This is a genomic window from Flavobacterium sp. 38 (assembly GCF_057799715.1).
Window position 1 is genome coordinate 346,029 of record NZ_JBYNWZ010000002.1, and the last position, 230,686, is coordinate 576,714.

The following is a 230,686-nucleotide window of genomic DNA, read 5'->3' on the forward strand; positions in this document are numbered from 1 at the left end:
GTTCATGCAGGCACTTCGTATCAGATAGAATTTCGTTTAAAAAACGGAAGCACAGGAGAATACCGCTGGTTCTTAAGTAAAGCGCTTCCTATTAGAGACAAAGAAGGAATAATTACGAATTGGTTTGGTACGTGTACCGATATTCACGAGCAAAAATCTATTACCGAAAAATTAGAAATTTTGGTAGCAGACCGCACCAAAGAACTGCAAAGATCGAATGATGATTTACAGCAGTTTGCGCACGTTGCGTCGCACGATTTAAAAGAACCTGTCCGAAAAATAAAAACTTTTGTAAGCCGTCTAGAAGATCATTTGGAAGGAAAACTAGACGAATCGGCATCCAAATATATTGAGAGAGTTCACGTCGCCGCAGACCGTATGTTTAATATGATTGATGGCGTGCTGGCGTATTCTAAAATCAATGCCGATTCGCAAAAAGCAACAATGGTCGATTTAAATGAAGTCATTAAAAATATAGAAACCGATCTCGAAATTGCACTTCAAAAAACAGGCGGTAAAATTTATTATGAAGAACTTCCAGTTTTGGAAGGGGCTTTGGTATTATTGTATCAGCTTTTCTATAATTTGATTAACAATTCCATTAAATTTGCTAGAGAAAATACGCCTTCGCAAATTACGGTTACAGCGACTGAAAAGATGGAAGACGGCAACAGAATTGCAATAATTACTGTAGAAGATAACGGAATTGGTTTTGACCTCGATCAGACTGGACGTATTTTTGAAACTTTTACCCGCCTAAATTCTAAAGACCGTTACGAAGGAACTGGCTTAGGTTTATCGCTGTGTAAAAAAATAGCAGAACGTCATGGAGGAAATATTACCGCAACAGGAATTGCCAATAAAGGAGCTGTTTTTATTGTAACGCTGCCATTTGAACAAAAAGAAAAAGACATTTAATTATGAGTAAAAAGATAATTTTATTAGCTGATGATGACAGAGACGATACAGAAATGTTTTGTGAAGCGCTGGCTGATATCGATGAAAATATTATTTGTCATTGTGCTGAAAATGGTGATAAAGCACTAAAAATGCTTAAAAACGAAGATAAAATTCCAGGTGTTGTTTTTCTAGATTTAAATATGCCCATTCTAAATGGCTGGGAATGCTTGAAAGAATTAAAAGCTGATGAGCGCTATAAAGAAATCCCTGTAATTATGATTTCTACTTCTTCGCATAAAAATGATATGGACACAGCAGCAAATCTTGGCGCTGTCTGTTATTTTGTAAAGCCAAATAATTTTAACGATTTAAAACAAGTCCTTCAATTTATTACTTCTAATCTCGAAAAAGGATTAAAAGAAGCGCTTCCAACTCTCGAAAAAAATAAATACTTGCATGTTTTTTCTTTTTAAATGAATAAAACGTCCGAATTTCTTTTGTAAAAAAGGGATCATAACAAAAATAACTTTGTTTTAATTTGTTGTTTTTCAGTTCCTAAAGTGTGCTGAAAGAGTTTTTAAATAAATTTTACAAAAAAACACAATTTAAACTATACTAATTCGGTAGAATTAATATATATTTGTAACACAGAAAATTTATATAATGATACATATCCAGAAAGACTGAGGGAATAGGCCCATTGATGTCTTAGCAACCTGTTGCCGAATAAGGTGCTAAATCCTTCCGCTGTGTGCGGGCAGATAAGAAAGATTTCTCCGTAAATCTGTTTAAGATCATAATGTTAATCTTTAATTTTTTTTTAAATGAAAGCAGAATCCATTTTGTACGCGAGTTACGAGCTTTTGAATTTAATTTTCGAAGAAAACAGCTTTGCCTTTTTCTGAATGAGAAAATTCTAGTTCCACGAGATTCTTTCTTTAATCATATCGCTAATGGCTTTTGTCATTGGCCTGAAATTCTTTTGTCTAATCTTAAACTAAAAATAAAATGAAAAAAATACTATTAGGTTTTGCTTTGCTTCTGGGTGCTTTTCAAACTCAAGCGCAGGAAAATAATTTACAGTTAAAAGGAACTGTTGTTGATACTGTGGCGCAATATGTCTACTTGCAGAAGTTTCACAATAAAATGTTTACCACAATTGATTCGGCAAAAGTAAAAGACGGAAATTTTAGTTTTAAAACTAAAGTAAAAACCCCAGAATTATACGGATTAAGCGTCAATACCGAAAGTTCGCCTTTGTATATTTTTCTCGAAAAAGATCCCATTACAGTAAAATTAAATCCGAAGAAATATTATACCGCTTCAGTTGTTGCAGGTTCGGCTTCTCAAGATTTGTTCGAAACTTATAAAAAAACGAAGGATGTAGAAATCAGCAAATTCATAACAGAACATCCAAAATCTATTGTTTCGGCTTATGTACTCTACAGAAATTGGTCGTACCGATTGACGCCAGAACAGATTACGCAAAACATTGCTTTATTAGATAAAAGTCTTCAAAATACCACTTACGTGAAAGAACTAAAAGAACTGGTTACCGTTTTAGACGGATTAGCGGTCGGTAAAAAAGCCCCTGATTTTACAGCCAATGATCCTGAAGGAAAACCAGTTCGCCTTTATGAAAACTTAAAAGGCTACACTTTGGTCGATTTTTGGGCTTCTTGGTGTGGACCATGCAGAAAAGAGAATCCGAATATTGTGGCGGCTTACAAGGAATTTCACGATAAAGGATTCAATATTGTGGCAATCTCATTAGATAAAAAGAAAGAAAATTGGATTAAAGGAATTAAAGATGATAATCTAACATGGACACACGTTTCGGATTTGCTTTTCTGGAACAGTGCCGTTGCCAAATTATACGGAGTAAGAGCCATTCCGGGAAATTATTTAATTGATTCTAAAGGAACAATCGTTGCCAAAAACCTGCACGGAGAAGAATTGCAAACTACGTTAAAAACACTTTTAGAGAATAAAATTTAAGACCCAATCTTGTCATTCCGAGGAACGAGGAATCACACTAGAATCCATATAGAAAGTCGCCAATCTTTGTCGAGTTGCGTGTGAGATTCCTCGTTCTTCGGAATGACAAAAATTGGAGTGAACAATACAACAATACAATTTAGTTAATTTAAAAAATGTAAAGGATATGAATGCTATTGAGTCAACAGTAAAACCAACAGAACCGGAGTGTTACTTTTCTAAGTTTAGAGAAAACACAGTAGGAATTAATCACACTTTCGAATCGGTTTATGGAGAACAAAATTTAGTATACGCCGACTGGGTGGCCAGCGGAAGATTATACCATCCGATCGAAGAGATAATGCTTAATAAAATTGGTCCAATGATTGCCAATACGCATTCCCTTTCAAGTCAGACCGGAAAAACGTCGACTTACGCTTATCAATATGCGAGAGATATTATAAAAAAATTGGTCAATGCTCGCGAGTCGGATGTTTTGGTCGCTACGGGAAGCGGGATGACGGCGGCTTTATCGAAATTGCAACGCATTATGGCGCTCCGAACAAAATCGGATGAAGATCGACCTGTGGTTTTTATTACGCATATGGAACACCATTCGAATCAAGTTTCGTGGTACGAAACAAATGCAGAAGTTGTGATTTTGGAACCTGATGAAAATAATTTGGTCAATCCAGAAGCACTTTCTTTAGCAATAAAAAAATATGCCGATAGAACTTTAAAAATCGGTTCGTTTACAGCTTGTTCGAATGTTACGGGAATTATTACGCCTTATCATGAATTGGCCAAAATCATGCATCAAAATGGCGGACTTTGTTTTGTCGATTTTGCAGCTTCGGCACCGTATGTTGCAATCGATATGCATCCAGAAGATCCAGAAGAGCAATTGGATGCAATTTTCTTTTCGCCGCATAAATTTTTGGGCGGACCTGGGACTTGCGGCATTTTGGTTTTTGATGAAAAATTATACCAATCCGATTTTCCAGATAATCCAGGCGGTGGAAACGTAAAATGGACGAATCCGTTAGGGAAATATTGTTACAGCGATAGTATAGAAGTTAAAGAAGATGGTGGAACTCCTGGGTTTCTGCAAGTTATTAGAACTGCTTTGGCTTTAGAATTGAAAGAACAAATGGGAGTGGAGAATATCAAAAATCGCGAAAAAGAACTGCTTGATCTCTGTTTTTCTAGGCTTCAAAAAATATCAGGATTGTCCATTTTAGGAGATTTAACAACAGAAAGAATTGGCTGTGTTTCTTTTGTGATCGAAGACATTCATTACAATTTGATTGTACGTCTTCTAAATGACCGTTTCGGAATTCAGGTTCGCGGCGGCTGGTCTTGTGCGAGTACGTATGCGCACTATCTGTTTAATATTAATGAGAAAAAATCCGCTGAAATTACAAATGAATTGCTGCAACGAAATCAGACCAATAAACCAGGTTGGGTTCGTTTGTCGCTACACCCGATTATGAGCAATGAAGAGCTTTTTTATATCTGTGACGCGATTGAAAAAACAGCATTCAATTATAAAAAATGGAAGAAAGATTATGAATATAATCCCGTTTCAAATGAATTTGAAAATCCAGCAATAAAAGATAACATCGCGAGAGATGTACAAGATTGGTTTAAGTTAGTTGAGTAGTTAAGTGTTCCGTAGGAATATCTAGTCAGTAGTCCTGCGGAATTAAGTTTTGTTTTTTTTGTTAAACCCGACAGTTCCGAGATTTCGCAACTGTCGGGTTTTAAAATAACATAACAGAGATAATTATATATTCCGTAGGAATATCTCGTCGGTAGTAGAAAAAAATAGGATTGTTTGGTGTTTGTGTCCTGTAGGGACACCCTGATAGAAAATTATATTTTGTGTCAATCAAACGTTCCCACGGAACGTATAATCGCTACCCAAGTTTGATTGTACCAACGAAACATTCCTATGGAATGAAGTTGCTGTTTTGTGTTAAACCTGACAGTCCCGAAGCCTCGGGATAAAAACCTGTAAGGTTTCTGAGACAACCTTGCGAGCAATGCAAGTTAGATTGAGGAGTATATATTCCGGAGGAATATCTCGTCGGTAGAAAAAAAATAGGATTGTTTGGTGTTTGTGTCCTGTAGGGACACCTGATAGAGAGAATTATATTTTGTGTCAATCAAACGTTCCTACGGAACGTATAATCGCTGCCCAAATTTTGGTTGTACCAACGAAACATTCCTATGGAATGAAGTTGTTGTTTTGTGTTAAACCTGACGGGTTTTTAAAACCTGTCAGGTTTCTAATTGACTGAAGTAAATAAAATAAATAATGAGAACAATACCTAGAAGAATCGTAACGGGTTTACGAGACGGAAAATCAATTATAGAACAAGATGCAATTGTTACCAATGTGTCGGAACATTTTCCGGGACTGATTATTTCAGATATTTGGTCGACAGATTCGACTCCGGCAAAATTTGAAGAAAAAGTTATAGAGAATACCGCTTTTCCAAATACGCCAAAAAACGGAAGCTATTTTCGTTATGTCCAGATTCCGCCCGATAAAGATTTGGGAATAATAGCGCCAGAAGGACAGCCTCATCCATTAATGCACCAGACGGATACTTTGGATTATATCATTATTATTTCGGGAGAAATTTACCTGATTGTCGATGAAGAAGAAACTTTACTGCAAGCTGGAGATATTGTAATTCAGCGCGGAACCAATCATGCTTGGAGTAATCGATCGGAGTCGCCGTGTATTCAATTGGCTGTTTTATTAGATGCAGTGAAAGTAGGCTAATAAGTAAGACTAGGTTTGTCTGTTATCGAGTTAAACCCGACAGGTTTTTAAAACCTGTCGGGTTTCTATGATTCACAATTCAGAATTTACAACTGACAATTAACAATTACTACCATGTATTTTGTTTATTTTTGCAGGATTATAATTCTAGCAAATGAAACGTTCGGGCACAGCAGATCTACCTTTACATTATGGACACGTTCCATTGTGGCTTGCCGAACGAATGTCTAAATTGGGTTTGGCCATTGTCGAAACCATTGCGATGGAATTTTCGACAGCTGAGGTTATCAGCAAATTAAGCAATCCGTTTTGGTTTCAGAGTTTTGGAGCTGTTATGGGAATGGACTGGCATTCTTCCGGCATTACAACTTCGGTACTTGGAGCATTGAAGAAATCGGTTAATCCACATTCTAAAGAACTCGGAATTTATATCTGCGGAGGCAAAGGAAAGCACTCTATGGCAACGCCACAGGAACTTTTATTTGTCGGAGAAAAAACAGGTCTAGACGGAAATAATCTAGCGAGCTGCAGCCGACTTACCGCAAAAGTGGACAATACCGCCATTCAGGACGGATTTCAATTGTATCAGCATAATTTTATTGTAGACAATAAAGGGCAATGGGCTGTTATTCAGCAAGGAATGAATCCGAATTCTCGAACTGCCAGAAGATATCATTGGCATTCACAAGATCTAAAATCTTTTATAAACGAGCCGCATACTTTTATTTATGGCGAAAATCAAGGCGCTATTTTAAATCTTACGGCCAACGCTGCAACCAAATCTAGAGAAGGCATTTTAGAATTGGTAAAAGAATCTCCAGTTAAAATCATAAAAGAAATGCAGCATCTTTCTATGCCTGCTCATCATGACGTGAGAATGGAAGATGTGAACATGAAAAGATTGGGTGCTATGCTTTGGGCTACTCATGAAAACAAACCAGAAGATTTTGAAGAACTATTGCTTTTAAAAGGAATGGGGCCAAGAGCTTTACAGTCGTTAGCCTTAGTAAGCGAAATCATTTATGGAACACCCACAAGATTTGAAGATCCAGCACGTTTTTCATTTGCGCATGGCGGAAAAGACGGACATCCATTTCCTGTTCCAGTTAAAATTTATGACGAAACCATAGATACACTTCAAAGAGCTATTAATCGTGCTAAAATCGGTAATAGCGATAAACTGAGCGCCATTCAGAAACTATCTGAAATTTCGCGAAAAGCAGAAGAAAGTTTCACCCCAAATTCCAATTTTGATGCTTTGATTCAGAGAGAAAGAGAAGAATCGCATAAATACGGAGGAAGAACCGTTTTTGGAGAAGCGAAACCTCTTAAAAAGAAACCCGATACACCAAACAATCAGCTGGAATTGTTTTAAAAATTACAATTTTCTTCCAGCCTTTAGTTATTTAAAAGTTCAATAATGCCACAAAACGAAAAATCAATTTATACTCTACAGTTCATTTTACTTTGCTTGAGTTCTTTACTATTTTCATCAAGCTTTAATATGATGATTCCCGAGCTTCCCAATTATTTAAGCAGCTTGGGAGGAGCAGAATACAAAGGACTTATTATTTCTTTATTTACCTTAACAGCAGCTATTTCGCGTCCGTTTAGCGGTAAGCTGACAGACAAATGGGGTCGTGTTCCCGTTATGGCAATAGGTTCGTCGGTTTGTGTAGTTTGCGGATGCCTTTATCCTGTTTTGAGTTCTGTTTCAGGATTTTTACTGTTGCGCTTGGTTCATGGTTTTTCTACAGGATTTAAACCGACATCAACATCAGCTTATGTGGCAGATATTATTCCGCAGCACAGATGGGGAGAAGCGCTTGGAATGCACGGACTGTGTTTTAGTATTGGCGGAGCATTAGGACCAGCATTGGGCAGTATGATTGTAAATATGTACGGCATTAATGCCATGTTTTACAGCTCGTCTTTTCTAGCGTTTTTTTCAATAATTATTGTAATGAATATGAAAGAGACACTTGCCAAAAAAGAAAAACTGAACAGATCGATGTTTATTATTGGCCGTAAAGATATTGTAGATAAAAATGTATTTCCTGCAGGAATTATCACGTTTCTTTCTTATACCGCATTCGGACTTATATTGACTTTAATTCCAGATTGGAGTGAGCATTTGGGAGCCACAAACAAAGGAATATTTTTCACGGCATTTACAGTAGCTTCGGTTATGGTTCGTTTTGGAGCAGGAAAAGTTTCAGACAGATACGGACGGCCAAAGGTTATAATGGCGGGATTATTTATAACGGCTTTTGCTCTTTTTATGATAAGTGAAGGAAAAGATATTCAGATGCTATTAGTCGGAGCAGGAATTTACGGAATTGGTACGGGGATTTTATCTCCCGCAATTAGCGCTTGGACTATTGATTTAAGTAATCCAGATCATCGCGGAAAAGCGGTTGCAACCATGTATATTTCGATGGAACTCGGAATTGGATGTGGTGCACTTTTAGGAGGAAGTTATTACAGCGATCAGATTGCGCGAATTCCGCAGATCATGAAATTTGATATTATGCTTTTCGTTATAGGAATTTTGTATCTGACTTACTGGGCTAGAAATAAAAAGAAAAATCGAGAAAATTTTTTATAAAGTAAAAGAATCCGAAGGATTCAAATGTTTATAGCAGACAAATCTCTCGTTGCTATTTGACCCCGAAGGGGTCATATTCACAGTGAGATATACAATTCTATAAACATATGAATCCTTCGGATTCTTTATAATGAACTTCAAAATAAAATAAAAAGCACATCAGAAAACCTGTAAATTTATTTTCACAGTTTTTGATTAACTCGTTGGGTGTGATGATGTAAAAATGCAATTTGTGTGAATTAGTATTCCGAAATAAGGGATGAAGAAAAATCGCAAAAATTTTTTATAAAGTAAAAAGAATCCGGAGGATTCAAATATTTATAGCAGACAATTCCCTGGATGCTATGTGACCCCGAAGGGGTCATACTCACGGTGCAACATAAAATTCTACAAACATTTGAATCCTTCGGATTCTTGTACATATTAAATCGTTTTCTTGAACTAGAATACTGCTATTCAATATTATTAAGATTAATCATATTGAATTTTATGCAAAAATCTTTACGAAATCCTTTGCGCTTTTTTAAACTTAATAATCATTTGGCTTTTAACATAAAAATTGTTTAATATTGCGTTTTTGATCCTTACTTTTTATTAATTAATGTCTGTTTATAGCAAATATGCTGATCATATTTTATTAAATCTTCTTAAAGAAGACGATCAGTTGGCCTATACAGAAATTTTCGAAAGATATTCCAGACTTTTAGTAAATCATGCTTATAAAATAACGGGCAATCAAGATGAAGCTAATGATGTGGTTCAGGAAGTATTTTTATCCATTTGGAACAAACGTAACGAACTGACCGTTACAAGTTCTCTTTCTTCTTATTTATACAAAGCAACAAAAAACAGAATTCTAAATCATATCGCCCACGAAAAAGTGGTTTCGCGTTATGCCGATTCTATTTCTGATTTTATTGAAAACGACTATGTTTTTGCCGATTCTAAACTTAGAGAAAAAGAATTGGAAGCGCTTATTGAAAGTGAAATTGCTTTACTTCCAGAGAAAATGCGCGAAGTTTTCCTTTTGAGAAAAGTCGAAGAACTTTCGTATGACGAAATTGCACTTCAGTTAAATATTACCGACAAAACAGCGAAACAGCAAGTTTATAATTCGCTAAAAATTCTTCGCGGAAAACTAAAATCGGCGCTGAATGTTTTTATCTGGTAAATTTTTCTTCTTCTTTTTGTTAAATTTTAAAATAAATTATCTTCATAACCCTCTCATTAATAAAGAGAAACTAACGTTTCGCGAAATTTATTAATGATAAATTAATATTTTTTTGATTTTCATCTATGACAAAACCCCTTTCTAACTGTCTTATTATAAAACAAGACAAAATTTCGTATTGTAATTATGAATAAAACGGAACTTCTAGAATTGCTTAAAAAGTATCAAAACGGCACTTTATCTAACGAAGAAAAAGATAAATTGGATGCTTGGTATCTGCATAAAGCGTCTGATAAAAGACAGCTGAATGAGTACGAACTGGAAGACAGTTACGAATATTTAAAATCGAAACTGCCATTGGTGCAAGAGAAAAAAGTAATCAGTCTTTGGCCTCGCGTTGCTGCTGTGGCATCAATTGCTTTATTGTTGGGCACTGGAATATTCTATTTTGTAAAACCAGAAATTGAAGCTCAAGAAAAGAATATTCAAGTTGTTGAAAAACCAAAAGAAATCGCTCCAGGCGGAAACAGAGGAATTTTGACACTTTCAAACGGAAAGCAGATTATACTTTCAGATATCAATTCAAAAGATATTATTGCAAAAGAAGATCAGGATGAGGTGACCATTAAAATGGATGCCAATGGTGTGATCACTTATGTTATAAATCCGAACGCAGAAACTTCAAAAGAAGATGCGAATTCTTTCAACACACTTTCGACCCCAACTGGCGGACAATATAATATTGTTTTGGCAGATGGTACAAAAGTATTCCTGAATGCGGTTTCGTCTATCAAATATCCAACTCAGTTTAATGGTGACCAAAGAATCGTTGAATTGGAAGGAGAGGCTTATTTTGAAGTGGCTAAAAATAAAAGCAAGCCTTTTATTGTAAAATCAGACCATCAGACAATCGAAGTTTTAGGAACGCATTTTAATGTTCACGCTTACGCGAATGAATCTGCTGTAAAAACGACTTTATTAGAAGGAAGTGTTGCGGTTTCTTCTAAAAATCAAAAAGCAATTTTGAAACCTGGCCAGCAATCTAGCTTAACAGCTACTGCATCTAAAATTTCAATTAAAGAAGTGGATACAGAAGCTGCAATAGCTTGGAAAAATGGCCGATTTAAATTTGATAATGCAGATCTGAAAACGGTGATGAAGCAGCTGGAACGCTGGTACGGCATTAAAACAGAATACCGAGGTGATGTCTCTGATGTGAGATTTAACGGAGGAACATTTAGAAATAAAAATTTGTCTGAAGTATTAAAAGTGCTTGAGCTTAGCGATATAAAATTTAAGGTTGAAGGAAAAACGATTATAGTTTATCCGTAAGATCTTTTTTAACCGAATTATATTGAGTTTATAAACTAAAAAACCAGAGGCAGTTGCGATGCTTCTGGTTTGTTTAAAAGTTTATAGTCCAGTATAAGTTGTCCACCTATTGTTTAACTATAACCAATGTAAATGTATGAAATTAAATTTACAACCAAAAAAACCTTACAAAAAACTTAAAAAAAAGATTCCTAAAGCTTATTTATGGGTGCTAAGTACTGTATTTACAATGCTTTGCAGTTTTACTGGGCAAGCGCAGCAAGTTACCTTAAATTTTAAGGAAGCCCCACTAGAAAAAGTGCTGAAAGAAATTGCAAAACAATCCAATTACGAAGTTTTGTATACGCAGAAATTGCTTAAAGATTCAAAGCCAGTTACTATTAATGTAAAGAATGCTAGTTTGAACGAAACTTTAAGTCAAGTTTTTAAAAATCAGAGTATAAAATATACGCTTACCAACCAAACGATTGTGGTTACTGCTCCAAAAGAAAAAAATGAGAGCGTGGGAAACGGATTAATCGATATCAAAGGAAAGGTAGTAAATAATAAAAATGAATCGTTTCCAGGAGTAACTGTTACCATTGCAGGAACAAACAGAACAAGTATAACGGATTTTGATGGAAGTTTTTCTTTTGATAAAATTTCGCCAAATGCCGTTCTTGAATTGTCTGGTTTAACTATCGAAAGCAAATCGTTTGGTGTAGGAGGACGCGCAGATTTTACGCTTGTCGCTGAAGATAAAGTGGCTGCAATGAAAGAAGTTGTGGTAACAGGTTATCAGACTATTGCAAGAAGCAACTTTACGGGTGCGATTGCTAAAGTGGATGAGAAAACACTAAACGAAAATATCAATTCTAATTTATCGGGTGCAATTGAAGGACGTGTTGCGGGTTTAATGTTTCAGAAAAATCCAAACGGACTTGGTTCTGATACGCCTATTTTGAGAGGTATTGGTACTTTTTCTGAGAATGTGGGCTACAGTCCGCTTATTGTAATTGATGGTCTTCCAAGTGAATTGACTTTGGATGAAATTAATCCGTATGATATTGAAAGTGTTGACGTTCTTAAAGATGCTGCGGCGGCTTCTATCTATGGTTCGAGAGCTGCAAACGGTATCATCGTTTTAACGACTAAAAAAGGAAACGGTAAATTAAAAGTAACCGTAAATTCCGATTTCTTTATCTCAGAGAAACCAAATTTGAGAGATATGAACTATGCCTCAACAAGCGAACTTATTGACTTTGAGCAGGCAGTTTACAACAGAGAAAGAGCCAGATTTGCAGATACTGCAACAATGTTTAGCAATTATGGAGATATTGGAAACAGCAGTACAAAATACTACAGTCCGCTTTACCAGTTAAACAGAAATTTGGAAGAGGGAAAAATCGATAATGCCACATACAACACCACTCTTGCACAATGGAGAAAAAACGATTATAATAAAGATTATCGTGATAATGTTTGGCAAAATGAATTAAGACAGCGTTATAATGTTGCTTTTTCAGGAAGCACAAGCAAGCAGAACACTTATGTTTCGCTTAACTATGATGAATCAAAAGGTCGTATAAAATACAATGCAGGACGCTCGTTTAACCTTTATGCAAAAAGTAGTTTTCAGGTCAATAATTGGCTAAATGCTACTTTTGGAGTAAACGGAACGTATAGTAATGCTGAAGTGACCGAATATGATTTGGGCAATTATGATATCCAAAAACGATACGAGCGTATTACAGACGATAACGGAAATTTGGTGCAATCTTCATTTGCATCAATCAGAGATGGCTTTACTTCAAGCGGAGCTCTAAATCCGGCTATGGTTGAGAAAATGCAAGGTTTAAGTGGTTTTAAATCAACGAATTTCAATGTTTTAGATGCACTTAAAGAAGGTATTGAAGAACAAAATGCATTGAGCTTAAGAACTTTTGCCAACATAAAAGCAAAACTATATAAAGGATTAAGCTTTAATACACAATTCCAGTACGAAGTAAGAAAAGTTGATAATGAACAGTATCACGACGTTAATTCGTATAGAATGCGTTATGCGATCAACGCATTGACAGGATACAATCCTACTACAAATGCCTACACCTATGTGGATGGTTTTTCTACAGGCGGACGCTACAAACAAAGTAGTGCCCAGGCAAGCAATTATTCTTTCAGAAATCAATTAGATTTTAATCAAGAATTTGCAGATGGAAAGCACTCTGTCAACGCTTTGGTAGGTACCGAAATGCGCGAAACCTATGCCCCAAGAAGTATCGAGCAGTTACGATATGGTTACGATCCAGTAACGCTTACTTCTGCAGTATTAAACAACCTTGCGCTAAGTCAGACAGGAGTTTCTAGTTATCTGTTTGGAAACAACCGTACGCTTGCAGCTTTAGCAAGAACACAGATGGAGACCCTGCACCGTTATTTTTCTGTTTTTAGTACGGCAAGCTATACGTATTTGTCAAAATATAATATCACAGGAAGTTACCGTGTCGATCAAGCCGATTTGTTTGGTGTTGATCCAAAATATAAAAACCGCCCATTATGGTCTGCAGGTTTAGGATGGAACATAAGCAATGAAGAATTTATGAAACCGGTAAAATGGGTGAGTATGCTTAAGTTGAGATCAACTTATGGTATCAACGGAAACGTAGATCAGAGTACAACCCCTTATATCACGGCAACGCGAAGAAACGATAACTTGTACCAGTCTTTACAGTACACCAATATCACTTCGCAGCCCAATCCGATGTTACGATGGGAAAAAACGCAAAGTACCAATCTTGGTGTGGATTATAGTTTATTCCGAGCTAAATTAAATGGTTCTATTGACGTTTACCGCAAATACAGCACCGATTTGTTGGCTACCACAGATCTTGATCCTACTGTTGGTGCTACATCAAGAAGAATTAATGCAGGAGCATTATTAAATAAAGGTGTTGAATTTACTGTGGGTTCTGAATGGTACAATGATGGTAATTTCAAAATTAATTCAAATTTCGTTTTCGCGTTTAACAGAACAACAGTTAAAAAAGTAACTAGAGCAGAATCTACGGCTTCAGTTTATGTTGCTTCTCCAACCAGTTTTTTTGTAGAAAACGATTATTTCAATAGCATGTATGCTTACAAATATGGCGGAACGGTAAATGGTTATCCGTACGTTTTGGATGAAAACGGAAATCCGTCTATCACTTTTGACGAAAATGGAAATCCAATTTCAACAAGCATAAAAACAATTACAAATCCAGATGCTTTACAGAATATGGGATCTTTGATGCCAACGTATACAGGTTCGTTATCACAGCGTTTTTCGTATAAACAATTTGATTTGAATTTCTTATTTGTTTTCTCTGGAGGAAATGTAATGCGTAAAGAAACCATAGACATGAGTTCTGATAACGTAAATCTTTCTGGAATTGCAGATCGTTACACCGACGACAATAGAAATGGCAATACTCGTTTGTATGTAGACTTAGACGAAAGTGTTAGAAACTATGCAGGAACTATCAGCAGCCAATGGCGATATTCATCAGCAAATGTGGTAGATGGCGATTATATTAAATTGAGAAATGTTTCTTTAGGATATAACTTGCCTAAAGCATTCGCAAATAAAATTAAAATGGTTTCGGCAAAGTTCACTTTCCAAATGAATAATATCTGGTATTGGAGCGCAGCCGGAAACCGCATTGATCCAGAGGTTTACAGCTTAAATTCTGGTGTTCGCAGCTTACCATCGCCAAAAACGTATTTATTTGGCTTTAATCTTACTCTTTAAAAAATGAAAAAGATATATATAACACTACTGTCGCTTTTGATGTTAACCGCATCATCTTGCGAAGATTATACAGAAATCACACCCAAAGGAGCTTTAGTAATTGAAACTCCTGAGCAATTTCTAGAATTGGTATCATTGCCAAACAGAGGTTATCCAATCAATAACTTTCAATATTTGTCAGACGATCAATGGATGAGAGAGGCCAATGTAATCGGAAGAACTCCAAACATTGATATTATTAATTTTACTTTTGATGAAAGTATAGATAGAGTTTCGTTATTGACGGGTTCAAGTTTTTACAATCAAGCTTATAGTTATATCAATAGATGGAATACAATTATTTCATTGGTAGATGAGAGTAAAGGAGATGGAAATATCAAACAATTAGCCAAAGCTGAAGCTAAAATATTCAGAGCTTACGATCACTTTTTATTAGTGAATACGTATGCAAAAGCCTATGATCCGCAGACTGCAGCTACAGATGGAGGAATCTGTATAATGGATAAATTTGACCTAGAAGCACAGCCTTCAAAATCTACTGTTGCACAGGTTTACGATTTTATTCAGAGAGATATTGAAGATGCCTTGCCATTTATTCAAGAAAAACCTGCCGATGTTTATCACCCGTCATTAGCATTTGCGTACGCATTTAAAGCGAAAGTGCATTTGTTTAAACGTGAAATTGCAAAAGCTAAAGAAGCGGCAGAAAAATCATTAAGCTATAACAATCAGATTTTCGATTTAGTGGCGTACAGCAAACAAGGCGGACCAACAGCAGTTGCTGTTCCAGCGGCAAGTAATGTAGAAGTTTTGAGCTACATGTACATGACAGGTTATAACGAAATGAACTTTGCTCAGAGTTACATCATCAGTCCTGAATTAAGAACTTTATTCGGAACAAACGATGGGCGTTTCAATTTGTTTTTCAACTCGACAAGTGCAACAAACCTAGATCAAGGTTCAAACACAGCCTATTGGGGAACACAGTACACTAGATTTTTCTACCCAACTGTTGGAATGAAAACAACAGAAGTATATTTAATTCTAGCAGAATGTTATGCGAGAGATAACCAATTTGGTGAAGCAGTTAATGTTTTAAATACATTAAGAGCAAAACGTATTCTTTCTGGCACTGTTAATTTGGCCGTTCCAGCAACAAGAAAAGAAACAATGGATTTGGTCATTAATGAAAGAAGAAAAGAATTGCTTTTAGGATTTAACCGTTTTTTCGATTTGAAACGATTAAATACCGAAACAGAATATGCAAAAACAATTACGAGAGTATTCCCAATTGTAAACAAAACGGTTCCTCAAAAAACATATACTTTACAGCCAAATTCTCGATTGTATATTATTCCGTTCCCATTATCGGTTTTACAGAAAAATCCGAAATTGACATTAAACACAGACGAAAAAGTCCCATTTTAATTTAGATGAAAAAGTTAATTTTAATTCTAATCATGCTGTCGGCCTGGCAGCATGGTTTTTCCCAAACTCCAGAAAAAAAAGCAGATAGCACCAGTACACAGCCAAAAGGCATGCAGGCTTACAACAAAGTTATTACCGATAAAGCCAAAACTAAATCAGGTCTTTTTACTGTAAGTCAGGTCGATGCTAAATACTACTTTCAGATTCCTGATAGTTTATTTAATCGCTATATGCTAGTGGTAACGCGCTATCTTTCAACTCCAGAAGGTTTTGGAAGTTTTGGTGGAGAGAAAGCCAACGAACAGACGATTTATTTTGAAAAGGGTTCAAATAATACTATTTATCTGAGATCTCTGCAATATAGACAAGACGTTCGTTCTGCCGATTCGATGCTGGCAAAAGCATTAGAAGGAAGCAATGAAAATCCGATTGTGGCTGCTTTTCCAATAAAAACAATCAATCCTGATACAAAAGATGTGGTTATTGAAGTAACAGATGTTTTCAAAAAAGACAACGCCATGTTTGCTATTGGAAGCCAGGAAAAAACAGAGAAAAAATTAACGTCTCTGGCGGATGACAAAACGTTTGTTGAAAGTATTGATGTTTATCCAATTAATATTGAAACCAAAACGACAAAAACGTATACGAGTTCTACAGCAAGCAGCGGAAGTATCACTTTACGATTAAACACCTCAATCGTATTGTTGCCGAAAACGCCAATGCGAAAAAGATTCTTTGACGAAAGAGTAGGTTATTTTGCCAATAAATATGTTTTGTTTGATGATGATGAACAGCGCGCTCAAAAGAAATTTATTGTGCAGCGTTACCGTTTGGAACCAAAAGAAAAAGATATTAAAAAGTATTTAAGAGGCGAATTGGTCGAGCCCAAAAAACAAATCGTTTACTATATAGATCCTGCAACGCCAAAAAAATGGAGACCGTATTTAATTGCAGGTATCAACGATTGGCAGAAAGCTTTTGAAGCTGCCGGTTTTAAAAATGCCATTGTAGGTAAAGAATGGCCAGAAGATGATAAAACCATGAGTCTAGAAGATGCAAGATATTCGGTTGTACGCTATTTAGCTTCTGAAACGCCAAACGCTTATGGACCAAGAATTAGCGATCCACGAAGTGGTGAAATTATGGAAAGCCACGTAGGTTGGTACCATAATGTAATGAAATTGGTGCAGAGATGGTACATGATTCAAGCAGGACCTTTAGACCCAAGAGCAAGAAAAATGCATTTGGATGATGAATTAATGGGACAGTTAATCCGTTTTGTTTCTTCTCACGAAATTGGTCATACGATTGGTTTGCGTCATAATATGGGAGCGAGCAGTGCCACTCCAGTAGAAAAACTTCGTGATAAAAAATGGGTTGAAGAAAACGGACACACGGTTTCTATTATGGATTATGCTCGTTTTAATTATGTAGCGCAGCCAGAAGATAATATTAGTCCAAAAGGTCTTTATCCGCGAATTGGAAGCTATGATAAATGGGCTGTTGAATGGGGATACCAATATTATCCGAACGCGAAAGATGAGTTTGAAGAAGAAAAAATATTAGCCAAACTAACAACAGATAGTTTAACTGCAAATCCGAAATTATGGTTTGGAGGAGAAGGCAAAGACGAAGATCCCCGCAGCCAAGCAGAAGATCTTGGAGATGATTCAGTAAAAGCCAGCGATTACGGAATTAAAAACCTAAAACGTGTCGTGCCTCATCTTATCGAATGGACCTATCAGCCAAACGATCCGTATGATAATTTAGCAGATATGCACAAAGCTGTGGTGAGACAATACGGTTTGTATTTGTACCATGTTCTGAAAAATATTGGAAATAACTATATCACAAAACGTACCGTTGACGAAAAAGGTGCAGTATACAAGCCAGTTCCGAAAGCAAAAGTAAAAGCGGCAATAGATTATTTAGGAAGACAATTGTTTGTTGCACCGCTTTGGATGTATCCGCAAGAAATTGATGATCTTATTGCTTTAAAAAGAGAAGATCAAATCTCAGATCAGCAAAATCAAGTTTTGAATATGTTATTAAGTTCTGGGATGCTTTACAATATCAGCCTGAAATCGATGCAGTTTGAAGGCGCCTATACTGTTCCTGAATTTTTAAACGATTTACAGCAAACGGTTTGGGTGAAATTTAGCGGAGACGAAAAACAAGATTTTTACAGAAGAGGTTTTCAGCGCGGTTATATCGAAAAGTTGGGAATGCTTTTATTGCCAAAAGAATTAGAGCCAGGAAAAGCAGCCAATACAGCGCAGCGCAGCGATGTTAAATTGTATGCAAAACAGCATCTTTTAAAATTGAAAATAGATATTACAAAGCTTATGAATGCTTCAACAGGAATCAACAAAGATCATTACGAAAGCATTTTAATAGATATAGATAAAATCATCACAAAATTAGATAAACCTACATCATGAAAAATTTAATAGTTATAGCATTTCTTTTTCTTAGCGTTATGGCTCAGGCCCAAATAACTTCAAAAGAAGAAGTTGTTCCGGAATTAGTGCAAAAAAGAGAAACCGAAAAAAAGGAAATCACAAAAAATTATCTGGCTTTAAAAAACAGTTTTCTGACTTCAGACAGTCTTGCGGTTGTTAAAAATGCAGAAGCTTTCAAAAATGCATTAAAAAACTTCAAGTTTAAAAAATTGAGTTTACCAGACATGAATGCAGCTACCACTTCGAGAAAAGAAATTATCGAATTGGCAACAGCGATAGCTTCAACTAAAAACATCAACAAACAGCGCAAGATTTTTGAAACACTTTCTGTAAAATATTGGGATCAGGCAGCAAAATTTAAACCTGCCGATGAGACATTGTATTTACAAGTTTGCCCCATGACTGGCGCAGTTTGGACAAGTGACAGTAAGGAAATCAAAAATCCGTATTACCCGAAAAATATGCTGACTTGCGGTGAAGTCAAAGCAAGTTTATAGTTTTTTTTAATTTTGAATTAGTTTGATAAATGCGGTCTTCTGTGAAGGAGCCGTATTTGTCGTTTATTGAAATACACAACTTTTTGTTGAATAAAAAACCTTAGGAAACGCAATGATTTCTAAGGTTTTTTTATTGAGAATGATTTTTTTATAATTTACAAAAACATGCTAATTTGTATATATTTGCATAAAATCAATATCCTTCCAGATGAAGAAAATTCATATTCTTATTTCCGTTTGCCTATTTTCCGTTTGTAATGTTGTATGCCAAGAGTCCGTATCAAAAGCAATCACTTTAGAAAAAGCATTGGCGCAAAAGAATGTTTATACCGCAAGGAAGGATAAAAAAACAGGCGAATATAGAAAACAGCTGCAAGGGCAAAATAGTACCGCCGAGGTGTATGCGATCAATAATAAATTATATCAGGAGTATAGAAAATATAAAATAGATTCGGCACTTTACTTCATTCGTCAGAACTTATTAATTGCCAAAAAACCGTATGATTCTTATAAAGAAAAACAGGCTTTAATTGAACTTTCAAACCTGTATTCTTCAAACGGAAGTTTTTTAGAATCGAGAGCAATTCTCGAAAAAATAAACAGCCATGAACTTCCGAATGAATTAAAAGCCAAATATTACGAGTTTTACAGTCAGTTTTTTGAGCATTACGCGACCAATAATCCAAACACGCATTACCGCAGACAAATAGAAGTTTACAGAGATTCTTTGCTAGGCGTTTTAGATCCTAAAAGCAATAAATACAAAATAAACCTGGCCCAAAAGCTGATGTACAATAAAAAATATGCAGAAGCGCAGAAGCTGTTAATCGGACTTTTGAATAAAAGCACCAAAAGAGATTACGATTATGCGATGTATACCTATCTGCTTGCAGACATCAAAATGGTTTTTAAAGAAGAGCAGGAAGGAATTAAATATTACAGACTTGCAGCCGTTGCCGATCTTGAAAACGGCGTAAAAGATCACGGCGCCATTCAGAATCTGGCTATTTACAATTATTATCGCGGCGATATCGACAAGGCGTACCGTTATGCCAAATCAGCTTTAGAAGATGCTGTTTTCTGCAATGTGAAATTCAGAACCCTGATGATGTCCGAGTTTTATTCTATTATCAATACGGTTTATCAGGAGCGAGAAGAAGAAAACAAAAATAAGCTGCATTTATTGATTTTTGCTATTACGATGCTGAGTGCCGGATTGCTTGTTACAGCTGTTTATGTGTACAGGCAGATGAAAAAAATATCCAAAATTAAAGAAGCACTTTCCATTTCATCAGAACAGTTAAAAATCGTTAATTCTGATATTCAAGAAGCAAACAATAAACTCAACGAATATAATATCGAACTTCATGAAGCTAATAGAATCAAGCAGACTTATATTGCGCAGTTCTTTGATATGTGTTCTTCTTATATTGGAAAATTGGATGAGTACAGAATAAAACTCAATAAAAAAGCTTTAAGCAAACAATTTGAAGAATTGTCCTTGATGCTGCGTTCGAGTAATCTGGTTGACGAAGAACTTCAAGATCTTTACCAGCGTTTTGATGAAATTTTTATTAGCCTCTATCCCGATTTTGTATCCGATTTTAATAACCTTCTCATTCCCGAAGAACGCATCATTTTAAAAGAAGGTGAAATTTTAAATCCAGAACTCCGAATTTATGCTTTGGAGCGTCTTGGTTTTTCAGACAGTGTTAAGATTGCTTCGTTTCTTCGTTATTCGCTCAGCACAATTTATAATTACAGAACCAAGGTTAGAAACCGCACTTTATTGTCTAAAGAGGAGTTTGAATTCAAGCTTCAGAAAATTGGAATGTCAGGAAACAGTGAATCTTAGATTTTAAAGGCATTCGCAAAAGCAATTCTATCAGTCCATATATTTTTGTAGGACTGATGATGAGGTGTTTTGCATTCTGAAATGCTCTATTTTTTACTCTACAGAAACTACTTTTTTTACTATAGTTTGATTTTTAAGTATTTGTTTATTAGGTGTTTATGGTTTTTTGTCGGCTACATTTTTAAATTAGGGTGCAAAAACAATACTATATCGTTATAGTTTTGCACAAAAGGATTTAAACTTTTGTACTAACGAAATAAATAACCAAAAACCCAAAAATAAATGAATGTAAAATCTGTACAGGAATCAATTTTTCCTGATTCTAAAAAGCATTATGAAATACTGGACGGACTTCGAGGAGTTGCAGCAGTAATCGTTGTCGCGTTTCATATTCTCGAAGTATTCTCTGGAGGCGACCATACCAAACAGCTTATTAACCACGGCTATCTTGCTGTCGATTTTTTCTTTCTTCTTTCAGGATTTGTAATTGCACATGCGTATGACGACCGTTGGGGAAAGATGTCTATACAAGAATTTTTTAAAAGAAGGCTAATCAGACTTCATCCCATGATTTTAATCGGGATGTTGCTCGGTGCTGCGTGTTTTTATCCAAGCGCATCAGATATGTTTCCTGCTGTAGCTGGCACTCCGTTATGGAAAATGCTGTTGGTTCTAGTTCTTGGAATATTTTTAATTCCCGTTCCAGGTTCATTAGATATTCGAGGATGGGGAGAAATGTATCCATTAAACGGCCCGGCTTGGTCGCTTTTTTTCGAATATATCGCCAATATTGTCTACGCTATTTTTCTTAGAAAAGCATCCAACACCATTTTATGGATATTGACTTTAATTGCAGCTTTTTTTCTAATCCATCTAGCTGTTACAAACAGTTATGGAGATATTATTGGAGGCTGGTCACTTGATCCTGCACAGCTTCGAATTGGTTTTACAAGACTCGCATTTCCTTTCCTTGCTGGAATTCTGCTTAGACGATTAACAAAACCGGGAAATATGGGAAGCACATTTGTATTGAGCAGTGTTCTTATTGCGATCGTGCTGGCTTTTCCAAGAATAGGCGGGAGCGAAAATTTATGGATGAACGGAATTTACGATTCGCTTATGATTATTATAATGTTTCCTCTTATCGTACACATTGGAGCTTCTGGAACCGTAAAAGGAAAAACCATGCAAAAGGTATGCACCTTTCTAGGAGACATTTCATATCCTATTTACATTACACATTTCCCGATTTTGTATGTGTATTATTCTTATGTAGTAAAAAATAAAATCACGCTAGAAAACTCTTTTTCTGCGGCGGCATTAGTATTTGTTTTGTCAATAACGGTGGCTTATGTTTCATTAAAGTTTTATGATGCTCCGTTTAGAAACTATTTAGCAAAACGTTTTTTAAAGAGAAGTTAAGGGTTGGTTAAGTTAGTAATTATGACGGACGCGCGGGAATAACAACAGCCCTTCTCATAAACGCGTCCGTTTTTTGCAGAATGGTAAAGTATTCTGTTTAGAAATTGGCTGCTGCGGTTTTATTGTATTCGATGCCTGTAAAAATAGAAGCAGTAGATTATAGTAAGAGATTTTTCCTGCATGCCAATACAATTTTATTCAAACTTTAAATTTTAGTTGAGTTATGATCCAGTTTGAATGGTTTGATAATCCCTTAATTAAAGCAGCAGCTGTTTTTCTTTTTTGTGCTTTTTTAGCTTCAGCGCTATATATTATTTTAGGCACTTCAAAAAGCGGAAAAGAACAGCAAGATATTTTAGCCCAAAAACATTCCAATGTTTTAAATGAGCTTGAAAAGAAAGTTACTTTGAGAAAGAAAAATATTAACGGCGAAGTTTCTTTGAAAGCTCCAATTAAAATTCAGAATACTCCAGAGTTTTATGATGAGCAATATTTAGAAAGAGAAAAACAAAGTACAGACATTCTTCAAAAAGCAATTTTTAATCTTCGAAATGGCAGAGAAGTAGAAGGGGCAAAATATTTAATCGCGGCTTGCAAAATTTGGAAAAATGATGAAAAACTAGGAAAACTTCTCATGGCTCTTCCTATACTAGAAGATATATTAATTCATTTAAGTAGAGAAGATTTTGTTTTAGTCGAACTCGATTCAGAGCATAAATTTTCAGACATTGATAAAGTCATCAACTTTGTGCTTTCTTCGCAGATTTCTTCAGCCGACCGAAAAATGATTTCTGAAATCAAAAAAATAATTCATATCAAAAGATTAGATCATCTTTAAGGAAATTAAAATATAAACCGCCTCATTGGCGGTTTTTTTTTATGCTTAATAAATAAGATGCTATTATTTGCAAATTTGCATAAATTTGCATAATATTGCAATCTATAATTTTTTTTGAATATTTTATGAATACTACTGTAAACAAGGCGATACCCGCCATTAAAAGCATATTTTTTGTATGCGGTTTTGCACTTTCCAGCTGGGCGCCAATGGTTCCTTTTGCAAAAAATAGATTGAATCTGAATGATGGTGAACTCGGTCTGCTTCTTTTAATGCTTGGGGGAGGCGCGATATTGATGATGCCAATCTCTGGATATCTAGGACAAAAATTTGGAAACAGAATTGTCATTACAGTTTCTTCTATCACAATTGCTTTTATATTGCCATTTCTGGTATTCTTGGATGGAGTTACCGCTATGGCTGCAGCGCTTTTTATTTTTGGAGCCGGTATAGGAACAGTAGATGTTTCTATGAACGCGGTTGGCGTGAATCTTCAGAACTTGTACGGACGCCCTATAATGTCTTCACTTCATGGACTTTTTAGTGTGGGCGGTCTTGTGGGGTCTCTTGGATTGGGACTTCTTATAAAAACGGGATTAGAGCCTCTAAGTGCCGCACTTTTTATATCTCTATTGGTACTTTTAACAGTTGCCTTTCAGTACAGAAAACTATTTGACGCGTCAAGCGAAAGACAGACAGCATTGACCCATACTGAGGAAAAAGAAAGTACTGCAAGCGGAAAATTTGCATGGATGAACAGAGGCGTACTATTTTTAGGAATACTATGTTTTATTGTTTTTATGTCAGAAGGTGCAATGCTAGATTGGAGTGCTTTATTCCTTCATGAAAATCGCGGAATGGACGAATCTTGGGCAGGAGTGGGTTATGCCGTTTTCTCTGTTGCAATGGCAATAATGCGTCTGTTTGGTGACGGTCTGGTAGAAAAGCTAAGTCATCGCGCTGTGGTTACGGGTGGCGCGATAACTGCTTCGGCGGGTCTTTTAATGGTCATTTTATCGCCGTGGATTTCTTTGACAATTGCAGGTTTCTTTATTCTAGGTTGCGGAGCGGCGAACATTGTGCCTGTATTTTTTAATGAAGCCGGAAAGCTGAAAAATGTTCCTGTTGCCGCTGCGGTGGCGGCAATTTCGACAATGGGGTATTCAGGTCAACTGCTCGGACCAGTTTCTGTCGGATTCATAGCTGAACAGTCATCATTAGGACTGGCCTTGGGTGTTTGCAGTATGCTTTTGGCTGGTGTTGGAATCTCTTATTTTTTATTTATGAATAAAAGCAAATCTTAATCGTTTAAATCTAAAGAAATGAAAATAGAACATATCGCAATTTGGGTAGAAAATCTTGAAATCATGAAAGAATTTTACCAAAAGTATTTTAAAGCATTAGCAGGGGAGAAATACACCAATGCAATCAAAAGATTTGAATCTTACTTTTTAAATTTTGAATCGGGAAGTAGGATTGAAATCATGTGCATGCAGGGAATTGAAAATGCATCCAAAGATGTAACAAGACAAAAAACCGGATATGCACATCTGGCGATGGAAGTGAAGTCGAAAGAAGAACTTAACCAGATGACTGAAATTTTTAGAAAAGACGGATACACCATAGCAGGAGAACCCCGTATTACCGGTGACGGTTACTATGAAAGCGTTATTCTTGATCCCGAAAACAATATAATCGAATTGGTTTTCTAATCAAGAAATTAGATATTTTTCTTAAACAATTTTAGTTTCTTTTCTGCGGTAGCCGTCCAGTCTGCTGTCGTTGCTCGCAAGATCTGTTATAAGCACCGCTACATTTTCTATAGCACAGACTTTAAATGGTTCGGTTGTATTTAGCTTTTCCTCATTCGCAAGAGCGATAATATTTTTAGCGGCTTTAGACATAGCCGTTTTAATGCCGCTGTCACCAAAGAAACTGGCTGTTACGCCAAATTTGCTGTCAACACCGCATGTTCCCAAAAGATAAATATCAGCAATATACAAACCTATTTCCTCGCAGGCTTTAACGCCTTCAGTGGTTTGGGTTTGTGTATTGTAAATGCCGCCAAGTAATATCACTTCAATATTTTTATGGTTTGAAAGTACTTGAACCAAAGGAATATTATTGGTTATAATTTTTAATTTAATTCCGATAGGAAGTTTTGCCGCAATACTGCAGTTAGTCGTTCCTCCGTCCATAAAAATAGTCTGGCCGTCGTGAATAAACTGCTGAGCTTTCAGTGCTATAATTTCTTTTTTGTCTGTCTGATACGAAGCTCGGTCTACAAAACTTAAAGGATTTTTTAATATCGGAATAGCGCCTCCGCGGACTTTAGAAAGCAGTCCGTTGTTATGAAGCTGTTCAATATCTCTTCTGACGGTATCTTCAGAAACATTCAGTTCCTGTGCCAATCCGCTGTAGTTTACTTTCTCATCGCGGCTTAGCAATTTTAATATTTTGTCAAAACGTTCTTCCTTTAGCATTCAAAAAATGTTTTTATGAAATGCAAATATACATTGTTTAATGAATATTTGCCTACTATCGCCTACGTAGGAAATATAGTGCAGCAGTCTTTCGTAGTGTAATTTAACACAAAGTTAAATTAGCTTTTTAGGTATTTTTTGTTTGATGTTTTTCATTTGCTTTTTTAACTATTATGAAAAAAGATCTTTTGAAAATGACAGATGATGAACTTCAAAAACTGATTTTTGAGGGAAACGATACTGCGTTTTCAATTATTTTTAATCGGTATTGGAAAAAGCTTTATTCGTATGCTTTTAAAATCTACAAAGACGAAGCAGTTTGCGAAGATATCGTTCAGGAAATCTTTATTAGTCTTTGGAAAAATGCCTCCAACACGATAATCCTAAACCTTGAAGCTTACTTGTTTAGAGCTGTAAAATACAAAATTGCAAACCAGCTTAGAAACCTCAAATTTGATCAGCAGCATATTGAAGTATTAGAAACCATTCCAGATCCAAGCTTGTCTTTAAACGATCTAGAATATGTTGATTTCGAAAGAAATATCAATGAACAGATCAATAAACTGACTCCAAAATGTCGAGAAGTCTTTTTACTCAGCAGAATGGATCATTTTTCGAATGCCGAAATTGCGGCAAAATTAAACTTATCAATTCATACCGTAGAAAAACATATCAGCAATGCGCTTAAGCAGCTGCGTTTAAATTCTGCGTCTTATAATTATCTTCTTTTTTATTGGGCAGCTTTCTTTTATGTTAACTAAAAAACGCTCATTTTAAGAAAACGTTAAGACTACTTTTTCGACTACTTGTTCAATTCAAAAAATGTGACTTGTCTATAAAAGCATATATTTTGAAAAAAGAAAACTTTTTGCTTCTGGCAAAAAAATACGAAGAAGGTACCTGCACACCCGAAGAAAAAGCAGCTGTTGAAACATTTTTTGATAAAATGCAGGAGCAGTCATCAGATTTAGAAAATAATATATCTGATGAAAAAGGCGATGCCATTCTAAATAAAATACTTTTAGAATTACAGGTAAAGCCAAAAAAATATTCATTTAGAAAAGCATTAAAAGTAGCAGCCGTTTTAGTTACCGGACTTACTATTGCATTTACCGCGGCTAAATTTATTTTCAAACCAAAAGAAATCACTCAGATTACGGCCAAAGGAGAAAAGAAAGAAATTTATTTGGAAGACGGCAGTGTCATTGTATTAAACTCCAATAGTAGTGTTACGTATCCCGAAGAATTTGAAACGACAAGAAATATACAACTGACAGGACAGGCTTATTTTAAAGTTTTTAGAGATGTCAAAAGACCTTTTATAGTGCAAACCCACGATGTAAAAGTGAGAGTTTTAGGAACTTCATTCGACATCAATTCTTATAATCATCATGATACAAAGGTGAGCGTGATTACAGGAAAAGTTGAAGTTACTTCACCAACTGGAAAAAAAGTTCAGATTACCAAAAACCAGCAAGCCGATTTAATCAAGAATTCCGATTTACAGATTTCTACAGAAAACAGCGATGATAAAATTGCTTGGATCAGCAACACCATCATACTTAAGAACACCAAACTTTCAGAAACCGTTAAAATCATAGAAAACTGGTACAATGTCGATATCGTGATTGAAGATCAGGAATTGAACGACCTTACTATTTCTGGAAAGTTTAAAGACGAAAAATTGGAAAATGTCTTAGAAAGTATTGCCTATTTAAAACAGCTAAAAATAAATTACACAACTAAAAACCAAATTACTATAAGAAAAAAGACGCCTTAAAAAAAGACAAAAAACAAACCCGCCTCCGGTGCAACGGAAACGGGCATTTTAAAGACTAAAAATAAAATTTATAGCCTAACAGTAATGAACACGAAACTACAATTTTTTTTCAATAAGTATATAAAGATGAAAAATCTTTACTTAATGATTTTATTAATTTTTTCCTTTAACGGATTTGCCTTAGGTCAATCTGCGAAGGACGTACAAATAAGCCTGAATCTAAAAGATGCAACCATCACCGATTTTTTTAAGGCGGTAGAACAGAAGACGACTTTTACTTTTGTTTTTGATGAAAAAATATCAGCAACATCACAGCGCATTTCGATCTATGCAGAAAAAGAAAGTCTAGACGGAGTATTGACAAAAATTGCCGCTAAAACGGGATTGTCATTTAGAAAACTAAACAACACGATTACCGTTACCAAAAATCTTCGCGCTCAAATGAATGTTCGCGGAAAAGTATTGGACGAAAGCGGTATGCCAATGCCAGGCGTAACGGTTCTAGAAAAAGGAACAAAAACGAGCACAATGACCGATATGGAAGGAAATTTCAGTTTTGCTGTGAGTTCTTCTGCGATTCTTGTGGTTTCTTATATGGGATATAATTCTCAGGAAGTTTCGGCTAGCGCAAATCCGATTATTGTAACAATGAAATTGAGTACAAGCGAATTGAACGAAGTTGTCGTAACGGCTTTAGGAATTAAAAGAGAAGAAAAACGACTAGGATTTTCGCAGCAGACTATTAAATCTGAAAACTTATCGCAAGGAAGACCAAATAACTGGTCGTCTGGATTGAAAGGTAAAGTGGCTGGATTAAGCATCACTTCTACAGGTTCAGGGCCTTTAAATTCACAGCAAATTACCCTTAGAGGAAACAGATCGTTGAGTCCAAAAGGAAATTATGCTCTTATTGTAGTAGATGGAGTTCCTGTAAACGCAGAAATGACTACTTCTGGTTCAACGAGTGCATATATGGGAGAAGATTCACCAATTGATTACGGAAACGGTATTTCAGACCTTAATCTGGATGATATTGATGCGGTAACAGTGCTTAAAGGTGCAGGTGCAACTGCGCTATATGGTAGCCGTGCGGCAAACGGTGCTTTGATTATTACCACAAAATCGGGAAAGAAAAACAAAGGTTTAGGAATTTCTTTTAATACTGGAGCCACTTTCGACGTCATCCAAAGATGGCCAGATTATCAATATAAATACGGACAAGGAACTGGAAATTCGCCAGATGCTGCGGGAAATCAATATTACTCTTACGGGAATTCTGCAGATGGAACTTCAACAAGCGGAACCAGCAGTGCGTGGGGACCCGCTTTTACAGGACAGAATTTCTACCAATATGATCCTGCTGTGCAAGGACAATCTCCAGAAAGAACGCCTTGGCAATCTTACAGAGACAACCGTAAAGATTTTTGGAGAACAGGTGTGACTTTAAACAATAATATTTCGATTCAAGGCGGTGACAACAAAGGTTCGATGCGTCTTTCTCTTGGAAATCAGAAAAACGAATGGATTATGCCAAATACTGGTTTTGACAGAGTTACTGCTGCAGTAAATGCCAATTATCAGGTTTCGGACAGAATTAAATTGGGAACAACGGTAAATTATAATACGAGAAACAGTGATAATCTTCCTTCTACAGGTTATAACAATGGTTCTATCGCGTATTTCATGATTTTCCAACAGCCCAATATTGATTTAGATTGGTACCGTCCGATTTGGGAGAAAGGCAAAGAGCAGATCGCGCAATTGCATCCGTTCAGTTCTTTCATAGATAATCCGTATTTGATTGCTTACGAGGCGACTAATACTTTAGACAGTGATCAGATTGTAGGGAATTTGTTTGCCAATATTACTTTGTCTCCAAATCTGGAATTAATGTTGCGTTCTTCTATGAACACTTACAATCAGACTAGAGAACAGAAAAGACCGTACAGCATCAACAGATATGCAAAAGGATTTTACGAAAGACAAGACGTTTTCAAACAAGAAATCAACTCCGACTTTTTGCTTTCATACAAAAAAGATTTTGGAGATAAATTCTCGCTTTCGGCATCAGCAGGTGGAAACGCGATGAGTTATAAATACAGAAGAACAGAAGCAGAAGTAACTGGTTTAGTAGTTCCTGGCGTTTATAAACTTTCAAATGGTTCAAGCGCACCGATTTTAACTTTAGGCGATGCCAATAAAAAAATGAATAGTTTGTACGGTTTAGTTTCCATGTCGTACCGAGATATGCTTTTTGTAGATATCACAGGAAGAAATGACTGGACGAGTACGCTTCCAGTAGAAAATAATTCTTTCTTTTATCCGTCGATCAATACAAGTGCGGTTCTTTCAGAAATGTTCAGTCTTCCAAAAGCAATTGACTTCTTAAAATACAGACTTTCTTTTGCTCAGGTAGGAAACGATACAGAACCTTATAAAACACAGAAATATTACGGACAAAGTGCTTTTCCAAGTTCGGCTCAGACGTTAACGGTTTTATATAATGATCATTTTAAACCAGAAATTACGACAAGTTTTGAGACTGGTTTTGAAATTAGAATGCTGAAAAACAGACTTACGTTTGATGGTACAGTTTACGAAAGTGTGACTAAAAACCAGATTATCGATATTCCGATGGATTTTTCTACGGGTTATAGTGGAGCAGTTTTAAACGGAGGTAAAGTAAGAAACCGCGGAATCGAACTTACGCTTGGCGGAAAAATTATTGATGGCGAGAATTTCAAATGGAATGCAACGATGAACTGGTCAAGAAACTGGAACAAAGTAATGGAACTGCCAGAAGGAATTGACGGACAGCAGATTATTGGTACAGGAGGAACAGCCTCAATCATTGCAAAAGTTGGCGGAACTACAAGCGCTATTTATGGTTTCGGATTTGTGAGATCTCCTGACGGACAGATTGTATATGACAATGCGGGTCTGCCAGCATATCCTGAAGCAATTCAGTATATCGGTGATGCGAGTCCAAAATGGAAAGGCGGTTTGACTAATGGTTTTTCTATTGGAAATTTCACTATGAATGTAACAATTGACGGTCAGTACGGCGGTATTATTTATTCACAGACACACCACAAACTTTCTGAACAAGGGAAATTAAATTCTAACGAAATGGGTAGAGCAGACGGCTTTATCATTGGAGATGGTGTAGTTCAAAATACTGATGGATCGTACTCTCCAAATACCAAAAAAGTGGCAACAGCTGATTGGTATGTTCGTTATTACCGAAGAGCCAATATTGAATCGAATTCATTTGACGCTTCTTTTGGAAAGCTTCGCGAAATCAGTCTTCAATATAATTTGCCAAAAAGATGGCTGAAAAATACAGGATTGCAATCGCTTCAGTTTTCCATTTTCGGAAGAGATTTAGCAACCGTTTCCGATTTCCCAATTTACGATCCTGAAACAGCGGCTCTAAACGGAGATACTATTTTGCCAGGTATAGAAATGGGGCAGATGCCTTCTCCGGCAACTTATGGTTTCAATTTAAGTTTGACTTTATAATTAGACAATGAAAAAAATAAAAATCACAGCAATAATTCTACTTCTTACAGGACTGACAATTTCTTGTTCAAATGGTTTTGAAGAACTTAATGAGAATCCGAATCTGATTACCGAAATAAGTCCGGGAACTTTATTGAACCCGATTATCTACGGAATTGCTTCCCAGAATGCCACACAGAGTGTTGACGTGACCTTCAATTTAATGCAGGTTTCGCTTCCTTATCCAAGTATCACAGGCGGACTCCACCGTTATGATGTAAGCAATAATATCGGAAACTCGGCTTGGAACAATTATTACAAATGGCTTTCGAATATTAGAGAAATGCGCATGGCTTCTGTAAAAGCGGGAGACGGCAATTACGAAGCGATTGCTTTAACATTAAATGCATTGGTTTACGCCAATCTTACCGATCTTTTTGGTCCAGTGCCAATGACCGAAGCAGTACGCGGAGAAGATGCCATTTTATATCCGAAATACGATACGCAGGAGTTTATTTATGAAACCATTTTAGCGGATTTAGAAAAAGCCAATACGCTTTATGATACTAGTAAAGCGATGATTTATAGCGAAGATATTTTGTTTCAAAACAATGTTCTGAAATGGAAGAAATTTACCAACTCTCTTAAAATGAGATTGCTGTTAAGGGTTTCCAACCGAACAGAAATGGGTGCTTTTACAAAACTGGCTTATATGGCAGATCATCCAGAAATTTACCCGGTTTTTACCAATACAGCTGAAGGTGCAATTCTGAAAGTAACGGGAGTTTCTCCAAATGTTTCTCCGTGGGGAAGGCCGCAAGATTTTAACCTGAGTATCAAAATGGCTTCTTTTTTTCTGGATAATTTAAATACGCTTGAAGATCCAAGAAGAGCTATAATTGCAACAGGTGCGACAGCTTTGGTAACCAATGCTCCAATTGGATTTAAAGGAATTGACAGCGGTTATGCAGGTTCAGATTCGCAGTTTAAATACAACGCCTCCACACTTTTGAATGTTCAGGCTCAAAACCCAATGCAGATTTTTATTCTGACGTATGCTGAGGTTGAATTTATTAAAGCAGAATTGGCGCAACGCGGACTTATTGCAGACGCACAAGGACATTACGAAAAAGGGGTTAAATCGGCAATCGAACATGTAAAAGCGGTTGTTCCAGCAACTTATTTTAATAAACCAGAAGCACAGTACAATGGAACATTAGAAAGAATCATGTTGCAAAAGTATTATGCATTGTATTTTACAGATTACCAGCAATGGTTTGAATACCGCCGAACAGGATTTCCTGTACTGCCAAAAACGACAGCGATGCTAAATGATGGAATTATGCCATCTAGATTTACGTATCCAGATAATCAGCAGATAAAAAATAACGAAAACTATTTGGAAGCTGTTGAAATGGTAGGAGGCGACAATATCAATACTAAAGTTTGGTGGGACAAATAAAATTTTAAAATGAAAAAGACATTTATATATAGTGCAATGTTATTTTGTGGTGTTCTGACAGCACAAACAACTGTAAAAGGAATCGTTTTTGAAGATGTAAATCAAAACGGTAAAAAAGAAAAAAAAGAAAAAGGAATTGCCAATGTTGCTGTTACTAACGGGCGTGAAGTGGTTTTGACTGATAAAAAAGGAAACTACGAACTGCCGTTAGCCAATGATGCTATTATTGCCGTAATTAAACCTTCGGGGTATAAAATTCAGGTCAATAAAGATAATATACCTCAGTTTTTCTACAATTATAAACCAACAGGTTCTCCAAAAGGTAAATTTGAAGGCGTTGCTCCAACAGGAAAGCTTCCAGAATCTGTAGATTTTGGATTAGCTCCTCAAAAAGAAACCAACGATTTTACAGCACTTATTTTTGGTGATCCGCAGCCGTACAATCTAGAAGAAGTTGATTTTTTTGCCAGAGGAATTGTGGCTGAAGTAGAAGGCATCAAAAATATTCCATTCGGATTAAGTATGGGAGATTTGGTTGGAAACGATCTTAGTTTATTCAATCCGTATATTCAGGCCGTAAAAAAAGTTGGAATTCCGTGGTACAATCTTTTAGGAAACCACGATTTAAATTTTGATGCCAAAGCCGATAATTTAGCCGATGAAACTTATGAGGCTCATTTTGGTCCTGCGAATTATGCTTTCAATTACGGAAAAGTGCATTTTATTGTTCTAGATGATGTTTTATACCCTGACCCAAGAGATCACGAAGGATATTGGGGCGGTTTTACAGAAGAACAAATGCAGTTTATAGCAAATGATTTGAAATTAGTTCCAAAAGACAATTTGATCGTACTCGCTTTCCACATTCCGATAAGTGAGCCAGACGAAAAAGATGATGCTTTTAGAGACGAAGACCGTCAGAAATTATTTGAATTGCTGAAAGATTTCCCAAATACACTTTCGCTTTCGGCGCATACACACATGCAGAGACAGGATTTCTTAGGCAAAAAAGAAGGCTGGCTGCAAGAAACGCCGCATCACCATTACAATATTGGGACCACATCTGGAGATTGGTATTCTGGAAAACTGGACGAGAAAGGAATTCCGATTTCGGTTATGAGAGATGGAACGCCAAAAGGGTACGCTTTTATTCATTTTAACGGAAATAAATATACCGTAGATTACAAAGTAGCAGGAAAACCAGACAATTATCAGATGAAAGTTTTTGCTCCAAAAGTAGTTGCAAAAGCAAAACGTACCAAATCGGGTGTATTTGCTAATTTCTTTATGGGAAGCAAAAAAGACAAAGTGCAGTATAGAGTAGACCAAGGCGAATGGAAAGAAATGGAATATGTTGAGGTACAAGATCCATCGTATGTAGAATTGGTTTACGAATGGGAATTATCTGAAGTGCTGATGCCTGGAAAACGTTCTTCAGATCCTGAAAAAAGTACGCACGTTTGGAGAGGAAATATTCCTTCTGATCTTGCTATTGGCGAACATGCTATCGAAATTAAAGCAACCGATATGTTTGGCAAAACGCATACTGCAAATACGACTTACAGAATTGATAAAGTAAAATAATCGATTGAATGATGTTTAAAATCAAAGAGATAAGCTGTGTTTTGATAACGGTTTTAGTGGCCTATTCTTGCGGAAATCAAAAAGCTGTTCCTTCAAAAAAAGTAATTGAAGCGCAAGGGCATCGCGGCGATCGCGGCAATTTTCCAGAGAATTCTATTCCGGCTTTTATTAGTGCTGTAAAAAAAGGCGCTGATGTTATAGAATTGGATGTTGTGATTTCTAAAGATCAAAAAGTTGTCGTTTCACACGAACCTTTTATGTCTTCGCAATACATGTCGGATTCGCAAGGAAAACCAATTTCGAAAGAAAAAGAAAAGAGCTTTAACCTTTATGAAATGACGTACGACAGCATTAGAAAGTTTGACAGCGGTTCTAGAGGAAACTTGAATTTTCCGCAGCAGCAAAAGCAAAAAACATACAAGCCACTGCTGTCTGAAGTTATTGATAGTGTTGAGGAATACATTACCGAAAACAAGCTAAAACCAGTGCGATATAATATCGAAATCAAATCTGAAAAATCGGAATATGGTAAAAGTCAGCCAGAGCCTGAAGTTTTTACAGAAATTGTCATGAAAATCATTCAAGAAAAAGGAATTGAAAAAAAGATCAATATTCAGTCTTTTGATCCTGAAGTATTAAATGTCATGCATAAAAGATTTCCAAAGACAAAAATCGCTTATCTGGTTGGAAAAGGCAGTTTGTCCAAAAATCTTTTGATGCTTAATTTCAGACCAGAAATTTACAGTCCGCATTATAAATTGTTAAATAAAGCAGTAGTAGATTCTCTACGAAATATAAAAATGAAAATAATTCCTTGGACTGTCAATGATGAGGCAGATATCGACAATATGATACAGCTTCACGTTGATGGAATCATTACAGATTATCCAGAAAGAGTTTTGAGAAAAAGATAAAATTTTTTTCAAGTTTGTGTTTTTTTTAATTGGCCTTCAATTTATTGGAGGCCTTTTTACTTTAGATTAAAATAAGAAAACACACAAAAAGTTATAAATATGCCTGTTAGCTATTTTTTTTGTTTCTTTCTTACACTTTAACAAAATTTCCTTTTAGGAACCTTACCTTTGTAAAAATCACTTTTGAGTCAAAAGTTTGAAGACAAGATTCTTAATTGCGACGAATCTATAATTCCTATTTTGCTGACTTTTAATCTTCTAAATAAATTTAAGCCCCAATGAAGTAAGGAGCCAAAATACCTTACTATTTTATCCGCAAGTAACACCCCTCCCAAAATGAATACCAGAATTACCATCTGTGCCTGTATAAAAAAGGCACTAAAAAGCTATAGTTTACTACTATGCATCATTTTTACTGCTACAACAGTATTTGCACAAAAAAAATCGTCTTTTGATATTGTAATGTACTACACCGCTGTTGACTTAGCAAGCAAAGACATCAAAAAAGCATTAGAAACAGCAGACTCTCTCTATGAGCATTCAGTAGAACCGATTCATAAAGTAAAATCACTTATGCTAATAGCTGATTTGAAAAAGAATACAGGAGATCTCGAAAAATCGATTGACCATGCCGTTACAGCCGAAAATATTGCAGAAATCAATAAACTCTACGAATGGCAAGTTAGAATAGCAGGTTTTTTATCAGCTCAATATCGTACACTCGGCTTAAAAGAGCAAAGTGTTTTGTCTTTAAAAAAGGTGTTGAAAATTATTCCTAAAATTGATAACCCGAAAATTTCAAATCAGTTGCAGGCCATTACCAATCAACAGATTGCCAAATATGCAATCGAAGATGAAGATTTTAATCAAGCCATTTCTTATTTGAAAATTACCAAAATCTATCTTGATAAAACAAGAAACTCGAAAGTAAAGTTTTTTCATTATGCTACAAACGAATACATGTTTGGCCAAGCTTACTTAGGACTAAAGGATTATTCAAAATCACTTTACTATTATAATTCTTCTTTATCCTTACTTTTTAAGAATGATATAGCAAAAGAAGGTACTATTTTGAGCGGTTTTGTATATAGCGATATAGGAGAAATATATTTTGCCCTCAAAGACTTAAAAAATGCGTCACTTTATTATAATAAAGCGCTTTTAGTAGCAGAGCAGTCCGATTTTCTAGAATTAAAAGAAGAAGTGTATTATAATCTGGCCGTTTATTATGACAGCAAACAAGATGTGAAAAACTACGCCAGTTTTAGCAAACTTTATGAAAAAACGCAGCTTAGATTAATGGATTCTCATAAAGAGGGAGTAAATAGCATTGTAAACAGATTACAGGAAAAAGAAGCAAAATTATCTCAAATGCAGGGCATAATTATAGCTTCAAGTGTTGTTGTTGCAATTCTTCTCATTACAGGAATAGTGCTTATTATTAGAAGAAGAAAATCAGATATTAAGAAATTCGAAGAAATTATCAGCAAAATAGAAAACAGTTCTTTTAAACCAGAATACAAAGAAGAAAAAACTGTTACCGAAGAAGTCGAAAAAAAGGTGTTAATGACCGAAGAAACGGAACAATTAATACTGAAAAAGCTGAAGAAATTTGAGGAAAAAGATGGTTATGTCAATAGAAGCATCAGTCTTTCGAGTTTATCTGCAAAGTTTGAAATCAATAGTAAATACCTTTCTTATGTTATCAATAAACACAAAGGGAAAGATTTTAATAATTACATCAACACGCTCAGAATTTATTATATCATAAGAAAAATGGAAAGCGATCCAGTATATCTTAGTTATAAAATTAGCTATTTGGCAGAAGAATGCGGCTTCTCTTCGCACAGTAAATTTACAGCAATTTTTAAAGCCGAAATGGGAATTTCCCCATCTGTTTTTATGCAATACGCAGCCGAAAAAAATAACAAGATGAAAGCGTAAATATCTCTCCAATCTCTTCCAAAAAGTCCTGTTTTTTAGCAGGACTTTTTTTGCTTTAATGCATATTTCACCTCATTGTTACTACATCACGAGGTACTTATTACGGATATTTTTTTAGGTTTTTTGAAAAACAATTAAACTGCTTTATTGTTTCTGATAATCAGTTTTTTACAAATGGTTTTATGCTGTTCACTTTCACGATAGTGTACAGCAATTGGGTTTAGTTGGGATATTTATCAGGGTATTTTTGACAGATTTTTCGTGGAGCGAGAATGCGCTATTTTATAGCAAATCTGTCTCTTTTTCTCAATATTAATTTATACCCAAAAAACGTGAAGAAACTTTACTTATTGTTTACTGTCTTGTTCTTCCTGGTTTCAGGAAATCTACTAGCTCAGGAAATTTGTAATAACGGAATTGACGATGACGGCGATGGTTATGTAGACCAATACGACCCTGATTGTAATGCAGGACCGGCACCGACGTGTTTTGCTCCGGCACCGGCACCAAATTTCCAGATAAAACTGGCGCTCCAAGGACCAGCAAATACATTAGATACTTCTGTGTCTCCGTCAATCGGTGACCTTGATGGCGATGGAATTCCAGAAATTATTGCGCCTCTTGGGGATAGTGCTCAAGGTTATACCACATATCGTGTAGTTGGAGGAGTGCTTCAAGATGCTGGAATTAATTTTCAATTGAGAGTGCAGGCACCTGTTAACGGGACAATCGTACAGCCTGCCATTGCAGATATTGATGGTGACGGCACAGCTGAAGTTGTTTGTGTCGAATATACTGGTTTTGTGTATGTTTTTGGTAATACAGGAGGAACTGCAACAACATACAAATTTAAATCAGATGTCGCAACAAGTTTTTTAGGAGGATCTCCAAGAATTGCAGATATAGATGAAGATGGAGTTCCTGAAATTGTTATTGGAAATCAGGTTTTTGTATTTGATTTGGTTAATAACACTTTGAAAAGATTACCAATTGAAGATACGAGACTTCCGATTGGACGTGATAATGCCAATTGGGGAGCAGATCCAGTTATAGTAGATATTTTGCCAGACAATCCGGGAAAAGAAATTGTAGCGGGAAGTGTAGTATATGGTGTTAATATGACAACAGGGCCTAAAAAAATAAGAGATTTAACTAGCAGAGGAATAGCAGTTACTAGTGATGGACCAACAGCCGTCGCTGACCTAGATTTGGATGGAGAGTTAGAAATTACTTATACTTCTGAGCAGAATCGACTTGTCGTTTGGAATCCTAAAGAGAGTAAGTTATTATTAAATCTTCCCACAGGAGCAATTAATAATAGAAGAAGTATGCCAACAATTTCCTATGCGTACAATGATATTACAAACAACGGAATGAGTGTAGACTATCCTGAGATTCTTGTAGGTTATCGTAATATGATAAAAGCTTATAATTTGCAACTTCCAGGAAATGTAGCATGGACTCTTGCTACAACCGATACTTCAGGTGAAACGGGTATATCGTCATTTGATTTTAATGGTGATGGCATTCAGGAATTAGTATATAACGATGAAACCCAAATTAGAATTATTAATGGAAATACTATAACGCCAGTTGATTTAGCAGTGTTCGATTCGGGTACAGAAACTTGGATGGAGCATCCAGTAATTGCAGATGTTGATAATGACAATCAAGCGGAGATGATTGCTTTTACAGGAGCTGCTCATGCAGGTAGTAATAAAGGACAAATAAATATTTTTAAATCAGACGGAGGAACGATATGGCAGCCTGCCAGAAAGATTTGGAACCAACGCGGTTATCATGTAATCAATATCAATGATGACTTAACGGTACCAAAGCAGGAAACTAAAATGAATAATTTTATGCCTGCTGGTTCAACTTCATATAAAGTTTTAAATCAATATAACGTACAGTTTAATCCAACCAACTTTTTGTTAGAGCCAGGAACTGTGGCTGCGGCAGATGTGCAATTAAACAGTTTGCAGAATTTTGATTTAACTACAGGTCAGCTAACGCTTAATATAAGTGTTCTAGGAAATTTAAGCTTGCCTGCAGGAACTCCAATTACGGTTTATAATGGAAACCCAACGACTGGACCCGCGGCTGTAGTGGGAACTGGATATACCAGTAGTGCAATAGCATCTGGAACTACTCAAACGATGACCATTACAATTCCGACAGTTCAAAGTTATAGATTGTATGCCATTGTAAATGATAACGGATCGATTCCGACACCATTTGATTTATCTGCTGATTTTCCTTCAACTGGAATCGTAGAATGTAATTATTTGAACAACATTGCTTCTATAGTGCCTCCAGTTTATGATACGGATGGTGACGGAAAAAATGATTTAATTGACGAAGATGCCGATAATGATGGTATTTTGAATGTGGATGAATCGCAGGGATATGATATGTATGGCGATGAAGACGGAGATGGAATTCTAAATTTTCAAGATGTTAACAGAGGTCCTGGCCCAGGTGATGGTTCTTTAACAGATTACACAGACTCAAATGGCGACGGAATTGCCGATGTTTTTGATACAGATGGCGACGGAATTATTGACGCTTACGATTTAGATAGCGATAACGACGGATGTCCAGATTCTAACGAATTTTATGAAGATTCAAATGCTGATGGAGGAGATGGAGGTCAGTTTGGAATAGGACCAGATCCAGTAGCAACTTTTGCAAATGGAAGAGTATCTAATCCTGCAGCTACCTATTCGGGTATTTTACCTCCTGTTTTTGCTGCTGTAACGATGACTGTAGCGACTCCAATGGTAGACCAAACAGCAACTATAGGAGATAATATTACCTTTTCATCTGGAATTACAGCTGAAAAAGTTACCAATTTTTACACAACTCCTGCTACAAAAGCAGATGCAACGGCAGAGTTAACATATCAATGGTATGTGAGTACAGATGGCGGAACATTGTTTAACAGTCTGCCAGCAGAGACAAATGCTACATTGAATGTAAATAATGTACAGCTTACAAACGATCAATATATTTACAGAGTTGTTGCTTCTCATACAGGCAGCAGTATAGGATGTTCTGAAACAGTAGATGAGGCTCTTTTAAGAGTGCCACAAGATGCAAGTCTAGCGCTTGTTAAGACTGCTTTGGTAGGAACAGCTGTGTCAGCAGGTGACCAAATTACATATACTTTTACAGTAACCAATACTGGAAATGTACCTTTAAGCAATGTTGAAATTGATGACGCGAAGACTGGAAGCACGGCATTGGCAGTGAACCCGTCAACAATTGCGCCTGGAGCAACGGGAACTATTACGGCTACTTACACCATTACTCAAGCTGACTTAAATGCAGGAAGCGTTAGTAATACAGCAACTGCAACAGGAACAGCACCCGATACGACTACCGTAACCGATACTTCGGGTACGGCTCAAAATAATGACACACCAACAGAGATAACTCTTACACAAAGCCCAGCTATTGCTGTTGTAAAAACAGCATCAGTAGGCGGAACTGGAGCAGTTGGTGACCAGATCACGTATACATTTAATGTTACCAATACAGGAAATGTAAATTTAAGCAATGTTGTAATTGACGATGCTAAAACAGGAAGCGCAGCATTGGCGGTAAGCCCGTCAACGATTGCACCTGGAGGATCAGGAAGCATTACAGCAGTTTATACCATTACTCAGGCAGATATTGATGCGGGAAGTGTAACCAATTCAGCGACAGCTACTGGAACAGCTCCTAATGCATCGACAGTGAGTGATACTTCGGGTACAGCTCAAAATAATAACACTCCGACAGAAACCTCACTTACTCAAAGTCCGGCTATTGCGCTTGTAAAAACAGCATCTATAGGAGGAACAGGAGCGGTAGGAGATGAAATTACTTATACTTTCAGCGTAACAAACATAGGAAATGTAAGTTTGACTGATATTATTATTGAGGATCCAATGATCGGTAATACAGGACTTACACTTAATTCGTCGTCTCTTGCACCAGGTGTGTCAGAAAGTGTTACGGCAACTTATTCCATAACTCAAGCAGATCTTGATGCAGGAAGCGTAACCAACTCAGCGACTGCAACAGGAACGGCTCCAAATGCAGCAACGGTAAGCGACACTTCTGGAACTGCATTAACGAATGATGACGATACGGTAACGAATCTTACGCAAAGCCCGGCCATAGCCGTTGTAAAAACAGCTTCGGTAGGCGGAACGGGAGCGGTTGGAGACCAGATTACCTATACTTTTGATGTGACCAACACAGGAAACGTCACCTTAAGCAATGTTATAATTGACGATGCTAAAACAGCAAGCACAGCATTGGCGGTAAGCCCGTCAACTATTGCGCCTGGAGCATCAGGAACTATTACGGCAACTTACACGATAACCCAAGCTGACCTGAATGCTGGAAGCGTAACCAACTCAGCGACTGCAACAGGAACAGCTCCGAATGCAGCAACCGTAAGCGACACTTCGGGAACTGCATTGGCTAATGATGATGATACGGTAACGAATCTTACCCAAAGTCCAGCGATTGCAGTTGTAAAAACAGCATCAGTTGGAGGAACGGGAGCGGTTGGCGATCAGATCACCTATACTTTTGATGTGACCAATACAGGAAACGTCACTTTAAGCAATGTTGTAATTGACGATGCGAAGACAGGAAGCGCAGTATTGGCGGTAAGCCCGTCGACAATTGCGCCTGGAGCATCGGGAACTATTACGGCTACGTACACGATCACGCAAGCAGACTTAAACGCAGGAAGCGTTAGCAATACAGCAACAGCAACAGGAACAGCTCCTGATACTACTAAGGTAACTGATACTTCTGGAACAGCTCAAAATAATGACACGCCAACAGAGACAACTCTTACACAAAGCCCAGCTATTGCCGTTGTAAAAACAGCATTAGTAGGCGGAACGGGAGCGGTTGGAGATCAGATCACTTATACTTTTGATGTGACCAATACAGGAAATGTAACTTTGACCAACGTTGTAATTGACGATGCGAAGACAGCAAGCACAGCATTGGCGGTAAGCCCGTCAACTATTGCGCCTGGAGGAACTGGAACTATTACGGCAACTTACACGATCACGCAGGCTGACCTGAATGCAGGAAGTGTGACTAACACAGCGACTGTAACAGGAACAGCTCCGAATGCATCGACTGTGAGTGACACTTCTGGAACTGCGCTTAATAATGATGATGATACGGTAACTAATCTTACGCAAAGCCCTGCAATCGCAGTTGTAAAAACAGCAGCAGTAGGCGGAACGGGAGCGGTTGGCGATCAGATCACCTATACTTTTGATGTGACCAATACAGGAAATGTTACGTTAAGCAATGTTGTAATCGACGATGCTAAAACAGGAAGCGTGGCATTGGCGGTAAGCCCGTCAACTATTGCGCCTGGAGGAACTGGAACTATCACGGCCACATACACGATTACGCAGACTGACCTGAATGCAGGAAGCGTAACCAATTCGGCAACAGCAACAGGAACGGCTCCGAATGCAGCAACGGTAAGCGACACTTCGGGAACTGCTTTGACTAATGATGACGATACAGTAACCACGCTTACGCAAAGCCCTGCAATCGCAGTTGTGAAAACGGCTTCGATAGGCGGAACAGGATCGGTTGGTGACCAGATTACGTACACATTTGATGTGACCAATACAGGAAACGTAACCTTAAGCAATGTTGTAATTGACGATGCCAAAACAGGAAGCGCAGCATTGGCGGTAAGCCCATCAACAATTGCGCCTGGAGCATCAGGAACAATTACGGCTACTTACACGATCACGCAGGCTGACCTGAATGCAGGAAGCGTAACGAATTCGGCTACTGCAACAGGAACAGCTCCAAATGCATCGACAGTAAGCGACACTTCTGGAACTGCGTTGACTAATGATGATGACACAGTAACGAATCTTACGCAAAGCCCAGCCATTGCCGTTGTAAAAACAGCTTCTGTAGGCGGAACAGGCGCGGTTGGCGATAATATCACTTATACATTTGATGTGACCAATACAGGAAATGTCACTTTAAGCAATGTTGTAATTGATGATGCGAAAACAGGAAGCGCAGCATTGGCGGTAAGCCCGTCAACTATTGCGCCTGGAGCATCAGGAACTATTACGGCTACATACACGATCACACAGGCTGACCTGAATGCAGGAAGCGTAACCAATTCGGCAACTGCAACAGGAACAGCTCCAAACGGATCGACGGTGAGCGACACTTCTGGAACTGCATTGAATAATGATGATGATACGGTAACCAATCTTACGCAAAGTCCAGCGATTGCAGTTGTTAAAACAGCATCAGTAGGCGGAACGGGCGCGGTTGGAGATCAGATTACCTATACTTTTGATGTGACCAATACAGGAAACGTCACTTTAAGCAATGTTATAATTGACGATGCCAAAACCGGAAGCGTGGCATTGGCGGTAAGCCCCTCAACCATTGAGCCTGGAGCATCAGGAACTATTACGGCAACTTACACGATAACCCAAGCTGACCTGAATTCGGGAAGCGTAACCAACTCAGCGACTGCAACAGGAACGGCTCCAAATTCATCGACAGTAAGCGATACGTCAGGAACTGCAATAAATAATGATGATGACACGGTAACGAATCTTAACCAAAGCCCAGCGATTGCCGTTGTAAAAACAGCTTCGGTAGGCGGAACGGCAGCAGTTGGCGACCAGATCACCTATACATTTGATGTGACCAATACAGGAAACGTTACTTTAACCAATGTTGTAATTGATGATGCTAAAACAGGAAGTACATCATTGGCGGTAAGCCCGTCAACTATTGCGCCTGGAGGAACTGGAACTATTAAGGCAACTTACACGATCACGCAGGCTGACTTAAATGCAGGAAGCGTAAGTAATACGGCAACAGTTACAGGAACGGCTCCGAATAATACATCGATAACGGATATTTCAGGAACGGCATTAAATAATGATACTCCAACAGTAAGTACTCTTACTCAGAGTCCAAGTATGAGACTGCTAAAAACAGGATTGTACCAAGATGCTAATGCCAACGGAACTGTAGATGCTGGAGATCGTATTAATTATACTTTCAGAGTTGTAAATACAGGAAATGTTACGATCAAAGACATTGTAGTTACAGATCCAATGGTAGCAGTGAATGGAGGTCCTATTGCATCGTTGATTCCGTCAGCTGCAGATGAAACAACTTTCACAGCTAGTTATACTTTAACTCAAGCAGATATTGATCTTGGAGCGGTATATAATTTGGCTTTAGTTGCAGGAAAAGATCCGAACGGAAATACTATAGAGGCAGATTCTGAAGATCCATCTCCGCTAGGAACAAATGATCCATTTTATGAGCCAACTTGCCCTAGCTGTAGTGTGACTGTTTTACAGCAAAAATCTAGTATAGCTTTAATTAAAAATGCTGTTTTCAATGATGAAAACAACAATAATAATGCTGATGCTGGCGAAACCATAACGTACAGTTTTGTGGTAACCAATACCGGAAATGTAAGATTGACCAATATTACAATTGAAGATCCGCTTCCAGGAATTGTAATGACTGGAGGACCGATAGCTTTAGCTCCGGGAGAAAGTGACAGCAATACTTTTAGAGGAATCTATACGATAAAACAAAGCGATATCAATGCCGAAAGCGTTTCAAATCAAGCATTCGTTACAGGGCAAACACCTTTAGGAGTTACAGTAAAAGATGCTTCTGATAATAGCGGTAACGAAGGCGATAATCCAACGGTGTTGTCATTGAGTGGCTGTAACATAAAAGTATTCAATGTATTGTCACCAAATGGAGATTCATTAAACGATAATTTCTTCATTCAAGGAATAGAATGTTATCCAGAGAACACAGTGGAAATTTACAATCGTTGGGGAGTTTTAGTATTTGAACGCAGTCAGTACAATAATCAGGATCGTGCATTTACTGGAATTTCTGAAGGGCGTACGACGATCAAAAAATCGGAAAGCTTGCCTGTTGGAACATATTTTTATGTTCTAAAGTATAAGGATAGCGATTCAAATGTTCATCAGAAATCAGGATACCTATACCTTACGAAATAACAGTTAAAGCAAAATTTAAAATGGCTTAGCGATAAAAAGCTAAGCCATCATAAAAAGAAAAAATAAATGAGAAAATTAGTCTTCGTTTTTATATTTTTTTCCATTGCGGGTTTTGCACAGCAGGATTCGCAGTTTACCCAATACATGTACAATACCATTAACATCAATCCAGCCTACGCGGGTTCGCGCGGAGCATTGAGTATTTTTGGATTATACAGAACGCAATGGGTTGGTCTTGAAGGAGCGCCAGAAACTAGCAGTTTTTCGGTAAACACTCCATTAAGCAATAGTAATCTCGGACTGGGAGTTTCTGTTGTAAATGACAAAATTGGCCCAACCAATGAGAATACTTTCTCGGCCGATTTATCTTATACAGTTCCAATTTCAGCAACTTCTAAACTTTCGTTTGGTATTAAAGGAACTGCAAATCTGTTCAATCTAGATATTAATAAATTAGATGTAAAAGATCAAGGCGATCCGCAGTTACAGGACTTAAACAGCAAATTTACGCCTAATGTGGGAGCAGGAATTTATTGGCATTCAGACAAAGCCTACGTTGGTTTATCGATTCCTAGTTTTATAGAAAGTAATCGATACGATAATGCAGATGTTGCCATTTTCAAAGAAAAAATCAATTATTATTTGATTGCAGGTTATGTGTTTAATTTGGATAAGTACGAATATATCAAATTCAAACCTGCTCTTTTGACGAAAATGGTTGAAGGAGCGCCATTGCAAGTTGATCTTTCTGCCAACTTCCTGTTCTATGATAAATTTACGGTTGGTGCCTCTTACAGATGGAGTGCTTCTTTAAGCGCTATGGTCGGATTTCAAATCACAGACGGACTTTTCGCGGGTTATGCTTATGATCGTGAAACGACAAGATTGAACAATTTTAATTCAGGATCACATGAGATATTCCTTCGATTCGATTTGTTCAATAATTATGACCAAATAACTTCACCAAGATTCTTCTAAACCAATTGAAAGATGAAAATTAAAAATATAGCTGTCGCTGCCTTTCTTTTGCTATTGGCATTAGAAGGAAATGCGCAAGTTCAAAAACAGAACAAAGCAGATAAAGAATATGCTCATTTAGCTTATATCGATGCTATTGACACTTATGAAAAGGTTGCCAATAAAGGATATAAAAATGAGGAAATGTTTCAAAGATTAGGAAATGCCTATTACTTTAATGGCGAATTGGGCAAAGCGGTAAAATGGTATAATGAACTTTTTGAACTGAACAAAGAGCAGGAGCCAGAGTATCTTTATCGTTATGCTCAAACCTTAAAAGCGGTGGGCGAATATGCTAAAGCTGATGAAATTCTAAAAGCTTTTCACAACAAAATAAACAGCGACAAGAGAGGAATTTTATTTGAAAATAATAAAAACTACTTAGAACAGATTAATGTTAATTCTGGAAGATTTGAAATAAAAGAAGCTGGAATCAACTCTACTCAAACCGATTACGGAAGTGCTTTTTTAGATAATAAATTGGTATTTGCTTCTGCAAGAGATACGGGAGGTATTGCCAAAAAGAAATTTAAATGGACTAATAAATCTTTTACCAATTTATATCGTGCAGAATTAGCGCCAGATGGAACGGTTGGAAAACCAGAACGTTTCGAAAAGAAAATCAATTCTAAATTTAACGAATCGACGCCTGTTTTTACAAAAGACGGAAAGACAATGTATTTCACTAGAAACAATTTCTTAGGAGGAAAAAGAAAAAGAGACGATCAAAGAAATACATTGCTTAAATTATATAAAGCAGATTTCGTTAACGGAAAATGGACGAATATAACCGAATTGCCATTCAACAGTGATCAGTATAGCACGGCGCATCCAGCATTAAGCAGCGACGAAAAGAAGCTCTTTTTTGCATCAGATATGCCAGGAACTTTGGGACAGTCTGATTTATACAGCGTGACAATTAATGGTGACAATACTTTTGGTAAACCTGAAAATTTAGGTCCAGCAATCAATACAGAAGGAAGAGAAACTTTTCCGTTTATTTCAGCTGACAACGAATTGTATTTTGCCAGCGACGGAAGACCAGGATTGGGCGGACTGGATGTTTATGTTTCTAAAATGAATTCAGACGGGACTTTTACTGCAGTTCAAAACGTTGGCGCACCTGTAAATGGCAAACAAGACGATTTTGCTTTTATCATTGACAGTAAAACCAGAAACGGATTTTTCTCTTCAAACCGAGAAGGCGGAGTAGGAAATGATGATATTTATAAATTTACTGAAACCCGAAAATTAACTTGCGAACAAACGCTTTCAGGGACAATTGTAGATTCAGAAAATAATGCGCCATTAGACGATGTAAAAGTAGTGTTATTGGATGAAGAATTTAAAACGATAAACGAAGCAACTACAAATGCAGACGGAACTTATAGTTTTAAGGCTGATTGCAATAAGAAATATCACGTTCGAACGATAAAAGAGAATTACGAAACGAAAGAAATTCCTGTTACAACTAAAGAAACTGCAGGAAAAACAGAGGTTGCAGTTCCATTAGAAAAACGAATTAAGCCAATTGATGTGGGAACCGATTTAGCAAAAACGCTAAATATTCCGATTATCTATTTTGATTTGGATAAATCTACTATCACGAAACAAGCCGCTTTCGAATTAGAAAAAATCATTGCCGTAATGCAGCAATATCCAAAAATGAAAATTGATGTTCGTTCGCATACGGATAGCCGACAAACAGCAAAATACAATTTGGACTTATCAAATAGAAGAGCAAAATCGACTATGCAATGGTTAATCAAAAACGGAATTAACAAAAACAGATTAACAGGAAAAGGATATGGGGAAAGCCAATTAGTAAATAAATGTGCTGACAACGTTCCTTGTACAGAAGCAGAACACCAGTTAAACCGTCGAAGTGAATTTATTATCGTTTCGATGGAATAATCAAATAAAAGAGCCTTTTCTACATTTAGAAAAGGCTCTTTTATTGACAATAAAATTAATTTTTATCTTCTTTAAACAAATCAAGTATTGAATTTCATAGAAAAATGGGATTTGTCGAATGCGGTTTTTTTCAAAGCATTGGGGTAATTAGAGAACATGAAATTAGTATGGTATGGATGCAAAAGAAAATTTAGAAGAAAATTTATTAGTGGTTCTATTTAATTGTCAACCTAAAAATAAAAAGCCTGTAAACAAAGAGTTTACAGGCTTTTTTGTGGAGTCGCCGGGAATCGAACCCGGGTCCAAACAAGCAACTAAAGAGCTTTCTACACGTTTATTTCCTGATTAGATTTTCGATGTTGAGCTAGGCCAGAAACAACCACCCAACACTTATCTTCTTAAATTTCGAAATCCACCCGAAGCTCATGGAAATCTAGGTTTATTTTTACGGTTCCCCTGAACGGAACGCCACAAACCAAGGCTTTCCAGGAGAATCCAGCTTCTCTACCTTGTAGAGACGTGGCGCAATCGTACTATGATTCGGATTATGCAGCTAAAGCGTAATTATTTTCGCCGTGTAAAAGTGTGAGATCTTATATTTACGAGCAAGGTCTCAATGCTCGACGTGCTTACTGTTCAATTCGACTTGCTGTCAAAACCAGTCGACCCCAAAAAATAAGTCTGCAAATTTAGAGTATTTGAAATTACTTTCTGCTAAAATTTTCAGAAAAATTAATGTAGTTTTTAAAGTCCTTAGTTCTTATTCCAAAGTTGAAAACGTAAAGTTTTAAAGATCAGTGCTTAAATTGTTTTTGCTTTTTTTTACTCAGTTTATGTAATCTAAAAGAGCAAATAGTGGCAAAAGTTCTAAGACTTTCACTAAGGACTATGGACTTTAATACTAATGACTTAAGAAGACAACAAACTTACTCTTCGTCTTTAAAATTAAAAGGATAATCTCCAAAGACTGGAGCTAATTTACGAACCGCATAAGTGTTTCTGGTCATTTTATTAGACAGTGCAATAATCGTTACGCCTTCTTTCATCAAAGTAATGTAAGATGAGGTATTTCCGTGCCACCAACCGTTATGAAAATAGAAATTCTGTCCTGTTTCCCAGTTAATCATTCTAATTCCAAGACCATAATTCTTAGTTCCTTTACGTTCGTTGCTATAACCCACATAAACCTGTTTTAATAATTCAGGTTTTAAAAATTTAGGAGATTGTCTTGCTCTATCAAATTTTAAAAGATCTCTAGCAGTAGAGAAAATATTTTTGTCTCCGTAAACATTGTCTAAATAATCAAAACCAATTTCAACACCGTTTCCTTTGTATGATGGCACAATTTTTTTTCTGTCTTTATCATCATCAAAAACGTAGGTGTTTTTCATTCCCAAAGGTTTGAAAATCATTTCAGACATAGCTTCTTTATAACTTAGACCAGTAATTTTTTCGATAATAAGCGCTAACATTGCATAATTGGTATTGCAATAACTGAAACGAGTTCCTACTCGAGATTCAAGACCGACATCTTTTGTTGCCAGAATATCCAAAATGTCTTTATTAGTCAATTGGTTATGTCTGTCCCAAACCGATTTATCGCGATCAGTAAAATAAGCGTAGTTGCGCATTCCTGTACGATGATCCAATAACATTCTAATCGTACATTCTTCGTAAGGGAAAGTTTTTAAAATCGTATTGACTTTTTGATCCAATTCTATTTTACCTGCATTTACCAGTTTTAAAACTGCTGTTGCTGTCAAAACTTTACTTACCGAGGCAATTTGTACAGGAGTTTCGGGCGTTATTTTGGTTCCTTCATTTTTATTGGCAAAACCATTATAGCGTTCAAATAAAATCTGTCCATTTTTGGCCACTAAGAAGCTTCCATTCATAGTATTATTAGGCCAGTTTTTATTGTAAAAGTGATTTATTCTGCCGACAACCGAATTTTTATAAGCCTGAGAAACTTTTGGTTCTGCTCCTAACGGCTTCATTCTAGGTAATGTATCTTCGACTTCTGGAGTAGTATCTGTTTGTGTTTTTTTGTTTTGACCGCAAGAACTTAAAACTAGTATAGAAAAAAGTATTTGTGGTATCTTTGTTTTTTTAAGGAAAATCATTTGCATCGTTCTTTAAAAACAAATATATCGAATTCAATTTTGTTGTATTCTTAATTCTGAGGCTTAAAATTGTGTTTTTTAACATAATTTTAAGAATGTAAAATTTTATTGCTTTGTTTTTCAGCTTATAACGGTTTTGAAGCATTCTAAATAGAATTTTTAAAACAAAATTTTAACTAAATTTGTTATATTTGAAACAAATACTGTTTGAAAAGTTATATTTTAAAATATTAAAAAATCAGTTTACATGAAATTTGGAATCATAAAAGAAAGAAAAAACCCGCCGGATAGAAGAGTTGTATTCTCACCAAATGAATTGACAAAATTAAAACAGCTTTATCACGACGCTTCTGTAAAAGTGGAAAGTTCTGATATAAGAATCTTTTCTGATGATGATTATAAAAATATGGGAATCACCGTTGCAGATGATGTATCGGATTGTGATGTTTTGTTTGGCGTAAAAGAAGTTCCTGTAGAAAATCTGATTCCGAATAAATCTTATTTCTTTTTTTCTCATACGATTAAAAAACAGCCTCATAATAGAAAATTACTTCAGGCCGTTTTAGAAAAAAACATTGATTTGTACGATCACGAAACTATTGTAGATGAACACGACCGCCGTTTAATTGGTTTTGGAAAATATGCTGGAATGGTTGGGGTCTATAACGGAATTCGAGCTTTCGGGATTAAATTCGAATTGTTCAAACTTCCTAAAGCAGAAACACTTTCTGGAAAAGAAGAATTGATTAAGCATTTGAAACGCATAACAATGCCAGCCCTAAAATTTGTAGTTACCGGAACTGGAAAGGTTGGGAGCGGAGCAAAAGAAATTCTGGATGCTATAAAAGTGAAGGAAATTACAATAGATAATTATTTGACCAAAAAATACGCTCAGGCAGTTTACGTGCAGTTGGATGTTTTAGAATACAACAAAAGAAAAGACGGACAGGTTTTAGATTTTGTAGATTTTGTGAATCATCCCGAAGAATATGAATCTGATTTTGAAAGATTTACTAAAGTATCTGATATTTATTTCGCAGGGCATTTTCATGCGAATAATGCACCGATGATTTTAACAAAAGAAATGCTGAATGCAAGCGACTGCAAATTGAAAGTAGTAGCCGATATTTCTTGTGATGTTAATGGTCCAATTGCTTGTACAATTCGTTCTTCAACTATTGCAGAACCTTTATATGGTTATTTTCCTTTAGAAGACAAAGAAGTCGATTTTTTTCACCCAGCAGCAGTTGCGGTAATGGCTGTGGATAATCTGCCATGCGAAATTCCGAAAGATGCCAGCGAAGGTTTTGGAGAACAATTTATGGAACATGTTATTCCCGCTTTCTTCAACGGCGACAAAGACGGAATTCTAAAAAGAGCAAAAATCACAGAAAACGGAAAACTAACCCCAAGATTCAGCTATCTTCAGGATTATGTTGATGGTAAATAAGGTGCTAAGCTACTAAGATGCTAAGCTTCTAAGTTTTTTGTCTTAGAAGCTTAGTAGCTCAGCGTCTCAGAAGCTTAGACTAAACCATTTCCTCTGGTTTCACCCAAGCATCAAAATCTTCTGGCGTAACATAACCCAAACGAACGGCCTCTTCTTTAAGCGTAGTTCCGTTTTTGTGAGCAGTTTGAGCGATTTCTGCAGCTTTGTAATATCCAATTTTAGTATTTAAAGCGGTAACAAGCATTAGAGAATTGTCTACTAATTCTTTGATTCTTTTATGATTTGGTTCAATTCCTTGTGCGCAATGTTCGTCAAAAGAAACACAAGCATCGCCTAATAATTGTGCTGACTGTAAAAAGTTGGCAGCCATTACCGGTTTAAAAACATTCAATTCGTAATGTCCTTGCATTCCGCCAACAGCAATTGCCATATCGTTTCCGATTACTTGTGCGCAAACCATTGTTAAAGCTTCGCATTGCGTCGGATTTACTTTTCCGGGCATGATAGAAGAACCTGGCTCGTTTTCAGGAATATGAATTTCGCCAATTCCAGAACGTGGTCCAGAAGCTAGCATTCTAACATCATTAGCAATTTTATTTAAAGAAACAGCCAATTGTTTCAAAGCTCCGTGCGTTTCTACAATCGCATCGTGTGCAGCAAGTGCTTCAAATTTATTCTCTGCCGTTACAAAAGGATGATTCGTAAATTGAGCAATATATTCAGCCACTTTTACATCATAGCCTTTTGGCGTGTTTAATCCCGTTCCGACTGCAGTTCCTCCAAGAGCAATTTCAGATAAATGCGCTAAAGTATTTTTTAAAGCTTTTAATCCGAAGGCTAATTGAGCGGCATATCCAGAAATTTCCTGACCCAAAGTTAAAGGAGTTGCGTCCATTAAGTGTGTGCGGCCGATTTTTACCACGTCTTTGTATTCAGCTGCTTTTTTTGATAATGTAGCATGAAGTTTTTCTACGCCAGGAATTGTAGTTTCTACAACCATTTTGTAAGCCGCGATGTGCATTCCGGTTGGGAAAGTATCGTTTGACGATTGCGATTTGTTTACATCGTCATTGGCTTTGATAAATTGTTCACCTTCGCCAATTTTAAAGCCTTTAAGAACCTGAGCACGATTAGCGATTACCTCGTTAACGTTCATGTTGCTTTGCGTTCCAGAACCTGTCTGCCAGATTACCAACGGAAACTGATCGTCTAGTTTTCCTTCTAGAATTTCGTCGCAAACTGCAGCAATCGCATCTCTTTTTTCGATTGGCAAAACGCCTAAATCGTAATTGGCATACGCAGCAGCTTTTTTTAGATAGGCAAATCCTTCAACAATTTCTTTGGGCATAGACCCTGAGGGGCCGATTTTGAAGTTGTTTCTAGAACGTTCTGTTTGTGCACCCCAATATTTATCGGCTGGGACTTGTACTTCGCCCATGGTGTCTTTTTCTATTCTGTATTCCATTATGTTGTTTGTAAAATGTTATATGTAAAATGTATTATTTAATGAAACGCTGATAACACGGATTTACTTCGTAAAAACGCTGATGAAAACGGATTTTTAATTTGAGAATAAAACTTCTTTTGAATGAATATCTAGCCCCGATAGTAGTGGAAATCCTTTTACTTTTTTCTTTAAAAAGTAAAAGATTGAAACGAATAGCGGGAAATAGCTCCTTAAGATATTCATATTGTTTTGTTAGAGACAGTTGAATATTCATCGGGAAAAAAATCCTTATTTAAAATGAGTATAAATATACGGATAAATGTTATTTAACGAAAATTGATTTAGATTTTATTGCTGAGAAAAAATATAAGCCCTACATTTGTCGTAACATTCAAAAATTCCGGAAAACATGTTTGAATTTTCACAGTACTTAGGTTTTTTACTTTTCTTAACCATACTAACTATAGGGTTTTGGTTAATGTTTTTCTTAGTTGGTTTCGTATCTTACTGGGTTACGGGAGCAAGCTGGGAAATGATTAAAGAAAAAAGAGCCAGAAAAAGACAAGAAGAACAATCTATTTAATTTTAGATTGATGTCATAAAAAAAGAACCCAATGGGTTCTTTTTTTTTATCTGTAAATCTGCGATTTTGGATAAAAAAAAAGAAAAATTCCAAAATTTTAGAAATTCCAAATTCCAAATTTGGCGTATTAAACCCGACAGGTTTTTGAAACCTGTCGGGTTTCGTTATAAATACAAAAAATCCAAATTCCAATTGTTTTGAGTTTAGAACTTTGTCAAAGTTTTAAACTTTGACAAAGTTGGTCAGCGTTTAGAAAACAAGAAATAAAAAATCCCAAATTTCAATTTGATTTGAAATTTGGGATTTTTTATTTAAGTCTAGTATTGGGATTTGGAATTTCAGTATTGGAATTTTAGAAGTTTTATCCCGGAAATTCTCCACCACCTTCACCGCCACCGTCATTATTTTTAGGCATGTTTTTATCTCTTTCTCCTTTTGGTTTGTTGAAACGGTAAGTGAAAGATAAATTAAACTGACGTTTACGGAATTGGAATTCGCTATACGAACTTACATTGTCTAGATAGGTGTAAGATCTCATTTTTCTTGAATTGAAAACGTCGCTAATGTTAAAAGCAATTGTTGCTTTGTCTTTTAAAACGTCTTTACTGAAAGCAGTGTTCATTCCGAATTGGCCTAAGTTTTTACCTTGAGCTGTTTTTTGCTCTCCGTTGTACATTGCAGTTAACTGCCAGTCAATTTTGTATGGAAGTGTAACTTTAGAGTTTACTCTTGCAAACCAAGAATTAGCCTGATTGTCTAAATCTTGAACGATTTCATTTCCTTGCGTATCAGTATAACTGTGGCTTCCAGTCGTTTTTACGTTAAAGAAGTTGAAGTTACTGTTTAATTTCCACCATTTGTATGGCGTGTAATTGAATGTAAATTCGAAACCAAATTTTTGCTCTTTTCCTAAATTGATAGGAGAACTTTTAATTACAGGAATTCCGTTCACTTCGTCTCCTGTAGGAGATCGTACAAAGCTGAAAACATCTTTTGTGTCTTCAAAATAAGCTGATGTATTAAAAGTTACTTTATCCCATCTTTTGATATAACCAATGTCATATTTGTCTGTCAAAGAAGGATCTAAATCTGGATTTCCTTGAAAGATATTAATGTTACTTGCGTAGTTTACAGCAGGATTCATAAAACGTCCTCTTGGTCGAGATAAACGTTTGCTGTAGCTTGCCGAGAAATTGCTCTGGTCTGAGATTTCGTAACTAATAAAAGCACTTGGAAATAAGTTGTTGTATTTTTTAGTATTGAAATCGCTGTTATCTAATAGATTAACTTGAATGTTTGTGTCTTCCCATCTTAATCCAAATAAATAAGAGAATTTATTTTTCTTGAAGCCATATTGCGTGTAAAGCGCGTTGATGTTTTCTTTATACTCTAAAGTATTAGATAAATTAGGATTTACGGTTCCAGCGTCGTCAGTTACATTATAAACATTGTTTAAGTCTCCAAAACTTCCTTTGTATCCCGCTTCAAATTGGCTTCCTTCTCCTAAAGGTAATACATAATCTGCTTGAAAAAGAACTTGTTTTTGAATTTGATCATTTAACGTTGTGTCAAATCTTGGTGAATCTTCAATTCTGCTATTGCTGTCGTCTGTATTTCTTGAAATAGAAAAGTCAGCAGTAAGTTTGTGCCCTTTGTCGTTGAAATTTTTAATTAAGTTTGAAGTAAACTCAACATTTTCGCTGCCCGTGTCTGCATTGTTTAAACGGTAGGTTGTTCCTGTATAATTACCACTCGCATCATAATTATAATAATTGATCAAGTCTCGGTCGTCACCATTATTTTTTTGGTAATTGATGGCGTTTGTCCAGAAAGTTGTTGGAGTAAGAGTCCATTCAACACCGGCTCTTCCGTTAAATCCGTTTCTAACACGTTTGGTATCACGAGTTTCGTCTAAGAAGCTTGTTGTGTTTCCGTTAGTATCAAAATACTCAGAATTTGTTTTACCAGCTCCTTCGTTTGTTCTATAGTTGTATCCAGCTGTTGTGAAGTAATTTAATTTCTCTGTTTTATAATTTAAATTACCACTTAAGCCATACGTTTCAGGCAAACCTGTCGAAGCGATTAAAGTTCCGTTAAAACCTTGGTTTTTACCTTTTTTAAGAACAATATTGATGATTCCAGATCCTCCTTCCGCATCATAGCGTGCAGATGGATTGGTAATAACTTCTACTTTGTCAATTGCATCAGCAGGAAGTTGTCTCAACGCTTCGGCTACATTAATCGCTTGCGAAGGTCTTCCGTCAATTAAAATACGAATATTATCGCTTCCTCTTAAACTTACATTTCCTTCAGTATCTACAGAAACAGATGGCACGTTATCTAAAACATCGCTCACGCTTCCGCCTTTTACAATCATGTCCTGACCAACGTTGTAGACTTTTTTGTCCAGTTTGATCTCAACAGTCGATTTTTCGGCACGAACTACAACTTCGTTTAATTGCGCCGCATCTTCAGATAAATTTACAACACCTAAATTGGTATCGTCTTGAATGCTTTTTCCTTTTATTTCAGTTGATTTAAACGAAATAAATTCGACTTTTATATCGTAAGTTCCAGGTGTAACAGCAACTTCGAATTCTCCTTTTGGGTTTGTAATACCTCCAGCAACCACTTTTGTGTCATTTGGGGCAGTAATCGAAATAGTAGCATATTCTAAAGGTTGTTTGCTTATTTTCTCGAAAACTTTTCCAGTGACTTTTACTTTGTTTTTGCCGCCTGGGCTTCCTTGTTGAGAGTAATTGTAAAAACTTGTCAACAAGAATACAAGCAATACAGCAAATTTGATTTTTTTCATTTTCTGGTTTTTCTTTCTTTAGACGGCAAATGTAGTTTTTGGTTTAAAGAGAGAAATCACAAAAAAATGTTAATAGGATATTTTAGAATCAATCTAAAAAAGAAGCAACCAAATCTGGATCTCTTCCAATTACAGCTTTTCCGTCTTTTACAACAATCGGGCGTTCGATTAAGATCGGATTTTCAACCATTGCGTTAATGATCTCATCATCACTCAAAGTTTTGCCTTTAAAATTTTCGATCCAGATTTTTTCTTTGGTTCTGATAAGCTGAATTGGTTCAAGATTTAACTGGCCTAATAATGTTTTCAGCTGTTCAAAAGATGGTGTTTCGGTCAAGTAAGGTATAATTTCAAAATCTTGTTTCGATTCTTCAATAAAAGCAAGACAATTTCTCGATTTTCCGCATCTCGGATTATGGTAAATTTGTATCATTTTGTTATATTTAGGTGTTTCAAATTTTTGTAAGATAAAAAGGGGTATTTTCGCATACCAAAAGTAAGATTAACTTATCGAATTTGAATTCTCATTTTTTAAAATTTTAAATTTATGTTTTTAGAACAAGGAATTAAACCTGAAAATAAATTTTGGAAATATCTTTTAGGATCTGTCTTTATTATTTCAGCGTCTTTTGTCGGGCAAATTCCAATTACTGCAGCTGTATTTTATAAAACATATATGGAACATGTCGCTTTTCCAACTACGAATGAAGGCATTATGAAAATGTTTGAATCGAATACGACTCTTTTTCTAGTAATGATTTCCTTTATTTTTGCTTTTGCCGGAATTTATTTTGTTGTAAAATTTATTCATCATCAAACATTATTGTCAATTACCACTTCTAGACCTAAAGTGGATTGGAAACGAATTTGGTTTTCGTTCTTTCTATGGGCCTTTTTTTCAGTGCTTAGCTTTTTATTTGTGTATTTAAGAGCTTCAGAGCAATTTGTATTGCAGTTCAAATTGATTCCGTTTTTAATATTAGCTGTTTTAGGATGTGTTTTAATTCCGATTCAAACGAGTACAGAAGAATATATCTTTAGAGGCTATCTTATGCAGGGATTTGCCAATTTGGCTCGAAACAGATGGTTTCCGTTGCTAATGACTTCTCTTATATTTGGTTCGATGCATTGGACCAATCCTGAAGTTGCCAAAATGGGAAATATTATCATGATTTATTATATAGGAACCGGACTGTTTTTAGGTGTAATTACCTTGATGGATGAAGGAATGGAACTGGCACTTGGATTTCATGCTGCAAACAATCTTGTCGGAGCACTATTGGTTACCTCAGATTGGACTGTTTTTCAGACCAATTCTATATTTAAAGATCTTTCAGAGCCTTCGGCAGGAATAGATGTAATTCTGCCTGTTGTTGTTATTTATCCTATTCTGCTTTTTATTTTCAGTAAAAAATATGGCTGGACAAATTGGAAAGAGAAACTAGCGGGAAATATTACTAATGTCGAATTAAAAGCTTAAGAATATGCTAAACTTAACTCAAAATAAAGTGCACAATTATTTTAAATTAAATGGTTATCATTTAAATGCAAAAGATGTGTGTCAAGTTGCTTACAGTTATGTAAAAGAAGGAGATGCTTATGAAAGAGCAATCGGGGAATTCTTTTTGGATTGGTTTGATAAAAAAGATTATATCGAAATGACTACTTCTGGAACAACAGGGCTTCCAAAATTAGTCAGATTGAAAAAACAAGCCATGATACAGTCGGCACTGGCAACGGGTGACTTTTTTGGTTTAAAGCCAGGAGACAAAGCTTTATTGTGTCTTCCGACGCAGTTTATTGCTGGAAAAATGATGCTCGTAAGGAGTTTAATTTTAGGATTGGAATTGGATGTTGTTTCGCCAAGTTTAAATCCGTTGGAATTAAATAAAACGACCTATGATTTTGTGGCAATGGTGCCGCTTCAAGTTCAAAATTCAATTGAAAAACTTTCTAAAGTGCGTAAGTTGATTATTGGAGGCGCTAAATTAGATTCGGCTCTTGAAGAAAAATTATTACCGCTTAAAACAGAAATCTACGAAACGTACGGAATGACCGAAACTATTACGCATATTGCGGCGAAACGTTTGGGTGATTCGGTTTTCTCTATTCTTCCGAACGTGAAAATAAGTCAAGATGATCGTCAATGCTTGGTTATTCATGTTGCTACAATTTCAGACGAACCAATTGTGACCAATGATTTGGTCGAATTGCTAAATGAGCAGCAGTTTAAGTTTTTAGGACGAATTGATAACGTAATCAATAGTGGAGGAGTGAAGCTGATTCCAGAACAAATTGAAGCTAAACTAATCGGGAAAATTGCAAACAGATTTTTTGTAACCGGACTTCCAGATACCACTTTAGGAGAAAAATTGGTTTTGGTTATCGAAGGAGAAAAACAAGAATTCGAACCTGATTTCTTTGATGTTTTAGGGAAGTATGAAAAACCAAAAGAAATTGTTTTTGTCTCAAAATTCAAAGAAAATGAGAATGGCAAACTACTGAGAAAAGCGACTGTTGCTATTTAAAATTCCAAATTAGAAATTCCAAATTCCAATGCTCCGCGTTTAAAACTTTGACAAAGTTGAGCTGTAAGGAAATTTCAATATTAAAATTCTAAAGCTAAAGTTTTAGCAATTTTGTCATTTCGACGTAAGGAGAAATCTTCGCGAGAAGCTCGACAAAGATTGGCTTATTGGAGCGGAGCTACTTACGAAGATTTCTCCTTACGTCGAAATGACAAAACAATGCATAAAAAATCCCAAATTTCAATAACTAGGTTGAAATTTGGGATTTTAATATTAAGTAATTCCAAGAAGATTGGAATTTGGAATTTCAAATATTGGAATTTGAAGTTTTATTTCTTACGTTCCATTAGCGCCATATAAAACCCATCAAAGCCAGATTCTGAAGCGAGCATTTTACGATCTTCAATAAAAGTAAACTGCTGTCCGATTTCTGTCTTAAGGAATTTCTCTACCTGCTCTTGGTTTTCTGATGGCAAAACAGAGCAAGTTGCATACACTAATTTTCCGCCTGGTTTTACAATTTTAGAATAGCTTTCTAAAACTTCACTCTGAACTTTACGAATGTTATCGATAAATTCAGGTTGTAATTTCCATTTAGAATCTGGATTTCTTTTTAAAACACCTAATCCGCTGCAAGGCGCATCGATTAGAACACGGTCTGCTTTTTCGTGCAGTTTTTTAATCACTTTTGTGCTGTCGATAATGCGGTATTCGATATTAAAAGCGCCATTCCTTTTAGCTCTTAATTTTAATTGCTTCAATTTACTTTCGTACAAATCCATTGCAATTAACTGCCCTTTGTTTTCCATCAAAGAAGCCATGTGCAATGTTTTTCCTCCTGCACCTGCACAAGTATCTACTACGCGCATTCCTGGTTTTACATCAAGAAAACCTGCAACTAATTGTGAATTGGCATCTTGAACTTCAAACAAACCTTGTTTAAAAGCGTCAGTTAAAAATACATTGGCTCTTTCTTTTAAAACAAGAGCTTCTGGCTGGTCTTTTAAATATTCTGTTTCAATATTTAAATCCATTAATGTATTTCTAAGGCTTTCTTTGGTTCCTTTTAAAGTATTCGTTCTCAAAATAACTTTTGCAGGCTGATTTTGAGCCGCAATTTCTTTAGACCAAACTTGTTCGCCTAATTCTTTAACACCTAACTCATCCATCCAATCTGGAATAGATTCTTTTAAAGCTCTATTTTTAGATAATTCGTCAAAACGTCCTTTTATTTTTCTTTCAGGAGTTCCTTCTAATTGTCTCCAATCTGGAATTGGATAACCGCGTAAAACTGCCCAAACAGCAAACATTCTCCACAAATTATCTCTATCGTAAGGTTCTTTAACTTCTGCAATTTCAGCGTACAAGCGTTTCCAACGAACAATTTCGTATATCGTTTCAGCAACAAACTTCCTGTCTGAGCTTCCCCAGCGTTTGTCTTTTTTTAATGCTCTAGCTACCACTTTATCTGCATATTCTCCTTCGTTAAAAATAGCATTTAACGAATCTATGGTAGTATAAACTAAATTTCTGTGTAATCTCATTTTCTTTATTTGAATTGCAAAGGTACTATTAATTGATTGAAAGTTAAATTTTTAATATCGAATCTTATTCTGACTCTCATTAAAAGAAAAAAAACACTCTAATTAAGAGTGTTTTTTATGAATATATCTAGAGGTTTATTCTTTAGGAATGATTCTCGTTAATCCAATATTTTCTGGAGCATGAAGCACCATTGGGAATTTCTCTACTTTAACAGAACTGCTGTCTAGACCAAAAGCTCTTTCTTCAGACAAACTCAGTTTCTTAATAAAGAAATAAGAATTCATAATAATATTTTCATGCCATCTTAAATCATTGTCGTTTGATAAGAATTTCTCAGACAATACAAATTTGAAGTCGCCAATAATATTGTTTTTATTTAAAGATTCGTAACGGCTGGTAATATCTACCTCGCCACGTTTTACCATGTCTTTGATAACTTCTCTAAACATTAAATTGATTTTAGTCGGTTCTCTAAAACCTAAGTTAAAGTCAATTCTGTAGATGTCGTCTTTAGCAATTTCCGTTACTTTATATTGTGTTTTATAAGGTTCAGTCAAAATATTAACGTGAACAAACCAGTAAATATCAGCTCTTTTAGGGCGTTTTTGAAGGATAGAGTAGATTACTTTTTCTTCCAATTCGTCAACACGATTTGCATTAGTCATATAAACTAAGTGCGTAGCATATTTCGGAATAGATAAATCTTGGCTTAATTCTACCAATACTTGTTTGTAATCATCAATTTTAACCACTTTAGTGTAGTTCTTGTTGATTTTCTTAGCCAGATACCAGATTGTCATTACAGAAATCAATAAACTCGCAATGATTAAAGTTACATAACCACCTTCTGCAAATTTGGTGATATTAGCGAAAAGGAAACTAAACTCAATCAATAAATAAATCGTGATCAGCGGTACCATGAAGTACAGTTTTACACGTTTCATGATTAAGTAATAGTTTAGCAAAATGGTTGTCATAATCATACACAAAATAATGGCAAGACCATACGCATGCTCCATATTTCCTGATTTCTCGAAATGTAAAACGATTCCAACACAACCAAAAAACAACAACCAGTTGATCGACGGAATGTACAATTGACCTTTTACTTCTGTTGGATATTTGATTTTTACTTTTGGCCAGAAATTCAGACGCATTGCTTCGTTAATCAAAGTAAACGAACCAGAAATAAGTGCTTGAGACGCAATTACAGCCGCAAGAGTTGCAACTACGATTCCGAATGGTAAAAACCAGTGTGGCATAATTAAGTAAAACGGATTACCGTTTTCTCCGCCTAATTGCTGTAATGTGCTTCCTTCGTGGTGAATTAAATAAGCCGCCTGACCGAAGTAATTTAAAACCAATGTAGTTTTTACAAACATCCAGCTGATTCTGATATTTTTTCTTCCACAGTGTCCCATGTCCGAATATAAAGCTTCAGCTCCAGTTGTACATAAGAATACAAAACCAAGAACGAAGAAACCATCAGGATGTATAGATAATAAATGATAAGCGTAGTACGGATTAATTGCTTTAATTACTTCAGGATAATTAACCACTTGAATGGCTCCTAAAGTTCCTAACATAGCAAACCAGATTAACATCATTGGCGCAAAGAATTTACCAACCAATTTAGTTCCGAACTGCTGAATTGTGAATAATATAAATAAAATGGTAATTACGATATAGACAATAGTCTGCGTCTGCATAGTCGGATAGAATGCCCTAATTCCTTCAACTGCAGATGAAATAGAAATTGGTGGCGTAATAATTCCGTCGGCAAGCAGGGCGCTTCCCCCAATAATAGCGGGTACTATGAGCCATTGAATTTTTGTTTTCTTGACCAAAGCATATAAGGCAAAAATTCCACCTTCACCGTGGTTGTCTGCACTTAAAGTAATAAGTACATATTTAATTGTAGTTTGTAATGTCAGCGTCCAAAACACACAAGAAATACCTCCTAAAACAATATCAGCATTTATCGTGTGATCGCCTAATATAGCCTTCATTACGTACAATGGAGAAGTACCAATATCTCCATAAATAATCCCTAAAGTAATCAATAAACCCCCAATAGACAACTTACTATGTAAGTTTTTATGCGATGCGCTCATGTATAGTTTTATAAAAAGACGGTTGCAAATTTACTGTTTTAAAACAAATTAGCAGCAATTATAATTAAAAAGATAAAAAAAAGCACAATCGTAAAAATTGTGCTTTCCTTTTTGAATATTATTTATTTCTAAAATTAACCTCTTCTACCGCCACCTCTAGAACTTGAACTGTTTTCTCTCTGGCTTTGTCCGCCTCTAGATTCTTGACTTGCTCTAGATGTTTCCTGACTCATTCTCGGAGATTCTGAACGTTGGCTTTGCTGTGGTCTAGCAGAATAATCTCTGTTTGAACTGCTAGATTGGTTTCCAGAATAACTTCCTGAACTTCTTTCGGCTCTTGGAGCAGACATTTCACGATTAGAACTGCTTCTAGATGTGTTAGAAGAATTACCATTTCCGTAATCTGCTCTTGGAGTAGTTTGTACTCTAGTAGTGTTTTCTGCTCTTTGAGTGTTAGTAGTTCTAGGAGAATAATCACGATTTGTGCTTCTACCAGTATTTACACTTTCAGTGCTTCTGCCTGTAGAGTTGTAGCCTCTATTAGTATTTCCGTTTGAAGTACTGCTTCTGTCTACAGAAGTTCTGTTTGTTGCGGTTCTATTTTCAGCATACGTTCTATTTGAAGTTCTATTATCAGTTGAAGTTGTTCTTCCTGTGTAATTTCTGTTCGTGTTATACGTGTTTCTATTCGTTTCTCTGCTTGCCACACGTCTCTGATCTAATTCGTAACGGTTTGAAGTGTTAGCATGTCTTTCAGCAAAACTATAGTTCGGGCGCATTCTTTCGTAACCATAAGTACGTCTTGTTTCATAAATTGCAGGAGCTCTGTAACTTCTTCTCACATTAACATAGTTATAATGGTTGTTTACATTAATATAAACATTTACATTGTTTCTATATCTGTAAATAGGATATGGCGCCCATGCATTGTAATAGGTTGGGTAATAACCCCAATACCAAGTTGAGTAATAAGGTCTGTAATTGGTAACCCAGAACGAAGTATAGATAACAGGAACTACACTATAAACTGGCTCATAAATATAATTTGCCCCGTAAAGATAGGTGTTACCTACAACCTGAACACTTACTTTGTTGTAATTGTCTCGCTCGACATCAATCGTAGCAATGTCTTGATAAACATCACGATCTAAAACCGCTTGGATAATAATAACGTGAGTTCTGTTTTCAACACTTTCGATTACACGTAAGTAGTCTACTTCATCATCACCATTAAGGTCAAGGTTAGAAATTTGATATTTAGGATCATTTAAACGTCTTTCAAAATCTTGAAGATTAGCTGATTCTCCAAACATCGAAGCAACAGCTCTTAAATCTAAGTTATCGCTTATATCTGAGTTTTTTGCGTAAACAGTAGTTTGACCTTGCGCTGCGCAAGAACCAAAAACTAAGGCTGATATTGCTATTAAAAGTAAATTCGCTTTCATGGCTAATTTGTATTAAATTATTTTGTATTGTGAGATATCCAATTACTGTGCCATAAAATTAAATTGCTAAAAACAGATGTTTAAATGGTTGATTATTAATGTTTTGAATTTTTGTTAAAATAGATTTTGGTTTTCTGGGTATAAAGGATTGAAAATGAAACAGTAAATTATTCTTGTAGAAAAAAATCGAAAATTAATTCTCCATGTGGGAATTAATTGTATTTTAGCAATACCCTAAATTTTATTTATATGAGAAAAGTATCGCTGTTTTTTTGCATGTTTGTTTTGTTTGTATCCTTTAAAACATTCACAAATAAGAATAAAGCAAATTATGAAAATGGTTTTATAGCAATTCAAGTTGATACTTTATTTCAGGATAAAATTAGCATTCGTGCCATCGTAATAGACAAAAATAAAGTTTGGTACGGCGGAGACAATTCTCGTTTTGGATGTTTTGATTTAGACAAAAAACAGAAATTCGAAGAACATATTTACAAAGACACTTTAAAATTAGAATTTAGAAGTATTGCTCAAAATTCAAAAAACATTTTTCTATTAAGTGTTGGAAATCCCGCCTTATTGTATCAGGTTTCTAAGAAAACCAATAAAGTGAAATTAGTTTACAAAGAAGTAAATCCGAAGGTGTTTTATGATAGCATGCAGTTTTGGAATGATAAAGAAGGCATTGCTATTGGGGATCCGACAGAAGATACTTTCTCAGTTATCATAACAAGAGACGGCGGAGAAACGTGGACAAAAGTGCTATCTCATAAACTTCCAACAAATGCGCAAGGCGAAGCAGCTTTTGCGGCAAGCAATTCAAACATCGTAATTAAAGGAAATGATACTTGGCTAGTTTCTGGAGGAAAAAGATCTCGCGTTTTTTATTCTGGAGATAAAGGCAAAACATGGAAAGCTGTAGAAACTCCAATTGTACAAGGAGAGGCAATGACGGGTATTTTTACGGCAGATTTCTACGATTCTAAACACGGTTTTGCTGCAGGCGGTAATTATGAATTGCCAATGGAAAAAAAGGATAATAAAATTTTTACCAAAGACGGCGGAAAAACTTGGGAACTGATTGGGCAGAATCAAGGTTTTGGATACGCTTCTTGTGTGCAATATGTGCCAGGTGGCGGTGCAAAAGAATTGGTTTGTGTGGGATCGGGCGGACTTCAGTATTCGCAGAATGGAGGAGAAACGTGGACGATGCTGTCAAAAGACACCAAACTTTTTACTATTCGTTTTATCAATAGAAATACGGCAATTGCGGCTGGACATAATAAGCTGGTTCGTATTCACTTTAAATGAAAAAAATAAGAACCCTAAATAATAAAGTAAGTATTATTATATAGGGTTCTTATCGCTGTTGTTTCGTTAAGTTTAATCTTTATTGCCTTTGTCGCGATATTGCTGTAAAAGCTTTCGATTAAAATCGTCTTCCGATTTTTTAAGCAGTAATATTTTCTTTGCAGGAAGTACTTTTTTCAGATTGTTCATGTATTTTTCACGAAGCTGGTAAATTTCTTTATCTGTACTTTCTATTTGAGATAATAATGTTGCTGCGTCTTTATCTGAAAGATTTTTAAGATTATCATCTTTAAGCTTTCTCAGATACGTTTTCATTTTTAAATACTTTAATTCGTATTGTTTATCATCGTAAGCATTGTAAATGGGCCAGAATTTTTCAGCTTCGGTCGAAGTTAATTCTAATTCTGTTGTTAAAAATGACACTTTAAAAGCTTTAATTTTTTCTCGCTTTTCATCAATTTTTCCATTTTGTGCAAAAATTGAAAAACTTGTCAGAAATAGCAATAGCGGTAAAATGTTTTTTATTTTCATTGTTAAGCTAAGTTATTGAGTTGTTGAGTTAAGTTGATTTAATTTTGTTCTGAAATTAGGTGTTCAATATTTGGGCTTGAAGCTAAAATATCTTCCAATGTTTCTTCTTCTAGAGTTACATCGTTTCCTAATTTTTCAATATCATTGTCGTCTAAGTTTTGTATTAAATCGTATTGGCTGATATTGGAATGATATGATAAATAAGTTTCTAAAGTAGCTTCGTCCAGTTCGTTAGAATTGGCTCTGTAATTATTTACAATCGGAATTAATAATGCAAAACCAATTACTGCAGCGGCCGCCAGAGAAATGATTTTTTTGCGTTTATAAAAAGGAATTACCTTAACTTCTTTTTCATTTAATTGCTGTAAAACCTTTTCTTGAAAAGTATCAAAATAATTTTCTGGAGTTTTAAAGCCAGATTTTATTTTGGGTTCGTTTTCTAATTTAAATGTTTTCATAATACTTATAAGATAGTTTTAGTTACAAAAGGTTTAATTTGATGTAACATATAATTCAATTTTTTTTACGGCGTGATGATAAGAGGCTTTTAAAGCTCCAACAGATGTTCCTAAAATATCTGCAATTTCTTCGTATTTCAATTCTTCAAAATATTTCATTTTGAAAACCAATTGCTGTTTTTCTGGAAGCGTTACGATTGCTTTTTGAAGTTTGATCTGAATATCATCTCCGTCAAAATAAAGATCGGCTTTTAAATTGTCGATTGTTTTATTTTGAAGGTCTTCAGATGTAATGCCTTTTAATTTAGCTTTTTGCGATAAAAAAGTCAGAGCTTCATTCGTAGCAATACGGTACATCCAAGAAAAAAGTTTACTTTCTCCTTTAAAGTTTTTAAGATTTTGAAAGACTTTTACAAAAGTGTTCTGTAATACATCGTCGGCATCATCATGATTCAAAACAATGTTTCGAATATGAGAATACAAAGGTTTCTGATAATCAGACAGGAGTTTTTGAAACGCAGTATTTTGCGTCTCAAGGGTTAATAATTGTTTTATAAATTCTTTCTCGTCTATCAAACTTTTTGTTTTGTAAACTTTCTTTAATAGAAGTTAGACAGAATTTAAAGCAAAAGGTTTAATGCCGTTTTGAAATTATTTAAAATTCTGAATCTTCTTCTTGTGTAGCAGGTGTTTGCGCAGGAGCAGGCGTTGGTGCTGCAGGTTTGCGTTTTACAGGCTCTGTGCGTGGTTGTTCGGTATGTGGCTCGCTTGGAGTTTCACTAGTACTAGTGTTTACAGGAGCATAGGTAGGCTCGGCAGCAACAGGAACTACTTTTGGTTTTATCGGGAAATAAATTTCGGTTACCAATTTTGAAGAAGCTTTTACATCCAATTTGCTTAACGTCAGGATTTCAAGATGCGACCAGCTTAAATCTGGAATAATTTTCTCGTTGTTTATGTAAGCTGTTGTTTTTGCAATGGCTTCATTTCTGTGAGAGTAATCGCCGTTAAGAGTTGTTTTAACAGCGTCAAAACCATTTAACTTTCCTGCTAAAATATCACTTCCAGCACTGGTAGAAATTTCTTTATTAATAGGTAAACAGATTGAAATTTTAGCTAAACCAGTTTTCGTATCATAAGTATGGTAGATAATGAACGGTTTTCCCATTGCAGACAATCCGTTAGTTTCGCTAAACTGAATAAGCTTCGGAATTACAATTCTAGCATTTTTATTTACTTTGGCAATTTCGCTCGTAAAAGTCTGTTTGATATAAGGAGTTTCTGTTTTCTTAACCACTCCATCTACTTTTACAGCATACGTTTTAGTTTCGTAATCTAAATTCTTGTCAATATTAGCCAAACTTTTTTCATAAATGGTTCCGATAACTCTGTCAGAACCTCCATGAAGTGCAGTGTATATTTTAAATAGAAAACTCATCGTTCCTTTTCCTTTCCAAGTAACTTTTGTTTTTCCGTTAAGAGTATCTTTTAAAGTCCAATTTACATCAGCTTCAGTGCCATCAAATTGCATTTTTTGGTCAATGCTTTCTCCTTCTTTTGTTTTAAGAATAATAGCATTTCCTTTACCATCAGTACCGTCCCAATAAAAGGAAGCGCCATTTCCGCTGGTTTTATTAGCGTATGTCATTTTAATAGAAGGATCTTCTACAGACCATGATTCAAAATCTTCATAATTTCTAAAGTCATTCAAGTAGTTATAAACCGTTGTGCGCGGCGAATTGATAACTTTACTTCTTTCTACAGAAAAATCTCCTTTCTGTGTAGCAACAAAAACAGTAAGAGCGACAAAACTTAATAAGGCGAAAAGAAATAAATACTTTAGAATTTTCATGGCAGATTGTTTGGTTTCGGTAAAGTTATAAATTTTATCATGAGTCTTACTAATAACCCATAATTATTAGGTTTTATTTTGTTGCAACCAGAATAATTTATCTTTTTAGAAATATTTTAATTACAAACAAAAGGACAATAAAAAGAAGGAAAGCAAGGAGTACTTTGTAATTTCCTTTATAGAAGACTTTGTGCAATTTCAGATCTTTTCGATAAGCAAAAATCATAATGATTACAAATGCAATAAAAAAACACACTCCAAATAGTATTTGTCCTTGACTAAACATAGTTATAAAAATTTTCAGCAAATTTAAAGATTTGTAAATGATTTGCTGCTAAATTGCCTTTTCATTTCGTTTAATAAATTTTCATATTTATGCGAAAGTGACTTAAATTAGCCAAAAAAAAGAAAACTACTATATGAAAAAACAACTTGACGCCGTAACCGAATTTCACACTGCTTTTAAAATTGGCCACAGCACTACGCCAAAGGCTGATGTAGGAGCAGAGAAGAAATTACTTCGCTACAATTTAATGAAAGAAGAAAATGAAGAGTATTACGAAGCGGTTCAAAATAATGATTTAGTTGAAATTGCAGATGCGCTTGGAGATATGATGTATATTTTGTGCGGAACAATTATCGAGCACGGTCTTCAAGACAAAATTGAAGCTGTTTTTGATGAAATTCAGCGCAGTAATATGAGCAAATTGGGTGAAGACGGAAAACCAATTTATCGCGAAGATGGAAAAGTAATGAAAGGTCCGAATTACTTTAAACCTGATTTTTCGAAATTATTATAATAAATAATTTTTAAACACATAGAAACATAGTTTTGAATTATGTAAAAGGCGTTTCACTTGCATAAATACACATAGCTATGTGTTAAAAACAAGTTTCTTTTGTACTCTTTTAAGGATCAAAAATAATCTATGTTTCTATGTGTTAAATATTATCTGACGATTAGAATATCAAATAAAAAACCCGATAAAACTAAATTTATCGGGTTTCTCTTTTTATTATCGGTTTTGGATTATTGAACTTTAACTGTCCATCCGTAAGTATCTTCAGAAAGTTTGTTTTGAAGACTTGTTAATTTCTCTTTTAAGAAAGAAGCATACGAATTTTCAATTGGAGCCATTTCATAATATTCATCTTTATAAGAGAATCCTTTGATAACGCTGATAACTGCTGCAGTTCCAGCTCCGAAGATTTCTTTCAGAGATCCGTTTTTGGCTGCTTCAACCAATTCTGAAACAATTACTGGACGAACTTCTACTTTTAAACCTTCTTTTTCAGCCATTGCAATCAAACTTTTTCTAGTAACACCATCCAAAATTCTTTCGCTTGTTGGAGCTGTTAGTAAAGTATCATTAATTCTGAAGAAAACGTTCATTGTTCCCGCTTCTTCAAGTTTTGTGTGCGTTGCATCATCTGTCCAGATAACTTGTTGGAAACCATCTTTATTTGCCAAGTTAGTTGGGTAAAACTGCGCAGCATAGTTTCCGGCAGCTTTTGCCGCTCCGATTCCACCATTTGCAGCTCTACTGTAATGTTCAGCAATAATTACTTTTACTTCGCCTCCATAATATGCTTTTGCAGGAGAAAGTAAAATCATAAATTTATATTCGTCAGAAGGATTTGCGATAACTCCAGGACCTGTCGCAATCATAAAAGGACGGATGTACATACTAGCTCCGTTTCCTCTCTGAATCCATTCTTGGTCAATTTTCAATAAATCATTTAAACCATCCATAAAAATAGCTTCTGGAATTTCTGGCATTGCCATACGAACAGCAGAACTATTAAAACGTTTGTAGTTTTCATCTGGTCTAAACAACCAAATGTCATTGCTTTCGTCTTTATAAGCTTTCATTCCTTCAAAAATAGCTTGTCCGTAATGGAAGACTTTTGAAGATGGATCCATCAAAATAGGAGCATAAGGCTTAATGACAGGATTTTGCCATTGCCCGTTTTTAAAATCGCATTCGAATAAATGGTCTGTAAATACAGCACCAAAACTTAAGTTGTCAAAATCTACTTCGTTGATTTTTGTAGAAGTAGCTTTAATGATTTCAATTTTGCTCGTTTGAGTTGTACTCATAGTTATGTAAGTTTTTTGTGAGATATCTTTCACTATCAAAGATCTAAAGTGATGATATCGTGTAAAATGGAATTTATTGAATGCAAAATTACGTAAAAATATGTAAAATACTTAGCGAAAATTCATTATTTGCTTGATTTGACTGAGATTTATTTATCCTATAATAAACTCAAATATTTAATTGATTTTTATAAAGATTTTATGAAAAAAGTATCGATTTTTAAGGCTTTACGCATTTGTTTTGACTAAATTTGAATATTAAAATGGCTTGAAAATCAATAAAAAGCCGTTGTTAAATTCTTAAAAAGGTGAAAAGAGAAATAATTAAAACGCTAGACGGCTCAACAACAATTCGTTTGCCAGAATGGGACGAATGTTATCATTCTAAACATGGTGCAATTCAGGAAGCAAAGCATGTTTTTATAAAAAATGGGCTTTCCTTATTTGAGAATCCTATAAGCATATTAGAAATTGGTTTTGGAACTGGATTAAATGCTTTTATTACCTTTTTAGAATCGGTTAAAAAACAGCAAAGTATAGATTATGTGGGAGTTGAAGCGTATCCTGTTGATCCGAATGAAATTTTAGAAATGAATTATGCCGAAGAACTAGAAGCATTGGAATATCATAACATTTTTGAAAAAATGCATAAAACGGCATGGGATGAAAAAGCAGAAATTAGCAGCCGTTTCTCGTTAACCAAAAGGAAACAATTTTTTCACGAAATAAACGATTTAGAAATTTTTGATTTGATTTACTTTGACGCCTTCGGATATCGAGTGCAACCGGAGCTTTGGAGTACCGAAATTTTTCAGAAAATGTACAATAGTTTAAAGCCAAATGGAGTTCTTGTTACTTATGCAGCACGCGGAGTTGTTAAAAGAAGCATGATCGAAGTTGGATTTACAGTGGAAAAGTTAGCGGGGCCTCCTGGAAAACGAGAAATGTTTCGAGCTTTTAAAAACGTTTAAAATGAACTGTTTAGAACGATTCTAGATTGATTTATATGTTTTAAGAAAACGTATTCGTTGCTAAAGTTTTTAAAATAATAAGTTAAAAATAGAATTTATGTTAGTTATTTTTTTAAATTTGGCTCGAGTTTAAAAAATAGATAACCCCCGAAAATCTTATTTTATTATGTCAAAAATGATGTTTGATTACACGAAATCAATACTTGAAAGAGTTAGTTTCGATCCGATACTTTTCTGCAAAGAGCTAGAAAAAGCTATCAAAACACTGTTACCATACGAAATGGAACAATTGCAAGAGTGGTTACTGAATTTCGTAGTCGGAAAACCAGAATTAAAACAAAGTCTACAGCTAATTAAAGTATAAAAAAAGGAGCCAATTTGGCTCCTTTTTTATTGTGCTTTATTTTTTGTTTTGTGTAAAAGTTTAACCGCAAAGGTCGCAAAGTTTTTTTCGCAAAGGACGCGAAGTTTTTTTTGAGTTGTCGTTAAAATGAAAGTTCGCAAAGCTATGGGAATAAAGTTGTTTAGAAATTTGCTAGCAAAGTCGCGAAGGCGCAGAGTTTGTTTCACGCAGATCTGAGCAGATTTGCGCAGATCTAAAAAGGATTTTATAAAATATCTACGCAAGTCTGCTGAGATCTTTTCAAATCTGCGTGAAATTTATTTGTATTCCTGAAAAAAAAACTCTGCGCCTTCGCGACTTTGCGAGATTAAAAACTCATTGCAAAATTCTCAGCGTACGCTGCGGTCAAAAATAAACCCACAGCTTTGCGAACTTAAAATACACTCAAAGTATATAAAAAAACTTAGCGTACTTTGCGTTAAAATTTAACCGCAAAGGGCGCAAAGTTTTTACGCAAAGGGCGCGAAGTTTTTTTGAGTTATCATTAAAATGAAAGTTCGCAAAGCTTTGTCCAGACAACGCTTTGCGAACTTAATATGTAGATCCTTCTTAGACCGCTAATAAAAAAATCTTAGCGTACTTTGCGTTAAAAAAAAACGCAAAGGGTTATTTCTTCTGTAGTGGACTAATAATTTGAACGTTCTGGAAAACAATCGCACCTTTTACAACGCCAGCAATTGTAGATCTTAGAGCGTCAATGATTTGCATTTTTAATTCGCTTTTAGGGTAAATCAAACTTACTTCTCGAGCTGGTTTTGGTTCCTTAAAATTACGAAGTTTCAGTTTGTCAGATTCTTTTAGGTCTAAAGTGTGCAAGTATGGAAGTAACGTTGTTCCTAAACCTTCATCTGCTAATTTAATTAAGGTTTCAAAGCTTCCGCTTTCAATCTGAAAATTAGTCTGATCAGATTCCGAAACTGTCTTGCAAAGATTTAGAATCCCATCTCTAAAACAATGACCGTCTTGTAAAAGCAGTATTTCATTCAAATTTAAATCGGCAACTTCAATTTCTTCTTTCTGGAAACTAGAGTGGTTTTCAGGTATATACGCCACAAAAGGTTCAAAATACAAAACAATCTCTTTGATTTTCTCGTCTTCAAGCGGTGTTGCGGCGATGGCAGCATCCAGATGACCGTTCTTTAGTTTCAGAATAATTTCTTCTGTATTCAACTCTTCAATTAAGAGTTTTACTTTTGGATATTTCTTAATGAAATTATTTAAGAACATTGGCAAAAGTGTTGGCATAATAGTCGGAATAATTCCTAAACGAAATTCTCCGCCAATAAAACCTTTCTGCTGTTCTACGATATCTTTAATACGATCGGCTTCGTTTACGATATTTTTTGCCTGGCTTACAATTTTTTGACCAATATCAGTAAGCTGAATTGGTTTTTTGCTTCTGTCGAAAATTAAAATATTAAGTTCTTCTTCAATTTTTTGTATTTGCATACTTAAAGTTGGCTGTGTTACGAAGCATTTTTCAGCAGCAAGTGTGAAGTTTTTATGCTCAGCAACCGCTAATACATATTGCAATTGAGTTATAGTCATGTTGATAGTAATTTGTGATGCAAAAATAAGAAAATATAATTTTTATTTATGTTTATTTTAGTAAAGTTACTCTAAATTTGTAGTAAATTAGTGTAAAAAATAGATTATGAAGACAAATATTTTAGGATTGCCTGTAAAAGAATCAGAATTGTTAGTAAAAGAACTGAATGTATTATTATCAAACTTTCAAGTGTATTACCAAAACTTAAGAGGTATCCACTGGAACATTCGCGGAAAGCGTTTCTTTGACTTACACGTAAAATTCGAAGAATTATATACAGATGCACAATTAAAAATAGATATGATTGCCGAAAGAGTTCTAACAATTGGCGGAACTCCTCTGCATACTTTTGAAGATTATATTCAAAACAATAAATTAACGGTTGGAAAAAATATTTCTAACGATGAAAAGGCAGTTCATTTAATCGTTCATTCTTTATCAGATTTATTAAAAATTGAAAGAGAAATATTGAACAAATCAGATGAAATTAATGATGAAGGAACAAATTCTATGATGAGTGACTTCATTTCTGAGCAAGAAAAAACAATTTGGATGATGAATGCTTGGTTAGAAGAAACGTTGTAAACTATTGTTTTTTAATAAATTATAAGCAGAATGGGGTGAAAAATCCATTCTGCTTTTTTGTTTGTGTTAAATTTCTATAAAAATCTCTTTGATTTTATTTGTTTAACGCTATTTTTGCTTTGATGAAATTTGTAGCCCGCATATTATTATTCATATTTATTGCCTTCTTATCGACCCCGACAATTGTTCAGGCGATTAAGAAAGGGAATAGTACGGCTATATCTTTTAGCATTGCTGAAGAAGAAGTGCATAAAGAACTTAAAAATGTAGTTCATCCCACTATTTTAGAACATGAAGTTTTGATCCCGGTTTACATCGAGAAAAAAACGATCATTTCTGAAAACATTGTCAAATTAGATAATATCTCTCCGAGCATATTTGCTCCACCACCTAACGTAGCATAATACTTCCGATTATTTCGAACTTTAGCCGCATTTCTATCGAGATGTGGTAAATCTTTAATGAATAATTTTTTTAGTATTATATTATGACAAAAAAAATCAATCTTTTTGCCAACCTTAAATCTGATTTTGCTTCAGGTTTAGTGGTTTTCTTGGTGGCTCTTCCGTTGTGTTTAGGTATTGCAATGGCTTCTGGAGCACCATTATTTTCTGGAATTATTGCTGGTATAGTGGGTGGTATCGTTGTAGGATATTTAAGCCAGTCACATATTAGTGTATCAGGTCCAGCTGCTGGGTTAACAGCTATTATTTTAACCGCAATTACCGATTTAGGAGCTTTCGATGTATTTTTAATGTCTGTTTTTATTGCTGGATTAATTCAATTGGCATTAGGATTTTTAAAAGCTGGAAGTATATCGAATTATTTTCCGACAAACGTAATTGAGGGAATGTTAGCTGGTATCGGAATCATTATCATTTTAAAACAAATACCACACGCTTTTGGTTATGATGCTGATTTTGAAGGAGATCAAGCTTTTGTTCAAAACGATGGAAGTAATACTTTTTCATTTCTGTTTGATATTTTAAATCATATCCACTTAGGAGCTGTAGTAGTTTCTGCGGTTTCATTGGTCATTTTATTAGCTTGGGATAAGGTTCCATTTTTAAAAAGAATAAAATTGGTTCCGGGAGCACTTGTTGCTGTTATTGCTGGTGTCATTTTAAATGAGATATTTTTATCTACAGGAAGCACTTTGGCAATTGCAAAAGAACATTTGGTTTCTTTGCCAGTTCCAAAATCTTTTGATGATTTTAAATCGATTATAATTACCCCAGACTTCACTGCTGTTACAAATCCGCAAGTTTGGGTAGTGGGTGTTACGATTGCCATTGTCGCTTCTATTGAAACGCTTTTATGTATTGAAGCTACTGATAGAATGGATGTGCAAAAGCGTTACACGAATACCAATGTAGAGCTTAGAGCACAGGGTGTTGGTAATATTATAAGCTCTCTTTTAGGAGGCTTGCCAATGACATCTGTAGTTGTAAGATCTTCTGCCAACAATAATGCAGGTGCAAAATCTAAATTGTCTGCTATTATTCACGGTATTCTTTTATTAATAAGTGTATTGTCGATTCCAGTTATTCTGAACAAAATTCCATTGGCAACATTGGCGACTGTTTTGATTTTGGTCGGATATAAATTAGCAAAACCAGCAGCCTTTATGCATTTCTGGAAAAAGGGGAAATACCAGTTTGTCCCTTTTATTGCAACTTTGGTCTTTGTCGTTGCGACAGATTTGCTAAAAGGTGTTGCGCTGGGAATTGTTATCAGTATTATTTTCGTTTTGAGAGGAAACTTAAAAAGAGCTTATATCTTTAAGAAAGAAGAATATGAAGATGGCGACATCATTCATATTGATTTAGCGCAAGAAGTTTCGTTTTTAAATAAAGCGGCAATTAAACAAACTTTGGCTGAAATTCCAGAAAATTCTAAAGTGATTATTAATGCTCATGATACGGAATACATTTCGCATGACGTTTTAGATTTGATTCGCGAATTTAAAGAAACACGTGCTCTTGATGAAAATATCAAAGTGAAGCTTAAAGGCTTTAAAGAAGCTTACGAACTTGAAAATACACCCGAAAATCACAATCATGTTACTATTGAACATTATTATGATGTTGCCAAAAGAGAAGTGGTTAAAAAAGAAGTTGTTAGAGAAGAATAATTAAAATTAGGTGTTTTTAAGGCCTTAGAAATGTCAAAATTTAGGTAACTTTACATCAAGTTCTTTATTTGAGACATTCTTAAGAAGGAGAATTACCAAACAAAAAATAAAAAAAATGAGAAAATTTTATGAGCAGTTATTAGAAAACAATAAAAAGTGGGTTGAAACTTCATTAGCAAAAGATCCTAATTATTTTGCTGATTTGGCAAAAGGGCAGCAGCCGCCATTATTATGGATTGGATGTTCTGACAGCCGTGTTCCTGCAAACGAAATTGTTGGTGCAAAGCCAGGTGAAGTTTTTGTTCACCGTAATATCGCAAACATGGTGGTGCACTCTGATATGAACATGTTAAGTGTTTTGGATTATGCTGTAAACGTTTTAAAAGTAAAACATGTTATTGTATGCGGACACTACGGATGTGGTGGTGTAAAAGCAGCAATGGGGCATCAGTCTGTTGGAATTATCGACAACTGGCTTCGTCATATTAAAGATGAATATCGTTTGCATGATAAATATTTAAATTCAATCGAAGATGAAACAGAACGTTTTAATGCTTTTGTTGAAATTAATACCAAAGAACAAGTTTACAACTTAGCCAAAACATCTATCGTGCAGAATGCTTGGAAAAACGGCCAAGATTTAATGCTTCACGGATGGGTTTACGGATTAAATTCTGGTTTCGTAACAGACTTAAATGTGAATATTGCTTCTAATGATGAGCTTGATGAAGTTTACCAATTAGATCTTTAATAGTTTAGATAAAAAAATCGCCCTTTATAAAGGGCGATTTTTTTTTTTATTCGTTTTCGTCTAAATTCTCATTAAATGCAGATGGCAGCATTGTTGGAATAAATTTAATTAATATCGGCAGCAGCAAACTTCCTCCTGGAAGCAAAAATATGGTTAACGACGGAATGGTTTTACAAATGTCCAAAAGTTGTTTTTTGACTTTCTTCTTTTCTTTTGCATCCAAATCTCTCGTTGTAGAATAAGCCAGCAAAACCATTAATTCTTTACTTTGAACAATTTCTTTAATCAATCTGTTTTTGTTTCTAATAATCAGTTTTACAACGCTGTGCGTCATTTGATCATAGAAATGCTTGACAGGATTCGAATAATTAAAATACGGAATCTTTTTTTTATGTGTTGTAATAAAAGTATTGGTTGTATCCATACTCTTAGTTACAAAATCGTCAGAAACGCCCATTGTCGAGCCTAAGGAATATAAGAAATATGATTCTTCATTTTCGACAACCCCATCGCTCCATAAAGCCATTCCGGCCATATCAAGTAAATAAAATTGTTCGAGTTTATTGGTAAAGTAACCTAGATTTAGGGTTTCTAAAGTCTCGACGGTAACTTTTGAAAATTTGGAATAACGTATAGAAGCTTCAAAAAGTTTGATTAAAAGATCGTCGTGCTGAGATTTAGATGTTTTGGTTTTTAAAGCCAGACCCACAATTCCCAGAACAGTTTCTTCAATTCTCTTTAAATATTTTTCAGGAATTTCTCCATGTTCCAAATATTGTCTGAAAGCCAAAACATCAATAAACAATAAAGCATTGGTTACTAAATGCGAAAAGTTCTTACTGATGATGCTGTCATTGGTTTGAACCCTCTGGTCAATAATATTTTCCAGCGATAGAGAAGGAGTATCTTTTGGCAATAAAATCTTGAACAAATTAAATCCTTCTGGATTCATCTGTTTGTAAAACTTTAAAACTTCTGAAATAAAATTTTTGGGTTCCGAATTTCTTTTCTCTAAACAAAAAACATGATAGAGTGTGTTAAGTAAGGCTACTTTAGAAATTTCGGTTTTAAACCAGCCGTTTATCGAAATCGGAATTTGAGAATCTATAGCAATAATATGCCCGTAGATAAATCCCGTTTCTCTTACTTTATAGTAAAACGAGTCTACAGTTTCAAAAGGAATAGCTTCTGAAAACTTCTGTTCACTAAAAAACTTATCGATCCAGCCTGGTGCTGATGGGTTAATCATGGACTTAATTTTGCTGATGCAAAGCTATGCCTTTTTCTTGTTTTAGAATTCATTTTAAAATGAAATAACCACTAGATTTTGTTAAAAATAGTGGTTATCTCCGTTTTTCTTATTTAATGATTCCTGCGCAAGCAACTCTTCCACCGGCATTTCCAGTTGGCTGAGTGGTAAAATCATCTGCACCTGAATGTACAATTAAACCTTTGCCAAGAACGTCTTTGTTAGAATCTCCACAACCTACGCACCATTCGTCTGTTGTCAAAGTTATCGTTCCGTTACCTTTTGCATCAGCGGTAAAGTTTCCGATATCACCTTTATGATATTCTGCAACTCCCCATTTTCCATGTTTTTTGAAAGTTGGATTCCAGTGACCTCCAGCAGAACTTCCGTCGGCAGCAGTACAATCTGCTTTTTCGTGAATGTGGATGGCATGAACTCCAGGTTCTAATCCTGTTATTTTTGCTGTAAAAGTTACTTTACCGTTTTTCTCAACAAAAGTAGCGGTTCCGGCAACTTTACTATTGCTTTTTGGTTCTAATGCAACAGTTAATGTTTTTGCATCGTTTGATTTTGTATTGGTCTTACAGCCAATTATTAAGGCTGAGATTATAGCGAAAGAAACAATTAGTTTTTTCATGTCTACGGGCATTTTAGTTAAAGATTAAGTAAATTTAACATAAAATAACCGAATTGATTGACTCAAAAAGTTAAAAAAAAGTCAAACTACACGTTATAATTTGATACCGATTGAGTTAAAAACCGAAAATATTGTTTAAATTCGTAAAGGTTTTTAACGAATAATTTCTGAAAACCATTTATCTAATTCGCTCACATTTAATCCTTAATGTTATGATGAAAAAGATTCTTACCCTCGTTTTTTTTAGTTTGTTTTTAATTTCCTGTAAGTGTAAAAAAGTAGATTCAGTTTCGAAACTGGATGGAACTTGGGAGCTGAATTATATTTCGGGCCCGCGAATTGCTTTTGATGGATTGTATCCGAATAAAAAACCTAACATAACTTTTGATACAAAAGAAAATAGGGTTTCTGGCAACAACAGCTGTAACTCATACACAGGAAAACTGAATGTGACTGGAAACAAAATCGACTTTACACAGCCTATGGCAGTAACTAAAATGATGTGTCTTGATGGTCAGGGCGAACAGACTTATATGAGTACACTGCAGAAAATTACCTCATACGATATTACTGATGATGGAAAAACGCTCAATTTTATTTCTGGAGACATTGCAATGATGCGTTTTACTAAAAAGTGACATTATGAAAACGGCAGCATCTCTTTTGGTATTTTTAGTAAGTGTCTTTAATTTTTCAATTACGGCACAGGAAAAAACAAAAAAAGAACTCAAACAAGAAAGAGAACTAAAAAAGCAAAATGAAATTAAAGCACTTCTAAATGCTCAGAATTTTGTTTTTGAAGCTCAAAAAACAACTCCACAAGGCGGAAGGCTAATTCAGCTAGATTATAATACTTATTTTTTAAAGTTTAAAGCTGATACTGTAACGTGCGATCTGCCATTTTTCGGGCGAGGTTATAATATTGGATATAGCACCGATGGCGGAATAAAATTTGAAGGCAAACCACAAAATATTAAGGTTGAAAATAAAAAGAATAGTACAATGCTGAAAGCAACCGTAAGAGGAAAAACGGATGTTTACGATTTAATGTTTTCTATTTTTTATAACGGAAGCGCTACCCTTTCTGTAAATAGCAATAATAGAGCGCCAATTAATTACGATGGAATAATTTATGCCCCAAAAACTAAAGAATAAAATGTAGAACTGTGTATTTGTTTGATGTCTAATTATTTCCCTTCATATGCGAAAAAAGATTTCTAGGTTAAATTATAGTATGTTGCAATTTGTTTTAGTTTTCTTTTTAGGGATTTTTTTTAACTACGGCCAAGATTTAGAACCGAGAGTTTATGCAAATGTGGCAAAAGATTTGAATGTTGTCGCGGCCGGATATGTTTTTATGAATGGCAATGTGTTAACAGACCCTTCGCTTCCAATTACAGATTTTACACTTCACAGCCATAATTTTGCAGTAAATTATATTCGAACATTTGGTTTGGCCAATAAACTGGCGCGTGTGCAGGTTGTACTTCCTTATTCTTTTATGGATGGCTCGCAGACCAGAACAAATGGAGATGTTCTAACAGGATCGAGAACGGGTTTTGCAGATATGAAAATTCGTTTCGGAATAAATTTACTGGGTTCTCCAGCACTTGATAAAGCTGAATTTAGGAGTTTTGAACAAAAGACTATTTTAGGAGTCAGTCTCGTGACTTCTGTCCCAACTGGGAAATATTATGATGATAAACAAGTAAATATAGGTACAAACCGTTGGGGATTTAAACCAGAAATTGGAGTTTCTAAACGATTTACGCATGTATATGCCGAAGCTTATGCTGGAGTTTGGTTTTATACCGATAATAACGACTTCATGGGAAAAAAGTTAGAGCAGAAATCTACCTATAGTTTGCAAGGCCATGCAAGTTATTATTTTAGAAATCACATGTGGGTTGGGTTCAATACTACTTGGTTTTTTGGAGGGAAAACAATTATTGACGGTGTTGCAGATGACAGTCAGATTGATAATTGGCGTGTAGGAGGAACTTTTTCTACTCCAATTGCAAAAGGCCAGTCAGTTAGATTGCAGTATCATATTGGCGCCTATACCAACAACGGATTAAATTATTATGCCTTATCTGCCGTTTATCAATATTCATTTTTTTAAAATTTGCTAGTGGGTTAATGTGTTTAAAATCAGTATATTTGAGTATGCATATATTTTTTAAAAACAAATTTAAAATTAAAACTATGAAAAAATTAAGTCTTATTCTTATCATGGCGGCAGCCTCGTTTTCATCTTATGCGCAGTCTTCTTATAAAGAAGATTTAGAAGTGGTACAAAGTGTGTATGGAAAATCTAAAAGTGAACTGGTAAAACAGTACATGAATTTGTCTGATGCACAAGCCACAGCTTTTACTAAAGTTTATGATAATTACGAAACCTCTCGTAAAGCTTTGGGCCAGACGAAGTTTCAACTGATAAATGATTATGCAGCAAATTACGAAACGCTAACTGATGCAAAAGCGGACGAATTGGCTAAAGCTACTTTGAAAAATCATATTGATTATGAGAAGCTTTATTCTAAAACGTATAATCAGGCAAAAAAAGCGATTGGCTCTATAAATGCGGCTAAGTTTATCCAGCTTGAAGTGTATCTTCAGACGATCATTAGAAGCGAAATTTTAGAAGCCATTCCGTTTATTGGAGAAATGGATAAGAGTAAGGTACAATAATCAAGTACTATCTATAAAAGAAAAACGGGAATCATTTTGATTCCCGTTTTTTTATTATTTCTCTGTTTTTACTTTGTAAATCTCATTTACCATTCCGTCGCGGAAACTGTCTAAAGTAAGTTCCCAGAACATGATTCCGCCTAGTTTTTTAGCTTTAACATATTCTGCTTTAGCTTTAATCGATCTTAAGTCATCTGATGTTGCAAAAGTTTTTGTGCTAGCATTGTACCAATATGGAGCTTGTGCTTTTTCGTCATAGAAATATTTCCAGCCGTTTGCTTCTGTATAGGTTGTAGCATAGTTTTTAAAGTCAACGCCTTGGAAGTGTTCACCAGCTTGATACAATCCATTGTTGATGTTTTCTACATTTTTCCATTGTCTAGTATAAAATGCACCTCCAATAACTAATTTCTCAGCAGGAACACCTGCTTTTAATAAAAACTCAACAGCTCTATTTGTAGACTCTTCTTTTGGATTTGTGCTGTATAATGGAGTATGATGTCCCGTAACTTTTGAATATCCGTTTACTAAATCGTAACTCATAATATTAATACGATTTACAAAAGGAGCAACCGCTTTCCAGTCGATAGATTCGTCTAAACATTTTTGGAAACCTCCTGCTGCAAAACTCAATTCATATTTTTTACCTAAAGTAGAACGTAATATTTTAATCAATTCAGTAAAATTAGGTTTGTCAGCAGGTTGGTATAAATGCCCTGGAAGTCCTTCAATTGATGGATATTCCCAATCTAAATCCAAACCGTCAACTTTATAAGAATCGCTTAACGCTTTTACAGATTTTGCAAATTTCAATCTTCCTTCAGCGGTAGAAAAAGCTTCTGAGCAAGGTTCGCAACCGCCCCAGCCACCAAGAGAAACGATAATTTTTAATTGTGGATTTTTCGCTTTAAGCGAAACTAATTTTTTAATCGTAATAGAATCTTTAGGAGAATCTACCGTTAGTTTTCCGTCTTTTAAATGGCAAAAGCTAAATATGATCTGGTTTAACTTATTGACTTCATATTTGTCAATTAAATCAGCATCACCTGTGTAATAAGCAATAATGTCCATTTTTTTGTTTTTCTGTGCAAAAATATTGCAGCTTGCCAGACACAAAAAGAAAAGAGCAATTAGGTTAATTTTTTTCATATTATGTTGTTTTTAGTTTTTTAGAATGCTAAAAGTAAAGTATAAATTTGATATTCGCTATTACAGATAACCTTAAAATACAATTTTAACGAATTTTTTGCAAATCGATGCAAAAATATTGCGGACTGAATTTTAAACCATATAAGTGATATAAGTTTATTTTTTTTACCGCAAAGAGCGCAAAGTATTTTTACTTATAGATTTTATGTAGGCGCATAAAGTTCGCAAAGATTGTATTGTAGAGACGCACTGCAGTGCGTCTACGCAAAGTATGTCAGGTTCAGTATTCCGTGCCAAATTTCATAATAAATATTTTTCATTTGTTTGCGGTAGAACAAACGTTAGATGCACTGCGGTGCGTCTCTACAGCCCAATCTATGTGTAAAAATCTTTGCAACTTTGCGGTTGAAATAGCCAGCTATTTAATCGACACACAAACTTTAATATTAACTTACATCACTTATATGGTTTAAAAAAAAAGAAAAAAATAAGCCCGCGCAGTTTCGGACTTGCGCGGGCTTAAACAAATTAAAAGCTAAAAACTATCTTTATATTAGAAGCAGTATGAATTTTCTGCAACTAATTTTTCTGCGATTTTTTCTCTTAAAGCTACTACATTTGGCAGGTTAGTGTATTTAGTGAAACGTTTAAGTCCCATTAACATCATACGCTGTTCGTCACCTTCAGAGAAAGAAGCGATTCCTTCTTTTCCTCTTAAGTTTACGATATCAACCGCTTTGTACAAGTATAATTTTGCCATAGCAATTTGCTCTTGAACTTTGTCTTCACCTTGAGATTTAGCTAATTTCTCTGTTCTCAAGATCGTACTTTCCGCCATGTAGATTTCGATCAAGATATCAGCAGCAGCCATTAATAACTGTTGGTGAGAATCTAAATCTGGTCCGTATTTTTGAACAGCGCTTCCGGCAACCATTAAGAAAACTTTTTTCAAGTTTGCTACGATTACTTTTTCTTCTGAGAATAATTCAGAGAAATCTGGAGTATCAAAGGATGGAATTCCCATTAATTCCTCTTGAACTTTCATAGCTGGTCCAAGTAAATCAACATGTCCTTTCATTGCTTTTTTGATCAACATACCTACAGAAAGCATTCTGTTGATTTCGTTTGTTCCTTCGTAAATACGAGCGATACGAGCATCTCTCCAAGCACTTTCCATAGGAGTATCTTCAGAGAATCCCATTCCACCGAAAACCTGAATTCCTTCGTCAGAACAGTTTTGAACGTCCTCAGAAACTGCAACTTTCAAGATAGAACACTCGATAGCGTATTCTTCAACACCTTTTAATTCTGCTTCTTGGTGAGAAGTTCCTTCTGCTTCACGAGCAGCGATTCTGTCTTCGATATCTTTTGCAGCACGGTAAGAAGCACTTTCTCCAGCGTAAGCACTAGTTGCCATTTCAGCTAATTTAGAACGGATAGCTCCAAAAGATGAAATAGAAGTATTGAACTGAATTCTTTCGTTAGCATATTTTACAGCGCCAGAAGTAACTCTACGTTGTGCATCTAAACAAGCAGCAGCTAATTTAATACGACCAACGTTCAAGGCATTCATTGCGATTTTGAAACCGTTTCCTCTTTCAGATAACATGTTTTCAACCGGAACTTTTGTTTCGTTAAAGAAAACCTGACGAGTAGAAGAAGCACGGATTCCTAATTTATGCTCTTCTTCGTTCATAGAAATTCCGTTTGAAGGATCGTTTTCTACGATGAAACCTGTAATATTTTTATCATCTCCAATTCTGGCAAAAACAATGAAAACGCTGCAGAAACCTGCATTCGAAATCCACATTTTCTGCCCAGTGATTGAGTAGTATTTTCCGTCTTCAGATAAAACAGCTTTTGTTTTTCCTGAGTTTGCATCAGATCCTGCGCCTGGTTCTGTTAAGCAATAAGCTCCAAACCATTCTCCAGAAGCCAATTTCGGAACGTATTTTTTCTTTTGTTCTTCAGATCCATAAAGTGTAATTGGCATTGTACCAATTCCGGTGTGCGCTCCAAAAGCAGTTGAGAAAGATCCAGTTGCTCCGGAAATGTAGTCACAAACTAACATTGTAGATACGAATCCCATTCCTAATCCACCATATTCTTCTGGAACTGCAACTCCTAAAAGTCCAAGTTCTCCAGCTTTACGCATAGAAGATTCTGTATATGCATAATCTTTCTTTTCGAAACGATCTTTATGTGCCCATAATTCTTTGTCTACGAACTCTTTTACAGAGTCACGCATCATTAACTGCTCTTCTGAGAAATCTTCTGGTGTGAAGATGTCTTCGCATTTTGTTTCTTTTACTAAAAACTGACCACCACGAGTCACGTTTTTTTCGATTGTATCTGCCATTGCTAATGTTTTTTATATTTTTGTTTATGGTTTTTGTACACAGTCTTGTCATTGCGAGGAACGAAGCAATCTCACTTGCTTGCGTAATTTTTAGCGAGGTTGCTTCGTTCCTCGCAATGACCAAACGGAATGTATACGTTACTTATAATGCTTTTTTAAAGAACCTCGTAGATACCAGCACTTCCTTGTCCAGTACCAACACACATAGAAACAATTCCGTATTTGTTTCCACGACGTTTCATTTCATCAAATAACTGAACAGAAAGTTTAGCACCTGTACAACCTAGAGGGTGACCTAATGAAATTGCACCTCCGTTTACGTTTACGATATCTGGGTTTAAACCTAACTCACGAGTAACTGCTAACGCTTGAGAAGCAAATGCTTCGTTCAACTCAATTAATTCAATATCATTCAAAGTTAATCCAGCTTGTTTCAACGCTTTCGGAATTGCTTTTACCGGACCGATACCCATAATTCTTGGTTCAACTCCAGAAGAAGCAAAGTTTACTAATCTTGCGATTGGCTCAAGGTTTAACTCTTTTACCATGTCTTCGCTCATGATTAAAACAAAAGCAGCACCGTCACTCATTTGAGAAGAGTTACCAGCCGTTACACTTCCGTCAGCTGCAAAAACCGGTCTTAAACCTGCTAAAGCTTCAATAGAAGTTCCAGCTCTTGGCCCTTCGTCTTTATTTACAACGTATGATTTGGTTTCTTTTTTACCGTTTTCATTAATGAAAGTCTGCTCAACAGTAATTGGAACGATTTGTTTGTCAAATTTTCCTTCTGCCTGCGCTTTCAAAGCTTTCATGTGAGAGTTGTAAGCAAATTCATCCTGATCTGCTCTTGAAACATTATATTGTTTTGCTACCGCTTCGGCAGTTAAACCCATTCCCCAGTAGTAATCTTCGTGGCCTGCAGCTGCAACTTTATAATCCGGAGTTGGTTTGTAACCTCCCATCGGAATATAACTCATACTTTCTGCACCACCTGCAATGATGCAATCTGCCATTCCTGATTGGATTTTAGCAGTTGCCATTCCGATTGTTTCCAATCCAGAAGCGCAATAACGGTTTACCGTAACTCCAGGAACGTCTTCTACTTTTAATCCCATAAGAGAGATTAAACGACCCACGTTCAATCCTTGTTCTGCTTCTGGCATTGCATTTCCAACCATAACGTCGTCAATACGTTTTTTGTCAAAATCAGGCAGTTCATTCATCATAAACTGAATGGTTTCTGCAGCTAATTCATCAGGACGTTTGAATCTAAAAACTCCTTTTGGTGCTTTTCCTACCGCTGTACGGTAAGCTTTAACTATATATGCTGTTTTCATTTTTTTTGTTTTTTAAGATTTAGTAGAAGCAAGAAGCAAGATAAAAGACAAAACTCTGTTTTGAAATCTTGCTTCTTGCATCTTTCATCTATTTTCTAATTACGAAGCGGTTTTCCTTTAGTTAACATATATTGGATTCTCTCCAAAGTCTTACGTTCTGTGCATAAACTCAAGAAAGCTTCTCTTTCTATATCTAATAAATATTGTTCAGAAACCAAAGTCGCTTCAGATAAATCTCCACCAGCCATTACGTAAGCCAGTTTATTTGCGATTTTCTTGTCGTGTTCTGAGATGTATTTTCCAGCTTCCATCTGGTCCGTTCCAACTAAGAACATACCTAAAGCTTGTTTTCCAAGAACTTTAATATCTGTTCTTCTAATTGGCTGTGTATATCCAGCTTCAGCCATTAACAACGCATGTTTTTTAGCTTCAGCAATCTGACGATCTTTGTTTACTACGATAACATCTTTTCCATGTTGTAATAATCCTGTGTCAAAAGCTTCGTAACCAGAAGTCGAAACTTTAGCCATAGCGATTGTTAAGAAGTATTCTTGAAGAACATTCAGCTCAACATCATTTTTACGGAATAAGTCTGAAGCTCTTAAAGTCAATTCTTTAGAACCACCACCGCCAGGAATTACACCAACTCCAAATTCAACTAATCCCATGTAAGTTTCTGCAGCAGCTACAACTTTATCAGCATGTAAGCTCATTTCGCATCCACCACCAAAAGTCATTCCGTGAGGCGCAACAACAACTGGAATTGAAGAATAACGAACACGCATCATAGTGTCTTGGAACAATTTGATTGCCATATTCAATTCGTCATATTCCTGCTCAACAGCCATCATGAAAATCATTCCGATATTAGCTCCAACAGAGAAATTAGCCGCTTGGTTTCCTATAACTAAACCTTGGTGTTCTTTTTCAGCTAATTCAATTGCTTTATTGATCGCAGAAAGTACATCACCGCCAATCGTATTCATTTTAGATTGGAATTCTAAGTTTAAGATTCCGTCTCCTAAATCCTGAATGACTGCTCCGGAATTACTCCAGACTTTTTTGCTTTCACGAATGTTGTTCAGAATAATGAATGAATCTTGTCCAGGAACTTTAGTTTGAGATTTTGTCGGAATATTGTAGAAATACGTAGCACCTTCTTTAACCGTATAGAAACTGTCGCTTCCAGAAGCCAGCATTTCATTTACCCATGCAGCAGGCTCTAAACCTTCAGCTTTCATGATTTCAATTCCTTTGGCAACGCCGATAGCATCCCAGATTTCGAATGGACCATTTTCCCATCCAAAACCAGCTTTCATGGCATCGTCAATTTTGTATAATTCGTCTGATATTTCAGGAATTCTGTTTGAAACATAAGCAAACATTCCAGCGAAGCTTTTTCTGTAGAATTCTCCCGCTTTGTCTGTTCCTTTTACTAAAACTTTAAAACGATTAATTGGTTTATCGATAGTTTTAGTTAATTCAAGCGTTGCAAAATTTGCTTTTTTTGCAGCGCGGTATTCTAATGTATCTAAGTCTAAAGAAAGAATATCTTTATCTACTTTTTTATAAAATCCCTGACCAGTTTTAGAACCAAGCCAGTTGTTTTCCATCATTTTGTTGATGAAATCCGGAAGTTTGAATAATTCATGTTGCTCGTCGTTCGGGCAGTTTTCATAAATACCGTTGGCAACGTGTACCAAAGTATCCAATCCAACAACGTCAACCGTACGGAAAGTAGCCGATTTTGGACGACCAATTACCGGACCAGTCAATTTATCCACTTCTTCAATCGTTAATCCCATTTCTTTAACTAAATGGAATAAACTCTGAATTCCGTAAATACCAATTCTGTTTCCGATAAACGCTGGAGTATCTTTAGCAACAACCGAAGTTTTTCCTAAGAATTTAGATCCGTAATCGGTTAAGAAATCTAATACTTCTTTTGAAGTTTTTGGTCCCGGAATAATTTCAAATAATTTTAAGTAACGCGCAGGGTTAAAAAAGTGTGTTCCGCAGAAGTGTTGTTGGAAATCTTCGCTTCTTCCTTCACTCATAAAGTGAATCGGAATACCAGAAGTATTTGAAGTAACCAAAGTTCCCGGTTTACGGAATTTGTCGATTTGTTCGAAAACTAATTTCTTAACATCCAAACGTTCAACTACAACTTCAATAATCCAATCTACATTGGCAATTTTTGCCATATCGTCTGTTGTATTTCCAGTCGTAATTCTGCTAGCAAATTTCTGACTGTAAATAGGAGAGGGTTTCGATTTTAATGAGTTCGCCAAATGGTCATTTACCAAACGGTTGCGAACGGCTTTGCTTTCAAGCGTTAATCCTTTTTTAGCTTCAGCTTCTGTCAACTCGCGCGGTACGATGTCAAGCAGTAAAACTTCAACACCAATATTGGCAAAATGACAAGCTATACCTGAACCCATAATTCCGGATCCAATTACAGCAACTTTTTTAATTGTGCGTTTCATATTTGTTACTTGTTTGTTTGTGGTAGAAAGTGAACAGCTTTAAAAACTATTCCTTTTCTGCGTTTTCTGTTTGATTAAAAATATTTTTATCGTGAATCAATTCATTAATGATTTCAGAAACCTCAATAAAATGATTTAACTTTTCGTCTGATACGTGTTTTCTAACGGTCTCATTAAACTTCAAAACCGTGTTTTTAGAAAGCTCTCTTTTTTCTTTTCCAAATTCAGTCAGATAGATTAAAACGCCTCTTCCGTCGCTTGGATTTTTTTTGCGAACAATCAAACCTTTGTCTTCCATAGATTTTAATGTTCTCGTAAGGCTTGTAGCTTCCATTCCCATTCGTGGTCCCAAAGCCGTTGACGGAGTTCCTTCTTCTTTGTCAATACTTAACAGAGCAAATCCCGTTGCCATTGTCGCATCGTATTTTGCAGCCTCTTCATTATACATTCTTGAAACAGCCTGCCATGTTGCTCTCAAAATATAATCTATCGTTTTGTCTTTCATAGGTAACTATATCGATTTCAAATATAATCAAAAAATACTATGCATGCATATTATTTTTTCATAAATTTTTGGTTAGTTAAAAAATCCCTTTGATTTATAGGGGTTTGTGGTTTATTTATTTTGAAATATACTATTCTTTTTTGAAATTTTAACAATTTAAACAGCTTAAAAATATCTTTGCAGTATTTATATTGGTTTTAATTCTGGATAATTCAAAAAATCATGCATTTAATTCAGTATTGTCTTTTGGCTCGTATCTAGAAATTGCGTTTTGAAGAATCTTTCTCATACGATTTCGTAAATATTCAGGACGCAAAATTTCAATGGAATCGCCAAAACCCAGTAACAATCTTTCCATTTCATAATTAGGAGAAATAAAAAGCTGCACAATAATACTGTGATCCTCATTTTCTTTAATTAATTTCTGCGAATGATGCAGTGGCTTCGTAATTACATAAGGCGCATTTGAAGCGTCAATCCAAAGTTCGATGCGTCTCGGCTGCAAACCAGAATTGACGGTGACACCTATGATATCTTGATAATAAATATCAGCATCAAAATCTTCTTCTATATAAGGAAGGTTAAAATCGTAATCGATAGAAACGATTCTATCCAAAGCCAAATTCGTAATGGGTTGCGATTGTTTTTTCTTTCCAATTAAAAACCAACGGTTGTTGAATTCCTTTAAAATAAAAGGATGAAAATGAAATTTGGTTTCTTCTCTCGATTTAAACGATTTATAAGTAATAATCAAAACCATTTTTTTAATGATTGCCTGATAAATTTCGTCCAGATAATGAAGACCTTTCAGATTCTCATTTTTATCCAGATAAATAACGGGTTTGGTATGCGACTTCTCCGAATAGATTTTGTCCTCCAAACGCTGTAAAATATCCGACACATCGCTGAATAAAGAGAAATCTTTAAACTGCTTCAGCATCGAAACCGTTTCAGTCAAAACATTCATATCCGTTTCGGTCAGCGGAATATCAGTTATCGAAAAATCTTCATCGTCGTATTTATAATATTTTTTATCGTAAACTACGATTGGTGCATTATAACCCAGTTTCTCGCTGCGCATCATCTGAATATCCATCTGAATGGTTCGCTTGCTAATCGGAATTTTACGTCCTTCATATTCTTCTAAAGCCTGAGAACAGCATTCGATTAAATCTTCCAATGTCCATTGCCTGTATTTATTCTGCAGACATTTGTCGATGGTTTTGTAGCGGATTAGGGCGTTTTTGTTTTGTGACATAGTTTTTTTTTAAGTTGCAAAGGGACAGAGGGACAAGGGGGCAAAGGTTTTTAATGCCACAGATTAAAGGATTAAAAATGATTTTACTCATTTTTGTCAATTTCGACGAAGGAGAAATCTCCGTTAGTAGCTCGACAAAGATTGGATATACGTTGCGGAGTTACTTGCAGAGATCCTTCCTTCGTCAGGATGACAAAAAAAATGAGAAAAAACTTTGCGCCTTAGCGACTTTGCGCGATTATTTTTTGCTTTCTAAATAACTTATCTCTTTTTCAATATTTGCTCTAGCTTGATCTTCATATAAACCTCTAAATTCCTCCGTTTGAAAAATAAATTCGTATTCCAAAAAATGTTTTAAAGCTTTTGCGCGTCCAGGTTTGTATAGAAAATCAGGATAAATGCGATATTCTTTTCTGATTTGTTCAAAATAGATTTTATACTCTTCCCAGTCTTTGGCGAGAATTTTCAAATCAAAATCGATTAGCCAATTAATATCTTCGTTTGCGTTGTATGCGTGATGTTGTGTCGCACAGATCGCATCAAAAACTAATTGTTTATTGAGATTGCTTTTTTCACCCAAAACACTCAAAGCATATTCAGCACTTTTAAGTTCGTTATCTTTTTTGGAAGCCGAATACACAAAATCATGATAAAAAATAGCAAATAATATTTCGTTCGGATTTTGAAGTTGATCTCGAATCTCTTCAAAACTGGTAATCATTTCCTGTAAATGCTTCAGATTATGATAATGCCTTGATTTTTTGGAATATGCCTTTTCTAAATCCAACCAATTCTGCTGAATTTCATTTTCTGAAAAGCCAATAGAAAGAAGTAACTCGACATAGATTTTATTGAGATTCATATTGTGTTTTTTGTTTAAATCGAATGAGAAGCTCTGAAAGAGCGTAATATTTATAGCCAATTTTTCACGACAGAATCAAAAGCTCCAGCGGAGCTACACTTCAGCTTTTATGCTTATCAATAAATAGGTCACCCCGCTGGGGTTCTTGAAATAGAATTCGCAATAACTACAAATATGCCGTCCCTCTGGGACTTATTCACTTTTGATATCAATTGTTTTACTCAAATTTAAAATTCTTTTTTTACTGCGCAAAATAATTGCGTAGTAGTTTTAAAATCTTTGCTCAAGGAATAAAACAAACGGTATTTCTTAAAAATGAAAACAAAATTTTACTACGCAAAATAACTGCGCACTAGTTTAGAAATCTTTGTTCAGAAATAAAAAACAAATGTTCATAGAAATAAAAATAACAAATAAAGCAGGTCAAGTTTAAGTTACTTCTAGAAACCTTTCCACGATTTATACTTATGCGATTATCTCTTTATTTAAATTGAAGCAGTAGCTCAGCGGTAGAGCAGGTAGTTTTGAAATTATCCTTAAAAGGTCAATCCAAACTTACTTCGTACACTTCTAATGTCCGTGTCGTGGGTTCGAATCCCATCTGCTTCACTAAAACGAAGGTCAAGATTAACTTACTTCTTTCGCGGTCGCCCGCTCCATTTTAGCTTAGTTAGTCGATTATCTTCAAATTTCAGGTCAAGTGTTTCTTACTTCAAAACTCTTTTAGGTAGAACTCAGAAACGCAATTATCTAAATTTTAAAAATTAAAAAAAATGAAAACAGTAGCATTATTAAAAATCAGTTTACGTCAAAATGCCATTTTCATTCCGTCAGAAATGATTGTGAATGAAAGCAAGAATTTATCAGGAACAACTTCGGTTTTAGCAGCTAATGTTGCAAAATTAGGATTTACGTTTTCTGAAACATTATTGCAGGCGCTAAATAATATAAACCTAAAATATAAAATTGAAGTTTTAGAAGTCTTAAGAGAAGTTTTAGGAACTGATAAAAACTGGACACCATTGGTTAGAGAATGGAATGTGCCAACAAATGAATCTGTTTTAGATCATATTATCACGTATTTTTCAAATATTTTCCAAACAAAAAACGGAACAATTTTACAATGCGGACATACCATTCCAGATAACACTTTTCCATTAGAAAGATACAACGGCTGTCCGTTCTGCGGAACTCCGTTTGAATTCGGTAAACTGGAAAATATCGGTCAAGGAAGCAAATTAAAAGTGTTGGAATTGTGGAATGAGAAAGACTTAAATGATTTCTATATTTCGTTATTGCAATCCAAAACGGCTTTAGACGCAACACAAATTGATAGTTTAAAAATTGCGATGCAATATTTGGCTTTGCCGAAAACGGATGTTGCAATGAAGGAAACTTTAATGCTTGTAATCGATCTTTTGATTGAAAACGGTAACGAAGACTTGGCATCTCAATTTTTGAAAACACCGACAGATATCTTGCGTTATTTGTGGTATAAAAACACGGGCTTATTGCAGATTATCGAACCAAAAACGATCATTAAAAGAGCGTCTAAAAATAATCAACATTTTCATTTTGCATTAGATACAAGCGCGCAGGCAAAAGTTGCGTCTCAAAAAGATTTAAAACTTAAATATTCTCGAAAAGAATGTTTGATGGTAGCAAATTGGTTAAATAACATGCAAATGGATGTGGAAACAATGTGCGAAATCATGCATCCGAAACGCGGAATGTGGGTTCGTTTTATCCGTGCATTGCGTTTGGCAGAATACAGCAAAAGAAAAGGATTTGAGAAATTGAATTTTTTAATGGATGTATTCTACAACCAAGTGTACGATGTTTGGCAAAGCAAAGTGAATTCGTCAAGATTAAAATTTGATGCAGATAAAACATTTGCTTTATTGAAACAGCGTCCAGGTTTGTTTGCACGTTCGTTATTTTCGAATATGCTTTGGTTTGGAGCTGATGAAACAATCGCGCATTTCGAAGAAGTGATCGATAAAGTTCCGGCAAGATTGGTGTTTACTTTAAATATGTATGCACAAAACTACTTTGATGTAAACATGCAGCGAAGTGTGAAACCTTTGGGTGGAACAAATAAACGTATTGCATCAAACCAATTGTTGAAGTTGTACGATGATGCTCAGTTGGAAACAATGAAAAATCAAATCGAAGAATTGACTATTTTGGCTATGAAAAAACGATTTGCATCGGTTTCAAACCCAAATAAGACAATTTATATCGATCCGCAATTGTACAATATGCCAGTTTCGATTGGTGATAGAAGTGAGACTGTTCAGGATTTGCCAGTTGCTTTAATGGGAACACGTTTCCCAGTTGAAGGAAACGAAGTGCGATTGTTTATGCAATGGGGTGCAGCTTTGCCAGCGCAACATCTAGATATGGATTTGAGCTGTCATATCGCTTACGAAGACCGTTCAGATATTTGCTCTTTCAGCCGATTGACGACTACAGGTTGTCAGCATAGTGGTGATATCAGAAGTATTCCGAATAAAATTGGAACGGCTGAATACATCAATATCAACATCGACGAATTAGCGAAAGCGAAGGCAAAATTTGTAACTTTTACTTGTAATGCGTACAGCAACGGAAGTATTACGCCAAATTTGGTTGTAGGTTGGATGAACAGTAAATATCCGATGAAAATTTCGGAACGAACAGGTGTTGCGTACGATCCGTCGTGTGTTGATCATCAGGTTCGTGTGACGCAAAATGTTGCCAAAGGTTTGGTGTTTGGAGTATTGGATGTAGCCAAAAGAGAAATCGTTTGGTTAGAGATGACATTCGGAGGTCAGGTCGTAGGAGGTTTGGATTTCAAAGGAGTTCAGGCTTTATTGGCAAAATTGAGCAGCAAATTGAATATTGGTAATTTATTAGAACTAAAAGCGGAAGCTCAGGGTTTAACGATTATCGATAACAAAAATGCTGATGAGGTGTACACAACGCAATGGGCAATGAATCCAGCAGTTGTTACACAGCTTTTAATAGATTAAATTTAAACCACGAATTCATTTCGTTGATTTCGTGGTTTTTAAGTCTATTAATGAAGAAGGACATTTTTTAATTAAAATCAAATATTTATGAAACTGTTTAAAGAACAATATTTTCAAGCTATTGAAAAAGCTTTTAATAACGCAGAAGAATTAATTGAAGATGCTGAAATTCTAGCAAAACATAATAAAAAGGCTCGAGCTTATACACTTTTTCAACTTTCTATTGAAGAAATAGGAAAGGCATTTTTAACATTTCAATTTGTTTTAAATGGTAATATAGAAGATGCTGAAGAGACAAAAAAGTTTTTTAAAGATTTTAGAAATCATACAGTTAAGACTAAAACTTCTCAGGGTATTGATTTTATGTTTGCTTTGCAAATTGAGAAAAGTCGCTATTCTAAAAAAATGATTGAAGAGTTTATATTTCAAAGAGATGATGTTATTATTTCGAATGATTATAAAAATTATAGTCTCTACACTTCTTACAAGGATGGAGAATTTTGCACACCATCTGAAATTATTACTAAGGATATGTTAGATAAGATTTCTAAACATGCCAAATTTCGATTGCAAGTTGGAAAACCATTTATAAAACTTGGTATTGATAATTACGGTATTCTTTTCAAAACTCGAGATCTTTTGAATGAAGAAGAAGCATCTATTGAAACCCAAAAAAAGATAGAAGAACTTTTAAATTCAAAATTTGATTAAAAAAACATCATTGATTTTTGAATAATTTTAAACTACGCAAAATAACTGCGTATTAGTATTTGAATCTTTGAAAAAACAAATTAGTAGATATGAGAAATTCAGAATTTGAAATACATCCTTTTAATGAAGCTTTTTATATTGAATCGTTATTAAATAAAACACGTTCAATTTTGAAGGATGTTGATTCATTAAATAAATTTTGGGAAAATGGAATTCACCATTGTAAAAACGACAATGCAATTTTAGATACGCTTCAAAATATTATTGGGAATGTAGGAGCGATTTCTCGATTTTTTTGGCCTACAAAGAATAAGGGATATTATAAAATTAGAGGAGAAAAACTTCGAAAAGTTTATGATGTTAATGATTCAAGTGTTTTAAAAAATAGAGATATGCGAAATCATATTGAACACTTTGATGAAAAACTAGATGATCTTTTAGAAGAATTCACTATAGGAATAGTAATGCCAAAATATGTGGGACCAATAAATGATTTTGATGATGGAAGAGCAATTTTTAGAGCATATTTTTATGATCAGCATGTTTTTAAGATTCTGAATGTAGAATATGAAATGAAACCAATAATAGTTGAAATTAATAGAATTCATGAAATTTTATTAATGCAAGATGAAAATGGTGGTCGATTTTAAAATAACTGCGAAGCAGTAAAAGACCTTTGCACCTATGAACCTCTGGACCTTTGTCCCTTAAAAGAGAAAAAATGAAAACACAAATAAACGGTACAGATATATTAGAATTAGGATTCCCAGAAGGAAAAATAATTGGGATTGCCTTAAAAATAAACAGCAAAAGAAACGGATTCACTCGAGAAGAAATGATTGAGAATTATAAAAACGTCTTAGAAGCTCCAGAAAATTATATAGACGATAAAATCTTCAGCAAACTGGCTGTGGCTTTAATCGAAAAATCGAATGAAAAACCAGAAGATTTTATCGCTTTAAACCCAAATCCGAACGCGTATTCAGCTTACGGATTAGATCATATCGAAGACGGTGCGAGAAAACAAATGGAAGTAGCGATGAAACTTCCCGTTACCGTTGCAGGCGCTTTAATGCCAGATGCACATCAAGGTTACGGATTACCGATTGGAGGAGTTTTAGCCACTAAAAATGCCATTATTCCGTATGGTGTTGGTGTTGATATTGGGTGTAGAATGGCATTGTCGGTTTATGATATTCCAGAAGATTTTTACTTTGAAAACGAAGCTAAATTCAAAAAAGAATTAATCGCCAATTCGATCTTTGGAGCAGGTCACGGATTTCACGGTCAGTACAAATCAGATCATGCGGTTTTGGAGAACGAAACTTTTAATATGAATCCGTTTGTGAAGAATTTGAAAGATAAAGCCTGGTCGCAATTAGGTTCTTCGGGTGGTGGAAACCATTTCGTTGAATTCGGAATCATGGAATTTGCGAAAGACGATACGGTTTTAAATATCCCAAAAGGAAAATATGTCGCTTTGTTAACGCATTCTGGTTCACGCGGAATGGGTGCAACAATTGCAGGACATTATACTAAAATTGCTAAAGACGAATGTAAACTTCCAGAAGTGGCGAGAAATTTGGCTTATTTGGATATGAACTCGCAATTGGGTCAGGAATACTGGATGGCGATGAATCTGGCGGGCGATTATGCTTCGGCTTGTCACGAGATTATCCATAACAAAATGGAACGTGCGTTGGGAGCGACAATTTTAGCCAAAGTCGAAAACCACCATAATTTTGCCTGGAAAGAAATCTGGAACGGCGAAGAAGTCATCGTACATAGAAAAGGAGCCACTCCAGCTGGAAAAGGTGTTATGGGAATCATTCCGGGAAGTATGACCGCACCGGGATTTTTGGTGAGAGGAAAAGGTGAGGAGAACGCCATTAATTCCGCTTCGCATGGAGCAGGAAGACAAATGAGCAGAACTCAAGCCATCAAAAACATTACACAAACCGAAATGAAATCGATCCTGAGAGATCATGGCGTTACGTTAATCGGTGCAGGTCTTGACGAAGCTCCAATGGCGTATAAAGATATCAACATGGTCATGGAAGCACAACAGGATTTAGTTGACGTTGTCGCTAAGTTTACGCCAAAATTAGTGAGAATGGCGGATGATGGAAGCAAGGAGGACTAGTGGTCAGTAGTCAGTTTTTTAGTGTTCAGTGTAGAGGCGCACTGCAGTGCGTCTCACGCAAAGCATGTTTTCACGCACAATGAATAAAATAAAAAATCTCGCAATCCCGATAGCTATCGGGAGCAGAGACGCAAAGTTTTTTTGCCACAAATTGCACAAATTTCGCTAATTTTTTGCCACAGATTAAAGGATTAAAATGATTTTTTAAAATCTGCTTAATCTGCTCGATCTGCGGGAGAAAAACGTTGCGACTCTGCTCTCACGATAGCTATCGGGATTGCAAGATGAATTCAGCACAGAGTTTTATTTTAAGTAAGATTACATCGTATTGTATGTCATCCTGACGAAGGAAGGATCTCCACGAGTAGCTCGACAAAGATTGACATACGTTGCGGAGTTTCTTGCGGAGATCCTTCCTTCGTCAGGATGACAAAAAATGAGAAAAACTTTGCGCCTCTGCGAGATTAATTCAACACAAAGAAAAAATAAAAACTTCGTGCCTTCGTGGCAAATAAAAAAATAACCGTTCCAAGAGGAAAAGCCTTAGTAGCTTAGCCTCTCAGAACCTTAGAACCTTAAAAAAAAATGACATATATAGACATAGGAATTAATTTGACAAACAAACAATTCCAAAACGACATAGACGATGTCGTACAAGACGCGGTAGATGCCGACGTTACCCAAATGATCCTCACGGGTACAAGTGTTAGAAACAGCGAAGAATCTGCTAAAATTGCCAGACAATATCCGGGTGTACTTTATGCCACAGCCGGAATACATCCGCATGATGCGAAGAGTTTCGACAATCAAAGTATTTCGAGGCTTCGGAAATTATTAGAATTGAAACATGTGGTTTCGGTAGGCGAGTGCGGACTCGATTTTGACCGTGATTTTTCGCCTCGAAACAAACAGGAAGAATGTTACAGAGCCCAGCTCGAATTGGCGATTGAAGTTCAGAAACCATTGTTTTTGCACGAAAGAGCCGCTTTCAGTTCGTTTATGAATATCACAAAAGACTATCTGCCGAAACTGCCCAAAGCCGTTGTGCACTGTTTTACGGGAACTTTGCAAGAAGCTAAAACCTATCTCGATAACGGATTTTATCTGGGTTTTACGGGAGCGATTTCAGACAGCAAACGTTTCGCACATTTAAAAGAAGTCATTCAGTACGTACCGCTCGACAAAATGATGATCGAAACCGATGCGCCGTTTATGCTTCCAAAAAATTTACCCAACAGCCTTTTGAAGAAATACCACGAACGCCGTTGCGAACCGTCTTTTCTGCCTTATGTTGCGGGAACCATTGCACAGTTTAAAGGAATTGCTTTGGATAAGATTGCGGAGGAAACGACTAGGAATTCTAAAAGATTTTTTGGGATTTAAAATTCTAAAAGTTTGTATAGATTTACAGAAAAAACAGCAATGGAACTGGAAAATGAAGATTTCAAGATACTCACAGATTATATATTGTCAATTAAATTTATGCAACGATTTGATTTTATTGACTTTGTTGATTTTGATTCAATTGAAGATTGGACAATACAATTAATCAATTTAGGATGTGAGAATGAAGCTGTTTATACCTTAGCTACTTTTTATAAGCCTATTAATCCTGATGAAATTATGCCTTATTTAAAGCGTACTTTTTTAGAATTGGATTTAAAAGAAAAGGATGGAGATGAAGCAGAAACATGTTATGCACGATATCATTTTAATAGAGTTATAAAAGGAGAAGATGTGGAAATAAATTCATTCTATGCTGCAATATTCTGTGATGGAGATGGTCTAAAATCGCATCCTGAAACGGAACTTGATTTTGGTGTTCTTAGTGAAATTTGGCTAGATATGAAACATGATCCTAACTATTGGTATAGAGGAGTTAACATTAGCAATATTGAGCAAAAAGTTATAGAAAAGGCTAAATGGTGGTTAAAAAATAATCCTATAAATTAAAATATTTACGACTCAATTGAAATAGAAAATCGTATCAATGACAAATCTCAAAAACAGAGGAAAAGAAGCCAGCGATGACACTTTGTTTGGAACAGCAAAAATGCAGTTCAAACTAAAAGAGGCCATAACAGATATGCACTATTTTTTGAGCAGAGGTTATGGCGAAAAAGCAACTTTGGCTTTGGTAGGAAACCGTTACCGACTCAATGCACGCCAGCAACAAGCTGTTCGAGGAATGAGTGCTTCTCAACAACAGATTGAAGACCGAAAAGCAAAAGGAATTGAGAGTCAGAATCTGGAAGGGAAAGAGATTTGTATTGATGGATTTAATGTTCTCATTTTGCTCGAAAGTATATTGTCTAATGCTTATGTCTTTCAAGGTCAGGATGGTTTTATTCGTGATTTGTCGAGTGTTTACGGAACCTATAAAAAGGTAAAGCAAACTTCTTTGGCAATCGAAATGATTGCTGATTTTTTTAGAAAAGAGAAAATTAGAAACGCACTTTGGTTATTTGATAAACCAGTTTCAAACAGCGGAAGATTAAAACAAATGATAGAAGAAACTGCTTCGGTGCATCATTTAAACTGGGAAGTGCAATTGGTCAATAATCCCGATAAAGTTATGGCTGAAAGTGATAGCATTGCCATAAGTTCCGATGCTTGGATTTTAGATTATGCTTCGTCAAATTTCAATTTGATGAAATACATGCTTTCGCAAATGAGTGAAAAAGAAACTGTAATTTCTCTGGAATAAAATGAAATCTAAAATGGTGGAAAAAATTATATATAAAGCAGATCGAAATGAAAGAGTCATTTCTAAGGAAGAACTTCATACTGTAGAAAACTTTTTCAAAAATTTTTATATTGATGAAGAGCTTGTAAAAACTGAATATATTTCTCATAGTGGTAATAGTAATTTTACGATTTATTATTTGAACAATTATCAATCAATAGAAGAAATATTACTTGAAAACAATCAATTTTTAGATAGAAGCTTTTATTATAAATTATTCGAAAAATCAGGTTTCACAATTTATTTGTTTCAAAGGTATGATTTTAGAAATCTTGAAGAACAATCTATTATAATTAAAGATAAAGATGAAAAATTGGTCATAAAATCAATTATTGTTTTTACAGGTCATGAAAACTATCGTTATTCAAAAACAATAAAAACTGATGCTAAGTATTCGACCTTAAGGAGAAAAACTGAAGCAAATTCAACTTTTAGGGTTAATTATTTTGAAAATGGGGATTTTGAATCAGCCTATTTTTCTAATGAAGATTTAGAAATGAATCTTCAAGAGTTTTTGTTTACTAATGATTTTTCAGAAAAATACGATCTAAAAATTAATAAAGATTTTTTCAAATCATTTTCTCCAATAATTCCAAATTCAGATTTTACAATTCCTGAAATCTCTATTGAGTATTCTGATCATTACAAAAACAAAAAAATATCATTTAAAGAAATTTTTACGGAACGTTTTTTTTATAAAACCTTATATGTAGATAAAAAGAAACGAACAGTGGAAAGCTTTGATTGTGGAAAAATAGTATCAAAAACATACTATTTAACTGTTGAAGAAAAAATAGAAGGCTTTTTACAAGTGATGCAAAATAAAGTAAAGTATTGTTTCTATCACAAACCTGAGATTAAAAATAATTGTACTTGTTGGGAAGTAATTCAATATGATGAAAAAGGAACTGTAATTGAAAAAAGAAATGAAGTATACAATTTCCAAAATCAATTAATTAGCGTCAACTATCTCTTAAGTAATGAATCTAGAACACATTATTTAATCAAGTATTGTTATAAAAATAATTACGAATCTCAAATACTTAACATTTTTAAATATAAAGAATCTGGAGCACTATGTTATGTAGATGATTGTGATTTTGATTCTGATTCTATGTGGGATGATACAGTTTGGGAAATGCCAAATCTAAAATTTGAAACCTATATTAAGAAAACGAAAGATTCCTTTTTTAAAACTTTTTTTCCAGAAGTTCCAGAAAGCTCAAAAGAAGAGATAGAAGTTATTTATAAAAATCATCTTGGTGAAGTTATTTCAGAACTCGAAATTAAAAAAGTATTTGAATATCAGAAAGAAGTAAAAATTGATAAGATTACAAAAGAAATTAAAACTTATAAAAATAATTCCTGCTGTTTTGTGGAATACTATTGTTCTGATCAAGAAAAATTGGAAGATTTTGAATTTAATTACTCAAGAGATTATATCGTTTATCATAATAAAAAGCATGAAAATGGATATTTAGTATATGATATTTTTGAAAGTATAGGCGATAAACAAGAGATTGAAAATTATAAAGGTGTTTTAGTTCAGGATTTTTTTGGCAGAGAAATTACAAGAGTTGTTTTTAAGAATGATGAAATGGATTTGAAGTATGCAAGGAAGATTTCATACGATAATTTTAAAGATGAATTAGGTTATAATTATAATACTGTAATTGTAAATTTTGAAGATTCAAACAAAGTTTTGAATTACTACTCTAATGAAACAATATTTACAGAAGAAGAGTTTGAAAAAGAGTCTTTTAGTAGTTTGAATAAAACTAACAATTCTTTTTTTAAATCCATTTTTCCATTTGTTCCTGAAATTGAAGCTAGAATTTATGAACCTTTTACTTTTAAAACGAAATTAAAAAGACAAGAAAACTCTTTTGAACCCGAAGAAATAAAGTGTCTGTATAATACTGCTAATAAATTGAAATACGTGTTTGATGGATATAAAAAATGGAGCTTTTTAAAAGATAGATCTGAAGTTGACTTAAAATTACCAGAATTGTTATATTATGACTATAATATCTCTTTTTACAATGTAAAGCTGTCAGATGAAATTATATCTTGTGATGTTTTATATAACCTGCAATATGAAAAAGACAGTTATAAAGAGTTTAATGTAAGTTTAAAATTAAACACAACTTCTTTTGATTTTAATTACAAATCTGATAATACTATTTTTTCTTTTAGAAAGGTTTATTTTGAACATTATCAAGAAGAGTTATTTTCTTTTTATTTGAATGAAGAGAGAATTCCGAATACAGAAATTAGTAAAGAAAGATTAATTATGTTTTTGACAGAAGCATCACATTAACCTTAATAAGATATTAAAATGCAATACTTGTAAATTCAAACTTTAATTAAAATTAGAGAAGAACTATATAAATAATATCTTTTCTTTCAGTTTTTTATACTTTTATGTACTCTTTTAGAATTGTTATAATTTGTAAGTAAATACATCTTTTTGTTGTAAAAAGATATATCTTTGCAGAGCAAAAAACATTATTTCGAGGAGAAATCCTTAAAACTTATTTAAGTTAACATAAGCGAACCCACGTTACGTTGAAGGTGCTAGTGATAGCCTTAATCATATTCCTCGGAATGTTTTTTGCACAACCGATCGTGGGTTTCGTGTACATGATATTTTCGATATGCAAAAAGAAAATCAAAAAACACAACAAGAAGTAATGCCTTCCGTGGCAAGATTCCTTTCAGACGTTTGGTTTGAGGGAGAATTTCAAAATCAGCCTTTGTATCTGCAGGAAATCTTCGAGCTCCTACTCGAAACAGAAAGCGGTAATAATCTCGATTTAAGGCTCAAAATGTTAAGCTGTCTCAGAACCAGCCGAAATCTGGCAAAAACTTTGTCGCCGTTTTCCAATACAGAAATTGTAAATGCGTGCAACACGATAGCGGTTGCAAAAATAAACTAATAAAACTTAATTAAAATGAACTACAAAATGTCATTTGAGGAAAGAGCCAAGATAGGTATGGAGCAACTAGCCAAACACAAGGGAGTTACCATAGAACAGGCTAGAGCGCAGGCAAAACGATTGAGCGAAGCAAGCAAATCTAAAGAGAGGAAAAAACGCTAACGGTAAAATATTTTTAAACCCTAAATAAAAACCCAACCCCCGCAAATACCATTTGTGGGGTATTTTTTTATCTTCAAATTGTACTTTTATTTCGTACCATTTTTTAACATTTAATACACATTCGTTTAAGCGAAAATTGATGTAAAATTCTTATTTTACAACTTCAAAATAAAAGCCGTAAAGATGAATATAAGCATCTCAGTTAAACAATTAGGAAAAAAACATCCGTTGCTTCAGGAAAAAAGTATCGCTTTAGACATAGAAAATCCTGTCATTACTACACAAAAACTCATCGAATCGATAGTAGATCATCAGGTACAATTGTTCCGTTCTTCTTCGTTTGAGTTTGAAGACGAAGACAAAATCCATCTTCCCAAAGAAAATTACCTTCCCATTTTAACCGATACCGGAAAAGTAGGTTTCGGCGCGATTTACAATCACAACCAAGTCGATTTAGCGAAAGCGCAGGAAAACGCCATCGTAGCGTTTGAAGATGGTCTATATGCCGTTTTCTACGGAGACGATCAGCTGGAAACGCTTTCAGAGGAAATAGATTTATCTCAAAATAAAAACATCATGTTTATCAGGCTGACTTTTTTGGCGGGGAGTTACTGGTGATTAAATTCCAATTTTTAAATCCCAAATTCCAAAATCTTTGTGTGAAATCCTTCGACTTCGCTCAGGAGGACAACAAGGGATTAAATTCCAAATTTTGAAATTCCAAATTCCAATTGCAATATCAATATCAATATCAAATTCCAATTGCAATATCAAATCAAAAAATTGAGCGCCATCAAAATAATCTAAAATCTACAATCAACAATCTAAAATAATACCCATGACGATAGAAGATCTTTTAAAAAGTAAAGTAATCGAAAATCCGATTAAGAGATTCAAGAAAGAACTAGAAGAAATTGTAAACAGCAATCTGCTTTCTAAGTTATTTTCTGGTACAAAACTCAAAAAAGAAGTGGCCGAGTTTGGTTTGGCACTTTTGAAGTTGGAAGACAATTATTACAGCAATTATATTTCGCTGGGCTCTACGCAAGCCGAAACCTTTGCCACTTTGGTCAAAGAGAATATGTGGGACGATAAAAATTATTACGATCTGCTGGTTTATTTCTTTGGCGAAGAAAACGCGGCGTACGTAAAAGAGGCTTGGAAAAGATTGCCTCAAAAAATGTATCAGCACGGTTATGCGAGACGCTCTTTTAGAGCGCCGAATCATAAGAGTTATTTGCTTGTTAATCAGGTTAATTTTCTGCGTTCGTTGCTCAACGGACCGTATAAATACAATTATCAAGACAGTACGACTTTTTATTATGATTTAAGTATCGAAGACCAGATTCGTTACGATACCGAGATTTCCAATTCGGTTAATCAGTTTATGGTTTGGTCGTCGGCGATTGATTTGGGTAAGGAAGGTCTTTTTCAATTGTTTGAAGATATTATTTTCAATAAAGATTCGCACGGAAAAGTATCGCGAAATATCATCAAAGCACTTTTAAACAGCGAAAAACAAGAAAGCTGGGAACTGGTCGAAAAATTGCTTTTGGCAGCACAGCGTCAGGAAGGTTTGCGCCAGACGGTTTTAGAAGCGTTGGACGAAACGAGTATCGGCGCTTTGCAATACATGATTCGAGTAATTATCGATAATAAACTAACGCGTTTTTCATCTGTCGTAAGAGCGATCGATACGTGGACAGGTTTAGGCTGGGAATCGGAGAAAGAAACAACCGTTCGAAACATAATCGATTTGGCTTCGGGTTATTTTTCGAATCCAGAAACGATTTCAACTGGCGTTAAAAGCAAAAACAACAATGAAGTGTATATGGCGCTTTGGGTTCAGGGCGTTTTAGATGTCGAGAAAACGGTTCCGTATCTGCATGAATTGCTAGAAAAAGGTTCGGTTGAAAAGAAATCTCTGGCGTTGAAATTTGCAGGAGAAACCAACGATCCGTACATCGAAATGCCTTTGTATTTTAAAGCTTTAGATGACGAAAATCTGCAAGTTTTGGCTTTTGCCGTTCCGAGAATGAATATGCTGTTGGAAGCCAATGCCAGATCTAAATTTTATATAGAAAATGCCGATTATCCGAACTTCTTCAACAAAGTATTTGACCTTGCCCAGAAAATAACTGAAAAGGAAAAAACTTTTGAAGGAAAAGTATTTTCGTGGCTTAACATTAAGTTTGAACGTGATACGCTTTTTGCAGCAGCGATAAATTTAGTGGGTGATAATAACGAAAGACTAAAAGCGGTTTTAGAACATTTTGAAGGATTTTCTATCAACTTAAGAGAAAAACTGACAAGGAATTTATTGGGCAGTTTTTACCAATATTCATTTTATAGTTCTAACCAGCAGAAAAAGCAGGATAAAGTTCCAACCGATTTTCAGCGAAATTTTGCTTTGCGAATTTTAAAAGATAGGGGAGAATCTCTTGTAGCTTCGGCAATTTGCGTTTTGCAAAACGAGAGTTTAACCGAAAACGAATTGGCTGTTTTTCAGGAATTATACAAGCGTAAGAATTCCAATTTAAAGAAAAATCTAACGGCAATTTTAGTTAAACAGGAAGAGGCGAAAATCACCAATTTTGTCGATCAGACTATAGAAAAAGGCGATTTAGAACAGCGTATGTCTATGTTAGACATAATGCTTCAGCTTCAGAAAAATAACAAACTGACTGATAAAGTAAACGATTGGGTTCAGGATTATCTGAAAAGGCCAAAAATTACCGAAAAAGAAACCAAGTTTATTGAACAGTTAGAACCTTCGCAAAAGAAAAATATATTAAGCGAAGAAAACGGTTATGGCTTTTATACTCCCAATACAGTTTCTGCTTATGAACTTCCAAAACCAGAAGCCGATTCGCTGTATGCTAAATCGGTAAAAGCAGAAAAATATGGTTTTTCTAAACCGATGTCTCATATTAAAGCTGAAATCGCAAAGCTTTATCAATTGTATGAAGAAAACAGAAATTACGAATACGAAATCGAGAATTACGATAATAGTAAATCGACGGTTTTGCTTGGCAATACTTTTAGAACCTTAAAAAATCTGAAAGACGAAAAAGATTCTGAAGCGGTGGCGATAAATTATCCGTTGTATGAAGTTTGGGAAAACTGGTTTAAAAATTCAGGATTGACTGAAAGAGATTTGTTCTTGATGACTTTGGTAAGCAATTGCGACCGAAAAATTTGGAGAGATTTTCTAGAAGAATATGTTTTCTACTATAAAGAATTATTGCCGCACCAAAACAAAAGAGGTTACGATTGGGACAATGCTATTCTAAACATTCTGAATGCTTTACAATTGAAATATTCGTTTCCAGAAAAAGCTGATTTCCTTATTGATGCGTGCAGTACTTTGTATGCTAATCTTCCGCAATCTGTAATCGAATTTGAATACAAACCAGGCAAAGACGAATATTATTATAGTTCTAATAACGGAAACGGCTGGCAGAATCAAGCCTTTTTTGATATTTATCTGAATAAAATAAGCTTGCTTGATCTTACTGCAGAACAAAGCAGTAAAGTTTGGAATCTCTACAGATGGAGACAATTAAACGGTTTAGAGAAAAATATTCCGTTTACCAAACCGCCAATTCATTTGTATTGTGTGGCTTTCGAACAAAATTTAATTACCGAAGGAGAATTGTATGAAGGTATTTTGGAGCCAGAAAGAATTTCGGTTTTAACGGGCGGAAGAAGTCATTACAGACATTATGGAAGCATGGAACTGTTGGATAAATTCCCATTCTTGGTTCCGATGATGAATAAAATCCGTGAGACGTTTTTGGATATCGAAATCAAACGTGGCGATTCAAACACTTCGGTAACGCCTTTGGTACAGAGTTTTCAAATTATTTATGGCGCTAATCGATTGGTTGAAATTATTACAGCACTTGGAAAAGCAAGTTTGTACAAAGGCTATATTTATTCGTGGAGTTATACCGAACTGACGAAACAAAAGCTGTTTAGTTTCTTGCTGAAAAAATGTTATCCGCTAGAAACCGATACGCAGGAAGTTTTTAATGCTTTAGTAAAAAAAGCCAAAATCTCTGAAGCCAAATTGATTCAGACTGCGATTTATGCGCCGCAATGGCAAAAGTTGATTAGCACGTATTTGGACTGGAACGGCTTGGATGAAGGAATCTGGTGGTTTCACGCGCACACTAAAACGGCAACGTATAGCGCTGTAAACTCAGAATTGGAAAGCGAAATGGCGAAATTCTCTTCTATAGATTTACAGGATTTTAAAGACGGAGCGGTCGACAAAGATTGGTTTACATCGGCTTACAAAAAATTAGGAAAAGCAAAATGGGAACTTTTATACGAATCTGCCAAATATGTAACAGACGGAAACGGTCACAGACGTGCGAGATTATACGCTGATACCATTACAGGCGATTTAAAAATTAGAGAAGTAACGGCAAAAGTAAAAGACAAACGCGATCAGGATTATTTAAGAGTTTACGGTTTGGTTCCGTTAAGCAAAACGAGTCCAGAAAAAGATATTTTGGCGCGTTACGAATATTTGCAGCAGTTTAAAAAAGAAAGTAAAGAGTTTGGTTCGATGAAGCAGGCGAGTGAGGCTTTGGCGATACGTGTCGCTTTAGAAAACTTAGCTAGAAATGCTGGATATCCAGATCCAGTTCGTTTGACTTGGGCGATGGAAACGAAGCAGATTCAGAATATTTTATCTAAAGAAACAGAAATAAAATTAGATGATGTAACGGTAAGTTTGGTTATCAATAAAGAAGGAAAAGCCGATCTGGTTACTTTTAAAGGGGATAAAGAAATAAAAGCGATTCCAGCGAAATACAAAAAAGACAAAGGCATTCTGGAATTAACCGCTTACAGAAAAACCATGCGCGAGCAATGGACGCGTTCTAGAAAAGGACTAGAGGAAAGTATGATTCGTGGCGATGAGTTTTTATTCGGAGAAATGCAAAATCTTTTTGAACATCCGATTATTTCGAAACATTTAGAAAAATTAGTTTTTGTTTCTAATGACAATCAGATTGGTTTTTATGTGGACGGAAATCTGATTTCGGCTTTAGGAGAAATGATTCCGTTAAACGAAAGCCAGACTTTTAGAATCGCACATTGTTTCGATCTTCATAAAAATGGAGTTTGGACCGATTTTCAATCGTATTGTTTTGACAATAAAGTGCAGCAGCCGTTTAAACAGATTTTCAGAGAATTGTATGTTCCAACGCCAGATGAGTTGAAAGAGAAATCAATTTCTAGACGTTATGCAGGACATCAGGTTCAGCCAACACAAACTTTGGCTTTATTGAAAACAAGAGGTTGGAAGGTAGATTATGAAGAAGGATTGCAGAAAGTTTTCCATAAAGAAGGCTATCAGGTAAAAATGTATGCTATGGCCGATTGGTTTTCACCAGCTGATGTGGAGAGTCCGACTTTAGAAACGATTGAATTCCATTCTTTAAAAGATTATAAAAACATTGCTTTTGAAGACGTAAATCCGAGGATTTTCTCAGAAGTAATGCGTGACATCGATTTGGTTGTAAGTGTGGCTCATTTGGGCGGTGTCGATCCAGAAGCAAGTCATTCTTCTATCGAAATGAGAGCTGTTTTATTGAGAGAAACTCTGAGATTGTTTAAAATCAAAAATGTGGAGATCACAGGAAATCATGCGATCATTAAAGGAAACATGGCAGAATACAGTGTACATTTAGGAAGTGCAGTTGTGCATCAAGTTCCAGGCAGGTATTTATCGGTTCTTCCGATTCATTCGCAACATAGAGGACGTCTGTTCTTGCCGTTTGCAGATGATGATCCGAAATCGGCTGAGGTGATGTCTAAAGTTTTATTGTTTGCCAAAGATGATGAAATTCAAGACCCGACTATTTTGAGTCAGATTGATAAAACTTATGCTTAAAACCAACTTTTGAATTGTGTTATTTTTAACTTTTTTAACATAAAATGTTAAATTAAGAAACAAATTACTACATTTGTACTTCAAATAAAAGCGAAAGAAATGAGTACTAGTTTAATAAAAGCAGAATATAATGATCGTCTGGCAGGATTTGCCTCGACGCAAAATTATGGATGCAGTATGTATTTTTTCGAAGAGAAAAGCAAGTAGCAATATCAAATTCGAAATGAAGATATAGAAAAAGCGTCCTTTTATTTGGGACGCTTTTTTTGTTTAAAAGCATTTTGATATTGCCTAAATAACAAAAGTAAATTATAAGAATTAACGTATAAATTGTAAAATTTAAAAAAAAAGTGAATGAAAAAATATGTATTAATTAACCCAAATAGCGAAAACTAGTCTTGGAGAGTAATTGGATGAATGACAATTAATTAATATAAAATAGAAATCTGCACGAATAAGCGGACAGGAATTTCTTTGCTTAAATTTAGGGGTTAATTAATTGGTAATCAGAAAATTATGTTAAAAATAAATTTGGAGAATTGATTTTTTCGATATTATCTTTGCTGAACAAAATCACAACAATGATTTTAAAAAAGAATGATTTAAAAAAATATAACAAGTAATAAAATGGATTTAAGTTTTGAATATAAAAGAGAATTAGTACTGCCTGGGTCGGCCTTTGGAAGTATTACAATGCAAGTGCATCATTATAAGCAGTAGGATACGTATGTATCTTATAACTTTGATGAGCACCTTTAATTGGGTGCTTTTTTTATGCTCGTTTGCGACTAAGACACTAAGATTTTTAAAAAGTAAAAAATAAATAATGAATCAAAAAATAGCCATTAAGACAGATCATCATTTTGATCAAAAAATAGGTCGATTTAGGGAAAGTTCTTTTTCTCCTGCCGGGGAAATTGAGTCGAAACTTATGAAACTATGGAATACTGGTGAATTTTTGGGAAAAGTAATGTCACTTACGTGAAATTGCTCTGATACTGTAGAGGTGCATGCAAACCTTTGAAGTTATTGGATTCCCTGAAATACTAGTTTTCCTGAGATTCCAATAACCAAATAAAATATATAACCATGCACAACAACACATTAAAACAGTACAAAAAAGAGATTAAAAAGAAATACGAAATAGCTAAAGAAGGACAACACTTCGATTACTTGTACAAACCGTCTCGTGGAAAACTACGTGATTTCTGTTGGATGATTTTCGAAGAGAATCCGACTCCAGATGACTTGAATGTTTTTAGAAACTTCTTTTCTATGGATTTTGAACCAACAAAGAAGAATAAGTTCAAGGAGAAAAAAGATAAATTCAGACCTATTGAAACCTTCTTTAAAGGAGAAACAGATTTGACAAACATAGATGCTATAAATATGGCTGCGATTTTGGTTGATTTTCAACCGCGTCCTTTTAAGAAATTTAGAAGTGAAGAAATGAAGCAGTTCGAAAGCATCGAAGTAGTTAAAGCTAAAAAAGCGGACAAAGCGAAGAAAGAAAGTTTGGAAAAAAACAGCCCTGAAAAAAAGAAAAAATCAGGCAAAAAAGCTAAACACGAAAATCTTTTCGCAAGTTTTAGAAATATGTTTTCTAGAAGCATAATGTCTTTGTCAAGCGGCTAGCGCGAGTTGATCAAATTAAAGTAAATCTTCGTGAAATAGAAACTGCCAGTATTACGCTGGCAGTATTCTTTTCAACTATTCAAAAAGAGTTTAATTATAAAATTTTATACTACGCAAAATGATTGCGCAGTATAATTTGAATATTTGCTCAAGAAATAAATAAGTTCTTTTAGAAAATGAAAAGCATCAAAGTTTGGCTTTGATTAAAAATATCAAACAAGTCCAGTTGCGTGTTTCTGTATAGCACCATTGTAGGGAACTTTCCGCGAAAGCGAATTATGTTTTTCTATGCAACTTGATTTGGAGGTTTTGATAGTTTTCCAAAAAACTGTCTCCTATCGGTCGTGGGTTCGAATCCCACTCACAGCAATGTGATAGTTCAGTCTGGTTAGAACAATAGAAATTTGCAGGTTCGAATCCTGCATCAACTTAGGTTGATTGGACGAAGTGGTAAGTCAACAGACTCAAAATCTGTATTTCCAGAGACCATCACTCTTAAAAAGATGACCATTAGAAAAAAGCCGATTTGTCTTTGTCAGTGAAATTAAGGTTTCAAATCTGAAGTTTCACACTCATGATCAAGCCAGTGCGAAAAGCAATGTTTTTTGAAATGCCTGTTTTCTTCTCGATTTGATTGCTTAAATGATTTAGGGATCATCTTTGTAAAACACAGTCGAAAAAAATTTGGGTAAACAAATTACAAACTCTTCATCCGTTTTTTTCGGAGGAGAAAGGCAAAGAGGTTTTTTATTTATAAAAGAGAATAGAATAAAGAGAATAGAATAAAGAGACGTTTACAGATTTCAGAACTTGAAACTTTAAACTTGAAAAATAAACAAAAAGTAAAAAAAATATAACGATGATTAAAAGAATTAAAATTGAAGGTTACCAAGTAGGTTTGGTTTTCGAAAATAGAAAATTAGTTAAAGTAGCTGAAGAAGGTTTGCACTGGATTTTTGGTGACAAAAATGTATTGATTTATGATATGAATGCAATTTTTCAAGCGCCTTTTGAATTGAATATTTTATTGCAAAATGAAGTTTTAGCGTCAATGCTTGAAGTTGTTGAGGTTGCTGATAATGAAATTGCTCTTCATTTCGTTAACGGAAACTTTAAAGGTACGTTAACTCCAGGCAGACATACTTTTTGGAAAGGAATTGTAAAAAACGAATTCAAAAAAGCAGATCTTTCTAAGATTGAAATTACAGAAGATATCTCAGTAAACTTATTGGAAAATAACCAATTGAAGTACTTTGTCAGAAAGTTTATTGTGGCAAGCAATGACAAAGCTTTATTGTTTGTTAACGGAAGTTTTTCTAAAGAATTAAAATCTGGAACTCATTATTTTTGGAATAATGCGATTACAATCGAAGTTAAAACAATCGATACAAGACTGCAGCAAGTTGAGATTTCTGGACAAGAATTATTGACCAAAGATAAAGCGGGATTAAGGATTAACTTTTTTGTGAGATACCAAGTGGTTGATATTATGAAAGCTCTGATCGAAAACAAAGACTTTGAAAAACAATTGTATGTTGCGATGCAATTGGCTTTAAGAGCTTTTGTAGGCGGATTGACTTTAGATGAATTATTGGCTAAAAAAGATACTATAGCCGAAGCAATTTTGGCAGAAGTAACAACCAAAATTAAAGACTTAGGTTTAACAATTTCTGATGCCGGAATTAGAGATGTAATTCTTCCAGGCGATATGAAAGAAATCATGAATCAGGTTTTGGTGGCCGAGAAAAAGGCGCAGGCAAACAGTATTATGAGAAGAGAAGAAACCGCTGCAACGAGAAGTTTGCTTAACACAGCAAAGCTGATGGAAGAAAACGAAATGTTGTGGAAATTGAAAGAGATGGAGTACGTCGAGAAAATTGCTGATAAAATCGGGGAAATCACAATTTCTGGAGGCGGAAACGTAATTGGTCAATTGAAGGAAATCTTCGTGAAATAAAGAAAACCATCAACGGAAACGCTGGTGGTTTTAATTTAAAAACTAAAAAAATGAATACTACAGATAAAATTATTATTATCGATTTAGAAGCCACATGTTGGCAGGGTGAAGTCCCGAAAGGGCAAGAAAATGAAATTATTGAAATTGGTCTCGCAGTTTTGGATACTCAAACAGGAGAAATTTCGAAAAACAAAGGAATATTAATCAAACCGTCACGATCAACAGTAAGTCCGTTTTGTACGGAACTCACGACAATTACGCAAGATTTACTGGATGAAAACGGAGTGAGTTTTGAAGAAGCGATCAATCAACTTGTTGATGAGTATCATCCTGATTTATACACTTGGGCAAGTTACGGTCAATACGATCTGAATATGCTTAAAAAACAATGCAAATTATTCGGAGTTGCTTACCCAATGGGAGACGAACATATCAATGTCAAAACTTGGTTTGCAGAAAAGTTTGGTTTAACAAAACCAACGGGAATGAATGGAGCTTTGGCGCTATTGAATATTTCTTTAGAGGGAACGCACCACAGAGGCATTGACGATGCCAAAAACATCGCTAAGATTTTGAATTGGTGTCTTAAAAATTAGAATTTAATTTGTTTTCCAGTTATCAAAAGCATAATTGGTAACTGAAGAAAACTGTAGGCATTATATGTTTGCAGTTTTTGTGTTTTAAACCCATTCTCCTGCGGCGTTGTAATCGTCGGGAAGATAAGTGAGATATTGTACCATTCGTGGTTTTTCTCCTTTGTTAGGTGTTGCGCAGTGCGGAAGCGCATTGTGCCAGATGATAAAATCGCCTGCATTGCCAATAATTGGTTTGGACTGCAAGATTTGTAAAGCTTTGCTTCTTGGATTTTCATCAGGCTCAAGTTCGTCCAACCATTGATCAATTTGATTATGAAAACCCGGAACACAATGAAAAGCGCCATCCTCTGGCCCGCAGTCCGTTAAATAAAGCATGCCTTGAAGTGCGAAAGTCAGCGGTTTTTTTAAACTCATATCCCAATGCAACGGACTTCCGAGAAAATTGAAATCAGATGTCTCAGGCGGATTAAAACTTACTTTATCAATTGTTTTGTAAATCTTATCGGTTTCATAAAGCTGTTCATAAGCCTTTTTTACTCTTGGCGAAAAGCGGTTGCGATTTAAAGTTTCATGATCCGAAAAATTAAGCATGAGACCTTTTTGGTCTTCGTGACGTTTGTACCAGCTTTCCTTTTTATTCGGATCCATTTCTAAATAATTCCAAATCGCGTTTTGGGTGGATTCGCAATCTTCTTTAGAAATCGCATTTTTCACTACGATATAACCGTTTTCATTCCAAAATTCAAGATCTTGTTCAGACAATACATTTTCGGTTAAATCTTCGGTTTCGTAAATGGTATCTCGTTTTCTGCCATTTATCCAATTTTTGAAATTTTCAAAATTGGGTTTTTCAGCATATAAAAAGAGCAATGTATCTTCCATGCCAATGCCGAGTTTGTACAATTCTTTAACTTCGTTATCCCAATTTGAGTGATCTGAATTTGTTTCATTAGGATTTACAACACGTTTCCATAATTGTTCGAGAACTGTCCAAGGCATAAGTTTTTGGTTTAGTTGAAAGAAAACTTAAAAATACGGGATTTATGTTTTGGAGGTTAAAGTAGAAATACCTGTTTTTTGTGCTGAAAATGAATGTGTAATTAGCGCAGATTTGCAATCCGTGCCCACAAAGATTGATTCTTGTTTTTACGCTGAATATTTCTTATTGATGTAGGCACGGATTGCAAATCTGCGCTATCGGATCGCCAGCTTAAGACTCATTTCTTCAATACTCCTTCAATATCTCTTCGGCTCTTTTATCTATGAGGAAAAGTTTCGTTTTACATTTTTCCAATTCAATCTCTTTAAAATCATTTTTCAGTACGACCTTCATTTTGGTAAATGCCTCATCAACATTAATCAGCATAGTAATTTCGCCATCTGGATTTATTTTAGCCAAATCCATAAACGCTTTAATTACTTCTTGCTCATCAAAAGAATCAATTCTAAGCCAGTGTTTTATTCCATCTTGACCTTTAACAAAAATTCCTAATTCATTAGGCACAGCTTTTGGTCTGCTTTCGAGAACATTTTTATTGTACAAGGCCTGATCTGTAGTTGGGGGTAAACCAATTTTTTCGCTGTTAAAAAAGCGCACATAATAATCGTAAATTTCTAAATTCTGATTAAAGGCAAGTTTCCATTTATAGCGTATCCTGTAATCATCCCATTTTTTAGAACTTATCCTGCCCTGCAATACTTCTTCTCGAACTTCTGGTTTAAAACTTTCTATTCTTTGTTTTACAACAAGCGGTCGTGAACTTAAATCTGTAATCTGCTCCCACATCCTATCGGCTTCGGGACCTTCCGGAACTGCTTCTCCCTGAAAACGGCCAATTTCTATTTTATTTTGCCCGGTTGCCCATACCACAACCATACCTTTTGGAGCTAAACCAACTGTAATTGCACTGTAGGTTTCTTTGTGCAGTTCTTTAGTGTAGTCATCATTTTTATTTGCTTTCTCCCAATTAATTCCATAAATTAAATAGCCTTCTTTAAAAAGATTGTATAACTTTTCCTGAGGCATTTTAAAATTTCCTTTGTAGAATTTGTTTTCTGTATACGAATACCAAGCAATTTTTAAACTGTCTGGCATGGGTTTATTTGATTCTCCCACAGACCAACTCCTTAATGATCCTCCCCAGCCATCTTCCATATCGGTGTCATTTGGAATTACAGCTTCGTAATCGTTGCTTAAAATAAAAGCATGAGGATAAATAATCCACATTGGATAACCTTCTGGAGCAGTTGCATCTCCGTCCCATTCAAATTTTTCTGTTTTGTAATTATCTGTTTGTTCCATTTTTTGACATGATACAAGTTGAGAGATTAAAATTATATTTACTACTGCAATTATTTTCGTTATCATTTTTTGCTTGTTTAGGCTGGGTGTATTTTTCTTGTCAATTTGTTTTTCTTAAATCTTGGTCCCATTCCTACCGCCCTGGCATTTGCCGATATGTGCAGATATTGGTTACGGAGTTTTTTTAATTCTTCAAATGGCTCCAGTCGGACAGTTTTTTTACAGGCTCCGTCATTTTTTAAAGCATAGCTTTGCAAAGCTTCTCTAATGTTTTCGAGCTCTGGAATTACCTTATAATTTCGAAACTCAATTTTTTCGTCAAATCGTTTAAAACTTACTTCATATTTTTTGGCTAATTCCATCATAATAGAAAGTGGAATAAATTGATACGAGTTTTTTAGTTTTCTAATTCCATCAAAATTAATGGGATCATTTTTTCCTGATTGTCCTATGATCTGCTCTTCTGTATACCAGCCTTGTTCTATCCACTGAAGTTTGCTTGGCGATCCGCTTTTATTGATATAACGTTTTTCTATATGTTCTGTTTCTTCGTACCCACCTCCGATATCCGAATGTGCTCCTGGCAGCTGCAGTTCGTAACCTACTCCAGCAGTAATTGAGCTGTCAATATTAGTCAAGGAGAAGTTTTCTCGGTACTCGTCTGCTGCTGTAAGATGGACTATTTTCTGCGCCATTCCGCCTAGTTCCAGCTGTAATTCTTCTACATCATTATCAAAGTTATGAGACATTGCAGACCCCAATACCGAAAATCGACCTTCAGGCTCATAGGAAGAAACAGTATCAAACAAACCAACAAATCGATAATATATTTTTGCTTTAGGGTATGCATTTTGCAATGATTTTTTCTGAGTAGTTATAAAACTACGTGCTGCTGCGGCACCACGACTAAAACCAAATACATCTAAACTCAGCTCAGCGACATATTCATTTTTACTATTCCAGGCTAAATTTATTTCTTCTATAATTTCCCTTTTTCCTTTCTCTACCTTGGCAGGAATCCCTGTTTTACCGCTCCCAAAAGCATAACCTTGTGTATCTCCTTTTTCGTTGTCTTCGGTACCTTCACCTTCTATATACTTAGATACAATTCTATCTTTTGGGCTATTTACCTTCATTTTTTCTAAAATAGCAATGTTAGAGTAGTAGTTGTCATAACTGCTTTCTTTTTCCCTCATTTTCTTAAAGACTTCGGTGTTTTTAAGACGCTGATCTGTATTGTTTCGGTTGTTTTTTGTACCGTCAAAAAATATAGAAGCAATCACTTTTACACCAGTTTTAAAATCTTCTAGATCGTCTTTTTCCAGTTCAGGAGGTGTATAATAATGATAATTAATGCTGTCCTTACCTTCCAGCAGGCAGTATCTGCCTGCATAGGTATCAAGGTCACTATTGGTAGTTTCAATTGTAGACTGTCCTTTACTTGTTTTTGTAATGCTTCCTCTGCAAATAGTTATCTTAGTCATAGTTAATTCAATTTTGTGTTTTCGCTACTGTAATTGTTTAAAGTCTTCGCTGCTTTTACATGCACATCATCTTCTTCGCTGTGTAAAATAATTTTCTCTTTAGAGGTAATCTTTCTTTCTTTTTCAGTGTGTGATTTAAGATCTCCTTCAACAACCTCCATCAGGTTGCCCTTGACGTTCAAAATCTTATTACCAACAACCGTCGTATCCATAACTCCGCCAACAGAAGTGGACTTATTTATACCAGCACTTTCATTAATATTCACTCCTGCGGTGGCCGTAATACTTTCTGTTGCTTCTAAAACTATATTTTTGGCTTTTATGGTTATCGTTTCTGGAGAGGTTATATGAATGTTTTTATTCTCCTCATCCAGATGAATCGTATTTCCGCTTGGGTCAGAAAGCCAGATTCCAACTTTCTCTATAAATTTTAGCAGCTGTCCAAAGCGCATTTTAATCGCCTTGATCATATTATTGGGTTCAAAGAATTCAGGCATGGCAAGACCATTAAAATGGGAGCCAGATACATACGGACAATCTGCATTTCCACCTTCAAAAGCTACTATGACTTCGTCACCAATTTCTGGGCGCCAATAGATACCTCTGCCGCCTTGCCCAGAATAATTTTGCAGCACACGCATCCAGTCGCTTTCATTTCCCCAGCCATTCCAGTAGTACTGTACTTTTACTCGGCCCATTTTTTCAGGATCATTATTGTCAGACACTTTTGCGGGCTGGCTATCGGCAATGGTAAATAGTTTTGGGTCTGTGTAATGCGGTACGGCTACATCTGCAGGAATGGCTGTAAATTCGCAGCTGTAATTTCCGTTTACTTGAGAATGATGAATAACTTCTATAGCCAGAAGTTCATGTTCTACGGTTTTATTCTGGATCGTAAATACCTGTCCGACTCCGATTGGGAAATATGAAATTCCGCTGTAAAAAACGCCGTTGGCATCTTTGGCCGCCGTTTCAAGTTTAATCATGGCATCTATTTCCTCCTTATTCTGGGCATTGTTTGTGTAGGCGCCCACTGCGAGATCATTTCGTGTTATACCTATTTGGTTATAGGCGTTGGAAATCGCAAAACGGTCTCTGCTTCCTGTACTCGTTTTTTCTGCAGCATTGCGAATGCTTGAAGCATTCGTATAATCATAACCGCCAAATGAGGCTTTATGCGAAACCAGATTGGTTTGGATTGTAAACTGATGAAGCGACGATCCGCTGATGAGTTTTACGTTGCTCGTTTTGGTCTGTCCAAACTGCATGCGCATGCCATCAAAATAAAACCATTGTGCATAACGTGACGAAAGCCGTTTTAAGAAATTAAAACTCGTTTCATTATACTGCATTCTGCTTTTAAAGACGCTGGTGTTTGTAGGCACAATTGCCTCTCTGTGGTAAAATTCTCCTGAACTTGCTTCTGCAAAAAGTTCCAGAGCAATCTGCTGCAGGTTTTTGCTTAAAAAAATCCTTGACTTGATAAGGTCGTCCAGAAGAACCGAATGGCTTATTCCTTGCACATGAAGACCTGCAGGACTACCATTAAGATCTACAGACTTCAGCCCCTTAATGATTCCCTTAGACATTACTCTGATTCCGTTGACCTTAAAAGTGAAGATTACTTCGCTGCCGTTGTGTTTGCTAATTGCCTTTTCTTGATCTTCTGGATCAATGACTGCCTTTCCGGTATACTGCCACGAAAAAGAAAAATGATGGTGGTCTGCCATTTTCTGCGTGAGCTTCAAATCGTAATAAATAACATTTTTTTCGAATGAGCTGATAGTTACATGAACTTGCTCTGAAAATTTTGACATGCTTTTAGTTTTAAATTGGTTAGTTTAGATTGATTAAGTAATTTCTTACCTTAATAAAAGTAGAACAAACCCATACTGATTGGTTGGTACTAAAAGTTTTATTTATATTAGAATAGGGTAGATTTGCATAAGATGTTTTTAAAATCTTTTAAGATTAGTTGTAATTAACTAAAATTGAAATGCAAAGCAGGTTTTGTTTAAAACAAAAACGGCCGTCTTTTCAGACAGCCGTTTTCAACTTTTTGGTTATATTATTTTGATTTAATTGTTCCCGTAGATTTTACCGTAAAGATCTTTATAAATTTCTTTAATGATTTTACGTTTTAATTTTAGAGTAGGAGTAAGCTGTCCGCCATCGATAGACCAAACATCTGGAGTTAACTCAAAACGTTTGATTTGTTCCCAGTGCCCGAATTTTTTATTGATTTCTTCCACTTCGTTATCAATACGTTTAATAACATCTGCATTTTCGCTTATTTCCTTATCAGTTGAGCCTAAAGTTATTTTATGGATTTTTGCCCATTCTTTTACAAACTCAAAATTAGGCTGAATAAAAGCTCCAGGCATTTTTTCGCCTTCACCAATAACCATAATCTGCTCAATAAAACGAGATTGTTTCATCGCATTTTCGATCATTTGCGGAGCAATATATTTTCCTCCAGAAGTTTTAAACATTTCTTTCTTACGATCGGTAATTTTTAAGAAACCTTCGCTGTCAATTTCTCCAATGTCTCCCGTATGGAAATAACCGTCAATTAAAGCCTCGGCTGTTTTTTCGGGATCTTTGTAATAGCCTAACATTACGTTCGGACCTTTGCATAAGATTTCACCGTCCTCGGCAATTTTAACTTCGATATTACGAATTGGTTTTCCGACAGTTCCAATTTTAAAACCTCTGTTTCTCTGGTCGTTTACCGCAATTACAGGAGAAGTTTCAGATAATCCGTAACCTTCCATAACTGGAATTTCTGCTGCAGCAAAAACTCTCGTCAAACGTGGCTGAAGTGCAGCACTTCCAGAAACCATTAAATCTAAATTCCCTCCTAAACCTTCTTTCCATTTGCTGAAAATTAGTTTGCGGGCAATTTTTAATTGGAATTCATACCAAGCACCGTTCGCTCCGTATGGTTCGTATCTTAAACCTAAATCAATAGCCCAGAAAAATAGTTTTTTCTTAATGCCAGTTAATTCAGCTCCTTTAGCATAAATTTTATCGTATACTTTTTCTAAAAGTCTTGGCACAGCAGTAATAACAGTTGGACGAACTTCTTTTAAGTTATCGCTGATTTTGTCAATTGATTCTCCAAAATATACCGAAACACCATAATATTGATAGATATACAAAATCATTCTTTCAAAAATATGGCAGATTGGCAAGAAACTCAATGCTGTGCTTTTTCCTGGATCAAACGGAATTCTTGGCGCGCTGTCCAATACGTTCGAAACTATATTTTTATGAGAAAGCATTACACCTTTTGGTTTTCCTGTTGTTCCAGAAGTATAAATAATAGTAGCCAAATCATCCGTTTTGATGCTGTCTTTTCTAGCTTCTACTTCATTTTGATTACTTTCGTCTTCACCAGCCAAAAGAAGATCTGACCAGTGCTTGCAACCTGGAATTTCATTAAAAGAATAAACCTCTTTTAAAGTTGGCACATTCGCTTTAATAGCATTTACTTTCTGTAGAACTTCTTCATCAGAAACAAAACAGTAAATACTGCCGCTATGATTTAAAATATATTCGTAATCTTCTTCGGCAATTGTTGGATAAATAGGAACATTTTGAGCACCTGTCTGCAAAATACCAATATCCATTATATTCCACTCCGTTCTATTGTTCGAAGTAATTAAAGCAATTTTATCATCTTTCTGAACGCCCATGCGCAATAATGCTCTCGAAACAGCATTTGCTTTTGCAATATATTCTTGGCTAGATGTTTTTTCCCAGGCTCCATTTTTTTTGGTTGCAAGAGTAACTGGAAGGTTGTAAGTTTCTTGTTGATAATAGGGAAAATCAAAAAGGCGTGTGATTGAAACCATGTTTAATATATTGAATTTTATTGCAAATTAAATAAAATTTAGGTATGATTTTCAGTTTTATAAAATTTTATGGGAAAATTTATATACACTATTAAAAATCAACGAAAACGTTTTCTTTTTTGCGGTAAAATTTCTAAGAAATCAAGAAAAATTTAATTTGAAAATGCTTTTAAGAGGCTATTGTACGTTATAATCTTCATATACTTTTACTCTTTCACCCATCAAAAACATTTTTTTCTTGGCAAAATGAATAGAAAATTGAGAGTAATACCATTCTTCTCCGTCAGTTGGTCTGTACCAAAAAGTGTAAGAAGCACTATTGAATCCTTCTTTAAAAACGGGAACGCCCTCTTCTGTACATTCTATTCCCCAGTTGATTTTTTGTTTGCTTAAATCTTCGGCCTGAATAAAGCCTGTTCCGTCTGGATTTAAAACTGTAATCGGCTCTTTTTGGTTTAATGGAGAGTAAGTTCCAGGTACTGGATAACCAATTGTTGTGGTTATAAATCGATCTTTTGAATTGTGTTTAATCTGATCAACCTGAACTTGTGAATGGGATTGAAAGGCAGTGAAAAATAATGTTATCACTAATAAATGTAAAAATTTCATTCTATGTAGGATTAAGTGTTTTTGGGGGATGTTTTTCGTGGGCGAATATAGTTTAAATTTTAAAAGAAAAATTATGGTAAATCTATAAAAGAGTTTTTTTAAGTAATTTTCGTTAAAGCACAATTTTGATTTTATTTATTAATCAAAATTGTGCAATTTAAAGGTGAAAGATGTTAGGCTTTTACTTTTCCAATTCCAATAGAAAATCTATAGCCAAATTGTAATTGATAGAAAGCTTCATCATTATCTTTTGTAGAATTATTAAAAGTTTTGAATCTTAAAAAAATAGCCTGTTGCTTAGTTTGCCCTGGAAAAAAATAAACTTCTGCCTTATTCTGAAAGACTGGAAAAGATTCTGGATCGATAATGTTTGGAATATCATTAAAGCTTTTGGCATTGTAATTTGTATATTCTGCAGAATAAATAAACCCAAAATTATTAAAACGTTTAAATTCTAGTGCAATTCCTCCACCAATTCCCAATGATTTATAATTTTCTGATTGATTATTTGTATTCATAATATCAGAGATTTGATATCTAGTTGTTCCATATATATTGACCTCAAAGGGATATTCTTTGGCAAACTTAAATGATAAAAAACTAAGATTTAGCCCCATTTGCAAATATGATTTCTCAAGAATTTCTAAAGGATTTTTAATTATTGATTTATTATTTTCTCCATCTTCAAGTGTCAAATATCTTATATCTTTATCAATTCGTGAGAAGTTGACAAATGGCGAAATTTTTTTGAAAACATATAGTGTAGTATTATTTGGATTGAATGGTGCAACATAAAAATCACCTTTACCTTCTAGTTGTATTACTCCGTTAGGAGTGGTATCACTAAAGAGCCCTAAAAAATCAGTATATGTTCTAAGTTCAACAATGTTTTGCAAAGCTGTGTTAGCTATCATTTTATATTTAACGGGTTGATTTTTATTTATTTCTATATCTTTAACTACAGTAGGGAACTCTAGAACTTCATCTTCGGGAACATAATTATTTCCAGGATTTGCGATATAGTTTAATACATCAGAAAGCCTAATTTGATAATATAAGAATTTGTTTTTATTTTTAATAGCTATTGGTTTTTCCATTTCTATAGGATTGCCATATAAGAAACGATTGTAGTTTTTTACAGAATATCGCAATAAGCTTACTGGATGTTGATTTTCAAAAAGATACTCTTTGTTATTATTGTCAGTAACTGTGAGTTTAATATCATATAAACTTCCTTCATATAAATGAATTCTAATATCCTTAAATTTTAATTTGCTTTCAACATCATGAAGTGTTTTCTTTCTAAATAAACCCCATAAAAAACCCTCTTTTCTAGTGTAATATTGATACTTTATTTCTTGCTCATTTTTTGGAATTATAAAGTCTCCTAGATAAGCTTCACTTTTGGCGTTTAGAATATCCTCGAAAATTATGTTTGCAGTTTGATTTTTAAATAAGCTGTCTTTTTCTTCTATAACTTTTCCTTTTCCAAAATAAAGATAACTTTTAGTATCAGAAACTTGTAATGAAGTTGTATCGTTTTTAATTGTATAATCAAGCTTTATAATTTTATCTATGGAATCCTGCTTTACTTTTTTACTCAAAAGAATATTGCTATGACTTAAGTATAGTTTGTAAATAGAATCTAGTTTTGATTTGTATTTTTGATTTTCTGTTAGTTGCTTGTCTATTTTTTCTTTTATATTTTGCGGAGGTGGAATATTTAAAAGTTTTTTACTTAATGTATCTAGTTTTGCCTTTTCACTAATGTATTCATTATTTAATTTTGTGAAATCAGATTTTAACTGTTCAAGTTCTTTTTTTTCCTTATCTGTTATTTCTTGTCCTTTAGTCAATTGTGAGAGGCTTAGAAATAAAAGCAATAGTAAAATTTTTTTCATAAATAATTTGTTTTTGGGTTTTTATAGTTTAAGACTTGTTAATAAAATGTTTTCAAATTTAACATTTGTTTAAGATCTTAAAATACTCCAAAAGATGTATTTATGAATGAAAATTTTACACCAAACCTTGAAGAACAGTTTGTTTAATAAGCTGTGCAGTGTTTTTGCAATTTGATTTTGCTAGAATATTGTTTCGATGTTTTTTAACTGTTAATTCACTAATAAATAGTTTTTTACCTATTTCGTTATTACTTAGTCCATCGCCAATATACTTTATTATATCAATTTCTCTCTTGGTAAATTGATTTGTAAAGTCAAATTGTATTTTTTCTTTCAAGGCATTCTTTTCAGAATTCATATAGTAAGATTTGGAGTTTTAAAAATAATAAAATTACTAAAACTCTCAACAGAAAAAGAATATGTTTTCAAAAAACAGGTATTTTCCCCTACTAAAAATAGTAAATTACCTTGTCAAATTACATTAAAGTTGCCATAATTTTATCACATTAAACAATGTGAAAGCCGAAAAGCAAAAGAGTAGGCACAAAACTAAAACATTAAAATTATGGAAACAGCTTTCTTTTTAGCAATGGGATGGTGCGGAACTAAATATCCGGGATGGTAGAAACGCTTTTTTAAAAATCCGCCACTGCCGCCAGACCCAGAACCTTGGTGGATAATCGGAACAATCGGTTTGGGATTAATTGCTGGCCTTGCAGGCGGAACATTCTTTAGTGATGCGATTCGTGACAGCCAATTTTTCTCTGGACAAAATGCAGTAGCATCAGGTCTATTTGCCTTTGGTGCCGCAAGTGTGGTAACAGGAGTGGCAACAGCGTTTAAACGTTAAAAAAAATGCCTCGACTTTAGGGATAGCGTCGAGGCATTTTTTTTGTTTTTTTATTTTTAAAATAAGTTGCTATAGATAATTTTAAGACCGAAAATGATACATATTACAGAAGAAATGATAATGAGATAATACTGCAGTTTTTCAGATTTCAATATAGTTTTGGTAAAAGGTATGCTGAAAAGTCCCGCAGCAATGAACATTCCTAAAATCGATCCTAAACCAAAAATTAATATGTACAATAATCCTTCTAAAGGTGTTTTCATCTGTGAAATCACTAAAATAACCAACGATCCACTTCCGGCTAATCCGTGAATTAAACCCACTCCAAAAGCTGTTTTGTAATTTTTGTTGCCCGAATGATCGTGCGGAAAAGCAGCTATAGGATGCGAATGAGTATAAGTGTGGGCATGCATGTGAGTATGCGTAACTCCATTGCTATGAGCATGCTCATGACTGTGATAATAAGTATGCGAATGTTCTTTTTTATAAAAAACTTTAGACAAACGATAAAGTCCAAGTATAATGAGCATTAAGCCAACTACAGCTTCTAGATAACTGAAGATATTTTCGCTGATCGAAATTTTAAACCCAATCATAATAATACCTACAATAAAAATAGTTGAGGTATGGCCAACTCCCCAATACATTCCATCTTTTAAAGCATCTTTAATTTTACTTCTATTGGTAACCAAATTATTTACAGCCAATAAATGATCTGCTTCAAAAGCATGTTCCAGACCTGCATAAATGGTAATTAAGAATCCAATCATCACAAATTATAAATAGTTATAGTAGGCAGCACATGCACCTTCAGAAGAAACCATCGGCGCCCCAAGTGGGTTAGATGGCTTGCATTTTTTTCCAAACTCAGGACATTCATGAGGCCTTTTATTTCCAGTTAGAATTTGTCCAGCAATACACGATTGATTTGCTTTTTTATTGCTAGTTGGAATCAAAAACTTTTGATTCGCATCATATGTTTTGTATTCTTCTCGAATTACAAGTCCACTGTTTTGGATAGCGCCAATGCCTCGCCATTCTTGAGTTCCAATTGTAAAAACAGTATCCACAACTTCTTTTGCCCGAATGTTTCCTTCTTCTTTTACCAATCTTTTATATTGATTTTCTACTTTGTGTTCGCCTTTTTCAAGCTGCAGAACAGTATGATAAATGGCCTGAACCATATCAGCAGGCTCGAATCCAGAAACAACAATCGGAATTTTATATTTTTCAGCAATTGGATAATATTCTTCTAGGCCAACTATTGTACACACATGGCCGGCTCCTAAAAAAGCATTAATAGTGCAAAACTCATCAGACAAAATAGCTTCCATGGCAGGCGGCACCAAGACATGAGAAACTAATAAACTAAAATTGGTCAAACCCAGTTTTTGGGCATATTGTACCGCTAAAGCATTGCTGGGAGCAGTAGTCTCAAAACCTACAGCAAAAAAAACGACTTCTTTATCTGGATTTTTAGAAGCAATATTTACAGCTTCGAGTGGCGAATATAAAATACGCAATTCACCGCCTTCTGCTTTTGCCTGAAGCAAGCTCTTAACAGAACCAGGAACACGAATCATATCCCCAAAAGAACACATAATTACACCTTGATTCATTAATTCGATGGCTTTGTCAATTAATGAAATTGGTGTAACACAGACAGGACAACCCGGACCATGAATCATTCGGATATTTTTTGGCAATAAATCGAGTAAGCCATTTTTTACTAGCGAATGTGTCTGTCCGCCACAAATCTCCATTATATTCCAGGGCTTTGTCGTTATTTTATGAATTTCGCTTATATAATGTTTTACCAACTCTGGATTTCGGTATTCAGAAAGATATTTCATTTTAGATAATATTTAAAAGCTTAATGGTAAAAACCAAAGTAGAATTGGGCTGAATCATTGGCGGAGCACCAATTTCTGCGTATGCCAGATCGTGCGGAATATAAATTTTCCAACTCGATCCTTCTGGCATTAATTGCAAAGCTTCCTGCCAGCCTTTGATGGTTTGCGAAATCTGCATTTTTTGTGGGCCAGAATCTTTAGTAGAATCGAAAACATTTTTGTTTAATAAATAACCTTCATAAATAACACTTACGGTATCTGAGTGCTTCGGAATTTCGCCAGTTCCTTTTTCTAAAATCTCATATTGAAGACCGCTCGGGAGTGTGATGATATTTTCCTTTAAAGCATTTTTTGCTAGAAAAGCACTTCCGATTTCGGCATTTTTCACTTTTAATTCTTCTTGCAGGAGCGCTACGTAATTATTAAAAATTTCGATAGAACGTTTGGGTGAAATTTTTTCAGTAGATTTTTCAAAAACAGATTTCATTCCGTCTGCAAAATCCTCATACATGATTTCTTCAAAACCAATATCTTTTAAGCTTAATGCCATAACAACTCCAGCAGAATACGAAATTTTATCCTTCTCTTCGGTCTTGCCAATATGTCCTAATAATTCTAAAATATCCATATTTTAATTTTTTAAATGTAAATAATGATTAAGCTGTCCAAAGGATATGTTTTCATCATTTGGAGATAACATTTCATGAAAATGTAATTTGTATTTTGGTTTTAAATGATCAATAATTAAATCGACGAAAACACTATTTTGAAATACACCGCCACTAAAAGCAATTTCTTTTGATTTTGAAAAAAGAGCGATTTTTTCGATGCACTTCACTAAGGTGTAGTGAAAATTTAGAGAGGTAGTTTCCCAATTTGTCTCACTCTTCGAAGCTTTAATAAGTTGTGTCAGCAATTTTTTTGTTGGGATTGTATTGCTGATGTTTTCATCCCGTAGATAATCTTTTAATTTAACGTGCGGTTTGTTGTAAGCTTCTTGCGCTAATTTCTCCAGATGCATTGCAGCTTCACCTTCAAACAAGATTGGATTGTGAAAACCTAAAACAAATGCAACGGCATCAATTAATCTTCCCATTGATGAAGATTTAATCGTTTTATTTTTAATGAGATTTGAATAAATTTTTATTTCGTTTGAATTAAAATATTTCCAAAAATGGTTGTTGCAATTGCTTATAGATAGAGCTGCAATCTTTGGATTTTTAGCCATTTTATCTCCCGATATCCAAGAAAAACACCCCAAATGAGCAATTCTTTTTATTGGTTTTTGACGGAGATATTCAAAAAATTCTCCGCCAAAAATTTCTGTCTCGCTTCCGTACCCAGTTCCATCCCAGATTACGCCTAATATTTTAGATTTATTCCACAATTTTTTTTCAGCCAGAATTGCTGAAAAGTGAGCCTCGTGATGCTGAATTTTATAATTTTCTATAGTGTCATTTTTACCTTTGAGATCTCTGATTATTTTATTGTTTTCATAATTAGGATGCTTGTCGTGAAGAATGCTATCTGGAGAAAAATTGAAGAAATTTGCATAACTGCGCACTTTGTTTTCAAATCTGTTATAAGTTTCATAATGTGCTAAATCACCAATATATTCAGTAGTATAAACTTGATGGTTCTGCGCAAGAGTGAGCGTGTTTTTTAGATCGGCTCCTAAAGCGAGCACTTTTTTATCTGTGCTTTTCGATAAAGGAACATCAAGGTTAGGAGCAAAACCTCTAGATCGGCGTAAGATTATTTTTTGCTTGTGCTTATTCGAAAACTTAATTACAGAATCATCCTGAGAATGTTGAATTTCTAAATCATGATGTAAAAAATAATCAGCGACTGTATGTAATGATTTTGTAGCCTCAATAGTGGTAGAACAGATAGAGGAGCCATTAAAATTGCCACTCGTAGCAATTAGAGGTTTCTGAAACAATTTAGAAATTAAAAACAGCGTTCCAGAGTTTGGCACCATAGCACCAACAGTATTGACATTTGGCGTTATTTGTTGTAGAGCCAAATCTAATTTTTCTTTTATGGATAAAATGACAATTGGAGCTTGGACAGAAAGAAGCATATTCTTTTCTGTTTTGTCATAGTGTAAATAATTTTCAATTTGAGGCAGATCTGTAAATAAAACCGCGAAGGGTTTAGTTTGCCTTTTTTTTCGATTGCGAAGTTCTTGAACAGCATCAGGGTTTGTTGCATCGCAAAGAAGCAGATATCCACTGTTATTTTTGACAGCTATTATTTTTCCTTCATGCAACTTTTCGGAAACAGTTTTAAAAATTTCTTTATTACTGCCACAAATTACATTTCCAGCATTATCTGTCAGTGAAATTTGTACACCACAGTCAGGGCATGAATTGGTTTGAGAATGAAAACGGATATCTTTTGGACTGTGATATTCCTCTAGACATTTTTTACACATTTTAAAAGACTGTAAAGTAGTGTTTTCTCTTTCAAAAGGAAATTTAGTTGCAATAGCATATCTTGGTCCGCATTCCGTACAGCTTATAAAAGGATAATAAAATCGACGGTTTTTGGAATCTAAAATTTCTTTCTTGCAGTTTTCACAAATTGCAAAATCTGGTGTAAGCAGAGAATTCACCGCTATGTTTTCTGCTGTCGGTTTGATCGAAAAGGTATCGAATTTTTCTGCAACTAAAATCTCTGAAATTGCAATTTGTTGAACTCTCGCATTTCTAGGATATCTTCTTTTTAATTCATTATAAAAATCATTTATAACGACTTCTTTTTCCTGCGCAATAATAAGTACACCAAACTCATTATTAGACACATAACCTTTCAGATCATGTTTTGTAGCCAAATTGTATACAAAAGGTCGGAAACCAACGCCTTGTACAATGCCAGAAATTACTATTTGAAAGGAGGGAATCAAAAAAAAGTGAATTATTAGTTTTTAAAATTTGCTATTTGCTGTAAAATCTTTTCAGTAACTTTTTGGATGGCATTATCTACTTTAGGAGAGAGTGTCATAGACATCGGTTCCATTTTAAGTATCGTGATCGTATATAAATAAATTTCGGGCATGGTATCGAGCATCGATAAAATGTCAACCATATCTTTAAGCCCGAAATTGTGTCCGCTCAACGAAACTGGAAAATCTTCAGAAAAGCGCGGTTTTAAAAGTGTTATTGTTCCTTCTTCTTTACCGTCCATTGTAGCATCTACAATAATGACTTTTTTATGATTTTCTATGTAAGGAATTAAGGTAAAACCACCAGTACCGCCATCTATAAATGAAATATTTTCTGAGAATTTTGTTTTGTCAATTCGATTTATAAAATGCACTCCAACGCCTTCATCTCCCATAAGATAATTGCCGATTCCTAGTACTAGAATTTCATTTCCATCAGTATGGAAATGATCTATTTTTTTTTCAATGACATCTTCTTGCATATTTCTTTGGTATCAAAATTAAAAAGCAGTTTATCATGGTAAATCCTGCTCAATATTTTCATCTGTTTTATTGATGCCCTCCTCTGTTTTTACTCTTTCAGTTCGTACAAATTTGTAACCGCTTACCATTGCAGATGTTTCACCCAAGCCTTCCAGCCAATCGTGGAAGAATACCAAATAGATATGGACTATGGCAAAGAGGATAAATGTCCAAGTGGTAAAATGATGTATTGTTCTAACATTGAGATCACCGCCTGCTAAATCAGTAACCCAACCAAACATTTTTGGGAAAAACCATGTCGAAGTTGGCGTATACATAGCAAAACCTGTAAAAACCATTATTAATGCCATGATAAACATCACCAGATAAGATGCTGCGGCCACACTATTGTGACCTACAGCGCCACTCGGAGCTCCATTTGTTTCTTCATTTTGCAAAAAAATGTCATATTTTACAACATGCCACATTCTTTTAAAACCTTCTTTTTTAAATGGAAAAAAGACACGCCAATTCGCGTATTTGTTTCCTTTAAAAGCAAAATATACCCTCAAGATCATGACCGCAACTAATAAATAGGCACATGCAAAATGGATTTCTCGAATGTAGCCAAGCCAAAATTGATTGGTTGCTTCTTGTTTGGAGATTATACCCGGCGGATTACCTATGATAAAACCTGTTGCAACTAATCCCGTAATTGCCCAAGCATTTACCCAATGAAAAACGCGTATCGGTAACTGCCAGATATAAGCTCTTTTATAATCGTTAGTTTTTGTTGGCATGCTGTAAATTTTATATTAAATAGTGCAAATTGAAATATCGTTTACTTCTTTAATAATGTTGCCGTTTTCATCGTATAAATGAACTGCACAAGCAATACAAGGATCAAAAGAGTGAATAGTTCTAATGATTTCTAATGGCAAATCTGGATTTGCAACTGGCGTATTCAATAAACTGCTCTCATACGGAGAACGCTGTCCTTTTGGATCTCGAGGAGAAGCATTCCATGTAGATGGAACCACTTGCTGATAGTTGGCAACTTTTCCATTTTTAATGACAATCCAGTGACTTAATGCACCTCTAGGAGCTTCTACAAGTCCAACACCTTGAGATTCTTTTGGCCAAGTTGAGGTTTCCCATTTCTCCATATTAGCCATTTTGGTATCACCGTTTTTGATATTCTGAATTAAAGCATCAAAGAATTCCAGATTCCATTCGGCTACTAATTTTGATTCTAAAGCTCTGGCAGCAGTTCTTCCTAAAGTTGAAAATAAGGCTGCAGCAGGAATTTGTAAAGTCGATAATGTCGAGTCTATGATATCTTTAAATTCTTCCCTTCCTGATGCGTAACCAACCAGCATTCGCGCAAGCGGACCAGCTTCCATGGCATGTCCTTTCCATCTTGGAGTTTTGATGAAGCTGTATTTTTGATCTACATTTAAATGCGTATATGGAGGTTTTGGACCAGTGTAATTAATCTTCGTTTCTCCGCTCCAAGGCTGTCTTCCTGTATTTCCTTCACCTTCATAATCGTACCAAGAGTTGTTTACATATTCTTCAACCGTTTTTAAGTCTCTTAAGTCTAAGTCATGAACCTTTGTTAGATCTTTATTTAAAATAACACCAGAAGGGAATTTGAAAGTATTCATATTGGTATTGTTATAGCCCTGAGTTGGAAAATCTCCAAAAGACATAAAATTATGAAAGCCTCCAATAGCTCCCCAATCTTTATAAAAACCTGCAATTGCTAAAACATCTGGTACATAAACTTGTTCTACAAATCGTTTTCCGTCTTCTAATAGCTGTCTAACAAATGCCAATCTTTCTGCATTTAATCCGCTGGCGTCATCTAGATTTATCGAGCAGGCCATTCCGCCCACTAAGAAATTAGGATGTGGATTTTTACCTCCAAAAATGGCGTGTACTTTTACAATTTCTTTTTGCCATTCTAAGGCTTCTAAATAATGAGCTGTAGCCATTAAATTGGCTTCTGGCGGTAATTTCATTTGAGGATGTCCCCAATAACCATTGGCAAAAATGCCTAACTGACCGCTGGCAACAAATTTTTTAAGTCGTTTTTGTAAATCTGAGAAATAGCCTGGTGAACTTTTAGGCCAATTCGAGATGGATTGAGCTAATTGAGATGTTTTCACAGGATCTGCATTTAGTCCGCTTAAAACATCTACCCAATCAAAAGCATGCAGGTGATAAAAATGCACTACGTGATCGTGCAGGTACAAAGCACCAAGCATAATGTTTCTTACAATTTCTGCATTTGGCGGGACAACAATTCCCAATGCATCTTCTACAGATCTAACAGATGCTGTTGCATGTGTCGCAGTACAAACACCACAAGTTCTTTGCACAAATGCCCAAACATCTTTTGGATTTCTATCTTTTACAATATTTTCTAACCCTCTAACCATTGTAGAAGATAAAAAAGCTTCTTTTATCGTTCCATCTGAGATTTCTACTTCGGCTCTCAAATGTCCTTCAATACGTGTAATAGGGTCTACTACGATTCTCTCTGCCATGTTTATTTTTTATAGATTATAAATCCTCTAAATGTTTTTCGTTTTCAGTTCCCTGATTAATTCTATGAGTAAGTTCTTTTCTTTTAGATATATTAGAAATAATGGCATGTGCACCAATTCCAGCCGCAACTCCTCCAAGAGCTATTTTGCCTAAAGTGTCAGCATTTGCTTCAATATTGCCCGGATTCACTGCTGCATCTCTAGAATAGAAACTTCCTGCATCCCAGAAATCATTGGCACTACAGCCAATGCATCCATGTCCAGATTGAATAGGATAACTTACACCACCATTCCATTTCATGTTACCGCAAGCGTTGTATGTACTTGGTCCTTTACAGCCGACTTTATATAAGCAGTATCCTTTTTTGGCATTTTCATCATCAAAGCTCTCTGCAAAAAGTCCTGCGTCAAAATAAGGTCTGCGGTAACAGCTGTCATGAACTCTTTTTGAATAAAAAGCTTTCGGACGCCCAGAACTGTCTAATTCTGGAAGTTTTCCAAATGCAACCACATGCACAATGATTCCAGCCATAACTTCTCCGATAGGAGGACAGCCAGGAACATTAATAATAGGTTTATCTGTAATGATTTTGTGAATAGGAACTGCACCCGTTGGATTTGGTTTTGCAGCCTGTACACAGCCAGACGTTGCACAGCTTCCCCAAGCAATAATTGCTTTTGCTCCAGCTGCCGCTTCTTTTAAAATTTCTACAGCACTTCTTCCACCAATACAGCAATAATTTCCATCAGCCCCCATCGGAATAGAACCTTCTACACAAAGGATATATTCTCCTTTATATTTATCCATTGTTGCTTTTTTAGCTGCCTCAGCCTGATGTCCAGACGCAGCCATAAGAGTAAGAGTGTAGTCTAAAGAAATTTTGTCCAGAATAATATCAGCAACGATAGGATGGTCCGATCGAATGAATGATTCACTGCAGCAAGTGCATTCTTGAAAGTGTTCCCAAATAACGGGTAGTCGAGGAGTAGTTTCTAAAGCTTTAGTTATTTGGCCAATTGCCGAACTTTGAACACCCATGTAAGCACCTATATAGGCAACAAACTTTAAAAAATCCCTTCTACTGTAGCCTTGCCTTTCTATACTATTATAATAGGTCTCGTTGCTTTTTTCTTTTTCCTCCATACTGATACTGTTTATTAAAAATGCAGTTTTAAAAACTTTGGTTTTACATTTTTTGAGGGTTTAAAATTATTTAAACATTTATTTCGCAAAACTGATAATTGTCAGTTTTTACTTTCTTTTTTGTTTTTACCTTGCGAGGTTGAAAAAAATATTTGTAATAAAAAGAAATCATGCATGAGCTTTCTGTAGTTACCTCAATTGTAAAAATTGCCGAGCAAGAAGTACATAAAATAAAAGGGAAAAAAGTCTTAGAACTTTATTTAGAAATTGGAAAGTTATCGGGAGTAGAAATAAGTTCTTTTCATTTCGTTTGGCCGCAATGCATTAGCGGAAGCGTTTTGCATGGCTCCTTATTATATGTTGAAGAACCAATTGGAAGAGCCAACTGTGCCGAATGTGAAACGGAGTTTCCGATAGAAAAAAGTTTTGACAGCTGTCCAAAATGCAATAGTCCATTTAAAGAGATACTGTCAGGAAAGGAATTAAAAATAAAAAAGATAATTATTAAATAAATTTATATATGTGTACGACTTGCGGCTGCAGTTCTGATGAAAATGAAATACGATTTACCAAGATAGGCGATAAAAACTCCTATTCTCATTATCATTCTGGACATTACCACCATCATCATCACGAAGACCATCATCATGAACATCATTTCGATCACGACCATGATAATGATAGTCACGACCATGACCACGACCATATTCATGATCATCATCACTCGCATGAAATTAATATTGTGCAGCTTGAAAAAGATATTTTATATAAAAATCAATTGACAGCCGAGCGAAATAGAGGCTTTTTTGAAGCCTTAAACATTTTTTCAATTAATCTTGTCAGTTCTCCAGGCTCTGGGAAAACTTCTTTGCTGGAACGAACGATTTCAGATCTGAAAAGTAAAATCGCATTTTCTGTTATAGAAGGCGATCAGCAGACAACGAATGATGCCGACAGAATTCATAAACTGAATGTTCCTGTGATACAAATCAATACAGGGAAAGGCTGTCATTTAGATAGTGAGATGATTGCGAAAGCAGTTAAGGAATTAAAGCCAGTTCAAGATTCGGTATTGATGATTGAAAACGTTGGTAATCTGGTTTGCCCTGCGATGTTTGATTTGGGCGAACTGAAACGAGTTGTAATTATCTCGGTTACAGAAGGTGAGGACAAACCACTTAAATACCCAGATATGTTTTTAGGTTCACAAATCTGTATTATCAACAAAATAGATTTGTTGCCCTATTTAAAATTTGACTTAGAAAAATTAAAAGAATATGCTAAAAAAGTCAATCCGCATTTGACCTTTTTTGAGGTTTCGACAACTTCAGGAGAAGGGTTATCTGCTTGGTATGAGTTTTTAGCGCAATCTATAAAACGATAAATATGTGTTTAGCAGTTCCTGGTTTATTAGAAAAAGTTGTAGTAGAACTTGATGAAACTTTCAGAATTGGAAATGTTTCTTTTGAAGGTATTATTAAAGAAGTTAATCTGGCGCTCGTTCCAGAAGCAAAAGTGGGCGATTATCTTTTAGTGCATGTTGGCGCGGCTATTGGAATCATTGATGAAATTGAAGCTAAAAGAACGATGGAAGTCCTGAAAGAATTGGGCGAAGAAATTTAATTTTTAGCGAAATGAATAAAAATAAAGAAGTCATTCATTTACATCACGGAAGTGGCGGTGAACATATGACTAAATTACTGAATGAAGTAATTTTTAAGATTTTGAAAAATGATATTTTAGAAGTGCGTCATGACGGCGCATTTTTAAATATTCAAGGAAATTTGGCATTTTCTACCGATAGTTATGTTGTGTCTCCTATATTTTTTAAAGGTGGAAATATAGGCGAACTTGCCGTAAATGGTACTGTGAATGATCTCTCAATGTGTGGTGCGGTTCCTAAATTTTTATCTCTGGCATTAATTATAGAAGAAGGTTTTAGTCTGGATAAATTTGCGGAAATCATTAAATCTATAAAAATTGCGGCAGATAAGGCTAATGTGCAAATCGTTACAGGTGATACTAAAGTTGTAGAGAAAGGAAAAGGTGATCAAATTTATATCAATACTTCTGGAATTGGAGTAATTCATGAAAGGGCAGTTATAAAAATTCAAAACATTCGAGCGAATGATGCAATTATTATAAATGGACCGATCGCTTCGCATGGAATGGCTATTATGTCTGAACGCGAAGGTCTGGAATTTGAAAGTGATATTTTGAGTGATACTACCAATTTAAACCATGTTGTGGCAGATTTAATAGAGAAATTCGGAGATAAGATTCATTTTTTAAGAGATGCTACACGAGGCGGACTTGCTTCGGTTTTACACGAAATAACAACAGAAATTAATTTTGGCATTTCCATTTTTGAAGAAAAAATAAAGGTAGAGAATCAGGTGAGAAGTGCCTGCGAATTGCTAGGTTTAGATCCGCTGTATGTTGCCAATGAAGGTATTTTTGTTTGCATCGCTGCGCCTGAAATCAAGACAGAAGTTTTAGAAATTTTACAAAAAGAAAATGAAAATGCTTCAGAGATAGGTTTTATTACAGCTGAGCATCCTTCAAAAATAGTTATTGAAAGCAGTTTTGGAGGAAAAAGAGTTGTGAATCCTTTGGTTGGTGAGCAATTGCCGAGAATTTGTTAAAGGTTTTTGTTTGCCACGAATTTCACGAATTTCACGAATTTCATGAATTTCCACGAATTTCCACGAATTAATCTTTGCATTTTTAAAATAGCCACAGATTAAAGGATTAAAAATGATTTTACAAAACTTTGATGTTTTTAATTAGCAAACAATTAAAAAATTTGTGAAAATTAGTGAAATTCGTGGCAAAAAAAAACGCTCGAATTTTATCGAGCGTTTTAGTTATAAATATATTTTTAGTTTTTTTCAATCCATTTTCTAGCATTGATAAAAGCTTCATGCCAAGGAGTATATTCATCATTTCTATCTTTTGGATAATGTGCCCAGTTCCATTGGAAAGTAGAACGCTCAATATGAGGCATTGTAACCAAATGTCTTCCTGTTTTGTCGCACATCATAGCTACATCATAATGAGAACCGTTCGGGTTTGCTGGATATCCTTCGTAAGCATATTTAGAAACAATGTTGTAGTTTTCTTCACCCATTGGCAAATTAAATTTACCTTCTCCGTGAGAAACCCAAACTCCTAAAGTGCTTCCTGCCAATGTTGATAACATTACAGAGTTGTTTTCCTGAATTTTTACAGAAGTAAAAATACTTTCGTGTTTATTACTGTCATTATGAAGCATTTTTCCATGAACTTCATGCTCTGGATTAATTACTTCCAATTCCATAAACAATTGGCATCCATTACAGATTCCGACAGATAATGTATCTTCTCTTTTAAAGAAATTGTCTAAAGCTGTTTTTGCTTTTTCGTTGTATAAGAAAGCTCCGGCCCAACCTTTAGCAGAACCTAAAACATCTGAGTTAGAGAAACCTCCAACAGCACCAATAAACTGAATATCTTCCAACGTTTCGCGACCTGAAATTAAATCGGTCATGTGAACGTCTTTTACATCAAATCCAGCCAAGTACATAGCGTTTGCCATTTCACGCTCAGAATTACTTCCTTTTTCGCGGATAATAGCTGCTTTTGGACGAGGTTTAGAAGCATCAATTACTGGCGCTTTACCTGTAAAATGACTAGGGAAAGTGTAATTTAAAGCTTGATTTTTATAGTTTTCAAAACGTGCTTTAGCAGTTCCGTTTTTAGATTGTTTTTGATCTAATAAATAAGAAGTTTCGAACCAAATGTCTCTGTATGTAGGAATATCCAATTTATAAATTCCAAATTCCAAAACTGCTGTGTTTTGAACTTCTCCAATTTTGAAAAATTCAATATCATTTGCTTTTAATCTAGCTTCAACAGCTTCGTTTGAATTGGCTTGGAACACGATTCCGATGTTTTCTGCGAAAAGGATTTTCAATAAGTCTTTTTCCGCGAAAGCGCTGAAATCAATTTTTGCTCCCAAATTCACATCAGCAAAACACATTTCTAATAAAGTGGTGATTAAACCACCGCTTCCGATATCGTGTCCAGCTAAAATTTGATTTTCAAGGATTAATTCCTGAATCGTATTAAATGCATTTTTGAAGAAAGCCGAATCTTTAATAGTAGAAGTTTCGTTTCCAATTGCATTTCTAATTTGTGCAAAAGATGAACCTCCAAGTTTGAAATCATCTTGAGACAAATTGATATAATAAATAGAATCTCCGTCTTTTTGTAAAACAGGCTCTACTACTTTTTTAATATCTGTACAGTTTCCAGCAGCAGAAATAATTACCGTTCCCGGTGCAATTACTTCATCATTTGGATATTTTTGTTTCATCGAAAGTGAATCTTTTCCAGTTGGAATATTGATTCCTAATTCGATTGCAAATTCAGAACAAGCTTCAACAGCAGCGTATAAACGAGCATCTTCACCTTCGTTTTTACAAGCCCACATCCAGTTTGCAGAAAGAGAAACCCCTTTTATTCCGTTGATAATTGGAGCCCAAACTAAGTTTGATAACGATTCTGCAATAGCATTTCTAGAACCAGCAGCAGGATCAATCAAAGCAGCGATAGGAGCATGCCCGATAGAAGTTGCAATTCCTTCTTTTCCTAAATAGTCCAATGCCATTACACCAACGTTGTTCAAGGGCAATTGTAATGGACCCGCAGTTTGCTGTTTTGCTACTTTTCCTCCAACACAACGGTCCACTTTGTTAGTTAACCAGTCTTTAGATGCAACCGCTTCTAAACGTAAAACGTCTTTTAAATACGATTCGAAATCTGCTGCATTGTAAGCAACGTCAGCATATTTTCTATCAACAGTTTTATCTGTCATAATCGTTTTTGGAGAACTTCCAAAGAAATCTTCCAAAGCATAATCCATTGGTTTAGAACCGTTAGATTGTGATTGGAATGTAAAACGGTGATCGCCCGTAACATCTCCAACTTCATACATTGGCGAACGCTCTCTATCAGCAATTCTTTGCAATGTGTCGATATCTTTTTGACCAATAACCAATCCCATTCTTTCCTGAGATTCGTTACCGATAATTTCTTTTGCAGAAAGAGTAGGGTCTCCAACAGGTAATTTATCCAAATCGATTAAACCTCCAGTTTCTTCCACCAATTCAGAAAGACAGTTTAAGTGTCCACCCGCACCGTGATCGTGAATCGAAACAATTGGATTATTGTCGCTTTCTACTAAACCACGAATGGCGTTTGCAGCACGTTTCTGCATTTCTGGGTTAGAACGCTGAATCGCATTTAACTCAATTCCTGTACCGAAAGCTCCAGTATCTGCAGAAGAAACTGCAGCACCACCCATTCCGATTCTATAATTTTCTCCACCCAAAATAACGATTTTATCGCCTTCTTTTGGTTTGTGTTTAATTGATTGATCTACTTTTCCGTAACCAATTCCACCCGCTTGCATGATTACTTTATCGTAACCAATTTTTCTATTTTCTTCTTCATGTTCGAAAGTTAAAACAGAACCTGTAATAAGCGGCTGGCCAAATTTATTTCCAAAATCAGAAGCTCCGTTTGAAGCTTTGATTAAAATATCCATTGGAGTCTGGTACAACCATTTTCTTTCTTCAACTGCATTTTCCCATTTTCTGTCTTCGTTCAAACGAGAGTAAGAAGTCATGTAAACTGCAGTTCCAGCCAATGGCAATGAACCTTGACCACCAGCTAAACGGTCACGAATTTCTCCTCCAGATCCTGTTGCAGCTCCGTTGAAAGGCTCAACTGTTGTTGGGAAATTGTGTGTTTCTGCTTTTAATGAAATAACCGAATCAAATTCTTTTACTTCATAAAAATCTGGTTTGTCAGCAGATTTTGGTGCAAATTGCTGCACTTTTGGTCCTTTTACAAAAGCCACGTTGTCTTTGTAAGCAGACACAATATCGTTAGGGTTTTCCTGAGATGTTTTTTTGATTAATTTAAAAAGAGAAGTTTCCTTTTCTTCGCCATCAATTACAAATGTTCCGTTGAAAATTTTGTGACGGCAGTGCTCTGAATTTGCCTGAGAAAAAGCAAAAATTTCAGAGTCAGTTAATTTTCTTCCAAGTTTTGCTGAAAGATTGTTTAAGTAATCAACTTCTTCTTCGCTTAAAGCTAAACCTTCAACTTTGTTGTAAGTTGCAATATCTTCAATCTCCAGAATTGGTTCTGGCTGAATGTTGATAGTGAAGATTTCTTGATCTAATTCATTGAATTTTTGGAATAACATTGGATCAAAATCAGTAAAATCTTCTGTTGCAGGATGAAATTCTTCGATTCTGATGATGCCGTCAATACCCATGTTTTGAGTAATTTCTACAGCATTTGTACTCCAAGGTGTGATCATAGTGGCGCGTGGACCAACAAAAAAGCCTGCCAGTGCAGATTTTTCGATCTTGTTTGCATCGGCAAAAAGCCAGTTTAATTTTGAAATGTCTTGAGCTGAAATTTCGTTTTGCGTTTGTACGGCAAAAACAGTTTTGCTTTGGTTTTCAAAGAAATGGATCATTTGTGTAGTTTGTTGTATTGAGCTGCAAATTTAATGTAAATAAATAGTAAGCGCAAATTTGGAAACTGTTCTTTAAAAAAAAGTTGAAATTGCTTTTTTCTTGCAGAATTATTTTTTTCTGCCACGAAGGCGCTAAGGCGCAAAGTTTTTTTTATTCTAAACAGGTGAAGGTTTTTATTTTTAATGGATTGTCGTGATTTTACCTTTTTTTTGTGAACTGGAATTTTATTAATACTGCTAAATCATGACTCTCGCAGATTTTGCAGATTTTGCGGATTTTTTTCATTTGGAAGGGCTGGAAAAGTTTTATTTCACGCAGATTTGCTCAGATTTTAGCAGATTATGCTAGATTTTTATTTTAAAATCTGCTAAATCTACGTGGAAAAACATTAATGGTATTTTACGAAATGATTAAAAAGTTTCACGCAGATTTATAAAGATTTGAGCAGATTTTAATGGATTCAATTTTAAAAATCTGCGAAGATCTTTACTCACGAAGCTAATCTGCTTTATCTGCTAAATCTGCGTGAAAAATTATTAATGGTATTTTACGAAATGATTAAAAAAGTTTCACGCAGATTTATAAAGATTTGAGCAGATTTTAATGGATTTTATTTTAAAAATCTGCGCAGATCTTTACTCACGAAGCTAATCTGTTTTATCTGCTAAATCTGCGAGAAAAAAAATCATTAATGGTATTTTACGAAATGATTAAAAAAGTTTCACGCAGTTTTATAAAGATTTGAGCAGATTTTAATGGATTCTATTTTAAAATCTGCGCAGATCTTTACTCACGAAGCTAATCTGCTTTATCTGCTAAATCTGCGAGAAAAAAAAATTAATGGTATTTTACGAAATGATTAAAAAAGTTTCACGCAGATTTATAAAGATTTGAGCAGATTTTAATGGATTCTATTTTAAAAATCTGCGCAAATCTTTGTGCGGTTTAATAATCTACGTTTATCTGCTAAATCTGCGAGAAAAAAATATGCGCATTTCAAAAATAAAAAAAAGCGACAAAATTTGCCGCTTTTTAGTTAACCTAAATTATAATTATTCGATGATTATTTTTTTAGTCACAGTTTTTTCTGCTGTAGTAATTTGAACTACGTAGATTCCTTTTGGAAGATTTCTTACTGATATTTCTGGATCTGAAGTGTTCTGTTTTTCGAATACTTTTTGTCCTGTAAATGAAATAATCTCTATAGAATATGATGTTGAACTTCCATAACCAATATTGAAATTCCCATCAGAAGGATTTGGATAAATGGCGATTTCGTCTGTGCTAACTTTTTCTTCAATTTCTGCGGTTTCAACCATTTTGCTGGCTAGGTTGTTGCAGGTATCTTGAGAGAAAGAATCCCATTGCGCACTTAAATTGAACGTAGTGCTCGGAGACGTCACAGTCGATTTTCGTCTTAGAGTCACATCGATGGCAAAATTAGAAGTTCCGCCATTGAAAGTTCCGATGATATCAATTAAAACACCATTTTTAAATAAACCGACAGCATCATTTCCGTTAAAAGTTAATTCGGTTGCAGTGGTAGAAATATTGGCGGCGCTGGTAGAAAAACAGCTTGATGACATAGAACTGTTTACAATTACAAATTTACTTCCTGTTGTCAAAGTACCGCTCAATGCCAAACCTGTACTCCAAGAACCCGAGCCATTAGTTTGTTTTTTAATTGTATACGCCGATAAGTTTACAGAACTTCCAGTATTGTTAGCAATTTCTAATGCTTTATTGTTTCCAGAACCTTCAATATATTCAGAGAAAAGGAGATCTGTTGCCGTTCCAGTTCCACTGCTGTTTGTTGTAACCGAAATAGTGTTGCTTGATGCCGAAGCATTTCCTGCGGCATCTTTTGCTTTTACGTAAATAGAATAACTTGTCGAAGCCGTTAATCCTGTTATTGTTGCTGTAGTTCCTGAAACAGTTGTTTTTAAAGCACTATTGGCATAAACATCATAACCCGTAACGGCTACATTGTCGGTAGATGCTGTCCAGCTTAAAGAAATTGAAGTGGCTGTTTTGGTTGTTGAAGCTAAACTTGCAGGTGCAGTCGGTGCTAGAGTATCTCCAGAAGGTGTTCCGCCCCAAATTTGATTTACATATTCAGGATGATCAATAAACGGATTTCGATTGTTTTGGCGTGCATAAATAGCATTGTTTCTCGCAATTTCTCTTGCGCTTACAGGATCTTGCGCGTGCCAAGCCAATAGCAGATTTAGAAAAGCTGTTGTGAAAACCTGATTGCTAGAACCATTAAACATCGGATAAGAATAACCAGCAACGGTATTTTCATAACGCGTTGCAAAATAAAAATACATTCTGGCAATATCGCCTTTAAAAGCATTGATAGGTTCGAAAACGGTTCCTGAATATCCAGAAACGGCACTTGAGCCTAATTTGCTTCCGTTTTGAGAAGTGTAGGTTGCTGAACTTACATTTCCGTGCGGATAATTGGAACGTATTCCGTTTACTTTCCCATCAGTTGGCGTAATAAAATGTGCATCGGCAACCATTGGCGATTGCTCATTAAAAACAGATTGCGGAATAATATGCTCTCTATTGTAGCAATCTCCTTCAACCGAATAACTGCCACATCGCTGAGTCGTTCCCGTAGTATAGGTATATGGATCTGATCCCGAAGGATTTTCAGAATACATGTCTAAAATTGTTCCGTCGTTTTCGTAAAAACTATCGACATCAGAAGTTAGGTAAGTGGTGTAAAGTCCAGCGTAACCATTGTTAGTGTGGTCTTTAATAATGTTATACAATTGTGTTTTCAAAGTATAACCTGTTCCTGTTGCGGTATTGTAATATCCAGATGGAATCTGAGCAAAACCAATTGCAGTAAACAGCAATAACAATAAATAGTAGTTTTTTTTCATAATAATAGTTTTAAAGATTTGGTTGAGAGTTGAAATTTTAATCTTTTTAAATGGTTGAATTTTAGAAAGTTAAAATATCGTTCAATCAAATTTACTATTTTAATGAATTCGAAATGTTAAGCAATGTTTAATTTTAGAGATATTTTCTTACGGAGTTTTTTTAGCCACGAAGGCGCTAAGACGCAAAGTTTTTTAGAAAAAAGGAATTAAAAAATCTCGCAAAGGCGTCAAGTTTTTTTTCTGTCGCAGATTTAGCAGATTAAGGAGATTTTTTTATTTTGATTGTGTTTAAAAAATGTTTCACGCAGATTTGTTTGGATTTGAGCTGATTTTGCAGATTTTTTTTTAAATCTGCGCAAATCTATATGCATTGCGATAATCTGCTATATCTGCTAAATCTGCGAGAAGTAAAAAGTAGCATTATCAAAAGAAAAAAACTTTGCGTCTTAGCGCCTTCGTGGCAAAAAAAAACTTATTTCGGGAATTCAGCGCTTTGGTAAGCGCCCAAGTCTGGTGGAGAAGTTCTCGTAACTCCTAAAATATCAGTTGGAATGATGTATGCCTGATTCCCTTTCGCGAAAGCGGCAGAAGTTTTATCAATATTGAATTTATTTTCAGCAGCGTTATAAAACTTCGGATTTTCATTCAAAATAATATTGTTATAATGCTCTGTATCCGTTTTGAATTGATACAACGGATTTGTTGTAGAACTGCTGAATTTCAATAAACAATTATTCAATTGATAAACAAAGGCTGCAGCTATATTTTTATCTAAATTGAGTTCGTTTGTCGCAGAGCCATAAATAATGCAGTTATTAAAAGTAGCATTTGTCAGTGAATTGGTTTCTGGAGTTGCGCCTGCCAAAGCATTGCTTAAATTCACTGCAAATTGAACGCCGCCAGACCAATTGTTGTTAAATGTGCAATGCGTAAAGCTGTAATTCCCGCCGTAAACACAAGATAAACTCGCTAGTCCAGCATGATTTATAACAATGTTTTCTCCCGTAATTCGTTCATTTTGAGCTAAAATTCCGTATTCGGCACAATTGTAAATTTGAGTATTTTTAATTTGAATCGGATTCAGCGCACTTCTAAAATCTAAACCAATAACGGCATTTTTTAAAGTTAGATGATTTATAGAATGATTGGCGCTACCTTTTTCAAAAATAACCGATTTCCACTGTCCAGGAATATCAGAATACATAGATTCTAAACGATCACCTTCAAAAATAACTTCATTTTCAAGTTTGTCAGTTGCAGAAGCCTTTCCGTTAATTTGAAGTGAAGCATTTTTGCCAACATACAAACCAGAACTAGCATGAAAATGCACTCTTGAACCAGCTTCAAAAGTTATGGTTTTATTTTCTGGAACTCCTGCATATCCATAAATAACATACGGTTTTTCATTTGTAAAAAGAAGTTCATTTCCGTTTGCAGGATCATTTTCACTCAAATAAAATCCGTCAACATCTTTGCCGTCGATTTTAATTTTTTCTTTAGAACCGTCAGGATTTTGGTTTGGATATAAAAAGACAGCGTCCTGAATTAAAGTTACCAAAGCGACTTCTTGAAGATTGGCGCCGCTGTCAAATTGGATTTCATCGGTATATAAAAAATCGTCTGGATTAGCGTCTGTAATATCTGCTGTGGTTTCTATAAAAATATAAAGGCTGTCTTTGGCTAAAAGCGTGACATTATTAAAGATTTTTCCGTTATTGCCCGTCATTCCGTCAACGGTCATTCTATATTTAGAACTTAAACCTTTTTTGAATTGCACGACCGGAATCGAGATATCATTTTTACTTTGGTTGTAGACTTTTAGCTGGTAAGTGCTCGAACCAATATTTTTGAAAACAGTATCTAAATAAACGGTGTCTTTCGAAAACTTTAAATCTCCTGTGCTGGCAACAGTATCAAAATCAGTTCGGCAAGAGCTGAGAGCCAGAATTATTCCGAAAATAAAAAGTAAAAAGTATTGACGCATTTAAATAGTTTTTTTGCCACAGATTAAAAGGATTAAAATGATTTTTTGCTTGGTGCATAAAAAAATTAATCTGTGAAAATCTGTGTAATCTGTGGCAAAAAAAAGCCAAAGATTGATTCTGTTTATTTTTGTAAAAATAGCAAAAAACTGACAAGTTCGAAGTTGATTTTTAAATTTTAGTCCCGAAATTTCGAGAGGATTAGATTTATGTCTTATCTTTCTTTAATTTTACGATTTTAAAGTTTATTTTAATGAATTATACAAAAGAGCAGATTTTGGCGCGCTGCAATGAGTTTTCAAAAAACACATTGATGGAGACGCTAAAAATTGAATATATCGACGCTGGAGAAGATTTTTTAACTGCAAAAATGCCTGTAAATCCAAGCGTTCACCAGCCAATGGGATTATTGCATGGCGGTGCTTCTGTAGCTTTGGCAGAAAGTGTTGGGAGTGCGGCTTCCTTCTTTTTTATCAATCCGAAAGAGCAGGAGGTAAGAGGTATCGAAATTTCGGCAAATCACCTGAAAAGTATTCGTGAAGGCTACGTTTTTGGAACAGCCAGAATTATTCACAAAGGAAGAAGTCTTCATCTTTGGGAAATCAGAATTACGGATGAGGAAGGGAATCTAATTTCGCTTTGCAAACTGACGAATATGGTTTTGGATAGAAAGAAAAGCGAGTAAATCATGAATTCTTTTTTCTTAAAAATTAAAAATCATAAAGAACAGAATTTACCTTTTGTTCTTTATTCAAAACCCAATACAGCAAACTACATTGGGATTTTACAGCAGAATGCCATTTTAAATACCGTTTCGGATTACAGTGAAAAAGGTTTTGTTTTTGCTTCTTTTGACGAAAAACAGCTGATTTTAATTCCTGAGAACGAATCGGAAATTATTACCGCAGAAAAAGAAACGACTTCTTTTGAACCAATTGAAATTGACGATTTGAATTTTGATCCTGAAGCGAAATTTCAATATGAATATTTAGTAGCGCAAGGAATTCAAGCTATTAAAAACGAAGAATTTAAAAAAGTAGTTTTATCGCGAAGTGAAGAAGTGCCTTTAGCTGAATTTGATTTTATTGAAACTTTTCAGCACTTGGTTCAGCTCTATCCTGCCACGTTCTGTTATTGTTTTTTTCATCCTAAAATTGGACTTTGGATGGGAGCAACACCAGAAAAACTGCTAAAAGCAAACGGAAATGTTTTTGAAACTATGGCTTTGGCAGGAACGCAGAAAGACAATCAGAAAGCAGAAATCGTTTGGCAGCAAAAAGAAAAAGATGAACAGCAATTTGTGACTGATTTTATTGTAAAACGCCTTCGCGAATTTACAGCTTCGGTTGTGGTTTCTGAACCTTACAGCTTAAAAGCGGGATCGATCTGGCACATAAAAACCGATATTTCTGGGGTTTTAAAAGACAATTCAACTTTGGAAGAAGTGATTGATACTTTGCATCCAACACCAGCGGTTTGCGGACTTCCGAAAAAGAAATCAAAAGCATTTATTTTAGAAAATGAAAACTATGATAGAACTTTCTATACCGGTTTTTTAGGGGAACTAAATAGCACTTTCGCAGGAAATAATTCAAGTTCTGATTTATTTGTAAATTTACGCTGCATGCAGATTCAGGAAGAAAAAGCGATTTTGTATATGGGCTGCGGTATTACAAAAGAAAGTATTCCAGAAAAAGAGTGGGAAGAAAGTGTCAATAAATCGATGACGATGAAGAGAGTTTTGAAGTTATAAGTTATGAATTATGAATGATTGTCTCCCTGAGCGATCCCGAGGCTTCGGGAGAAGGGCACAAAGGGCTTCGACTCCGCTCAGCCTGACAATGCGCAGAACTTGAGATAAAATTAATAGCAAAGAAAGCAATGTTCGTTTGATGTAAATATAAAAAAGCAAAGTTCGTAAAGCTTTGCATTGATAAAGCTTTGCGAACTTTTTTAAACATAATAATAAATAAAAAAACCTTAGCGCACTTTGCGTTAATTTTTATCATTTCAGGGTTTAGTTTCCAATTGGCAACTTGAAACATGAAACCTGAAACAAAAACAAACAAAAAAACATGAAATTAGATATATTAGCCTTTGGCGCACATCCAGACGATGTAGAATTGGGTTGTGCAGGAACTATTTTAAAAGAAGTTTCTCTAGGGAAAAAAGTAGGTATTGTTGATTTGACGCGTGGTGAATTAGGAACACGCGGAACGGCAGAAACCAGAGATCAGGAAGCAAAAGATGCTGCGGAAATTTTGGGCGTTGTTGTACGCGAAAATTTGCGCATGCGTGACGGATTTTTCGTTAACGATGAAAAACATCAGTTGGAAGTCATAAAAATGATTCGCAAGTATAAACCAGAAATTGTATTGTGTAATGCAATTGATGACCGTCATATCGATCACGGAAAAGGAAGCAAATTGGTTTCTGATTCTTGCTTTTTATCTGGTTTAATGAAAATCGAAACTACTCTTGATGGAGAAAAACAGGAAGCTTGGCGTCCAAAAGTAGTTTACCATTATATTCAATGGAAAAATCTTACTCCAGATTTTGTGGTAGACATTACTGGATTTGAAAAAAAGAAAGTAGAAGCAATTTCTGCCTATAAAACCCAATTTTACGACCCGAATTCAAAAGAACCTGCAACGCCAATTACGAGTAAAAACTTTTTTGAAAGCCTAAATTATCGTGCGCAGGACTTAGGAAGACTGGTTGGAAAAGATTTTGCAGAAGGTTTTACAGTTGAAAGGTGTTTGGCAGTCAATAGCTTAGAAAATTTGATTTAATTTTTATAAAAATTTTTCATTTTTTTCTTTGTAGAACTGAACCTTTGTTCTATATTTGCACTCGCTAAGCAGAAAAATGGTGGTTGTAGCTCAGCTGGTTAGAGTAGCGGTTTGTGGTGCCGCGGGTCGCCGGTTCGAACCCGGTCAGCCACCCAGATTTAAAGCCTTGAAGAAATTCAAGGCTTTTTTTGTGCTTTTATGTTTTGGGAACCATATAAGTTCATTTAAGTGATTTGAGTTTTGTTTTTGAGGAAAAAGAATTGTTGTAGGAATTCCTATTGAAATTCTAATATGTCCAAAAAAGCAAATTCCAATTTTAAAAATTCCAAATTCCAAGTTTCTTATATTGTTAAAATTGGAATTTGGAATTTAAAATATTGGAAATTAAAAAAGCACAACTGACAAGTTGTGCTTTTTTTGGTGGTTATTATATTTGGTTTATGTATTATCGAATTTCTTCAAATGTAGTGCCTTGCGTGATATCTCCGCTTTTAAAACCTTTATTAAACCAATACATTCTTTGTTCTGATGTTCCGTGGGTAAAAGAATCAGGAACGACATGTCCTTGCATTTTGCTCTGAATAGCATCATCACCAACGGCATTTGCAGCGCTTAAAGCTTCTTCGATATCTCCTTTGTCTAGATTAGCTTGGTTATAGTGCGTCCAAACCCCAGCATAAAAATCAGCCTGTAATTCTAATGCTACAGATAATTTATTGGCTTCTGCCTCACTTTTTCCTTGCTGCATTTGACGCATTTTCGAAGAGGTTCCCATTAAAGTCTGAATGTGGTGTCCAATTTCATGTGCAATAACGTAAGCAATGGCAAAATCGCCCCCTTTTGCACCAAATCTACTTTTTAATTCTTCAAAAAAAGCTAAGTCCATATACACTTTGCGATCGCCAGGGCAATAAAAAGGCCCAGAAGCAGATGATGCACCGCCACAAGCTGTTTGTACAGAACCTTTAAAAAGAACTAATTTTGGTTTTTCGTAGGTCATGCCATGTTCAGCAAAAATTTTGCTCCAAATGTCTTCGTTGTCCGCTAGAACAACTCTAACAAAATTCCCCATTTCTTCATCTTCCTTGCTTAAAGGAGCTGCAGCTTCGGTTTGTTGCTGTCCGCCTTGCATTTGTTCTAAAATTGGGGCTATTTGCTGACCTGTTTCACCGCCAAAAACATTCAGCAGTAAAATAATAATCCCAATAACGCCACCGCCGACTAGTGCTTTGCCACCGCCAGAAATTGATCTTCTGTCTTCTACATTATCACTTTGTCTTCTGCCTTGCCATTTCATATTGAATTGTTTTTTAACTTGTTATTAAAACCTTGTACGAATTTAGAGATTTTTTGTGATAAATTTCACAAACAGGACATTTAGTTTTCAGCCGTTCTTGGAGTTTTGAGCTTGAAGCTATTTTTACAGCAGAAACCAAATTATCCTAGCCATTTTACTAAAGCTTCTTCAACAGTTCCTTTCATAATAGGTTTAGAAATATAATCATCCATTCCGGCAGAAATACATTTGTTTCGCTCTTCTTTTTCAGCTCCTGCGGTAACTGCAATTATCGGAATGTCTCGCCCTTTTTTGGTGTTTCTAATGGCTTTTGCAGTTTCATAGCCATTCATAATTGGCATTTGGATATCCATAAAAATAATGGTCGGATTGATTTTTTCAAATTGCTGAATGGCTTCGTATCCGTTTTCGCATTCGAAAATAAAAGCATTATTGTAGAGATTTTTTATAATGGTTTTAAGAAGGAGCATGTTCACTTTATTATCTTCAACAATTAAAAAAGTGATGTTGCTGTCGCTTGTTTCAATTTCATTAGAATCGACATTGATATTTAAACTTTTGAGTTCGGCATTGTATTTATCATTAATGCTTTGGTTGCTTGTTTTTAAGTTTAAATCAAAGAAAAAAGTACTTCCTTCGTCAATTTTGCTTTCTAGCTGTAAACGGCTTTCCATCAAAGCAAGCAACTGATTGGATATGGTCAAGCCTAAGCCTGTTCCTCCAAATTTCCTTGTTGTGGAACTGTCTTCTTGCAGAAAAGCTTTAAAAATTTTCTTCTGATTTTTTTCAAGAATACCAATTCCAGTGTCGATTACGGCAAAACGAATAAGACAATTGTTATTTTGTTTTTTTTCTAAAAGAGTGACATTTAATTTTATAGAACCCTCGGTTGTAAATTTCACCGCATTTGAAAGCAGGTTTATCAAAATCTGTTTGATTCGTACCATATCTGTCCAGATATAGTTTGGAACATCGGGATCAATATTCAGTTCAAGTTCCAGATTTTTTCTGTTAGACTCGTAAACAATTAAATCAAAAACTTGTCCTAAGATTTTTTTAATGTCGTATAAATCAATAAAAAGTTCGAGTTTTCCGGCTTCAATTTTCGAAAAATCTAAAATATCATTTATAATTTCAAGAAGAGAATGAGCCGACTGGTTAATTGTGGTCATGTATTTTTCTTGAATTTCTTCCAAATCCGTTTTCATTAATAGGTGTGTAAAACCAATAATTCCGTTTAGTGGAGTTCTGATTTCGTGAGACATATTAGCCAAAAAGTCAGATTTTGATTTGTTTGCCGCTTCTGCCAGCTGTTTGGCTTTTATGGCATCTTCGATTTCTTTTTTGCTTGTAATGTCAAAATAAATTCCGCCGACAAATTCAATCTCATCATCTCGTTTAATTACGTCTCCAAATTCTTCTATCCAAATAAACTCGCCGCTTTTGCGCTTAATGCGATACACATTATGCAAAGGCATTCCGTTTTGTAAATTATCAATTTGGTTGTTAATTACTTCTTCTTTATCATCAGGATGAATTAACGAGAGAAAAGACAAATTATTTTCGATAAACTCGGATTTTGAATATCCCGTCAGGTTTAAAACTTCGTCGTTTAAGAATATTTTGGTCGAAAAAGCATCAAATTTAGATAGATAAACTGTTCCTGGAATGTTGTTGGCAATCAGTTTGAATTTTTCTTCACTTTCAATGATTTTAGTTTCATTTCGGTTTCGTTCTAAAGCAGACGAAATATTATTTGCTAAGACTTGAAAGATATTAATTTCGTCTTCAGACCATTTTCTTTCCACTGTACAGTCATCAAAACCAATAAAACCACTGAAAATATCGTTAATATAAAGCGGTAAAATTAAAATAGACTGTATTTCGTTAGCAATCAGTAGATTTTTGAAGAAACCGTCAGAAAGATTTCTAGTTAATGTATTAACAATTTTTCTTTGCGATGCGGCCTCGTAAATTTCTTTCAGATTTTCTTCAGACATAAGACGAAGCGGAGTAATCTGATGCGTAACGCCCTCACGAGACCATTTGTATTTTTGGCTCACTACATTATAAATGGCATCTTTTTCGTAGTAATACATGTGGTCAACCTTCGCTGCTTTTCCAATAATGTTGTACGTTTCCTGAAACATTTGGTGCGTGGTTTTGCTCAGCAAGAACTTTTCGGTGCATAAAGAAAGTGCAGACAAAAGCTGACTTTTAAGTTCTAATTTTCTTTCAGCCTCTAAACGCATTTGAGAAGAAATGGCAAGCGAAATTACATCTGAAATAGTTCTGGCGTAATTAATATCTTCATTGTCCCATTCTCTTTTTTGTTCTGTACTTTCAAAACAAGCTACACCAGCCAATTGACCCGTAAGGAAAATTGGCACATCAAGCATTGACTTTATGTTGTTTTTGGTAAAGTAAAGTTTTTCAAATTCAGAGGTTTCCAGTTTATTGAATACATCTGGCGCATTAATGATCGCTTTGTTGTTTAATGTTTCAAAATAAATAGGATACGATTCTTTCTTTAGAATATTCTTATCGTTTAAGCTTTGATTGTCAAGACTGAAGAGATTTTTGCAAGTGATTAAATCATTGTCATATTTCCAGAAACTTATACGGTTGACTTGACTTATTGTAGCGGCTTCTTTTAATATTAAATCAATGACCGTGTTTAATTGGTCATACTTGCTAAAGTCGGTCGTTGATAATTTTTTGGTCGAACTATTATAGGCCTCAATTTTTTTAAGACGTCTTTTTTTCTCGTTTTCAATATTTTTTTTCTCTGTAATATCCCTTGCAATTCCAGAAAATCCAATCGTTAATCCCAAGTCATTTTTACGGACAATGATTTTTTGTGAAATCCAGATTTCTTCACCATTTTTTTTCAGAATCGGAATTTCAATAATTGGGTAATTACTTTCATTAAGGACTAGATTTTCATAAAAATCTACGGCGCTGCTGATATAATTTTCGTGGATAAAATTGGAATAATGTTTTGTAATGATTTCGTTTTCGGGATAGCCAAGTGCAGAAATTCCGAATTCATTTATAAAAGTGAAATGGCCTTCAGCATCAATTTCGAAAATAATATCCGTCGCCGTCTGAATTAAATTTTTGTACTGATCTTGAACAATTACCTGTTCTGTAACATCTTGTCCAATACTGATAATTAAATCGTCTGAGAACTTTTTATCCTTCCACTGAATGTATTTATATTCGCCGTTTTCGGTTTTTAATTTTCTAATGTAAAGCTTATTTTCTTGATTTCCGGCTACATTTATATTTCCTTTTGATTCGGGATCTTGGGTCAATTCCCAGAATTTTAAGCCCATTACTGCATCAGGATGATATCCTAAAATTGGAGTTATGGTTTCGCTACAAAATAGTATTTCTCCTTTTTGGTTCGAAGCTATGGTAAGCGAGTTTCCTTTATGGACAATTTCGCTTGCAAACCTAAAATTGTCGCGATTGTTTAATAAAACGGCATATTTTACCTGATTTATAATGAAAATCAGAATGCAGAAATTGAGCAGTAAAATAGAAGATTTTATAGGGATGAGATGCAGTGCTAACGTGACAATTAAAAAGCTAAACGTTAAACCTACAAAAAGCCAATAAATCTTTATGGGTTTGAGAATGTTGTACGAAAAGAAAAAAGAAATCAGGAATACGATGATGGGCACAACATCATTTTTTAGATTAATGATATTGTATGCAACGTAACTGATATAAATAAAAAAACAGAAAATGAAAATCTGTTGGATTTGATCTCTCAGCCACTTGATTTTGTCTGTTATCGCATAAGTAATAAGAACAAAAACGCCTATTAGAACATTTACAACCAATAGGCTTTTTGGTCTAATTTTGAAGATTTCGTTTATAATTTCAATAACAATTACTGCAATACCAAAAAACAAAATATAAAGCTGGTATTCTCTGCTAACAGTTTCGTGTTCTTTCTTTTTTTCGATGAAATTTCCAATTTTAGATTTAATTCTAAAAAACTGGTAGACCAACAGTGAGAGAAAGGCAAAAAGCGATAATCCTAAAACAAAAAGTTTATGATTATTGTAATAAATAATATCAGAATTAAACACATACCATCCGGTCATAATTGATTCTAAGGCATTTCCAGCATTGAAAATTCCTGAAATAACCGAATTGAAAAAACTATAGTTGGCGACCATAGAATTTGGGGTATGTTGGTTTAGTAAATAGTGTTTTGAAAATTCTTAAAAAGAAGTGGTTAGGTTCTCTGCAAATAAGAATTTTCTATTTTAATCTACATCGTATCTTCCGATAGAATCAATTGAATCTTCTTCTTCCGAATCTGTTCCAAAAATGGCAAAATAAGTTGCGTAAATCATAGAGCTATTAAAAACAACGGTAAAAATAATTCCGACACAGCAGCCAATAAAGCCGACCATTGAACCAAGAAAACCTATGATGAAAAAAGCAAATATGTTAATCGGATTTTTTGTAACGATAATAATGCTGGATTTTATAGCATCGAATGCTTTAAGATTTCCGAAAACAATTAACGGAATCGATAGATACATAAAGAAAGAAACGGTAAACGAAATTATATTCCCGACAAATAACACGCCCAGACTATCAATTAAATTGGCAAGGGCCGTTCCTAGCAGTGCAGGAATAAATGCTGCAACAAAAATTTGCCCAAAATAAGGAGATTTGTAATAGCTGAAAATTGTCGAAACATTAAATTCTACATCTTTATCTGCTGAATCTGCCATTTTTAGAAAACCTGCGCCAAAAGGAGCTGTAATTCCTGCGACTACAGAAACAGCGACGGTTTGTATAACAAGCTGAATGGCAGTAAATTCTTGGTTTTCAAAATTCTGAATAAAATCTTTAGTCAAGGCCTCAGCTCCAAAATAGGCAATCATGATGCCCATAAAAGCTATGGCGGCAATAATTGAAAATACTAAGATGATAAGCCCAGAGTAAAGAGCTATTTTTTTATAATTTTCGAAAGCGTGATTAAAAACTGTAGCAAAATCAAGGGAATAGCCATTTTTTTTAATGTCCTCAATTTGGTTAAGTGTAGATTTCATTTTAATGTAAAATTGTTTTATAGACTTGTACTATTTGAAAGGTATCTTGACGTAAATATAGTATTTTTAATCAATTCCGTATCAAAATCTACAAAACATTCCGAAATGTTTTTAACTGATTTATAGCCAGTCTAAAACTCGTTTTATGGAAGCCAATTTATCCTTGTAAGGCGCATAACGCATAGGCAAATCGAGCCAGTTTCCTTTTTTTACAATTGCTTTATGATGAGAAAAAGTGTCGAAGCTTAATTTACCGTGATAAGCGCCGATTCCGCTGTGTCCGACACCGCCAAAAGGCAGTCTTTTATTAGAAAAATGAACAACAGTATCGTTGATACACCCGCCTCCAAAAGAGTATTTTGAAATTAATTTCTGGGCAAATGAATTATTTTCACTAAAAATATAAAATGAAAGAGGTTTCTCATAACGGCTTACGACCTTTTCAATGTCATTTTCATTCTCGTAAACGAGTATTGGCAAAATTGGTCCAAAGATTTCTTCTTTCATAACGGCACTGTCCAAATCGGGTTCTTCAAGAAGGGTAGGAGCAATGTAAAGTGAATTGGCATCACTTTCTCCGCCAAACAAAACGTGTTCGTTTTGAATCATATTGGTCAATCGAAACCAGTTTTTGGTATTTATAATTCGAGCAAAATCGGGCGATTTGTCTATTTTTTTTCCGTAAGCCTTAATGATTTCTTCAATTAAATAAGAAATGAAATTGACCTTCATGTTTTTTTGAATCAGAATATAATCGGGAGCAATGCAAGTTTGTCCTGCATTAATAAATTTTCCCCAGACAATTCGTTTGGCTGCAAGTTTTAAGTTGGCCGTTTCATCAACAATACAGGGATTTTTTCCGCCCAATTCTAGAGTTACCGGAGTTAGATTCTCTGCTGCTGCTTTTGCGACAATTTTGCCGACAGCAACGCTTCCTGTAAAAAAGATGTAATCCCAGCGCTGAGCCAGTAATTTATTAGAAACTTCGACTCCGCCTTCAAAAACTTCGACGTGATTTACATGAAATGTTTTTTCTATAATTTTTGCAATTATAGCAGATGTATGAGGTGTTAATTCAGAGGGTTTTAAAACAACGCGGTTTCCTGCTGCGACTGCGGCAACGAGCGGACACAAGGCAAGCTGAAAAGGATAGTTCCAAGGAGCTATAATTAATACATCTCCGTAAGGTTCTTTGTAAAGATAATCGCTAGAAGGAAAATTAAGCAGTGAAGGAAAAACGCGATCGGGTTTGGCCCATTTGCTGATGTTTTTTATGACATCTTTCAGCTCTGAAATAACGTAATTAGTTTCGGTTAAAACAGCCTCGAACTCCGGTTTTTTAAAGTCATCATATAAAGCTTTTACAATTAAATCTTCACTTTTCTGAATATTATACAATAACTTTTTTAGAGTTTCCTTTCGATACTTGATGTTGCTTTTATAATCCATTTTCCGATTAGCTTGTTTTTTACTCTATGCAAGTTAATCGATAAAATTTAAAAAATTAACAATTAAATCATAAAATCATACCGCATTCCAAATTGGATCGTCTGGAGTTGGGGCAATAATTGTGATATCTTCTTTTGAAACAGGATGAACAAAAGTAAGTTTTCTAGCGTGAAGATGAATTCCGCCATCAGGATTGCTTCGGTCTGCGCCGTATTTTAAATCACCTTTAATTGGCGATCCAATAGCGCTTAACTGAGCACGAATTTGATGGTGTCTTCCCGTATGCAAATTGATCTCAAGAGCAGTATAATTCTGCAATTCTTTGATTATCGTATAATCTAAACTCGCTAATTTACTGTCCGGAACTTCTTTTAAATGCGCTTTAGAAGTATTGTTTTTTTCGTTTCTTTTTAAATAATGAACCAATTTTGCTTTTGCTTCTTTTGGTTTATTTTTGACAACCGCCCAATATGTTTTTTTAGTTTCCCGATTGCTAAACAATTCATTCATTCGCGAAAGCGCTTTACTCGTACGAGCAAAAACAACAATTCCAGTTGTCGGCCGATCCAAACGATGAATAACTCCTAAAAAAACATCTCCAGGTTTATTGTATTTTTCTTTAATATATTCTTTTACAATATCAGAAAGAGGTTTGTCGCCCGTTTTATCTCCCTGCACAATATCTCCAACACGCTTGTTAACCACAATAATATGATTGTCTTCGTGTAAAATTTGTAAATTATTTTTATTGGAAACTATTTTCAAAACCGATTTTTAGATTGTTGAATTTTAAAATTTTGAGAATTTTGGCTAAAGCCTTTCTGATAGCCTTAAAAATGAACCTCCAGCTAAAGCTGGAGGCAATTTATATTCTTAAACATTAAGTTTAAACTTTGCAACTTTGTCACTTTGCAACTTTGTCCCTAAGAAACTCAGCACCTTAGAACCTTAGTAGCTTAACAGCTTTTCTAGTACTGTTCACTAGCATTAGGAAAATCACTAGCCTTAACATCTGCAGCATATTGACCAATTGCTTTAGTCATTTCTTCGTAAAGATTTAAGTAACGACGCAAGAAACGCGGACTGAATTCATTATTCATTCCCAACATATCATGAATTACTAATACTTGACCGTCAACACCGCCACCAGCTCCAATTCCGATTACAGGAATAGAAATGCTTTCTGCTACTTTTTTAGCCAAGTCAGCTGGTATTTTTTCAAGAACAACAGCAAAACATCCTATTTTTTCAAGCATTTGAGCATCTTCAATAAGTTTTTCAGCCTCTTCTTCTTCTTTTGCACGAACGCTGTAAGTTCCGAATTTGTAAATAGACTGAGGAGTTAAACCTAAATGTCCCATTACTGGAATTCCAGCATGTAATATTTTTTTGATCGATTCTTTAATTTCTTTTCCGCCTTCTAATTTTACCGCGTGAGCACCGCTTTCTTTCATAATTCTGATTGAAGAACGTAACGCTTCTTTTGGGTCAGACTGGTAACTTCCAAAAGGCAAATCAACGACAACCAAACCTCTTTCTACTGCACGAACTACAGAAGAAGCATGGTAAATCATTTGGTCCAAAGTAATCGGCAAAGTCGTTTCGTGACCAGCCATTACGTTTGATGCCGAATCTCCAACTAAAATAACGTCAATACCAGCGGTATCAACAATTTTCGCCATTGTATAATCATACGCAGTAAGCATAGAGATTTTTTCTCCGTTGCTTTTCATTTCAATTAATGACTTTGTTGTGATTCTTTTATAATCTTTTTTTGCTACTGACATTTTCTTGTTTTTTTGATAGTGTAAAAGTATTGAATAATTGTAAGATGGGAATCAGCAATAATAGAATATTTCGACAGAAAATAGTTTTCCGTCTTTAAATTCTAAACGAAATTGGCTGTCTTCCATTACAATAGAATAATTGTGCGGTGATTTTAGAGAAGCTTCAATATAAGTTCCATATTTTTCAATGAAAGCTTTTTCAGACAGCGTATGATCTAAAACCGCATTTGAATTTATGATGAATTTATTGTTTTCGTTAATGAAAACTTTGATGATTTCTCCTTGCTTTTGTTTTTCATCAACAGAGACTTCCAAATCTGGATAATAATAAAATAAATCGCTTAGATAAATACCGCATTCATCAGAAATCTTAGCTTTTTTAGAAGGATTTCCCATTGTTTTAATCAAATCAGTCTGCGAAATAGTAACCGATTTTGTTTTAAAACCTTTGAGCGAGTAATGTGATTTTTGTATGAATGCAATAATCTGTTCCGATAATTTGTGATTGGATAATGCTTTCGCTAAAGCCATATTGAGTTCGGTTTCAGCAAGTAATTTTGGATCATTCAGCTGTTTGACAACTTCGTAATATCTTTGGTATGCAGGAATTAATTTAGAATAATCGCTGTTCCAAGCCAATTCTACAATTCTTTCGCTTACTGTTTTTCGTTCAGAAAGAGCATTTTTATCTAAGGTGTCGAAATCATTTAATAAAGTATTAAAATCAGGTCTCGTACCAAGAAATTTTCTCAGTGTATATTTTGCAGATTCTTCATTCAGGCTTCCGCTAATATTGACCCATTCGTCAGGATTTAACGGTAGATAATTTACAGCAACAGGATCTCCAGTAAACAGAATTTCTCTAATTTTTGAATTTCTATCTGGTAAGGCTCTGGCTTTTAATCCGGCAGCGAGAATAAAAAGATGATTTCCGCCGTAATAGACGTCGCCACCTTCAAGAATTGGATTTTTAGGGTCTTTAATTTTTACATCTTTTGCATTCAGGCTTTTCGCAATATATTTCTCCTGCACAAATCCTTCGTTCAAATTATCTGCTTGTATTTTGTACCAGCCATTTTCATTTTCAGACAACAAGCGAATTTGAGCTCCATATTTAAAAAAGCCTAAAAAATCGGCATTTGTATTTGGAGAAATAAAAAGTCTTGTGTCAGAATTTAGAAAATAACGTTCTTGAGAATGCAGTAAAATAGAACAGAAAAAAAGTAAAAAGTAAAGTTTTTTCATGAATTTGATTTTGTGTTTTTAGCCACGAATTTCACGAATTACACCAATTTTTCAAACTTTAAAAAAAATAAATTAGTGTAATTTGCGAAATTCGTGGCAAACTTAAATTTTAGCAATCAGCCATATTTACGGCAATTGCAAGACCTCCTTCAGAAGTTTCTTTGTATTTTGAATTCATATCTTTTGCTGTTTCCCACATCGTGTTGATCACTTTGTCTAGCGGAACTTTAGCATTTTTAGAATCAGTCTCGAGAGCCAGCTCAGCCGCATTTATCGCTTTAATCGCGCCCATTGTATTTCTTTCGATACACGGAATTTGAACTAGTCCGCCAATAGGATCGCAGGTTAAACCTAAATGATGTTCCATAGCGATTTCAGCTGCCATAAGAACCTGAGCAGGAGTTCCGCCCATTAATTCGCAAAGAGCCGCCGCCGCCATAGAAGACGAAACGCCAATCTCAGCCTGACATCCGCCCATTGCAGCAGAAATAGTAGATCCTTTTTTGAATATACTTCCAATTTCGCCCGCAACCATCAAAAATTGTTTGATTTCTTTTTCGCCTGCATTGTGATTTTCGATCACCATATAATACATTAAAACGGCTGGAATTACTCCAGAACTTCCATTGGTCGGAGCAGTAACGACGCGCCCTAAAGAAGCATTTACCTCATTCACGGCAAGTGCAAAACAGCTTACCCATTTTAGGATTTGGCGAAATTTAACTTCTGTTTTTCTAATTTCTTCCAGCCAGCTTTGCGGATCGGTATAATTTGATAAACCAATTAAGTTTTGGTGCATGTCAAAAGCTCTTCTTCGCACGTGAAGTCCGCCCGGAAGAATTCCTTCAGAGTGGCAGCCAATATACATACACTCCAGCATTGTGTTCCAGATACGCATTAATTCAGAATGCACTTCGGCTTCTGGACGCATCGAAATTTCATTTTCATACACAATTTCAGAAATCGATTTGTTTTCTTTAATCGTATAATTCAATAATTCAGCTGCGTTTTGAACTGGATATGGAAAGGCGCATTTTATTACTTCTTTTGCTTTGGCATTGGTACGTTCTTCTTTCACTACAAATCCGCCTCCGATAGAATAGAAAGTCGATTCGTATTCCGAATCATCAGATTTGTAAGCTGTGAATTTCAGTCCGTTGGCGTGAAAAGGAAGAAAATCTTTGTTGAAAACAATGTCTTGAAGAAAAAAGAATGGAATAATTTTCTGGTTGCCCAAATTGATTTCGTTTGTGGTTTCGATTTTTTTAATGATTCCTGCAATATCTTCTACAGGAATATATTCAGGATCTTGCCCGCTCAATCCGAGCATTACGGCAAGATCTGTTGCGTGGCCTTTTCCAGTTAAAGAAAGCGAGCCATATAAATCGACTTTTACTCTTGTGATATCGGCTAAAATTGCTTCGTCTTTCAGCTCTTCCAGAAAACGTTCTGCAGCGCGCCACGGACCTAAAGTATGTGAGCTTGAAGGGCCAACGCCAATTTTAAGCATATCAAAAACAGAGATACATTCTTCCATTGTTCAATTTTTGTTAAGACAAAGATAATCGAATAATGCAATGATGATTTCTTTTTTAATGTTAATCTTGCGTATTTGTTAAAATAAATATTAAAATTTAATAATTCGGCAACGAAATAAATTTAAAGCCTTAATATGCAGTTTACGTAAAAAGTTCACCATTTTTAGGTATTTTTGTAAAAGAACGAGTTATATTGCATACTTGATTCTTTAATATTAATACTTCATGGATTTTGTTTTAATTCTGAAAATGTCTTTTTACAAATATTAGTGCCAAAAGAAGATAAAGTTACCATATGATAGAATTTTTCAGACATCTATTACAAGAATTCGAATTACCTTTAAGCAACCCTGTATTGATCTTTTCGTTAATACTTTTTATAATTCTGCTTTCGCCAATTTTACTTAAAAAGATTAATATTCCAGGAATTATCGGACTTATTATTTCGGGTGTTATAATTGGACCGCACGGATTAAATATTCTAGCCAAAAACTCCGCTGTTGATTTGTTTTCGACAATCGGTCTTTTGTATATCATGTTTATTGCAGGACTTGAACTGGATATGAATGAGTTTAAAGCCAACAGGAACAAGAGTTTACTATTCGGCTTTTTTACTTTTATTCTGCCGCTTTCAATCGGTTTTCCAGTTTGTTTTTATTTGCTTCAATACGATTTTAATGCCAGTTTCTTAACGGCGAGCATGTTTGCAACACACACTTTGGTTGCTTATCCGATTGTGAGCAAATTGGGAATTGCTAAAAATCAAGCGGTTGCCATTACAGTCGGCGGAACTATTTTGACTGATACAGCGGTTTTGATTATTCTGGCTGTAATTATGGGAAGCAGTCAAGGCAATCTAAATCAGGCATTTTGGGTTAAACTGATAGTTTCCTTAGCCATTTTTTCAGCTATAATGTTTATCATTATTCCGCGTGTTGCGAAATGGTTTTTTAAAAAATTAGAAAGTGAGAAACACGCGCATTATATATTTGTGCTTTCAGTAGTTTTCTTTGCTGCCTTTTTGGCCGAAGTAGCAGGAGTGGAGCCGATTATTGGAGCTTTCGTTGCTGGTTTGGCATTAAATCCCTTGATTCCACATTCTTCTGCTTTGATGAATAGAATTGAATTTATCGGGAATTCGTTATTTATTCCATTCTTCTTGATTTCTGTGGGAATGTTGGTCGATGTTAGCGTTATTTTGAGCGGACCGACAGCTTTGATTGTTGCAGGAACTTTGAGCGTTGTAGCGATATTCGGAAAATGGATTGCGGCATTTTTTACTCAAATTGTTTTTAAATATACGAGAACCGAAAGACAGCTTATTTTCGGATTGAGCAGTGCGCATGCCGCAGCGACTTTAGCGGTAATTCTGGTAGGATACAAAGCAAAAATTCTAGATGAAAACATTCTAAACGGAACCATTATTCTAATTCTGATTACGTGTATCGTCGCTTCTTTTGCTACAGAAAAAGCGGCTAAGAAAATTGCGATTTGCGAAGAAGAAATTTCACCGCAAGATGCAGGAAAAGATCAGATTTTAGACGAACATATTTTGATTCCGCTGGCAAAAACTTCTGCTGCGGCAAGTTTATTAGATTTTGCACTTTTAATAAAAGACAAAAAATCGTCTAATCCGGTTACGTTATTGACTATTGTTCCAAACAATAATCAGGCAGAAAAAAACATTTTAAAATACAGAAAAGCAGCTGATAAATTCGTAATTCAAGGATCGGCTTCAGAAGTAAAAATCAATACCATTGCCAGAATTGACCATAATCCAGCGAGTGGAATTGCCAGAACTTCAAAGGAAATCATGTCTGACATTGTAATTGTTGGCTGGCCAAGAAAGACTGGATTTATTGATAAAATCTTTGGAGAAAATGTAGATTCAATTATCAATAATGTTGATAAGAATTTGTTTATCTGCAGGTTTCAAAGAAATTTTATTGAAGAAAAAAGACTGGTTTTTATCTGTCCGCCATTTTCAGAAAGAGGAATCGGATTTCAGTTATTATTACAGAAAATGTGCCGTTTGTCTCAGGAATTGAGTATTCCAATTGTAATTTATGCAGAATACAATACCCATCAGATGATTCAGCAAATTGCAACTAATTTAAAGCTTAATGCAAAATTAGGATTTAAAAGCATAATGGACTGGGAAGATTTTGAAGCTATTACAGATGAAATAAAGCCAACAGATTTAGTGGTTTTCAACTTATCAAGAAAAGGTTCGGTTTCGTATCAGTCTATTTTTGATAAACTGCCTTCAAAATTCGAAAAATCATTTAGTGAAAACAATGTGATTTTGGTTTATCCGCACGACGACAGAAAAGAAAGCGCCATGGATGCCTACGAAGATTTTACAGCTTCGCCTTTAACCAAAGGAATTGAAGCGATTGAGCAGATTGGTCGTGGTTTGGGAAGTATTTTGAAGAAAGGATAATTTTTTGAAACACAAATGCGAAAAGAATAAACCTAATCTTTAATATATTTTTGATGAATCACAACGCAAAATCAATTCGACCATTTATAGGTTCTAAAAATTTTGAAATCTCAAGAAGTTTTTATCGCGATTTAGGTTTTGAAGAAACCGTTTTAGATTCAAAAATGTCGGTTTTTAAAACAGGAGAAATCGCTTTTTATCTTCAGGATTACTACGATAAAAACTGGATTGAAAATACCATGATTTTTCTTGAAGTTGATGATGTGGAAAGATATTATACTGAACTTCTGGATTTAAAACTCACAGAAAAATATAGCGTAAAACTAACGCCAATTCGTTATGAAAATTGGGGAAGCGAATGTTTTCTGCATGATCCTTCTGGTGTTTTATGGCATTTTGGAAAATTTAAATAAAGAAAAAATGAATTGGTGAAATTGGTGTAATTCGTGGCAAAAAAACTATCTCAATCCAAAATCCCCTAAAACTCGTGTTGTACTTTTACGCTGATACCAGTCATTATAAACCAATTCTAAATTTTTGACTTCGAATGTTCCGAAATCATAATCACGGAATCTTTCAGCTATTTCTATTAGTTTTTTCGGATTATGAAGTTTTTCCTGAAAACGCATTACAGTAGCATGCGCTGTAGATATCGAATAACGGCTGTCTATGCTTTGCTGTAATCCTGAATTTTTGAAATTTTCGCGAAGTCTGTTTCGTAGATTATTTAAAGTTTCATCACTCGGAAATCCCTGAATCATAAGAGCAGACGGAGAAGCAGTTATTCCTTTAAACTGAATTTGAATTTTTTCAACATCAACAAGACTTCTGCAAATCACCTCAATATATTCGTTTGGCGAAATCTGATTTAAAGTAAAAGCTGAAGAACAAGAAATAATAGACATGACCGTAATATGAATATCTGAATCTGGATAAAAATATTGGTCAGGTTCTGCTTTTCTCAATTCGCTAATAAAAGTTTGAATATTGGCTTTAATTTCATCATTTGGGCGAATAAGCAATGTAATTCCAAAACGGGAATCTGACTCGTTTTTAAGTTCAGAATCAATTGAATATTTTCCTGCCGAAATGATTTCAGAAGATGATTTATAAAGGTCGTTGTAGTGTTCGGTTAAATTCATTTTAAAAATTATTCACTTTCAAAAATTGATTTTAAAAGCTGTTGTAAGTCTGCTTTGTTAATTTCGCCACTGCCTTTCCATTTCCCAATAATTATACCATTTTTATCGATTAAGACTTTATGGGGAATTCCGTATACAAAATAATCAGTAATGATTTTTTTATCGTTTTCTGTAATAAAAATATGTTTCCAATATTCAATTTTTTCTTTTGCAATAGCGTTTTTCCACAAGTCAGATTTGTCATCTTTTGCAATACTAATAATTTCAAAACCCTGGTCTTTATATTTTTTATATAATTCTTTTATATAGGGTAATTCCTCTCTGCAAGGTCCGCACCAGCTTGCCCAAAAATCAATTAAAACATATTTTTTGTTTTTGAAATCTGAAAGTGAAATTGTTTTATCATCAATATCTTTTAAAGTAAATTCGGGAGCAAGACTCCCAATTTTGCTTTGTTTGAAGTATTTAAGCTTTTCGGCCATCTCTTTTCCTTTTTCAGAATTTTTTATTTCGGGAGTAAAATTTTCAAAGACTTCTACAAAATTGTCGTAAAAATTCATACCAATAAAACGACTAACGTTTAAACGCATTAAGCGTAATGCAGTAAATGAATTCGGATGTTTTTTGGCGAAAATAAAATCAAGTTTTAATTCGTTTATGGCATTTTGATCTTTAGCATTTTCAAGTGTATCTAAACGAAGTATTAATTGTTTTTTAGCAACAGAATCTTTTTCAAATTCAATCTTTGATAAAACTTCTTTTTGCAGTTTAACGATAGAATCCTGAACGATTTTGGTAGGTTGGTGCAGTTCTAAAATTTCTTTTTCTAATGCAGTTTCAGCCTGAGCAGTAATCAAGTAACTAATAAAGAAAAGCATCACAGTAAAAGAAAATCGAATCATGAAAAGAGTTTTTTCGAATTAATAAATTTATTTCTTTTTTCCTTTTTCCAGATTTTCTTTGACCCTAAATTTAACGATTTCGGCAATTAAATCATAAGGTATTGGATCTTTTAAAGGAAACTGAACAGAACCTTTTCCAGATTTATATTTAGAAAGTTTTGCTGCAAAAGCTTCGTGTCCGCTTGGCAAAGCGTAAAGTCCGATGTGGTTTTTAAAAGCAGCAAAATAAACGACAATTCCATTCTGGTCAAAAGCCGGCATCGAATAACTGATTTTTTCTTTGGCATCTGGAGCCGCTTTTTGAATCGTCATTCTAACTTTCTCCAAAATTTCCTGAACATCATTTGGGAATCCACCAATGTACTCGTCTATATTTTCAGGTTTTTTAATGTCCATGATTTTTTGTTTCAAGTTTAATGTTTCATGTTTCAAGTTGTCTATGCATAAAAAACTTTGCGTTTAATTTTTTTACCGCAAAGTGCGCAAAGGTATTTTAATTGCTAGGCTAATTGGAATCTATATTTTAAGATCGCAAAGCGTTATCTAGAGAAAGCTTTGTGATCTTTTCATTATTAATAATACTCAAAACTTCGCGTTCTTTGCGTAAAAACCTTTGCGTTCTTTGCGGTTAAATTTTTACGCAAAGTTCGCTAAGATTATTTTAATTGTTAGACTAAGCAGAATCTACATATTAAGTTCGCAAAGCGTTATGTTGACAAATCTCTGTTTAGTTAAAACTTTTTTACACATAGCTTTGCGATCTTTTTCATTTTAATGATCCCCTCAAAAAAACTTTGCGCCCTTTGCGTAAAACCTTTGCGTTCTCTGCGGTTAAATTTTTAACATAAAGTGACACTATTTATATTGACAAAGCTTTGCGATCTTTTTCATTTTAATGACTTCTCAAAAAAAACTTCGCGTTCTCTGCGTAAAACCTTTGCGTGCTCTGCGGTAAAAAAATCACAAAGTATTAAAAACACTATTAAGCAAGTCCTTTAGGGAAACGATCCAAAACCAGATTTAATTGCAAATGATGCTCTAAATAAGCTTTAGCACCAGCCAAAACCAAAGTAAAACCTTCAGTCGAATTACGAACCTGATCGATTATTTTATCAGCATCGCCATGAAAACCAGAATTAGTAATACTCACAAAAGTTTCATTTTCGTTTAACGGACTGAAAACCCATTCTACCAAAGTAATTTCATCAGGATTTCCCCATTCAATGACAATCTTTTTATTTTCTTGAACGACAAGCGTCGTAACCGAAAGCGAGAAACCATACATCTCCCAAGTCCATTCCGTTTTCTGATTTTCTTCTAATTTTCCAGATCCTTTTGTAAACCAAAATTTACTCGTAATCTGAGGATCAATAAAAGCCTGAAAAACTTCTGAAACAGGTTTTCGAATCAGCATTTCGGCTTTTGCAAATTTGTTGTTTTCTGTTTTCATAGTTTTTATAAATAAGAGTTAGAAAGAATAGTAAAATTGGTTTTTATGTCAATTTTTTTTGGAAGCTCTAATTTATGAAAATACTATCTATTAAAGATTAAAATTTAATTAAATGTATAACCCGCTATTAAATTAAAAGAGTTTGTTTTTAAAGAACCGCCACTCATCATTTCAGTTTTTGCTGTATTGGATAAACCCAAATTATCTCTAATTTCTACATAAATTTTATGATCATTTTTCAATTTAAATTCTTTTCCAATTCCGGCAGATAAACCGTAATCTAAAGACTTTCTATATTTTGTCGTCTCTACATCTTCGTCATTCACACCTTCGGCATCAAGCTCTGCACTTTCACCAGATTTAAGCAAGTAGCCTAGAAACGGACCTCCATTTACGTAAAAACTTTTATTACTAGAAAAATTATACTTTAACATAACTGGAAGCACAATATAATTAGAGTAATTTCTAATTTTTAAATTATAAATTCCACCAACTGCTGGCATTGAGGGATTTTCTGGGAATATCTCTACAGTTGTTTTTGAAATTTGTGTTTTTCTTTCGTAGTTGATATCAGCTTTTATAGATAAATTATCTGCGATTTTATATTGCACTGAAACACCCGCCAAATAAGCAATTCCAGGGTTATCATTTGTATAAGAATCAAAACCTCTGTAGCTAGAATAATTAAGTCCCGCTTGCACTCCAAATGTGATTTTTGAATCTTGAGCTAATGTTTTAAAACTGATTAAAGAGAAGATCGTTAAAAATAAAAAGGTAATTTTTTTCATGAATGGTTATGTTGATTTTTAGGTAAATATAATGAGAAGTCTATTTAAATATTATACTTCTTTTTTATCAATCCATTTACCAACTGTTGGCGCGGTGTAGTTTTTCATTTGTTCTAATAAATCTTCAATAGTATCGCTTACCAAAAGCATTTTTTGATTGACTTCTTTCAGCAGTCCTTTTTCTGTCATAGTTTGCAGCAATTCGATAAGCGAGTCGTAAAAGCCGTTTATGTTTAAAACTGCAATTGGTTTTTTATGTAATCCTAATTGTGCCCAAGTCAGCATTTCAAAAAGTTCTTCGAGTGTTCCAAAACCGCCTGGAAGCGCAATTACGCCATCGCATAAATCGTTCATTTTGGTTTTTCTTTCGTGCATGCTTTCTACCAAAATTAATTCGGTTAAGCCTAAATGAGCTATTTCTTTCGACCTTAAAAAATTAGGCAATACGCCAATTACTTTTCCGCCCGCGTTCAAAGCTCCGTCGGCAACGGCGCCCATTAAACCCACATTTGCACCGCCATAAACCAATTCTATATTTTGTTCAGCCAAAGTCTTTCCGACTAAAGCTGCCTGTTCTTCGTAAATTTTTTCAGTACCAAAACTTGAGGCACAGAAAACGGTTATTCTTTTCATTATTTTAAGTTGTAAATTATGAATTATGAGTTATGAATTTTAGAATTGTGAATATCAGTTTGCTTTCCGACTTATAATTCATAATTAATAACTCATAATTTTTATCTGTTTTTCTTCAATTCATATTCAAAATACGGAACGTCTACGCCATTTATGTTAAACGTAAGATCATTTATTTTTTCTGCGCCGAGTTTTAAAACCGCTTTTTGCGAACGGAAATTTTCTGCTCCAACATGAAAAAGTACTGAATCTACATGCTGAAAAGCATAATCCATCATTAATTTTTTGTTGGATTTATTGTATGGTCCGCCCCAATATTTTCTCGTAATAAAAGTGTAGCCAATTCCAACATTCGATTTTTCTGGATTGTAATCGTAGAAACTTGTTGTTCCCATTACTTCATTAGTTTGTTTATCGAGAATCAGAAATGGATTTTTTGTAATTATAATATCGAAAAAAGTTTTAAAACCTTCTTTTGTATATCGATCTTTAACTGGATTTTGTTCCCAAATTAAAGGATCAGAAGCGGCTTCAAATAAAGCTTCAAAATGTTTTTCTTCTAACGGAATTAACTTTGAAATTTCGTTTTCTAAGAAATCTGGCTGTAAATTGAAGTTTGATGTTTGCATTTTTTGGTTTTTAGTTAAAGACTAATTTTTTAAATTCTCTTAATCTGTACACAAGAAACATTTTCCATTTTAATCTGTTTTCCTGTTTTTTTTAATAGTCCCGTTTTAGAATCTCTTTTAAAAACAACCACATTTCCAGTTTGAACATTGGATGCTACTAAAAATTTTCCGCTTTCATCAAGAGCAAAAACTCTCGGATGTTTTCCTAAAGTAGATTGATAACCAATATTTTTCAGCAGTCCGTTTTCGTCAATAGCGAAAATGGCAATATTATTTTCTTTGCCGCGGTTAGTTGCATATAGAAACTTTCCATCTGGAGAAATATGAATATCTGAGCTTTCAAATCCGTCTTTTATTTCATCTGAATGTGTGGCAATTCGCTGAATTTTAGTTAAAATGCCATTTTCATATTTATAAACGCTTATTTGTCCAGCCATTTCTTCAATGCAATATGCCCATTTTTGATTGGGATGAAAAGTAAAATGTCTTGGACCAGCTTCTAAATCGGTTTTGGTAAACGGATTTGCAGTTTCTGACAAAGGTTTTTTCTGATTTTCGTCAAAAGGATAACAGCGTATTTTATCGGCTCCTAAATCGGGTAAAAACAAATAATCGCCTTTTGGTGAAAACACGGCTGAATGCACGTGAGACTTGGTTTGTCTTTCTTTATTGACACTTCCGTCTGTATACTGAAAATTCTGAGCGATCGAATCGATTTTACCATTTTCTAAAATTGGAAATACAGAGACGCTTCCTTCTGTGTAGTTGGCATTGGCAAGCCATTTACCATTTTTATGAATTCTGACATAAACTGGATTTTCGCCACCGCTTCTCTGGCTGTTTAAAAAAGTCAAAGTTTTGGCTGACGGATTAAATTCAAAACTGCTTACGCTTCCCGCATTTGGAGTTTTGGTGTCTGTACAGGCATAAACATATTTTCCGTTCGGAGAAACGGTCAAATACGACGGATTTACAATATTTTTGACTGAAGTAAATTTGGTTAGTTTTCCATTCAAAGTATCCAATTGATAAACTTGAATAGCTTCTGCCGTTTTATCACGATTGTAAGATCCTAAAAACACGTAAGTATTTTGAGAAAATAGGGTTATTGTTAAGAGAAATGCAATTGCAGAATAGTATATTTTTGGTTTCATTTTTGGTTATTTAGTTTCAGGTTTGCCCTTCGACTTCGCTCAGGGAGACAATTGGTTTAAATAATTTTAAGTCAGATTTGATACACGTTGTCTGGCTGAGCGTCCCGAAACTTCGGGAGAAGCCTAGTTGATTCCTTCCCACCACTTTTTAAATTGCTGATTCTTATTTCTGAGTTCAACTTTTTCACCAATCATAGGAGTAATTAATGGAATCGGGTTTTCAGATAAACTATTCAATTCTGTTACTTTTTTCAAAGGCTCGTCCCACGCGTGAAGCGATAAAGCAAATTTTGAAGAATGTACCGGAAATAATCTTTTTGCTTTAAGGTCTTTCATGGCTTTTATTACATCTTCTGGCAAATTATGAATGTATTTCCAACTCTGATTGTATTGTCCATTGTCGATTAACGCAACATCAAAAGGCCCATATTTTTCGCCAATTTCTGCAAAATGTTTGTCGTATCCACTGTCTCCGCCCAAATACATTTTAAAATCTTTGCTTTCTAAAATAAAAGAAGTCCAAAGCGTATTACATCGTTTAAATCCTCTGCCCGAAAAATGTCTTGATGGAGCTGTATGAATGGTCAGATTTTCATCTAATTGAACAGTGCTGTACCAGTCTTTTTCGATAATTATTTCTTTTGAGAAACCCCAGAATTCAAAATGCGAACCTACGCCAAGAGCTGTGATTATTTTCCTTGTTTTAGGTTTTAATTTTAAAATCGTTTCATAATCCAAATGATCGTAATGATCGTGTGTAATCAGTAAATAATCAATTTCTGGAAGATCATCAACAGTATAAATATCAGAACCTTTGAAAGATTTTGTGGTTCCTGGAATAGGAGAGGCGTTTCCGCTGAAAACGGGATCGATCAAAAAGCGTTTTCCTTCCAACTGAATGAAATAAGATGAATGTCCAAACCAAACCAAAATATCCTGATCTAAAGCAAGTTCAAGTAAATTGGTTTTTACAGACGGAATTAAATCGGTCGGAATTTTTCTTGCTACTTTTTTAAAGAAAAAATCATAAAAAACTTTAGAATAACTCGCGCCTTCAGCAAGATCTGGCGTAAAACTTTGGTTTTCGAATTTTCCGTTTTTATATTGAGGCGAGTTTTGAATCTGTATCAATCTTTCGCCAGACGGCGCTTTTCCAAATTTAGGATGTTGAAGAAAAAGGTAAACGGCAAGTATTAGTGCAAATATCAGAATTAAGAATGTGATCATTTTATTTGGAAGGATATAAATTTTGGGTGTATTCCATTGAACGTAAAATTATCTTTTTTAAGATTTCGATATCAATGTCAGCTAATTTTTTAATGTAAATGCAGGCTTTAGAAGAGGTGTGTTTTCCGAGTTGAGACAAAAGTTCTTCTCTGTTTTCTTCTGGCAGATAAAAATAGACAGTTGTAGCTGCTTTTCTTGGCGAGAATCCCGCTAAAGGCGCGTCGCCTTCGTGTCCGCTGTCGTATTTGTAATGATAGCTTCCAAAACCAACAATACTTGGTCCCCACATGTTGGGTTCAAAACCCGTAATGTCCTGCATTATTTTCACCAATTCAAAAGCATCATTTCTTTTTGCTTCATTTTCTACAGCATTTATAAAATCGGTAACGCTGTTGGAAGTTTCGGTTGTTTTATTAGTCGCCATTTTTATTGTTTTTGATTGAATAAATCACTTTTCAAAAGCAGATTTTTGATTGTAATTCCGGCTTTATAAAACAAATCAGAATTTGCATTCATTTCATTTTCTAAAACAATCATACTCACATCGCTTTCAGGGAAATACAAATTTACAGAAGAAAACCCATTGCCTAAACCAGTATGTCCATAATATTTAGGCGATTCTTTATCTACAATTCTAAGTCCGTAGCCATATCCGACTTTTTCTTTTCCAAAAACATTGTGCTGATTTTCAATATTGTATTGAAGCATTAATTGGTAAGTTTCCGGCTTTAAGATTTTTCCTTTGTGCAGATTATTGTTCCAAATCAATAAATCATTTGCAGTTGAAACAATGCCGGCAGATGGAACTTTTTCTGGAGTAATTAGAGTATTTTTAGCTTTTTCTAAATGATTATTTTCATTCATATAACCTGACACCAAATTTTGAGTATTGCCTTCAGAATAACAAAAAGTATTGTTCATTTTAAGTTTCTTAAAAAGAGCGCTTGCCACTTCAGCATACGTTTTTTTAGAAACAGATTCAATAATCAGTCCTAGAAAAGGATAACCTTCATTGCCATATTTAAATTGGCTTCCGGGTTTAAAAGCCAAAGGTTTATTCGGATCTACAATTCCGTGTGTATGATTTAACAATTGATGAGTGGTAATAGAATCTGCCCAACTCTGTTTTAGATTCGGCAGATATTTTCTAATGGGAACTTGCAAATCTATTTTTCCCTGTTCGACTTCTTTCATAATCAAAACTGCAGTAATTTGCCTTGTATTCGACATGATTTCAAATTGACTGTCCATTTTTAAAGGCGTTTTTTTATCAAAATCTGCAAAACCCACAGCTTTACTGTAAATTGATTTTCCATTTTTAGAAATTAAAATTGTCCCATTAAATTTTGGCGAAGAAATGTTTAAAACACTGTCAATCTGTGTAGAAAGATTCGCCTTTTTTTGTGCGAACGAATTGCAATTTGAAAATAAAAAAAGGACAGCTACTAATGGAGAAAATCTAAGAATAGAATTCATTGAAAGGTTTATGGTTTGTTGTTTATAGTTTGTTGTTTTTGATATTTCTGTTTAAATCATTTTTAAAACATTCCATTTTTGTTTACGGAATCTTTGGGAACAGGCTGCCCTAAATCCCAAAGTTCGATGATTTTGTCTCCATCAAATTTGAGAATATGCACAACCGCAAATCCAATATCTGAAGGTGTTTGTTTAAGATGCGAATGCACAGCAACCAAATTGCCGTCTTCTAAAATATGATGAATTTTAAAAAGCTTATTCGGATTTGTTCTGGCAGACTCCTCCATAGCGAGCATTAAAGTTTCTGCATCGCCTTTGAAGTAGGCATTATGATGTTTGAAATTCTTCCCAACATACAATCGAAAGCCTTCGTGAGAATGTCCTTTTGCTGCCAATTTCAGGAAGTTTTTAGCGATTTCTTTCTTAGTCATGATTCAGGATTTTAAAGCAAACTAAGTTATGAAATAAAGCGCTATAAATTTTGCAGAAAAGGACGTAATATTTATAAAATTAAATGGCTTCCGATTTTATTTTACAAAGATCGACAACCAATTTTATCTAACGAATTGACGCAATTTATTCTTTTGCTGATAATTTTCTTTCAGTTTCAATTTGAGGTTTTCCCGTTGCATTTGGCTCACCTTTGCCAGTTTCGATCAGTTTTTTCAAACTATTCTCAATATAATTTGTCCAGCCGGCTTTGCAAACGTCAAAACATTCGTATTCTGGAACCAAACCAACATGGGTAAAAGTGAGTTTTGTTTTGTCATTTTCTTTCGAAATATCAAAAACGGCTGTTGTGTTCGTCCATTCGGTATCGTCTTTTGTAAAGCTGAAATAATTTTCTTCAATCAACCAAACGATTTTCCGATTCGGAATTACTTCTATTAGTTTTATTTTACAGCGGTGTACATCTTCGTAATGGTATTTAAATTCGTCACCTTCATTTGCTGTTTTTCCTTCAATTTCTTCCGACCACCAGCCACGAACATTTTGTATCGCTTTAAAAACGTCTTCTGGTGATTGATTGACAATTATAGTTGTGGTAAAATCTTGCGGACTCATAATGAATTGATTTTTAAATTGGTAAAGTAAAATTACAATCTAAAGATCAATTATTTACGGTGTTTAAAAGACAATTTTAAGGTGTGTTTCGGACAAGAGGTATTGTAGATTTCTGATTTTAGATTTTAGATTTTTTTGGAATTTGGAATTTGGAATTTCAAAAATTTGGAATTTAAAATTAAATGACTGTCTTGATTTTTTCTGGAATTCTATCAATCAAGTCAAAATGTTGTGCCATAACCTTTTCAAGCTCTAAAGTTCCGCCAAGAATAATCATTTCTTTATGGGTAAAGCGTTTTCCAAGACGGTCTTCGAGCATGATTTTTTCCATGCTTTGCGCCATTTCAATTTCATGCAAGAAAGTATTCGGATGTCCTGCCGTGCAAATTACAAGTCCGTACGGAATGGTTTTCATCTTTCTTGAAGTCTCATTTTGTCCGTAAGCATATCCAACAGAATACACACGGTCAAACCAGCCTTTTAGTTTTGCAGGACAATCGCTCCACCAAACGGGATATAAAAAGATAATGCAATCTGCTTTTTCTATTTTTTCTTGTTCGGCTAAAACATCTGCAGGAATCGGAAGTTCTGTTTTAGCAAAGCCTTCACGCTCGTATTCTTCTTCAGACATATCGCTGACAAAATTTGATGCGTATAAATCAGAAATTGCAACACTCCAATTTTCTTTGGCTAAGGCAAGTTTTATTCTTTCCAAAACCTGAAAAGTGTACGATTTTTTGCTCGGATGCGCGTAAACAATTAAAATATTCATTTCTAGATTTTTTTAGATTTTTAGTTATTTTAAAAGTGCTTCTGATTTGTACGAAAATACAAATTAAATCGAAATAAAATTATTCTTCTGAAAATTCTAAAATATCCCCTGGCTGGCAATCCAAAACTTTGCAGATGGCTTCCAGTGTACTGAAACGAATGGCTTTTGCTTTACCTGTTTTTAAGATGGAAAGATTGGATAATGTGAGGTCCACTTTTTCTGAAAGTTCGTTTAATGACATTTTTCTTTTAGCCATCATGACGTCTAAATTTACTATAATAGGCATAATTTTTCGTTTAAATGGTTAAATCAATTTCAGACTGAATTTCGATTCCTCTTTTAAAAATCTGTCCAATGACAAACATGACAATTGCCATAAAAATCCAAATGCTGTGGCCTTCAAGATTAAGTGATTCTAAAGAAGGAAGCTTTACGCCATTTAGAATCAGCCAATTGTTGAATTTGAAAGCCCAGTAAGAAAATAATCCGATCCCGAAAGCTAAATAGGAGAGATAAGAGATAAAGCGCCCAGTTTCTGCGGTAAATGGTTTTTCGATATTTAATTTTTTCTCGTGCAGCATTTTGACAATCAAATAAAACATTATCGCTTTTAAAATAGCTACAATACTGATAAAACATATTTCTTGAATATAAAAACTTGAGCTGTAATTGTACAAATCTAGCAAATTAAGAAAACGTGCGTTATACGAATTTATCGTCATCGTATAAATTCCGTTAAAAAGATACATTCCGGCTTCTACACATAAGCCGACAAAAATAATCCAAGATAAAACATTCAGGATTTTTAGAATCTGTGGTGTTCCAATTTTAATTTCCATAGCAGTTAAGATTAAAATTTATTGCTGCTAAAATAATAAAAATTTATTGATAAACAATAAATAAATAGTTTTTATCAAAAAAAACTTCAGCAGTATAATTTGCTGAAGCTTCTGTTTTATATTAAAAAAAAGATTTTAGCGGAGCACTTTTCGTTCGTTTTCCAGCATTTTTTCGATATTAAAATAAATTCCGTCTACTTTATAAACGCCTTTTTCAAAACTTAGATAATCACAATCGCCAACGAGTGATTGTCCCTTAGATTCAATTTCAAAAAGATTGAGCAAAATATATTCGTGATCGACCATTAAGACATGAAAACCAGTTTCGCAATTCTTGCCGTCGCCAGAAGAAAGAATTACATTCATAATACTGTGAAATTTAAAATAGGCTGTTTTTGCTGCCGCTTCGTCGCCTTTTAAATGATAAACGTAGGCCAGATAATTAAGCTGTCGCAGGTCAAACGGGAAGTCGGTTATAGCATTATTGGCTAGCTTGATAATCTCATCATAATCTGAGGATTCAAGCTTTTCTTTATTGTAGAAAGTGCGCAGTTTTTCATCATCTGGTGCTGTCCAAAAAGCATTGTATTTGGGCTGAAAAACATAACCAAGATACAAATGTCGATATTCTTCAGGATTTAAAAGCGTATCGTTTTTTACTAGCCTTTCCATTAATTTTGGATAATAGAATTTCGAATTTTTATCGGAGATTTCTTTTTCGATTGCTTTATAATCTGGTTTTGTAAAACCAGTATCTTGCGCATTCAATTGGATTCCGAAACAAAAAACAAAAATAAGAAGTAGTTGTTTTAGCATGATTTATAAGGTTTTAGGTTGAAGTTTTGGACTTATTAAAAATACAAATTATTCCAACACAAAATCTTCTTGTATAATCATGGAAAAAAATGCTTGCTAAAACAGAAATATTATTCTTCTGGAGTATCCACAATCCATTTTCCTTTTTCTTTGGCAATATCGATTAACTTTTGACCGTGCTCCGTCATTAAATTTTGCTGAATCATGCGCTCAGCTCTTTCAATATTGGGTTTACTCCATTTACTAGTTTTCGGATTTCGATGAGAGAAAGTAAGATAGTAGCTTTCGGCATCTCGTTTTTTGCAAAGACTGTCAATCCAGCCAAAACAAAGCGCTTCTTCTGTTGCTTCGACTAAATTGACGCTTTCTGTTTTACTTTTTTTATGATACAAGATTAACCAAACCGATTTTTCTGTCAGGCTATTTGCCTCGAGCCAATTGCGCCAATCTTGTCTGGTTGGCGCATAAACCGCTAATTTTCCGTCTTTAGTTTCCATCTCTTTAGTTTTATTTTATAAAAGTAAAAGGAGTTTGTGACAACAGTGTGTCAGCAATAAAATTAAAGCTAAAAAACTGTAAATTAAAACGTTATGAACTTGTATTAATGCCCAAGCTGTTTTCTTAAATCTAAATTAAGGCTGTATTGTTCTTCAACAGGAATCATTTTTCTTTGAACTTTGTTGATGTCGCTTCCTTCTTCAGTCCATAAAAACGGATAAAAATTGAAAACCTGATCACCCTGTAATGTAGCAAGATCTTTTTTCCAGTTTTCCCATCGGCTGCCAGAATAATATTTGTCTAAATCGTTATTAAAACAAAATTCTAAAAACTCAGAATAGGTAATGTCAAGCTTCTCGTATTCTAAATTGTCTGGCGCAAAATAATATATTTTTCCAAGATCTTCGCCAAGTGCGCCTCCGTTCAAAATATAAAATCCGCCCAAAGCATCATCAGCAATTAGAAAAAATGAAGGGGCTTCGCCATATTCTTTAAAACTTTTTCCTTTGTTCCATTCCGGAAGACTTCGCGTAAGTTTGGTACTTCCAGAACCCAAAATTCTAATCCAGCCATTATCAATTAATATTCCGCCAGTTTTATAAACAATGGCGCCCATTGGTGAACTTGTTGTAACTTGTGTATTATATAATGCATCTTTGGCTTTTTGAGGATCTACAGGTAGAATTTCTATTTTATTTTTAGCAGAATCTGTCCATTCTTTTACAAGTTTCCATCCGGAATCTTTCTGATCTATAAGTTCGTTTACTGGTCGCATTTTTGTCTGTGAATAAGTGGTAATAGTTAAAAAAATAAAGGCGGTTAAGGATAAAAATTTCATTTTTGGTTGTATGTGTTTTTGGTTTTTTGGTTAATTATTTTAGTCGGATTAAAACTCCTTTTCGTTTGACTATGTTTTTATAATCCCATTGAATTTCTCTGCCTTTTTCGAGCCAGCGTTTCAAATCTTCTTCGTTTATTTGTTCGACGTTGGTATAACGTTTTTCGGCAGCTTTAAACGAACCTTCATTTTGAAGTTTTTCTTCTTCAAAAGATTGTCCGCTCCAGAAAAGCAGTCTAACAGAATCTTTTAATTTGCTGTAACCCACAATCGGATTTCCGTCTAAAAACCAAACCGGATGCGCGTGCCAGATTTTGTTTTCGGCTTCAGAAAGATTTTTGCTTATAACCGCATAAAGTTTATCGCAAATTGCTTTATTTTCTGCTGTTTGCAAATCATTGTAATCTTGAATCGGATTCATTTTTTTAGCATTTTTTGGTTATACAATCTCTTTCATTAACTCAAATAAAATATAAGTTCCACTGCCTGAATAACCTCTTGATTTTTCTGTAAATCCTTTTTTGATATAAAATTCAATTGCTTTGGTATTGGTTTCAAGGCATTTTAAAGTAATAGGAAACGTAGCTTTCTGCATAGCAGCTTTTAATAATTCGGTACCAATATTGTTTCCTTGATATCGATTATCAACGTAAAGATGATGAATAAAATTGTTGGGCATCCAGACCGAAATGAATCCAACAAGAACATCGTCTAGAAAAGCCGTTAGAATATATTCTCCCTGTGTTTGCTTGTCAAAATCTTCTAATTTAAATTCAGATGTGTCTTGCTCTGCAAAGGTACGCTGTCTTTCATTTAAGAATAATTCTCTTAGAGGCTGTAAATCGATTTCTCTAAATTCTATTATGCGTATCATTTTAGAATTGAATTAAGCCTTATTTTTTCGGTTCAAATCGGTAATTAATAAAGGATTATTTTCTTTTAATTTATCGACCAATTCTTCTACCGTAATTTGATTTTCAAGAATAGCATTGTATTCTTCTCCAGTTATTCCGACAATCTGTAAAAAGGAAACTTCTCCGTGCGGAGTCTGCTTTTTTTCGATTTCGGGATCATTTATAAAAAGGAGTGCGATAATTTCAGTTTCTGTTCCCAATCGGATTGGTCCATTTGCAGGCATGTAATGAAACTCTTCAAACCACTTTCCAGAACTGAAAACATATTTGGCAATATTTTGAAGCAGTGCCACCGCCCAACTCGGGTTTTCGTTATCAGCTTCAAATGGTTTTAGCCTAAAAGTAAGCTCAAATCCCCATTTGCTGAATTCGCCATTGACTTTTTCTTCATCATAATACAATTCAGAAAAACCGTAAGTAACAAAATGATAATGATCTTCTTGCTTTCTGCTTTCGTAATAACTCACGCCGTCAAGCGGATTATCTCCGCCCAGCATATAACTTATAGCGGGAGCAAAATGTTTGGGCTCCTGTCCAGGATAAAGACGATCAAATTCCTTGTCGATTTCTAGCCATCCAACAGCATCTTCTTCTGAAAATTCTTTTTTATACTCTTCTAATGTCATCGTGCGAATTTTTAACAGAGACAAGATATGGATTTTACGATAAAGAGTAAATTAAGTTTTGGTTTAATTTTTCGAAAAAAAATCCGACTTCAGAAGAAATCGGATTTTTACTTTTTTAGATACTGATTTACAATTGTGTAACTTTTCCTGTATGAACATCATATCGCATAGAGATGATATTTACTTTGTGTTCTTTTACAATTGGATTATCCTGAATCATTTTAGTCGAATGTTTGATGTTGGCATCAATTGCTCCTAAATAATTGGTTGCCTTTGGAGTAGTTTTGTCTGCGTCTATCTCTTCTTTTTCGTTGGCAATGGTTTCAACAATATTATCAATGTGATTAAAGTGTTTTTTGTAAGCTCCATCTTTATCATTTATGTAGGCTTTTACAGCCCCACATTCGGTATGCCCAAGAATAACGATAAGTTTAGTGTCTAAATGTTCTACCGCATATTCAATGCTGCCCATATCAAGGTCTGATATTAGATTTCCAGCATTTCGTATTACAAAAAGATCTCCGATTCCTTGGTCAAAAACGATTTCTGGCGAAACCCTGCTGTCTGAGCAAGTTACAACAACAGCAAATGGTTTTTGGCCGTCTTGATTGGCAAGAATAGTTTTCTTGTTTTGGTGCGGATGTTTTGATTTTCCGTCTAAGAATCTGTTGTTTCCTTCGATTAATTCGTTTACAGAATCTGATTTAATTTCTTTCGCAGCAGAGGCATTTTGATCTTGGTGATTTTGACAGCTAATTGCAGAAAAAATAAAAATTACTGCCAGAAGTACAGATATAATAACTTTTTTCATTTTTCAAGTTTTTAAAAATTTTAATTTGTTTAAATAACTTGGCAAAATTATTTTCAATAGCTTTTTTGATCAGCCTCCAGAAGTTTTTTTTATATTAAATAAAAGTTTTTTAAATAAATGAAAAACTTTTTAATATTTTGATTATAAGATTGTTGGTGTAAAACGATTTACCCCACTTTTTTTATTAGCTGAACCGCTGCTTGCTGTAAACCTTTGTAATAATCTCCTTTTTTTAATTCAGGAATAGAATAAGTTGAAATAATATCTTTCATTTCCTGATCGCTCATTTTGGCACGTATTTTATCAATTCCTTGCACCTGAATTTGTCTTAGCTGTTTGCTTATAACAATTAAAATAGAAGTGTCAATTTTTAATTTTGAAAGCAGATATTTGTCTAAATCCATAGAATAATCGGTTAAATCGGTATACGGATTTATAGAAGATGTAGTAACAACAAGCAGTTTGATTTTTGTTTTTTCTTCGCTAGATTTTAAAAAGTCGTTTAACTCTTTAATTTGACTGGGAGTCAGAATTTTTTCGAAGTCATTTACATAATCATACGATTTTGCAAAAATAGACGGATCGACAGGTTTTGTTTGCGCTGAAGTACAATGTGTTAAAAAAAGAGCAATTGTTAAAAAGAATACTAATTTTTTCATGACAGATTTATTTGGGCGCTGCAAAATTAGGGCTTTATTATTTAAAATCGGTCTTCAAATTGTGAAGAAAAATTAATATTTATTCTGCATAGAAAGTATAAAAAAATCCGATTTACTTACTAAATCGGATTTTTGAAATTTTATTGAAGAAGAGGCAGTAAATGATCCCATTTTAGCTCTTTAGCAAAATCTAAAGCTTTTTTTCCGCTATTGGTTTTGGCATTTTTATCTGCACCATGTTCTAGAATAACTTCGACTGAACTCTGGTTTCCTGCAATTGCTTCGCGATGCAAAAAGGTATAACCCAAATCGTCTTGCCCGTTTACTTCTTCTGGATTATTTTTTAAGAATTCGATTAAACTTTCTTTCATGTTTTTGCTCATAGGGTGTTCGATTAGATTTTCAGGTTTTTCGTTCTGTTCAAAAACGACCTGAATATCATTAAAATCTCCAAATTCTAAGCCCCAAGCTTCATCGTGCGCTGCTCTTTCGTCGTCACTCATTTCAGAACGCATAGCGTGAATGGTAAATGCGCCATAAGTTTTTCCCTGAGAAGCAAATAGCCAATCGCTGATTTGATTAACGGGAATTGCAATTTCGTCGCCGTTATTTACATTCGTCAATACATCTGGATCATTGACTAAAATGCCGTATATATTTTCGCCGTCAAAGTTTACATCATTAATCCACATGTGTTCGACTTCGATTTCTCCGTCTATTTCTTGTGTGAAAGCCAGCTTTACACAGGCAACATCCAATCCGGGAACTATTCTTCTGTATTCCCAAGATAATTCTCTCCAGAAATATTTAAAAGTTTCCTGAGCTTTTTTGTAAGCTTCGATCATTTTTGGGTTTTCTCCGTCGGCGTAGAATATTTTTGTATCAGACATGATTTAAAATTTTATATTTCTTGTAAGATAAATAATCCGACTTACTTCTGCAAGCCGGATCAAAATTTAAAATCTGTTTTTACAATTATTTAATTTTAAAGTTCTTTTTCCAATAAAAATATACAGCAATTATGTTTATAGCAGCAAGTATCCATAATAATGGATTGCTGAAGAAATCCTGATAGGTATTGCCTTTCGGAATTTCGACTAACGGAACAAATAGCAAAGCATCCATAAAAACGGCTGTAAAGGACATAATGATGCCAAGTTGAATCCCAGATAAATTATTTTCTTTTTTATAATAAAAGGAAGCTCCGATAAAAGAATAGAAGATAATTAATATACAAATAATGATGGTTTGCATGTTTAATGATTCTTTTACAACTGGCGTATGCTCTAGGATGAAAAAAGATGTTGCGACACAAATCCAGAGTATTAATCCAGATAGAACGGCTCTGAAATATTTCATGACAGCTGATTTACTTCATTCCAAACTCCAGTTTTAGCGGTTTTCTGAACGTATTCTGAAAAAGTTGTGGCTTTTCGTCCCAGAATTTTTTCAATATCATTGGTAATGCTTGAATTTCGACCATCAAGAACTTCAGAAAAAAGATAATTTACCAACCAAATTTCATCTTCTGGAACCTGATATTCGCGAAGCATATTTACGTATTCGTCTAATTCAAGTGGCTGAAAAACAATATTTCTTTCTGTCACTCTTGCTATTTCTGCGACAGCTTGTTTGAAAGTAAGCAATTGCGGGCCAGTTAATTCGTAAGTTTTTCCGTTGTGTTTTTCGTCTAATAATGCTTCTGCAACTACTTCGGCAATATCGTCTGCATCGGTAAAAGGTTCCAGTGTTTCAGCTTTCGGCAATGCCACATATCCAGCCAAAATGGGTTCTAGGAATATGCTTTCGCTAAAGTTTTGATTGAACCAGCTTGCTCTTACAATTGTCCATTTTTGCGCAGTTGCTTTTACGATTTCTTCGCAAATTTGGGCTTCTTTTTCGCCTCTTCCAGAAAGAAGTACAATTTTTTCTACTCCGCTTTTCACTGCTTGAATACTAAATTGTTTAATGATTTCTGGTGCTGAAGGAACTGCCAAATCAGGCTGAAAAGTAAGGTAGATTGCATTTATGTCTTTTAAAATCTCAGCCCAAGTTTCTGGTTTTTCCCAATCAAATGATGGATTTCCAGATCGCGATGCGATTCTGATTTCAACGTTTTCTTTTTCGTTTAATAATTGTGCTACTCTTTTTCCAGTTTTTCCGTTTCCGCCTATCAGCAGGATTTTTGTTGTTTTCATGATAAATTGTTTTTTGATTATTGATAAAGCAAAGTTGCAATGATCATCACAAAAACATTTGTCGGAAAGGAATTAAGATTTGTTTGAAAGGAATTGTTTTTTGACTTCGTTTGGTCGTGATCCGAATTTTTTCTGAAAGGCGTTGGAGAAAGAACTTAAACTTTCATAACCTACATCCCAAGCTGCTTCTTGTACTGTTTTCTCGCTGTTGCAAAGTAATTCGTAGGCTTTGTTTAGGCGTTCTTCGTGAATGAATTTGTAAACCGGAATACCGAATAATTCTTTGAAGTTCTTTTTTAATTTACTGCTGTTTAAACCAATTAATTTGGAAAGTTCTGTTATGGTTGGCGGTTTAGAATAATTTGTGCTTACGATATCTTTTGCCTGAAAAAGTTTTTCTTTGTCTTTTTCGGTAAGTTCTGTTTTCTTTTCTTCAGATAAAAGTGCAAAATAATGCGCCAGCAATTCGTTTACCTGACTTTTTAAAAATAAAAGCCTTGTATTGCCTGCGTAAGTTGTATTAAAGACTTTTTGAACGGCCAATTGCATTTCAAGTGTCATAAATAGGGTAGGGCCCTTTACAAAATGTGCATTCGGATTGACCAAGTCTGGTAATTGCTTCTCAAAAATTTCTCTTTCGGTCTGAGGCAAATTTTGAATGGTTTTTAGCTTGGCAAAAATACTGATAGATTGTAGCGGTTTTTCTGGAGCTATTTTGTGTGCAAAACCAACTTTCTGATTTCCAAAAAATGAAATCGCTAAGCCAGTTGTATTCATTAAATATTTAGTCTGGTCGTTGTGTTTGATTTCTAATTCGACATTTCCAGAACCGTAAAAAGCAAAACCGACTGCATCGCCATCAATCTCGCATTTTTGGACAAACTCTTTATCAGAATTGGACTGCTCAATCAATACAATGAAATTGTTTACTTCTATGATATCGGTGGTCATTTTTTTGAATTAGATAATTTGGAAATGCTTAAAATTTAGTCAAATATACAAAAGTAATTTAAGGAGAAAATTGTTGTTTGAACTTAAATATATTCTCAATGTATGTCATCCTGACGAAGGAAGGATCTCCGCAAGTAGCTCGACAAAGATTGATTCTCTATGCGGAATTACTAACGGAGATCCTTCCTTCGTCAGGATGACAAACTTTGAACGAATTAGCAAAGACCACATAAAAAAATCCGATTCACTTTCGCAAATCGGATTTTATAAATTGAAAATTATATATAACTCCGTAAAGACGAATCTTTACTTTGTATATTTTTACAAGTGAATTACTTCGCCGTAAGCATCAGCTACAGCTTCCATAACAGCCTCGCTCATTGTTGGGTGAGGGTGGATAGCTTTTAAGATTTCGTGACCAGTAGTTTCTAGTTTACGAGCTACAACTGCTTCAGCAATCATATCTGTAACACCAGCACCAATCATGTGGCATCCTAACCATTCTCCGTATTTAGCATCAAAGATTACTTTTACGAATCCGTCAGCAGCTCCAGCAGCTTTTGCTTTTCCAGAAGCTGAGAATGGGAATTTACCAATTTTTAATTCGTAACCTTTTTCTTTTGCTTGTTTTTCTGTTAAACCAACAGAAGCGATTTCTGGAGTTGCATAAGTACAACCAGGAATGTTTCCGTAATCGATTGGATCAACGTGTAAACCTTTAATTTTTTCTACACAGTTAATTCCTTCAGCAGATGCAACGTGTGCTAAAGCCTGACCTGGAGTAACGTCTCCAATTGCGTAGTATCCTGGAATATTAGTTTGGTTGTAAGCGTTTACTAAGATTTTGTCTCTGTCAACAGCGATACCAACTTCTTCTAATCCGATGTTTTCGATGTTTGTTTTGATTCCAACTGCAGAAAGTACGATGTCAGCTTCTAAGATTTCTTCTCCTTTTGCTGTTTTTACAGTTGCCTTTACTCCGTTTCCAGAAGTGTCGATTTTTTCTACAGAAGAGTTAGTCATGATTTTTACACCCGCTTTCTTCATAGAACGCTCCATTTGTTTAGAAACGTCTTCGTCTTCTACAGGAACGATGTTTGGCATAAATTCTACGATGGTAACGTCTGTTCCCATTGAGTTGTAGAAGTGAGCAAACTCAACTCCAATTGCTCCAGAACCTACAATAATCATAGATTTTGGCTGAGTTGGTAATGTCATTGCTTGACGGTATCCAATTACTTTTACACCATCTTGAGGTAAGTTTGGCAACTCACGAGAACGAGCACCAGTTGCGATGATAATATGATCAGCGCTGTATTCTGTAACTTTATTGTCTTTATCAGTAACGTCAAGTTTTTTTCCTGGTTTTAGTTTTCCAAAACCTTCAATAACGTCAATTTTGTTTTTTTTCATTAAGAATTGAACTCCTTTGCTCATTCCTTCTGCAACACCACGGCTGCGCTGAATAACTGCAGGGAAATCTTTATCGAATTCAGAAACTTTCAATCCGTAGTCAGAAGCGTGTTTAAGGTAATCAAAAACCTGAGCAGATTTTAAAAGCGCTTTTGTTGGGATACAACCCCAGTTAAGGCAAACTCCACCAAGATTTTCTTTTTCTACTACAGCTACTTTAAAGCCTAATTGAGAAGCTCTAATCGCTGTTACATATCCTCCAGGACCACTTCCTAAAACAATAACGTCGTATTTCATTTTTTTTGTTTTTAGTATTAACTATCGAAAATGAAGTTTGTATTTCCGAAACTCATCTTTCGATTTATTCTTTTGTTATTTGTGATTGCGAATTTAAGGATTTATTTTATATGAACACTTGAAAATTTGATTTTGCAACAGCAGATTTTGATATTTTCACATAGAACAAGGAAATTGTGAATTGCAAATTATGAATTGTGAAGCGTAAATCGAAATTTAGATCATAAAACTGAAAAAGTTGTGAATTGTGAGTTGTGAAATGTGAAATGTTTTCTGTAAAAAAATAAGCCACGAATTGCACGAATTGGCGCGAATTTTTAATTTAATTCGTAGCTGTTTATATTTTTGTCACTCTGAGCGGAGTCGAAGAGCTTTGCGCGTTGGCTTCTCCCGAAGTTTCAAATCTTTATGAATAAAATAAGCCACAGATTATTAGGATTAAAAAGATTTTTTTAAATCTGTGTTAATAATCTGTGGCTATTATATTTTTAATGTGAATGGCTCCTTTCGAAGTGTTGTAACGTTCAATCTGATAGTTGTTTAGGTTAAACTTTTGAAAAAAATCCAACCACAAATTGCACAAATTTTCACAAATTATTAAAAAAAGTATTGATTCGTGGTGAATCAAAAAAGCCACAGATTATTAGGATTAAAAGGATTTTAAAATCTGTGTTAATCTGTGTAATCTGTGGCTATTCTATTTTCTATGTGAATGGCATCGACTTTGCTCAGCCTGACAATTTGAAACATGAAAACAAATAAACTTGAAACAAAATTTTTAAATCTTCACATGTCCCCAGTTTTCTCCACTGGCAATTCTTCTGATTTGCATTTCGCTTACGCCAAATTGTTTTGCAATCATTTTAAGACGCGTTTTTTGTTCTGGTCTTGCAAGGATTTTTTTGATTAACATCACTTTTGTAGTGGTTAATTTTCGTCCGTCTGCTTTGAGATTGTGTTCAATTAAGTTCTTTTTGGCTTGTATAACGCGCGGACTTTTACGGCTGTGCGCCATCATTTCTTGTTTGGTTGCCCAGCGTAAATTGCGTACGTCATCATTCGCTCTGTTATAATCCAAATGCAGAACATAGGTTTGCTCTTCAGATTCTTTCGGAATGAAATATTGGGCAACTAATTTGTATAAGAAGAGATATTTATTAACGATTTTATCGTCTTTTTTGACCTTAAAACGGAAAGTTGGGTATCCGTCGCTTAGTCCGCCTTTTAGGATGCGGCCGTTTTCAATTTCGTCTGTAAAACTTATTAATCGACCTCTGTTCGAAATGGCGTATCTTAATTGTAATGAGGCGTTTATTTCTATTTCTTTGAATTTTTCATCAGGATAAAATCTATTTTGTGGCATTTTCTTTTACATTTGATTTCTACATTCTCAAAGATAAATAATAAACCAAAAAATCCTGCTATCTTCCTGATTGTGAAAGATCAATTTTATGATTTCTATAACGCTAATTTAACGTTTTAAAGTGTTTTTAGCAGTTTTTAGTCGGATTTTAAATCACAATTTATGAATTCTGCAGTTTTTTAATTTAGGAAACGAACATTAATTTATAGCTAAATAATGATTAAATTATTGATTTAGCCAGTTTTTGAAATTGTTGATTTCCTTTTTACTGATGAAAATTGCGTCAGATTCTGCTGGCGGAACAGTCAAAATCAATTCGATCTTTTGGTTAGAATGTTTTACAACTTCTTTAATGCTGTTTCTGGTAACAATATACTTTCGATTTACTTTAAAGAAATTAAAAGGATCTAGGCTATTTATAATATCTGTTAAGGTATTATTGTACAAATAGCTGTTTCCTGATATTATATGAATGAAAAGGTGTTTTCCTGTTGCAGAAAAATAGGTGATTTCACTTTCGTTAATAGAAATCATTTTATAGCCATGATTTACTAAGAAATGACGCTGAATTTTACTGCTTTCGGGATTTTCTATTGCAACTAAAGATTCAAGGGTAGAATTGCTGTTAAAACTATCTTTTATTTTTTTGAATTTTTGAAGTGCTTCCAAAAGTTCGTCTTCTTCAAATGGTTTTAAAAGATAGTCAATTGTAAAATGTTTGAAAACAGAAATAGCATAAGAATCATAAGCGGTGATGAAAATTACTGGACAGGTAATAGTGGTTTTTTCGAAAATTTCGAGACTTTTTCCATCGCCTAAATGAATGTCCATAAAAGCGAGATCGACTTTGTTTTCGCTAAAAAAAACAACCGCTTCTTTTACCGATTTTAAAACGCTGATTGCTGCAATCGATAAAACGTCCTGCTGCTCTAAAATCGATTTTAGATAGCTAGAAGCAAGGTGTTCGTCTTCTACAATGGCAATTTTCATTTTACGGAAATTTTGAACCGGTTATGCTGCAAAGATAATTTCAGTAATTCTTATTCGCAATAAACTGTGCATTTTCTTGTATGGAATTTATAAAAAAAAAGGTTCAGCTGTAAAAACTGAACCTTTAAAAAAAACAATAGGTGTATTATAGATTGGGATTGTTCAATCTCGCGTCTGCTGGATAAATAATAGTATAACGCGGATCATTTTGTATCAAAGTATAATCGCTTCCATCAACAGTATGAACGATTTGTTTTTGAGTAGTTCTTCTCAAGTCAAACCAACGATGTCCTTCTGCAGCAAATTCACGGCGTCTTTCTTCACCAATAAATGTTGCCAGATCAGTTGCGTTCATTCCATTAACAGAAGTGGTAAGCTGTACAAGACCAGAAGGATTGTATCGTTTTGCAATAAAATCTAATACAGTGGTTTTGGCATCTGCTACGTTATTTAACTCCAATAACGTTTCTGCTTTTGTTAAATACAATTCAGAAGTTCTAAAAGAACATTTTTGAGCATCTTCACCACCTTTTTGGATTCTAAAACGGCTTCCGCTTGCTAAAAAGTAAAGCGAATAACGTAAATCTGTCGTTTTGTTGTAGGTAGCAATTAAGTCTGGAGAAGCATATGATGTCGCTTTCAAACTGTTGATAAAGGTGTTTTCAAGCGCTAAGATAGATTCTACGCCATCATATCTGTTAGCCAAAACTTTTGTTGCATTTAAATCAACTAAATTATTCTTGATTGCCAATGCTTTGTTTGCTGCATCGAGAGATTTTTGCCATTGTTTTTGGCACAGATAAATACGGCTTTCTAAACTATATAAAGAAGATTTTGAAAAACGGTAATTTAATCCTTTTGGCTGCGATACGACATTAAGCAATTTTTCTGCTTCATTGGTGTCAGAAATAATTTGATTGTAAATTACTTCTACAGTTTCAGGAATAAAAGCCTGTTCTAAATCGATCTCTAATGCCAATGGTACTGCTTTGTCGCTTGCTGCAGTTGTGGCATTGTAAGGTTTTGCAAAAAGATTAACCAAATCAAAATACGCCATTGCTCTTAAAGCGTAAGCTTCTCCAATTAATTGGTCTCTTTCTGCAGAAGTTTCGATTTTGTTAGAAGCTTCATTGATTAAAACATTCGTGTAAAAAATGACATTATATAAATTCTTATATTGAAAAGAAGTTGTAATCTTGTCTGGATTAGAATCTTTCCAAGTATAGATGTCTTTGTAATAGATAAAGTCATCGCTAAATTCATTCATTATAAGTCCATCTGCACGAACTTCAGTCAATGATTTGTGTTGTGGATAAACTGAATATCCTGTTGTTAAAACGGCGCGAAACTGTGGTAATGTTTCTGGAATTACTTTACCAATAGGCGTTACATCCAGATAATCATCGCAACTGCTTACGGTTAGCGCTGCGATAAAAAACAATATATATTTTGAGTATTTTTTCATCTTTTGATAGTATTAAAAAGTAACATTACATCCTAGCGTAAATGACTTAGGAACTGGCTGAGAATAAATATTTCCATAAGTTTCTGGATCAAAATACCCTTTGAAATCGGAACTGATTACAAATAAGTTTCTAGCTTCAACATTCAGTCTGATACTTGAAATATTAATTTGATCTGTAAATGCCTTTGGGAATGTATAACCTAAACGCATACTGTTTAATCTCATATAACTCATTTCATGAACCCATGTGTCCAGATAGTTCATTGTTTTAATTTGATTTCCTCCTGAATACCATTGGTAAGCCATCCACGAATCTCCTGTTCCAGAAGTCTGGCTTGTAATGCCTGGCAGGTTTGAAGAGGTGTTAGTTGGTGACCACGCATTTAAAATTCTAGTCGAATAATTAAATCCTCTGTCTACTTCTGCTCCGTAATAAGGCGGTGTTTCTACCATAGTTTGGTTTAAAGTAAACGAAGCCACAACTGCTAAATCAAAATTACCTACTTTGAAAGTATTGGTAATACCTCCTGTAAATTTAGGATCTCTATCTCCTAAATAAGTAAATAAATCTCTAAATTCTGCCGCTGATAAGTTAGATTGCGAAAACTCTCCTGGGAATATGTCTGCTAAAACATCATACAATCCGAAGAAAGTCTGGCTGTTTACAGTTTCTCCTTTTTTGTTAACGAATAATGGATTTCCGTTTTCATCAATTCCGTTTGTTTTAAATCCGAAAATTGCATTTACAGGACGACCTTCTCTGCTTGGCATATAATCAGTATCACGAACTTCTATACGATCAACATTACTTTTGTTTTGTGCAAGGTTAAAATTGGTAGTCCATTTAAAATTTGGACGATCGATATTTTTTGTGGCAATGGAAAGTTCAAAACCTTTATTGGTTACCTGCGCCCAGTTCATGTTTGTAAACTCAAAACCATTTTCTACCGGTAATGCTCTATTTCCTAATAAATCGGAACTTTTTCTTCCATAAACATCAGCAATAATACTAATACGGTTATGAAACAATCCAAGGTCTGCACCAAAGTTTGTACTTGTAGTTTTTTCCCAACGTAATTTTTCGTTCGGAGGACTAATTACTACAATCGTAGGTTCTGTCTGTCCCGGAAGAATAGTCGTAGTTTTGTTTTCTCCTACAACAAATGGAGAAGTGTTTTTGTCGATATTTCCCTGTAAACCGTAAGAACCGCGCAATCTAAGGTTTGAAACAATATTACTGTCTCTTAAGAAGTTTTCTTGAGAAACCAACCATGCACCAGAAGCTGACCAAAGTGGTAAATATTTGTATTTTGGATCTACACCAAATAAATCTGAACCATCATATCTCGCACTTCCGAAAACAGTATATTTTCTGTTGTAAGTATAAGAAGCCGTTGCAAAGAAAGAAGCAAATGCACTTTCGGTTTGTACCTTTCGGTATGTTCTGTATTCTGGGTTGTTTGCCATGTCAGCATTTGGGAAAACAATTTGCTGTGTTGTCAATGTATTTTCATCAAAACCGAATCCTTTTGTAAAAATAGAAGTTTGATAATTTCTTCTTAATTCATTACCAACCATAACTTCAACCTCATGTTTATCAGCAAAAACATTCGAGTAATTAAGTGTTGTCTTTAAATTGTATTGAAAAAAGTCGTTATTGTTATTTTCAATTACACCACCATTGGGAAGGAAGTAATTGAAACTACCATTAGAAAAATAACGTGATGTTTCTCTATATCTTCTAGTGTAGTAACTATTTTGACCAGCAAATTTCTCAGAAGAATTATGGTCCAACTGAAGACCGAGCTGGCTACTTGCTTTTAAATGATCTGTAATTTTATACTCGGCATCTAAAATCGCTTTTATGGCTCTTGTTTTTAGATCGTAAGAAGTATTGGCTCTTTCTTCTAAAATATTAAATGGAATGTAACGATCAGAATATCCAGTGATATCTTGGTCATATTTATAACTTCCGTCAGCATTATAAGGTGTCAGGTACGGATTTACGTTTCTGGTGTAATTTGCAGGATTCGTATTTGTGCTAACATCTGTCACGTAAGAGTTTTTGATAGACTCTGAACCGAAAAGTCCAACGCCAACTTTAAATCGGTCTGATACTTCGTAGTTGTTTTTTAAAGTTAAATTGTAACGTTTGAAACCAGTTCCGATAGTAGTTCCCTGCTCATCATAAAAACCTGCAGAGAAATAGTAATCTGATTTTTCACCTCCACCAGACATACTTAAACCGTGCTGCGTATTGATTGCATTTTGGTAAATTAAGTTCCCCCAGTTAAAATTATTGTTTCTTAAAGTATTGATAGCATTTTGTGTAGCCGGACTTAAAGAAGAGAATCCGCCAGTTCTGAAAGTGTTTAATTCATTAGCTCCATTCAAAATACGAGCGATCTCACCATTGGTATCTCTGTAGGTTAAATCGGAACGACTCGCCAGACCCAGTTCAAAATCAACTTTTTGAGAAGCATTCATCAAATTCAATTTGTCGAAATCTGGTTTTAGATTGATAAAAGTATTGGTGTTAACATTAATTGTCATTTTACCACTTTTTCCTTTTTTAGTCGTAATTACAATAACTCCGTTTGCAGCACGTGCTCCATAAATAGAAGTTGCAGCAGCATCTTTTAAAATGGTAATATCTTTAATATCATCAGGATTTAAGCCAGCGATAGAATAATTTGCCAATAAATCGATATTGTCTTTATCGTAGTTTTTAGGAACATCCTGGCTTTCTAATGGCAAACCGTCCAAAACCCAAAGAGGATCTTGTGAACCGTTAAGAGAAGCAGTTCCTCTAATTCTAATTTTAGCTGGCGCTCCTGGTGCTCCAGATTCCGTAGTTACAACAACTCCCGCAACCTGTCCTAATAACATTTGATCTACACTTGCAACTCCTGCTTGTTGAATAGAAGCCATGTCTACTTTTGCAATTGCAGAGGTAAGCTTTCTTTTTTCTATTTTTTGGTAACCCGTTACTACAACTTCCTGAAGTTTTCCAACTTCAGATTTTAAACTGATTGTATATTCTTTTTGAGAAGAAGATAAATCTAAAGTATAGGATTTGTATCCCATAAATGTTATTCTTAAAGCAGTAACATTTTTAGGGACTTTTAATTGAAACTTACCATCAAAATCTGAAGTAGTTCCGATGCTTGAGCTTTGAATAATTCCAGCCATAGCTGTTTTATTAGAGATAGAATTGTTTTCTACGAAAATTGATGCTCCTGGAACTGGAGATTTGTCTGTTTCGTCTAAAACAATACCCGAAATAGTTCGAGATTCCTGCGAATATCCTGCGATGGCCAGGAATAGCAGTAAGGCTTGTAAAATTTTTGTCATGTTTTTGGTTGTGTATTAAAAGGTTGTGTTATTTAGAGCTTTTTCGATTCGTTGGATCAAATCGCGATAATGGTTTTGGGTAGATTGGTTTCCTGTGTTTTTTTTAGTTTTTAATAATTGAAGCACTTTATTTAATTCTCCTTTTTTATCTGAAGTCACTTCTGTAACTCTTTTTAAAGAAGATTGATTAATATTTTTTGCCATGTGGGCATTATCTAAATAAGTGCACAAATGAGGCATATTTAAAGTCTGCTGAATGTCTAATAGTTTTTTAGCATCTGTTTTTTCGAATAATTTATTGGTCGAAACAATTAAAACATCTACGTAATTCTTTTGCGTCATACGCTCCAGAATCGATAATGATTTATTGGCAATTGTTCCTGCAAAAACGCTTTGGTGCATTTTTTTAAACAAATCATTTACGGTAAAAACGGGATCTTTGGATTTATTTCGCTGATACAATTCATTTTCAGTCATTCTCAGCAAACGATCATCGCTCAATAAATCATACAGAATACTGTATTGTAATTCTCTCGAAAGGGTATACGGAGTATATTCGTATGGTCCAAGAGGAGAATCTTTCAGCGGATTTGTTTTGTCTAAAATGTCATTGAAAAACAGCCATTGCGGAATCGTAAGTACATTTTTAGCTAAATAATCGGCAGCCCTTTTCTGCATCTCAGCAGAAACTGGAATATAGCTTTGTTTGTTATCTCCGTGAACCGTTTCATTCAAATAAACCCCACCAATATTATTCATTACGTGACGATTGTACAATTGCCATTGACCGATCGTGCCGATGTACAATTTTCCTGTTTCATAATAAGAACGATCTTTATCGTAAGTCCAGTTTAAGATATTCTCGACAACACGTTTAAGGTTTTTCAAACCGTATTCGCTTGCTTTTACGGCATCGTTTCCTAAATCTTCTGATTGCGAACGCGGATCAACGATATTTTCCTGCTGCTGGCCATAGAAATAAATGGGGTCATTTTGATGTTTTGTAATTAAGGCGTTTAGTTTTGCTGTCTCGTTTTCGTTAGGCGAATACCATCTGTAACCCCATTCAATAGCATATTTATCATATTCTCCAATTTTTGGAGTAATAACCGTTACATTGTCTTCTGGCTGAGCCACATAATTGTAGCGTGCGTAATCCATAATAGACGGAGCGGTTCCGCCCATTTTTGCTGTAAATTCTTTAGAACGCAATGATTCAACATCATAAGCAAAAGAAGAACCCATATTGTGTTTCAGACCAAAAGTATGACCAACTTCGTGAGAAGAAACAAAACGAATTGCCTCTCCCATATGTTCGTCACTAAATTTATTTCCTCTAGCTTTCGGATCGATTGGGCCAGTCTGAATACGCATCCAACTTTGAAGCGAAGTCATAACATTATGCCACCAGATAATATCAGATTCGATAATTTCACCGCTTCTTGGGTCAACCACAGAAGGTCCCATAGCGTTTGATTTTGGAGATGCTGCATACGTAATTACAGAATAGCGTACGTCATCAATATCAAAATCCAAATCTTGTTCAGTAGGTTCTTTTGCTATAATGGCATTTTTAAATCCTGCCTTTTCAAAAGCTGCCTGCCAATCGTGTACGCCATCAATAATATACTTTCTCCATTGTTTTGGAGTAGACGGGTCGATGTAATAAACGATTGGTTTTTTCGGCTCTACTAATTCACCTTTTAAATAACGCTCTTCGTCTTCTTTTTTAGGTTCTAAACGCCAGCGTGTTATTAATTCTTTTTCTAGCATTGCCTGCTGAGAATCGGCAAAATACCAGTGTTTTTCTGTAAAGAAACCAATTCTATTATCAGAAAAACGAGGTTTCATTGGAGTTTTGTCCAATAAAATAATATTGCTTGTAACCCCAAGAGTTACAGATAATGCAGGACCGCCTTCGCTAACAGAAGTAGTCAGCTGCGATTTTACCACAATGTTTTTTGGAAAAGATTTTAAACCTTCAATATAAGAAAGCTCAGATTTTACCGAACCGCCAAAACCAATGTTGCTCAAAACATCATTGAAGCTTTTTTGTTTTCCGTCAAAAATCTTATTTACTTTAATTACAACAGCTGTCGAATCATTATTTTTTGTTTCAATATCAAAAACTTCAATAATCGATTCGGCAAAATTATTTTGAACCGATTGTGTAATGGCATCCTCTTTAGGTGAAGAAACTTTCGGTACATACGATTTTACCCAAACCTTCTTTGCAATTGTATCTTTGTAAAAACTGATAATCTTGTTTTCATAATTCATTCCTTTGTTTAAACCTGCTTCGTTTACTTGAAAAGGGACTTGAGATAATTTGTTTACAACTAAAAACTCTCTTTGGAATAAACTGTCTTGAATTTCAAAATAAACATCGGTTTTAACCTGAATAATATTGAAAAGTCCTTTTTTAACAACGCCCTTTTTTAGAAGGTCACCATATTTTTTACCTTTTTTAGAATCGGTAGAATCTTTTTTAATTTCAGTTGTATCTTCTTTTTTGTCCTTCTTTTTCTTTTGAGATTGAACAGTAAGCGGTGATAATAATAATAAAAGTATGCAAATTGTTACCAAATTATGCAGGAATGACTTTTCCTTCATCAGATGTTAAGTTTAGGTTAATTTTCGATCCGAAACTATTTTATTTTAGTTAACGAAAAAAACAAAAAGGAGTGAGTGGCTTTTTTTTAGGAGTGAATGGATATTAATGGAAGAATACAAACAAAATAGCCATCTTTTTCTGATGTCTTAAAATTGTTTTTTGAATAATAGTTGTAAATACTCTTCAGGTAGTTTAACCCAAATTTAGTACTCGGTTCTGCAGCCAATTTCTTCTGAAGATTGTTGCTGATGATTACCTGGTTTTCTTGAATCAGGATTTTTGTAGTTAAGGGACTTTCCTGAGTGGCAGTATTATGCTTAATAGCATTTTCTACCGCAATCTGAAAAGATAGATAGGGGATGTGTTTGTTTAAAGCAGTTTCGTTTTCGATTTCTATAGAAAAGAATAATTCGTCTTTAAAACGAGTCTGCTGTAAAAAGATGTATTTTTCGATAAATAAAAGTTCGTCCTTCAGAGGAACAACGTTCTTCTCTGGCGGATCAATTAAATAACGATAAATGCGAGATAGGTTTAATGTAAATTTCTGCGCCACTTTAATGTCGCTTCCGATCAGCATATAAAGGGAGTTGAGCGAATTAAATAAAAAGTGAGGATTAATCTGCTCTTTTAATTGCTGTAACTGGATTAGCGCTTTTTCTTTGATGATTTTTTCGTTTTCAACCAAGAGCTTATTTTTCTCTTTTATCGCAATACCTTTTTCTCGGTAGGCACGCCTGTTGGCATAAGAGAAAAGATAAAAAATCAATAACAACATTATAGTCGTAATCGAATAGGTTAAAGTCGAATATCTTTTAATAATCGCTACATTTTCGTCTACAAAGATTTTTGGAAAATTAACGGAGATAAACCAGTTTGAATTTTTAACATCCAGCTTTTGAGTATAGCGTATTACATCGAGTTTCAAAAACTCAGACATCGTGACTCTTTTTACAAAATCTTCTTTTTCGCTAAAAATAGTGTCAGAAGGATTAAATGATGAAATCTTAAAAATGTTTTTTCCAATAAAAGCGGCTTCTGGATGATAAAGGCATGTTCCTTTTTTATCAAAAACAAAAGCGTAGTTGGAAGCTGTTTTGTCTGTTTTAGAAAAATAAGTATGCAGCAATCTTAAATTAATGTCGTAACCATATTTGACAACAGTATCATCATCTGAAATCAGTTTGAAGTAAATGCGCCAAACCAATTCTTTTCCCTCACGAACAACAATACTTACATGCTGTACCTTTTTGTTTTGCTGCAGAAAAGTTTTTATATCGTTTTTGGTTTCATTTGAGATAGTTTTGTTCCCGTACTTAATAAAATTTTCATTAATCTGAAACCAAGTATTCTCGACCAATCTGCTGTTGTCTTGTAGCTGAGACATAAGCTGCAGATTATTATCAAGATTATTGGAGTTGCTTATTTTTAGAACATGCGCTATCTTTTTTTCCTGCTCCAGAAATTTTGAAAATTCTTGAGACATGAATTCCTGTTTTTTAACTAAAGTACGTAACGATGCATCTTCATTTGCTTTTTCTGTAAGATCAGTAATAAGATTACTTAAAATATAAACAGATAAAACGGTAATCAGAATCGAAACAATAACGTATATTAAGAACGCGCGTCGAGAAGTAATATTTTTTATTCTAAATTTCAAAAAGTATCATCATGACTTAATTTGCTACGGCAAATTGCGAGTCATATAAATTTTTATAGTACCCATCAGTTTTTTGCAATAACTCCTGATGCGTTCCTTGTTCAACAATCAATCCCTTATCCATCACCACAATTTTATCTGCATTTACAATTGTTGCTAGTCTGTGCGCAATAATAATCGAAGTTCTTCCTTTTGTAATCGTTTCAGTTGCGCGCTGAATCATTTCTTCAGAATACGTGTCGATAGAAGAAGTTGCTTCGTCCAAAATTAAAATACTCGGATTACTTACATACGAACGTAAAAAAGCAATCAGCTGTCTTTGTCCAGAAGAAAGCATTACACCACGCTCTTTTACATCAAAATCATAATTATCGGGCAGATTCATAATAAAATCATGAACGCCAATTTTCTTCGCTGCATCAATTACTTGATCTCTTGTAATTTCAGGATTATGCAAAGTAATATTGTTATAAATCGTGTCGGCAAACAAAAATACATCTTGCAGAACGACAGCAATCTGTTTTCTTAAAGAAGCCAAAGTATAGTTTTCGATATTTTCGCCGTCAATGCAAATTGTACCGCTATTAATTTCGTAAAAACGATTCAGCAAATTAATAATCGTAGATTTTCCAGCACCAGTAGAACCAACAATGGCAACAGTTTGTCCAGCTGAAACTGACAAATCAATTCCCTTAATAACTTCTTCTTCTGGAATGTAACTGAAACGAACGTCTTTAAAATCAATTTTTCCGTTAAAAACTGGAGCCTCAATTGTTCCTGTATCCTGAATGTGATCTTGTGTATCGATAATGTCAAAAACACGATTGGCCGCAATCATTCCCAATTGCATCTCATTAAATTTATCCGCAATTTGACGAAGCGGATTAAACAACATTCCGATAAACATCGTGTATGAAAACAAATCTCCAAAAGTCGTAAAATGATCACCGTTTAATATTCGGAATCCGCCATAAACCACAACCAAACCTAAAGTAATAGACGAAATAATATCGGCAATCGGGAAGAAGATCGAGTTGTACAAAATCGTTTTAATCCAAGCGACTCTGTGTTTGTTGTTGATTTCTTTAAAGTTTTCGGCCTCGATTTTTTCGCGGTTAAAAAGCTGTACGATTTTCATTCCCGTAACACGTTCCTGCACAAACGAGTTCATATTAGCAATCTGTGTTCGTACTTCTTCAAAAGCAACCTGCATTTTACGCTGAAAAATTCTAGTAATGTAAACCAAAATTGGCATTGCAACGATAACAATCCAAGTCAGTTTCCAGTTCATGTAAAACATAAAAATCAAAACCACAACCATTTTCATCAAATCGCTTATAATCATAAACAAACCTTGGCTGAAAATTCGCGCAATCGACTCGATATCCGAAACGGCACGTGTTACAAGTTGTCCAACCGGAACCAAATCAAAATATTTCATTCTGAAACTCAAAATGTGTTTGAAAAGTTTCGTTCTAATATCTTTTACAATATCCTGCCCGAGCCAGTTTGCCCAATAAACAAAATAGAATTGCGAAAAAACCTCCATTAGCAAAACTACTCCCATCAAAATGATATACATCAGCAATCCCATTTTATCATGAGTTTTGATGTAACCATCGACCGTTTCTTTTAATAAATAAGGACGAAGTGCTGCAAAAATAGACAGCGAAATGGCAAATAGGATTACGCCATAATAACGCCATTTGTAAGGACGGGTATATTTTAATATTCGTTTGAATAATCCAGTATCGAATGCTTTTGCTTTCATTTATTTTTAGGAGCTGTTTCCTGCTTTCCGTTACAAGTTTTTTTCAAAAATATGTTTTTGTAATGTTTTGCTAAGAGCTTCCGTTGGTCGCTTTATCAAAACACAAAAACTATATTTTTTTCAAAAAAGCTTTTCACTTCAATCAGGGCTATTTATGTAATCGTACTCTATTTTGGTTAAATATAAACCATGTGCAGGAACCGAAAATCCTGCTTTTTCTCTGCTTTTGCTAGCAATGATATTTTCAAAATCTATTAAAGAAATTTTCTTTAAACCGATATTGATCAAAGTGCCAACAATCGCGCGAACCATATTCCTTAAAAAACGATTTGCTGAAATGGTAAAAATCAGTTTTCCATTTTCTTGTTTCCAGTATGCCTCAAAAATCGTGCAATCAAATGTATTGACATCGGTATGAACTTTCGAAAAACATTCGAAATCAGTATGTTTTAATAAGAGCTGAGCCGCTTCATTCATTAATTCAACATCCAATTTCTGCGTAACATACCAGCTCAATTCCTGTAAAAACGGATTTTTAACGGTATTGATATGATATTCATACGTTCGTTTTGTCGCATCAAATCGGCAATGTGCATCATCGTGAACGAGTATAATGTCAAAAATTGCAATGTCTTTTGGTAAATACGAATTCAGTTTGTGAATTAAAACCGGAATATCTAAGGTTTTTTCTGTATCAAAATGCCCGTACATTTCGCTTGCATGAACACCACTGTCAGTTCTTCCAGCACCCATAATGCTGATAGTTTCATTTAGTAAAACCGAAAAAGCCTTATTTAAAGTTTCCTGAACTGAAGAAGCATTTGGCTGTATTTGCCAGCCATGATAATGGGTTCCGTTATAAGCGAATTGAATAAAATATCTCATTTTAAGGGACAGAGGTTCTGAGAGGCAAAGGTACAAAGGTTTTTTTTAAGATGCTAAGATTCTGAGATGCTAAGGTTCTAAGGTTTTTCTTTTAGGTGGCAAAGTTTCAAAGTGACAAAGTAACAAAGGTTTTTTTGTGTTTTGGATTGTAGAGTCGCACCGCAGTGCGTCTCACGCTAGATTGGTTTTGCCACAAAGTCGCGAAGGCACAAAGGTTTTTTTGTGTTTTGGATTGTAGAGTCGCACCGCAGTGCGTCTCACGCTAGATTGGTTTTGCCACAAAGTCGCGAAGGCACAAAGTTTTTTATTTTTCATTGTAGAGACGCACCGCAGTGCGTCTCACGCTAGATTGGGTTTTGCCACAAAGGCACAAAGACATAAAAAAATATTAATCATTATACAATCCAATGTCAGACGCACTGTGGTTCGCCTCTGTACTAAAAAATCTTCGTGCCTTTGTGCCTTCGTGGCAAAAAAACTTCGCGCCTTTGTGCCTTCGCGGCAAAAAAAACTTAGAACCTTAGTATCTTAGCAACTTAGAACCTTTAAAAAATGACCAAAATCCTACTGCTTTCCGATACTCACAGTCATATCGACGATACCATTTTAAAATATGTTGCTCAGGCAGATGAGGTCTGGCATGCTGGAGATATTGGAGATCTGACGGTTACCGATACCATTAAAAAACTAAAACCTCTCAGAGCGGTTTACGGAAATATCGATGACGCAAAAGCAAGATTAGAATTTCCGTTAAACAATCGTTTTTCATGCGAGAATGTTTCCGTTTGGATTACGCATATCGGAGGTTTTCCGGGAAAATACAATCAAAATGTTAGGGAAGAATTGGCTCTGAATCCGCCTAAATTATTTATTTGCGGACATTCGCATATTTTGAAAGTCATGTTTGATAAAAAGAACAATCTATTGCACATGAACCCAGGCGCGGCGGGAAAAAGCGGTTTTCATAAGGTAAGAACCATGCTTCGCTTTGTAATTGATGATGATAAAATCAAAGATTTAGAAATTGTCGAAATAGGAGCGAAGTAATTAGTGTGGCAGCGGAATCTGGATTTTTATTTTAGTTCCCAGATTTTCTTTGGAAACGATAGCTAAAGTTCCTTTATATTTTTTAATTCGGGCTCTAATTCTGTTTAAGCCGAAACCTTCTGCATCGTTTAATTTTTGGGTTTTAAAACCAATTCCGTCATCATGAATGCGCAGAATTAACTGATTTTCTTTTTCGGTCAAAGAAAGTTTTGCCTTTTTTGCATTGCTATGTTTGGTAATGTTGCTGAACAATTCGCTGACAATAAAATAGATTTTCATTTCGAATTTTTCAATATATCTTCTACTGGTTGGAATAGCACTTGAAAACGCAAATTCGATTGCCGAATTGGAGTTCTTTTCGCATAAATCTTCTAACGCATAAATCAATCCAAAACGAACCAAAAGCGACGGAACAAGATCGTGAGACATGTCTCGTAAAAGCTCATGCGCTTCAGAAAGGATTGTTTTTGCTTTCTGTATTTCGTTCGATTTTATATCGTGCTGTGCTGTAAAAGTATTTAAATGTAATCCCGCAGAAGATAATAGCGAATTGATGTTGTCATGCAGAAAAGAAGCAATTTTTTTACGCTCTATTTCTTGAGAATCAATGCTAGAATTGATAATGTTGAGAAGGATTTTTTGTTTCGTATCCTTTCTTTTTATTTTTTGTTTTAGTTTATTGTTTTGGTATAAAAAGTAAAACAAAAGAAAAATAATAACGATAAGTATTATAGATAAGCTAACGACTTTTTTATTTCGAAGCTGTTCTGTTTTGCTAACGTGATTTGGTTTGCTTACACTGCTTATCTCTGTCTGTGCCGCCCTTGCGTTTATTCTATCATTTGGCTGTGCTATGCTGGTGCTTTTAACGGCAAAAAGCAATAGCAAAGAGATAAGAAAGTTGAAACGAAACATTACAGGAATTTTTAAGGATTAATCAAATTGTTTTTGAGCGCATATTTTACCAAACCTATTGTGCTTTTAATATTCAGTTTCTTCATAATGTTTTTGCGATGTGTTTCAACAGTATGCGCGCTGATAAAGAGTTTTTCGCTGATTTCCTTTCCGCTGTATTCTAAGGCAATCAAAATAATGATTTCAAGTTCTCGCGGACTCAAAAGCGGATTCTCTATAATGGCATTCGGATTAAGTTTGGGATTGTCTTTGAAGGTGTTGAAGATTTTTTGTCTAACAGCATCACTAAAATATTCTTGACCTTGATAAACAGCTTCGACAGCTTCAATAATATTTTCGCCAGCACAATTTTTGGTCAAATAGCCTTTTGCTCCTAATTTCATTACCTCTTTAATGATTTTGAGATCATCGTAGCTGGATAAAATAATGACATTGCACGGCAGCTGTTTTTCGTTAAATTCCTTAAGGGTTTCAATGCCGTCTTTTTTGGGCATGCTGATATCTAAAATCAAAACATCGGCTTTGTCGTTTACAACATCGTCATAAACAGTAGTTCCGTCTAATGAAGTTCCTGCCACCTCAAAGTTTGAAACGGTTTGCAGTAGGTTTGAAAGACCATCAATGAGTACCTGATGGTCATCTGCAAGATGAATCCTTATTTTTGGTGTCATGATTATTTGAATTTGAAAATGCAAATTTATGACGTAAACAGATTTTTATTATGCTCTTTAGGTTTGATTTATAATACAATAGGGCATAAAAAAAACCCGAATATAGATTCGGGTTTTTCTTCGCACAAAATAAACTAAGTTTATAGGTTTACCTCAAACGATCAACAGATTTTACAAGATCTTCGTCCTTTTTGATGGCCTTATTAGCTAAAACTAATAACACGATAGCAACAATCGGCATGAACATCCCAATACCTTTCTCAGAGACTTCTGCCTCTCCAGATAAATTTAGTGATCGATATACAAATAATCCTAATAAAATTAAATTTAATATTATATTCAGTCTGTTTAGCACAAACTGATTTTGTCTCTTTTTAAATGAAATTATACTGATAATACTAAGCATAGTTGTTAAACCTAATATAAAAGTATAAAGCTGATCCTGCATAAAAAAGAATGGCTTTCCTGCACTAGTTGTCCAAAGCGGAACAAAAAGCATTAAAATGCCAGTTGCAGCAAAAGCTAGAAATAAATATACAGTTTGAATTCTTTGTATCATGGCCTAAAAATGTTTTACAAAAATATATTTTCTTTTTTTAAAATACTATTGTATGATAAAATTTTATTCGTATTATTGCATCATAATACCGTAAGCACTTCATACTGCGGTCAATTCAAATTAATTATCTACCTATTCTTTTTACAGTATTCCTTAAAATAATTAAATTCATAGAACATTCATGTTTGATATTTCTGCATTAAAAGAAATGAAGCTTGCTGAGCTTCAAGAAATAGCTAAGTTAGCTAAAACAATAAAGATTACTGGTGTCAAAAAAGAGACTTTAATTAGTCAGATTTTAGCACACCAAGAAGCATCTAATGCACCAGCTGAAGCTCCTCAAACAACAGCAGTTTCTGAAGCCAAAGAAGAAAAACCGAAACGCGCTAGAATTGCGCCAGCAAAACCAAAAGCAGCAAATACCAAAAATACTCCTGTTTTAGAATTTGATAAAGTAGAGGAAACTGTTCAAAATAACGATACTGCTGAAACAGTTCAGCCAATTGCAGAAACGGCAACTGAAGCAGTACAGGAAAATAAAACAGCTGCAAAAAAAGAGCCTAAAGTTGTAAAATTTAACAAACAGGCATACGAAAAGAAAGTAGCGCTGAAAAAGGAGAAAGAAATCGTAAAAGAAGTGGTTGCCACTGAAGAAGTTGCAGAAGCAGCTCCATCAGAATCAATAGTTTCTGAGCCAACAGCCGAAACAGCTGAAAAAACTCCACAAATTGCTCCTGCAAAAAAGATCAATCCGAATCAGAATAAAAATCAGAACCAGAACCAAAATCAAAACCCGAATCAGAACCAAAATCAGAGCGGGAATGGAAATGGAAACGGAAATCATAACAATCAAAACCCTAACCACAAGAATAAAAAGAACAATAATAACTTCAGAGATTCAGATTTTGAATTTGACGGAATTATTGAAAGTGAAGGCGTTTTAGAAATGATGCCAGACGGTTACGGATTTTTACGTTCATCAGATTATAATTATTTAGCTTCTCCAGATGATATTTATTTATCAACTTCACAAATCAGATTATTTGGTTTAAAAACCGGAGATACTGTAAAAGGAGTGGTTCGTCCGCCTAAAGAAGGTGAGAAGTTTTTTCCATTGGTTCGTGTGTTAAAAATTAACGGACACGATCCGCAAGTGGTTCGTGATAGAGTTTCTTTCGAACACTTGACACCAGTTTTCCCTTCAGAAAAATTTAAACTAGCCGAAAAAGGCAGTTCTATTTCAACAAGAATTATAGATTTGTTTTCACCAATAGGTAAAGGTCAGCGTGGTATGATCGTTGCTCAGCCTAAAACGGGTAAAACAATGCTTCTTAAAGATATTGCAAACGCAATTGCTGCTAATCATCCTGAAGTTTATTTGATTGTTCTTCTTATTGACGAGCGTCCAGAGGAGGTTACAGATATGCAAAGAAGTGTTCGCGGTGAAGTTATCGCTTCAACTTTCGACAGAGAGCCGCAAGAACACGTAAAAATTGCCAACATTGTATTAGAAAAAGCAAAACGTTTGGTAGAATGCGGTCACGATGTAGTGATTTTATTAGATTCTATTACTCGTTTAGCAAGAGCTTACAACACAGTTCAGCCAGCATCTGGAAAAGTATTAAGTGGAGGTGTTGATGCGAATGCATTACAAAAACCAAAACGTTTCTTTGGAGCTGCTAGAAATGTAGAAAACGGCGGATCTTTAAGTATTATCGCAACTGCATTAACAGAAACAGGTTCTAAAATGGACGAAGTTATCTTCGAAGAATTTAAAGGAACGGGTAACATGGAATTACAATTAGACCGTAAGATAGCCAATAAACGTATTTTCCCAGCAATCGATCTTACATCGTCTAGTACACGTCGCGATGACCTATTATTAGACGAAAAGACATTACAAAGAATGTGGATTATGCGTAAATATCTATCAGACATGAACCCAGTAGAATCTATGGACTTCGTAAACGACCGTTTCAAGAAAACGAAAAATAATGAAGAGTTTTTGATTTCGATGAATGATTAATTGAAAGGGACAAAGATTCAAAGTAACAAAGGGGCAAAGTTTTTGTCTTTGAGTTTAAAATATAAAATGCAATAAAAAGGATGAGTTAAAAACTCATCCTTTTTTTATTGGCAAAGATTAGAAGCTTCTGTCACTTTGAACCTTTGTCACTTTGTCACTATTTTTTATCAACTACCGGTCTTTCCGCTCTATTAGCCAAATCCCAAGCTAGTACAAAAGCCAATTTTGTTCTTTTAGTTAAAGCATCGTATTCGATTTTTTCTGGAGTATCGTCTTTTCCGTGGTAATCTTCGTGAACCCCGTTAAAGAAGAAAACAGATGGAATACCGTGTTTTGCAAAGTTATAGTGGTCAGAACGCTCGTAGAAATGGTTTGGATCTTTTGGATCATTAAATTTAAAATCTAAGTCCATTTTGATGTATTTGTCATTTTGAGAAACAACAGCATTGTGCAAGTCAGAAGATAATCTGTCTGCACCAATTACATACACATAATTGTTTGTGTTTGAATGCTCCACATCGCGACGTCCGATCATGTCAATATTGATATCTGCAATTGTGTTTGCGATTGGGAACAATGGATTTTCAGAATAAAAACGAGATCCGTGTAAGCCGTGTTCTTCGCCAGTTACGTGAAGGAACAAGATAGAACGTTTTGGTCCGTGTCCTTGTTTTTTCGCTTTAGCGAAAGCTTTAGCCATTTCAATAACTGCAACAGTTCCAGAACCATCATCGTCGGCTCCGTTGTAAACTTCTCCATCTTTGATACCCACGTGATCGTAGTGCGCAGAAATTACCAAAACTTCATTTGGTTTTTCTGTACCTTCAATATATGCCCAGATGTTTTCTGAATCTGGAAGGTTTTGATTGCGTTTTGCATTCATAAAAGTTGCAGGAACAGGCTGGTAGTAATTTGATGCTCCTTTTGGAAAAGACACGCCACTTTTTTTGTATTGCTCAATCATGTAAAGACCCGCTTTTTTCTGTCCTTGAGAACCTGTTTCGCGGCCTTCCATTTCATCAGAAGCGATAGTATAAAGCATTTTCTTTAAGTCTTTTTCGCTGATAGCTTTAACATATTTCGTTGGATCCGAATTGTCTTTAGATGCTGTTGACTGCGCGGTTTTACAAGAATACGCAGAAACAACTAGTAATAAAAGGAGTAATTTTTTCATTCCTATAGTTAGTGTAAATTAATAAATGTGTAAAGAACGTATAAAGTGAGTAAAAATAGGATAAATAGTGAGTTTATTATAAAAAGCAATACACTTTTAACAAATGACACTATTCTCGATTCGCCATAAAAACGGTGATGTGCAGGATAAAAATAATAACACATCCAGATGGTTCCTGCAAAATTGGTAATGGCAGATATATATAACAACGGACTATCTTTTCCAAAAAGACCAATACCTCTGTCAATTATAAACATAATTAGAAATATCAAAAGCAGAAACGAAAAATAATGAAGCGTAAATATGCCATGATCAAAGTAATACCATTTTTTCTTGCTATGAAACAGCCATAAAAAGAATGCGAAAAACGGCATAATTATAAATAGAATTTTGGGTAGATTATGAAAGAACGATTCTATGAATTTTATAATTATTTCTTTTTTGGTATATTTTTCAGTCACATGAACGGTTTTTTCATAAAACCAATACGAGGTTGCATTTAGCTTTTCGCTTTCCTTTCCATATTTCTGAATTGAATCGATTTCTCTCATTGGTTTCAATTGAAAATAGGACTTGTCCACTACTTTCGATTTCAAATATGATTTTTCTTTCCAGCTCTTCTTTTCTTTTGCAGCTTCTTTTTCAAAACTGGTTGTAATTTCCTTCTCATTTTTCGTTAGCTCATCCGTTAGATTATTTGGAAATAAAGCAATTAAAAGAAAAGTAATAAAACTGATAAAGATATAAAGACGAACCGGAGCCAGATAAGACAAACGCTTTCCTGAAAGATATTCTTTAGTTAGTGTTGAAGGCTTAAAAAGTAGATTTTTGATGGTTTTCCAAAATGCATTTTCATAGTGCGTTAAATCTTCGAAAAAGTGTACAAATAAATGATGAAAAGTCTTTCTCGAATCGCTGTTTTCCTGCCCGCAATTTGGACAGAATTTTTGTTCAACAACATGCCTGCAATTCAGACAGGTTTTATCTTCTCTAATTTTACTGTGTGACATTGGTTTATTTTGGTTTGTTTTCTAGGTAGTTTTTGGTTTATTTTTTCAGGACTTCATTTAAAAAGAGCTGTAAATGATCAAACGATCTTTTGGCAGCAACAGGATTGTAGGCCGCACCTTTAGAATTATCATTTCCAGCTTCAGGATTTGTAAAAGAGTGCACAGAGTTTGCATAATAAATCATTTGCCAATCGGCTTTAGAATCGCGCATTTCTTGTTGGAATGAAGCAATCTCGTCTTTAGAAACAAACGGATCATCAGCGCCATGACAGATTAAAACTTTTGTATTGATGGTTTCTGTTTTTCTGCTGGCATCTTTTCCTAAACCGCCATGAAATGAAGCTATTCCTTTTACATTCAAATGTCCGCGGGCTGCTTCTAAAACCCCAGTTCCGCCAAAACAATAGCCAATGGCAACAATGTTATCGGCATTTGCTCCCGCTTTTACCAATTCTTTTAAGGCAGCGTCGATACGCTTTTGATAAGCTTCGTAATTTGTTTTGTAAAACCCAGCTTGTTTTCCCGCTTCTCCAGTGTTTTTAGGATAATTTCCTTCACCGTAGATATCAGCGATAAAAACGTTATAACCTAGTTTAGATAATTCTTCTGCAATTCCTTTAGAAGCATTGTCAATTCCGAGCCAAGCAGGCAAAAGCAAGATTCCAGGATTATTGGTGCTTTTTTTAGCAGATTTTATAAATAAGCCATTTAACTGCTGGCTTCCTTCGATGTATTTTACAGGTTTTAATTGCGCATTCATAAGATTGGAAAATAAGATTGCACTGAATAAAATGATTATGCTGTTTTTCATGATTTCTTCAATTTTTAACAAATATCAGAAATATTATGTTACAAAAAAACCTCACAACTAAATTCTTGTGAGGTTTGTAACGAATATTTTGAAAGAGTATTTCTCTTCTTTATAGCGATATATTTCGCTTAAAAGCACAGCCCAGTTCTACAATAGAATCGGTTTTGGCAATGCCTGGAATTCCGTCGATTTTTTCGTAAAGAATGCGGCGCATGTGTTCGTGATTTTTGGCAATGATTTTTATGTAAAGCGTAAACGAACCCGTTACATAATAGCATTCTGTGATTTCTGGAATCTCTTTTAGCGCTTCAATAATACGATCAGAATCTGAATCTTTGTTCAGTGTAATTCCTGTGAACGAAGCCCAATCGTAGCCTATTTTTTTTTCTTGAATAATGGGTTTGATGCCACCAATTACACCTTGTTCAATCATTCTGTTAATACGCTGATGCACCATCGTATTTGATATTTTTAAATTAGCAGCTATGGCAGAAAAAGCCATTCTTCCGTCTTTTTCCAATTCCTTAATAATGCTAATATCAAATTCGTCTAATAATTCCATGCAGTAAAAAATCGTTTTAAAAATTGCGTTTTGTGATTCATAAAAGTAATTATTTTTTTTAATAAACATTCATAAAAGTATATTTCTGTTAAAGGGAATTTATCTTTTTTATAGTTAAAAAATATATGTTTTGACTTGTAATTTGTTATTTATAAGTCAAAATTTAATTCTAAAGCCTTTTTTTAATTTAATTTTGATATTTTTGTAGAAATAAAAAGCATATTATGATAAGTACAGAAAAAACACTTTCGTCAAAATCTGAAGTTTTGATTGAAAAAGAAAACAAATATGGAGCTCATAATTATCATCCGCTTCCTGTCGTTTTAGAACGCGGAGAAGGCGTATATGTTTGGGATGTTGACGGAAAGAAATATTACGATTTTTTGTCTGCATATTCTGCAGTGAATCAGGGACATTGCCATCCTAAAATTGTTAGTGCAATGGTGGAACAAGCGCAAAAACTGACTTTGACTTCTCGTGCTTTTTACAATGATAAATTAGGAAACTACGAAGAATACGTAACGAAATATTTTGGTTTCGATAAAGTGCTGCCAATGAATACGGGAGCCGAAGCGGTTGAAACAGCTTTAAAGATTTCTAGAAAATGGGCTTATGAAGTAAAAGGAATTCCAGAAAATCAAGCGCAGATTATTGTGTGCGAGAATAATTTTCACGGAAGAACAACGACAATTATCTCTTTTTCAAATGATGAAACGGCTCGTAAAAACTTCGGACCTTTTACTGACGGATTTATTAAAATTGAATATGATAATTTGGAAGCGCTAGAAAACGCTTTAAATTCATCTAAAAATATTGCAGGATTTTTGGTTGAGCCAATTCAAGGTGAAGCTGGAGTTTATGTGCCTTCTGAAGGTTATTTAGCGAAAGCGAAAGCACTTTGCGAAAAACACAATGTACTTTTTATTGCAGATGAAGTTCAGACTGGAATTGCAAGAACAGGAAAATTGTTAGCTGTTCATCACGAAAATGTGCAACCAGATGTTTTAATTTTAGGAAAAGCAATTTCTGGTGGGGTTTACCCAGTTTCTGCTGTTTTGTGTAATAATGAAATCATGAACGTTATTAAGCCCGGACAGCACGGTTCTACTTTTGGAGGAAATCCTGTTGCGGCGGCTGTTGCGATTGCTGCTTTAGAAGTAGTAAAAGACGAAAAACTGGCTGAAAATGCGGAACGTTTAGGAATTATTTTAAGAAAAGGATTAAACGAAATTGCAGAAAGAAATAACTTAATCACTTTAGTTCGTGGTAAAGGTTTATTAAATGCAATTGTAATCAATAGTGGCGAAGACTCAGATTTGGCTTGGGAAATCTGCTTGAAATTCAGAGACAATGGATTATTGGCAAAACCAACGCACGGAAACAAAATTAGATTCGCGCCGCCTTTGGTAATGACCGAAGCGCAAATTCACGAATGTTTGGAGATTATCGAAAAATCTTTGAATGAATTTAAAAACTAAGAAGTTCTCTTTTGAGATTTAAAATAGAAAAAGCAGCAAATTCAATTGCTGCTTTTTTTGTAGACACCATTTTTTTAAAAGCGGTTACTTATTCGGCAACCGCTTTTTTCATAATTGCTAAAAATATCAAAAAAAGCAATTATTTTTTTGCAGCAGCTCCAGGAATTAATTCTCCTTTTTGCTTGAATTTGCTGTATTCAACAACTCCTGTTTTATCTGCCCAGTCAAAATATTTAGCCGAAAGATCGTTTACAATCCCTGCATTTTGAGCTGCAACGTTTGTTGTTTCGCCTCGGTCTGCTTCAAGATCGTAAAGTTCCCATTGGTAAGAAGGGTAGATCGAAACCAATTTCCATTTTCCTTCTCTCACAGCTCGGTTTCCAGCTCTCTCCCAAAATATCGGAGCGCCTCGATTTACTTCAGAAGCATTGTCAAATAAGACAGGCAATAAACTTTTACCTGCTAGCGGATTAGAATTTACACCATTAAGCGTTTTTGGATATTCAATTCCAGCCAATTCGTAAAAAGTAGGAGCAAGGTCAATAATATGTCCCGTTCCTTTATCGATTCTTCCTGCTTTAATTTTTGAAGGGTACCAAGCTATAAATGGAGAACTGAAACCGCCTTCATGCATATTGTTTTTATAATCCTGTAACGGAGTATTCGATAAATAAGCCCAGTTTTGTTCCTGATAATCAAAAGATCCAGAAGAACCAATTGGCCCATCGTTGCGAACTAAACCTCTTTTTAACGGATTGTAAGTATTAAATCCGCCTTGAGCGCCATTGTCGGCAATGAAAACAATCAACGTGTTTTTGTCTTTTTTCAACGCTTTTAACTTGTCTAAAACTTTACCCACGTTTTGATCCATGTTGTCGACCATTGCGGCGTAAACTTCCATTTTAGCTTTCCAGAATTGTTTTTCGTCATACGTTAATTTGTCCCATTCTGGAACTTCTGGATCGCGTGGAGCGATAGTTTGGTTAGGAAGCAGAATCCCGTTTTCTCTTAATTTTTTAATTCTTTTTTCTCTCAAAACATCCCAGCCTTCATCAAATTTGCCTCTGTATTTGGCAATATCAACTTGTTTCGCCTGCAATGGCCAGTGCGGTGCCGTAAAAGCCAAATACAAGAAGAAAGGTTTGTTTTCTTTGTTTTGTTCGTCTAAGAAAGTAACCGCATTGTTTCCGATTTCATCTGTAAAGTAATACGAATCATCTTTTGGATGCAGTTCTTCATTGTTGCGAATCATTTTTACAGGATAAGCCGTTTTTCCGAATGGAAGCGGTTTGGTATCAAAATAATTTGCCGCGCCTTTTAAGATTCCGTAAAACTTATCAAAACCTCTTTGATTCGGCCATTGCGCTTGATCTTCTGACCCAACATGCCATTTTCCAGACATTAAAGTGCTGTAACCGCCCGAACGGAAAACTTCTCCTAAAGTCAGAGATTCTTTGTTCAAATAACCTTGATAAGCCGGCAAACCTAAATTCACATCAAAATAACCCACTCCCGCTTTGTGCTGATATTGTCCCGTTAATAAAGAAGCTCTTGTAGGCGCACAAATGGAGTTGTTGTAAAATTCACGAAGACGTGTTCCTTCTTTTGCCAAACGGTCTAGATTTGGGGTTTTGATTTCAGATCCGTAGTTTCCTAAATCTGAATAACCCATATCATCAACCATGATCAAAATTACGTTTGGTTTTGAAGATGCGTTTTGGGCATCGATTTCAGCAGCACCTATTATTCCCGTCAGCAAGACTGAGAATAAAATGTTTATTTTTTTATTCATTTTATTATAATTTACCGTTAGTATATTTTAATTCGTTTTTTGAAACACATAGAGACATAGATTTTTTTTGCTTTTGAAAAGAATACAAAAGAGAAATTTATTTCTTTACACATAGTCTATGTTTATTTAAACAAGTGAAACGCCTTTACGCAGCATTATAAACTATGTTTCTATGTGTTTAAATTTGCTCTCGCAGATTTAGCTGATTTTACAGATTTTTTAATCTATCTATTCTTTGTAATCTCTGTGTATTCAAACAAGTGAAACGCCTTTAAGCAGCATTATGATCTATGTTTCTATGTGTTTAATTTGCTCTCGCAGATTTAGCAGATTTGGCAGATTTTTTAATCCATTTAATCCGTGTAATCTGTGGCAAAAAATTATTGTCTCCAAGCCGGAACCTGCTTCAAATTCGGATTCAAATCCAATTCTCTCTGCGGAATCGGGAAATGAACATGTTTGGGCTGTGCATTCGTTTTTCCTGCCGCTTTTAGTTTTGCGACAAAATAATCTGGACCTCTTCTAGCCAAATCAAACCAGCGCTGATATTCATAAACCAATTCTTTTCTTCTTTCTTCAAAAACCGCTTCTCTAAAATCATCCTGACTTAGTGCTGGCGAAGTTTCTGCTAAAAGTGGAATCCCAGCTCTAGTTCTCACGCGATCAACCGCTGCATACGCTTCTGCAGTTGGTCCGCTGTTTTGCTCGTTTAGAGCTTCTGCATAAATCAATAGTACTTCTGCAAATCGTATAATTGGCGTATTTTTAGAAGATTGTCCAGGCGAAGTTGGCGTTGCAGGATCAAAATATTTATTGAAATGCGGCGTAACTTTATACGTTTTTCCGTCCGTCGGGCTCACAAATTCTACTGCAAAAGTGATGTACTTTCTTTTATCTGTTTCAGCGAAAGCTTCAAAAAGTCCGCCTTCTTTGTGTAAAGCATCGGCTTGATCGCCAGCAATTCCGGGAACAGAAGTTGGTGCAGCCGTAGAAGCCAACATATTTCCGTTCCAATTGGTTAAACCTTTAAACTGAGCAGAGAAAATATGTTCTTTTCCGTTTTTAGTAGCAACATTAAAAACGTCAGCATAATTTTCGAATAAATCATACACTTTGCTGTCAATGATTTCTTTGCTTTTTTCGGCTGCTTTCTGCCATTTTTTTTCCGTTAAATACACTTTTGCTAAAATACTTTTTGCAGCACCAGCAGTTACACGGCCTTTATTTTGCTGCACTACAGGAAGCGCTTCAGCATCAATCAGATCGTTTTCAATTTGCGTGTAAACTTCTGCTTCTGGCGTGTTGCTTACATTGATGGCTTCTGACGATAAAACAGTCGTTTCGTGCAGAACGAGCGGCACATCTCCAAACCATCTTACCAAATTGAAATATAAAAGAGCTCTTAAAAACTTCGCTTCATTAATCAAATCTTTGTCTTTTTGCGAATTCAGATTTGGATTTTTAGCAATATTATCAATCGCAGCATTGGCTCTGTTGATTCCGTCATAACTTTGTCTCCATATCTCAATCATACGATCGTTGGAAGCATCGTGAGTCAAGTTAGATAAAGCTCTAACATGCGCATTTCTAGCTCGCGGTCCCGCTTCGTAATCGTCGGTTGCCATTTCGGTCGAAATCTGAATTAATCGATTGTATAAAGTGTGCGTGGAACTATTGATCGCGTTATGAATGGCAATAACAGCAGCATCTGCATCTTCGGTTGTTTTATAAAAATTGGTAGACGAAATAAAAGCTTTTGGATCTTCGTCTAAAGAATTGCAGGCACTTATTAAAAAGAGCGCTGCGAAACTGAATATAAGGGTCTTTTTCATGATAAATCTTTTAGAATGTTACGCTTAAACCGCCAGAAATTGTTTTAGATGCCGGATAAATTCCAGTATCAGTTCCTGGAGAAATACTGGTTCCGTTGGTAACTTCAGGATCGTAACCCGTGTATTTGGTAAAAGTGAGCAGATTCTCTCCAACGACGCGGAATTTTACTGCTGTCAATCTTAATTTTTCTGATATTTTTTTCGGAAGGTTATAGCTTAAAGTGATGTTTTTTACACGAACAAATGAACCGTCTTCCACAAATCGATTAGAGAAAACAGGAGCAGGGTCCAATTTTGCTCTTGGCGTTGTGTTACTCGGATTTGTTGGCGTCCAAGCGTCTAAAGCTGAGGTTGAAGCATTTTGCTGTCCGTTGTACAATTCCAGCGCTTGCAAGTTTCCGTTAAGAATTTTATTTCCAACAGAACCATTTACCAAAATCGCTAATTCAAAACCTCTGTAAGTGAAATTATTAGAGAAACCAAAAACAAAGTCTGGCTGCGCATCGCCAATGCTTGTTCTGTCTGCCGCAGTGGTAAAAGCGCCGTCACCATTAATATCTTTATACAAACGATCACCCGCTTTTGGAGTTGCATTTCCAGTATAAACGCCTTTTGTAGCCACTTCATCAGTTTGTAGAATTCCGTCTGTAACTGCTCCGTAAAAAGTTCCAAGAGATTGACCAACTTTTAAAATATAGTTGCCAAAAGTGTAAAATTCAGCACCATTTCCTAGCGCTATAATTTTATTTTGGTTGAATGCTATATTGAATTTTGAAGTCCAAGAAAAAGCAGTATTTCCAAGAGAAGCATTCAAACCAAATTCAATTCCCTGATTCTGAACAGAGCCAAAATTCTGCAAAGAAGAAGTAAACCCAGTAGTGTACGGAAGCTGAACGTCTAGCAATAAATCTTTAGTCGTTTTACGATACACATCAACGGTTAAATTCAGTTTATCATTAAAAAATCCAACATCAACTCCAGCATCAAACTGATTGGTTAATTCCCAACCTAAATTGTCGTTTGCAATTCGCGTAGGCGTAAAACCAGTATAAATCTGATCGCCAAAAAGATATTTCACACTTGTCAAAGTTGACAAAGACTGATATTCTCCAATTTCCTGATTTCCTGTTGCTCCCCAACTTGTTCTAATTTTCAAACTGTTAATGACATCTTTTACTGGAGTAAAGAAATCTTCTGAACTAATTTGCCACGCCGCCGCAACAGAAGGAAAGTAACCCCATTTATTGTCTTTTCCAAAACGCGAAGAACCGTCGGCTCTTAAACTTCCGGTTAAGAAATACTTCGAGTCGTAGTTGTAATTTACTCTCGTTAAATAAGAGTTTAACGCCCAAGTGCTTTCTCCAGAAGTTGGCATTAAAGCAATATTTCCACTTTGCAAACTGTAATAACCCGTAATATCATTTACATATTGCTGCGATCCAGATGTAACATATTCTCTTGTAGAACTTTGCTGCGTATAACCCGCCAAAGCGTTTAAGCGATGTTTTTCGCCAAATACAGTTGTGTACGTTAATGTATTTTCGTTTAGCCAGCTTCTAGAATCGGCAGTTCCAATTTTTCCTTCTCCATTTGTAATTGAACCTTCGTAAATGCTGGACGGCAAATAGCTTTTTTCTTTATTGAAAATCATATCAGTTCCAAAAGAAACTTTCAAAACCAGACTTTTCAAAATATCATACTCGCCATAAATTGTCCCCAAAATACGATCGGTAATAGATTGATTTTGTCGTTCATTTAAAGTCGCAATCGGATTGGCAAAAATATTCTCAAACGGATTTCTCAACGTATAGCTTCCATCTGGTTCATAAATCGTTGCCGTTGGAGGCATAACCAATAGAGAAGTTATCAAACCCGTTGGAGCAACTTCCGATTTAGTTTCGGCAATAGTCAAGTTTAAACCAAATCTAGCTTTGCTGCTTATTTTTGAATTTAAATTCACGCGTCCGCTAAAACGTTCAAAGCCTGTATTTTTTATAATTCCTTCTTGATTGTAATAGTTTCCAGAAACGGCATATTTGGTCTGATTGTTTCCGCCCGAAACACTCAGCTGGTGATTTTGTGTCAAGCCTTTTTGAAAAGCCGCATCTTGCCAATCGGTTCCTTTTCCTAGTTGCGCAATCTGTGCATCAGTCAAATATTGATTTGTTCCTCCCGCAGGATTTGAATCGTACAAAGCGGCATTTCTCAATCTAGAAAAACCTTGAGCATCTAATACATCTACTTTTTTACGAACGGATTGCTGACCAATTGTAAAATCGTAATTTACGGTAGTTGCCGTGTTTGAACCTTTTTTGGTTGTAATAATAACGACTCCGTTTGCACCTCTAGAACCATAAATGGCTGTTGAAGACGCATCTTTTAAAACCGTAATCGATTCAATATCTGACGGATTTATGGTAGAAAGCGGATTGGTTGGCGTACCGCTCAAAACGCCAGAAGTCACTTCAGAATTATATAACGGGAAACCATCTATAACGTATAAAGGTTCATTTCCACCCTGAATAGAACTTCCGCCACGAATACGAATGCTCATTCCAGCTCCCGGCTGTCCAGAAGTTTGTGTTACATTAACTCCCGCTACAGAGCCTTGCAGCGAACTTTCGAGTGTTTTTTGTGTTGCTTTTAATGACATTTGAGCAACTGTTTCGGCTGCTCCTGTGTAGTCTTTTTTAGAAGTGCTTCCGTAACCAATGATTACGATTTCATTTAATTCTTTTACATCTTCTTTTAGTGAAATCTGTACAAAATCTTTGGTTGCGATATGTTCTGCAGTGACATATCCCATGTAGCTTACAACTAAAGTATAAGGGAATATTTGTCCGGTTTGAAAATAGAATTTTCCGTCTAGATCGGTTACCGCTGCGTGTGTAGTTCCTTTAATTTGAACGGTAACTCCTGGAATGGGCTGATTGGTGACTTGATCTACGACGGTACCATTTAAGGTCGAATTGATTAAGGGTTTTGTGTTTTGGGCTTTAATTCCGATTGAAATCAAGAACGCAAAAAGCCACACAAAGGCATGTAATTGCTTGTTCATTACTTTTTTGATTTTAAATAATAAAGCGTTACGAGAAATTGAGTTTTCAATTCCCGTGGGCTTTCTTTAGTGATAAATGTTCTTTAAGTCTTGCCATTTCTGTTGCCGCAGAAATGCCTTTTTTATGAAAGAATAGGGCAGTGCATTGTTGTCATTTTAGAATTTTGATTTAGTTATTATTTTTTTTAGTTATGGAGTTTTGACATAATTATGCTTAAGATAACAGTCAATAAGAATTTTAGTTTGATTTTCATTTTATGAATTGAAAATGAAAGAAAAGGATTTTAACAGCACATGCACATATAACCAAAGATGTTATAAGTGAATTTTTTAGGAAGAATGTATTGCGATGTATAAGCTGTTGTTTTCAAAATGTAGTTTTTTAATATTTAAACTCTACTAATCCTATAGACAAAGTTAATTTTATTGTAATAAAAACCAAAATATTATTTAATTTTTTTGAATTTATAAAATGAGAATATAAGAGGAAGTACTTTTGATTATATTTAAATTGCTGGTAATTAATACTTTGTGGTTTGTTTGTCGAAATAAGAAAGCAAGTAAAACTAGTATGGTTTATACAGTTTTTACTTGCTTTTATTGCGTTTTAAACCTGACAGGTTTTTAAAGCCTGTCAGGTTTCGTTATAAATGAGTGGAGATTTATTTGAATTGCCTCCAGCTTTAGCTGGAGGTAAAAAATTTGAATATAAAAAAGGCTTTAGCCAAATATGAGTTTGGCTAAAGCCGGTACCCCTTTTCGAAATTAAAACCTCCAGCTAAAGCTGGAGGCAATTGATTGATCTTAGTTTAAAGGGTTTTGAAAATTTAAAACTTACAAATCAACATAATACTTTTGTTTTCCAAAGTTGAATTCATAATAAGTCAAATTAGGCCAAAGTGGTTTAATTAGTCCTTTTTCCCAAGTTTGTAAAGCCGTTTCTAATTCTTTTACTTTTTCTGGGTTTAGTTGTGAGAGGTCTTTCGTTTCCGATTTATCTTTATTAAGGTTATAAAGCCATTTTTCATGAGTTTTTCCGCTAATGACTAATTTCCAGTCGCCGGTTCGAACAGCTTTTGCATCGCCCGAGCGCCAGAATAAATCTTTGTGCGCTATTTTGTTTTCATTTACCGTTTTTACCAAATCAACACCATCATAGATTCTGTCTTTTGGTAAATCTGAGCCAATTGCGGTTGCAATTGTTGTAAAAATATCCAAAGTACTAACAGGCGTTTTGTAAATAGTATGAGGCTTAATCTTTCCCTTCCACGAAAGTGCAAAAGGAATATTGATTCCGCCTTCAAAATGAGAAAATTTGCCACCTTTTAAAGGAGCATTTGTTGTTGCAAAAGTATAATCGGCGCCGCCATTGTCGCTGGCAAAAATGATTAGCGTATTTTCTTCCAAACCTTCTTTTTTTACTTTTTCGCGAATTCTGCCAATAGCATCATCTAAGGCGCTGATCATCGCAAAATATACACGTTTGTTTTCGTCCTTTACATTCGGAAAACGATCGTAATATTTTTTGCGAACCTGAAATGGCGTATGTGGCGCATTAAACGGAATGTAAAGTAGAAAAGGTTTATTTTTATTTTTGTCAATAAAAGCTTCCGCTTCTTCAGCAAATTTTTCAGTTAAATATTCTTTTTCGTCAATAATCGTAGTGTCTCTTCGAATTTGTCCGATTCCGACACGGCCTTTGCCCCAAATCATTTTATCGGTAAAATCTTCATGATGATGATTGATGATATCTGGATTATCATCTTCGGGAGCAAAAAGCGAAAAAGCCTGATAAAATCCGTAATGATAATCGAAACCACGGTCTAGGGGAAAAAATCCTTTATTGTGGCCCAAATGCCATTTTCCGATTATTCCAGTGCTATAACCTTGTCTTTTGGCCAAATCAGCAAAAGTGATTTCCGATTTTGGAAGTCCCTGTGTTGCAATAGAAGCATCGTTTGGATATGTGATTTTATCATTTAATCTCCAATTATTGGTATTGATTAAATATTTAAAAGCATAATATTCCAAATTGTTTTTCGGATATCGGTCTCCAGGCTGATATTCGTGTCCGAAACGTTCCTGATATCTTCCTGTAAGTAGTCCCGCTCTTGAAGGCGAACAAATGGATGCCGAGGCATAACCATCAGTAAAGGTTGCGCCCGAAGCTGCCAGAGAATCTATCTGCGGAGTAGGAGTCGATTTTCCGCCGTAGAGTGAAATATCATATTTTCCTAAATCATCGGCAAGAAGAATGATAATGTTGGTCTTTTTTCCAGAAATAGAATCGGTGGGTTTTGAAGCCAGAAATTCTTTTTTTCCTTCTGCCAATTTTTGATCTTCTTTTATTAAAGTGCCGTCAGTGTTAATGGGCCAGAATAAAAAGGCGAAGAGAAGGAGCAGTATTATTAAAATAGGGATTATAATTTTGGTTATTTTTTTATAGTTTGGCATAATGGTTTTGGTTAATTTTTTAATAGAATTATAAGAATCTTTGTCAAAGTTCAAAACTTTGACAAAGATTCATGTTGCTCAAATGTGAAGTACAATCTTTGTAGAGCTACTTGCGTGTCCTTCGACTTCGCTCAGGATGACAATATTGCGGGAAATAGCTTTGTCAAAGTTCAAAACTTTGACAAAGCTTCATGTTGCTCAAATTCGAAATCCAATCTTTGTAGAGCTACTTGCGTGTCCTTCTCCCGAAGCCTCGGGATCGCTCAGGATGACAATAATTGTATTATTTCGAAGCTAAAGCAACATCAACATCATTTTTCAAATCATTGATTCCTTCTTTTTTAAAAATAATTTTTCCGTTTTCATATAAAATTAAAGTCGGAAAAACTTTTACCGTTTTTAAATCGGCAATAACCTGCGGACTGTCTTCTAACTCGATTTCTACGATTTTCAAATTGTTTCCGTATTCAGATCTTATGTTTTCGAGAATAGGTTTGACTTTTTTGCAAGGACCGCAGTATTTGGAACCAATATCAACCAAAACGTTTTTATTTTCGGCAATGATTTTATTGAATTCGGCCAGCGATAATTTGCTTTTTAAATTAGAATAAAACGGTTTGCCATTTCCAATCCAATTCGCAATTCCGCCTTCTAAACTATATGCTTCGTTAAATCCGATTTTTAGAAGTTCCTTTTCTAACTGTACACTTCTTCCTGCTCCGATCGAATAAATAAAAACGGGTTTAGATTTATCCAACTTGGCAATTTGCTGCGCATAGTTTTCAGATTGAAGATTGAAATTTACAGCGCCCTCAATATGGTTCAAAGCAAATTCTTCGGGAGTTCTAGCGTCAACAATCTGTGGATTCGTCTGGTTTTTTATTTTCGAATAAAAAGAATCTAACGATAAAGAACTATGAATTTCATTTTGCGAAAAAGCAGCAACCGCCCACAAAAAGGCAATTGCTGTTAAACTGGTTTTTAAAATTTGATTTTTCATATCCCAAATATTAAACCTGTTCTAAAACTGGCGCAGTAGTTTCTTCGGCAATAACTGCTTTTGGCTTTTGCGGAACTGCTAATACGCCTTCAGCCAAAGCACTTCCTTCTTTTTTAGATTTAAAAATTGGCCAAAGAAACTGTGCGTACCATTCTTCTTGTTTGTATGATTTCATTCCGTAAGATTCTGGATATTTACGTGTAATTAATCCAGTCCCGAAAATCATATCCCAGATAAAAAACATATTTCCGAAGTTTCCTTTAAAATGTCCTACACCGTCTCCGCTTGTATCGGCATGATGTGCATGATGCGTTGCAGGAGTAGAAATCAGTCTTTCTAAAACCCAAGCAATCGGATGCAAAACTTTGTATTTGTAAAATGGCTTATCCCATTTAATACTTGAATGCGCGCCTAATGTGATGAAACTTTTAATAACCAAAACAAACAAAGCTGGCAATCCTAAACCTAAATACGTTAGTGTTGCAGTCAAATAAATTTGAGAAAAGAAAACCGTGTAAATAAAGTTTTGTCTAGAAGCCATTGCCATTCCCATGTATGGAGCAGAATGATGTGTTCTATGAAAACGCCATAAAAAAGGCACTTGATGATGCAAACGATGGTACCAATACTGCGTTAAATCATCGGCAATTGCGATTAGGAAAAAACCTCCCCAAAACGGAACCCATGATAAAGAATTTGCCAAATTCGGTATTAAATAAGGCAAAGCGGTTAAACTGAAAAAAGCAATTATTGGAGGTAAAAGCAATTTTGGAGCAAGAAAAGAAACAATGTCAATTTTGCGTTCTTCTCCTGTCCATTCATCGTCATATAAACCTGCCGCAAATTCGATAACTCCCAGTACAATCATAAATACGATTAATCCCCACGATCTAATGTTTGCAAAAGCAGGCTGTAGAAATTGTAAAAATGGTGGTACTGTCAAATGAGATTCGGTTACTGAAGCGCCGCCCAGCTGAAAATAAAGGTAAATTGCCAACACTGGCAATGAATAAATAAAAAGACTAATGGTCAAGTCTCTTGTCAATTTTGAATTTTGAACTGCTGCCATGATTTCTTATTTTAAAAATTGATTAATAATGGTTAATCCGCCTGCCAAAATCGCCAGCGGAACTAAAAACAAGATTATCCCAACGACAATCTTTTTTCCTATAATTTCATAATCTACTCGTTTCATCTTGTTTTGTTTTTAGATTTCCTACAAGGTTTTGGAAACCTTGCAGGTTGTAATGTATTAATTTGTAGTTCCTCCAGGTTTAGTTGCCTGTTTGATTAAATCAGAAACTGTTTTTCCTTTGTCAGCTCCTGTGTTATGAATTCTTCTGTTGTAAACATCCTGCCAGTCAATCAGCGGGTATACATTGTTTTCTTTGGCCTGTTCGTCAAACAGTTTTTGAAGTTCGGCCAGTTTTTCAGGATATTTTTTCGCCAGATTGTTACGTTCGTTAAAATCTTCGTTTAGATTGTATAATTCCCAAACATCAGTGTCAAAATTGCTTGGCGCAGGTTTTTCGCTGCTTCCTAAAGATTTTTTCACTGCGAAAGAATCTGGTAAATGTGCTGCCGAAGCTTTCCATCCGTCTTTATAAATTGCTCTGTTTCCGAAGATGTAGTAATACTGTACTTTGTGCAATGATTCTGCTTTCGGATTGTCTAATGAAGCCTTGAAAGTGGATCCTTGAATAATATCTTGTTTTATATTTTTAATATATTCTGGAGCTTTAATTCCAGCAATATCTAAAGTCGTAGGCAAAAGATCCGTCACGTGGCTGTATTGGTTTCTAATACCGCCTTTGTCTTTAATTCCGTCTGGATAAAAAACAATCAACGGATTACGGGTTCCGCCCTCAGACTGTGCATCTTGTTTCCAGTTTTTGAAAGGAGCATTGGTTGCCTGCGCCCATCCCAACGGATAATTGGTATTTAACCCTTTTGCCGTTCCAATTTCTCCAATGTTTTTTAAATTACTTTCAAAATTTTCTTCGTCTGTTTTTCCTTGAGAAAATAAACTTTGATTGATAGTTCCCTGTAAAGTTCCTTCTTTACTCGCTCCATTATCTCCAATAGCAACAAAAATCAATGTATTATCCAGTTGTCCGCTTTGTTTTAAATAATCGACAACTCTTCCAATTTCATAATCTGTATACGTCAAGAATCCAGCGTAAACTTCCATAAATCTTGCGTACACTTTCTTTTGTTCTGGAGTTAATTTTTTCCATTCTGTAATAAGCGCATTACGATCAGGAAGCACAGTATTTTGCGGAATTACGCCCAGTTTCTTTTGGTTTGCCAATACTTTTTCGCGGTAAACATCCCAGCCTTCATCAAATTTTCCTTTATACGGTTCAACCCATTTTTCCGCAACCTGATGAGGTGCATGAACCGCTCCTGGCGCGTAGTACAAGAAAAATGGTTTTCCTGGCGCTGCTTTTTGTTGTTTCTGGATATAACTGATCGCTTTATCAGTAATCAATTCGTTCAAATGGCGTCCGTCTGGTTTAATATGAACTTGATCTTCAACCAAATCAGGATTGTATTGATCGGTTTGAGAACCTAAGAATCCGTAGAAATGATCGAAACCTTTTCCAGTCGGCCAACGATCAAACGGACCCGCATCTGAGGCTTCTTCATCGGGCGTAACGCCGTATTTTCCAACCGCAAAAGTGTTGTAGCCGTTGTCACGTAAAATTTCTGCAACAGTTCCTTTATCTGAAGGAATTCTTCCGTCCCAACCTGGGAAACCGGCAGAAAGAATAGTGTGAGAGAAACCGCTAACGTGAACTCTTCCAGAATTTCTTCCAGTCAACAAAGCCGCTCGGGTAGGGGCGCAAATTGCTGTGGTATGAAAGTTCGTGTAGCGAAGTCCGTTGTTTGCCAAATTATCAAAAGTCGGTGTATTGATCAAACCTCCAAAAACACTTGCAGCTCCAAATCCAACATCATCCAATAAAATCCAAATCACGTTCGGCGCGCCTTTTGGAGTCTTTACAGGATCTGGCCAATATTCTTTAGAATCGGCTAGAGTTTTACCGATTGTACCTTTGAATTCTTCTTTTTCCTGTGCAAATCCCAGTTGTGCCACTAGGAAAGCAGTAACCAAAAGCCCCTTCTTAGAGCTTTTGATTGAAATGCTATTTTTAAAATTTTTCATTTTTTATAGTTTTTTAGTTATATGGTTTTAAATAAAGGTTCTTATTTTTTTTAGGAGCTAATCCCGCTATCCGTTACAATCTTTTGTGGTCTCGTTAAAGAAACGAGACCACAAAAGGATTTCCACTTCTATCGGGGCTAGAAAATCATTTTCATAAAAAGATTTTTGTTCAATTTGTCAGGCTGAGCGAAGTCGAAGCCCACGCAATAATAATCGCCAATCTTTCTTGACAAACTAGTGCGATTTCTCGTTCCTCGAAATGACAAAATCGTATGTTTAAATATTTTAATACCCAGGATTTTGCGGCAACCCTTCTGGATTAATATTTCTCTCACTTTGCGGAATTGGATAAAGATTATTTCTTTCCGAAACAGAGTTTTTAGCCGTAACCTTTTTTATTTCTGTAACCAAAGTTCCCCATCTCACCAAGTCAAACCATCTTTGTCCTTCCTGAACAAATTCTTTTTTGCGCTCTTCCTGAATTGCCGCTCTAAAAGAAGTTTGGTCTAACCCAGCTAAATCTACCGTAGGATCTGGAGTCGTAATGGCTTTTCCGAAAGCTCTTCTTCGTACCTGATTGATTAATTCGTAAGCTTCAGCTGTCGGCCCACTTTGTTCATTTATCGCTTCCGCTAAAGACAAAAGGATGTCGGCATAACGAATAACCGGAAAGTTGATCGCTACGTTTCCAGGAGTTGCCAAATTGGTTAAATCCAGATACTTTTTGAAGATAGGTTTCGGAAATGTGTAAAGTGTTCCTGTTGCTGGGTTAAGCAGCTGTTTAGCGTAACTAACATCTCTTCTTTTGTCTCCGGCTGCATAAATGTCATAAAACAAAGCAACGTCTGAGATAATATCTGCCGGTTCTGTAGCAGTGAATCCGGTAAAAGCGGTTGCTTGAAAAGTGCTTCCGCTAGAACCATTTCCAGCCTGATTTGGTTCAAACTGAACAGAGAAAATATGCTCTTTTCCGTTCTTTTTAGTTTTAGTGAAAATGTCCTGAAAATCTTCAAACAAAGCATATCCGTAACCGCCGTCAATTACTTCTCTTGATTTTGCAATCGCATTTGGCCAATCTTTTCTAGTCAGATAAACTTTTGCTAAGATTGCTTTTGCAGCACCGGAAGTAGCACGTCCTGCATCTGCTGCTGTGTACGTTTTGGGTAAAGCTTCAGCATCTGTCAAATCTTTAATGATTTGATTGTAAACTTCATCCACCGTAGAACGATTAGTTTTTAGATCACCTAAATTGATAGAAGTTGCTTCGTGCAATACAATCGGAACACCGCCCCAAAGACGAACTGCTTGGAAATAAAGCAAACCTCTAATGAATTTCGCTTCATTGATTAATCTGGTTTTAACTACTTCAGAACCAGAAACTTTCTGAATATTATCTATAGAAACATTCGCTCTGTTAATTCCCGCATAAATTTGTCTCCAAGCGACTTGAACACGGTCTGAAGTAGCATCATGGGTCAAACTGCTCAACGCTCGAACCTGCGGATTGGTGGCAGAAACTCCCGCCGCCGCATAATCTGAAGCCATGTCGGTCAAGAAATAAAGGTTTCTTCCAAACAGACTCTGTTCGCCTGGATCAAGACTTAAGGACGCGTAAACCGCCGTAACGCTCGCCACAGCATCGTCTTGAGTGACAAAATAATTGTCTTCGGTTACAAATGAGGTAGGCGTTACCTCAAGATCTGCGCACGATGTCAAAATTCCTGCGCTTAGTATAATTGTTAGGATTATCTTTTTCATTGTATTTTGCTTAGAATGTTACGTTAAGGCCAGAAATAAAAGTTTTAGAATTTGGATAAGAACCAAAATCAATTCCTGGATATAAGTTGTTTTGCTCGTATGAACTTACTTCTGGATCGTAGCCCGTATATTTAGTCCATGTAATTAAGTTTTCTGCTGATACGTAGATTTTTACGCTTTTTGTTCCCAGTTTTTTCGAAACGCTTTTAGGTAAAGTATATCCCAAAGTGATTAATTTCAATCGTAAGAAAGAAGCGTCTTCAACGTAGCGTTCCGAAACGATTCCCAACGGAGAACTCGAAGCTCTCGGAATTTCGTTACTCGGATTCGTTGGTGTCCAACGGTCATTTAAAGTTGCAGCTGCATTGGTTCCTAAAGTTGAGATTTCCAACTGCTGATTTAAAGCATTAAAGATTTTTCCGCCGTAAGCTCCTTGAAAAGAGAAATTCAAATCAAAATCATTGTATGAAACCGTGTTGCTGAAACTTCCAACAAATTTGGGTTGAGAGGTGCCTAAATTTCCTTTGTCCAAAGCCGTAATTACGCCGTCGCCATTGCTGTCAACATATTTTCTGTCTCCCACTTTTGTATTAGCCAAACTGTTGATTTTTGGTTGGGTATTCACCTCTTCCTGAGTCTGGAAAATTCCGTTGGTTTTATAACCCCAGAAAGATCCCAAAGGCAAGCCGACTTTTACAATAACAGGCTGTTGCTGCAATAAAGAACCGTTTGGAACTACTGGGAAAAACTCATTTACACCATTTCCAATCTCGGTAACTTTATTTCGGTTAAGAGAAAATACGATATTCGAATTCCAAGCAAAGTTTTTAGTTTTTACGTTTTCTGTTGTTAAACCAATTTCGAGACCTTTATTTTCAACTCCACCAATATTTTGAAGAACTGTAGCGTAACCAGAACTCAACGGAACTGGAACATTGATTAATAAATCTTTTGTCTTTTTGTAATACACATCAAAAACAAAATTGATTTTTCGGTCAAGCAATGATAAATCCAATCCAACATTATATTGATTTGTTTTTTCCCACTTCAAATCTGGATTTGCCAGTCGGGTAGGAGCCAGACCTGTGTATAAAGTCCCTCCAAAAGAATAATTTACAGAACCCATAGAAGCTAGCGGAAGATAGTTTCCAATTTCTTGGTTTCCGGTTGTTCCTGCCGTAATTCTCAGTTTGGCTTCGGTTACACCTTTAATGTTGTTTGCGAATTCTTCGTCTGTAATATTCCATGAAAATCCAGCAGAAGGGAAGTAACCCCAAAGCGATTCAGAACCAAATCGAGAAGAACCGTCGGCACGTCCAGATAAAGTGAAATTATATTTTCCTTTATAAGAATAATTTACCCTTGCTAACCAAGATTTTAATACACTTTCGTAAGCGTCACTGTAAGGTTTTACAGGAACACCATCTTGAATAGCATTGTAAGTATTGGCATCGTTTACAAAAGTTTGAGCTCCAGCATTTGAAACTTCGCCTTTTGTATATTGAAGCGTATAACCTCCTAAAGCTGAAAATTTATGGTTTTCGCCAAAATGAGTATTGTAATTAAGTGTGTTTTCATTTAAAACAGAACTCACCAATCTTTCCCCAATAGAGGCTAATCCTTTTGTACCTGCACCTGTTGTGGTGTTAGACGGAGCGTAGTAATTTTGTTTGGTATTCAATACATCACCGCTTACTGCAACCTTAGCCGTTAATTCTTTATTGAATTTATACTCGCCAAATAAACTGGTTAGAATTCTATTCAATTTCGTTTCATTTGTCGTATTATCCAAATCGTTAATCGGGTTCGGAACATAACCGTTTACAGACGTTGCATACGGATTGTTGGTTACATTGTAGCTCCCGTCTGCATTTTTAATAGGAACCACTGGCGCTGTCAAAACCACACTAACCAACGGGTTCGGATTTCTTCCGGCTCCTGCGCCTCCATTGGTACCCACACCATTTGAAATAGAGTTGGTATAATTAGCGTTTACACCAAATTTGAATTTCTGAGAATAGTTTCTTTCGTAGTTTACTCTAAGCGATATACGTTTAAAATCAGATCCCAAAACAATTCCATCCTGATCAAAATATCCTGCTGAAACGGCGTATCTAGATTTTTCGTCTCCGCCAGAAAAAGATAAATTATGATTTTGAACTGGAGCAGCTGTAATAAATGCAGCAGATTGCCAATCATAATTTCCAGAAGTTTTTAAAGCTTCAATTTGTGCAGCAGAAAAAGAAGGAGCTTGTCCGATACTTGCTTGAACATCATTTCTTAAACTTGCCCATTCGCTAGCATTCATTAATCTTAGTTTTTTCGAAATATTTTGGAATCCGAAATAGCCTTGATAAGAAATATTATCCTGTCCTTTTGTTCCTTTTTTAGTCGTAATAATCACAACTCCATTAGCGCCTCGAGAACCGTAAATAGCTGTTGCAGAAGCATCTTTCAGAACTTCCATCGATTCGATATCGGCAGGATTAATAGTAGAAAGAACGTTTACAGTTGCTCCAGCAAAACTTACTCCAGCCGAACTGTTGCTGTTATCATTGTAAATTAAAATGCCATCTACAACATAAAGCGGTTCATTACCAGCAGTGATGGAATTTCCTCCGCGAATGCGAACACTTGAAGAAGCACCAGGACGGCCAGAACTTTGTGTAACTACAACTCCAGCAACAGCACCTCTTAATAGGTTGTCTGCAGAAGAAGTCACCTGCGACAAATTGGCTTTTGGAACCGAAGCGACAGAACCTGTAATGTCTTTTCTTTTCTGAGTTCCGTATCCCACAACAACCAATTCTTCCAGTTCTTGACGCTCTTCTTTAAGATTTATGATTACTGGATTTTTCTCCACAATTATTTCAAGTTTTTTGTATCCGATGTAACTTATAATCAAAGTATAAGGGAATTTTTGTCCTGTCTGAAAATAAAATTTTCCTTCGGCATCTGTCACAACACCGTGAGTAGTTCCTTTAATGGTAACTGAAGCACCGATAATAGGCTGATTTGTAATATCATCTACAACAGTTCCGTCTAGTTTTGATTGTATAAGAGGTGTGGTATTCTGGGCTTGTATTCCCGCCGTTATCAAGAGTAGAAACAGCAGTATGTGTATGTTTAACTTTTTTTTCATTTCTTTGTATTGGTTTTAAGTAATTAACAAGACGCCCTGAGCACTGTTTATACAGCACTCTAAAAAGTGTTCTTGATTTAGTGATAAATGTTCTTTAAGCCTTGCCATTTCTGTTGCCGCAGAAATGGCTTTTTTTATTTACAGCAACAAGTTTGCATTGTTTTCATTTTAATTTTTTTAGTTGTTAGTTATTTAATTTGTTGAAAAACAGGTATAGTTTCAAGAATCTGACCCACACAATTGAATGCATTGGAAAGACCTTTAGTTATAAATTCAGTAAAAATTTTAGTGGTGTTTTTAGATCTGCTTAGATTAAATTCTAAAGGCAAATTAAGGTAAGAAGTTTTTTAACAACAGAAACACATATAACAAATAGTGCTATAAGTGTTTTTTTAGGAAGAATGTAACGCGATATGCTTTCTGTTGTTTTCACAATAATAATTTTTATGGTTTGAAATATTATTTTAAACTCTACTAATCCTATAGACAAAGTTAAATTTTATATAATAAAAACCAAAAGTTTATTGATTTTTTTTTGAAAAACTTTGCTGAATAGGAGCAACTTAGAAAATTGTTTCTTTTAGAAGCCTTAATTTTAAAGGCTTTTCAATAGACAGTAAAAAATAAGAATGTTAAATTTATTCTTTAATAAACTATAGAAATGTAGTATTATTCTTTTGGTTTAATGAGTTTAAAACTCTAAATAATTAAAGATGAGATATAAAAAACATCTTTAAAAGCCTTTTTTTGGTCTTAGCTTTAGGTATTTTTTTAAGTTCTATATGATTCTTGCATATTTATATCAAATAAAGACAAAATTATCCTTTATATGATATTTGTCATTTTTTGTAAGAATGTATGAAGGTAATTTTGATTCGATAATTGAGGGAATAGTTACTCAGTTAGAATCAAAATTAAAACTATGAGTAATCTATCGCAATCTCACAAAATTTTATTTCTAAATACACTAGCCTTTACCATCTGTTTTGCTTGTTGGACACTAAACGGTGTATTAATTACTTTCCTTGCAGACAAAGGAATATTCAGTTTTTCTGTTGTAGAAATGGGCTGGCTTCTTGGAATTCCTATTCTTTCAGGTTCTATTTTTAGACTTCCAATAGGAATTTTAACAGACAAATATGGAGGCAAAATTGTATTTTCTGCTTTATTAATAGCGTGTTCAATACCGCTTTTTTTACTTCCTTTCGCAGATTCTTTTTGGAGTTTCGCAGTGCTAAGTTTTTTCTTCGGATTAGTAGGAACTAGTTTCGCTGTTGGAATTGGCTATACTTCTGTCTGGTACCCAAAAGAATGGCAGGGTCGAGCGCTGGGAATTTTCGGAATGGGAAATGCAGGTGCAGCCATTACGACTTTCGTGGCGCCTACATTATTAAATAATTTATCTGCAAATGACCCGATAAATGGCTGGAAAACACTTCCTATTATATATGCTGCGTCTTTAGTCACAATCGGAATACTTTTTATCGCTTTCGCTAAAAACAAAACCAATCAAGGCGTTTCAAAAACCATGGGCGAATTGCTATCTCCATTAAAGAAAACCAGAGTCTGGCGTTTTGGAGCTTACTACTTTTTAGTTTTCGGTTTTTTTGTCGCCTATTCGCAATGGCTTCTTCCCAACTTTATGAATGTTTATAACACAACATTAGTAATGGCTGGAATGTTTGCCACAATGTTCAGTCTGCCTTCTGGCGTCATTAGAGCTTTTGGCGGTTATCTCTCAGATAAATTTGGGGCAAGAAAAGTCATGTATTGGGTTTTAGGTTCTTCAGTTGTAATAAGCTTTTTATTGATGTTTCCAAAAATGGAAATCATTACTGCTGGTCCCGGAGTTATGTCACTTACTAATGGAAAAGTAACTGAAATTGCTGATAATAAAATAGTTGTAAACGGAAAAATACACCAGATCAGCAATAAAAGAGAGGTAAAAAGTAACAATGAATCTGCAATTTTTCCAGTAAAAAAATCATGGCAGGAAGTTGTTGTTGAACAAAATCAAGAAGTTAAAAAGAAAGAATTATTAGCGCACGGAATAACGCAGATTAATTTCAGCGCCAATCTCTGGGTTTACGTGATTTTGGTAACACTGATTGGAATTTCGTGGGGAATTGGAAAAGCGGCTGTCTATAAACATATTCCAGAATATTTCCCAAATGAAGTCGGTGTAGTCGGAGGAATGGTCGGCCTAATTGGTGGTTTGGGAGGATTTTTAGGGCCCATAATTTTCGGATACCTACTTAATTATACAGGGCTTTGGACCAGTTCATGGATATTCATCTGCTTCGTTTCTGTAGCATGCTTAATCTGGATGCACAGAACAATTATAAAGGCGATGCATAGTAAATCGCCAAATTTCACAAAACAAATAGAAGATAAACATTAAATTAAAATTGAATTAAATGAAAACTTGGTTAGACAAATGGAATCCTGAAGATGAAGCGTATTGGAATGCTGACGGAAGTAAAATTGCCTGGAGAACTTTAACAATAACAACAATAACGCTTGTATTGTCTTTTGCCTCTTGGTTTATGATGAGTGTAATTGCTGTAAAATTGCCAGGCTTAGGCTTTAATTTTTCAAAAGATCAGCTTTTTTGGCTGACCGCAATTCCAGGGTTAGCTGCTGGTTTTTTAAGAATCATTCATACTTTTTTATTACCGATTTTTGGCACACGCCACATTATATCTTTCGCTACAGCGATAAAATTAATTCCCGTAATCGGAATTGGATTTGCAATTATGAATGTAAATACACCTTTTTGGGTTTTTGCAGTTTTAGCTTTTACAACAGGTTTTGGAGGAGGAGATTTCTCTTCTTACATGCCAAGCACAAGTCTGTTTTTTCCGCAAAGATTAAAAGGAACAGCATTAGGAATTCAGGCAGGAATTGGAAACTTTGGAGTTTCACTTGCCCAATTTGTAACGCCTTTGGTTATTAGCGTTGGTATTTTTGGAGCTTCAACAGTATTTACAAGTATCGATCCTAAAGAAGCTGTAGCAGTTTTTCAAAACACATCAGTCGAAAAACAAAAGGAAGTTTTTGCGGCGCTAGATACTGAAGTGCAAACGAAAATACTTTTGAACGTAAAGAAAAATGTTATTGATTCTGTACAAACAGCAGTAAACTCAAAAGATAATGTAATTGTATTTACTTCGGTTCCAGTTAAGGCAAAAGCAAAAGCCATTGCAAATGCAAATCCGAAATTAGCTGAGAAAATTTTAAATAACATTCAAAGCGAAAACACGGCGGTAAAAAACAAACCAATTTATATGCAGTCAGCTGCATTTTGGTATGCGCCGTTTTTAATTATCATGGCACTGTTTAGCTGGTTTTATTTAAGAAGTATTCCAATGAAAGCTTCTGTAAAAGAGCAGTTGGATATTTTTTCCAATAAACATACTTGGTATTGTACTATAACTTACGTAATGACTTTTGGAACTTTTGCAGGCTTATCTGCAGCTTTTCCGTTAATGATTAAATTTCTTTACGGAGATTTTCCAAATGCACCAGATCCTTTAGTTTATGCATTCTACGGTCCATTAATTGGTTCTGCCAGCCGAATTGCTTTTGGTTTTGTGGCAGATAAAGTTGGTGGTGCGATTTTAACGACTATAACAGGTCTAGGAATTTTAGCAGGATCAATACTTTTAATAACTCAAGGGTTAGTTGCGCCAACAAGTATAGATCAATTTCCACTTTTTGTAGCGGTAATTTTAGCTATGTTCTTTTTTACTGGAATTGGAAATGCAGGGACATTTAGACAATATCCAATCATTTTTAAAGAAAATCCTCGTCAAGCAGCAGGAGTAATTGGTTGGACTGCAGCAATTGCAGCTTTTGGACCATTTATTTTTTCTAAGTTAATAGGAAATAATATTTCTGCAAATGGCTCAGTAAATCAGTTTTTTATCGGTCTTGCTTTTTTTGCAATACTAGCGACAGCTATTAATTGGTGGTTTTACAATCGTAAAAATTGTGAGAAGCCAAGTTAATTAAATAATCATAAAATTTTAATAGAGATGAAAAATAAAACATTTAATACCAAAGCGTTATTAGTAGCAACTCTAGTATCTGTGCTTATGATCGTATTCGTGTTTTTAGGATCAAGACAGCTTCAGAATTTTGATGCAGCATTGGTAACCTATCTGTTCGGAACCATCTTTGCATTCTTCGGAATTGTTTATCGATATACAGTTTGGCTGCAGCGCCCTCCGACTTGGATGTATTTCAAAAGAAGTCTTAAATTT

At 34.9% G+C, this 230,686-nt stretch carries 178 protein-coding genes, 2 tRNA genes, 1 other RNA gene and 1 riboswitch (2 of these 182 only partly in view); of the genes, 77 read left to right on the plus strand and 104 right to left on the minus strand.

The features are described from left to right. The 18 genes from AC3E9W_RS06665 to AC3E9W_RS06750 form a co-directional block, all read left to right on the plus strand. A protein-coding gene (locus tag AC3E9W_RS06665) for a PAS domain-containing sensor histidine kinase (RefSeq protein ID WP_488767657.1) crosses the window boundary here: on the plus strand, positions 1-918 show its final stretch. It extends 1,752 nt beyond the left edge of the window; only the last 918 of its 2,670 coding nucleotides appear in the window; its start codon lies beyond the left edge, outside the window; the stop codon is at positions 916-918. A 2-nt stretch (positions 919-920) separates the two neighbouring features. Further along, complete coding sequence (locus AC3E9W_RS06670; RefSeq protein ID WP_306161141.1) at positions 921-1,373, plus strand: response regulator; 453 nt, start codon at positions 921-923, stop codon at positions 1,371-1,373. 194 nt (positions 1,374-1,567) lie between these two features. Further along, positions 1,568-1,668: riboswitch (SAM riboswitch) on the plus strand. 240 nt (positions 1,669-1,908) lie between these two features. After that, entirely contained in the window at positions 1,909-2,898 is a 990-nt protein-coding gene (locus tag AC3E9W_RS06675) for a redoxin domain-containing protein (protein WP_488767659.1), read from the plus strand. Positions 2,899-3,064: 166 nt separating this feature from the next. Further along, positions 3,065-4,540 carry an aminotransferase class V-fold PLP-dependent enzyme gene (locus AC3E9W_RS06680; RefSeq protein ID WP_488767661.1) on the plus strand — a complete coding sequence of 492 codons (1,476 nt, stop codon included), beginning with the start codon at positions 3,065-3,067 and terminating at the stop codon, positions 4,538-4,540. Between the two features lie 657 nt (positions 4,541-5,197). Then, the gene (locus AC3E9W_RS06685; RefSeq protein ID WP_306161136.1) at positions 5,198-5,671 is read left to right on the plus strand and encodes a cupin domain-containing protein; all 474 of its coding nucleotides are present in this window, start codon (positions 5,198-5,200) and stop codon (positions 5,669-5,671) included. A 154-nt stretch (positions 5,672-5,825) separates the two neighbouring features. After that, positions 5,826-7,046 carry a DUF763 domain-containing protein gene (locus AC3E9W_RS06690; protein ID WP_488767663.1) on the plus strand — a complete coding sequence of 407 codons (1,221 nt, stop codon included), beginning with the start codon at positions 5,826-5,828 and terminating at the stop codon, positions 7,044-7,046. A 45-nt stretch (positions 7,047-7,091) separates the two neighbouring features. Continuing rightward, the gene (locus AC3E9W_RS06695) at positions 7,092-8,279 is read left to right on the plus strand and encodes an MFS transporter (RefSeq protein WP_488767665.1); all 1,188 of its coding nucleotides are present in this window, start codon (positions 7,092-7,094) and stop codon (positions 8,277-8,279) included. A gap of 601 nt (positions 8,280-8,880) precedes the next feature. Then, on the plus strand, positions 8,881-9,450 hold the full coding sequence (locus AC3E9W_RS06700) for an RNA polymerase sigma factor (RefSeq protein ID WP_306161130.1): 570 nt from the start codon (positions 8,881-8,883) through the stop codon (positions 9,448-9,450). A 186-nt stretch (positions 9,451-9,636) separates the two neighbouring features. Beyond that, positions 9,637-10,782: a FecR family protein gene (locus tag AC3E9W_RS06705; protein WP_488767667.1), complete on the plus strand. Its 1,146-nt coding sequence runs from the start codon at positions 9,637-9,639 to the stop codon at positions 10,780-10,782. 136 nt (positions 10,783-10,918) lie between these two features. After that, the gene (locus AC3E9W_RS06710; protein WP_488767668.1) at positions 10,919-14,548 is read left to right on the plus strand and encodes a SusC/RagA family TonB-linked outer membrane protein; all 3,630 of its coding nucleotides are present in this window, start codon (positions 10,919-10,921) and stop codon (positions 14,546-14,548) included. A gap of 3 nt (positions 14,549-14,551) precedes the next feature. After that, entirely contained in the window at positions 14,552-15,976 is a 1,425-nt protein-coding gene (locus AC3E9W_RS06715) for a RagB/SusD family nutrient uptake outer membrane protein (protein ID WP_488767669.1), read from the plus strand. A gap of 5 nt (positions 15,977-15,981) precedes the next feature. Continuing rightward, positions 15,982-18,417, plus strand: a complete 2,436-nt coding sequence (locus tag AC3E9W_RS06720) for a zinc-dependent metalloprotease (protein WP_488767670.1) — start codon at positions 15,982-15,984, stop codon at positions 18,415-18,417. Further along, positions 18,414-18,935 (plus strand): DUF3347 domain-containing protein, encoded by a 522-nt coding sequence (locus tag AC3E9W_RS06725; RefSeq protein ID WP_488767672.1) that lies wholly within the window; start codon positions 18,414-18,416, stop codon positions 18,933-18,935. The genes AC3E9W_RS06720 and AC3E9W_RS06725 overlap by 4 nt, the downstream gene beginning before the upstream one ends. 208 nt (positions 18,936-19,143) lie before the next feature. Continuing rightward, positions 19,144-20,790 (plus strand): SusR family glycan utilization regulator, encoded by a 1,647-nt coding sequence (susR, locus tag AC3E9W_RS06730; protein WP_488767673.1) that lies wholly within the window; start codon positions 19,144-19,146, stop codon positions 20,788-20,790. A 282-nt stretch (positions 20,791-21,072) separates the two neighbouring features. Then, entirely contained in the window at positions 21,073-22,212 is a 1,140-nt protein-coding gene (locus AC3E9W_RS06735) for an acyltransferase family protein (RefSeq protein WP_488767675.1), read from the plus strand. 223 nt (positions 22,213-22,435) lie between these two features. Beyond that, positions 22,436-23,050, plus strand: a complete 615-nt coding sequence (locus tag AC3E9W_RS06740; RefSeq protein WP_488767676.1) for a hypothetical protein — start codon at positions 22,436-22,438, stop codon at positions 23,048-23,050. Positions 23,051-23,175: 125 nt separating this feature from the next. Further along, a complete protein-coding gene (locus AC3E9W_RS06745; RefSeq protein WP_488767677.1) occupies positions 23,176-24,354 on the plus strand; it encodes an MFS transporter in 1,179 nt (392 codons plus the stop codon). Positions 24,355-24,372: 18 nt separating this feature from the next. Next, positions 24,373-24,762: a VOC family protein gene (locus tag AC3E9W_RS06750; RefSeq protein WP_488767679.1), complete on the plus strand. Its 390-nt coding sequence runs from the start codon at positions 24,373-24,375 to the stop codon at positions 24,760-24,762. Between the two features lie 21 nt (positions 24,763-24,783). On the opposite strand, the gene AC3E9W_RS06755 is transcribed toward AC3E9W_RS06750, so the two are convergent. Next, positions 24,784-25,533: a DeoR/GlpR family DNA-binding transcription regulator gene (locus tag AC3E9W_RS06755; RefSeq protein ID WP_488767681.1), complete on the minus strand. Its 750-nt coding sequence runs from the start codon at positions 25,531-25,533 to the stop codon at positions 24,784-24,786. Positions 25,534-25,706: 173 nt separating this feature from the next. Here AC3E9W_RS06755 and AC3E9W_RS06760 point away from each other — a divergent pair, with 173 nt between their 5' ends. The 10 genes from AC3E9W_RS06760 (at position 25,707) to AC3E9W_RS06805 (ending at position 47,721) form a co-directional block, all read left to right on the plus strand. Continuing rightward, positions 25,707-26,294 carry an RNA polymerase sigma-70 factor gene (locus tag AC3E9W_RS06760; RefSeq protein ID WP_306161106.1) on the plus strand — a complete coding sequence of 196 codons (588 nt, stop codon included), beginning with the start codon at positions 25,707-25,709 and terminating at the stop codon, positions 26,292-26,294. Positions 26,295-26,383: 89 nt separating this feature from the next. Then, positions 26,384-27,313 (plus strand): FecR family protein, encoded by a 930-nt coding sequence (locus AC3E9W_RS06765; RefSeq protein ID WP_488767683.1) that lies wholly within the window; start codon positions 26,384-26,386, stop codon positions 27,311-27,313. Between the two features lie 144 nt (positions 27,314-27,457). Further along, positions 27,458-30,835 carry a SusC/RagA family TonB-linked outer membrane protein gene (locus AC3E9W_RS06770; RefSeq protein ID WP_488767684.1) on the plus strand — a complete coding sequence of 1,126 codons (3,378 nt, stop codon included), beginning with the start codon at positions 27,458-27,460 and terminating at the stop codon, positions 30,833-30,835. A 7-nt stretch (positions 30,836-30,842) separates the two neighbouring features. Next, on the plus strand, positions 30,843-32,276 hold the full coding sequence (locus AC3E9W_RS06775) for a SusD/RagB family nutrient-binding outer membrane lipoprotein (protein ID WP_488767685.1): 1,434 nt from the start codon (positions 30,843-30,845) through the stop codon (positions 32,274-32,276). A 9-nt stretch (positions 32,277-32,285) separates the two neighbouring features. Further along, positions 32,286-33,860: a calcineurin-like phosphoesterase C-terminal domain-containing protein gene (locus tag AC3E9W_RS06780; protein ID WP_488767686.1), complete on the plus strand. Its 1,575-nt coding sequence runs from the start codon at positions 32,286-32,288 to the stop codon at positions 33,858-33,860. Positions 33,861-33,868: 8 nt separating this feature from the next. Then, positions 33,869-34,774: a glycerophosphodiester phosphodiesterase family protein gene (locus tag AC3E9W_RS06785; RefSeq protein ID WP_488767687.1), complete on the plus strand. Its 906-nt coding sequence runs from the start codon at positions 33,869-33,871 to the stop codon at positions 34,772-34,774. Positions 34,775-35,110: 336 nt separating this feature from the next. Continuing rightward, a complete protein-coding gene (locus AC3E9W_RS06790) occupies positions 35,111-36,718 on the plus strand; it encodes a helix-turn-helix domain-containing protein (RefSeq protein WP_488767689.1) in 1,608 nt (535 codons plus the stop codon). A gap of 332 nt (positions 36,719-37,050) precedes the next feature. Next, positions 37,051-44,790: a DUF7507 domain-containing protein gene (locus AC3E9W_RS06795; protein ID WP_488767690.1), complete on the plus strand. Its 7,740-nt coding sequence runs from the start codon at positions 37,051-37,053 to the stop codon at positions 44,788-44,790. A 66-nt stretch (positions 44,791-44,856) separates the two neighbouring features. Next, positions 44,857-45,768, plus strand: a complete 912-nt coding sequence (locus AC3E9W_RS06800) for a PorP/SprF family type IX secretion system membrane protein (protein ID WP_488767691.1) — start codon at positions 44,857-44,859, stop codon at positions 45,766-45,768. Positions 45,769-45,780: 12 nt separating this feature from the next. Further along, positions 45,781-47,721 carry an OmpA family protein gene (locus tag AC3E9W_RS06805; RefSeq protein WP_488767692.1) on the plus strand — a complete coding sequence of 647 codons (1,941 nt, stop codon included), beginning with the start codon at positions 45,781-45,783 and terminating at the stop codon, positions 47,719-47,721. 272 nt (positions 47,722-47,993) lie between these two features. Here the strand turns inward: AC3E9W_RS06805 and ssrA are convergent. Further along, positions 47,994-48,391, minus strand: a transfer-messenger RNA (tmRNA) gene (gene ssrA / locus AC3E9W_RS06810). A 256-nt stretch (positions 48,392-48,647) separates the two neighbouring features. After that, positions 48,648-49,850 carry a serine hydrolase domain-containing protein gene (locus tag AC3E9W_RS06815; protein WP_306160302.1) on the minus strand — a complete coding sequence of 401 codons (1,203 nt, stop codon included), beginning with the start codon at positions 49,848-49,850 and terminating at the stop codon, positions 48,648-48,650. A 241-nt stretch (positions 49,851-50,091) separates the two neighbouring features. Here AC3E9W_RS06815 and AC3E9W_RS06820 point away from each other — a divergent pair, with 241 nt between their 5' ends. Next, positions 50,092-51,294: an NAD(P)-dependent oxidoreductase gene (locus tag AC3E9W_RS06820; protein WP_488767694.1), complete on the plus strand. Its 1,203-nt coding sequence runs from the start codon at positions 50,092-50,094 to the stop codon at positions 51,292-51,294. Positions 51,295-51,373: 79 nt separating this feature from the next. Here the strand turns inward: AC3E9W_RS06820 and fumC are convergent, their stop codons facing one another. Further along, on the minus strand, positions 51,374-52,759 hold the full coding sequence (gene fumC, locus AC3E9W_RS06825; protein WP_488767696.1) for a class II fumarate hydratase: 1,386 nt from the start codon (positions 52,757-52,759) through the stop codon (positions 51,374-51,376). Between the two features lie 391 nt (positions 52,760-53,150). Here fumC and AC3E9W_RS06830 point away from each other — a divergent pair, with 391 nt between their 5' ends. Further along, on the plus strand, positions 53,151-53,324 hold the full coding sequence (locus AC3E9W_RS06830) for a hypothetical protein (protein WP_111288649.1): 174 nt from the start codon (positions 53,151-53,153) through the stop codon (positions 53,322-53,324). A gap of 361 nt (positions 53,325-53,685) precedes the next feature. Here the strand turns inward: AC3E9W_RS06830 and AC3E9W_RS06835 are convergent, their stop codons facing one another. Together AC3E9W_RS06835 and arsC are read right to left on the minus strand one after the other, a co-directional pair. Continuing rightward, positions 53,686-56,139 carry a TonB-dependent receptor gene (locus AC3E9W_RS06835; protein WP_488767697.1) on the minus strand — a complete coding sequence of 818 codons (2,454 nt, stop codon included), beginning with the start codon at positions 56,137-56,139 and terminating at the stop codon, positions 53,686-53,688. Positions 56,140-56,227: 88 nt separating this feature from the next. Further along, the gene (arsC, locus tag AC3E9W_RS06840) at positions 56,228-56,572 is read right to left on the minus strand and encodes an arsenate reductase (glutaredoxin) (protein WP_488767698.1); all 345 of its coding nucleotides are present in this window, start codon (positions 56,570-56,572) and stop codon (positions 56,228-56,230) included. Positions 56,573-56,686: 114 nt separating this feature from the next. Between arsC and AC3E9W_RS06845 the strand changes: the two genes are divergently transcribed. Both AC3E9W_RS06845 and AC3E9W_RS06850 read left to right on the plus strand, forming a co-directional pair. After that, positions 56,687-57,619 carry a CPBP family intramembrane glutamic endopeptidase gene (locus tag AC3E9W_RS06845; RefSeq protein ID WP_488767700.1) on the plus strand — a complete coding sequence of 311 codons (933 nt, stop codon included), beginning with the start codon at positions 56,687-56,689 and terminating at the stop codon, positions 57,617-57,619. Between the two features lie 4 nt (positions 57,620-57,623). Continuing rightward, the gene (locus AC3E9W_RS06850) at positions 57,624-58,667 is read left to right on the plus strand and encodes an AMP-binding protein (protein ID WP_488767701.1); all 1,044 of its coding nucleotides are present in this window, start codon (positions 57,624-57,626) and stop codon (positions 58,665-58,667) included. Between the two features lie 329 nt (positions 58,668-58,996). On the opposite strand, the gene AC3E9W_RS06855 is transcribed toward AC3E9W_RS06850, so the two are convergent. From AC3E9W_RS06855 to AC3E9W_RS06865, 3 genes are all read right to left on the minus strand, one after another. After that, positions 58,997-60,211: an RsmB/NOP family class I SAM-dependent RNA methyltransferase gene (locus AC3E9W_RS06855; RefSeq protein ID WP_306160286.1), complete on the minus strand. Its 1,215-nt coding sequence runs from the start codon at positions 60,209-60,211 to the stop codon at positions 58,997-58,999. A gap of 135 nt (positions 60,212-60,346) precedes the next feature. Next, positions 60,347-62,326 carry a KUP/HAK/KT family potassium transporter gene (locus tag AC3E9W_RS06860; RefSeq protein WP_456896177.1) on the minus strand — a complete coding sequence of 660 codons (1,980 nt, stop codon included), beginning with the start codon at positions 62,324-62,326 and terminating at the stop codon, positions 60,347-60,349. A 134-nt stretch (positions 62,327-62,460) separates the two neighbouring features. Then, a complete protein-coding gene (locus tag AC3E9W_RS06865; RefSeq protein ID WP_488767703.1) occupies positions 62,461-63,771 on the minus strand; it encodes a hypothetical protein in 1,311 nt (436 codons plus the stop codon). Positions 63,772-64,020: 249 nt separating this feature from the next. Here AC3E9W_RS06865 and AC3E9W_RS06870 point away from each other — a divergent pair, with 249 nt between their 5' ends. Next, the gene (locus tag AC3E9W_RS06870) at positions 64,021-65,082 is read left to right on the plus strand and encodes a WD40/YVTN/BNR-like repeat-containing protein (RefSeq protein WP_306160280.1); all 1,062 of its coding nucleotides are present in this window, start codon (positions 64,021-64,023) and stop codon (positions 65,080-65,082) included. Between the two features lie 72 nt (positions 65,083-65,154). On the opposite strand, the gene AC3E9W_RS06875 is transcribed toward AC3E9W_RS06870, so the two are convergent. The 4 genes from AC3E9W_RS06875 to AC3E9W_RS06890 form a co-directional block, all read right to left on the minus strand. After that, positions 65,155-65,613 (minus strand): sensor of ECF-type sigma factor, encoded by a 459-nt coding sequence (locus AC3E9W_RS06875; RefSeq protein ID WP_306160278.1) that lies wholly within the window; start codon positions 65,611-65,613, stop codon positions 65,155-65,157. A 38-nt stretch (positions 65,614-65,651) separates the two neighbouring features. Then, entirely contained in the window at positions 65,652-66,071 is a 420-nt protein-coding gene (locus AC3E9W_RS06880) for a hypothetical protein (RefSeq protein WP_306160276.1), read from the minus strand. 33 nt (positions 66,072-66,104) lie between these two features. Beyond that, positions 66,105-66,647, minus strand: coding sequence for an RNA polymerase sigma factor (locus tag AC3E9W_RS06885; RefSeq protein ID WP_488767705.1), 543 nt, complete (start codon positions 66,645-66,647; stop codon positions 66,105-66,107). Between the two features lie 79 nt (positions 66,648-66,726). Then, complete coding sequence (locus AC3E9W_RS06890) at positions 66,727-67,923, minus strand: SRPBCC family protein (RefSeq protein WP_488767707.1); 1,197 nt, start codon at positions 67,921-67,923, stop codon at positions 66,727-66,729. A gap of 419 nt (positions 67,924-68,342) precedes the next feature. Here AC3E9W_RS06890 and AC3E9W_RS06895 point away from each other — a divergent pair, with 419 nt between their 5' ends. Continuing rightward, complete coding sequence (locus AC3E9W_RS06895; protein ID WP_306160270.1) at positions 68,343-68,723, plus strand: pyrophosphohydrolase domain-containing protein; 381 nt, start codon at positions 68,343-68,345, stop codon at positions 68,721-68,723. A 230-nt stretch (positions 68,724-68,953) separates the two neighbouring features. Here AC3E9W_RS06895 and AC3E9W_RS06900 read toward each other — a convergent pair whose 3' ends face one another. Continuing rightward, the gene (locus AC3E9W_RS06900) at positions 68,954-70,024 is read right to left on the minus strand and encodes a branched-chain amino acid aminotransferase (RefSeq protein ID WP_488767709.1); all 1,071 of its coding nucleotides are present in this window, start codon (positions 70,022-70,024) and stop codon (positions 68,954-68,956) included. Between the two features lie 308 nt (positions 70,025-70,332). On the opposite strand from AC3E9W_RS06900, the gene mnmC2 reads away from it, so the two are divergent. Together mnmC2 and AC3E9W_RS06910 are read left to right on the plus strand one after the other, a co-directional pair. Further along, the gene (mnmC2, locus tag AC3E9W_RS06905; protein WP_488767710.1) at positions 70,333-70,995 is read left to right on the plus strand and encodes a tRNA (5-methylaminomethyl-2-thiouridine)(34)-methyltransferase MnmC2; all 663 of its coding nucleotides are present in this window, start codon (positions 70,333-70,335) and stop codon (positions 70,993-70,995) included. 166 nt (positions 70,996-71,161) lie between these two features. Then, positions 71,162-71,359 carry a hypothetical protein gene (locus tag AC3E9W_RS06910; protein WP_095928926.1) on the plus strand — a complete coding sequence of 66 codons (198 nt, stop codon included), beginning with the start codon at positions 71,162-71,164 and terminating at the stop codon, positions 71,357-71,359. A gap of 645 nt (positions 71,360-72,004) precedes the next feature. On the opposite strand, the gene AC3E9W_RS06915 is transcribed toward AC3E9W_RS06910, so the two are convergent. After that, the gene (locus tag AC3E9W_RS06915; protein WP_306160264.1) at positions 72,005-72,946 is read right to left on the minus strand and encodes a LysR substrate-binding domain-containing protein; all 942 of its coding nucleotides are present in this window, start codon (positions 72,944-72,946) and stop codon (positions 72,005-72,007) included. 106 nt (positions 72,947-73,052) lie between these two features. Here AC3E9W_RS06915 and AC3E9W_RS06920 point away from each other — a divergent pair, with 106 nt between their 5' ends. The 4 genes from AC3E9W_RS06920 (at position 73,053) to can (ending at position 76,417) form a co-directional block, all read left to right on the plus strand. Continuing rightward, on the plus strand, positions 73,053-73,532 hold the full coding sequence (locus tag AC3E9W_RS06920) for a Dps family protein (protein ID WP_091491835.1): 480 nt from the start codon (positions 73,053-73,055) through the stop codon (positions 73,530-73,532). A gap of 122 nt (positions 73,533-73,654) precedes the next feature. After that, complete coding sequence (locus AC3E9W_RS06925) at positions 73,655-73,936, plus strand: hypothetical protein (protein WP_456896287.1); 282 nt, start codon at positions 73,655-73,657, stop codon at positions 73,934-73,936. 83 nt (positions 73,937-74,019) lie between these two features. Then, positions 74,020-75,666: a SulP family inorganic anion transporter gene (locus AC3E9W_RS06930; protein ID WP_306160260.1), complete on the plus strand. Its 1,647-nt coding sequence runs from the start codon at positions 74,020-74,022 to the stop codon at positions 75,664-75,666. A 115-nt stretch (positions 75,667-75,781) separates the two neighbouring features. Further along, complete coding sequence (gene can / locus AC3E9W_RS06935) at positions 75,782-76,417, plus strand: carbonate dehydratase (protein WP_306160258.1); 636 nt, start codon at positions 75,782-75,784, stop codon at positions 76,415-76,417. Positions 76,418-76,463: 46 nt separating this feature from the next. On the opposite strand, the gene AC3E9W_RS06940 is transcribed toward can, so the two are convergent. Both AC3E9W_RS06940 and AC3E9W_RS06945 read right to left on the minus strand, forming a co-directional pair. Next, positions 76,464-77,666: an LETM1-related biofilm-associated protein gene (locus AC3E9W_RS06940; RefSeq protein WP_306160257.1), complete on the minus strand. Its 1,203-nt coding sequence runs from the start codon at positions 77,664-77,666 to the stop codon at positions 76,464-76,466. A 109-nt stretch (positions 77,667-77,775) separates the two neighbouring features. Beyond that, complete coding sequence (locus AC3E9W_RS06945; RefSeq protein WP_306160255.1) at positions 77,776-78,303, minus strand: superoxide dismutase family protein; 528 nt, start codon at positions 78,301-78,303, stop codon at positions 77,776-77,778. A 212-nt stretch (positions 78,304-78,515) separates the two neighbouring features. Between AC3E9W_RS06945 and AC3E9W_RS06950 the strand changes: the two genes are divergently transcribed. The 4 genes from AC3E9W_RS06950 to AC3E9W_RS06965 all read left to right on the plus strand — a co-directional run bounded on the left by AC3E9W_RS06950 (position 78,516) and on the right by AC3E9W_RS06965 (position 80,994). After that, complete coding sequence (locus tag AC3E9W_RS06950) at positions 78,516-78,941, plus strand: META domain-containing protein (protein WP_488767714.1); 426 nt, start codon at positions 78,516-78,518, stop codon at positions 78,939-78,941. 4 nt (positions 78,942-78,945) lie between these two features. Next, positions 78,946-79,458 carry a DUF4251 domain-containing protein gene (locus AC3E9W_RS06955; RefSeq protein WP_488767715.1) on the plus strand — a complete coding sequence of 171 codons (513 nt, stop codon included), beginning with the start codon at positions 78,946-78,948 and terminating at the stop codon, positions 79,456-79,458. Between the two features lie 79 nt (positions 79,459-79,537). Then, positions 79,538-80,425 carry a transporter gene (locus tag AC3E9W_RS06960; RefSeq protein WP_488767717.1) on the plus strand — a complete coding sequence of 296 codons (888 nt, stop codon included), beginning with the start codon at positions 79,538-79,540 and terminating at the stop codon, positions 80,423-80,425. A gap of 83 nt (positions 80,426-80,508) precedes the next feature. Continuing rightward, a complete protein-coding gene (locus tag AC3E9W_RS06965) occupies positions 80,509-80,994 on the plus strand; it encodes a hypothetical protein (RefSeq protein ID WP_306160247.1) in 486 nt (161 codons plus the stop codon). A 54-nt stretch (positions 80,995-81,048) separates the two neighbouring features. On the opposite strand, the gene AC3E9W_RS06970 is transcribed toward AC3E9W_RS06965, so the two are convergent. The 7 genes from AC3E9W_RS06970 to AC3E9W_RS07000 all read right to left on the minus strand — a co-directional run bounded on the left by AC3E9W_RS06970 (position 81,049) and on the right by AC3E9W_RS07000 (position 90,950). Further along, positions 81,049-82,143 (minus strand): glycoside hydrolase family 18 protein, encoded by a 1,095-nt coding sequence (locus AC3E9W_RS06970; RefSeq protein ID WP_488767719.1) that lies wholly within the window; start codon positions 82,141-82,143, stop codon positions 81,049-81,051. Positions 82,144-82,696: 553 nt separating this feature from the next. Continuing rightward, a complete protein-coding gene (locus AC3E9W_RS06975; protein ID WP_488767721.1) occupies positions 82,697-84,502 on the minus strand; it encodes an acyl-CoA dehydrogenase FadE in 1,806 nt (601 codons plus the stop codon). A 155-nt stretch (positions 84,503-84,657) separates the two neighbouring features. Beyond that, the gene (locus AC3E9W_RS06980) at positions 84,658-85,839 is read right to left on the minus strand and encodes a thiolase family protein (RefSeq protein ID WP_345145936.1); all 1,182 of its coding nucleotides are present in this window, start codon (positions 85,837-85,839) and stop codon (positions 84,658-84,660) included. Positions 85,840-85,934: 95 nt separating this feature from the next. Beyond that, a complete protein-coding gene (locus AC3E9W_RS06985; RefSeq protein WP_488767722.1) occupies positions 85,935-88,325 on the minus strand; it encodes a 3-hydroxyacyl-CoA dehydrogenase/enoyl-CoA hydratase family protein in 2,391 nt (796 codons plus the stop codon). A gap of 46 nt (positions 88,326-88,371) precedes the next feature. Continuing rightward, the gene (locus AC3E9W_RS06990) at positions 88,372-88,830 is read right to left on the minus strand and encodes a MarR family winged helix-turn-helix transcriptional regulator (RefSeq protein ID WP_306160237.1); all 459 of its coding nucleotides are present in this window, start codon (positions 88,828-88,830) and stop codon (positions 88,372-88,374) included. Positions 88,831-89,050: 220 nt separating this feature from the next. After that, entirely contained in the window at positions 89,051-90,088 is a 1,038-nt protein-coding gene (locus tag AC3E9W_RS06995; RefSeq protein ID WP_488767724.1) for a helix-turn-helix transcriptional regulator, read from the minus strand. Positions 90,089-90,326: 238 nt separating this feature from the next. Then, positions 90,327-90,950, minus strand: a complete 624-nt coding sequence (locus AC3E9W_RS07000; protein ID WP_488767726.1) for an HD domain-containing protein — start codon at positions 90,948-90,950, stop codon at positions 90,327-90,329. A gap of 492 nt (positions 90,951-91,442) precedes the next feature. Between AC3E9W_RS07000 and AC3E9W_RS07005 the strand changes: the two genes are divergently transcribed. From AC3E9W_RS07005 to AC3E9W_RS07080, 16 genes are all read left to right on the plus strand, one after another. Then, positions 91,443-91,559, plus strand: a tRNA-OTHER gene (locus tag AC3E9W_RS07005). A 164-nt stretch (positions 91,560-91,723) separates the two neighbouring features. Next, complete coding sequence (locus AC3E9W_RS07010) at positions 91,724-93,964, plus strand: hypothetical protein (RefSeq protein WP_488767728.1); 2,241 nt, start codon at positions 91,724-91,726, stop codon at positions 93,962-93,964. Between the two features lie 87 nt (positions 93,965-94,051). Continuing rightward, positions 94,052-94,675: an AbiV family abortive infection protein gene (locus tag AC3E9W_RS07015; protein WP_488767730.1), complete on the plus strand. Its 624-nt coding sequence runs from the start codon at positions 94,052-94,054 to the stop codon at positions 94,673-94,675. 89 nt (positions 94,676-94,764) lie between these two features. Then, on the plus strand, positions 94,765-95,325 hold the full coding sequence (locus tag AC3E9W_RS07020; protein ID WP_488767731.1) for a hypothetical protein: 561 nt from the start codon (positions 94,765-94,767) through the stop codon (positions 95,323-95,325). A 71-nt stretch (positions 95,326-95,396) separates the two neighbouring features. After that, on the plus strand, positions 95,397-96,818 hold the full coding sequence (locus AC3E9W_RS07025) for an RtcB family protein (protein WP_488767732.1): 1,422 nt from the start codon (positions 95,397-95,399) through the stop codon (positions 96,816-96,818). A 585-nt stretch (positions 96,819-97,403) separates the two neighbouring features. Then, a complete protein-coding gene (locus AC3E9W_RS07030; protein ID WP_488767733.1) occupies positions 97,404-98,201 on the plus strand; it encodes a TatD family hydrolase in 798 nt (265 codons plus the stop codon). A gap of 12 nt (positions 98,202-98,213) precedes the next feature. Next, positions 98,214-98,771 carry a hypothetical protein gene (locus tag AC3E9W_RS07035; protein WP_488767735.1) on the plus strand — a complete coding sequence of 186 codons (558 nt, stop codon included), beginning with the start codon at positions 98,214-98,216 and terminating at the stop codon, positions 98,769-98,771. Between the two features lie 37 nt (positions 98,772-98,808). Then, complete coding sequence (locus tag AC3E9W_RS07040; protein ID WP_488767737.1) at positions 98,809-99,525, plus strand: DUF434 domain-containing protein; 717 nt, start codon at positions 98,809-98,811, stop codon at positions 99,523-99,525. Between the two features lies 1 nt (position 99,526). Further along, complete coding sequence (locus AC3E9W_RS07045; protein ID WP_488767739.1) at positions 99,527-101,884, plus strand: hypothetical protein; 2,358 nt, start codon at positions 99,527-99,529, stop codon at positions 101,882-101,884. 337 nt (positions 101,885-102,221) lie between these two features. After that, entirely contained in the window at positions 102,222-102,503 is a 282-nt protein-coding gene (locus AC3E9W_RS07050; RefSeq protein ID WP_488767740.1) for a hypothetical protein, read from the plus strand. A 15-nt stretch (positions 102,504-102,518) separates the two neighbouring features. Continuing rightward, on the plus strand, positions 102,519-102,665 hold the full coding sequence (locus AC3E9W_RS07055; protein WP_488767742.1) for a hypothetical protein: 147 nt from the start codon (positions 102,519-102,521) through the stop codon (positions 102,663-102,665). Between the two features lie 183 nt (positions 102,666-102,848). Next, entirely contained in the window at positions 102,849-103,283 is a 435-nt protein-coding gene (locus AC3E9W_RS07060; protein ID WP_456896231.1) for a hypothetical protein, read from the plus strand. 220 nt (positions 103,284-103,503) lie between these two features. Beyond that, positions 103,504-108,573, plus strand: coding sequence for a DUF4132 domain-containing protein (locus AC3E9W_RS07065; protein ID WP_488767744.1), 5,070 nt, complete (start codon positions 103,504-103,506; stop codon positions 108,571-108,573). Positions 108,574-109,662: 1,089 nt separating this feature from the next. Continuing rightward, complete coding sequence (locus AC3E9W_RS07070) at positions 109,663-110,208, plus strand: hypothetical protein (protein WP_306160218.1); 546 nt, start codon at positions 109,663-109,665, stop codon at positions 110,206-110,208. Between the two features lie 859 nt (positions 110,209-111,067). Then, a complete protein-coding gene (locus AC3E9W_RS07075) occupies positions 111,068-112,165 on the plus strand; it encodes a slipin family protein (RefSeq protein WP_488767746.1) in 1,098 nt (365 codons plus the stop codon). 50 nt (positions 112,166-112,215) lie between these two features. Continuing rightward, on the plus strand, positions 112,216-112,761 hold the full coding sequence (locus AC3E9W_RS07080; protein WP_488767747.1) for a 3'-5' exonuclease: 546 nt from the start codon (positions 112,216-112,218) through the stop codon (positions 112,759-112,761). 84 nt (positions 112,762-112,845) lie between these two features. Here AC3E9W_RS07080 and AC3E9W_RS07085 read toward each other — a convergent pair whose 3' ends face one another. From AC3E9W_RS07085 to AC3E9W_RS07120, 8 genes are all read right to left on the minus strand, one after another. Beyond that, positions 112,846-113,760 (minus strand): phytanoyl-CoA dioxygenase family protein, encoded by a 915-nt coding sequence (locus AC3E9W_RS07085; protein WP_488767749.1) that lies wholly within the window; start codon positions 113,758-113,760, stop codon positions 112,846-112,848. Between the two features lie 226 nt (positions 113,761-113,986). Continuing rightward, positions 113,987-115,063 (minus strand): DUF2931 family protein, encoded by a 1,077-nt coding sequence (locus AC3E9W_RS07090; RefSeq protein WP_488767750.1) that lies wholly within the window; start codon positions 115,061-115,063, stop codon positions 113,987-113,989. 77 nt (positions 115,064-115,140) lie between these two features. Beyond that, positions 115,141-116,547: a T6SS phospholipase effector Tle1-like catalytic domain-containing protein gene (locus AC3E9W_RS07095; protein ID WP_488767752.1), complete on the minus strand. Its 1,407-nt coding sequence runs from the start codon at positions 116,545-116,547 to the stop codon at positions 115,141-115,143. Between the two features lie 2 nt (positions 116,548-116,549). Beyond that, positions 116,550-118,364, minus strand: coding sequence for a type VI secretion system Vgr family protein (locus AC3E9W_RS07100; RefSeq protein WP_488767754.1), 1,815 nt, complete (start codon positions 118,362-118,364; stop codon positions 116,550-116,552). A gap of 261 nt (positions 118,365-118,625) precedes the next feature. Beyond that, entirely contained in the window at positions 118,626-120,404 is a 1,779-nt protein-coding gene (locus tag AC3E9W_RS07105) for an AMP-dependent synthetase/ligase (protein ID WP_488767756.1), read from the minus strand. 177 nt (positions 120,405-120,581) lie between these two features. After that, positions 120,582-121,013 carry a hypothetical protein gene (locus AC3E9W_RS07110; RefSeq protein WP_488767757.1) on the minus strand — a complete coding sequence of 144 codons (432 nt, stop codon included), beginning with the start codon at positions 121,011-121,013 and terminating at the stop codon, positions 120,582-120,584. Between the two features lie 173 nt (positions 121,014-121,186). Continuing rightward, positions 121,187-122,914, minus strand: a complete 1,728-nt coding sequence (locus AC3E9W_RS07115; RefSeq protein WP_488767758.1) for a hypothetical protein — start codon at positions 122,912-122,914, stop codon at positions 121,187-121,189. Between the two features lie 115 nt (positions 122,915-123,029). Continuing rightward, on the minus strand, positions 123,030-123,272 hold the full coding sequence (locus AC3E9W_RS07120; protein WP_488767759.1) for a response regulator transcription factor: 243 nt from the start codon (positions 123,270-123,272) through the stop codon (positions 123,030-123,032). Between the two features lie 336 nt (positions 123,273-123,608). On the opposite strand from AC3E9W_RS07120, the gene AC3E9W_RS07125 reads away from it, so the two are divergent. Then, on the plus strand, positions 123,609-123,764 hold the full coding sequence (locus AC3E9W_RS07125; protein WP_488767761.1) for a hypothetical protein: 156 nt from the start codon (positions 123,609-123,611) through the stop codon (positions 123,762-123,764). A 56-nt stretch (positions 123,765-123,820) separates the two neighbouring features. Here AC3E9W_RS07125 and AC3E9W_RS07130 read toward each other — a convergent pair whose 3' ends face one another. From AC3E9W_RS07130 to AC3E9W_RS07165, 8 genes are read right to left on the minus strand one after another with little or no spacing between them, the layout of a single operon-like run. Next, complete coding sequence (locus tag AC3E9W_RS07130) at positions 123,821-124,534, minus strand: urease accessory protein UreH domain-containing protein (RefSeq protein ID WP_488767762.1); 714 nt, start codon at positions 124,532-124,534, stop codon at positions 123,821-123,823. 6 nt (positions 124,535-124,540) lie between these two features. Next, the gene (gene hypD, locus AC3E9W_RS07135) at positions 124,541-125,617 is read right to left on the minus strand and encodes a hydrogenase formation protein HypD (RefSeq protein WP_488767764.1); all 1,077 of its coding nucleotides are present in this window, start codon (positions 125,615-125,617) and stop codon (positions 124,541-124,543) included. Between the two features lies 1 nt (position 125,618). Next, the gene (locus AC3E9W_RS07140; protein WP_456896262.1) at positions 125,619-126,245 is read right to left on the minus strand and encodes an FKBP-type peptidyl-prolyl cis-trans isomerase; all 627 of its coding nucleotides are present in this window, start codon (positions 126,243-126,245) and stop codon (positions 125,619-125,621) included. Positions 126,246-126,248: 3 nt separating this feature from the next. Beyond that, positions 126,249-128,525: a carbamoyltransferase HypF gene (gene hypF, locus AC3E9W_RS07145; RefSeq protein WP_488767766.1), complete on the minus strand. Its 2,277-nt coding sequence runs from the start codon at positions 128,523-128,525 to the stop codon at positions 126,249-126,251. Positions 128,526-128,539: 14 nt separating this feature from the next. Next, entirely contained in the window at positions 128,540-129,046 is a 507-nt protein-coding gene (locus tag AC3E9W_RS07150) for a HyaD/HybD family hydrogenase maturation endopeptidase (RefSeq protein WP_488767767.1), read from the minus strand. Between the two features lie 33 nt (positions 129,047-129,079). Further along, positions 129,080-129,826 carry a Ni/Fe-hydrogenase, b-type cytochrome subunit gene (cybH, locus tag AC3E9W_RS07155; RefSeq protein ID WP_488767768.1) on the minus strand — a complete coding sequence of 249 codons (747 nt, stop codon included), beginning with the start codon at positions 129,824-129,826 and terminating at the stop codon, positions 129,080-129,082. Between the two features lie 15 nt (positions 129,827-129,841). Then, positions 129,842-131,578 (minus strand): nickel-dependent hydrogenase large subunit, encoded by a 1,737-nt coding sequence (locus AC3E9W_RS07160; protein ID WP_306160193.1) that lies wholly within the window; start codon positions 131,576-131,578, stop codon positions 129,842-129,844. Positions 131,579-131,594: 16 nt separating this feature from the next. Beyond that, positions 131,595-132,722, minus strand: coding sequence for a hydrogenase small subunit (locus AC3E9W_RS07165; protein WP_306160191.1), 1,128 nt, complete (start codon positions 132,720-132,722; stop codon positions 131,595-131,597). A gap of 170 nt (positions 132,723-132,892) precedes the next feature. Between AC3E9W_RS07165 and AC3E9W_RS07170 the strand changes: the two genes are divergently transcribed. The 4 genes from AC3E9W_RS07170 to hypE are packed head-to-tail and all read left to right on the plus strand — an operon-like array spanning position 132,893 to position 135,367. Continuing rightward, positions 132,893-133,234 (plus strand): hydrogenase maturation nickel metallochaperone HypA/HybF, encoded by a 342-nt coding sequence (locus AC3E9W_RS07170; protein ID WP_488767769.1) that lies wholly within the window; start codon positions 132,893-132,895, stop codon positions 133,232-133,234. An 8-nt stretch (positions 133,235-133,242) separates the two neighbouring features. Then, positions 133,243-134,106, plus strand: coding sequence for a hydrogenase nickel incorporation protein HypB (gene hypB / locus AC3E9W_RS07175; RefSeq protein ID WP_488767770.1), 864 nt, complete (start codon positions 133,243-133,245; stop codon positions 134,104-134,106). 2 nt (positions 134,107-134,108) lie between these two features. After that, complete coding sequence (locus AC3E9W_RS07180; RefSeq protein WP_456896277.1) at positions 134,109-134,345, plus strand: HypC/HybG/HupF family hydrogenase formation chaperone; 237 nt, start codon at positions 134,109-134,111, stop codon at positions 134,343-134,345. A gap of 11 nt (positions 134,346-134,356) precedes the next feature. Next, on the plus strand, positions 134,357-135,367 hold the full coding sequence (gene hypE, locus AC3E9W_RS07185) for a hydrogenase expression/formation protein HypE (RefSeq protein WP_488767771.1): 1,011 nt from the start codon (positions 134,357-134,359) through the stop codon (positions 135,365-135,367). A 236-nt stretch (positions 135,368-135,603) separates the two neighbouring features. Here the strand turns inward: hypE and purL are convergent, their stop codons facing one another. The 3 genes from purL to AC3E9W_RS07200 all read right to left on the minus strand — a co-directional run bounded on the left by purL (position 135,604) and on the right by AC3E9W_RS07200 (position 144,136). Beyond that, a complete protein-coding gene (purL, locus tag AC3E9W_RS07190) occupies positions 135,604-139,257 on the minus strand; it encodes a phosphoribosylformylglycinamidine synthase (protein ID WP_488767773.1) in 3,654 nt (1,217 codons plus the stop codon). Positions 139,258-140,310: 1,053 nt separating this feature from the next. Further along, positions 140,311-142,152: an endonuclease gene (locus AC3E9W_RS07195; protein ID WP_488767774.1), complete on the minus strand. Its 1,842-nt coding sequence runs from the start codon at positions 142,150-142,152 to the stop codon at positions 140,311-140,313. Positions 142,153-142,624: 472 nt separating this feature from the next. Continuing rightward, positions 142,625-144,136 carry a right-handed parallel beta-helix repeat-containing protein gene (locus AC3E9W_RS07200; RefSeq protein ID WP_488767775.1) on the minus strand — a complete coding sequence of 504 codons (1,512 nt, stop codon included), beginning with the start codon at positions 144,134-144,136 and terminating at the stop codon, positions 142,625-142,627. A gap of 251 nt (positions 144,137-144,387) precedes the next feature. Here AC3E9W_RS07200 and AC3E9W_RS07205 point away from each other — a divergent pair, with 251 nt between their 5' ends. The 4 genes from AC3E9W_RS07205 (at position 144,388) to AC3E9W_RS07220 (ending at position 147,079) form a co-directional block, all read left to right on the plus strand. After that, positions 144,388-144,819, plus strand: coding sequence for a PaaI family thioesterase (locus AC3E9W_RS07205; RefSeq protein ID WP_488767777.1), 432 nt, complete (start codon positions 144,388-144,390; stop codon positions 144,817-144,819). A 3-nt stretch (positions 144,820-144,822) separates the two neighbouring features. After that, entirely contained in the window at positions 144,823-145,887 is a 1,065-nt protein-coding gene (locus AC3E9W_RS07210; protein ID WP_488767778.1) for a chorismate-binding protein, read from the plus strand. A 322-nt stretch (positions 145,888-146,209) separates the two neighbouring features. Continuing rightward, entirely contained in the window at positions 146,210-146,926 is a 717-nt protein-coding gene (gene bshB1, locus AC3E9W_RS07215) for a bacillithiol biosynthesis deacetylase BshB1 (RefSeq protein ID WP_306160042.1), read from the plus strand. 79 nt (positions 146,927-147,005) lie between these two features. Continuing rightward, a tRNA-His gene (locus AC3E9W_RS07220) sits at positions 147,006-147,079 on the plus strand. Positions 147,080-147,371: 292 nt separating this feature from the next. Here the strand turns inward: AC3E9W_RS07220 and ypfJ are convergent. The 8 genes from ypfJ to AC3E9W_RS07260 form a co-directional block, all read right to left on the minus strand. Continuing rightward, positions 147,372-148,223: a KPN_02809 family neutral zinc metallopeptidase gene (gene ypfJ, locus AC3E9W_RS07225; protein ID WP_488767779.1), complete on the minus strand. Its 852-nt coding sequence runs from the start codon at positions 148,221-148,223 to the stop codon at positions 147,372-147,374. A gap of 140 nt (positions 148,224-148,363) precedes the next feature. Further along, on the minus strand, positions 148,364-152,416 hold the full coding sequence (locus AC3E9W_RS07230) for a PAS domain S-box protein (RefSeq protein ID WP_488767781.1): 4,053 nt from the start codon (positions 152,414-152,416) through the stop codon (positions 148,364-148,366). Positions 152,417-152,506: 90 nt separating this feature from the next. Beyond that, entirely contained in the window at positions 152,507-153,304 is a 798-nt protein-coding gene (locus AC3E9W_RS07235; RefSeq protein WP_306160036.1) for a DUF2189 domain-containing protein, read from the minus strand. A gap of 120 nt (positions 153,305-153,424) precedes the next feature. Beyond that, on the minus strand, positions 153,425-154,753 hold the full coding sequence (locus AC3E9W_RS07240) for an aldehyde dehydrogenase (protein ID WP_488767782.1): 1,329 nt from the start codon (positions 154,751-154,753) through the stop codon (positions 153,425-153,427). A gap of 75 nt (positions 154,754-154,828) precedes the next feature. Then, positions 154,829-155,518: an RluA family pseudouridine synthase gene (locus tag AC3E9W_RS07245; protein ID WP_306160033.1), complete on the minus strand. Its 690-nt coding sequence runs from the start codon at positions 155,516-155,518 to the stop codon at positions 154,829-154,831. Positions 155,519-155,721: 203 nt separating this feature from the next. After that, positions 155,722-156,540, minus strand: coding sequence for a 3-methyl-2-oxobutanoate hydroxymethyltransferase (gene panB, locus AC3E9W_RS07250; protein ID WP_306160031.1), 819 nt, complete (start codon positions 156,538-156,540; stop codon positions 155,722-155,724). A 51-nt stretch (positions 156,541-156,591) separates the two neighbouring features. After that, the gene (locus AC3E9W_RS07255; RefSeq protein ID WP_488767784.1) at positions 156,592-157,785 is read right to left on the minus strand and encodes an SH3 domain-containing protein; all 1,194 of its coding nucleotides are present in this window, start codon (positions 157,783-157,785) and stop codon (positions 156,592-156,594) included. 109 nt (positions 157,786-157,894) lie between these two features. Next, positions 157,895-159,322, minus strand: coding sequence for an L-serine ammonia-lyase (locus AC3E9W_RS07260; protein WP_488767786.1), 1,428 nt, complete (start codon positions 159,320-159,322; stop codon positions 157,895-157,897). Positions 159,323-159,618: 296 nt separating this feature from the next. On the opposite strand from AC3E9W_RS07260, the gene AC3E9W_RS07265 reads away from it, so the two are divergent. Further along, positions 159,619-161,766: a cation:proton antiporter gene (locus AC3E9W_RS07265; protein ID WP_488767787.1), complete on the plus strand. Its 2,148-nt coding sequence runs from the start codon at positions 159,619-159,621 to the stop codon at positions 161,764-161,766. Positions 161,767-161,819: 53 nt separating this feature from the next. Then, the gene (locus AC3E9W_RS07270) at positions 161,820-162,179 is read left to right on the plus strand and encodes a VOC family protein (protein ID WP_488767788.1); all 360 of its coding nucleotides are present in this window, start codon (positions 161,820-161,822) and stop codon (positions 162,177-162,179) included. A 45-nt stretch (positions 162,180-162,224) separates the two neighbouring features. Here AC3E9W_RS07270 and AC3E9W_RS07275 read toward each other — a convergent pair whose 3' ends face one another. The 37 genes from AC3E9W_RS07275 to truA all read right to left on the minus strand — a co-directional run bounded on the left by AC3E9W_RS07275 (position 162,225) and on the right by truA (position 197,963). Further along, entirely contained in the window at positions 162,225-162,908 is a 684-nt protein-coding gene (locus tag AC3E9W_RS07275) for a 2'-5' RNA ligase family protein (RefSeq protein ID WP_488767790.1), read from the minus strand. 8 nt (positions 162,909-162,916) lie between these two features. Beyond that, complete coding sequence (locus tag AC3E9W_RS07280) at positions 162,917-163,810, minus strand: TlpA family protein disulfide reductase (RefSeq protein WP_488767792.1); 894 nt, start codon at positions 163,808-163,810, stop codon at positions 162,917-162,919. 27 nt (positions 163,811-163,837) lie between these two features. After that, positions 163,838-164,206, minus strand: a complete 369-nt coding sequence (locus AC3E9W_RS07285) for an iron chaperone (protein WP_488767793.1) — start codon at positions 164,204-164,206, stop codon at positions 163,838-163,840. Positions 164,207-164,792: 586 nt separating this feature from the next. Further along, positions 164,793-165,260, minus strand: coding sequence for an SRPBCC family protein (locus AC3E9W_RS07290; protein ID WP_306160015.1), 468 nt, complete (start codon positions 165,258-165,260; stop codon positions 164,793-164,795). Between the two features lie 104 nt (positions 165,261-165,364). Then, on the minus strand, positions 165,365-166,048 hold the full coding sequence (locus AC3E9W_RS07295; protein ID WP_488767795.1) for a porin family protein: 684 nt from the start codon (positions 166,046-166,048) through the stop codon (positions 165,365-165,367). Between the two features lie 51 nt (positions 166,049-166,099). Further along, the gene (locus AC3E9W_RS07300) at positions 166,100-166,681 is read right to left on the minus strand and encodes an LOG family protein (RefSeq protein ID WP_488767796.1); all 582 of its coding nucleotides are present in this window, start codon (positions 166,679-166,681) and stop codon (positions 166,100-166,102) included. Between the two features lie 101 nt (positions 166,682-166,782). Then, positions 166,783-167,310 carry a GNAT family N-acetyltransferase gene (locus tag AC3E9W_RS07305; protein WP_488767797.1) on the minus strand — a complete coding sequence of 176 codons (528 nt, stop codon included), beginning with the start codon at positions 167,308-167,310 and terminating at the stop codon, positions 166,783-166,785. Between the two features lie 29 nt (positions 167,311-167,339). Continuing rightward, a complete protein-coding gene (locus tag AC3E9W_RS07310; RefSeq protein WP_488767798.1) occupies positions 167,340-168,464 on the minus strand; it encodes a lactonase family protein in 1,125 nt (374 codons plus the stop codon). 123 nt (positions 168,465-168,587) lie between these two features. After that, on the minus strand, positions 168,588-169,691 hold the full coding sequence (locus tag AC3E9W_RS07315; RefSeq protein ID WP_488767799.1) for an MBL fold metallo-hydrolase: 1,104 nt from the start codon (positions 169,689-169,691) through the stop codon (positions 168,588-168,590). 1 nt (position 169,692) lies between these two features. Further along, entirely contained in the window at positions 169,693-170,115 is a 423-nt protein-coding gene (locus AC3E9W_RS07320) for a DUF1801 domain-containing protein (RefSeq protein ID WP_488767800.1), read from the minus strand. Positions 170,116-170,117: 2 nt separating this feature from the next. Further along, complete coding sequence (locus tag AC3E9W_RS07325) at positions 170,118-171,167, minus strand: serine hydrolase domain-containing protein (protein ID WP_488767802.1); 1,050 nt, start codon at positions 171,165-171,167, stop codon at positions 170,118-170,120. A gap of 62 nt (positions 171,168-171,229) precedes the next feature. Further along, complete coding sequence (locus AC3E9W_RS07330; protein ID WP_306160002.1) at positions 171,230-171,598, minus strand: nuclear transport factor 2 family protein; 369 nt, start codon at positions 171,596-171,598, stop codon at positions 171,230-171,232. Between the two features lie 145 nt (positions 171,599-171,743). After that, positions 171,744-172,232, minus strand: coding sequence for an SRPBCC family protein (locus tag AC3E9W_RS07335; protein ID WP_488767803.1), 489 nt, complete (start codon positions 172,230-172,232; stop codon positions 171,744-171,746). Positions 172,233-172,410: 178 nt separating this feature from the next. Continuing rightward, positions 172,411-173,004: an NAD(P)H-dependent oxidoreductase gene (locus AC3E9W_RS07340; protein WP_488767805.1), complete on the minus strand. Its 594-nt coding sequence runs from the start codon at positions 173,002-173,004 to the stop codon at positions 172,411-172,413. Positions 173,005-173,083: 79 nt separating this feature from the next. Beyond that, positions 173,084-173,290: a helix-turn-helix domain-containing protein gene (locus AC3E9W_RS07345; RefSeq protein WP_057116634.1), complete on the minus strand. Its 207-nt coding sequence runs from the start codon at positions 173,288-173,290 to the stop codon at positions 173,084-173,086. Between the two features lie 10 nt (positions 173,291-173,300). Then, the gene (locus AC3E9W_RS07350) at positions 173,301-173,843 is read right to left on the minus strand and encodes a DUF2975 domain-containing protein (RefSeq protein WP_488767807.1); all 543 of its coding nucleotides are present in this window, start codon (positions 173,841-173,843) and stop codon (positions 173,301-173,303) included. A 135-nt stretch (positions 173,844-173,978) separates the two neighbouring features. Continuing rightward, positions 173,979-174,659: a DUF4919 domain-containing protein gene (locus AC3E9W_RS07355; RefSeq protein ID WP_488767809.1), complete on the minus strand. Its 681-nt coding sequence runs from the start codon at positions 174,657-174,659 to the stop codon at positions 173,979-173,981. A 110-nt stretch (positions 174,660-174,769) separates the two neighbouring features. Beyond that, the gene (locus AC3E9W_RS07360) at positions 174,770-175,156 is read right to left on the minus strand and encodes a YdeI/OmpD-associated family protein (RefSeq protein WP_488767811.1); all 387 of its coding nucleotides are present in this window, start codon (positions 175,154-175,156) and stop codon (positions 174,770-174,772) included. A 104-nt stretch (positions 175,157-175,260) separates the two neighbouring features. After that, complete coding sequence (locus AC3E9W_RS07365) at positions 175,261-175,995, minus strand: DUF2625 domain-containing protein (RefSeq protein WP_488767813.1); 735 nt, start codon at positions 175,993-175,995, stop codon at positions 175,261-175,263. A 34-nt stretch (positions 175,996-176,029) separates the two neighbouring features. Next, a complete protein-coding gene (locus AC3E9W_RS07370) occupies positions 176,030-176,416 on the minus strand; it encodes a DUF1801 domain-containing protein (RefSeq protein ID WP_488767815.1) in 387 nt (128 codons plus the stop codon). 18 nt (positions 176,417-176,434) lie between these two features. Continuing rightward, the gene (locus AC3E9W_RS07375) at positions 176,435-176,869 is read right to left on the minus strand and encodes a GNAT family N-acetyltransferase (protein WP_488767817.1); all 435 of its coding nucleotides are present in this window, start codon (positions 176,867-176,869) and stop codon (positions 176,435-176,437) included. A 12-nt stretch (positions 176,870-176,881) separates the two neighbouring features. After that, entirely contained in the window at positions 176,882-177,535 is a 654-nt protein-coding gene (locus AC3E9W_RS07380; protein ID WP_488767818.1) for a suppressor of fused domain protein, read from the minus strand. Between the two features lie 127 nt (positions 177,536-177,662). Further along, entirely contained in the window at positions 177,663-178,346 is a 684-nt protein-coding gene (locus tag AC3E9W_RS07385) for a carbonic anhydrase (RefSeq protein ID WP_488767819.1), read from the minus strand. Positions 178,347-178,513: 167 nt separating this feature from the next. Next, positions 178,514-179,005 (minus strand): TPM domain-containing protein, encoded by a 492-nt coding sequence (locus tag AC3E9W_RS07390; RefSeq protein WP_488767820.1) that lies wholly within the window; start codon positions 179,003-179,005, stop codon positions 178,514-178,516. A 140-nt stretch (positions 179,006-179,145) separates the two neighbouring features. Next, complete coding sequence (locus tag AC3E9W_RS07395; RefSeq protein WP_488767821.1) at positions 179,146-179,895, minus strand: YegJ family protein; 750 nt, start codon at positions 179,893-179,895, stop codon at positions 179,146-179,148. 85 nt (positions 179,896-179,980) lie between these two features. Continuing rightward, positions 179,981-180,364 carry a DUF5367 family protein gene (locus AC3E9W_RS07400; RefSeq protein WP_488767823.1) on the minus strand — a complete coding sequence of 128 codons (384 nt, stop codon included), beginning with the start codon at positions 180,362-180,364 and terminating at the stop codon, positions 179,981-179,983. Next, positions 180,361-181,203 carry an NmrA family NAD(P)-binding protein gene (locus tag AC3E9W_RS07405; protein WP_488767825.1) on the minus strand — a complete coding sequence of 281 codons (843 nt, stop codon included), beginning with the start codon at positions 181,201-181,203 and terminating at the stop codon, positions 180,361-180,363. Before AC3E9W_RS07405 ends, AC3E9W_RS07400 begins: the two co-directional genes overlap by 4 nt. Before the next feature lie 72 nt (positions 181,204-181,275). Further along, positions 181,276-182,154, minus strand: a complete 879-nt coding sequence (locus tag AC3E9W_RS07410; protein WP_488767827.1) for an AraC family transcriptional regulator — start codon at positions 182,152-182,154, stop codon at positions 181,276-181,278. Between the two features lie 321 nt (positions 182,155-182,475). Next, entirely contained in the window at positions 182,476-183,864 is a 1,389-nt protein-coding gene (gene lpdA, locus AC3E9W_RS07415) for a dihydrolipoyl dehydrogenase (RefSeq protein WP_488767828.1), read from the minus strand. 778 nt (positions 183,865-184,642) lie between these two features. Then, positions 184,643-185,227: an NUMOD4 domain-containing protein gene (locus tag AC3E9W_RS07420; protein WP_202003679.1), complete on the minus strand. Its 585-nt coding sequence runs from the start codon at positions 185,225-185,227 to the stop codon at positions 184,643-184,645. Between the two features lie 225 nt (positions 185,228-185,452). Then, positions 185,453-186,217: a LytR/AlgR family response regulator transcription factor gene (locus tag AC3E9W_RS07425; protein ID WP_488767830.1), complete on the minus strand. Its 765-nt coding sequence runs from the start codon at positions 186,215-186,217 to the stop codon at positions 185,453-185,455. A 145-nt stretch (positions 186,218-186,362) separates the two neighbouring features. Beyond that, the gene (locus tag AC3E9W_RS07430; RefSeq protein WP_488767831.1) at positions 186,363-187,682 is read right to left on the minus strand and encodes a RagB/SusD family nutrient uptake outer membrane protein; all 1,320 of its coding nucleotides are present in this window, start codon (positions 187,680-187,682) and stop codon (positions 186,363-186,365) included. Between the two features lie 12 nt (positions 187,683-187,694). Further along, positions 187,695-191,036 (minus strand): SusC/RagA family TonB-linked outer membrane protein, encoded by a 3,342-nt coding sequence (locus AC3E9W_RS07435; RefSeq protein ID WP_488767832.1) that lies wholly within the window; start codon positions 191,034-191,036, stop codon positions 187,695-187,697. Between the two features lie 15 nt (positions 191,037-191,051). Further along, complete coding sequence (locus AC3E9W_RS07440; RefSeq protein ID WP_488767833.1) at positions 191,052-193,649, minus strand: zinc-dependent metalloprotease; 2,598 nt, start codon at positions 193,647-193,649, stop codon at positions 191,052-191,054. Between the two features lie 86 nt (positions 193,650-193,735). Further along, entirely contained in the window at positions 193,736-195,307 is a 1,572-nt protein-coding gene (locus AC3E9W_RS07445; protein ID WP_488767834.1) for a histidine kinase, read from the minus strand. 16 nt (positions 195,308-195,323) lie between these two features. After that, positions 195,324-197,078, minus strand: coding sequence for an ABC transporter ATP-binding protein (locus tag AC3E9W_RS07450; protein ID WP_456896382.1), 1,755 nt, complete (start codon positions 197,076-197,078; stop codon positions 195,324-195,326). Positions 197,079-197,216: 138 nt separating this feature from the next. Then, a complete protein-coding gene (gene truA / locus AC3E9W_RS07455) occupies positions 197,217-197,963 on the minus strand; it encodes a tRNA pseudouridine(38-40) synthase TruA (protein WP_488767836.1) in 747 nt (248 codons plus the stop codon). 552 nt (positions 197,964-198,515) lie between these two features. On the opposite strand from truA, the gene AC3E9W_RS07460 reads away from it, so the two are divergent. Continuing rightward, positions 198,516-199,010, plus strand: coding sequence for a metallophosphoesterase family protein (locus tag AC3E9W_RS07460; RefSeq protein WP_488767837.1), 495 nt, complete (start codon positions 198,516-198,518; stop codon positions 199,008-199,010). Here the strand turns inward: AC3E9W_RS07460 and AC3E9W_RS07465 are convergent, their stop codons facing one another. The 3 genes from AC3E9W_RS07465 to AC3E9W_RS07475 all read right to left on the minus strand — a co-directional run bounded on the left by AC3E9W_RS07465 (position 199,011) and on the right by AC3E9W_RS07475 (position 201,155). Further along, positions 199,011-199,925, minus strand: a complete 915-nt coding sequence (locus AC3E9W_RS07465) for a sensor histidine kinase (protein ID WP_488767839.1) — start codon at positions 199,923-199,925, stop codon at positions 199,011-199,013. It lies immediately after the preceding gene. An 11-nt stretch (positions 199,926-199,936) separates the two neighbouring features. Continuing rightward, positions 199,937-200,596 carry a response regulator transcription factor gene (locus tag AC3E9W_RS07470; protein WP_306159949.1) on the minus strand — a complete coding sequence of 220 codons (660 nt, stop codon included), beginning with the start codon at positions 200,594-200,596 and terminating at the stop codon, positions 199,937-199,939. A gap of 148 nt (positions 200,597-200,744) precedes the next feature. Next, positions 200,745-201,155 carry a DUF4293 domain-containing protein gene (locus AC3E9W_RS07475; RefSeq protein ID WP_456896390.1) on the minus strand — a complete coding sequence of 137 codons (411 nt, stop codon included), beginning with the start codon at positions 201,153-201,155 and terminating at the stop codon, positions 200,745-200,747. A 181-nt stretch (positions 201,156-201,336) separates the two neighbouring features. Here AC3E9W_RS07475 and rho point away from each other — a divergent pair, with 181 nt between their 5' ends. After that, the gene (gene rho / locus AC3E9W_RS07480) at positions 201,337-203,181 is read left to right on the plus strand and encodes a transcription termination factor Rho (RefSeq protein ID WP_488767841.1); all 1,845 of its coding nucleotides are present in this window, start codon (positions 201,337-201,339) and stop codon (positions 203,179-203,181) included. A gap of 157 nt (positions 203,182-203,338) precedes the next feature. Here the strand turns inward: rho and AC3E9W_RS07485 are convergent, their stop codons facing one another. From AC3E9W_RS07485 to AC3E9W_RS07500, 4 genes are all read right to left on the minus strand, one after another. Beyond that, positions 203,339-204,355, minus strand: a complete 1,017-nt coding sequence (locus tag AC3E9W_RS07485) for a M28 family peptidase (protein ID WP_488767842.1) — start codon at positions 204,353-204,355, stop codon at positions 203,339-203,341. An 8-nt stretch (positions 204,356-204,363) separates the two neighbouring features. Continuing rightward, on the minus strand, positions 204,364-205,365 hold the full coding sequence (locus AC3E9W_RS07490; RefSeq protein ID WP_488767844.1) for a DUF3667 domain-containing protein: 1,002 nt from the start codon (positions 205,363-205,365) through the stop codon (positions 204,364-204,366). Positions 205,366-205,402: 37 nt separating this feature from the next. Next, on the minus strand, positions 205,403-206,176 hold the full coding sequence (locus tag AC3E9W_RS07495) for a dienelactone hydrolase family protein (RefSeq protein WP_488767846.1): 774 nt from the start codon (positions 206,174-206,176) through the stop codon (positions 205,403-205,405). 109 nt (positions 206,177-206,285) lie between these two features. Further along, entirely contained in the window at positions 206,286-206,738 is a 453-nt protein-coding gene (locus AC3E9W_RS07500) for an Lrp/AsnC family transcriptional regulator (RefSeq protein WP_057116602.1), read from the minus strand. A 224-nt stretch (positions 206,739-206,962) separates the two neighbouring features. Here AC3E9W_RS07500 and rocD point away from each other — a divergent pair, with 224 nt between their 5' ends. Next, complete coding sequence (rocD, locus tag AC3E9W_RS07505; protein WP_488767848.1) at positions 206,963-208,216, plus strand: ornithine--oxo-acid transaminase; 1,254 nt, start codon at positions 206,963-206,965, stop codon at positions 208,214-208,216. 139 nt (positions 208,217-208,355) lie between these two features. On the opposite strand, the gene AC3E9W_RS07510 is transcribed toward rocD, so the two are convergent. The 9 genes from AC3E9W_RS07510 to AC3E9W_RS07550 form a co-directional block, all read right to left on the minus strand. Next, positions 208,356-210,008, minus strand: a complete 1,653-nt coding sequence (locus AC3E9W_RS07510) for an arylsulfatase (RefSeq protein ID WP_306159934.1) — start codon at positions 210,006-210,008, stop codon at positions 208,356-208,358. A 380-nt stretch (positions 210,009-210,388) separates the two neighbouring features. After that, positions 210,389-211,840, minus strand: coding sequence for a RagB/SusD family nutrient uptake outer membrane protein (locus tag AC3E9W_RS07515; RefSeq protein ID WP_488767850.1), 1,452 nt, complete (start codon positions 211,838-211,840; stop codon positions 210,389-210,391). A gap of 10 nt (positions 211,841-211,850) precedes the next feature. After that, positions 211,851-214,898 (minus strand): SusC/RagA family TonB-linked outer membrane protein, encoded by a 3,048-nt coding sequence (locus AC3E9W_RS07520; protein ID WP_488767852.1) that lies wholly within the window; start codon positions 214,896-214,898, stop codon positions 211,851-211,853. Between the two features lie 834 nt (positions 214,899-215,732). Beyond that, entirely contained in the window at positions 215,733-217,352 is a 1,620-nt protein-coding gene (locus AC3E9W_RS07525) for a sulfatase-like hydrolase/transferase (RefSeq protein ID WP_488767854.1), read from the minus strand. A 283-nt stretch (positions 217,353-217,635) separates the two neighbouring features. Continuing rightward, complete coding sequence (locus AC3E9W_RS07530; RefSeq protein ID WP_488767856.1) at positions 217,636-218,352, minus strand: thioredoxin domain-containing protein; 717 nt, start codon at positions 218,350-218,352, stop codon at positions 217,636-217,638. Between the two features lie 10 nt (positions 218,353-218,362). Beyond that, the gene (locus AC3E9W_RS07535) at positions 218,363-219,421 is read right to left on the minus strand and encodes a sterol desaturase family protein (protein ID WP_488767858.1); all 1,059 of its coding nucleotides are present in this window, start codon (positions 219,419-219,421) and stop codon (positions 218,363-218,365) included. Between the two features lie 183 nt (positions 219,422-219,604). Then, the gene (locus AC3E9W_RS07540) at positions 219,605-221,521 is read right to left on the minus strand and encodes an arylsulfatase (protein WP_488767859.1); all 1,917 of its coding nucleotides are present in this window, start codon (positions 221,519-221,521) and stop codon (positions 219,605-219,607) included. Positions 221,522-221,806: 285 nt separating this feature from the next. Further along, positions 221,807-223,279, minus strand: coding sequence for a RagB/SusD family nutrient uptake outer membrane protein (locus tag AC3E9W_RS07545; RefSeq protein WP_488767861.1), 1,473 nt, complete (start codon positions 223,277-223,279; stop codon positions 221,807-221,809). A 10-nt stretch (positions 223,280-223,289) separates the two neighbouring features. Next, complete coding sequence (locus tag AC3E9W_RS07550; RefSeq protein ID WP_306159919.1) at positions 223,290-226,421, minus strand: SusC/RagA family TonB-linked outer membrane protein; 3,132 nt, start codon at positions 226,419-226,421, stop codon at positions 223,290-223,292. Positions 226,422-227,343: 922 nt separating this feature from the next. On the opposite strand from AC3E9W_RS07550, the gene AC3E9W_RS07555 reads away from it, so the two are divergent. The 3 genes in view from AC3E9W_RS07555 to AC3E9W_RS07565 are tightly spaced (at most 27 nt apart) and all read left to right on the plus strand, a layout consistent with a single transcriptional unit that may run on beyond the window. Beyond that, the gene (locus AC3E9W_RS07555; protein WP_488767863.1) at positions 227,344-228,822 is read left to right on the plus strand and encodes an MFS transporter; all 1,479 of its coding nucleotides are present in this window, start codon (positions 227,344-227,346) and stop codon (positions 228,820-228,822) included. A gap of 16 nt (positions 228,823-228,838) precedes the next feature. Next, positions 228,839-230,431 carry a magnesium transporter MgtE N-terminal domain-containing protein gene (locus tag AC3E9W_RS07560; RefSeq protein ID WP_488767865.1) on the plus strand — a complete coding sequence of 531 codons (1,593 nt, stop codon included), beginning with the start codon at positions 228,839-228,841 and terminating at the stop codon, positions 230,429-230,431. A 27-nt stretch (positions 230,432-230,458) separates the two neighbouring features. Then, positions 230,459-230,686: the 5' portion of an MFS transporter gene (locus AC3E9W_RS07565; protein ID WP_488767866.1), read on the plus strand. The gene runs 822 nt beyond the window's last position; only the first 228 of its 1,050 coding nucleotides appear in the window; it begins with the start codon at positions 230,459-230,461; its stop codon lies beyond the right edge, outside the window.

Bases quoted from the DNA above. Each gene is read 5' to 3' on its own strand.
- AC3E9W_RS06670 (WP_306161141.1), top strand. From the start codon at position 921: ATGAGTAAAAAGATAATTTTATTAGCTGATGATGACAGAGACGATACA.
- AC3E9W_RS06675 (WP_488767659.1), top strand. From the start codon at position 1,909: ATGAAAAAAATACTATTAGGTTTTGCTTTGCTTCTGGGTGCTTTTCAA.
- AC3E9W_RS06680 (WP_488767661.1), top strand. From the start codon at position 3,065: ATGAATGCTATTGAGTCAACAGTAAAACCAACAGAACCGGAGTGTTAC.
- AC3E9W_RS06685 (WP_306161136.1), top strand. From the start codon at position 5,198: ATGAGAACAATACCTAGAAGAATCGTAACGGGTTTACGAGACGGAAAA.
- AC3E9W_RS06690 (WP_488767663.1), top strand. From the start codon at position 5,826: ATGAAACGTTCGGGCACAGCAGATCTACCTTTACATTATGGACACGTT.
- AC3E9W_RS06695 (WP_488767665.1), top strand. From the start codon at position 7,092: ATGCCACAAAACGAAAAATCAATTTATACTCTACAGTTCATTTTACTT.
- AC3E9W_RS06700 (WP_306161130.1), top strand. From the start codon at position 8,881: ATGTCTGTTTATAGCAAATATGCTGATCATATTTTATTAAATCTTCTT.
- AC3E9W_RS06705 (WP_488767667.1), top strand. From the start codon at position 9,637: ATGAATAAAACGGAACTTCTAGAATTGCTTAAAAAGTATCAAAACGGC.
- AC3E9W_RS06710 (WP_488767668.1), top strand. From the start codon at position 10,919: ATGAAATTAAATTTACAACCAAAAAAACCTTACAAAAAACTTAAAAAA.
- AC3E9W_RS06715 (WP_488767669.1), top strand. From the start codon at position 14,552: ATGAAAAAGATATATATAACACTACTGTCGCTTTTGATGTTAACCGCA.
- AC3E9W_RS06720 (WP_488767670.1), top strand. From the start codon at position 15,982: ATGAAAAAGTTAATTTTAATTCTAATCATGCTGTCGGCCTGGCAGCAT.
- AC3E9W_RS06725 (WP_488767672.1), top strand. From the start codon at position 18,414: ATGAAAAATTTAATAGTTATAGCATTTCTTTTTCTTAGCGTTATGGCT.
- susR (WP_488767673.1), top strand. From the start codon at position 19,144: ATGAAGAAAATTCATATTCTTATTTCCGTTTGCCTATTTTCCGTTTGT.
- AC3E9W_RS06735 (WP_488767675.1), top strand. From the start codon at position 21,073: ATGAATGTAAAATCTGTACAGGAATCAATTTTTCCTGATTCTAAAAAG.
- AC3E9W_RS06740 (WP_488767676.1), top strand. From the start codon at position 22,436: ATGATCCAGTTTGAATGGTTTGATAATCCCTTAATTAAAGCAGCAGCT.
- AC3E9W_RS06745 (WP_488767677.1), top strand. From the start codon at position 23,176: ATGAATACTACTGTAAACAAGGCGATACCCGCCATTAAAAGCATATTT.
- AC3E9W_RS06750 (WP_488767679.1), top strand. From the start codon at position 24,373: ATGAAAATAGAACATATCGCAATTTGGGTAGAAAATCTTGAAATCATG.
- AC3E9W_RS06755 (WP_488767681.1), bottom strand. From the start codon at position 25,533: ATGCTAAAGGAAGAACGTTTTGACAAAATATTAAAATTGCTAAGCCGC.
- AC3E9W_RS06760 (WP_306161106.1), top strand. From the start codon at position 25,707: ATGAAAAAAGATCTTTTGAAAATGACAGATGATGAACTTCAAAAACTG.
- AC3E9W_RS06770 (WP_488767684.1), top strand. From the start codon at position 27,458: ATGATTTTATTAATTTTTTCCTTTAACGGATTTGCCTTAGGTCAATCT.
- AC3E9W_RS06775 (WP_488767685.1), top strand. From the start codon at position 30,843: ATGAAAAAAATAAAAATCACAGCAATAATTCTACTTCTTACAGGACTG.
- AC3E9W_RS06780 (WP_488767686.1), top strand. From the start codon at position 32,286: ATGAAAAAGACATTTATATATAGTGCAATGTTATTTTGTGGTGTTCTG.
- AC3E9W_RS06785 (WP_488767687.1), top strand. From the start codon at position 33,869: ATGATGTTTAAAATCAAAGAGATAAGCTGTGTTTTGATAACGGTTTTA.
- AC3E9W_RS06790 (WP_488767689.1), top strand. From the start codon at position 35,111: ATGAATACCAGAATTACCATCTGTGCCTGTATAAAAAAGGCACTAAAA.
- AC3E9W_RS06800 (WP_488767691.1), top strand. From the start codon at position 44,857: ATGAGAAAATTAGTCTTCGTTTTTATATTTTTTTCCATTGCGGGTTTT.
- AC3E9W_RS06805 (WP_488767692.1), top strand. From the start codon at position 45,781: ATGAAAATTAAAAATATAGCTGTCGCTGCCTTTCTTTTGCTATTGGCA.
- AC3E9W_RS06815 (WP_306160302.1), bottom strand. From the start codon at position 49,850: ATGCAAATGATTTTCCTTAAAAAAACAAAGATACCACAAATACTTTTT.
- AC3E9W_RS06820 (WP_488767694.1), top strand. From the start codon at position 50,092: ATGAAATTTGGAATCATAAAAGAAAGAAAAAACCCGCCGGATAGAAGA.
- fumC (WP_488767696.1), bottom strand. From the start codon at position 52,759: ATGGAATACAGAATAGAAAAAGACACCATGGGCGAAGTACAAGTCCCA.
- AC3E9W_RS06830 (WP_111288649.1), top strand. From the start codon at position 53,151: ATGTTTGAATTTTCACAGTACTTAGGTTTTTTACTTTTCTTAACCATA.
- AC3E9W_RS06835 (WP_488767697.1), bottom strand. From the start codon at position 56,139: ATGAAAAAAATCAAATTTGCTGTATTGCTTGTATTCTTGTTGACAAGT.
- arsC (WP_488767698.1), bottom strand. From the start codon at position 56,572: ATGATACAAATTTACCATAATCCGAGATGCGGAAAATCGAGAAATTGT.
- AC3E9W_RS06845 (WP_488767700.1), top strand. From the start codon at position 56,687: ATGTTTTTAGAACAAGGAATTAAACCTGAAAATAAATTTTGGAAATAT.
- AC3E9W_RS06850 (WP_488767701.1), top strand. From the start codon at position 57,624: ATGCTAAACTTAACTCAAAATAAAGTGCACAATTATTTTAAATTAAAT.
- AC3E9W_RS06855 (WP_306160286.1), bottom strand. From the start codon at position 60,211: ATGAGATTACACAGAAATTTAGTTTATACTACCATAGATTCGTTAAAT.
- AC3E9W_RS06860 (WP_456896177.1), bottom strand. From the start codon at position 62,326: ATGAGCGCATCGCATAAAAACTTACATAGTAAGTTGTCTATTGGGGGT.
- AC3E9W_RS06865 (WP_488767703.1), bottom strand. From the start codon at position 63,771: ATGAAAGCGAATTTACTTTTAATAGCAATATCAGCCTTAGTTTTTGGT.
- AC3E9W_RS06870 (WP_306160280.1), top strand. From the start codon at position 64,021: ATGAGAAAAGTATCGCTGTTTTTTTGCATGTTTGTTTTGTTTGTATCC.
- AC3E9W_RS06875 (WP_306160278.1), bottom strand. From the start codon at position 65,613: ATGAAAATAAAAAACATTTTACCGCTATTGCTATTTCTGACAAGTTTT.
- AC3E9W_RS06880 (WP_306160276.1), bottom strand. From the start codon at position 66,071: ATGAAAACATTTAAATTAGAAAACGAACCCAAAATAAAATCTGGCTTT.
- AC3E9W_RS06890 (WP_488767707.1), bottom strand. From the start codon at position 67,923: ATGAAAATTCTAAAGTATTTATTTCTTTTCGCCTTATTAAGTTTTGTC.
- AC3E9W_RS06895 (WP_306160270.1), top strand. From the start codon at position 68,343: ATGAAAAAACAACTTGACGCCGTAACCGAATTTCACACTGCTTTTAAA.
- AC3E9W_RS06900 (WP_488767709.1), bottom strand. From the start codon at position 70,024: ATGAGTACAACTCAAACGAGCAAAATTGAAATCATTAAAGCTACTTCT.
- AC3E9W_RS06910 (WP_095928926.1), top strand. From the start codon at position 71,162: ATGTCAAAAATGATGTTTGATTACACGAAATCAATACTTGAAAGAGTT.
- AC3E9W_RS06915 (WP_306160264.1), bottom strand. From the start codon at position 72,946: ATGACTATAACTCAATTGCAATATGTATTAGCGGTTGCTGAGCATAAA.
- AC3E9W_RS06920 (WP_091491835.1), top strand. From the start codon at position 73,053: ATGAAGACAAATATTTTAGGATTGCCTGTAAAAGAATCAGAATTGTTA.
- AC3E9W_RS06925 (WP_456896287.1), top strand. From the start codon at position 73,655: ATGAAATTTGTAGCCCGCATATTATTATTCATATTTATTGCCTTCTTA.
- AC3E9W_RS06930 (WP_306160260.1), top strand. From the start codon at position 74,020: ATGACAAAAAAAATCAATCTTTTTGCCAACCTTAAATCTGATTTTGCT.
- can (WP_306160258.1), top strand. From the start codon at position 75,782: ATGAGAAAATTTTATGAGCAGTTATTAGAAAACAATAAAAAGTGGGTT.
- AC3E9W_RS06940 (WP_306160257.1), bottom strand. From the start codon at position 77,666: ATGATTAACCCATCAGCACCAGGCTGGATCGATAAGTTTTTTAGTGAA.
- AC3E9W_RS06945 (WP_306160255.1), bottom strand. From the start codon at position 78,303: ATGAAAAAACTAATTGTTTCTTTCGCTATAATCTCAGCCTTAATAATT.
- AC3E9W_RS06950 (WP_488767714.1), top strand. From the start codon at position 78,516: ATGATGAAAAAGATTCTTACCCTCGTTTTTTTTAGTTTGTTTTTAATT.
- AC3E9W_RS06955 (WP_488767715.1), top strand. From the start codon at position 78,946: ATGAAAACGGCAGCATCTCTTTTGGTATTTTTAGTAAGTGTCTTTAAT.
- AC3E9W_RS06960 (WP_488767717.1), top strand. From the start codon at position 79,538: ATGTTGCAATTTGTTTTAGTTTTCTTTTTAGGGATTTTTTTTAACTAC.
- AC3E9W_RS06965 (WP_306160247.1), top strand. From the start codon at position 80,509: ATGAAAAAATTAAGTCTTATTCTTATCATGGCGGCAGCCTCGTTTTCA.
- AC3E9W_RS06970 (WP_488767719.1), bottom strand. From the start codon at position 82,143: ATGAAAAAAATTAACCTAATTGCTCTTTTCTTTTTGTGTCTGGCAAGC.
- AC3E9W_RS06975 (WP_488767721.1), bottom strand. From the start codon at position 84,502: ATGGCAGATACAATCGAAAAAAACGTGACTCGTGGTGGTCAGTTTTTA.
- AC3E9W_RS06980 (WP_345145936.1), bottom strand. From the start codon at position 85,839: ATGAAAACAGCATATATAGTTAAAGCTTACCGTACAGCGGTAGGAAAA.
- AC3E9W_RS06985 (WP_488767722.1), bottom strand. From the start codon at position 88,325: ATGAAACGCACAATTAAAAAAGTTGCTGTAATTGGATCCGGAATTATG.
- AC3E9W_RS06990 (WP_306160237.1), bottom strand. From the start codon at position 88,830: ATGAAAGACAAAACGATAGATTATATTTTGAGAGCAACATGGCAGGCT.
- AC3E9W_RS06995 (WP_488767724.1), bottom strand. From the start codon at position 90,088: ATGTCACAAAACAAAAACGCCCTAATCCGCTACAAAACCATCGACAAA.
- AC3E9W_RS07000 (WP_488767726.1), bottom strand. From the start codon at position 90,950: ATGAATCTCAATAAAATCTATGTCGAGTTACTTCTTTCTATTGGCTTT.
- AC3E9W_RS07010 (WP_488767728.1), top strand. From the start codon at position 91,724: ATGAAAACAGTAGCATTATTAAAAATCAGTTTACGTCAAAATGCCATT.
- AC3E9W_RS07015 (WP_488767730.1), top strand. From the start codon at position 94,052: ATGAAACTGTTTAAAGAACAATATTTTCAAGCTATTGAAAAAGCTTTT.
- AC3E9W_RS07020 (WP_488767731.1), top strand. From the start codon at position 94,765: ATGAGAAATTCAGAATTTGAAATACATCCTTTTAATGAAGCTTTTTAT.
- AC3E9W_RS07025 (WP_488767732.1), top strand. From the start codon at position 95,397: ATGAAAACACAAATAAACGGTACAGATATATTAGAATTAGGATTCCCA.
- AC3E9W_RS07030 (WP_488767733.1), top strand. From the start codon at position 97,404: ATGACATATATAGACATAGGAATTAATTTGACAAACAAACAATTCCAA.
- AC3E9W_RS07040 (WP_488767737.1), top strand. From the start codon at position 98,809: ATGACAAATCTCAAAAACAGAGGAAAAGAAGCCAGCGATGACACTTTG.
- AC3E9W_RS07045 (WP_488767739.1), top strand. From the start codon at position 99,527: ATGAAATCTAAAATGGTGGAAAAAATTATATATAAAGCAGATCGAAAT.
- AC3E9W_RS07050 (WP_488767740.1), top strand. From the start codon at position 102,222: ATGCAAAAAGAAAATCAAAAAACACAACAAGAAGTAATGCCTTCCGTG.
- AC3E9W_RS07055 (WP_488767742.1), top strand. From the start codon at position 102,519: ATGAACTACAAAATGTCATTTGAGGAAAGAGCCAAGATAGGTATGGAG.
- AC3E9W_RS07060 (WP_456896231.1), top strand. From the start codon at position 102,849: ATGAATATAAGCATCTCAGTTAAACAATTAGGAAAAAAACATCCGTTG.
- AC3E9W_RS07065 (WP_488767744.1), top strand. From the start codon at position 103,504: ATGACGATAGAAGATCTTTTAAAAAGTAAAGTAATCGAAAATCCGATT.
- AC3E9W_RS07070 (WP_306160218.1), top strand. From the start codon at position 109,663: ATGCACAACAACACATTAAAACAGTACAAAAAAGAGATTAAAAAGAAA.
- AC3E9W_RS07075 (WP_488767746.1), top strand. From the start codon at position 111,068: ATGATTAAAAGAATTAAAATTGAAGGTTACCAAGTAGGTTTGGTTTTC.
- AC3E9W_RS07080 (WP_488767747.1), top strand. From the start codon at position 112,216: ATGAATACTACAGATAAAATTATTATTATCGATTTAGAAGCCACATGT.
- AC3E9W_RS07085 (WP_488767749.1), bottom strand. From the start codon at position 113,760: ATGCCTTGGACAGTTCTCGAACAATTATGGAAACGTGTTGTAAATCCT.
- AC3E9W_RS07090 (WP_488767750.1), bottom strand. From the start codon at position 115,063: ATGGAACAAACAGATAATTACAAAACAGAAAAATTTGAATGGGACGGA.
- AC3E9W_RS07095 (WP_488767752.1), bottom strand. From the start codon at position 116,547: ATGACTAAGATAACTATTTGCAGAGGAAGCATTACAAAAACAAGTAAA.
- AC3E9W_RS07100 (WP_488767754.1), bottom strand. From the start codon at position 118,364: ATGTCAAAATTTTCAGAGCAAGTTCATGTAACTATCAGCTCATTCGAA.
- AC3E9W_RS07105 (WP_488767756.1), bottom strand. From the start codon at position 120,404: ATGGTTTCAATCACACGCCTTTTTGATTTTCCCTATTATCAACAAGAA.
- AC3E9W_RS07110 (WP_488767757.1), bottom strand. From the start codon at position 121,013: ATGAAATTTTTACATTTATTAGTGATAACATTATTTTTCACTGCCTTT.
- AC3E9W_RS07115 (WP_488767758.1), bottom strand. From the start codon at position 122,914: ATGAAAAAAATTTTACTATTGCTTTTATTTCTAAGCCTCTCACAATTG.
- AC3E9W_RS07120 (WP_488767759.1), bottom strand. From the start codon at position 123,272: ATGAATTCTGAAAAGAATGCCTTGAAAGAAAAAATACAATTTGACTTT.
- AC3E9W_RS07130 (WP_488767762.1), bottom strand. From the start codon at position 124,534: ATGATTGGATTCTTAATTACCATTTATGCAGGTCTGGAACATGCTTTT.
- hypD (WP_488767764.1), bottom strand. From the start codon at position 125,617: ATGAAATATCTTTCTGAATACCGAAATCCAGAGTTGGTAAAACATTAT.
- AC3E9W_RS07140 (WP_456896262.1), bottom strand. From the start codon at position 126,245: ATGGATATTTTAGAATTATTAGGACATATTGGCAAGACCGAAGAGAAG.
- AC3E9W_RS07150 (WP_488767767.1), bottom strand. From the start codon at position 129,046: ATGCAAGAAGATGTCATTGAAAAAAAAATAGATCATTTCCATACTGAT.
- cybH (WP_488767768.1), bottom strand. From the start codon at position 129,826: ATGCCAACAAAAACTAACGATTATAAAAGAGCTTATATCTGGCAGTTA.
- AC3E9W_RS07160 (WP_306160193.1), bottom strand. From the start codon at position 131,578: ATGGCAGAGAGAATCGTAGTAGACCCTATTACACGTATTGAAGGACAT.
- AC3E9W_RS07165 (WP_306160191.1), bottom strand. From the start codon at position 132,722: ATGGAGGAAAAAGAAAAAAGCAACGAGACCTATTATAATAGTATAGAA.
- AC3E9W_RS07170 (WP_488767769.1), top strand. From the start codon at position 132,893: ATGCATGAGCTTTCTGTAGTTACCTCAATTGTAAAAATTGCCGAGCAA.
- hypB (WP_488767770.1), top strand. From the start codon at position 133,243: ATGTGTACGACTTGCGGCTGCAGTTCTGATGAAAATGAAATACGATTT.
- AC3E9W_RS07180 (WP_456896277.1), top strand. From the start codon at position 134,109: ATGTGTTTAGCAGTTCCTGGTTTATTAGAAAAAGTTGTAGTAGAACTT.
- hypE (WP_488767771.1), top strand. From the start codon at position 134,357: ATGAATAAAAATAAAGAAGTCATTCATTTACATCACGGAAGTGGCGGT.
- purL (WP_488767773.1), bottom strand. From the start codon at position 139,257: ATGATCCATTTCTTTGAAAACCAAAGCAAAACTGTTTTTGCCGTACAA.
- AC3E9W_RS07195 (WP_488767774.1), bottom strand. From the start codon at position 142,152: ATGAAAAAAAACTACTATTTATTGTTATTGCTGTTTACTGCAATTGGT.
- AC3E9W_RS07200 (WP_488767775.1), bottom strand. From the start codon at position 144,136: ATGCGTCAATACTTTTTACTTTTTATTTTCGGAATAATTCTGGCTCTC.
- AC3E9W_RS07205 (WP_488767777.1), top strand. From the start codon at position 144,388: ATGAATTATACAAAAGAGCAGATTTTGGCGCGCTGCAATGAGTTTTCA.
- AC3E9W_RS07210 (WP_488767778.1), top strand. From the start codon at position 144,823: ATGAATTCTTTTTTCTTAAAAATTAAAAATCATAAAGAACAGAATTTA.
- bshB1 (WP_306160042.1), top strand. From the start codon at position 146,210: ATGAAATTAGATATATTAGCCTTTGGCGCACATCCAGACGATGTAGAA.
- ypfJ (WP_488767779.1), bottom strand. From the start codon at position 148,223: ATGAAATGGCAAGGCAGAAGACAAAGTGATAATGTAGAAGACAGAAGA.
- AC3E9W_RS07230 (WP_488767781.1), bottom strand. From the start codon at position 152,416: ATGGTCGCCAACTATAGTTTTTTCAATTCGGTTATTTCAGGAATTTTC.
- AC3E9W_RS07235 (WP_306160036.1), bottom strand. From the start codon at position 153,304: ATGAAATCTACACTTAACCAAATTGAGGACATTAAAAAAAATGGCTAT.
- AC3E9W_RS07240 (WP_488767782.1), bottom strand. From the start codon at position 154,753: ATGGATTATAAAAGCAACATCAAGTATCGAAAGGAAACTCTAAAAAAG.
- panB (WP_306160031.1), bottom strand. From the start codon at position 156,540: ATGTCAGTAGCAAAAAAAGATTATAAAAGAATCACAACAAAGTCATTA.
- AC3E9W_RS07255 (WP_488767784.1), bottom strand. From the start codon at position 157,785: ATGAAAAAACTTTACTTTTTACTTTTTTTCTGTTCTATTTTACTGCAT.
- AC3E9W_RS07260 (WP_488767786.1), bottom strand. From the start codon at position 159,322: ATGGAAGAATGTATCTCTGTTTTTGATATGCTTAAAATTGGCGTTGGC.
- AC3E9W_RS07265 (WP_488767787.1), top strand. From the start codon at position 159,619: ATGATAGAATTTTTCAGACATCTATTACAAGAATTCGAATTACCTTTA.
- AC3E9W_RS07270 (WP_488767788.1), top strand. From the start codon at position 161,820: ATGAATCACAACGCAAAATCAATTCGACCATTTATAGGTTCTAAAAAT.
- AC3E9W_RS07275 (WP_488767790.1), bottom strand. From the start codon at position 162,908: ATGAATTTAACCGAACACTACAACGACCTTTATAAATCATCTTCTGAA.
- AC3E9W_RS07280 (WP_488767792.1), bottom strand. From the start codon at position 163,810: ATGATTCGATTTTCTTTTACTGTGATGCTTTTCTTTATTAGTTACTTG.
- AC3E9W_RS07285 (WP_488767793.1), bottom strand. From the start codon at position 164,206: ATGGACATTAAAAAACCTGAAAATATAGACGAGTACATTGGTGGATTC.
- AC3E9W_RS07290 (WP_306160015.1), bottom strand. From the start codon at position 165,260: ATGAAAACAGAAAACAACAAATTTGCAAAAGCCGAAATGCTGATTCGA.
- AC3E9W_RS07295 (WP_488767795.1), bottom strand. From the start codon at position 166,048: ATGAAAAAAATTACCTTTTTATTTTTAACGATCTTCTCTTTAATCAGT.
- AC3E9W_RS07300 (WP_488767796.1), bottom strand. From the start codon at position 166,681: ATGAAAAGAATAACCGTTTTCTGTGCCTCAAGTTTTGGTACTGAAAAA.
- AC3E9W_RS07305 (WP_488767797.1), bottom strand. From the start codon at position 167,310: ATGCAAACATCAAACTTCAATTTACAGCCAGATTTCTTAGAAAACGAA.
- AC3E9W_RS07310 (WP_488767798.1), bottom strand. From the start codon at position 168,464: ATGAAACCAAAAATATACTATTCTGCAATTGCATTTCTCTTAACAATA.
- AC3E9W_RS07315 (WP_488767799.1), bottom strand. From the start codon at position 169,691: ATGATCACATTCTTAATTCTGATATTTGCACTAATACTTGCCGTTTAC.
- AC3E9W_RS07320 (WP_488767800.1), bottom strand. From the start codon at position 170,115: ATGGCGACTAATAAAACAACCGAAACTTCCAACAGCGTTACCGATTTT.
- AC3E9W_RS07325 (WP_488767802.1), bottom strand. From the start codon at position 171,167: ATGAATTCTATTCTTAGATTTTCTCCATTAGTAGCTGTCCTTTTTTTA.
- AC3E9W_RS07330 (WP_306160002.1), bottom strand. From the start codon at position 171,598: ATGACTAAGAAAGAAATCGCTAAAAACTTCCTGAAATTGGCAGCAAAA.
- AC3E9W_RS07335 (WP_488767803.1), bottom strand. From the start codon at position 172,232: ATGAGTCCGCAAGATTTTACCACAACTATAATTGTCAATCAATCACCA.
- AC3E9W_RS07340 (WP_488767805.1), bottom strand. From the start codon at position 173,004: ATGAATATTTTAATTGTTTACGCGCATCCGAGCAAAAAATCGTACACT.
- AC3E9W_RS07345 (WP_057116634.1), bottom strand. From the start codon at position 173,290: ATGCCTATTATAGTAAATTTAGACGTCATGATGGCTAAAAGAAAAATG.
- AC3E9W_RS07350 (WP_488767807.1), bottom strand. From the start codon at position 173,843: ATGGAAATTAAAATTGGAACACCACAGATTCTAAAAATCCTGAATGTT.
- AC3E9W_RS07355 (WP_488767809.1), bottom strand. From the start codon at position 174,659: ATGCTAAAACAACTACTTCTTATTTTTGTTTTTTGTTTCGGAATCCAA.
- AC3E9W_RS07360 (WP_488767811.1), bottom strand. From the start codon at position 175,156: ATGGAAACTAAAGACGGAAAATTAGCGGTTTATGCGCCAACCAGACAA.
- AC3E9W_RS07365 (WP_488767813.1), bottom strand. From the start codon at position 175,995: ATGAAATTTTTATCCTTAACCGCCTTTATTTTTTTAACTATTACCACT.
- AC3E9W_RS07370 (WP_488767815.1), bottom strand. From the start codon at position 176,416: ATGAATCCGATTCAAGATTACAATGATTTGCAAACAGCAGAAAATAAA.
- AC3E9W_RS07375 (WP_488767817.1), bottom strand. From the start codon at position 176,869: ATGATACGCATAATAGAATTTAGAGAAATCGATTTACAGCCTCTAAGA.
- AC3E9W_RS07380 (WP_488767818.1), bottom strand. From the start codon at position 177,535: ATGACATTAGAAGAGTATAAAAAAGAATTTTCAGAAGAAGATGCTGTT.
- AC3E9W_RS07385 (WP_488767819.1), bottom strand. From the start codon at position 178,346: ATGAAAAAAGTTATTATATCTGTACTTCTGGCAGTAATTTTTATTTTT.
- AC3E9W_RS07390 (WP_488767820.1), bottom strand. From the start codon at position 179,005: ATGAAAAAATTAGTATTCTTTTTAACAATTGCTCTTTTTTTAACACAT.
- AC3E9W_RS07395 (WP_488767821.1), bottom strand. From the start codon at position 179,895: ATGTCTGATACAAAAATATTCTACGCCGACGGAGAAAACCCAAAAATG.
- AC3E9W_RS07400 (WP_488767823.1), bottom strand. From the start codon at position 180,364: ATGAAATATTTCAGAGCCGTTCTATCTGGATTAATACTCTGGATTTGT.
- AC3E9W_RS07405 (WP_488767825.1), bottom strand. From the start codon at position 181,203: ATGAAAACAACAAAAATCCTGCTGATAGGCGGAAACGGAAAAACTGGA.
- AC3E9W_RS07410 (WP_488767827.1), bottom strand. From the start codon at position 182,154: ATGACCACCGATATCATAGAAGTAAACAATTTCATTGTATTGATTGAG.
- lpdA (WP_488767828.1), bottom strand. From the start codon at position 183,864: ATGAAATACGACGTTATTGTTTTAGGAAGTGGTCCTGGAGGATATGTA.
- AC3E9W_RS07420 (WP_202003679.1), bottom strand. From the start codon at position 185,227: ATGCCACAAAATAGATTTTATCCTGATGAAAAATTCAAAGAAATAGAA.
- AC3E9W_RS07425 (WP_488767830.1), bottom strand. From the start codon at position 186,217: ATGAAAATTGCCATTGTAGAAGACGAACACCTTGCTTCTAGCTATCTA.
- AC3E9W_RS07430 (WP_488767831.1), bottom strand. From the start codon at position 187,682: ATGAAAAAATACTCAAAATATATATTGTTTTTTATCGCAGCGCTAACC.
- AC3E9W_RS07435 (WP_488767832.1), bottom strand. From the start codon at position 191,036: ATGACAAAAATTTTACAAGCCTTACTGCTATTCCTGGCCATCGCAGGA.
- AC3E9W_RS07440 (WP_488767833.1), bottom strand. From the start codon at position 193,649: ATGAAGGAAAAGTCATTCCTGCATAATTTGGTAACAATTTGCATACTT.
- AC3E9W_RS07450 (WP_456896382.1), bottom strand. From the start codon at position 197,078: ATGAAAGCAAAAGCATTCGATACTGGATTATTCAAACGAATATTAAAA.
- truA (WP_488767836.1), bottom strand. From the start codon at position 197,963: ATGAGATATTTTATTCAATTCGCTTATAACGGAACCCATTATCATGGC.
- AC3E9W_RS07460 (WP_488767837.1), top strand. From the start codon at position 198,516: ATGACCAAAATCCTACTGCTTTCCGATACTCACAGTCATATCGACGAT.
- AC3E9W_RS07465 (WP_488767839.1), bottom strand. From the start codon at position 199,925: ATGTTTCGTTTCAACTTTCTTATCTCTTTGCTATTGCTTTTTGCCGTT.
- AC3E9W_RS07470 (WP_306159949.1), bottom strand. From the start codon at position 200,596: ATGACACCAAAAATAAGGATTCATCTTGCAGATGACCATCAGGTACTC.
- AC3E9W_RS07475 (WP_456896390.1), bottom strand. From the start codon at position 201,155: ATGATACAAAGAATTCAAACTGTATATTTATTTCTAGCTTTTGCTGCA.
- rho (WP_488767841.1), top strand. From the start codon at position 201,337: ATGTTTGATATTTCTGCATTAAAAGAAATGAAGCTTGCTGAGCTTCAA.
- AC3E9W_RS07485 (WP_488767842.1), bottom strand. From the start codon at position 204,355: ATGAAAAAATTACTCCTTTTATTACTAGTTGTTTCTGCGTATTCTTGT.
- AC3E9W_RS07490 (WP_488767844.1), bottom strand. From the start codon at position 205,365: ATGTCACACAGTAAAATTAGAGAAGATAAAACCTGTCTGAATTGCAGG.
- AC3E9W_RS07495 (WP_488767846.1), bottom strand. From the start codon at position 206,176: ATGAAAAACAGCATAATCATTTTATTCAGTGCAATCTTATTTTCCAAT.
- AC3E9W_RS07500 (WP_057116602.1), bottom strand. From the start codon at position 206,738: ATGGAATTATTAGACGAATTTGATATTAGCATTATTAAGGAATTGGAA.
- rocD (WP_488767848.1), top strand. From the start codon at position 206,963: ATGATAAGTACAGAAAAAACACTTTCGTCAAAATCTGAAGTTTTGATT.
- AC3E9W_RS07510 (WP_306159934.1), bottom strand. From the start codon at position 210,008: ATGAATAAAAAAATAAACATTTTATTCTCAGTCTTGCTGACGGGAATA.
- AC3E9W_RS07515 (WP_488767850.1), bottom strand. From the start codon at position 211,840: ATGAAAAAGACCCTTATATTCAGTTTCGCAGCGCTCTTTTTAATAAGT.
- AC3E9W_RS07520 (WP_488767852.1), bottom strand. From the start codon at position 214,898: ATGAACAAGCAATTACATGCCTTTGTGTGGCTTTTTGCGTTCTTGATT.
- AC3E9W_RS07525 (WP_488767854.1), bottom strand. From the start codon at position 217,352: ATGCCAAACTATAAAAAAATAACCAAAATTATAATCCCTATTTTAATA.
- AC3E9W_RS07530 (WP_488767856.1), bottom strand. From the start codon at position 218,352: ATGAAAAATCAAATTTTAAAAACCAGTTTAACAGCAATTGCCTTTTTG.
- AC3E9W_RS07535 (WP_488767858.1), bottom strand. From the start codon at position 219,421: ATGGCAGCAGTTCAAAATTCAAAATTGACAAGAGACTTGACCATTAGT.
- AC3E9W_RS07540 (WP_488767859.1), bottom strand. From the start codon at position 221,521: ATGAAAAATTTTAAAAATAGCATTTCAATCAAAAGCTCTAAGAAGGGG.
- AC3E9W_RS07545 (WP_488767861.1), bottom strand. From the start codon at position 223,279: ATGAAAAAGATAATCCTAACAATTATACTAAGCGCAGGAATTTTGACA.
- AC3E9W_RS07550 (WP_306159919.1), bottom strand. From the start codon at position 226,421: ATGAAAAAAAAGTTAAACATACACATACTGCTGTTTCTACTCTTGATA.
- AC3E9W_RS07555 (WP_488767863.1), top strand. From the start codon at position 227,344: ATGAGTAATCTATCGCAATCTCACAAAATTTTATTTCTAAATACACTA.
- AC3E9W_RS07560 (WP_488767865.1), top strand. From the start codon at position 228,839: ATGAAAACTTGGTTAGACAAATGGAATCCTGAAGATGAAGCGTATTGG.